At 62.7% G+C, this 225,020-nt stretch carries 209 protein-coding genes, 1 tRNA gene, 4 pseudogenes and 1 riboswitch; of the genes and pseudogenes, 86 read left to right on the top strand and 128 right to left on the bottom strand.

Annotated features, from left to right (window positions below; all coding sequences use genetic code 11):
* The first annotated feature begins 163 nt into the window (after window positions 1-163).
* Window positions 164-865 (top strand): aquaporin Z, encoded by a 702-nt coding sequence (aqpZ, locus tag IYY11_RS17770; RefSeq protein WP_029651391.1) that lies wholly within the window; start codon window positions 164-166, stop codon window positions 863-865.
* A gap of 33 nt (window positions 866-898) precedes the next feature.
* On the opposite strand, the gene IYY11_RS17765 is transcribed toward aqpZ, so the two are convergent.
* Together IYY11_RS17765 and IYY11_RS17760 are read right to left on the bottom strand one after the other, a co-directional pair.
* The gene (locus IYY11_RS17765; RefSeq protein WP_196405081.1) at window positions 899-1,183 is read right to left on the bottom strand and encodes a PsiF family protein; all 285 of its coding nucleotides are present in this window, start codon (window positions 1,181-1,183) and stop codon (window positions 899-901) included.
* 117 nt (window positions 1,184-1,300) lie between these two features.
* Window positions 1,301-1,492, bottom strand: coding sequence for a NepR family anti-sigma factor (locus tag IYY11_RS17760; RefSeq protein WP_246720100.1), 192 nt, complete (start codon window positions 1,490-1,492; stop codon window positions 1,301-1,303).
* A gap of 333 nt (window positions 1,493-1,825) precedes the next feature.
* Between IYY11_RS17760 and IYY11_RS17755 the strand changes: the two genes are divergently transcribed.
* The gene (locus IYY11_RS17755; RefSeq protein ID WP_196405079.1) at window positions 1,826-2,593 is read left to right on the top strand and encodes a carbonic anhydrase; all 768 of its coding nucleotides are present in this window, start codon (window positions 1,826-1,828) and stop codon (window positions 2,591-2,593) included.
* A 6-nt stretch (window positions 2,594-2,599) separates the two neighbouring features.
* Here IYY11_RS17755 and lldD read toward each other — a convergent pair whose 3' ends face one another.
* Both lldD and IYY11_RS17745 read right to left on the bottom strand, forming a co-directional pair.
* A complete protein-coding gene (gene lldD / locus IYY11_RS17750; RefSeq protein WP_196405078.1) occupies window positions 2,600-3,733 on the bottom strand; it encodes an FMN-dependent L-lactate dehydrogenase LldD in 1,134 nt (377 codons plus the stop codon).
* Window positions 3,734-3,937: 204 nt separating this feature from the next.
* Window positions 3,938-5,020: a putative zinc-binding metallopeptidase gene (locus tag IYY11_RS17745; RefSeq protein WP_196405077.1), complete on the bottom strand. Its 1,083-nt coding sequence runs from the start codon at window positions 5,018-5,020 to the stop codon at window positions 3,938-3,940.
* Window positions 5,021-5,313: 293 nt separating this feature from the next.
* Here IYY11_RS17745 and IYY11_RS17740 point away from each other — a divergent pair, with 293 nt between their 5' ends.
* The 3 genes from IYY11_RS17740 to IYY11_RS17730 are packed head-to-tail and all read left to right on the top strand — an operon-like array spanning window position 5,314 to window position 12,003.
* A complete protein-coding gene (locus IYY11_RS17740; protein WP_196405076.1) occupies window positions 5,314-8,622 on the top strand; it encodes a DUF2126 domain-containing protein in 3,309 nt (1,102 codons plus the stop codon).
* Window positions 8,612-11,125, top strand: a complete 2,514-nt coding sequence (locus tag IYY11_RS17735) for a circularly permuted type 2 ATP-grasp protein (protein ID WP_196405075.1) — start codon at window positions 8,612-8,614, stop codon at window positions 11,123-11,125. The genes IYY11_RS17740 and IYY11_RS17735 overlap by 11 nt, the downstream gene beginning before the upstream one ends.
* Window positions 11,122-12,003 carry a transglutaminase N-terminal domain-containing protein gene (locus tag IYY11_RS17730; RefSeq protein WP_196405074.1) on the top strand — a complete coding sequence of 294 codons (882 nt, stop codon included), beginning with the start codon at window positions 11,122-11,124 and terminating at the stop codon, window positions 12,001-12,003. Before IYY11_RS17735 ends, IYY11_RS17730 begins: the two co-directional genes overlap by 4 nt.
* 23 nt (window positions 12,004-12,026) lie before the next feature.
* Here IYY11_RS17730 and hypB read toward each other — a convergent pair whose 3' ends face one another.
* The 21 genes from hypB to IYY11_RS17625 all read right to left on the bottom strand — a co-directional run bounded on the left by hypB (window position 12,027) and on the right by IYY11_RS17625 (window position 34,726).
* Window positions 12,027-12,965 (bottom strand): hydrogenase nickel incorporation protein HypB, encoded by a 939-nt coding sequence (hypB, locus tag IYY11_RS17725; protein ID WP_196405073.1) that lies wholly within the window; start codon window positions 12,963-12,965, stop codon window positions 12,027-12,029.
* On the bottom strand, window positions 12,965-13,303 hold the full coding sequence (locus IYY11_RS17720) for a hydrogenase maturation nickel metallochaperone HypA (protein ID WP_196405072.1): 339 nt from the start codon (window positions 13,301-13,303) through the stop codon (window positions 12,965-12,967). Before IYY11_RS17720 ends, hypB begins: the two co-directional genes overlap by 1 nt.
* A gap of 10 nt (window positions 13,304-13,313) precedes the next feature.
* Window positions 13,314-14,381 (bottom strand): hydrogenase expression/formation protein HypE, encoded by a 1,068-nt coding sequence (gene hypE / locus IYY11_RS17715; RefSeq protein ID WP_196405071.1) that lies wholly within the window; start codon window positions 14,379-14,381, stop codon window positions 13,314-13,316.
* A complete protein-coding gene (gene hypD, locus IYY11_RS17710) occupies window positions 14,378-15,523 on the bottom strand; it encodes a hydrogenase formation protein HypD (protein ID WP_196405070.1) in 1,146 nt (381 codons plus the stop codon). The genes hypE and hypD overlap by 4 nt, the downstream gene beginning before the upstream one ends.
* Window positions 15,520-16,212: an SIS domain-containing protein gene (locus IYY11_RS17705; protein ID WP_196405069.1), complete on the bottom strand. Its 693-nt coding sequence runs from the start codon at window positions 16,210-16,212 to the stop codon at window positions 15,520-15,522. Before IYY11_RS17705 ends, hypD begins: the two co-directional genes overlap by 4 nt.
* 5 nt (window positions 16,213-16,217) lie before the next feature.
* Window positions 16,218-16,514, bottom strand: a complete 297-nt coding sequence (locus tag IYY11_RS17700; protein ID WP_196405068.1) for a HypC/HybG/HupF family hydrogenase formation chaperone — start codon at window positions 16,512-16,514, stop codon at window positions 16,218-16,220.
* Window positions 16,478-18,877: a carbamoyltransferase HypF gene (gene hypF / locus IYY11_RS17695; RefSeq protein ID WP_196405067.1), complete on the bottom strand. Its 2,400-nt coding sequence runs from the start codon at window positions 18,875-18,877 to the stop codon at window positions 16,478-16,480. Before hypF ends, IYY11_RS17700 begins: the two co-directional genes overlap by 37 nt.
* A gap of 171 nt (window positions 18,878-19,048) precedes the next feature.
* Window positions 19,049-19,537 carry a hydrogenase maturation protease gene (locus IYY11_RS17690; protein ID WP_196405066.1) on the bottom strand — a complete coding sequence of 163 codons (489 nt, stop codon included), beginning with the start codon at window positions 19,535-19,537 and terminating at the stop codon, window positions 19,049-19,051.
* Window positions 19,534-20,892: a hypothetical protein gene (locus IYY11_RS17685; RefSeq protein ID WP_196405065.1), complete on the bottom strand. Its 1,359-nt coding sequence runs from the start codon at window positions 20,890-20,892 to the stop codon at window positions 19,534-19,536. Before IYY11_RS17685 ends, IYY11_RS17690 begins: the two co-directional genes overlap by 4 nt.
* On the bottom strand, window positions 20,889-21,536 hold the full coding sequence (locus tag IYY11_RS17680) for a DUF6084 family protein (protein WP_196405064.1): 648 nt from the start codon (window positions 21,534-21,536) through the stop codon (window positions 20,889-20,891). Before IYY11_RS17680 ends, IYY11_RS17685 begins: the two co-directional genes overlap by 4 nt.
* Window positions 21,529-22,152: a DUF5947 family protein gene (locus IYY11_RS17675; RefSeq protein ID WP_196405063.1), complete on the bottom strand. Its 624-nt coding sequence runs from the start codon at window positions 22,150-22,152 to the stop codon at window positions 21,529-21,531. Before IYY11_RS17675 ends, IYY11_RS17680 begins: the two co-directional genes overlap by 8 nt.
* Before the next feature lie 21 nt (window positions 22,153-22,173).
* Complete coding sequence (locus IYY11_RS17670; RefSeq protein WP_196405062.1) at window positions 22,174-22,695, bottom strand: nitrogen fixation protein NifU; 522 nt, start codon at window positions 22,693-22,695, stop codon at window positions 22,174-22,176.
* Window positions 22,692-24,512 carry a nickel-dependent hydrogenase large subunit gene (locus IYY11_RS17665; protein ID WP_196405061.1) on the bottom strand — a complete coding sequence of 607 codons (1,821 nt, stop codon included), beginning with the start codon at window positions 24,510-24,512 and terminating at the stop codon, window positions 22,692-22,694. The genes IYY11_RS17670 and IYY11_RS17665 overlap by 4 nt, the downstream gene beginning before the upstream one ends.
* 17 nt (window positions 24,513-24,529) lie before the next feature.
* On the bottom strand, window positions 24,530-25,615 hold the full coding sequence (locus tag IYY11_RS17660; RefSeq protein WP_196405060.1) for a hydrogenase expression protein HypE: 1,086 nt from the start codon (window positions 25,613-25,615) through the stop codon (window positions 24,530-24,532).
* Window positions 25,616-25,966: 351 nt separating this feature from the next.
* Entirely contained in the window at window positions 25,967-28,336 is a 2,370-nt protein-coding gene (locus IYY11_RS17655) for an alginate export family protein (RefSeq protein WP_312029749.1), read from the bottom strand.
* A gap of 590 nt (window positions 28,337-28,926) precedes the next feature.
* The gene (gene tam / locus IYY11_RS17650; protein ID WP_196405058.1) at window positions 28,927-29,739 is read right to left on the bottom strand and encodes a trans-aconitate 2-methyltransferase; all 813 of its coding nucleotides are present in this window, start codon (window positions 29,737-29,739) and stop codon (window positions 28,927-28,929) included.
* Complete coding sequence (locus tag IYY11_RS17645) at window positions 29,736-30,866, bottom strand: sulfate/molybdate ABC transporter ATP-binding protein (protein ID WP_196405057.1); 1,131 nt, start codon at window positions 30,864-30,866, stop codon at window positions 29,736-29,738. The genes tam and IYY11_RS17645 overlap by 4 nt, the downstream gene beginning before the upstream one ends.
* Window positions 30,829-31,719 (bottom strand): sulfate ABC transporter permease subunit CysW, encoded by an 891-nt coding sequence (gene cysW / locus IYY11_RS17640; RefSeq protein ID WP_196405056.1) that lies wholly within the window; start codon window positions 31,717-31,719, stop codon window positions 30,829-30,831. The genes IYY11_RS17645 and cysW overlap by 38 nt, the downstream gene beginning before the upstream one ends.
* Window positions 31,712-32,575: a sulfate ABC transporter permease subunit CysT gene (cysT, locus tag IYY11_RS17635; protein WP_196405055.1), complete on the bottom strand. Its 864-nt coding sequence runs from the start codon at window positions 32,573-32,575 to the stop codon at window positions 31,712-31,714. The genes cysW and cysT overlap by 8 nt, the downstream gene beginning before the upstream one ends.
* Complete coding sequence (locus IYY11_RS17630; protein WP_196405054.1) at window positions 32,572-33,609, bottom strand: sulfate ABC transporter substrate-binding protein; 1,038 nt, start codon at window positions 33,607-33,609, stop codon at window positions 32,572-32,574. The genes cysT and IYY11_RS17630 overlap by 4 nt, the downstream gene beginning before the upstream one ends.
* A 133-nt stretch (window positions 33,610-33,742) precedes the next feature.
* On the bottom strand, window positions 33,743-34,726 hold the full coding sequence (locus tag IYY11_RS17625) for a 3-oxoacyl-ACP synthase III family protein (RefSeq protein ID WP_196405053.1): 984 nt from the start codon (window positions 34,724-34,726) through the stop codon (window positions 33,743-33,745).
* Window positions 34,727-35,078: 352 nt separating this feature from the next.
* Between IYY11_RS17625 and rimO the strand changes: the two genes are divergently transcribed.
* Both rimO and IYY11_RS17615 read left to right on the top strand, forming a co-directional pair.
* Window positions 35,079-36,428 (top strand): 30S ribosomal protein S12 methylthiotransferase RimO, encoded by a 1,350-nt coding sequence (gene rimO, locus IYY11_RS17620; RefSeq protein WP_196405052.1) that lies wholly within the window; start codon window positions 35,079-35,081, stop codon window positions 36,426-36,428.
* A 45-nt stretch (window positions 36,429-36,473) separates the two neighbouring features.
* The gene (locus tag IYY11_RS17615) at window positions 36,474-36,794 is read left to right on the top strand and encodes a hypothetical protein (protein WP_196405051.1); all 321 of its coding nucleotides are present in this window, start codon (window positions 36,474-36,476) and stop codon (window positions 36,792-36,794) included.
* A 71-nt stretch (window positions 36,795-36,865) separates the two neighbouring features.
* Here IYY11_RS17615 and IYY11_RS17610 read toward each other — a convergent pair whose 3' ends face one another.
* From IYY11_RS17610 to IYY11_RS17600, 3 genes are all read right to left on the bottom strand, one after another.
* Window positions 36,866-37,498, bottom strand: coding sequence for a nicotinate-nucleotide adenylyltransferase (locus tag IYY11_RS17610; RefSeq protein ID WP_246720065.1), 633 nt, complete (start codon window positions 37,496-37,498; stop codon window positions 36,866-36,868).
* Window positions 37,499-37,515: 17 nt separating this feature from the next.
* Entirely contained in the window at window positions 37,516-37,809 is a 294-nt protein-coding gene (locus tag IYY11_RS17605) for a HigA family addiction module antitoxin (RefSeq protein ID WP_409455266.1), read from the bottom strand.
* A 129-nt stretch (window positions 37,810-37,938) separates the two neighbouring features.
* Window positions 37,939-39,243, bottom strand: a complete 1,305-nt coding sequence (locus IYY11_RS17600; RefSeq protein ID WP_196405379.1) for a glutamate-5-semialdehyde dehydrogenase — start codon at window positions 39,241-39,243, stop codon at window positions 37,939-37,941.
* A 109-nt stretch (window positions 39,244-39,352) separates the two neighbouring features.
* On the opposite strand from IYY11_RS17600, the gene IYY11_RS17595 reads away from it, so the two are divergent.
* Both IYY11_RS17595 and IYY11_RS17590 read left to right on the top strand, forming a co-directional pair.
* Window positions 39,353-40,084 (top strand): class I SAM-dependent methyltransferase, encoded by a 732-nt coding sequence (locus tag IYY11_RS17595; protein WP_196405049.1) that lies wholly within the window; start codon window positions 39,353-39,355, stop codon window positions 40,082-40,084.
* Between the two features lie 246 nt (window positions 40,085-40,330).
* Window positions 40,331-41,233 (top strand): DMT family transporter, encoded by a 903-nt coding sequence (locus IYY11_RS17590; RefSeq protein WP_196405048.1) that lies wholly within the window; start codon window positions 40,331-40,333, stop codon window positions 41,231-41,233.
* Between the two features lie 2 nt (window positions 41,234-41,235).
* Here IYY11_RS17590 and IYY11_RS17585 read toward each other — a convergent pair whose 3' ends face one another.
* The 4 genes from IYY11_RS17585 to IYY11_RS17570 all read right to left on the bottom strand — a co-directional run bounded on the left by IYY11_RS17585 (window position 41,236) and on the right by IYY11_RS17570 (window position 44,891).
* Window positions 41,236-41,856 (bottom strand): DUF6998 domain-containing protein, encoded by a 621-nt coding sequence (locus IYY11_RS17585; RefSeq protein ID WP_196405047.1) that lies wholly within the window; start codon window positions 41,854-41,856, stop codon window positions 41,236-41,238.
* Between the two features lie 42 nt (window positions 41,857-41,898).
* The gene (gene lepA / locus IYY11_RS17580) at window positions 41,899-43,704 is read right to left on the bottom strand and encodes a translation elongation factor 4 (RefSeq protein WP_196405046.1); all 1,806 of its coding nucleotides are present in this window, start codon (window positions 43,702-43,704) and stop codon (window positions 41,899-41,901) included.
* Window positions 43,705-43,817: 113 nt separating this feature from the next.
* A complete protein-coding gene (locus IYY11_RS17575; protein WP_196405045.1) occupies window positions 43,818-44,411 on the bottom strand; it encodes a hypothetical protein in 594 nt (197 codons plus the stop codon).
* A 195-nt stretch (window positions 44,412-44,606) separates the two neighbouring features.
* Entirely contained in the window at window positions 44,607-44,891 is a 285-nt protein-coding gene (locus IYY11_RS17570) for a hypothetical protein (RefSeq protein WP_246720064.1), read from the bottom strand.
* A gap of 213 nt (window positions 44,892-45,104) precedes the next feature.
* Here IYY11_RS17570 and IYY11_RS17565 point away from each other — a divergent pair, with 213 nt between their 5' ends.
* The 3 genes from IYY11_RS17565 to IYY11_RS17555 are packed head-to-tail and all read left to right on the top strand — an operon-like array spanning window position 45,105 to window position 48,097.
* Complete coding sequence (locus IYY11_RS17565; protein ID WP_246720063.1) at window positions 45,105-46,949, top strand: HAMP domain-containing sensor histidine kinase; 1,845 nt, start codon at window positions 45,105-45,107, stop codon at window positions 46,947-46,949.
* Complete coding sequence (locus IYY11_RS17560; RefSeq protein WP_196405043.1) at window positions 46,942-47,709, top strand: peptidoglycan-binding domain-containing protein; 768 nt, start codon at window positions 46,942-46,944, stop codon at window positions 47,707-47,709. The genes IYY11_RS17565 and IYY11_RS17560 overlap by 8 nt, the downstream gene beginning before the upstream one ends.
* Before the next feature lie 46 nt (window positions 47,710-47,755).
* Window positions 47,756-48,097 carry a DUF1491 family protein gene (locus IYY11_RS17555; protein ID WP_124738852.1) on the top strand — a complete coding sequence of 114 codons (342 nt, stop codon included), beginning with the start codon at window positions 47,756-47,758 and terminating at the stop codon, window positions 48,095-48,097.
* Window positions 48,098-48,131: 34 nt separating this feature from the next.
* On the opposite strand, the gene IYY11_RS17550 is transcribed toward IYY11_RS17555, so the two are convergent.
* Entirely contained in the window at window positions 48,132-49,181 is a 1,050-nt protein-coding gene (locus IYY11_RS17550) for a DUF2336 domain-containing protein (protein WP_246720062.1), read from the bottom strand.
* 164 nt (window positions 49,182-49,345) lie between these two features.
* On the opposite strand from IYY11_RS17550, the gene IYY11_RS17545 reads away from it, so the two are divergent.
* Entirely contained in the window at window positions 49,346-49,555 is a 210-nt protein-coding gene (locus IYY11_RS17545; RefSeq protein WP_196405041.1) for a hypothetical protein, read from the top strand.
* 2 nt (window positions 49,556-49,557) lie between these two features.
* Here the strand turns inward: IYY11_RS17545 and IYY11_RS17540 are convergent, their stop codons facing one another.
* The 4 genes from IYY11_RS17540 to IYY11_RS17525 all read right to left on the bottom strand — a co-directional run bounded on the left by IYY11_RS17540 (window position 49,558) and on the right by IYY11_RS17525 (window position 55,359).
* A complete protein-coding gene (locus IYY11_RS17540) occupies window positions 49,558-50,073 on the bottom strand; it encodes a CAP domain-containing protein (protein ID WP_196405040.1) in 516 nt (171 codons plus the stop codon).
* 48 nt (window positions 50,074-50,121) lie between these two features.
* The gene (locus IYY11_RS17535; RefSeq protein ID WP_196405039.1) at window positions 50,122-52,797 is read right to left on the bottom strand and encodes a DUF3772 domain-containing protein; all 2,676 of its coding nucleotides are present in this window, start codon (window positions 52,795-52,797) and stop codon (window positions 50,122-50,124) included.
* Between the two features lie 58 nt (window positions 52,798-52,855).
* On the bottom strand, window positions 52,856-53,920 hold the full coding sequence (locus IYY11_RS17530) for a lysine-2,3-aminomutase-like protein (RefSeq protein WP_409455267.1): 1,065 nt from the start codon (window positions 53,918-53,920) through the stop codon (window positions 52,856-52,858).
* Window positions 53,921-54,120: 200 nt separating this feature from the next.
* Complete coding sequence (locus IYY11_RS17525) at window positions 54,121-55,359, bottom strand: argininosuccinate synthase (RefSeq protein ID WP_196405037.1); 1,239 nt, start codon at window positions 55,357-55,359, stop codon at window positions 54,121-54,123.
* 103 nt (window positions 55,360-55,462) lie between these two features.
* On the opposite strand from IYY11_RS17525, the gene IYY11_RS17520 reads away from it, so the two are divergent.
* The 4 genes from IYY11_RS17520 to IYY11_RS17505 are packed head-to-tail and all read left to right on the top strand — an operon-like array spanning window position 55,463 to window position 57,812.
* Complete coding sequence (locus IYY11_RS17520) at window positions 55,463-55,948, top strand: hypothetical protein (RefSeq protein WP_312029748.1); 486 nt, start codon at window positions 55,463-55,465, stop codon at window positions 55,946-55,948.
* Between the two features lie 39 nt (window positions 55,949-55,987).
* Window positions 55,988-56,419: a transcriptional repressor gene (locus IYY11_RS17515; RefSeq protein WP_109026474.1), complete on the top strand. Its 432-nt coding sequence runs from the start codon at window positions 55,988-55,990 to the stop codon at window positions 56,417-56,419.
* Between the two features lie 2 nt (window positions 56,420-56,421).
* Window positions 56,422-57,204, top strand: a complete 783-nt coding sequence (locus IYY11_RS17510; protein WP_196405035.1) for a YgcG family protein — start codon at window positions 56,422-56,424, stop codon at window positions 57,202-57,204.
* Window positions 57,204-57,812 carry a TPM domain-containing protein gene (locus tag IYY11_RS17505; RefSeq protein WP_196405034.1) on the top strand — a complete coding sequence of 203 codons (609 nt, stop codon included), beginning with the start codon at window positions 57,204-57,206 and terminating at the stop codon, window positions 57,810-57,812. Before IYY11_RS17510 ends, IYY11_RS17505 begins: the two co-directional genes overlap by 1 nt.
* Before the next feature lie 28 nt (window positions 57,813-57,840).
* Here the strand turns inward: IYY11_RS17505 and purD are convergent, their stop codons facing one another.
* Entirely contained in the window at window positions 57,841-59,124 is a 1,284-nt protein-coding gene (gene purD, locus IYY11_RS17500; protein ID WP_196405033.1) for a phosphoribosylamine--glycine ligase, read from the bottom strand.
* A 140-nt stretch (window positions 59,125-59,264) separates the two neighbouring features.
* On the opposite strand from purD, the gene IYY11_RS17495 reads away from it, so the two are divergent.
* Both IYY11_RS17495 and ettA read left to right on the top strand, forming a co-directional pair.
* Window positions 59,265-59,948 carry a hypothetical protein gene (locus tag IYY11_RS17495; RefSeq protein ID WP_196405032.1) on the top strand — a complete coding sequence of 228 codons (684 nt, stop codon included), beginning with the start codon at window positions 59,265-59,267 and terminating at the stop codon, window positions 59,946-59,948.
* Between the two features lie 144 nt (window positions 59,949-60,092).
* A complete protein-coding gene (gene ettA, locus IYY11_RS17490; RefSeq protein ID WP_196405031.1) occupies window positions 60,093-61,745 on the top strand; it encodes an energy-dependent translational throttle protein EttA in 1,653 nt (550 codons plus the stop codon).
* Between the two features lie 83 nt (window positions 61,746-61,828).
* On the opposite strand, the gene IYY11_RS17485 is transcribed toward ettA, so the two are convergent.
* The 3 genes from IYY11_RS17485 to IYY11_RS17475 form a co-directional block, all read right to left on the bottom strand.
* Window positions 61,829-62,230 carry a type II toxin-antitoxin system VapC family toxin gene (locus IYY11_RS17485; RefSeq protein ID WP_196405030.1) on the bottom strand — a complete coding sequence of 134 codons (402 nt, stop codon included), beginning with the start codon at window positions 62,228-62,230 and terminating at the stop codon, window positions 61,829-61,831.
* Complete coding sequence (locus tag IYY11_RS17480; RefSeq protein ID WP_196405029.1) at window positions 62,227-62,499, bottom strand: AbrB/MazE/SpoVT family DNA-binding domain-containing protein; 273 nt, start codon at window positions 62,497-62,499, stop codon at window positions 62,227-62,229. The genes IYY11_RS17485 and IYY11_RS17480 overlap by 4 nt, the downstream gene beginning before the upstream one ends.
* A 65-nt stretch (window positions 62,500-62,564) precedes the next feature.
* Window positions 62,565-62,894: a DUF3175 domain-containing protein gene (locus tag IYY11_RS17475; protein ID WP_196405028.1), complete on the bottom strand. Its 330-nt coding sequence runs from the start codon at window positions 62,892-62,894 to the stop codon at window positions 62,565-62,567.
* A gap of 183 nt (window positions 62,895-63,077) precedes the next feature.
* On the opposite strand from IYY11_RS17475, the gene IYY11_RS17470 reads away from it, so the two are divergent.
* Complete coding sequence (locus tag IYY11_RS17470; protein WP_196405027.1) at window positions 63,078-63,575, top strand: lytic transglycosylase domain-containing protein; 498 nt, start codon at window positions 63,078-63,080, stop codon at window positions 63,573-63,575.
* Between the two features lie 12 nt (window positions 63,576-63,587).
* Here IYY11_RS17470 and lptA read toward each other — a convergent pair whose 3' ends face one another.
* The 3 genes from lptA to IYY11_RS17455 form a co-directional block, all read right to left on the bottom strand.
* The gene (gene lptA, locus IYY11_RS17465) at window positions 63,588-64,118 is read right to left on the bottom strand and encodes a lipopolysaccharide transport periplasmic protein LptA (RefSeq protein WP_196405026.1); all 531 of its coding nucleotides are present in this window, start codon (window positions 64,116-64,118) and stop codon (window positions 63,588-63,590) included.
* Window positions 64,119-64,823, bottom strand: a complete 705-nt coding sequence (gene lptC / locus IYY11_RS17460) for an LPS export ABC transporter periplasmic protein LptC (protein ID WP_196405025.1) — start codon at window positions 64,821-64,823, stop codon at window positions 64,119-64,121. It lies immediately after the preceding gene.
* A gap of 65 nt (window positions 64,824-64,888) precedes the next feature.
* Window positions 64,889-65,503, bottom strand: a complete 615-nt coding sequence (locus IYY11_RS17455) for a ribonuclease D (RefSeq protein ID WP_196405024.1) — start codon at window positions 65,501-65,503, stop codon at window positions 64,889-64,891.
* A 163-nt stretch (window positions 65,504-65,666) separates the two neighbouring features.
* Between IYY11_RS17455 and IYY11_RS17450 the strand changes: the two genes are divergently transcribed.
* A complete protein-coding gene (locus tag IYY11_RS17450; RefSeq protein ID WP_196405023.1) occupies window positions 65,667-65,867 on the top strand; it encodes a hypothetical protein in 201 nt (66 codons plus the stop codon).
* Window positions 65,868-66,019: 152 nt separating this feature from the next.
* Window positions 66,020-67,183 (top strand): AI-2E family transporter, encoded by a 1,164-nt coding sequence (locus IYY11_RS17445; RefSeq protein ID WP_196405022.1) that lies wholly within the window; start codon window positions 66,020-66,022, stop codon window positions 67,181-67,183.
* Here the strand turns inward: IYY11_RS17445 and IYY11_RS17440 are convergent.
* The 3 genes from IYY11_RS17440 to IYY11_RS17430 all read right to left on the bottom strand — a co-directional run bounded on the left by IYY11_RS17440 (window position 67,151) and on the right by IYY11_RS17430 (window position 72,401).
* Entirely contained in the window at window positions 67,151-68,326 is a 1,176-nt protein-coding gene (locus tag IYY11_RS17440; protein WP_196405021.1) for a lytic murein transglycosylase, read from the bottom strand. The genes IYY11_RS17445 and IYY11_RS17440 overlap by 33 nt on opposite strands.
* A 64-nt stretch (window positions 68,327-68,390) precedes the next feature.
* Window positions 68,391-68,681 (bottom strand): hypothetical protein, encoded by a 291-nt coding sequence (locus IYY11_RS17435; protein WP_196405020.1) that lies wholly within the window; start codon window positions 68,679-68,681, stop codon window positions 68,391-68,393.
* Between the two features lie 117 nt (window positions 68,682-68,798).
* Window positions 68,799-72,401: an SEL1-like repeat protein gene (locus IYY11_RS17430; protein WP_196405019.1), complete on the bottom strand. Its 3,603-nt coding sequence runs from the start codon at window positions 72,399-72,401 to the stop codon at window positions 68,799-68,801.
* A 279-nt stretch (window positions 72,402-72,680) separates the two neighbouring features.
* Here IYY11_RS17430 and IYY11_RS17425 point away from each other — a divergent pair, with 279 nt between their 5' ends.
* The 6 genes from IYY11_RS17425 (at window position 72,681) to IYY11_RS17400 (ending at window position 81,166) form a co-directional block, all read left to right on the top strand.
* On the top strand, window positions 72,681-74,474 hold the full coding sequence (locus tag IYY11_RS17425) for an acyl-CoA dehydrogenase C-terminal domain-containing protein (protein ID WP_196405018.1): 1,794 nt from the start codon (window positions 72,681-72,683) through the stop codon (window positions 74,472-74,474).
* An 81-nt stretch (window positions 74,475-74,555) separates the two neighbouring features.
* Window positions 74,556-75,764 (top strand): acetyl-CoA C-acetyltransferase, encoded by a 1,209-nt coding sequence (locus IYY11_RS17420; protein ID WP_196405017.1) that lies wholly within the window; start codon window positions 74,556-74,558, stop codon window positions 75,762-75,764.
* A gap of 150 nt (window positions 75,765-75,914) precedes the next feature.
* Window positions 75,915-78,122 carry a 3-hydroxyacyl-CoA dehydrogenase NAD-binding domain-containing protein gene (locus IYY11_RS17415; RefSeq protein ID WP_196405016.1) on the top strand — a complete coding sequence of 736 codons (2,208 nt, stop codon included), beginning with the start codon at window positions 75,915-75,917 and terminating at the stop codon, window positions 78,120-78,122.
* Window positions 78,123-78,471: 349 nt separating this feature from the next.
* The gene (gene lgt, locus IYY11_RS17410; RefSeq protein ID WP_196405015.1) at window positions 78,472-79,296 is read left to right on the top strand and encodes a prolipoprotein diacylglyceryl transferase; all 825 of its coding nucleotides are present in this window, start codon (window positions 78,472-78,474) and stop codon (window positions 79,294-79,296) included.
* On the top strand, window positions 79,293-80,375 hold the full coding sequence (locus tag IYY11_RS17405) for a class I SAM-dependent methyltransferase (protein WP_196405014.1): 1,083 nt from the start codon (window positions 79,293-79,295) through the stop codon (window positions 80,373-80,375). Before lgt ends, IYY11_RS17405 begins: the two co-directional genes overlap by 4 nt.
* 11 nt (window positions 80,376-80,386) lie before the next feature.
* Window positions 80,387-81,166: a polyphenol oxidase family protein gene (locus tag IYY11_RS17400; protein WP_196405013.1), complete on the top strand. Its 780-nt coding sequence runs from the start codon at window positions 80,387-80,389 to the stop codon at window positions 81,164-81,166.
* A gap of 300 nt (window positions 81,167-81,466) precedes the next feature.
* Here IYY11_RS17400 and IYY11_RS17395 read toward each other — a convergent pair whose 3' ends face one another.
* Window positions 81,467-82,465, bottom strand: coding sequence for a TonB family protein (locus IYY11_RS17395; protein ID WP_196405012.1), 999 nt, complete (start codon window positions 82,463-82,465; stop codon window positions 81,467-81,469).
* A 215-nt stretch (window positions 82,466-82,680) separates the two neighbouring features.
* On the opposite strand from IYY11_RS17395, the gene IYY11_RS17390 reads away from it, so the two are divergent.
* Window positions 82,681-84,315, top strand: coding sequence for a multicopper oxidase family protein (locus IYY11_RS17390; RefSeq protein ID WP_196405011.1), 1,635 nt, complete (start codon window positions 82,681-82,683; stop codon window positions 84,313-84,315).
* Between the two features lie 109 nt (window positions 84,316-84,424).
* Here the strand turns inward: IYY11_RS17390 and IYY11_RS17385 are convergent, their stop codons facing one another.
* The 3 genes from IYY11_RS17385 to IYY11_RS17375 all read right to left on the bottom strand — a co-directional run bounded on the left by IYY11_RS17385 (window position 84,425) and on the right by IYY11_RS17375 (window position 89,545).
* Window positions 84,425-85,354 carry a Spy/CpxP family protein refolding chaperone gene (locus tag IYY11_RS17385; RefSeq protein ID WP_196405010.1) on the bottom strand — a complete coding sequence of 310 codons (930 nt, stop codon included), beginning with the start codon at window positions 85,352-85,354 and terminating at the stop codon, window positions 84,425-84,427.
* Between the two features lie 382 nt (window positions 85,355-85,736).
* The gene (gene mfd, locus IYY11_RS17380) at window positions 85,737-89,276 is read right to left on the bottom strand and encodes a transcription-repair coupling factor (protein WP_196405009.1); all 3,540 of its coding nucleotides are present in this window, start codon (window positions 89,274-89,276) and stop codon (window positions 85,737-85,739) included.
* The gene (locus IYY11_RS17375) at window positions 89,273-89,545 is read right to left on the bottom strand and encodes a succinate dehydrogenase assembly factor 2 (protein ID WP_196405008.1); all 273 of its coding nucleotides are present in this window, start codon (window positions 89,543-89,545) and stop codon (window positions 89,273-89,275) included. The genes mfd and IYY11_RS17375 overlap by 4 nt, the downstream gene beginning before the upstream one ends.
* Before the next feature lie 199 nt (window positions 89,546-89,744).
* Between IYY11_RS17375 and IYY11_RS17370 the strand changes: the two genes are divergently transcribed.
* The 3 genes from IYY11_RS17370 (at window position 89,745) to IYY11_RS17360 (ending at window position 92,064) form a co-directional block, all read left to right on the top strand.
* A tRNA-Asp gene (locus tag IYY11_RS17370) sits at window positions 89,745-89,821 on the top strand.
* Between the two features lie 363 nt (window positions 89,822-90,184).
* Complete coding sequence (locus tag IYY11_RS23105; protein ID WP_246720061.1) at window positions 90,185-90,574, top strand: hypothetical protein; 390 nt, start codon at window positions 90,185-90,187, stop codon at window positions 90,572-90,574.
* Between the two features lie 203 nt (window positions 90,575-90,777).
* Window positions 90,778-92,064: a DUF2254 domain-containing protein gene (locus tag IYY11_RS17360; RefSeq protein ID WP_196405007.1), complete on the top strand. Its 1,287-nt coding sequence runs from the start codon at window positions 90,778-90,780 to the stop codon at window positions 92,062-92,064.
* A 5-nt stretch (window positions 92,065-92,069) separates the two neighbouring features.
* On the opposite strand, the gene IYY11_RS17355 is transcribed toward IYY11_RS17360, so the two are convergent.
* Both IYY11_RS17355 and scpA read right to left on the bottom strand, forming a co-directional pair.
* The gene (locus IYY11_RS17355; protein WP_196405006.1) at window positions 92,070-92,261 is read right to left on the bottom strand and encodes a DUF6494 family protein; all 192 of its coding nucleotides are present in this window, start codon (window positions 92,259-92,261) and stop codon (window positions 92,070-92,072) included.
* A gap of 205 nt (window positions 92,262-92,466) precedes the next feature.
* The gene (scpA, locus tag IYY11_RS17350) at window positions 92,467-94,629 is read right to left on the bottom strand and encodes a methylmalonyl-CoA mutase (RefSeq protein ID WP_196405005.1); all 2,163 of its coding nucleotides are present in this window, start codon (window positions 94,627-94,629) and stop codon (window positions 92,467-92,469) included.
* Window positions 94,630-94,853: 224 nt separating this feature from the next.
* Here scpA and IYY11_RS17345 point away from each other — a divergent pair, with 224 nt between their 5' ends.
* The gene (locus IYY11_RS17345; protein WP_196405004.1) at window positions 94,854-95,087 is read left to right on the top strand and encodes a cysteine rich repeat-containing protein; all 234 of its coding nucleotides are present in this window, start codon (window positions 94,854-94,856) and stop codon (window positions 95,085-95,087) included.
* A 52-nt stretch (window positions 95,088-95,139) separates the two neighbouring features.
* Here IYY11_RS17345 and IYY11_RS17340 read toward each other — a convergent pair whose 3' ends face one another.
* The 5 genes from IYY11_RS17340 to IYY11_RS17320 form a co-directional block, all read right to left on the bottom strand.
* Window positions 95,140-95,595, bottom strand: a complete 456-nt coding sequence (locus tag IYY11_RS17340; protein WP_196405376.1) for a phosphate-starvation-inducible protein PsiE — start codon at window positions 95,593-95,595, stop codon at window positions 95,140-95,142.
* A 121-nt stretch (window positions 95,596-95,716) separates the two neighbouring features.
* Window positions 95,717-96,397 (bottom strand): MOSC domain-containing protein, encoded by a 681-nt coding sequence (locus tag IYY11_RS17335; RefSeq protein ID WP_196405003.1) that lies wholly within the window; start codon window positions 96,395-96,397, stop codon window positions 95,717-95,719.
* Window positions 96,398-96,431: 34 nt separating this feature from the next.
* On the bottom strand, window positions 96,432-96,776 hold the full coding sequence (locus tag IYY11_RS17330; RefSeq protein ID WP_409455265.1) for a c-type cytochrome: 345 nt from the start codon (window positions 96,774-96,776) through the stop codon (window positions 96,432-96,434).
* Window positions 96,777-96,814: 38 nt separating this feature from the next.
* Window positions 96,815-97,243 carry a universal stress protein gene (locus IYY11_RS17325; protein ID WP_196405002.1) on the bottom strand — a complete coding sequence of 143 codons (429 nt, stop codon included), beginning with the start codon at window positions 97,241-97,243 and terminating at the stop codon, window positions 96,815-96,817.
* 92 nt (window positions 97,244-97,335) lie between these two features.
* Complete coding sequence (locus tag IYY11_RS17320; RefSeq protein ID WP_196405001.1) at window positions 97,336-97,851, bottom strand: phage tail protein; 516 nt, start codon at window positions 97,849-97,851, stop codon at window positions 97,336-97,338.
* Between the two features lie 205 nt (window positions 97,852-98,056).
* Here IYY11_RS17320 and IYY11_RS17315 point away from each other — a divergent pair, with 205 nt between their 5' ends.
* Window positions 98,057-99,013 carry a glycoside hydrolase gene (locus IYY11_RS17315; RefSeq protein ID WP_196405000.1) on the top strand — a complete coding sequence of 319 codons (957 nt, stop codon included), beginning with the start codon at window positions 98,057-98,059 and terminating at the stop codon, window positions 99,011-99,013.
* Between the two features lie 84 nt (window positions 99,014-99,097).
* Here IYY11_RS17315 and IYY11_RS17310 read toward each other — a convergent pair whose 3' ends face one another.
* The 4 genes from IYY11_RS17310 to IYY11_RS17295 all read right to left on the bottom strand — a co-directional run bounded on the left by IYY11_RS17310 (window position 99,098) and on the right by IYY11_RS17295 (window position 102,110).
* The gene (locus IYY11_RS17310) at window positions 99,098-99,289 is read right to left on the bottom strand and encodes a hypothetical protein (RefSeq protein ID WP_196404999.1); all 192 of its coding nucleotides are present in this window, start codon (window positions 99,287-99,289) and stop codon (window positions 99,098-99,100) included.
* A gap of 140 nt (window positions 99,290-99,429) precedes the next feature.
* Window positions 99,430-100,188, bottom strand: coding sequence for a class I SAM-dependent methyltransferase (locus IYY11_RS17305; RefSeq protein ID WP_196404998.1), 759 nt, complete (start codon window positions 100,186-100,188; stop codon window positions 99,430-99,432).
* Window positions 100,185-101,213, bottom strand: a complete 1,029-nt coding sequence (locus IYY11_RS17300) for a YheT family hydrolase (protein ID WP_196404997.1) — start codon at window positions 101,211-101,213, stop codon at window positions 100,185-100,187. Before IYY11_RS17300 ends, IYY11_RS17305 begins: the two co-directional genes overlap by 4 nt.
* A 144-nt stretch (window positions 101,214-101,357) precedes the next feature.
* The gene (locus IYY11_RS17295) at window positions 101,358-102,110 is read right to left on the bottom strand and encodes a hypothetical protein (RefSeq protein ID WP_196404996.1); all 753 of its coding nucleotides are present in this window, start codon (window positions 102,108-102,110) and stop codon (window positions 101,358-101,360) included.
* A gap of 307 nt (window positions 102,111-102,417) precedes the next feature.
* Between IYY11_RS17295 and recA the strand changes: the two genes are divergently transcribed.
* From recA to IYY11_RS17280, 3 genes are all read left to right on the top strand, one after another.
* Window positions 102,418-103,491, top strand: coding sequence for a recombinase RecA (gene recA / locus IYY11_RS17290; RefSeq protein WP_196404995.1), 1,074 nt, complete (start codon window positions 102,418-102,420; stop codon window positions 103,489-103,491).
* Between the two features lie 364 nt (window positions 103,492-103,855).
* Window positions 103,856-106,528, top strand: coding sequence for an alanine--tRNA ligase (alaS, locus tag IYY11_RS17285; RefSeq protein WP_196404994.1), 2,673 nt, complete (start codon window positions 103,856-103,858; stop codon window positions 106,526-106,528).
* On the top strand, window positions 106,525-107,766 hold the full coding sequence (locus tag IYY11_RS17280; RefSeq protein WP_196404993.1) for a cyclic nucleotide-gated ion channel: 1,242 nt from the start codon (window positions 106,525-106,527) through the stop codon (window positions 107,764-107,766). Before alaS ends, IYY11_RS17280 begins: the two co-directional genes overlap by 4 nt.
* Window positions 107,767-107,847: 81 nt before the next feature.
* Here the strand turns inward: IYY11_RS17280 and IYY11_RS17275 are convergent, their stop codons facing one another.
* The 5 genes from IYY11_RS17275 to IYY11_RS17255 form a co-directional block, all read right to left on the bottom strand.
* A complete protein-coding gene (locus IYY11_RS17275) occupies window positions 107,848-108,249 on the bottom strand; it encodes a F0F1 ATP synthase subunit epsilon (protein ID WP_196404992.1) in 402 nt (133 codons plus the stop codon).
* 116 nt (window positions 108,250-108,365) lie between these two features.
* On the bottom strand, window positions 108,366-109,793 hold the full coding sequence (gene atpD, locus IYY11_RS17270) for a F0F1 ATP synthase subunit beta (RefSeq protein WP_196401810.1): 1,428 nt from the start codon (window positions 109,791-109,793) through the stop codon (window positions 108,366-108,368).
* 24 nt (window positions 109,794-109,817) lie between these two features.
* A complete protein-coding gene (locus IYY11_RS17265; protein ID WP_196404991.1) occupies window positions 109,818-110,699 on the bottom strand; it encodes a F0F1 ATP synthase subunit gamma in 882 nt (293 codons plus the stop codon).
* 50 nt (window positions 110,700-110,749) lie between these two features.
* Window positions 110,750-112,279: a F0F1 ATP synthase subunit alpha gene (gene atpA / locus IYY11_RS17260; protein WP_196404990.1), complete on the bottom strand. Its 1,530-nt coding sequence runs from the start codon at window positions 112,277-112,279 to the stop codon at window positions 110,750-110,752.
* Complete coding sequence (locus IYY11_RS17255) at window positions 112,279-112,842, bottom strand: F0F1 ATP synthase subunit delta (protein WP_196404989.1); 564 nt, start codon at window positions 112,840-112,842, stop codon at window positions 112,279-112,281. Before IYY11_RS17255 ends, atpA begins: the two co-directional genes overlap by 1 nt.
* A gap of 250 nt (window positions 112,843-113,092) precedes the next feature.
* On the opposite strand from IYY11_RS17255, the gene IYY11_RS17250 reads away from it, so the two are divergent.
* From IYY11_RS17250 to IYY11_RS17220, 7 genes are all read left to right on the top strand, one after another.
* Window positions 113,093-113,968 carry an S-methyl-5'-thioadenosine phosphorylase gene (locus IYY11_RS17250; RefSeq protein WP_196404988.1) on the top strand — a complete coding sequence of 292 codons (876 nt, stop codon included), beginning with the start codon at window positions 113,093-113,095 and terminating at the stop codon, window positions 113,966-113,968.
* 21 nt (window positions 113,969-113,989) lie between these two features.
* A complete protein-coding gene (locus IYY11_RS17245) occupies window positions 113,990-114,247 on the top strand; it encodes a hypothetical protein (RefSeq protein ID WP_196404987.1) in 258 nt (85 codons plus the stop codon).
* The gene (locus IYY11_RS17240) at window positions 114,247-114,555 is read left to right on the top strand and encodes a type II toxin-antitoxin system RelE/ParE family toxin (protein ID WP_210331417.1); all 309 of its coding nucleotides are present in this window, start codon (window positions 114,247-114,249) and stop codon (window positions 114,553-114,555) included. Before IYY11_RS17245 ends, IYY11_RS17240 begins: the two co-directional genes overlap by 1 nt.
* 168 nt (window positions 114,556-114,723) lie before the next feature.
* Window positions 114,724-115,188: a hypothetical protein gene (locus tag IYY11_RS17235; protein ID WP_196404985.1), complete on the top strand. Its 465-nt coding sequence runs from the start codon at window positions 114,724-114,726 to the stop codon at window positions 115,186-115,188.
* 390 nt (window positions 115,189-115,578) lie between these two features.
* Window positions 115,579-116,106: an adenine phosphoribosyltransferase gene (locus tag IYY11_RS17230; RefSeq protein WP_029651084.1), complete on the top strand. Its 528-nt coding sequence runs from the start codon at window positions 115,579-115,581 to the stop codon at window positions 116,104-116,106.
* 75 nt (window positions 116,107-116,181) lie between these two features.
* Window positions 116,182-117,504: a murein L,D-transpeptidase family protein gene (locus IYY11_RS17225; protein WP_196404984.1), complete on the top strand. Its 1,323-nt coding sequence runs from the start codon at window positions 116,182-116,184 to the stop codon at window positions 117,502-117,504.
* A 98-nt stretch (window positions 117,505-117,602) separates the two neighbouring features.
* On the top strand, window positions 117,603-117,980 hold the full coding sequence (locus tag IYY11_RS17220) for a hypothetical protein (RefSeq protein WP_196404983.1): 378 nt from the start codon (window positions 117,603-117,605) through the stop codon (window positions 117,978-117,980).
* 45 nt (window positions 117,981-118,025) lie between these two features.
* Here the strand turns inward: IYY11_RS17220 and IYY11_RS17215 are convergent, their stop codons facing one another.
* Both IYY11_RS17215 and IYY11_RS17210 read right to left on the bottom strand, forming a co-directional pair.
* The gene (locus IYY11_RS17215) at window positions 118,026-118,349 is read right to left on the bottom strand and encodes a Kazal-type serine protease inhibitor family protein (protein ID WP_196404982.1); all 324 of its coding nucleotides are present in this window, start codon (window positions 118,347-118,349) and stop codon (window positions 118,026-118,028) included.
* 83 nt (window positions 118,350-118,432) lie between these two features.
* Window positions 118,433-118,774 carry a Kazal-type serine protease inhibitor family protein gene (locus tag IYY11_RS17210; RefSeq protein WP_196404981.1) on the bottom strand — a complete coding sequence of 114 codons (342 nt, stop codon included), beginning with the start codon at window positions 118,772-118,774 and terminating at the stop codon, window positions 118,433-118,435.
* Between the two features lie 136 nt (window positions 118,775-118,910).
* Window positions 118,911-118,972: riboswitch (Fluoride riboswitch) on the top strand.
* Between the two features lie 84 nt (window positions 118,973-119,056).
* On the opposite strand from IYY11_RS17210, the gene crcB reads away from it, so the two are divergent.
* The 8 genes from crcB to IYY11_RS17170 all read left to right on the top strand — a co-directional run bounded on the left by crcB (window position 119,057) and on the right by IYY11_RS17170 (window position 124,684).
* Window positions 119,057-119,431 carry a fluoride efflux transporter CrcB gene (crcB, locus tag IYY11_RS17205; protein ID WP_029650094.1) on the top strand — a complete coding sequence of 125 codons (375 nt, stop codon included), beginning with the start codon at window positions 119,057-119,059 and terminating at the stop codon, window positions 119,429-119,431.
* Between the two features lie 697 nt (window positions 119,432-120,128).
* A complete protein-coding gene (locus tag IYY11_RS17200) occupies window positions 120,129-120,767 on the top strand; it encodes a Fic family protein (protein ID WP_196404980.1) in 639 nt (212 codons plus the stop codon).
* Window positions 120,768-120,965: 198 nt separating this feature from the next.
* Window positions 120,966-121,274 (top strand): 50S ribosomal protein L21, encoded by a 309-nt coding sequence (rplU, locus tag IYY11_RS17195; protein WP_196404979.1) that lies wholly within the window; start codon window positions 120,966-120,968, stop codon window positions 121,272-121,274.
* 65 nt (window positions 121,275-121,339) lie between these two features.
* A complete protein-coding gene (gene rpmA / locus IYY11_RS17190; protein WP_196404978.1) occupies window positions 121,340-121,609 on the top strand; it encodes a 50S ribosomal protein L27 in 270 nt (89 codons plus the stop codon).
* A 179-nt stretch (window positions 121,610-121,788) separates the two neighbouring features.
* Window positions 121,789-122,391 carry a GNAT family N-acetyltransferase gene (locus IYY11_RS17185; RefSeq protein ID WP_196404977.1) on the top strand — a complete coding sequence of 201 codons (603 nt, stop codon included), beginning with the start codon at window positions 121,789-121,791 and terminating at the stop codon, window positions 122,389-122,391.
* 7 nt (window positions 122,392-122,398) lie between these two features.
* Window positions 122,399-123,463, top strand: coding sequence for a GTPase ObgE (gene obgE / locus IYY11_RS17180; protein ID WP_196404976.1), 1,065 nt, complete (start codon window positions 122,399-122,401; stop codon window positions 123,461-123,463).
* A 195-nt stretch (window positions 123,464-123,658) separates the two neighbouring features.
* A complete protein-coding gene (locus IYY11_RS17175; protein ID WP_196404975.1) occupies window positions 123,659-124,054 on the top strand; it encodes a DUF2946 family protein in 396 nt (131 codons plus the stop codon).
* A 171-nt stretch (window positions 124,055-124,225) separates the two neighbouring features.
* The gene (locus tag IYY11_RS17170; RefSeq protein ID WP_196404974.1) at window positions 124,226-124,684 is read left to right on the top strand and encodes a hypothetical protein; all 459 of its coding nucleotides are present in this window, start codon (window positions 124,226-124,228) and stop codon (window positions 124,682-124,684) included.
* 9 nt (window positions 124,685-124,693) lie between these two features.
* Here IYY11_RS17170 and IYY11_RS17165 read toward each other — a convergent pair whose 3' ends face one another.
* Window positions 124,694-125,362, bottom strand: a complete 669-nt coding sequence (locus tag IYY11_RS17165; RefSeq protein ID WP_196404973.1) for an O-methyltransferase — start codon at window positions 125,360-125,362, stop codon at window positions 124,694-124,696.
* 201 nt (window positions 125,363-125,563) lie between these two features.
* Here IYY11_RS17165 and IYY11_RS17160 point away from each other — a divergent pair, with 201 nt between their 5' ends.
* Complete coding sequence (locus tag IYY11_RS17160; protein ID WP_196404972.1) at window positions 125,564-125,935, top strand: hypothetical protein; 372 nt, start codon at window positions 125,564-125,566, stop codon at window positions 125,933-125,935.
* A 195-nt stretch (window positions 125,936-126,130) separates the two neighbouring features.
* Here IYY11_RS17160 and IYY11_RS17155 read toward each other — a convergent pair whose 3' ends face one another.
* Window positions 126,131-127,969, bottom strand: coding sequence for a M3 family oligoendopeptidase (locus IYY11_RS17155; RefSeq protein WP_196405374.1), 1,839 nt, complete (start codon window positions 127,967-127,969; stop codon window positions 126,131-126,133).
* A 158-nt stretch (window positions 127,970-128,127) separates the two neighbouring features.
* Between IYY11_RS17155 and IYY11_RS17150 the strand changes: the two genes are divergently transcribed.
* On the top strand, window positions 128,128-128,910 hold the full coding sequence (locus IYY11_RS17150; protein ID WP_196404971.1) for a hypothetical protein: 783 nt from the start codon (window positions 128,128-128,130) through the stop codon (window positions 128,908-128,910).
* A gap of 13 nt (window positions 128,911-128,923) precedes the next feature.
* On the opposite strand, the gene IYY11_RS17145 is transcribed toward IYY11_RS17150, so the two are convergent.
* On the bottom strand, window positions 128,924-130,141 hold the full coding sequence (locus IYY11_RS17145) for a lytic murein transglycosylase (RefSeq protein WP_196405373.1): 1,218 nt from the start codon (window positions 130,139-130,141) through the stop codon (window positions 128,924-128,926).
* A 138-nt stretch (window positions 130,142-130,279) separates the two neighbouring features.
* Between IYY11_RS17145 and irrA the strand changes: the two genes are divergently transcribed.
* Entirely contained in the window at window positions 130,280-130,762 is a 483-nt protein-coding gene (gene irrA / locus IYY11_RS17140) for an iron response transcriptional regulator IrrA (RefSeq protein WP_246720059.1), read from the top strand.
* An 81-nt stretch (window positions 130,763-130,843) separates the two neighbouring features.
* On the opposite strand, the gene IYY11_RS17135 is transcribed toward irrA, so the two are convergent.
* Entirely contained in the window at window positions 130,844-131,386 is a 543-nt protein-coding gene (locus tag IYY11_RS17135) for a peroxiredoxin (protein ID WP_196404970.1), read from the bottom strand.
* Window positions 131,387-131,528: 142 nt separating this feature from the next.
* Here IYY11_RS17135 and IYY11_RS17130 point away from each other — a divergent pair, with 142 nt between their 5' ends.
* On the top strand, window positions 131,529-133,412 hold the full coding sequence (locus tag IYY11_RS17130) for an alpha/beta hydrolase (protein ID WP_196404969.1): 1,884 nt from the start codon (window positions 131,529-131,531) through the stop codon (window positions 133,410-133,412).
* A gap of 162 nt (window positions 133,413-133,574) precedes the next feature.
* On the opposite strand, the gene lpdA is transcribed toward IYY11_RS17130, so the two are convergent.
* Complete coding sequence (gene lpdA / locus IYY11_RS17125; protein WP_196404968.1) at window positions 133,575-135,014, bottom strand: dihydrolipoyl dehydrogenase; 1,440 nt, start codon at window positions 135,012-135,014, stop codon at window positions 133,575-133,577.
* Between the two features lie 135 nt (window positions 135,015-135,149).
* On the opposite strand from lpdA, the gene IYY11_RS17120 reads away from it, so the two are divergent.
* The gene (locus IYY11_RS17120) at window positions 135,150-137,624 is read left to right on the top strand and encodes a hypothetical protein (RefSeq protein ID WP_196404967.1); all 2,475 of its coding nucleotides are present in this window, start codon (window positions 135,150-135,152) and stop codon (window positions 137,622-137,624) included.
* 99 nt (window positions 137,625-137,723) lie between these two features.
* On the opposite strand, the gene rplT is transcribed toward IYY11_RS17120, so the two are convergent.
* Complete coding sequence (gene rplT, locus IYY11_RS17115; RefSeq protein ID WP_018409162.1) at window positions 137,724-138,089, bottom strand: 50S ribosomal protein L20; 366 nt, start codon at window positions 138,087-138,089, stop codon at window positions 137,724-137,726.
* 38 nt (window positions 138,090-138,127) lie between these two features.
* Window positions 138,128-138,328, bottom strand: coding sequence for a 50S ribosomal protein L35 (gene rpmI / locus IYY11_RS17110; protein WP_109025906.1), 201 nt, complete (start codon window positions 138,326-138,328; stop codon window positions 138,128-138,130).
* A 363-nt stretch (window positions 138,329-138,691) separates the two neighbouring features.
* Here rpmI and IYY11_RS17105 point away from each other — a divergent pair, with 363 nt between their 5' ends.
* Window positions 138,692-139,804, top strand: a complete 1,113-nt coding sequence (locus IYY11_RS17105) for an amidinotransferase (RefSeq protein ID WP_196405371.1) — start codon at window positions 138,692-138,694, stop codon at window positions 139,802-139,804.
* Window positions 139,805-139,856: 52 nt separating this feature from the next.
* Here the strand turns inward: IYY11_RS17105 and IYY11_RS17100 are convergent, their stop codons facing one another.
* Window positions 139,857-140,183: a DMT family transporter gene (locus tag IYY11_RS17100; protein WP_029648562.1), complete on the bottom strand. Its 327-nt coding sequence runs from the start codon at window positions 140,181-140,183 to the stop codon at window positions 139,857-139,859.
* 127 nt (window positions 140,184-140,310) lie between these two features.
* Between IYY11_RS17100 and IYY11_RS17095 the strand changes: the two genes are divergently transcribed.
* Window positions 140,311-141,189 carry a pirin family protein gene (locus IYY11_RS17095; protein ID WP_196404966.1) on the top strand — a complete coding sequence of 293 codons (879 nt, stop codon included), beginning with the start codon at window positions 140,311-140,313 and terminating at the stop codon, window positions 141,187-141,189.
* A 107-nt stretch (window positions 141,190-141,296) separates the two neighbouring features.
* Here the strand turns inward: IYY11_RS17095 and IYY11_RS17090 are convergent, their stop codons facing one another.
* From IYY11_RS17090 to IYY11_RS17025, 14 genes and pseudogenes are all read right to left on the bottom strand, one after another.
* Window positions 141,297-143,012 carry an ATP-binding protein gene (locus IYY11_RS17090; RefSeq protein WP_196404965.1) on the bottom strand — a complete coding sequence of 572 codons (1,716 nt, stop codon included), beginning with the start codon at window positions 143,010-143,012 and terminating at the stop codon, window positions 141,297-141,299.
* 9 nt (window positions 143,013-143,021) lie between these two features.
* A pseudogene (locus tag IYY11_RS17085) lies at window positions 143,022-143,753 on the bottom strand (ATP-binding protein); the annotation flags it as partial.
* Between the two features lie 127 nt (window positions 143,754-143,880).
* A complete protein-coding gene (locus IYY11_RS17080; protein WP_196404964.1) occupies window positions 143,881-145,602 on the bottom strand; it encodes a hypothetical protein in 1,722 nt (573 codons plus the stop codon).
* 108 nt (window positions 145,603-145,710) lie between these two features.
* Window positions 145,711-145,938: a hypothetical protein gene (locus IYY11_RS17075; RefSeq protein WP_196404963.1), complete on the bottom strand. Its 228-nt coding sequence runs from the start codon at window positions 145,936-145,938 to the stop codon at window positions 145,711-145,713.
* Between the two features lie 94 nt (window positions 145,939-146,032).
* Complete coding sequence (locus tag IYY11_RS17070; protein ID WP_196404962.1) at window positions 146,033-147,358, bottom strand: phage major capsid protein; 1,326 nt, start codon at window positions 147,356-147,358, stop codon at window positions 146,033-146,035.
* A 917-nt stretch (window positions 147,359-148,275) separates the two neighbouring features.
* Window positions 148,276-149,502 (bottom strand): AAA family ATPase, encoded by a 1,227-nt coding sequence (locus IYY11_RS17065; protein WP_196404961.1) that lies wholly within the window; start codon window positions 149,500-149,502, stop codon window positions 148,276-148,278.
* On the bottom strand, window positions 149,499-149,792 hold the full coding sequence (locus IYY11_RS17060) for a hypothetical protein (protein WP_196404960.1): 294 nt from the start codon (window positions 149,790-149,792) through the stop codon (window positions 149,499-149,501). Before IYY11_RS17060 ends, IYY11_RS17065 begins: the two co-directional genes overlap by 4 nt.
* Window positions 149,789-149,980 carry a hypothetical protein gene (locus IYY11_RS17055; protein WP_196404959.1) on the bottom strand — a complete coding sequence of 64 codons (192 nt, stop codon included), beginning with the start codon at window positions 149,978-149,980 and terminating at the stop codon, window positions 149,789-149,791. The genes IYY11_RS17060 and IYY11_RS17055 overlap by 4 nt, the downstream gene beginning before the upstream one ends.
* 46 nt (window positions 149,981-150,026) lie before the next feature.
* Entirely contained in the window at window positions 150,027-150,278 is a 252-nt protein-coding gene (locus tag IYY11_RS17050; RefSeq protein ID WP_196404958.1) for a helix-turn-helix domain-containing protein, read from the bottom strand.
* 82 nt (window positions 150,279-150,360) lie between these two features.
* Window positions 150,361-151,002, bottom strand: coding sequence for a hypothetical protein (locus IYY11_RS17045; protein WP_196404957.1), 642 nt, complete (start codon window positions 151,000-151,002; stop codon window positions 150,361-150,363).
* A gap of 74 nt (window positions 151,003-151,076) precedes the next feature.
* A complete protein-coding gene (locus tag IYY11_RS17040; RefSeq protein ID WP_196404956.1) occupies window positions 151,077-151,244 on the bottom strand; it encodes a hypothetical protein in 168 nt (55 codons plus the stop codon).
* On the bottom strand, window positions 151,241-151,660 hold the full coding sequence (locus tag IYY11_RS17035) for a hypothetical protein (RefSeq protein WP_196404955.1): 420 nt from the start codon (window positions 151,658-151,660) through the stop codon (window positions 151,241-151,243). Before IYY11_RS17035 ends, IYY11_RS17040 begins: the two co-directional genes overlap by 4 nt.
* A 71-nt stretch (window positions 151,661-151,731) precedes the next feature.
* Window positions 151,732-152,949, bottom strand: coding sequence for a tyrosine-type recombinase/integrase (locus IYY11_RS17030; RefSeq protein WP_196404954.1), 1,218 nt, complete (start codon window positions 152,947-152,949; stop codon window positions 151,732-151,734).
* A gap of 146 nt (window positions 152,950-153,095) precedes the next feature.
* A pseudogene (locus IYY11_RS17025) lies at window positions 153,096-153,920 on the bottom strand (YifB family Mg chelatase-like AAA ATPase); the annotation flags it as partial.
* A gap of 208 nt (window positions 153,921-154,128) precedes the next feature.
* On the opposite strand from IYY11_RS17025, the gene IYY11_RS17020 reads away from it, so the two are divergent.
* Window positions 154,129-154,386, top strand: coding sequence for a GCG_CRPN prefix-to-repeats domain-containing protein (locus IYY11_RS17020; protein ID WP_196404953.1), 258 nt, complete (start codon window positions 154,129-154,131; stop codon window positions 154,384-154,386).
* Between the two features lie 65 nt (window positions 154,387-154,451).
* On the opposite strand, the gene IYY11_RS17015 is transcribed toward IYY11_RS17020, so the two are convergent.
* Entirely contained in the window at window positions 154,452-155,027 is a 576-nt protein-coding gene (locus IYY11_RS17015) for a hypothetical protein (protein WP_196404952.1), read from the bottom strand.
* A 2-nt stretch (window positions 155,028-155,029) separates the two neighbouring features.
* A complete protein-coding gene (locus tag IYY11_RS17010) occupies window positions 155,030-157,714 on the bottom strand; it encodes a beta strand repeat-containing protein (RefSeq protein WP_196404951.1) in 2,685 nt (894 codons plus the stop codon).
* Window positions 157,715-158,173: 459 nt separating this feature from the next.
* Between IYY11_RS17010 and IYY11_RS17005 the strand changes: the two genes are divergently transcribed.
* Window positions 158,174-159,766, top strand: a complete 1,593-nt coding sequence (locus IYY11_RS17005; RefSeq protein WP_196404950.1) for a methyltransferase regulatory domain-containing protein — start codon at window positions 158,174-158,176, stop codon at window positions 159,764-159,766.
* Window positions 159,767-159,815: 49 nt separating this feature from the next.
* On the opposite strand, the gene IYY11_RS17000 is transcribed toward IYY11_RS17005, so the two are convergent.
* The 3 genes from IYY11_RS17000 to IYY11_RS16990 form a co-directional block, all read right to left on the bottom strand.
* Window positions 159,816-160,892 carry an AI-2E family transporter gene (locus IYY11_RS17000; RefSeq protein WP_196404949.1) on the bottom strand — a complete coding sequence of 359 codons (1,077 nt, stop codon included), beginning with the start codon at window positions 160,890-160,892 and terminating at the stop codon, window positions 159,816-159,818.
* A 48-nt stretch (window positions 160,893-160,940) separates the two neighbouring features.
* Window positions 160,941-161,918 (bottom strand): mechanosensitive ion channel family protein, encoded by a 978-nt coding sequence (locus tag IYY11_RS16995; RefSeq protein ID WP_196404948.1) that lies wholly within the window; start codon window positions 161,916-161,918, stop codon window positions 160,941-160,943.
* A 133-nt stretch (window positions 161,919-162,051) separates the two neighbouring features.
* Entirely contained in the window at window positions 162,052-162,528 is a 477-nt protein-coding gene (locus IYY11_RS16990; RefSeq protein WP_196404947.1) for an MgtC/SapB family protein, read from the bottom strand.
* A gap of 134 nt (window positions 162,529-162,662) precedes the next feature.
* Here IYY11_RS16990 and IYY11_RS16985 point away from each other — a divergent pair, with 134 nt between their 5' ends.
* The 3 genes from IYY11_RS16985 to IYY11_RS16975 are packed head-to-tail and all read left to right on the top strand — an operon-like array spanning window position 162,663 to window position 166,328.
* On the top strand, window positions 162,663-163,370 hold the full coding sequence (locus tag IYY11_RS16985) for a cytochrome c oxidase assembly protein (RefSeq protein ID WP_196404946.1): 708 nt from the start codon (window positions 162,663-162,665) through the stop codon (window positions 163,368-163,370).
* A 12-nt stretch (window positions 163,371-163,382) separates the two neighbouring features.
* Window positions 163,383-165,935, top strand: a complete 2,553-nt coding sequence (gene ctaD, locus IYY11_RS16980; RefSeq protein WP_196404945.1) for a cytochrome c oxidase subunit I — start codon at window positions 163,383-163,385, stop codon at window positions 165,933-165,935.
* 3 nt (window positions 165,936-165,938) lie between these two features.
* Window positions 165,939-166,328 (top strand): hypothetical protein, encoded by a 390-nt coding sequence (locus tag IYY11_RS16975; protein WP_196404944.1) that lies wholly within the window; start codon window positions 165,939-165,941, stop codon window positions 166,326-166,328.
* 192 nt (window positions 166,329-166,520) lie between these two features.
* Here IYY11_RS16975 and IYY11_RS16970 read toward each other — a convergent pair whose 3' ends face one another.
* Complete coding sequence (locus IYY11_RS16970) at window positions 166,521-167,033, bottom strand: ABC transporter permease (protein WP_196404943.1); 513 nt, start codon at window positions 167,031-167,033, stop codon at window positions 166,521-166,523.
* A gap of 308 nt (window positions 167,034-167,341) precedes the next feature.
* Between IYY11_RS16970 and ppsA the strand changes: the two genes are divergently transcribed.
* The 4 genes from ppsA (at window position 167,342) to IYY11_RS16950 (ending at window position 172,491) form a co-directional block, all read left to right on the top strand.
* Window positions 167,342-169,813: a phosphoenolpyruvate synthase gene (ppsA, locus tag IYY11_RS16965; RefSeq protein WP_246720056.1), complete on the top strand. Its 2,472-nt coding sequence runs from the start codon at window positions 167,342-167,344 to the stop codon at window positions 169,811-169,813.
* Between the two features lie 105 nt (window positions 169,814-169,918).
* Entirely contained in the window at window positions 169,919-170,989 is a 1,071-nt protein-coding gene (locus tag IYY11_RS16960; RefSeq protein ID WP_196404942.1) for a sodium:proton exchanger, read from the top strand.
* Window positions 170,990-171,156: 167 nt separating this feature from the next.
* Window positions 171,157-171,651: a cupin domain-containing protein gene (locus IYY11_RS16955; RefSeq protein ID WP_196404941.1), complete on the top strand. Its 495-nt coding sequence runs from the start codon at window positions 171,157-171,159 to the stop codon at window positions 171,649-171,651.
* Window positions 171,652-171,957: 306 nt separating this feature from the next.
* Window positions 171,958-172,491, top strand: coding sequence for a DUF992 domain-containing protein (locus IYY11_RS16950; RefSeq protein WP_196404940.1), 534 nt, complete (start codon window positions 171,958-171,960; stop codon window positions 172,489-172,491).
* A 66-nt stretch (window positions 172,492-172,557) separates the two neighbouring features.
* Here the strand turns inward: IYY11_RS16950 and IYY11_RS16945 are convergent, their stop codons facing one another.
* The 3 genes from IYY11_RS16945 to IYY11_RS16935 form a co-directional block, all read right to left on the bottom strand.
* On the bottom strand, window positions 172,558-173,565 hold the full coding sequence (locus IYY11_RS16945) for a DUF4331 family protein (RefSeq protein ID WP_196404939.1): 1,008 nt from the start codon (window positions 173,563-173,565) through the stop codon (window positions 172,558-172,560).
* A 110-nt stretch (window positions 173,566-173,675) separates the two neighbouring features.
* Window positions 173,676-174,551, bottom strand: a complete 876-nt coding sequence (mmsB, locus tag IYY11_RS16940; RefSeq protein ID WP_196404938.1) for a 3-hydroxyisobutyrate dehydrogenase — start codon at window positions 174,549-174,551, stop codon at window positions 173,676-173,678.
* Window positions 174,552-174,553: 2 nt separating this feature from the next.
* Window positions 174,554-176,050: a CoA-acylating methylmalonate-semialdehyde dehydrogenase gene (locus IYY11_RS16935; RefSeq protein ID WP_196404937.1), complete on the bottom strand. Its 1,497-nt coding sequence runs from the start codon at window positions 176,048-176,050 to the stop codon at window positions 174,554-174,556.
* A gap of 99 nt (window positions 176,051-176,149) precedes the next feature.
* On the opposite strand from IYY11_RS16935, the gene phhA reads away from it, so the two are divergent.
* Window positions 176,150-177,028, top strand: coding sequence for a phenylalanine 4-monooxygenase (phhA, locus tag IYY11_RS16930; protein ID WP_196404936.1), 879 nt, complete (start codon window positions 176,150-176,152; stop codon window positions 177,026-177,028).
* 193 nt (window positions 177,029-177,221) lie between these two features.
* Here phhA and IYY11_RS16925 read toward each other — a convergent pair whose 3' ends face one another.
* From IYY11_RS16925 to hppD, 3 genes are read right to left on the bottom strand one after another with little or no spacing between them, the layout of a single operon-like run.
* The gene (locus tag IYY11_RS16925; RefSeq protein ID WP_196404935.1) at window positions 177,222-178,235 is read right to left on the bottom strand and encodes a fumarylacetoacetate hydrolase family protein; all 1,014 of its coding nucleotides are present in this window, start codon (window positions 178,233-178,235) and stop codon (window positions 177,222-177,224) included.
* A complete protein-coding gene (gene hmgA / locus IYY11_RS16920; protein ID WP_196404934.1) occupies window positions 178,232-179,533 on the bottom strand; it encodes a homogentisate 1,2-dioxygenase in 1,302 nt (433 codons plus the stop codon). The genes IYY11_RS16925 and hmgA overlap by 4 nt, the downstream gene beginning before the upstream one ends.
* Window positions 179,534-179,535: 2 nt before the next feature.
* A complete protein-coding gene (gene hppD, locus IYY11_RS16915) occupies window positions 179,536-180,630 on the bottom strand; it encodes a 4-hydroxyphenylpyruvate dioxygenase (protein WP_196404933.1) in 1,095 nt (364 codons plus the stop codon).
* A gap of 71 nt (window positions 180,631-180,701) precedes the next feature.
* Here hppD and maiA point away from each other — a divergent pair, with 71 nt between their 5' ends.
* Window positions 180,702-181,331 (top strand): maleylacetoacetate isomerase, encoded by a 630-nt coding sequence (gene maiA / locus IYY11_RS16910; RefSeq protein ID WP_196404932.1) that lies wholly within the window; start codon window positions 180,702-180,704, stop codon window positions 181,329-181,331.
* Window positions 181,332-181,334: 3 nt separating this feature from the next.
* On the opposite strand, the gene IYY11_RS16905 is transcribed toward maiA, so the two are convergent.
* Genes IYY11_RS16905 through pdhA form a run of 3 tightly spaced genes read right to left on the bottom strand, consistent with a single transcriptional unit; the run spans window position 181,335 to window position 184,514 of the window.
* A complete protein-coding gene (locus tag IYY11_RS16905) occupies window positions 181,335-182,435 on the bottom strand; it encodes a dihydrolipoamide acetyltransferase family protein (protein WP_196404931.1) in 1,101 nt (366 codons plus the stop codon).
* Window positions 182,432-183,412 (bottom strand): alpha-ketoacid dehydrogenase subunit beta, encoded by a 981-nt coding sequence (locus IYY11_RS16900; protein ID WP_196404930.1) that lies wholly within the window; start codon window positions 183,410-183,412, stop codon window positions 182,432-182,434. Before IYY11_RS16900 ends, IYY11_RS16905 begins: the two co-directional genes overlap by 4 nt.
* The gene (gene pdhA / locus IYY11_RS16895) at window positions 183,405-184,514 is read right to left on the bottom strand and encodes a pyruvate dehydrogenase (acetyl-transferring) E1 component subunit alpha (RefSeq protein ID WP_196404929.1); all 1,110 of its coding nucleotides are present in this window, start codon (window positions 184,512-184,514) and stop codon (window positions 183,405-183,407) included. The genes IYY11_RS16900 and pdhA overlap by 8 nt, the downstream gene beginning before the upstream one ends.
* A 148-nt stretch (window positions 184,515-184,662) precedes the next feature.
* Between pdhA and IYY11_RS16890 the strand changes: the two genes are divergently transcribed.
* Entirely contained in the window at window positions 184,663-185,784 is a 1,122-nt protein-coding gene (locus IYY11_RS16890; protein WP_196405369.1) for a Glu/Leu/Phe/Val dehydrogenase, read from the top strand.
* Here IYY11_RS16890 and IYY11_RS16885 read toward each other — a convergent pair.
* The 9 genes from IYY11_RS16885 to IYY11_RS16845 form a co-directional block, all read right to left on the bottom strand.
* On the bottom strand, window positions 185,781-186,971 hold the full coding sequence (locus IYY11_RS16885) for an acetyl-CoA C-acyltransferase (RefSeq protein ID WP_196404928.1): 1,191 nt from the start codon (window positions 186,969-186,971) through the stop codon (window positions 185,781-185,783). The genes IYY11_RS16890 and IYY11_RS16885 overlap by 4 nt on opposite strands.
* Before the next feature lie 26 nt (window positions 186,972-186,997).
* Window positions 186,998-188,071, bottom strand: a complete 1,074-nt coding sequence (locus tag IYY11_RS16880; RefSeq protein ID WP_196404927.1) for a 3-hydroxyisobutyryl-CoA hydrolase — start codon at window positions 188,069-188,071, stop codon at window positions 186,998-187,000.
* 4 nt (window positions 188,072-188,075) lie between these two features.
* Window positions 188,076-189,227: an acyl-CoA dehydrogenase family protein gene (locus IYY11_RS16875; RefSeq protein ID WP_196404926.1), complete on the bottom strand. Its 1,152-nt coding sequence runs from the start codon at window positions 189,225-189,227 to the stop codon at window positions 188,076-188,078.
* 25 nt (window positions 189,228-189,252) lie between these two features.
* Window positions 189,253-190,227 (bottom strand): hydroxymethylglutaryl-CoA lyase, encoded by a 975-nt coding sequence (locus tag IYY11_RS16870; protein ID WP_312029747.1) that lies wholly within the window; start codon window positions 190,225-190,227, stop codon window positions 189,253-189,255.
* Complete coding sequence (locus tag IYY11_RS16865) at window positions 190,224-192,230, bottom strand: biotin carboxylase N-terminal domain-containing protein (RefSeq protein WP_196404925.1); 2,007 nt, start codon at window positions 192,228-192,230, stop codon at window positions 190,224-190,226. The genes IYY11_RS16870 and IYY11_RS16865 overlap by 4 nt, the downstream gene beginning before the upstream one ends.
* 1 nt (window position 192,231) lies before the next feature.
* Window positions 192,232-193,020: an enoyl-CoA hydratase-related protein gene (locus IYY11_RS16860; protein WP_196404924.1), complete on the bottom strand. Its 789-nt coding sequence runs from the start codon at window positions 193,018-193,020 to the stop codon at window positions 192,232-192,234.
* Between the two features lie 10 nt (window positions 193,021-193,030).
* Window positions 193,031-194,575 carry a carboxyl transferase domain-containing protein gene (locus IYY11_RS16855; protein WP_281431708.1) on the bottom strand — a complete coding sequence of 515 codons (1,545 nt, stop codon included), beginning with the start codon at window positions 194,573-194,575 and terminating at the stop codon, window positions 193,031-193,033.
* Window positions 194,576-194,653: 78 nt separating this feature from the next.
* A complete protein-coding gene (locus IYY11_RS16850; RefSeq protein WP_196404922.1) occupies window positions 194,654-195,823 on the bottom strand; it encodes an isovaleryl-CoA dehydrogenase in 1,170 nt (389 codons plus the stop codon).
* 109 nt (window positions 195,824-195,932) lie between these two features.
* Window positions 195,933-197,534, bottom strand: a complete 1,602-nt coding sequence (locus IYY11_RS16845; RefSeq protein WP_196404921.1) for a phosphoenolpyruvate carboxykinase — start codon at window positions 197,532-197,534, stop codon at window positions 195,933-195,935.
* Between the two features lie 326 nt (window positions 197,535-197,860).
* Here IYY11_RS16845 and IYY11_RS16840 point away from each other — a divergent pair, with 326 nt between their 5' ends.
* Entirely contained in the window at window positions 197,861-198,190 is a 330-nt protein-coding gene (locus IYY11_RS16840; protein WP_196404920.1) for a hypothetical protein, read from the top strand.
* A 69-nt stretch (window positions 198,191-198,259) separates the two neighbouring features.
* Here the strand turns inward: IYY11_RS16840 and IYY11_RS16835 are convergent, their stop codons facing one another.
* Window positions 198,260-198,799, bottom strand: a complete 540-nt coding sequence (locus IYY11_RS16835; RefSeq protein ID WP_246720055.1) for a PRC-barrel domain-containing protein — start codon at window positions 198,797-198,799, stop codon at window positions 198,260-198,262.
* 471 nt (window positions 198,800-199,270) lie between these two features.
* Here IYY11_RS16835 and IYY11_RS16830 point away from each other — a divergent pair, with 471 nt between their 5' ends.
* The 4 genes from IYY11_RS16830 to IYY11_RS16815 all read left to right on the top strand — a co-directional run bounded on the left by IYY11_RS16830 (window position 199,271) and on the right by IYY11_RS16815 (window position 206,124).
* The gene (locus IYY11_RS16830) at window positions 199,271-200,221 is read left to right on the top strand and encodes a glycosyltransferase (RefSeq protein WP_312029746.1); all 951 of its coding nucleotides are present in this window, start codon (window positions 199,271-199,273) and stop codon (window positions 200,219-200,221) included.
* Window positions 200,214-201,356: a UDP-galactopyranose mutase gene (gene glf / locus IYY11_RS16825; RefSeq protein WP_196404918.1), complete on the top strand. Its 1,143-nt coding sequence runs from the start codon at window positions 200,214-200,216 to the stop codon at window positions 201,354-201,356. Before IYY11_RS16830 ends, glf begins: the two co-directional genes overlap by 8 nt.
* Window positions 201,357-201,538: 182 nt before the next feature.
* Window positions 201,539-204,277 carry a glycoside hydrolase family 2 protein gene (locus IYY11_RS16820; protein WP_196404917.1) on the top strand — a complete coding sequence of 913 codons (2,739 nt, stop codon included), beginning with the start codon at window positions 201,539-201,541 and terminating at the stop codon, window positions 204,275-204,277.
* 41 nt (window positions 204,278-204,318) lie between these two features.
* A complete protein-coding gene (locus IYY11_RS16815; RefSeq protein WP_246720054.1) occupies window positions 204,319-206,124 on the top strand; it encodes an ABC transporter ATP-binding protein in 1,806 nt (601 codons plus the stop codon).
* A gap of 22 nt (window positions 206,125-206,146) precedes the next feature.
* Here the strand turns inward: IYY11_RS16815 and IYY11_RS16810 are convergent, their stop codons facing one another.
* The 5 genes from IYY11_RS16810 to IYY11_RS16790 all read right to left on the bottom strand — a co-directional run bounded on the left by IYY11_RS16810 (window position 206,147) and on the right by IYY11_RS16790 (window position 211,158).
* The gene (locus tag IYY11_RS16810) at window positions 206,147-207,364 is read right to left on the bottom strand and encodes a glycoside hydrolase (RefSeq protein WP_196404915.1); all 1,218 of its coding nucleotides are present in this window, start codon (window positions 207,362-207,364) and stop codon (window positions 206,147-206,149) included.
* A 33-nt stretch (window positions 207,365-207,397) separates the two neighbouring features.
* Window positions 207,398-208,690, bottom strand: coding sequence for a family 1 glycosylhydrolase (locus IYY11_RS16805; RefSeq protein WP_196404914.1), 1,293 nt, complete (start codon window positions 208,688-208,690; stop codon window positions 207,398-207,400).
* Between the two features lie 379 nt (window positions 208,691-209,069).
* Window positions 209,070-209,363, bottom strand: coding sequence for an HdeA/HdeB family chaperone (locus IYY11_RS16800; RefSeq protein ID WP_196404913.1), 294 nt, complete (start codon window positions 209,361-209,363; stop codon window positions 209,070-209,072).
* Window positions 209,364-209,380: 17 nt separating this feature from the next.
* A complete protein-coding gene (locus IYY11_RS16795; protein WP_175093139.1) occupies window positions 209,381-209,677 on the bottom strand; it encodes an HdeA/HdeB family chaperone in 297 nt (98 codons plus the stop codon).
* A 341-nt stretch (window positions 209,678-210,018) separates the two neighbouring features.
* Window positions 210,019-211,158, bottom strand: a complete 1,140-nt coding sequence (locus IYY11_RS16790) for a HupE/UreJ family protein (RefSeq protein ID WP_196404912.1) — start codon at window positions 211,156-211,158, stop codon at window positions 210,019-210,021.
* A gap of 462 nt (window positions 211,159-211,620) precedes the next feature.
* Between IYY11_RS16790 and IYY11_RS16785 the strand changes: the two genes are divergently transcribed.
* A complete protein-coding gene (locus IYY11_RS16785; RefSeq protein ID WP_196404911.1) occupies window positions 211,621-211,980 on the top strand; it encodes a copper resistance CopC family protein in 360 nt (119 codons plus the stop codon).
* A 51-nt stretch (window positions 211,981-212,031) separates the two neighbouring features.
* Window positions 212,032-212,601, top strand: coding sequence for a hypothetical protein (locus tag IYY11_RS16780; protein WP_196404910.1), 570 nt, complete (start codon window positions 212,032-212,034; stop codon window positions 212,599-212,601).
* A gap of 33 nt (window positions 212,602-212,634) precedes the next feature.
* Here the strand turns inward: IYY11_RS16780 and IYY11_RS16775 are convergent, their stop codons facing one another.
* A complete protein-coding gene (locus IYY11_RS16775; protein ID WP_246720053.1) occupies window positions 212,635-213,927 on the bottom strand; it encodes a PepSY domain-containing protein in 1,293 nt (430 codons plus the stop codon).
* A 397-nt stretch (window positions 213,928-214,324) separates the two neighbouring features.
* On the opposite strand from IYY11_RS16775, the gene IYY11_RS16770 reads away from it, so the two are divergent.
* The 4 genes from IYY11_RS16770 (at window position 214,325) to IYY11_RS16755 (ending at window position 217,178) form a co-directional block, all read left to right on the top strand.
* Window positions 214,325-214,582, top strand: coding sequence for a hypothetical protein (locus IYY11_RS16770; RefSeq protein WP_018409217.1), 258 nt, complete (start codon window positions 214,325-214,327; stop codon window positions 214,580-214,582).
* 487 nt (window positions 214,583-215,069) lie between these two features.
* The gene (locus IYY11_RS16765) at window positions 215,070-215,618 is read left to right on the top strand and encodes a hypothetical protein (protein ID WP_246720052.1); all 549 of its coding nucleotides are present in this window, start codon (window positions 215,070-215,072) and stop codon (window positions 215,616-215,618) included.
* A gap of 145 nt (window positions 215,619-215,763) precedes the next feature.
* Window positions 215,764-216,441, top strand: coding sequence for a hypothetical protein (locus IYY11_RS16760; RefSeq protein WP_196404908.1), 678 nt, complete (start codon window positions 215,764-215,766; stop codon window positions 216,439-216,441).
* A 407-nt stretch (window positions 216,442-216,848) separates the two neighbouring features.
* Entirely contained in the window at window positions 216,849-217,178 is a 330-nt protein-coding gene (locus tag IYY11_RS16755; protein ID WP_196404907.1) for a TIGR02300 family protein, read from the top strand.
* A gap of 21 nt (window positions 217,179-217,199) precedes the next feature.
* Here the strand turns inward: IYY11_RS16755 and IYY11_RS23340 are convergent, their stop codons facing one another.
* The 3 genes from IYY11_RS23340 to IYY11_RS16745 form a co-directional block, all read right to left on the bottom strand.
* Window positions 217,200-217,322, bottom strand: coding sequence for a hypothetical protein (locus IYY11_RS23340; RefSeq protein WP_281431707.1), 123 nt, complete (start codon window positions 217,320-217,322; stop codon window positions 217,200-217,202).
* Window positions 217,323-217,956: 634 nt separating this feature from the next.
* On the bottom strand, window positions 217,957-218,340 hold the full coding sequence (locus tag IYY11_RS16750) for a hypothetical protein (RefSeq protein ID WP_246720050.1): 384 nt from the start codon (window positions 218,338-218,340) through the stop codon (window positions 217,957-217,959).
* Between the two features lie 70 nt (window positions 218,341-218,410).
* Complete coding sequence (locus IYY11_RS16745) at window positions 218,411-219,310, bottom strand: manganese catalase family protein (protein WP_196404906.1); 900 nt, start codon at window positions 219,308-219,310, stop codon at window positions 218,411-218,413.
* Window positions 219,311-219,790: 480 nt separating this feature from the next.
* Between IYY11_RS16745 and IYY11_RS16740 the strand changes: the two genes are divergently transcribed.
* The 3 genes from IYY11_RS16740 (at window position 219,791) to IYY11_RS16730 (ending at window position 222,443) form a co-directional block, all read left to right on the top strand.
* Complete coding sequence (locus IYY11_RS16740) at window positions 219,791-221,314, top strand: FAD-dependent oxidoreductase (RefSeq protein WP_196404905.1); 1,524 nt, start codon at window positions 219,791-219,793, stop codon at window positions 221,312-221,314.
* Between the two features lie 17 nt (window positions 221,315-221,331).
* Complete coding sequence (locus IYY11_RS16735; RefSeq protein ID WP_196404904.1) at window positions 221,332-221,916, top strand: diguanylate cyclase; 585 nt, start codon at window positions 221,332-221,334, stop codon at window positions 221,914-221,916.
* Window positions 221,917-222,230: 314 nt separating this feature from the next.
* On the top strand, window positions 222,231-222,443 hold the full coding sequence (locus IYY11_RS16730) for a hypothetical protein (protein WP_196404903.1): 213 nt from the start codon (window positions 222,231-222,233) through the stop codon (window positions 222,441-222,443).
* A 235-nt stretch (window positions 222,444-222,678) separates the two neighbouring features.
* Here IYY11_RS16730 and IYY11_RS16725 read toward each other — a convergent pair whose 3' ends face one another.
* The 3 genes and pseudogenes from IYY11_RS16725 to IYY11_RS16715 form a co-directional block, all read right to left on the bottom strand.
* Entirely contained in the window at window positions 222,679-223,065 is a 387-nt protein-coding gene (locus IYY11_RS16725) for an HU family DNA-binding protein (RefSeq protein ID WP_029652136.1), read from the bottom strand.
* Window positions 223,066-223,537: 472 nt separating this feature from the next.
* Window positions 223,538-223,933 (bottom strand): hypothetical protein, encoded by a 396-nt coding sequence (locus IYY11_RS16720; RefSeq protein ID WP_196404902.1) that lies wholly within the window; start codon window positions 223,931-223,933, stop codon window positions 223,538-223,540.
* A 574-nt stretch (window positions 223,934-224,507) separates the two neighbouring features.
* Window positions 224,508-224,762, bottom strand: a pseudogene (locus IYY11_RS16715) (transposase); the annotation flags it as partial.
* 76 nt (window positions 224,763-224,838) lie between these two features.
* Between IYY11_RS16715 and IYY11_RS16710 the strand changes: the two are divergent.
* Window positions 224,839-225,020, top strand: a pseudogene (locus IYY11_RS16710) (IS110 family transposase); the annotation flags it as partial.

Here is a 225,020-nt window from a genome sequence, read left to right as displayed (position 1 = left end):
TCCGCGTGCGACATTCTGTTTTTTTCACACTCGGATCTAGGACCCCGAGCCGGTCCTCGCTGACCTTGCCGCGGCATGTCGGCACTCGATCAAACCATGGCTTTGCGCTAAGCTTTCCTTCGATTCACGAATTCATTCGTCCCCCGACCGATGGAGATCTTAAATGCGGCATTCTCTTCCACGCAGGCTTCTCGCTGAATTTCTTGGGACTTTTTGGCTCGTGTTCGGCGGCTGCGGCAGCGCGGTGATTTCCGCCGGCTTTCCCCAGCTCGGCATCGGCTTTCTCGGCGTGGCGCTCGCCTTCGGACTCACGGTGCTGACGGGCGCTTACGCCTTCGGCCCCGTATCTGGCGGCCATTTCAACCCGGCGGTGACGCTCGGCGTCGCGACGGCCGGCCGCTTCTCCTGGAAGGACGTCGGACCCTTCTGGATAGTGCAGCTTCTCGGCGCGACATTTGCGGCGTTCGTGCTGCTCAAGATCGCTCAGGGCAACATTGATTTTTCGCTCGCCAACGGCTTTGCCGCCAACGGTTATGACGAACATTCCCCCGCTGGATACACATGGCAGTCTGGCCTTCTTGCGGAAATCGTGCTGACGGCGTTTTTCCTGCTTGTCATTCTGGGAACGACGGAAGGTCGCGCGCCGGTCGCCTTCGCGCCAATCGCCATCGGATTGGCGCTGACGCTGATCCATCTGGTCGACATCCCCATCACCAACGCTTCGGTGAATCCTGCGCGCTCGACAAGCCAGGCGCTCTTCGTCGGCGGCTGGGCCCTCGAACAACTCTGGCTATTCTGGGTCGCGCCGCTTGTCGGCGCCGTCATCGGGGGACTCATTCATCGCTTTGCCCTTGCTGATGACTGAGCGACACGAAGCGACCTCCTGATTTATACGCAATCAGTGGACGCTGGGCTTCGCCGCAGCGTCCCTGACACACTTCTTCGTGAAGCTCGTCCGAGCTGCGCCTGATAGTTTCTTTTCAGTTGCAGCCACATCGCAGGCGCTCGCAGCGGCGTCTCTGTCGCACTTTCTCATAAAACTTTTCTGCGCTGCGCCGTGCAGCTTCTTTTCCGTCGCCTGGGCGGCGCAGTCCGGGCCAGCCGGCGTTGTTTGTGCGAACGCGGCGGCCGAAATCAAAGCGCCAGCGACGCATATACTGACGGTCAAAATTCTTCTCGACATGTTGTCCTCCTATATTTTTCGCGTGCAATTGCAATGATACCGAGGCAAGTTCGCGCAATGGCGACGGTCTCCTGACATGACTTGAGCCCGTGATCGACGACCCACGCGCCGACGACGTCAACGCTCTATGAGAGTGTTAGCGGCGTCGCTGTCTTCGCGCGCTCGCGCTTCCGCTAAAAAGAACGGCCTGTCCGTTTCCAGCCCCTCCAACAGATCACGTAATCGATCGGGAAGCGGCTCGCGAAGAACGTCGTCGTACGTTTGCCGTAGCAATTCGCCGATTTCATCGCCGACCTTTCGGTCACGCATAGGGGACCGACGCATGTTACGCCTCCACTCGTCCATAGCGGACGTGGTTAGCGTCGACTTAGGTTGCGGCCATAATGTGAGCGACGCTCCCGGGCGGGCCCGCAAGAGGCGATTTGTAAAATTTATGGTAAATAAGACACATCGGATCCTGCTCAATCGGCCCGCCATCCGTCTTCGGCGGCGGCAGCTATTCGCATGGCGCTCTTGTCAGCGTTGAAGGCAAAGCAATCTTTGACCGCGGTAAAAGGCCGAGCTCGAGTGGGCGCTTTCAATATCGATCGATGTGGCGCTATGCCTGTGCAGAGCGTTGTTTTCTCTCTCGGAGGATCGCGTATGTGTCAGGCGTGTGGCTTTACCGATATTGTTCATGGAAGCAAAATGCTCCGCAGAGCCTTTGTGTTCGGCGCCGCCACGGCGGGCGCGCTGACGGTCGTTGGAAGCGCGAGCGCCCAGGGCCGAAAATCCAAGTCGAAACAAGCCAAGCCGAGTAGCGCGCCGCCCAAGCCTGAGAATGTGATGAGTCCGGACGACGCGTTGGCGCGGCTGCTGGAGGGCAACAGGCGATATCAGAAGGGTATCGCAAGACGGCACGACTTCTTCGCCGAGCGCGAGGCCCTCGTCGGCGGACAAAATCCCTACGCCGCGGTTCTCAGCTGTGCCGATTCCCGGATTGCGCCGGAATACGCCTTTGACAGTTCGCGCGGAGATCTCTTCGTCGTTCGCGTCGCCGGCAACTTCGCGAACCCGGACAATATCGCGAGCTTGGAATATGCGGTGGAGGTGCTGAAGACGCCTGTGATTCTGGTGCTCTGTCACGAAGCCTGCGGCGCGGTTAAATCGGCGATTTCCTCGATACAGGATCATACGACTTTGCCTGGCCACCTTCCCTCGCTCGTCGCTGCTCTGGCGCCGGCGGTCAAAGCCGTCGCCGGCCGACCAGGCGATCCGTTGGAAAACGCGACGATGGAAAACGCGCGGCTATGTGTTGAGACGTTGAAGACCGCAACGCCTTTGCTCAGCGCCGCTTTCAATGAAAAGCGCTTCAAAATCGCGAGCGGAATTTACCGGCTCGGCGACGGTCGTGTGGATCTTTTTGCGTGAAGCTAATTACGCAAGAATGCGCCGATCAATCTGCGCAATCGAAGTGACGCCCGTCAAAGTCATCGCCACGCGCATTTCTTTGGCGAAGATCTCGAGCATATTCTCGACGCCCTCCTGTCCAGCCGCCGCCAACGCATATGCGGCGGCGCGGCCAAGCAGGACGCCCTTTGCGCCGAGCGCCAGCATGCGCACCACGTCCAGTCCGGACCGCACGCCCGAATCGGCAAATACTTCGAGATCGCTTCCGACGGCGTCGACGATCGGCGGCAAGGCTTTGACCGTTGAGAGCGCGCCGTCGAGCTGTCGTCCGCCGTGATTGGAAACGATGATTCCATTCGCTCCAAACCGCACGGCGTCCCGTGCATCCTCGGGATCCAATATGCCCTTGAGGATCAAAGGCCCCTTCCAGAACTCGCGGATCCATTCGAGGTCCGACCAGCTGATCGATGGATCAATGTTTTTTCCAAGCCAGCCGATGTAATCCTGCAGTCCGGTCGCCTTGCCGAGATATTTTGAGATGTTGCCGAGATCGTGCGGTCGGCCCCTGATCCCCACGTCAAAGGACCAGCCCGGTTTCGCGATCGCCTGAAGAAAGCGCCGCGGTCTGGCGATGGGCCCTGACAGACCGGAATGGGCGTCGCGGTAGCGCGATCCATGCACGGGAAGGTCTACCGTGAAGACAAGTTTGTTTATGCCTGCGCGCTGGGCCCGCTCCAGCATCGACTGCATGAATCCGCGGTCTTTGAGCACGTAGAGCTGGAACCAGAGGGTTCCTGCGGCGCATTGCGACGCGACTTCTTCGAGCGAACAGACCGAGAGCGTCGACAGCACGTACGGAATGCCCTTCTTCGCCGCAGCATTGGCCGCCTGGACCTCACCCCGACGAGCAAACATCCCGCTCAGCCCGACAGGCGCCAGGATCACGGGAAGCTCGGAAGGCTGACCGAACCATTCCGTCGCGAGACTGAGGCCGGTAACGTTCTTCAACACGCGCTGTCTGAGGTTCACCGCTCTCAAATCAGCGACATTGGCCTGCAGGGTGTCTTCGGCGTTCGCCCCGCCATCGATATAATCAAAGAGGAAGCGCGGCAGCTTGCGCTGTGCGACCTTTCGATAATCCGAAGCCGACGAAACAATCATCCGATTCCCCAAAGACTGGTCGGGCGCTGGAGCGCGAGCCTACGCCTGAACGCACAGGCGCGCATCGAGGGCTCACGCCTTCCGCCTTGATCGCAGGAGCGCGGCGCATCGTCAAACCGATCTATCGTCTTTGGACCCTTGCAGCTTCGTCAAAGCTCAAGAGCGCTTCGCCTGCGAGCCGGCCTGGCGCCGCGAATGGATGGATTAGCAACACGCGGCGCGCGGCGCGGCGACGGCGACGTGGCGCTGGGCGTGATCCATGAGAAGGTTTTGGACAAAGCTCAGCTTTTCTTTCACGACCGAGGAAATCACGAAGGGATAGATATCGGGCTGACCCATAGATCGGTTGATGTTGTTCAACGCGAACGAAATATCCAGCCAACTATCGACCATCTCATTGATGTCGGGATAGCCGTAGGGATCAAATTCGACCCGCGCCGAAGAACCGTCGTCCCGCCGCACCACGAGCCCCGCGCTACGACCGGTTTCGAGCGTGTCGACGATATGGAGATAATGCGCGAAGGTTTCCGCAAAATCTTCCCATGCATGACAAGAGGCGTATGCGCTTATGTGCTTTTGTCGCCAGTCGCCTGGAGGCCCTTCCTCATAATGTCTCTTTAGGGCGGCGGCATAGTCTTCCCGCTCGTCCCCAAAGAGTTCACGAAACGGCCGAAGATATTGCGAGTGCGGCACGATGCGATCCCAATAATAATGGCCGATCTCATGCCTGAAATGTCCGAGCAACGTACGATAGGGCTCACCCATCTCATCGCGCATTTTTTCCCGGACGGGGTCGTCCGCTTCCTTCAAAGCGATCGTAATCAGTCCGGAGTCATGGCCGGTCAGCACCGGCCGTTGCGACGCCTCCTCAGCCAAGAAATCAAAGACGAGCGGCTCGCCGTCGTTCTCGGACGCCGTTGGCGCAGGAAGATTCAGTCTGATCAGGCTGTAAAAGAGCCTCCGTTTAGCGGCTTCGATTTTCCGCCACGCGGCGTGGCGCTTGTCGTCCGACAAATCAGGCACGGTTCGATTATGCTGGCAGGCGAAGCAATACTCCGAGGGACCGCCCTTTTCGACCATCCAATTACATCCGTGCAGCTCCCAGTTCTTGCAGAAGCGATATTCGCGAGCGCCGTCAGCGTGCGCGCGCCATCCGTTACCGACGGGTTCGACTGCGGTCATCTCGCCATGCTTCGGCAAATAGCCGAGCGTGTGCCCGCAACTTTCGCATTTGGTGTTCTCAAAAAGTATGCTCTGGCGGCAAACCTGGCATCGAAAGGCTTTCATGGAGGATCTTTCCGAACCGCGCGTGCGGCCTTAACTGCGCTGCTGGGCGGAATGTTCCTGGTCACGACAGAGCGGCGGTCGCTCGGGAACTCGGTCTTCCGGAGCATCCTATACCGGCGCCAATTGAATGCGCAGCCCGTATTCACCTGCTAGGCTAATTGCCGCAATTTCGGACAAAGCCGCCATTTTGGCGGCTCTTCAGATTGACACTGCGCGGCGCGGCCCCGCTAACTCCCCCAGTCGCCCTGCGCCAGTTCTTGAGAGAATGGCGCTGAAACGAGACGCTGATTAACGTGTCGATCCAGATCGCTCTTCACCACATCACCCACTACAAATATGACCGCCCGGTCGCGCTAGGTCCGCAGATCGTCCGTCTGCGGCCGGCTCCGCATTGCCGCACGAAAATCTTGAGCTATTCGCTCAAGATCGCGCCTTCGGAATATTTCATAAACTGGCAGCAGGACCCGCACGGGAATTGGCTGGCGCGTCTGGTGTTCCCCGATAGCGCGAGCGAATTCAAGATTGAGGTCGATCTGCTGGCGGATCTCGCCGTCTATAATCCGTTCGATTTCTTCATCGAGCCTTATGCGGAAGAATTCCCGTTCGCTTATCCGGACGAACAGAAAATTGAGCTTGCCGCCTATCTTGAACCCGACGACGTCGGGCCTCTGACGGAAGACTTCGTCCGAAGCCTTCCGCGGCAAAAAATGCGGACAATTGATTTTCTCGTCGAACTCAACGCGCGGCTGCACCGCGACATTCGCTACGTCATCCGGATGGAGCCTGGCGTGCAGGCGCCGGAAGAGACTCTCGCGCTGGGATCGGGTTCGTGCCGCGATTCCGCTTGGCTTCTCGTTCAGATCTTGCGCAAGCTCGGTCTCGCCGCACGTTTCGTCTCCGGCTACCTCATCCAGTTAAAGGCCGATGTCGATCCGATTGAAGGCCCGAAGGGAACCGATCACGACTTCACCGATCTGCACGCTTGGGCGGAAGTTTTTCTGCCCGGCGCTGGTTGGATCGGTCTCGACGCGACGTCGGGACTGTTTTGTGGCGAAGGTCATCTGCCGCTATGCAGCGCGCCGCACTATCGTTCCGCCGCGCCTCTGTCGGGGCTCGTAGAGCCTGCCCAAGTCGAGTTCGGTTTCGAGATGCGCGTCGATCGCATCAATGAGGCGCCGCGCATCACCGCGCCCTTTTCAGATGACGCATGGAGCCGGCTTGACGCCCTGGGCGAAAGCGTCGACGCGGACCTAAAAGCGCTCGACGTTCGCCTCACCATGGGCGGCGAGCCGACGTTCGTCTCGATCGACGACTTCGAGTCCCCAGAATGGAACACGGCGGCGACCGGCCCCACCAAGCGAGAGCGGGCCGACGACCTTATTCGCATGCTGCGCGAACGCTTTGCGCCAAACGGGTTTCTGCATTACGGCCAGGGCAAATGGTATCCCGGCGAAAGCCTGCCGCGCTGGGCCTTCGGGCTTTACTGGCGCCGGGACGGCAAACCGATTTGGTCGCAGCCGCAACTGATCGCCGATATCGCCGAGCCGAAAGGCGCGACCACGGCAGCAGCGGAAGTCTTTGTGCACGATCTTGCCGAGCGTCTCGGGGTGGGCGCCGAACATGCCTTGCCGGCTTACGAAGATCCTGCGCATTGGATGGTCAAGGAGAGCGTCCTCCCGATCAATGTCGATCCCTCCGATCCCAAGATCGACGACGCGGAGGAGCGCTCGCGCATGATGCGGGTGTTCGAACGCGGCCTGAGCAAGCCGACCGGCTTCGTTCTACCAATTCAGCGCTGGAATGCGCGCGCCGAGTCACAGTCGCGCTGGACCTCGGAGAAGTGGACGCTGCGCCGCGGAAAACTGTTCTTGGCGCCGGGCGATTCGCCTATCGGACTGCGGCTCCCGGTCGCATCCTTGCCCAAGCTCCCCGAAAGCGAATATCCGTTCATCTATCCGCAGGATCCCTTCGCGCCCCGCGAGCCGCTGCCCGAACCCGGCCATTTTCGCCGCATTCAGGCCGGCGGGGCGACGCCCGGGGGTCCCGCGCGCCAGGACGTACATGAACAGTCCATTGTCGAAGGGGCCGTGCGCACCGCTTTCACCATAGAACCACGAGACGGCAATCTCTGCGTGTTCATGCCGCCGGTCGAAACGCTCGAGGATTATCTCGAACTGCTCGAGGCGGTGGAAGAGAGCGCCAAGGCGACCGGGCTGCCGCTCTACATCGAAGGCTATCCGCCGCCCGACGACCCCCGCCTCGAAGTGATCAAGGTGACGCCTGATCCCGGCGTCATCGAGGTCAATGTTCACCCGGCCGCCACATGGCGGGAGGCCGTCGAAACGACGACCGCGCTCTATGAGGACGCGCGGCAGGCGCGGTTGACGACCGCCAAATTCATGATCGACGGCCGACAGATCGGCTCGGGCGGCGGCAATCATGTCGTGCTTGGGGGCAAAACGGCGGCCGACTCGCCCTTCCTGCGCCGCCCCGATCTGTTGAAGAGTCTGGTGCTCTATTGGCAGCGGCATCCCTCCTTATCCTATCTGTTCTCCGGCCTGTTCATCGGCCCCACCAGCCAGTCGCCGCGCGTCGACGAGGCGCGCCACGACTCGCTGTATGAGCTGGAGATCGCCCTGGCGCAGGTGCCGTCTCCCGGCGAAGGCTATGTGCCGCCGTGGCTCGTCGATCGGTTGTTCCGCAATCTGCTGGTCGATGTCGGCGGCAACACCCATCGCGCCGAAATCTGCATCGACAAGCTCTATTCGCCCGACGGACCGACGGGGCGTCTCGGGCTCGTCGAATTCCGCGCCTTCGAAATGCCGCCGGACGCCCGCATGAGTCTCGCGCAGCAGCTGTTGCTGCGCGCGCTCGTCGCATGGTTCTGGCGGGAGCCGCAGCACGGCGATCTGGTGCGCTGGGGAACGGCGCTGCACGACAAATTCATGCTGCCGCATTTCGTCTGGCAGGACTTTCTCGGCGTGATCGATGATCTGCGCCGCGCCGGCTACGACTTCGAAGAGGAATGGTTCGAGGCGCAGCGCGAGTTCCGCTTCCCGCTCGCCGGAAGCGTCGAGCACGGCGGCGTTCATCTGGAGATCCGCGGCGCGCTCGAACCCTGGCATGTGATGGGCGAGGAAGGCGCGAATGGCGCCACGGTGCGCTACGTCGACTCGTCGCTCGAGCGGTTGCAGGTCAAGGCCAAGGGCCTCGTTCCCGGCCGGCACGTCATCGCCTGCAACGGACGCCGCGTGCCGATGACCAACACCGGCGTCCCCGGCGAGGCGGTGGCGGGCGTGCGCTTCAAGGCCTGGCAGCCGCCGTCAGGCCTGCATCCGACGCTGCCGGTCCATGCGCCCTTGACCTTCGACGTCATCGACGGCTGGAGCAGGCGTTCACTGGGCGGCTGCGTATATCACGCGACGCACCCTGGGGGCCGCAATTACGACGCCTTCCCCGTCAACAGTAACGAAGCCGAAGCGCGGCGCTTGGCGCGATTTCAGGATCATGGGCACACGCCCGGGCCTGCCGATCCGCCGCGCGAGGAGCCAGGCCAAGAGTTTCCGCTGACGCTGGATCTTCGGAGGAGCATTGTCCGCTGAGCGGCCCATTGAAACGGACAAGGCGTCGCAGCGCGTTGCCGCCTGGATCGCGCAATATGCGCCGATGCGCGACGCGCCGGATGAGCTTCTCGACCCAGATGGATGTCCGCGTGCGCACTGGCTCCAATTCCTCGAATCGCTCGCCGCATTCGGCGATATCGGCCTTGAGCAACGCTTCGCCGCGGCCGGCCGCCGCATCGACGACATGGGAATTTCCTACCGGGTCCACGGAGAAACCAAGGAGCGCAGTTGGCCGTTAGGGCGTTTGCCGCTTCTGATCCCGGAATCAGAATGGCGCGATATTGCGACTGGCGTTGCACAGCGCGCCGAACTTCTCGATCAGATCCTGCATGACGTTTACGGCAAGGCGCGGCTTGTCGCTGAGGGCGCCCTGCCGGCCGCAGCCATCACGGGATCGCCTGACTTCATTCGACCGATGTGCGGAGTCGCGCCGCCCGGCGGACGCTGGCTTCGCTTTTACGCCGCCGATATCGGGCGCGGGCCCGATGGCGCCTGGCGGGTGCTCGGCGATCGCGCGCAGGCGCCTTCGGGAGCTGGTTACGCCTTAGAAAATCGGATGATCCTGTCGCGCGCGCTGCCAAGTCTCTATCGAGACATGAACGTCGAGCGCCTCGCGCCGTTTTTCCGAGAATTCCGTGCGAGCATCTCCGGCGCGGCGCAGCGCGTTGATCCGCGCATCTGCCTGCTGACGCCTGGCCCTTGGAGCGAGACCTATTCCGAGCAGGTCAATCTCGCCCGCTATCTCGGCCTTACGCTGGTCGAAGGCGAAGATCTCGTGATGAGCGATGGCAAGCTGCATGTGCGCACCATCGCCGGCTTGAAGCGCGCCGATGCGATTTGGCGTCGCGTCGACGCTGACTGGTGCGACCCGCTGGAGCAGAACGCCGCATCGCGTCTGGGCGTCGCCGGGATGTTCGAGGCCATCCGTCGCGGCGCCGTTGTCGTCGCGAATATGCCCGGCGCCGGTCTTATCGAATCGCGCGCGCTGTTGAGCTTTCTGCCGGAGCTGTCTGAACGCGTGCTCGGCGAGAGTCTCAAACTTCCCAATGTCGCGACGTGGTGGTGCGGACGCGAAAGCGAACGCGACCAGGTTGTCAGTGCCTTGAGCGACTATGCGATCAGCGGGGCGTTCAGCGACAGGCTCCCGGGATTTGGCGAATGTCGTGAGGCGCTCGGTCACGCGCTCTCCAGCGAGGCGCGCGCGCGTCTGATCGACGCCATAAATCAGCGCGGCGTCGACTATGTCGCTCAGGAACAGGTCAAGCTCTCCACGACGCCCGCTTGGTCCGACGGCAGGCTGACGCCGAGACCTTTCGCCTTGCGCGTGTTCGCCGCCGCGACAGCTGACGGTTGGAAGGTGATGCCCGGCGGATTCTGCCGAGTCTCCAACCGGCTTAATGCGCGCGCCGTGTCGATGGACGCCGGCGCGCGATCGAGCGACGTCTGGGTGTTGACGAGCCATCCGATCGAATGGTCGACTCTGCTGCCGTCCGACGAGGATCCGCCGATCGTGCGCGCGCTCGGCAACCTGCCGAGCCGCGCCGCCGATAATCTTTTCTGGATGGGACGCTATCTCGAGCGCGCCGAAGCGACGTTGCGCGTCGTGCGGTCGCTCGGGGCGCGGCTGGGCGAACTTCAGCACATCGATCTGCAAGGGCGCCAGTCGATCGAACGGCTTGCGCGACTGCTGATCGCCTGGGGCGCTGCGCCCGAAGACGCGCCGGACATGGACCCGACTGAGATTGCATGGTCCGCGGCAGCCGGCGCCGACGATTACGGTTCCGCGTTGTCGGTCGTACGCAATGCGAGACGCGCGGCGTCGATCGTGCGCGAGCGCTTGTCCCAAGATGTCTGGCAGCTCATCGGACGCATCGAAACGCGTCTGACGCGCGCCGGCGCCGCCGCGATAACCGAGCCCGAGGCGCTGGAAATTGTGGAGCGATCGCTTCATACGCTGGCGGCGTTGTCCGGACTGATCGACGAAAATTTCAACCGCGTCGCCGGCTGGAGTTTTATCGATCTTGGGCGGAGAATCGAACGCGCCGTCGGGACGTGCCGCTTCGCCCGACAGTTCGCCGGCGACGACGCGACGGTCGAGACGCTGGACGCTCTGCTCGATCTGCTCGATTCGCAGATCACCTATCGCTCCCGCTACATCGCCGGCGCCGCACTGGCGCCGGTCCTCGACATGGCCATGCTCGATCCGTTCAATCCGCGATCCGTCCTCTTCCAGGCGATGCGCATCGACGAACATCTCGCGGCGCTGCCAAATTTGCGCGACGATGGAGTCATGGAGCCGCCGCGGCGACTCTCCGTCAAGCTGCGCGCCGAGCTCGAGTCGGAGGATGCGCGCCGCCTGGACGCCGCGATCATTCTTGGGTTTGAGCAACGTCTGATGACTCTCGCCGATAAAATCGCCGAGCGCTACTTCACGCATGGCGCCGATGGCGCCGCAAATTCTCAGCCGTCGCGGATCGCGTGATCTACGATATCGCCCATCGCACGATCTACAAATATGACGCGCCGGTCGCCTCGGCGCGCTGCGCCATGCGCCTGATCCCGCGCAATGATCGCGGCCAGACACTGCTGTCCAGCCACATCGAACTCTCGCCGTCGGCCGAATTCATCAATGAAAGGATTGACTTTCAAGGGAACCGAATTTGCGAAGCGCGCATCCTCAAGCCCCACACGAGGCTGCAGATCGCTCTTACGGCGCGCGTCGCAGTCGAACGAGCGCCGCCGCCTGCGCCGGCGCTGACGCCGGCTTGGGAAATCGTGAGGAACGCCGCCTACGCGTCCGACTCGCTCGCGGCCTCCTCTCCCGCCCATTACATTTACGCAAGCCGCTTTGCGCCGCTGTTCGACGCAGCGACGCATTATGCACGCGAAAGCTTTTCGCCCGGGCGGCCGATCCTCGAAGGCGCCATTGAACTGACGCAGCGCATCCATGCCGACTTCGCCTATGACCCGGATGCGACGCATATTGCGACGCCGATCGCGCAGGCGTTCGAACGCCGTCGCGGCGTCTGCCAGGATTTTGCGCATATCATGATCGCGGCTTTACGCGGGCTTGGCCTGGCGGCGTCCTATGTCAGCGGCTATCTTCGAACCTACGCAGCGCCAGGCCAGCCGCGGCTGGAAGGCGCCGATTCAACCCATGCGTGGGTGTCTGTTTGGTGCGGGCCGGAATTTGGCTTCTTCGACCTTGATCCGACGAACGCTATCGTCGTTGGCAACGACCATATCGCCATCGCCATCGGCCGCGACTATGCGGATGTTTCGCCGATTGACGGCGTGATCATCGGCGCCGGCGATCAAGATTTGGATGTCAGCGTCGACGTGAAAGAAGCAGCGATTTAGGAAGAACTCCTTTACCGCTGTCTTTACACAAGCGCCTGTTCCTTCACCGCCGTACGCTGCGCGCGAATCCAGTCGTAGAGCTGCTGCATGCCCGCGCCGGTCTTGGCGGAGACTTCGACGATCTCAACATCCGGATTGACGCGGAGAATATTCTCTCGCGCCCGCTCCATCGAGAAATCGAGATGCGGCAGAAGATCGATCTTGTTGAAGATGACGAGCTTCGCGGCGCTGAACATATGCGGATATTTGAGCGGCTTGTCTTCGCCTTCGGTCGTCGAAAAGATGACCGCCTTGGCGTGTTCGCCGAGATCGAACAGCGCCGGACAGACGAGATTGCCGACGTTCTCGATCAACAGGAGCGAGCCGACGCTCGGCTTGAGTTCGGAAAGCGCGCGCGCGATCATCTCCGCATCGAGATGGCACCCGGTTCCGGTATTGACCTGAACCACCGGCGCGCCCGCCGCGCGAATGCGCTCGCCATCATTCGACGTCGCCTGATCGCCTTCGATGACGAACAGCGGCAGCGCGCCCGAAAGATCCGCGATGGCGCGCTCGAGCAGCGTCGTCTTTCCCGCGCCGGGCGAACTGACGAGATTGAGCGCAACGATCTCGCGACCCGCAAGCCATGCCCGACATTTAGCGGCGATCGCGTCGTTCTTCGCGAGAATGCGCGTTTCAAGTTCGAGGCGGCGGTGGGTCTCCTCGTGTGCCTGATCGTGATCGCTGTGATCATGCGCATGCACGTGGCTGTGATCATGCCCGTGCGCATGACCCTGCTCGTGCCCGTGATGATGATCATGAGCATGTTGATGTTCGCCATGAAGATGACCGTGGCCATGCTCCCCATGCGAATGGGCCTCGCCGAGCAAATCATGCTCGGGCGCCGCGATGTCCGCGCGCGCGCCGGTCTGCAGATTGGTCATCGTGGTCCCCTGCCCCTGGCAGCCGCAGCTCGTGCACATTATGCAGCCTCCTCGACTTCGATGCTTTTGATGTTCAGCTCTTCGCCGCGCAGGCGCTGAAACTGGCGAGAGCCGCAAGGACACGCCGACAGCATGTCGGGCGTGGGAAACTCAGCGCCGCAAACATCACAGCGCGCCTCGGCGTCGACTTCGCGGATGTCCAGCGTCGCGTCTTCAACCGGCGTCCCTAGGGCGACTTCCGGAAAGCAGAAAGCCACAGCGTCCGGCTCGACGCCCGACAATTTGCCGATCTCGATTATCACGCGGCGCACGCTACGCCCTTGCGCGGCCTGCGACGCCAGTTCGACAATGCTGCAAACGATCGAGAGTTCGTGCACGTCGGCTCCTTTAGCAGATGCGCGGTAGTTGCTCGCCGACCAGCATGTCGACGATGCGCCGGCCGCCGAAAATCGTGCGCATGGTGACGCGACCCGACTCGCCCGCGACGACGCTACCGATGACGGCCGCCTGTCGGCCCAGCGGATGCGCCCGCATGGCCTCGAGCGCCTGCTCGGCCTCGTCGGGCGGGACAATTGCGACGATCTTCCCCTCATTGGCGAGATAGAGCGGATCGAGGCCGAGAATTTCACAAAAGCCGCGCACCTCATCGCGCAGCGGCGTGACGGCCTCGTCGATTTCGATGGCGACCTGTGCGGCTTCGGCGATTTCATTGAGAACGGTCGCGACGCCGCCGCGCGTCGGATCGCGCATGAACCGCGTATTCGGCGCCGCATTGAGCAGGCTTGCGACAAGGCCCTGCAGCGGGGCGCAGTCGCTCTCGATCGGCGACTGCAACGCCATATCACCGCGCGCCCCAAGAATTGCCGCGCCGTGATCGCCGAGCAGCCCGTTGACGAGCACCGCATCGCCCAGCCTTGCGCGATGCGCGCCAAGCTCGACGCCTGCGGCGACGACGCCAACGCCGGTCGTGGTGATGAACATCTGGTCGCAGGCGCCTTTGTTCACGACCTTGGTGTCGCCGGTGACGATCTTCACACCGGCCTCCTGCGCCGTCGCCGCCATGGACCTTGCGATCTGCCGCAGAAAATCGATCGAGACGCCCTCTTCGATGATGACAGCGCAGGAAAGATAGAGCGGGAGCGCGCCGCCAACGGCGAGATCGTTCACCGTGCCGCAGACCGCAAGCTTGCCGATGTCGCCGCCGGGAAACACCAATGGGTCGACGACGAATGAGTCGGTCGTGAAGGCCAGCCGGTCGCCATATTGGGCGAGGTCCAGAAGATCAATCCGCGCCTGATCATCGAGCGGCGCCAGCAGTGGGTTGTCGAAGGCTTCGACGAACACGTCGTCGATCAAATCCTTCATCGCCTTGCCGCCGCCGCCATGCGCAAGCGTGACGGTCGGCACATGCACCGTGCCGCGCGAACGCCGGGGTGGGAAGGAGACCATGTTCATGCGACGCTCGCCTCCGTTTCGTCGCGTCCCCGCTTTATGCCGCCGTACTGGTAGTATGCCGCGCAAGCGCCCTCGGACGACACCATCAGCGCGCCGAGCGGCGTCTCCGGCGAGCAGGCGCGACCGAACACTTTGCACTGCCAAGGCTTGATGACTCCTTTGAGCACCTCACCACACTGGCAGGATTTGGGATCGGCGATCCTTGCATTGGGCACGGCAAACTTTCGCTCGGCGTCAAAGCCCGCATAGGCGTCGCGCACTTTGACGCCAGAGTGATCGATCGAGCCGAGCCCGCGCCACTCAAAGAATTCGCGCAGTTCATAGACCTGCGCAACCGCCTGCAGCGCAACGGCGTTGCCCCCTGCTGGCGCGACGCGCGCATATTGATTTTCGATCTCGCAGCGTCCCTCGTCGATTTGCCTCAGCAACATCCAGATCGACTGTAAAATGTCGAGAGGCTCGAACCCTGCGATCACCATCGGCTTCTTGTAGTAACGCGCGATAAATTCATAGGGCGCGTCGCCGATCACCATGGAAACATGGCCAGGTCCGAGAAATCCGTCGAGGCGCAGGTCCGGACTATCGAGAATCGCTTTGATCGTTGGAACGATGGTGATGTGATTGCAGAAGATCGAAAAATTCTTGATCCCTTCACGTTCCGCCTGCAGCACCGTCAACGCCGTCGACGGCATGGTCGTCTCGAAGCCGATGCCGAAGAAGACGACCTCGCGATCACGATTCTGGCGCGCGAGCGCCAGCGCGTCCATCGGCGAATAGACCATGCGCACGTCACAGCCGTCAGCCTTCGCCTGCAACAGGCTCCTGCGTGAGCCCGGCACGCGCATAGCGTCGCCGAACGTGGTGAAAATCACCTCTGGATGCTCGGCGATGGCGACGCAATCGTCGACGCGTCCCATCGGCAGCACGCAAACGGGACAGCCGGGCCCATGCACCAGTTCGATGGATTTCGGCAGCATGCCTTCAACGCCGTAGCGGAAAATCGTATGCGTGTGCCCGCCGCAGACTTCCATGATCTGCAGCGGCCGATCCTGGTCGCGCCCCGTGTGAGCAAGCAGCCGCTCGATCTCTTTGACCAGAACATCGGCCTTCGCCCGATCACGAAATTCGTCGACATATCTCATGCCGCGACGTCCTTGCTTATGGCCGAGCCGCGATCGTCGGCGAGCAGCGTGTGAACGAGGTCCCACAGTATGTGATAGGCGGCGACGTGACACTCCTGGATGCGGTGGACAGACGTCGTCGGCACGACAAGGCAGTGATCGCAGACGTGCGCGGAGGCCATCTTGCCCCCGTCGCCGCCGCTAAGACCGATCGTCGTCAGTCCCATCTCCTTCGCCTTGGCGAAGGCGGCGATCAGATTCGCCGAATTGCCGCTGGTCGAGAGGCCGACAAGCCCGTCTCCCGCCCGACCATGAGCGATCAGCTGGCGCACGAAAATATGCTCGAAGCCCACGTCATTGCCCACGGCGGACGTCATCGCAACGTCTGCGGTAAGATTTATGGCTGCAAGCGCCGGCCGCCCGGCGGTGATCGGATGGAGGAACTCGACCGCCACATGCGAGGCGTCGCAACTCGAGCCGCCATTGCCCATGGTGAACATCCGGCCGCCGCGTCGATATACGGCGGCAAGCGCCTTCGCCGCGTCGAGCAGCACCGGCGCCTGCTCGGCGAAGAACCTCACGCTGGTCTCGCGCGACTCGCGCGCTTTCTCTTCAATAGAGTGTAGCAACCCAGCATCGACGGCGGCGGGATCCTGCTCCTTGCCATGCAGGAACGGATAAAGCACCTCCAATGCGCTCTTGCTGGTCACGATCCCTATTCCTCCGCCGCGACTGCGTCGGTGAGCGTTTGCATAGTCTCAAGTTCGGCTTGGAGTTCGCCAAGCTCTTGCAGCAATCTGAGTGTCTCCGCCGCCTCCGCCGCGTTGATCCTGCTCATCGCGAAACCGACATGGACGAGCACCCAGTCGCCGACGCAGGACTCCACAGGATGGGCTTCATCCACGATGCAGCTGATGTTGATCTGCCGGCGCACCCCGCTCACGTCGACGGTCGCGACGAGATCGTCGGCATTGTCTATGCTAACGATGCAGCCGGGGATGCCGAGGCACATGCGCCGTCCTTTCCATCTCTTGTCATGTCGGTTCTCATCAGATGTGCGGCGCCGATGGCGGCCTGACCCAGCGAGAGCCCGCCATCATTGGCGGGCGCGTCAGCATGTGTGAGCACCGTGAAGCCAGCCTCGCACAAACCGTCGTAAACGCGTTCGAAAAGCAGGCGGTTCTGGAAGCAGCCGCCCGACAGCGCCACCGTTTCGAAGCGTCGCGCAGCCGCCAGCCGCACGGCGACTTCAGTGATCGCCTGCGCCAGACCGAGGTGAAAACGGCGCGCAATGGTTTGCGCCGAATTGCCCTGCCGGAGGTCTTCGAGAATTGCGCGCCACATCGGCGCCGCATCGATGTCGATGAGCGCGGACGCGGAAATCCTCAGCGCATAGCCGCGCGCCTCGTTTGGCGCCGCGGCCGCGAGCGCCTCCAGTCGCGCCCCGGCTTCGCCTTCATAGGCCTGACGGTCGGCGCAGACGCCGATCGCGGCGGCGACCGCATCGAACAGCCGTCCGCAAGAGGAGGCTAATGGCGAATTGAGGCCTTGGGCGATCATCCGGTCGATCGTCGCAAGCGGTTTGCCGTCCAAAGCGCCCCAGTCGCTGGACGCACAGCGCGTCGAATCGAATTCCCCCGCCGCCTTAAGATGCGCATAAAGGTTTCGCCACGGTTCGCGCACCGCCTGTGCGCCGCCGGGCATGGCGACCGGCTTCAACCGCGCCAGCCGCTCATAGCCAAGATAGTCGGCGAGCAGGAATTCTCCGCCCCATATCGCGCCATCGTCGCCAAAGCCCAATCCGTCGAGCACGATCCCGAGCGCCGGCGGCGCTTGGAGCGGTCGGCCGTTCTCAGCAAGGCAGGCGGCGACATGGGCGTGATGGTGTTGAACGTCAATCAGCGGCAAGGCCCGTGTGTCGGCCTCCGCGCGTCCGAGTTTCGACGACAGATATTCGGGGTGCCGATCGATGACGATCGCTGACGGCGCGTGATCGAACAGGCTCTGATAGAGCGCCCGATTCTTTTTATAATCGTCCAACGTCGCCGCATTCTCGAGATCGCCCTGATGCTGCGACAGGATCGCCTGACCGTCCTTGACCAGGCAGAAGGTCGCCTTCAACTCTCCGCCCATCGCGAGCAGGTCTGGCGCATTCTCGAAGCCGTTCGGCAACCGCAGCGGCGCGGGCGCGTAGCCGCGGGCGCGGCGGAGAACCCTCGGCCGCCCGCTCATAACCCGCACGACCGAGTCGTCAACACGATTGGCGATGGCGCGATTATGCATCAATGCGAAGGAGGCGATTTCGGCAAGCTGTCGGCACGCCTCCGCGTCATCGATGACGGCGGGCTCGTCCGAGATATTGCCGCTCGTCATCACGAGCGGATGTTCGAACCGCTCCATCAACAGCAAATGCAGCGGCGTCGTCGGCAGCATAAAGCCGAGCGTGGCAAGTCCAGGCGCGACAGCCTCGGGCAGGCGCTCCGTACCTGTTGCGCGTAGCAGCACAATCGGCGCCTCAACGCTTTTGAGCGCGCGCTCCTCGACGGCGTCGATTGCGCAGTAGCGACGGATAACGGCAAGATCGCGCGCCATCAGCGCGAAGGGCTTTGCGTCACGACGCTTCAATTCCCGCAGGCGCGAGACGGCCTCGGGATTGGCCGCGTCACATGCGAGATGATAGCCGCCAAGTCCCTTGACCGCGATGATCTCGCCTTGCGCGATAAGACGCGCTGCAATTTCGACCGCATCGGCGCCGCCGTCGCGCGGCGCTTCCGCTTGGCCCAATGCAACGAGCGACGCAGTCGGCCCGCAGGACGGGCAGGCCACCGCTTCAGCGTGAAAACGGCGATCGATCGGATTGCGATATTCCGCCGCACAGGGCGCACACAGCTCGAATGGCGCCATCGTGGTCGTCGCGCGGTCGTAGGGAATGGCCGTCACGATGCTGAGGCGCGGTCCGCAATGGGTGCAATTCGTGAACGGATAGCGATAGCGGCGTTCGTTTGGATCCCGCAGCTCCGCCGCGCATGCGCCGCAGAGCGCCGCATCCGGCGCGACCTGGGTGCGTGCGGGTCCGCCGATGCTTTCGGCGATACGGAATTCCTGTGGCAGTTGGCCGCTGTAGCGCAGCCTTTCGATGCTGTCGATATGCGCGAGCGGCGGCGGGTCTCGTTCGATTCGTCGAAGCAGGGCAGCGACGCGCGACGGGTCGCCGCTGACGCGCACCAATACGCCCTCGCCGTCGTTGAGAACCTCGCCGGCAAGCCCTAGTTCGCGCGCCATGCGCCAGACGGTCGGGCGAAAGCCGACCCCCTGCACACGCCCGCGCACCCGAAATTCAAGCGCCTGCGATGGCTCTACCGCCGCAAAACTCATGATCGCTGTCGGCCTCACATGTTGCTGATCTTGATATAGCGCCAGAGGTCCTTCGCATTCATGATCAGCAGTCCGAGGATGATAAGCCCCAGGACGATACCTGTAATCTCCCATCCGCTCATGACATTTCTCCATTTACCGGATGCGCGGCGCTAGCGCGATCGCGTTATGTTACGCCGCCATCATCTCCTCAATCAGCTCTTCGACGGTCTCCGCAGCGACGCCGACCGCCGCCGCGACAGGCGCGCTCAGCTCCATGACGCCTTCGTCGCCGCCGAAGGTCAACGGCTCGCAGGCGACCAGCAGGACGCGGCGGCAATTTCCGCCAAGCGCCGACGCCAGACGAAGAACTTTCGCGGGATCAAGCTCATGCGGCGACAGAGACAGATCCTCCCGTGCCGGATTCTCTATCTCAACCGGATCCGGCTCCACGACCGAGACGACGCCCGGCGCTTCCCCCCGCTGCGCCGCATCGACGAGAATCACGGCGTCGTAGCCATCCATCAGCGCATAAGTGAGATCGATTCCGCGAATGCCGAAATCGATGACTCTTACCCCGTCCGGGAGCGCGACCCGTGCGAGCCGGCGCGCCACCTCGACTCCGAAAGCGTCATCGCCGCTAAAGATGTTGCCGACGCAGGCGACAAGGATCGAGGTCATGGCCCCTCTCCCGCAACGATCGGCTCGATTTCCTCCTGACTGAAAAAGAACCGATGTCCGGGAAAGCCCGCCGCGCCGAGATCCCGGCCCGGATCGTCAATCAACGTCACCGCGACATGGATCCGGTCCTCGAAATCGCGCTCAATCGCCTCGACGACGGCGATCTTGTCTTTGAGCGCGATATCCATGATGTCGCCGCCCGATTTGGGGCGCAGTCGCACGCGGGCGCCGACGCATAGACTGCGTCCGCTCTCGAGCAGCGAGACGAGGCGAGGCTTCTCATGGTCCCCGCCCATCGGCGGCGGTTCAATTTGGCTGGCCTGAGAGGGGTGATTGCGCATGACGCCATGCAGCCGCGCCATGTCCTCGGCGGTCAGAGCATGCGTGCGTTCCAGAAGCGCGCGCGCACGGGCGTCGACGGACGCCATCTCGCGTTTCTCGGCGTCGGTCATCGCGAGGATACGAAGCGTCAGGATTTCGTCGATCTCAGTGCCGTCGAAGAGGTCGCCGGGACTTTCGGGCGCGATCGCCGGATGATCATAGAGGATGATCGGCGACGCGAGCATAGCGCTGTTGTCTTCTCCCCCCACCAGCACCGGAAAGGCGCCGACATTCCGGCACTCCCCGGCAGCCTCACGCAGATCGTCGGGAGGATCTAGCAACGAAATGAATGCGCCATCTTCAACGGTGAGGATCGCATGCGTCGAGGCGAAAGCGCGAAGTTGGGCGGCTGCGCGTTCCTCACGAACCGCGCCCGAAAGCGGCGTGACGTTCTCGATTCCGATCGTCAGCTTCCACAAATCAGGCGCGAGCTTCTCCGCCTTCGCTTCGACGACGCCCTGGATTTTGTACGACGTGCGAATGAGAGCGGCGACGATGCGACCGCTCCGATCTCGGACTGGCTCGAATTCGCGCGCGCCTTTAATGCAGAATGGCGTCACGCTGGCGGCGCCTCGAATATCGGCGGGCCGTAGCGGCCCTATGGCGATCTCCCGTTCGATCGCCTCCTCCCAGGCCAGCAACTCTTGACCGTCGACATTGAAGCTCGAAACGCGCGTCAGCGCCGGCTCGCCCTCTACCGGAAGCTCTCGCGTCGGCGTCGTCAGCTGTCCGACTTCGCGCGTCATGACCTGCAGGAAACGAAAATGGACGTTGAACGCCGCCTGCTCTCCGCCCCGCAAGAGCACCTGCGTCCCCATGCGCGAGGCGTCGCCTTGCTGATCGAACGCCTTCGGAAAGACCCCGCCGAACGTCCAGCGCTGACGATTTTTTATTGACGATGGCCGATAGGGATAAAGGATGTAGCCCTCGTAAAGAACGGCGTTGGCGATCGCTCTGATGGAGTCGAGTTTCATGTCGCCTCCGCCGCGCTCGCTTCGAGTAGCGCCTGCAAGGCGCGCTCAAATGTTGGAAGTCCTTGCCGGCGCCGGTAACGGTCCAGCTCCTCAAAAGCGTCGCGATGCAGGCAGAGCCACATGCTCTGCGGATAGTAATGCTCCATCATCGCGCGCCAGACGCTTAAGGGCAGGCGATACGCGCATTCCTTGCTCCAGGCGACTTGCTCGATCTGCAACCTGCCTTCGCTGTCGCGGTAGAAAATAGAGCCGCTGAACAGAAAGTTGAGCGGAACGTCGCCCTGCTCCAAACCATGAAAATATTTGGTCGCTGCAATGTTGAAGTCATAGCTGCAAGGCGCCGGCAGATCGACTGTGCGCTCAGCGTCGACGGCGGGAACGGAAACGCTCGCGTGCGTCCAAAGGAAACTCCGCATCGTCTCGCCCCAGCGCGACGGGTGACCAAAAAGATCGGAAAGCCGATCGTGCTCATCGCCCTCATAGCGCCGCCGCGCAGGCTCGATGCGAATCTGGCAATTCAACATCACGTTGAGAATGGGCAGGTCAGGCGTCTTGTTTACGACATGCAACGCAAACAGCAGCAGCGGCGCCGCCGAATATTTCTCGACTTTGACGTCGTCGATACGAAAGTCGAGATCAACCATGAACCCTGTCCTTCGATTCGACGTCGTCTTGCAGGTTCGTAAAATAGTCGCGAACAGTCTCCCAGACCTCTGCGCCGCCCGACAATCCCCGCCAATGCCTTCGGATCAGCCCGACGAGCGCATAGCAGCGATCAATCGACACGAGATAATATTCCCGCGCGCCATTCATTCGATTGACAAGCAACGCCTCAACATCCGGATCCAGGTTGGCCAGCGTCGGATTGGCCGCGATCAGGCGCGACCAGGCATCGGCGGCAAAAGGCGACTCGATCGCTCCAGCCGGACCTGGATAGATCGCGATGGCGCCTTGCGTCGGCGTGCTGCGGAACACGAAGGCAAGATCAATCGGAATACGAAAGCCCTGCCATTCGTCGTCGCTCAGATCGAAATCGTGGAGCGCATCAGCGCGTGCCCGCAAGGCGGCAAAACGCTCACCCCCGTCCAAGAGGAATGCACATTGGGGACAAGCGCAAAAGAATTTTCGCGTCGCGCGCTCCACCAAATGCGCATGCCGGGAAGCGATGGCCTTCGAGCAGAATTCGCAATGCTCTTCTTCCGTCGCGCTCACGAAGCGCCGCAGTCGCGACGCCCAATTCCCCGATTCTATTCTTTCCATGCTCTCGCGCCTCTTTATGTTCTAGGCGGCGGTCTCCGCGTAAAGGGCTGTCATGTCCATTTCGATCAAAATATCGTCGAGGTCGGGCGCCGCGTCGGTGAGAGCATTCTCGATCTCCAGCCGCAACTGGTCGGTAGGCTCAGCAACGCCATTCCTTTGCAGCTGAACCATTGCAAAGGCTTCACTCGCGCTCATGAGGCTCACGTGGAGGCCGCGCGCCCTCCACTGCGGCTGCATGCGCGCGATGACATCCTGTAGACGACGCTCAACGCTGTGCGGATGTAGCCCGTGGAGGAGCAATATCGCCCGGAGGTCCCGATCCTCGACGATCTTCTCGAGCATGGCGGCCCCATCATCCGATGCTGCAATGATTGTGGTGACTCGCGCGAGCGAACGGGCGTGCAAATCGAGCACGAGCGCGAGCAACTCACGCGCCGCCTCCCGCCCCGTCGCGTCGGCGATGCTCTCGAGCGTCGCCATCAGCTTTTCCAATCGTGCGAGCGACTGCTCCAGCGTCTCCGTCTCGCGCGCCTCTCCACTCATGGCTGCTGCTTTCGCGACGCGCCGAACATGGGCGAATGCGTGGTCTTAACGGTCTTGCCGCCGCCAACATACATGTGCACGCCGCATGGCAGACAGGGATCGAAACTGCGCACCGCGCGCATGATGTCGATGCCCTTGAACTTGTCCGGACCATTCTCTTCGAAGATCGGCGTGTTCTGAACCGCGTCCTCGTAGGGTCCCGGCGTTCCGAAATCGTCTCGCGGCGTCGCGTTCCACGGCGTCGGCGGATAGGGATGATAATTGGCGATCTTCTTGTCTTTTATTACGAGATGGTGCGAGAGCACGCCGCGCACCGCCTCATGGAAGCCGCAGCCGATCGCCTCATCGGGCACTTCGAATGGCGTAAACGTCTTGGTGCGGCCCGCCTGAATCTCTGTGAAGGCCTGCTCCAGGAAATAGTACGCCGCAGCGGCGCAGTAGGCTTGAAAATAGGTTCGCGCCCGATCGCGTTCGATCGCGTTGCTCCACTTTGGCACCTTCCATTCAAACTCGACTGCAGGCTTGAGCGCCGTCTTGGGGAGATTGATCTTCACGCTGTCGCCCGTGGCTTTGACATAGCCGTTCATGTCGACCAGTCCTGCCAGAGCCGTCGAGAACAGTCGCGCGAAGGCGCCTCCACCGGTGTCGAGCGGCAGATGATCTCCGCTGCTCTTGTCGAGCCAGCGCGGACACATCACCCAGGAATAGTTCTTGTCGAAATCGCGCTTCTGCGGCCGCGGAATGGTCGTCTGATTCCACGGATGTTTCTGATCGACCGGATTGCCCAGCGGGTCCGTCTTGACGAAGGTTTCGCAATTGTCCCAGTCCTCGTAATAGGACTGACCGCGCAGGATGCGGATCTGCAGATTGATGTCGACGAGATCGGTCGTGACAAGCTTGCCGTCGACGACAACGCCCGGGGTGACGAACATCTTCCGGCCCCAGTCGGTCATATGCTTATAAGTGTAGTCGCAGTTGTTGGGGTCCTGAAACGCGCCCCAGCACCCGAGCAGTATTCGTCGACGTCCAACCTCCTCGTAACCCGGCAGCGCTTCATAAAAGAAGTCGAACAGATCATCGTGCAGCGGCACGCATTTTTTCATGAACTCGGCGTAGCGCACGAGTCGCGTCAGATATTCGGTGAAAAGCTGGTTCGACGGGACAGTGCCGACTCCGCCGGGATAAAGAGTGGAGGGATGCACATGGCGCCCCTCCATCAGGCTGAACATCTCGCGCGTGTAGCGGCTTACAATCAATGTCTCGCGGTAGAATTCGCCGGAAAATGGATTGAGCGCGGTCATGATGTCGGCGATCGTTCGATAGCCATGAGCGTCCGAGTTTCGAGCGGGCGTGCGTTGCGCCTTGACCCAAACGCTTGGATTGGTTTCCTTGACCATCTGCTCGCAGAAATCGACGCCGACCAGATTGTCCTGAAAGATGTTGTGGTCGAACATATATTCCGCTGCTTCGCCGAGATTGATGATCCAATCGGCGAGCGGCGGCGGCTTGATGCCATAGGCCATATTCTGCGCATAGACCGAGCACGTCGCGTGATTGTCGCCGCAGATTCCGCAAATACGGCTGGTGATGAAGTGGGAATCGCGGGGATCTTTGCCCTTCATGAAAATGCTGTAGCCGCGAAAGATCGACGATGTGCTGTGGCATTCGGCGACCTGCCGGTTCTCGAAATCGATCTTGGTGAAAATTCCGAGACTGCCGACGATTCGGGTAATTGGATCCCAATCCATTTCGACGAGATTGGGCGACGCTTTATTGGCGCTCGGAGGCGCGGCAGGACGGGTTGCCAAGTCGACCATGATCGCAGTCCTCTACTTTAGAGTGGATGAGTTTTGTTTGGACGATCAGGATCGTAGCCGGTGGTGTAGGTCGGCTCCCTGTTGCGCCACTTCGGCTCCTTGTTGAGCGTGTGATTGGTGATTTTGCGCAGATTGCGGATCAGCACGCCGTAAGGCTTAATCAGAACCGATGAAATGCGGGCGCCGGGCGGTTCGTCCATGAACGGCATGAACTTGTCGGGAAAGCCCGGCATGGTGCAGCCGATGCAGATGCCGCCGACATTGGGGCACCCTCCAAGACCCGCGATCCAACCGCGCTTGGGCACGTTGCATTGAACGACCGGGCCCCAGCAGCCGATCTTCACCAGACATTTGCGCGAGCCGTATTCTTCCGCGAAATCGGCCTCTTCGTAATAAGCGGCGCGATCACAGCCCTCATGAACGGTGGGACCAAACAGCCAGCGCGGGCGGCCGAGTCTGTCGACGGGAATCATCGGCGCCAGACCGGCGAGCTGGCGAAGCAGGTAGAGAAATGTCTCCATGAAATTGTCGGGCTGCACAGGACAGCCCGGAACATTGACGATTGGCAGACCGGCCTTGGATTTCCACTCGGCGCCAAGATAGTCCTGAAGGCCCATGCAGCCCGTAGGATTGCCCTTCATTGCATGAATGCCGCCATATGCGGCGCAGGTTCCGGCGCCGATGACAGCGAGCGCCTTGGGAGCCAACCGGTCGATCCATTCGGTGGTCTTGATTGGCTCTCCGGTCGCCGCATCGGTGCCGATCGCGGCCCAATACCCTTCGCCGCTCAGCTTCTCGTTTGGGATGGAGCCTTCAACCACAAGGACGAAGTTTTCGAGTTCGCCCCGCGCGCCTTTATGGAAAGCCTGCATGAAATCATCGCCGACCTCATAGGAGAGCACTGCATTGTGCAAGCGCACTTTAGGCAGGCCGGGGATGGCTCCGAGGATGACGTCTTCTATGCTCGGTTCGCTCGCGGCGGTGATTGAGACCGAGTCGCCGTCGCAACTCAGTCCCGCCGTAAGCCAGAGCACGTCAAGCTCTTCGATTGTGGATGGAGGCTGCTCTTTTCCTTTGGGAGCTGGATTGGGGTCTGGAGCCATCGGTCAATCCTTTCACCAAAAGACGTGGCGACGGAAAGTTTCAAACCGAGGCGAACCTGCTCAGCTTTCGCTTCTTTTGGCTGCGAACAACGCAACCATGGCCGACGCGTAGCGGCGGCGTACAGGCCTGTCACGGCCGAAGGAAAACTCTGGAACTTGAGAAATGTTCCTAGAAAGGAACAAAATGCACAGCTCGTGCGCTCGAGAGCGCGGGAGCGATTTTCATTTTTGGACGCGGGGCGAGCCTGCCCGTCGAGAAGGCGAGAGCGCGACTGAAGCGCCCTCGGGAGCGCGCGACAGAGCTGAGCTGACGCTGCCTTAACTGACGCAGCGTCGTACTCCAGCTTGAGCCTATTTTGCTTCTACGAGGCTGATGAGATCGAAGTGGCGGTTGACGCCGGCATGGATCAGGTTGCCATTGAAGCGCGTCGAGCTCGATGCGCCGTAAGCGTAAAAGCCGTTCGTCTGCGCCGCATAGTTGAACCCTTGGGCGGCGCCGAGATCGTAGCGAAGATAATCGACCTTGACGCTCCACTCGGGCGTGAACATCCATTCAGCGCCGCCGCCCGCCGTCCAGCCGATCAAGCTATCCTGATAGACCGGATTGACGAGCGTCTGGTTCGTCCCGCCGATGCGGCGGGTGAAGATCGCGGCGTTCGAAGTTACGCCGCCATAGGCCATGCCGCCCGTGCCGTAAACGGCCAGCGTCGGCGTGACGAGGTAGCCAAGTCGGCCGCGGATCGTTCCAAGATAGTTGAGCGTCGCGGTGCGCTGCGCATAGGTGGCGAAACTATTGCCGCCCCCCTGCGCGAGAGTCGCTTGCCACCGCGTGTCGGTGTTGCCCGAAACGCCGTGCAGATCCGCTTCTGCGCCGGCGAAGAAGCTGTCGGCGAACCTCCAATTGGCGCCAATCTGGAAACCGCCGATGAAGCCGGCGAGATGGTTCGTCTGATCAATCGGCGTCGCGCTGACAGCCACGGCTGGACTTGCGGCGGCGGCGCCGAAGGGCCAGGGCTGCACCAACGACCGCGGGCTCGACCACGCCCCGCCGCCATTGAGGCCGACGTAAACGTCGGACCAGCTTGGCGGCGGCGCAGGCGGCGGCGGAGGCCCCCCAGGCGAGAAGAGAGCGATAAAATCCGCGGCCGGCGGCTTGGTGATCGGATTGCCGTCGCCAAAGGCGTTGGCGGAGACTTCCAGATAGAAGAAGTCGGTCGGCCGCCCGGTCAGGCCATTCGTGGTCGTGGTCTGTCCGGAGAAAGATTGCGGGAAGTACGGCTGCAGCGCGACCGCCGGCGCGAAGCTCGAGGTGAAGGAGCCCGGCCAGAAGCGCGCGTAGCTCGCGGTCAGATTGATGAACTGATTCAGTTTGTAGCGGATACGCAGATCATATTCCGTGCCGATGAACGTGCCTCTGTTGCCAAGCGGCGCAAAAAGATTGGCGCGATCCCAGGCCGCCGCCGCGCTCGCCAGCCAGTAGGCGCTGAACGCCGTATCGATCCGGAGATCCTTGAAAGGCGAAAATTCTAAGCGGGCCTTGGGCGCTTTGATATTATTCCAGGCGATATAGTCGTTGCGTGAGAATGGCTGGTTGAAGCCATAGAAGATATCGAAGGTCTGATTGGCGCTGTCGAAGGGACTCTTATTGCCTGAGCCATAGGCGTAGTTGGCGCTGATCCGCGGTTTCCACGGATGATCTGAAAATGTGTAGCCAGCCTCAAATGCATAGGCGATCGCGTCATGCTGCACCGTCGTCTGCACGGCGTTTTGGACATTCCTGAACTGACGGAACTCGCCGGTTTCGCCAAACTGCTTGTTGATGTCGAAGTCGTAATCAAAGTCTTTGATCACGCCGTAGACGCGCAGGCCAGGCGCATAAGTGTCGCGATGAAGCTTCAGCGCGTTCGAGATGTTGAGCGGATCTCCATATTGCTTGCGGCCCAAAAAATAGGGCTGGATCGTCGCATATTCCGACCAGCGCCGGATGCTGAACACGCTGCCATAGATCCAGTTCTGCCAATCAGGTCGGTCGAATTGATATGGATAGCGAATGACCGGCCGCATCAGGAAACTGTCAATGTCCCAGTCATTATCCTTCTTGCCGATTTTGATCCGGAAGCCGTCAAAATTGTTGGTCGTGTTGCGGAACTCATTCTCGGCGATCAGACGGCGGTCGAGCAGTTCGAGGTGAAAGCGCCCAGCGCGAAGCGTTAGAGGCCGATCGTTGCCGAGATCGTCCTTGCCGAAGGCGTCCTTGAAAAAAAGTTCGCCATAGCCGGAAATGAGCTCCGTCTGATTGATCTCCTGGCCTTGATATTCATAGATGCTGTTGTAGGCGCGCGAGTCCTGAAATTCGACGACGAATCGAAAGGGATCGAGAATGTTCTGCACGCCGAGATACGCCCGCGTGCGCGACAGCCAAAGCGAATTGGGAAAATACTTGCGCTGCGACGTCGGCGGATTGGTCGTCGTGTTCGTCCACGGCCGATAGTCGTCCTTGCGATATTCAAAACGCACGCGCGAATCGAGGCCGACGTTCAGCCAGTCGACGCCTTCGAATTCCTTGTAGGTCTTAGCCAGATTGCGCACATAAGGCGGAATGTCGGGCTGCGGCTCCAAACGATAGCCGCGCGTCGGCACATAGTAGCTTTTCTTCACCAGCGGCGCCGGTGGCGCCCCGGGACCAGCAGCGACACCCTTGCCATCGGTCTTCGTCTTCACTGACTTTTTTTCCGGCGCGGCCGCTTTTGCGCCGTCATCCGACTGCCCCCCATTTCCCGCAATTTCCTTCGAGGGTGCTTTGTCTTCGGCGCCCGCAATTTCGGGGACGCTAAGGGCGGCGCCGACAACGGCGCCAAACGCGGCTAATCTTAACTTCTTGCTGTTTTTGCGTATCGACATCGACTTGTGTCCCGTATCGCTTAACCTGGACTCCGGTTGGCGCTTTGATCGACGGACCGATATGTAAACCGTATACATATCGGATATGCCGTTACGGTCGATCTGTTAAGCTCATGTTTTAATCAACTCGATTTTCGACTTGCGCTGTTGTGAAATAGCCACAGAAAACGCAACGATGCAGCCCGCCCGTTTAATTTTCGCTTTGACATTCCAGCTCTCTCTCTGGGTCGCAGAGGTTGCCCTTCTGCGACCATTTTCCGTCCACGCCGCAAGAGGCAGTAAAGCGAAACCTTGGCTTTTTGTCTATCGATTTAGTAGACCACTCTGCACATCGAGCGAAAGCGTTGCGGTAATGTCACAGTTTGAAAGTTTGGGCGCCGCTATAGCGACCAGAGACCTAATCCGCCGCCCTATTTCTGCAGGGCGAAGAAGAGGCGCGGATACCGCAGAAGGACTTTGCCGTCCGGTTGCCGCGGATAGGCCTGCGCGAGCCTCTCTCTGTAGCGCGTGAGAAACTCTGCGCGCTCATGTTCATCGAGCAAGTCGAGGAAGGGACGCAGGCCAGATCCTTCGAACCACTCGACCACGCCGTCAGGGCCGTCGAGCGGATGGACATAGACCGTCTGCCAAATGTCGATCGTGCTGCAGAGCGGCGCGAGCAGATTGTAATATTCCTCGAGCGGGCCGAGCACCATGATCGACTTGGCGATCGGCAGCAGACGCGGCGCCCAGGGGCCATCCGCCGCGACCATGCGCATCGCCGCGTGCGAAAGCTCATGCGTATTGTTCGGCATCTGGACCGCAAGACGTCCGCCGGGCCGTAAATAACTCAAAAGCCTTGTCATCAACCCGCGATGATCGGGAAGGAAATGCAGCGCCGCATTGGCGAAGATGAGATCGGCCGGCTCCGACGGGCGCCAGTGCGCGATGTCCTCTTTGATAAACGTCGCCGTCGGCGTGCACGCGCGAGCGACCGATAGCATATTGTCGGATTTGTCGATTCCGATGATGTCAGCGTCGGGAAAGCTCATCGCGAGGAGCCGAGTGCTGTTTCCGGGTCCGCATCCAAGGTCATAAACCGCTCGCGTGTCGCAGTAAGGCACGTGCGCAAGCAGGTCGCGGGCGGCGCGCGTGCGCTCCGCTTCGAATTTCAGATAGAGCGCCGAATTCCAGTCGTTTGTCGCGCGTCTTTCATCGATCCCGTCAGCAAGCGCGGGGCTCAAATCCCGTCTCCGGCGTTGAAATAGTCGCCGTTCTCGTCCGCCGGAAAGATGCGGGCTTTCGCCAGCGAGAGCGGAACGCGGCCGCCGAGCGAAGCCGAACGGTCGAGCGGCGAGTCGATTTCGAGCGTTTGATCGTAGCCGTCGATGGCGATCGTGGCGCGAACGCCGGCAGGCGTGCGTCGCAGGCTCTCGACGCGACCTTCAAGATCGCCGCTCCCTTCAGCTGCGACGGCGATATCGGCCGGGCGGAAGAAGACTCTCGCCGGTCCGCTGCGCAAGCCGTGGGTGTCGATGTGCAATTCGCGGCCGCCGAACGTCACATGGCCGTCGGAGATGGTGACAGGCAACGCGACGGCTTCGCCAACGAACGAAATGACGAACGGCGAAGCCGGACGATCGTAAAGTTCTTCAGGCGTGCCTATCTGTTCGATGCGGCCTTCATTGAGCACGACGACGCGATCGGCAAGCTCCATCGCTTCATCCTGATCATGCGTGACGAAGACCGTCGTCAATCCCGTTTGCTTATGGATGTCGCGCAGCCAGCGGCGCAAATCCTTGCGCACGCGCGCGTCAAGCGCGCCAAACGGTTCGTCTAGAAGCAACACGCGCGGCTCGATGGCGAGCGCGCGCGCGAGCGCGACGCGCTGACGCTGGCCGCCGGAGAGCTGCGCCGGAAAGCGGCCGCCAAGTCCGTCAAGCTGCACGAACTGCAGAAGCTCCGTGACGCGCGCCTTGATCGCCGCCCGCGAGGGACGCGTGCGTCTGGGACGAACTCTCAGACCGTAGGCGATATTGTCGGCGACGGTCATATGTTTGAAGAGCGCATAGTTCTGAAACACCATGCCGACATGGCGGTCCTGCACGGGCAGATTGGTCGCGTTCTCGCCGTCGAAGAGGATGCGGCCGCGATCGGGAGAATTGAGGCCCGCGATCACCCGCAGCAGCGTCGTCTTGCCGGAGCCCGAGGGTCCAAGCAGTGCGACGAGTTCGCCAGGCTGAATGTCGAGGCTGACGTCACGCAAGGCCGGAAAGGCGCCGAAATCCTGCTCGACTCCCTCGATGCGAATGGAAGTTCCGCGCTTACTTCCCTCAGTGGCGGCGAGCGCGTCCGGAGAGCGCGTCAGCATGGCGCCATTCGAGGAACGTCTTGAGCCCGAGTGTGACAAGCGCCAAGCCTGCAAGAAGGACCGCGAGCGCGAAAGCGGCGACATTATTGTACTCATTGTAGAGTATCTCCACCTGAAGCGGAATTGTATTGGTCAGGCCTCGTATGTGGCCCGATACGACCGAAACGGCGCCGAACTCTCCCATGGCGCGGGCGTTACACAGCAGCACGCCGTACAGCAGGCCCCATTTAATGTTGGGCAGCGTCACGGTCAGAAAAGTCTTGAAGCCGGAGGCGCCGAGCGTGAGCGCCGCTTCCTCTTCGATCTTGCCCTGCTCCTCCATCAGCGGAATGAGTTCGCGCGCAACGAAAGGAAAGGTGACGAAGATGGTCGCCAGCACGATGCCGGGCACGGCAAAGATGATCTGCACGCCGTGAGCGGCGAGCCAAGGACCGAAGAGGCCCTGGCCCCCGAACACCAGCACATAGACGAGGCCGGCGACGACCGGCGAGACGGAGAACGGAAGATCGATCAGCGTGATGAGAACGCTCTTGCCGGGAAAGGAAAATTTCGCGATCGACCAGGACGCCGCGAGTCCGAACACAAGATTCGCCGGCACGCTGATCGCCGCGACGAGCAGCGTCAGGCGGATCGCGGCGCGCGCGTCGGGATCGCCGAACGCGGTCAGAAAAGGTCCGATCCCTTTGCTGAAGGCTTCGACGAAGACGATCGCCAGCGGCGCAAAAAGGAAGATGGCGAGAAACAGCACCGCGGTCGCAATAAGCGTATAGCGCGCGAACGACGAGTCGTGCGTGACCGGCCGGAATTTGACGCCGCGACCGCGGCCGCTGGACGTGATCGCGATCTCAGACATGGCCGAATCTCCTGCGGCTCCATGCCTGGACCAGATTGATGAGAAGCAGCGCGGCGAAAGAGATCGCCAGCATGATCGTCGCGATTCCGGTCGCGCCCGGGACGTCATATTGCTCAAGCTTTACGACGATGAGCAGCGGCGCGATCTCGGAAACGTAAGCGATATTGCCGGCGATGAAGATCACCGAGCCATATTCGCCAATGGCTCTGGCGAAGGCGAGCGCGAAGCCGGTAAGCAGCGCCGGCGCCAGGGGCGGCAGCATCACGCGGATGACGGTTTGCAGCCTGCCCGCGCCGAGAGTGGCGGAGGCCTCCTCTAGTTCCGCTTCGAGTTCGGAAATAATCGGCTGCACCGTGCGCACGACGAACGGCAGTCCGATGAAGATGAGCGCGACCAGAATGCCCCAGCGCGTGTAAGCGACCTTGATGTCGTAGTCAGCGAGCGGCGCGCCAAACCAGCCATTGGGTGAATAGAGCGCCGCAAGCGAAATGCCGGCGACGGCGGTCGGCAGCGCGAACGGCAGATCGACGAATGCGTCGAGCAGTCGACGGCCGGGAAAATCGTATCTTGTGAGCACCCAGGCGACGATGAGGCCAAAGAAAAGATCGACGACCGCGGCCGCGAAGGAGATGAAGAACGTCGTGCGCAGGGACGCGGCGACGCGCGGCTCCGAGGCGATCGCATAGAGGCCGGAAAATCCCAGTCCCGATGACTGCCAGATGAGCGTGGCGAGCGGAAAGAGGACGATCAGGCCGAGATAGATCAGCGTATAGCCGAACGTCAGGCCGAAGCCTGGAATGACGCTCGGCGCCGTGAAGCGCCGAGCGTTTTTGCCGACAAGGCTCGGGGAGGTCACCTTGTCAGCTCTTGTTTCTGAATGTCGTCGAAAATGCCGCCGTCGGCGAAATGCTTCTTTTGCGCCGCCGCCCAACCGCCGAAACTTTTATCGACGGTGATGAATTCGATCTTGGCGAATTTCTTTACGTCGTCCTTCGCCGCATATTCGGGATGAACGGGACGATAGAAATTGCGTGCGATGATCGCCTGCGCCGCCGGCGAATAGAGAAAGTCGAGATAGGCTTCCGCGAGCTGCCTGTTGCCTTTGGCGTCGGCGTTGGCGTCGACGACGGCGACCGGCGGCTCCGCCAGAATGGACTGCGGCGGCGTCACGATCTCGAACTTGTCCGCGCCGAATTCCTTCAGCGCAAGGAAGGCTTCGTTCTCCCATGCGAGGAGCACGTCGCCGATGCCGCGCTGGGCGAAAGTGATCGTCGAGCCTCGCGCGCCAGTGTCCATGACCGGGGCGTTCTTGTAGATCGCCTTGACGAAATCTTGGGTCTTGGCTTCGTCGCCGCCGAATTTCTTCAGCCCATAGCCCCAGGCCGCAAGATAATTCCAGCGCGCGCCCCCGGACGTCTTCGGGTTGGGCGTGATGACGGCGACGCCGGGCTTCGCCAGATCGTCCCAATCCTTGACGGCTTTCGGATTGCCCTTGCGGACGAGAAACACGATCGTCGACGTATAAGGCGACGAGTTATTCGGTCGGCGCTTTTGCCAATCGACCGGAATCTTGCCGCTCTTGCTGGCGATGGCGTCAATGTCGGCGGCGAGCGCCAGCGTCACGACATCGGCGTTCAGCCCCTCGATCACCGCGCGCGCCTGCGCGCCGGAGCCGCCATGCGACGCCTGAATTTCGATCGTTTCGCCCGTCCGGGCTTTCCAGTCCGCCGCGAAAGCGGGGTTGATCGCCTTATAGAGTTCGCGCGTCGGGTCATAGGAGACGTTCAGGAACGTCTGGCCCGCTTGAGAATGCGCGCTCGCCAGCACCGTGAGGGCAACCAAGCCCCCCAAAATTCCAAGTCCCAGACTTTTCTGCAATTTCTCGCTCATGGGTGACGCCTCTCCAACAGTCTATAAAATCACTAGCATCAGTAGACTTATTGGGCAAGGAGGAAAAAAGCGCGGGTCAAGCCTGCGTGACGTCAGCGGAGCTTGGAGTGTGGACGGCTGCGAAAGGTAACGCCTACCAGCGCAGAACTGCGCCGCCCCAGGTCATTCCCGCGCCGATCGCCATCATCGCGATGACGTCGCCCTTTTTCAGCTTTCCGGCGCGATTCGCCTCATCGAGCGTGATCGGCATCGAGGCGCTCGACGTATTGCCGTAGCGGTCAATGTTGATCCAGCATTTCTCGAACGGAACGCCGAGATTCTGCATTGCCGACTCGATGATGCGCTTATTGGCCTGGTGGGCGATCACGTGATCGACGTCGGCTGCGGTCAGACCGGCGGCTTCGAGCGTGTCGCCGACCACTTCAGGCAACAGCCGCGTCGCCACCTTATAGACCTCGCGCCCACGCATCTTGATTTTGCCGGCCTTGTCTTCGAGCATTTCAGCTGATGGCGGGCGGCGACTGCCGCCGCCATAGATGCCGAGAATGCCCGTCATCGAGCCATCGGTGCGCAGGCTGGCGGCGAGCAGGCCGCGCCCTTCCTCTTCGCTGGCGCCCAGCAAAATCGCGCCGGCGGCGTCGCCAAACAGCACGCAGGTCTCGCGATTTGTCCAATCGACGAAGCGACTGAGGGTCTCGGCGCCGATCACCAGCGCGCGCTTGACCTTGCCGCTTCTGATAAATTGGTCGGCGATGGAAAGACCGTAAAGCGAACCAGCGCAGGCGGCGCCGACGTCAAAGGCGAAGGCGTTTCTCGCGCCGAGCTGCGCCTGAACAAATGACGCGCAGGACGGCGTCGGCGTGTCGCCTGTCACCGTGCACACGATGATCATGTCAACGTCGTCTGGCTTTACGCCAGCGAACTGCAGCGCCTCGCGCCCGGCGGCCGCCGCCAGATCGGATGTGGCCTCATGATCCGCGGCCACTCGGCGCTCTTCGATGCCGGTGCGGCTGACGATCCACTCATTGTTCGTCCTGACGATTTTCTCGAGGTCGGCATTGGAGATGACGCGCTGGGGCGCATAAGACCCGGTTCCGAGAACAATGGAATTCGTCAAGACGTGGCGCTTCCTTCTGAGACGGCGTGGCTGAAGCTCGTGAGCGTGGCGCTATTCATTAAGAGCGGCTCAGGCCGAGCGCAAATTTTTCTTTTTTGACTCCGGCGAGGGCCATCATCGTCACCGACTTATTGGCTTTTTTGCGCCTGCGCCGAAAGACTGTCCCAAAACGAGGCCGTCAACGCTTTCTTAAAGCGGGCGCAACTAGACCAATTCAGTGCTCGTCGGAGTTGCGTTTATGGTCCACGCTATCATCTTTGCCGCCGCCGCGCTCTTCGCTCTCATTGGCGCGCTGACGGCGTAACGCCGAGCCCGCGATTGCAAAGTCCGCCGCCGCGTGGCAAGGGGCGCCATGCAGGAACAACAGAGGCCGCCGAGCGCCGCCCCGCGCGTCTCCTTCGTCTCGCTCGGCTGTCCGAAGGCCCTCGTCGATAGCGAACGGATCATCACGCGGCTGCGCGCCGAAGGCTACGAGCTGACTCGCACCCACGCCGGGGCCGACGTCGTCATCGTCAACACATGCGGCTTCCTCGACAGCGCCAAGGCGGAGTCGCTCGAAGCGATCGGCGCCGCGCTGAACGAAAACGGCAAGGTGATCGTCACCGGCTGCATGGGCGCCGAGCCCGAAGCGATCGCCGAACGCTTCCCGCAAGTGCTGGCGATCACCGGCCCACAGCAATATGAGAGCGTCGTCGATGCGGTGCATCGCGCCGCCGCGCCGGCCCACGACCCCTTTGTCGACCTTCTTCCCGAACAGGGCGTGAAGCTCACGCCGCGACATTACGCCTATCTTAAAATCTCCGAAGGCTGCGACAACAGCTGCTCCTTCTGCATCATCCCGCATCTGCGCGGGCCCCTCGTCTCGCGGCCGGCCGCCGATGTGCTGCGCGAAGCGGAAAAGCTCGCGCGCGCCGGCGTCAAGGAGCTGCTCGTCATTTCACAGGACACGAGCGCCTACGGCCGCGACATTCGCTACGCCGAGAGCATGTTGGGCGACCGTAGCGTGCGCGCGCGCTTTCTCGATCTGGCGCGCGAACTTGGCGATCTCGGCCTTTGGGTGCGCCTGCATTACGTCTATCCCTATCCTCATGTCGACGAGGTCATCGCCTTAATGGCGGAAGGGAAGATCCTTCCCTATCTCGACATCCCTTTTCAGCATGCCGCGCCGAATGTGCTGAAGGCCATGAAACGCCCGGCAAATGATGAAAAGACCCTGGCGCGCATTCTCGCATGGCGCGACGTGTGTCCGGAGCTCGCGTTGCGATCGACGTTCATTGTCGGCTTTCCCGGCGAGACTGACGCGGATTTCGAATATCTTCTCGATTGGCTGGAGGAGGCCGAGATCGACCGCGCCGGCGCCTTCAAATATGAACCTGTCGCCGGTGCGCCGGCCGAGGCGCTTGGCCTGCCTGCCGTCCCCGACGACGTGAAGGAGACGCGCTGGAAGCGCTTCATGGAGAAACAGCACGCGATCAGCGCGCGGCTGATGAAGCGCAAGATCGGCAAGCGCCTTTCCGTCATCATCGACGAGCCGGGCGGCGGACCCTCGGGCGCGCTCGCGAAGGGCCGCACCAAGGCCGACGCGCCGCAGATCGACGGCGCAGCCTTTGTCGCATCGCGGCGCCCGCTGCGCGCAGGCGACATCATCACGGCGAAAATTGAACGCTCGGAGGCCTATGACGTCTATGGCGCGGCGACCTAGAGCAGCCCTATATTGGGCCAAGGACGATTATCGGAGAGAAACCCCATGACCGAAGAACCCCACGACGAGGGCACGCCGCCGCAGGAAACCCCGCCGACAATGCCCGAAAGGCCGGCGCAGCCGCTGGGGCCGCAGTTCAAAATTCCGCGCAGCCTTTACATCGCGACCGCGCTGATCGTCATCGGCTCATTCGCCATCACGCTCTTCGTGCGCAATCCCTATACGCAGTCGGTCACAGAGGGCGGCAGTTTTTACGAGCACGGCACGGACAATTCGGCGCTGATGTGGGTCGCGATCTTCGTCGGCATTCCTCTGAGCTTCTGGGCCTATAAGCGGTGGATATTGCCGCTCTTCGAGCGCAAATAGCGGGAGCGTTTTCCGCCGAAGGCGAAGCCGGCGCGTCCGAAAATGCATCGAATCAAGAAACCGGAGCGCGTTTATGAACGCGCTCCGGCGCGCAACTCGGTCGAAGAGCGCTCGATTCTTGGCCCGTGCAAATAGACGATCGCTGGCGGCGGCGTCACAGCGAGCACAGCGGCCTCGCTCTCGGGAACTCTCGCGCTCTTGAAATAGACCGCCGCCTTGGCGTTGGCGGCTTTGAGCGTCGCGCCCGGCCGGTCGATGACGGCGATGGGCATGCTTTGCGCAATATCCTTCCATCGCCGCCAGCGATGAAACTGCAAAAGATTATCCGCGCCCATGATCCAGACGAAACGCACGCCCGGACAATGCGCGTGCAGAAATTCGAGCGTGTCGCATGTGTAGCGCGCGCCGATCTCAGCCTCGAATCCGGTGAAGGCGACCCGCGGATCGGGCAGAATTTTTTTTGCGGCCGCTATTCGCACGTCGATTGACGGCAGTTGGCGCGCGTCCTTAAGCGGATTGCCGGGCGAGACGATCCACCACAGCCGATCGAGCCGAAGACGCGTCAACGCGAGGCGCGAGACCAGCGCATGGCCTTCATGCGGCGGATCGAACGACCCACCGAAGAGGCCGATGCGCATGCCGGGGGCGTGAGGCGGGAGACGGACGGGGGCGGAAGCCATCGAGCCGATATGCGGTGCAAGCATGGGTTAGATCAAGCTTCTCAGGCGGCGCGCGGCTCAATCGCGCTGAGCTCGGAGCCGATCTGCCGGCGCCTGGCCATAAGGTCATAGTCCGCCTGCAGCCCAAGAAAGAAGCCTTCCGAAACCCCGAAATATCGCGCCAGGCGCAAATCCGTGTCGGCGGTGATCGCGCGCCTGCCGAGAACGATCTCATTGATGCGACGGGGCGGCACGCGAATCGCGCGCGCGAGCGCATTCTGACTCAGTCCCATGGGCTTCAAAAATTCCTCGGCAAGAATTTCGCCCGGGGTCGGGTTGGGCAACAGCTCAGTCATGGTAGTCGCTCCAGACAAAACAAATGCGCCATTGGTCATTAATTCTGATCAAATGCTGACCGAGCCGCCTTTCAGCGCCTCAAGACCCACACTCGCGGGAGAGTCACTCTTCAGATTTGGCTTCGCCACTCACCCCCGCACCTGGCCGTCGCCATAGACGCGGTATTTGAACGAGGTCAGCTGCTCGACGCCGACGGGTCCGCGCGCATGCATGCGGCCCGTGGCGATGCCGATCTCGGCGCCAAAACCGAATTCGCCGCCGTCGGCGAATTGCGTCGAGGCGTTGTGCAGCACGATCGCCGAGTCGACTTCATTCATGAAGCGCGCCGCGGCGCCAGCGTCGCGCGTGATGATGCAATCGGTGTGATGCGAGCCATAGGTCTCGATGTGGTCGATCGCGCCCTCTAATCCATCGACCACGCGCGCCGCGATGATGGCGTCGAGATATTCGGCGCGCCAGTCGTCTTCGCGCGCCGGCTTCACCCGCGCGTCGGCGGCTTGGGTCGCTGCGTCGCCGCGCACTTCACAGCCTGAATCGATCAGCGTCGCGACGAGCGGCTGAAGGTGGGTCGCGGCGCAGGCCCTGTCGACGAGCAGCGTCTCCGCCGCGCCGCAGATGCCGGTGCGCCGCATCTTGGCGTTCAGCAGCACGCGCCTCGCCATGTCGAGATCGGCGTCCCTATGCACGAAGACATGCACGATGCCTTCAAGATGCGCGAAAACCGGCACGCGCGCCTCATGCTGCACGCGGGCGACAAGACTCTTGCCGCCGCGCGGCACGATCACGTCAATATTGCCGTCGAGGCCCGCGAGCATCGCGCCAACGGCGGCGCGATCCGCCGTCGCGACAAGCGAGATCGCCGCTTCGGGAAGCTCTGCGGCTGTCAGCCCCGCGACGAGGCAGGCGTGAATGGCGGCCGACGAGCGCAAGCTCTCGGAGCCGCCGCGCAGGATCGCGGCGTTGCCGGCCTTCAGACACAGGCCGCCGGCGTCGGCGGTGACATTGGGCCGGCTTTCATAGATCACGCCGATGACGCCAAGCGGCGTCGAGACGCGCTCGATCTTCAGGCCATTCGGGCGATCGAAACTCGCCAGAACGCGGCCGACGGGGTCCGGCAGATCGGCGATCTCCTCCAGTCCACGGGCGATCGCCTCGACCTGGGTGGGATCAAGCGTCAGCCGATCGAGGAAAGAGGCCGTCGTTCCGCGCGCCGTGGCGTCAGCGACGTCGAGCGCATTGGCGGCGAGTATGGCGTTGCTCTGGCGGCGAATTTCACCGGCCGCGGCGCGCAGCGCCTTGTTCTTGGCGTCGGTGGAGGCGAGCGCCGCCGCCCGCGCCGCTGCGCGCGCGGCGCGCCCGAGCGCGATAAATGAGTCGCTCAGCGTCGCGTCTACGCCGCCTGCCTGCGGCGCGCTGCGTAATGCCTGCGTCATAGCTTTCTCGGACATGCTGGAGTTTCGCTAACATGGCGGCCCCGGCAAGAAAAGCGCCCTCAAGAAAAGCCGGCCTTGCGAGGCCTGTCGCGATATGAAAAAAAGCCGCATGTCCGCGCTTCAAGAGAATCCATTCACCGGGCCCATTGCGGCCGAATATGACGTGCTGCGGCTGATGTGTCCAAACGCCGCCACGCTCGCCAAAAAGATCGGCGATCGAATCGCGCAATGGCGTTCCGACGCCGGGCCGATCGAAGGCTTCGAGATCGGCTGCGGAACGGGGATCAGCACGCTGGCGGCGCTCTCGGCGCGGGACGACCTGAAGCTCACCGCGATCGACAGCGCCGGCGAAATGCTCGATCAGGCGCGAACCAATCTCGCCGATTACGCCCTGGTGGGCCGCGTCGAATTTATCGAAGCCGATGCGCTGACGGCGCTCCGCGCGCTGCCCGATGCGCGCAAGGATGTCGTCATTTCGAATTACGCGATCCATAACTTCCCTGACGACTATCGTAAGGAGGCAATCTCGGAGATTTTCCGCGTCCTGAAGCCGGGCGGAATTTTCATCAACGGCGACCGCTACGCGATGGACGACCCAGCGGCGCATCTTGCCGATACCCAAGCCGTGGTGCGGGGTTGGTTCAAGATTTTCACGAAGATGAACCGACTCGATCTGCTCGAAGACTGGATCGTGCACCTCCTGAGCGACGAATCCTCACTGCACATCATGTATTTCGAGCCGGCGCTCGAGCAGTTGCGCGCCGCGGGCTTCGCGCCGGTCACCGTCGAATTTCGCGATGGCGTGGACACGCTGGTGACGGCGGCGAAGCCGGGCGGGTGAGGCGACGCGCGCTTCTCTTTCAAGACGGGGCGCGCAACCCTCTCCCATCGGGAGAGGGTGGACGCGAAGCGGCCGGGTGAGGGGTTACGACGCCGTTCGTCTATGCGGAAAAAAACCTGAGACTCTTTCCCCTCACCCCGGCCCTCCGGGCCGACCCTCTCCCCTTGGGAGAGGGTGGCCACGCGCAACTCGATTTCTCAGGCAAAGCCAACTCCCACTCTCGCGGATCATGCGCTATAGCGCGCCATGGACCTCGCGCTTCTCGCTCTCTTCGCCTCGGTCGTCACCGCCATTTGCCAATCCGTCACCGATCTCGGCACCAAGGCCGCGACGCGGACGGCCGACGATCGCGCCATTCTCGCCGCGCAATGGTGCGCGGGCGCTGTCCTGCTGAGCCTTGCTTGTGTCGTCTTCTATCCGGGCCTTCTCAGCGCGCCGCGCGAAACGCTCGCATCGCTGACGCAGCCCGGTTTCTGGACTCTGCTGGCCTGGTCGGGCGCGCTCAACGTCGTCGCCTATGTGCTGTACATCCGCGCCTTTCGACTGTCAGACGCGTCGCTGGTCGCGCCGCTCGTCCTGCTCACGCCCGTGCTGATGCTGTTCACCTCGCCGATCATGACGGGCGAGCACGCGCCGCCGATGGGTGTCTTCGGCGTGCTGTTCACCGTGCTCGGCGTCGGACTGCTCGACGCCGACAAGGAAAGCGGACGCCGCTTCAACTTCCATGTCTTCGCGCGCGACAAGGGCGCGCGGATGATGATCGGCACCGCCGTGATCTGGAGCGTCACCGCCAATATTGACAAGCTCGGCGTCCGGGCGTCGACGCCGCTGATCTGGATCGCGGCGGTGACGATCGTCATCGCGTTTTGCGCCCTGCTCTACTGGCTTGCCGGGCGGCGCGCCGCGCCAAGCGCGTTCGATTTGCGTTACGCCATCGGCGCGGGTTCGGCGATGGCCTTTGGCAACACGTTGCAGATGTGGGCGCTCACCGTGCTGTTCACGCCTTACGTGATCGCCATCAAGCGATTGTCGGCGCTCTTTACCGTGCTCGCGAGCGGACGTGTGCTGAAGGAGGAGTCGAGCGGCAGACTACTCGGCGCGGCGGTGATGCTCGTGGGCGCCGTGATGATCGCGCTGGCAAGGGAGTGAAGTTACTTATCGTTTTCGAGTTCGCGAACCGCTGCCAATAGGCGCTCAGCATTGCGGGGGCTCTTAAGAAGCCTAGCCGTTTGGTCGACAGCGTCGGCCATGGCAGTGCGCGGCGGACGTTCGTATACTAGATATTTATGATCGCTTTCTTCCCTAAGGGAGAAAATATATGAGCGTGGCTCTCCGCGAACGATATGCTGCTGGAACCTCCCTGTAGCCTTCAATTCTCCCCAATCGAATAGCCACATTCTAGCTACGCAATAGTTGGTATCCAGATGGACAAAGAGCAGGTGTGTGGGACAGTTCTCGCCCTCAACCTTTGGAATCGCGCTACTTCGGTTCCACCCGCGGTTCCCGCCCCTCCGAGTTTTGACCGAAACCTTCCAGCCATCGTCGGTCGTGAAATCATGCTCTTCACGGTCACTCACCAAGGTGCCGCTGTAAAGCTTCTTTCCGTATATTTCGCCTAACCAACCAACCAACTCATTTCCCTTTAGATTCTTGCCGTCTGCATGGGATATCAGACGGTAACGAATCCGCGACTGCAGCAGGGCGAGTTCTTCGAACATCCCTGCCAAATCCTCTTCCAACGCGGTAAGAGCTCCTGTATCGGGAACGGTCATTTCAGAAAAACCCTAAGTTGCAGTCAATGCATAGAATATCCCCTACTCCTCCATTTTCAGCGCGGCGATGAAGGCCTCCTGCGGAATCTCGACGCGGCCGAACTGGCGCATCTTCTTCTTGCCTTCCTTCTGCTTCTCCAGGAGCTTGCGCTTGCGGCTAACGTCGCCGCCGTAACATTTCGCGGTCACGTCTTTGCGGAAGGCGCGCACCGTTTCGCGCGCGATGATCTTGCCGCCGATCGCCGCCTGAATCGGCACCTGGAACATATGCGGCGGAATGAGTTCCTTTAATTTCTCGCACATCTGCCGGCCGCGTCCGTCGGCGCGCGTGCGATGCACGAGCATCGAAAGCGCGTCGACCGGCTCGGCGTTAACGAGGATGCTCATCTTCACGAGATCGCCGGCGCGATAGTCGGTGATCTGATAATCGAAGGACGCATAGCCCTTCGAGATCGACTTCAGCCGGTCATAGAAATCGAACACCACCTCGTTGAGCGGCAGATCATAGACCGCCATGGCGCGCTTGCCGACATAGTTGAGATCGACCTGCACGCCGCGCCGGTCCTGACAGAGTTTCAGCACCGAGCCGAGATAGTCGTCGGGCGTCAGGATCGTCGCCCTGATCCAGGGTTCGTTGATCTCCTCGATCTTCACGACGTCGGGCATGTCGGCGGGGTTGTGCAGCTCGATCTCGTCGCCGTTGGTCATGCTGATCTTGTAGATGACCGATGGCGCGGTCGCGATGAGATCGAGATCGAATTCGCGCTGCAGCCGTTCCTGAATGATTTCGAGATGCAGCAGGCCCAGAAAACCGCAGCGGAAGCCGAAGCCGAGTGCTGCGGAAGTCTCCATCTCATAAGAGAAGCTGGCGTCGTTCAGGCGCAGCTTGCCGATCGCCGCGCGCAAATCCTCGAAATCGGCGGCGTCCACGGGGAACAATCCGCAGAACACCACGGGCTGCGCCGGCTTGAAGCCCGGCAGCGCCTCGGCGGTCGGCTTCTTGTCGTCGGTGATCGTGTCGCCGACGCGGGTATCCGCCACCTGCTTGATCTGCGCCGTGATGAAGCCGACTTCGCCGGGACCAAGCGCCGCGACATCCTGCATTTTGGGACGAAAGACGCCGATCTTGTCCACTTCGTAATGGGCGTCGGCCGCCATCATCTTGATCTTCTGGCCCGTCTTCAGGGTTCCATCGAAGATTCGCACCAGCACGACGACGCCGAGATAGGCGTCATACCAGCTGTCGACGAGCAGCGCCTTCAAAGGCGCCTTCTCGTCGCCTTTTGGCGGCGGCAGGCGCGTGACGATCGCCTCGAGCACGTCGGGAATGCCGATGCCGGTCTTGGCCGAAATGAGCACCGCACCCGAGGCGTCGAGCCCGATCACCTCCTCGATCTGCTCCTTGATGCGGTCGGGCTCGGCCGCCGGCAGATCGATCTTATTGAGGACGGGAACGATCTCATGGCCGGCGTCGATGGCCTGATAGACATTGGCGAGCGTCTGCGCTTCGACTCCCTGGGAGGCGTCAACGACAAGCAGCGAGCCTTCGCAGGCCTTCAGCGAGCGGGACACCTCATAGGCGAAATCGACGTGGCCGGGCGTGTCCATCAGATTGAGGACGTAATCCTTGCCGTCCTTGGCCTTGTAGTTCAGGCGCACCGTCTGCGCCTTGATCGTGATGCCGCGCTCGCGCTCGATATCCATCGAATCGAGCACTTGCTCGACCATGTCGCGCGCGGCGACCGTCCCGGTCTCCTGAATGAGCCTGTCGGCCAGGGTCGACTTGCCGTGGTCGATATGCGCGACAATCGAGAAATTGCGGATGTTTTCGATCTTGTGGGCGGTCATGTGCGCGGGGATAGCAGCGCCCGCCAAGGAATGAAAGGGCGCGTCAGCCCGCGCCCAGCGCCATTTCATTCCCAGGCGGGCGCCCAGGGCGCGCGCCGGAGCCTTCTGGAAGGCTACTTCTTCTCCATCCGCGCCTCGAGCTCCGCCTTGCCCTTGTTAAAAAGCTCAATGGCTTTGGGCACGGCCCAGCGAATGAAGGCGTCCGTCGCCCGCACGGCCATGCAGCCGACCTGGGTCACGAGCGAGACTGTCTTGTCGAACCAGGGCAAAGCCGCGCTGTCGGCGGGAATCTTGCCTCTTACCCAGGCGACGCCATCCCTGGTCTTTTCCGAGATGAGGCTCCACAGCACGACGGCGGGATCGGATGACGGCGCGGTGGCGATCGCGTGGCGCAGCCGCACGACCTCCGCCGCAGCCTCGTCGGCCCGGCGATTGGCGGCTTCGAGCTGCCGAGACGTCTCAAGCGCTTTCGCCGACGCCCCGGCGTTCTCCGCGGCGAGGCGGTCGCGCTCCGCGGTCATCGCCGCCAGGCTGTCGCGAACATCGTCGCGCTCCTTGGCGTAGGCGTTCGCCTTCGCGACGATCTCGGACTTCTCGAAAATCTGCCGGTCGCGCTCCATGCGCGTCGCTTTGATCTGCTCCTGCAGATTGGTCAGTTCGGAGCGGGAAACCGTATCTTCGGGTTGCGATGAAGTTTCTTCGGACATGGCCGCCTCCTTTAGGGAGAGGATGGCTCGCGATGTGCGAACGGGTCGCGCGCGAGCAAAAACGGAATGGCCTCGGTGGCGGTTCGGCCTCAAAATCGCGCGCCAAGCGCGACCATGTTTAGTGTCAAAAAACTGATTCTGCAAAACCGGCGCAGCGGCGCAGCTATTGCACACTGCGCCCTCGTGGATTTGCTGTTACTGCGCGCGACCGGCGGCGGACTGCACGCGCTGCGCCGCCGAGAGGCAGTCGCGCGGCGCCGCCAGACATTTATCGCGCGCGGCGCCGGCGAGCGCGTCGCCGCCGGCGTGAATCAGCGCGGACGCTTTCTCGATAGCGACCTGTACGAAGCCAGCCGCGTGCAGCGGCGATGAAGCGCGGAGGGCTGCGCTTTTCGGCGCAACAGGCGCGTGATCCGCGCGCCATTGCAGGGCGACGCAGACGAGAAGAATGCAAATCGCGCATTTGGCGAGAAAAACCAAACTCGTCTCCATCCGCGAAAGCGGTTTTCTTGTAAGTGATGGCGCGGCGGGGTTGAGCCTTCGTAAACGCGCCTTCGATTTTTCCCTGAAGTCACGGCAATAAACTGCAAACCATGTCGACGCGTCGCCGAGTAGCTGTTGAAGCTTTCGCATCGGCTTAGCGGCTGCTTAAGGACGCCCTGCTATCGCTGTTGCCGATAAGGAGCGTACGCCTTGAGTAGCATCGCCGAGGACAGCCACTACCCGTCTTGCGTGGACGCCGCCTTGCATGAGCGGGTCGCCGGACGACCGGTGGAAGAGGCGCGTCATCGGGCGTTCATCATCGCTCGGCTCGTCGTCGCCGCCTGCGTCCTGCTCTCGGCGCCGCTGTTTCTATTCTTCCATGGCGCGCCGACGACAAGCGACTGCGTCCTTTTCCTGCTTGCGCAGATCCCTCTCGCCTCGGTCATCGTGTTGTCCCGCGCGGGCGATTTGCGCCTTGCGCGGAGCCTCTCGATCGGCGGCTGGCTGGCGATGGCGACGGCCATCCACGCGCTGACGCCGGGCTACGACGCCTTTTCAATCGCGCTGCTGCTCGTTGCGCTCATAGAGGCGGCCCTGACGCCCGACGTCGGCGCGGTCATCGTCATAGAAGTGGTCGCCATCGCCGCCCTTGCGCTGACAGCCGGTCTCAATCTGCGGGCGCCGCACGAACTGCTGACGGAACATGCAACGACGGCCATGCTTCTCGGAGCGCCGCTGTTTCTCTATATCGCCGCTCTCGTCTTCGGCGCTGTCCGGGTCGAGCAGGCTCGCGCCCGCGCCGAAGCGCGCAACGACCGCGACCTCATGCTCCTGACAGGCGCCGTTGGCGACATCCTGCTGCACCTCGATCGCGCCGGCGTCGTCAACGCGGTCCTGGGCGACGGGCACCACGTCTTTGATCTCAAGCGCGATCTGATCGGCCGCGAATTCTTCCAGCGTATTCACGTCGCCGACCGACCGAGCTTCCTCAAGGCGGTCTCCGACGCCGTCGACGGCAAGGCGGTGGCGACCGCAGCCGTTCGCGTTCAGGTTGGCGTTGCAAGCAATGCTTCCAGCGAATTCGTCGCGCCCGTTTTCAACTCTTTCGAGGCGCGCATGCGCCGCGCTCAATCAAACCACGAGGAATGCGCAGCGGAGGCGGTCGTCTGCGCCCTGCGAGACGTAAACGCCACGCTCGAAGCCGATATCGCGCTTGCGGCGGCTCACGCGGCGGCCGAGCGCGCGGCAACCAGCAATGTGCGCCTTCTCGCCAATGTCAGCCATGAGCTGCGCACGCCGCTCAACGCCATCATCGGCTTCTCACAAATGTTGGCGACCGACGAGATTGCGCCTTCCGAACCCGCCAAACAGCGGGAATATGCGTCAATCATCAGCGACTCCGGCCACCATCTGCTCGAGATCGTCAACTCCATCCTGGACATGTCCAAGATCGAATCGGGCGCCATGGAAATGGCGGCTGAGTCCTTCGCCCTGCCGACGCTCGCCGATCAGTGCTGCGATATGATGCAGCTGAAGGCCGATCAGTCCGGCGTGACGCTCGCGCGCGAATATGCCGAAAGCCTTGCCGAGATCGTCGCCGACAAGCGCGGCTGCAGGCAGATCCTGATCAACCTGCTCTCTAACGCAGTGAAATTCACGCCGCGCGGCGGCACGGTCAAGCTGTCGCTTCAGGCCGAAGGAAATCAAATCGTCGTCACGGTCACGGATGATGGCGTGGGCATCGCCGCAGGCGATCTCGCGCGGCTCGGCGATCCTTTTTTTCAGGTGCGCCCGTCGCTTGAACACGGGCAAGAGGGGACGGGGCTCGGACTTTCCGTGGTGCGGGGACTCGTGGGGCTGCACGGCGGTTCGATCACCATCGAAAGCGGACCACGGGCCGGCACGGCGGTTTGCGTGCGCCTGCCGCTCGACTGCCGTAACCGCGGCGCAACCGGCGGTCCGGCAAGAATCGAAACGATCGCGCGACTTGGCGCGCCGTTAAGCATGGCCGCGGTCGGCGGCGCAGAACCAGCAACGGTGAAGAAAATTGCGTGACGCCTCGCTCTATGCCTCTCGCTTTCAGGCTTCCCCCACCGATCGCGCCCCGCCGCGCGACACACGGCGCAATGGTCGTCGCTCAATCTTTGCGCGTATGTTCGGCGCGAAGCCAATCGGCGTCACGCTCATCCTCGGCATCGCCGCCTTGGCGGCGATCGGCGTGCCCATGAACGCGCTGCTGCTACAGGACGGAAGACATCCGGCGCCGCTCTTCTCGGCTCAGCCTTCGAACGCGGTCCTAGGCGCGCCAACGCGGCCGGCGCGCCCGCCCGCAGTCGAAGCCCGCACAGATCGAGAGGCGAATGTCCCCGCGCGCGCCGCACCGAAAGACCTCATCGCCAGCAAGATCGAAAGGCTTGACGTCGCCAAAAGCCCCGACTGGGGGAAAAGCGCGCCGGCGAAAGCGGATGCGCCGCACGCCGCGGACAAGAAGCGGGACGCGATCGGCCTGCTGATCGTCGGCGATCCGCCGCCGCTTAAGGCAAGCGCCGACAAGGCCAACAAAGCCGACAAGACGCCCAGCGCCGACAAGACGGCCAGCGCCGACAAGTCTGCGCCTGTCGATAAAAACGTTCTTTATGCGCAGCGCGCCCTCCTGAAGCTCGGCTACGTTGTGCGCTCCGACGGCGTTCTCAGCGGCGCGACGCGCCACGCCTTGGAGAAGTTCGAGGGCGACGCCGGCCTGCCGGTCAAGGGCCGGATCACGCCGAAAGTGCTGCAGCAGCTCGCGGCGCGCTCCCGTCTGCCGCTCCCTTGAGTCGCGGCGTTCGACAATCCCGCCGCTCAAGCGCTAGTTTGCGCCCATGCGACTGAGGTCCGACATATTCGTTTCCGCGCTGATCCGCCGGGCTGAGGTGCAAGGCGCGGTCGCCATGCTGCGCCGGCGCGGCGCCGCTGAAGCCGGCGCGATCTTCGTCAAGCTTGATCGGCTTGACGGGCGCGCCGCAGTCTATGGCCCTGCCCCGCAGACAGAAGAGCCGCCGGAGGGAGTCGATCGGCTGTTCGCGCGCGTCCATGCAGGCGACTGGCTCGATCCGGCGGAGGCCGAGCAGAGGCTCAAGCGCGAGATCATGTTCGACCCTGACCTTTGGATCGTCGAGATCGAGGATCCCGACGGCCGCGTGTTCGTCGACCTCGCGGCTTAGCACAAGCAGGTTTGCGAAAAAGCCGACAGGCGCTCTAAGCGGATTGATCGAGTTTGCGGGATGGCCGCGCCAATGATTGCTGCGGCGCCGCGCGACGCCGCGTCAGCGCACCCGGATCTTCTCGCGCCGCACGGCGTGAAATTTCGCGCTCCGATCGCGCCGCGCCAGTCATCGCGCCCACGATGCGCGCCGCGGCGCGCTGCGGCGTCGAGCGCATCACGCCGAGCAACGCCTGCACGACCTCGACGTCACGGGCAGCGCCAGGCTCGGCGCAAAGAAGAATGCGCGTCGCCGATTCGAGCGGTACGCCGATCGCATTGAGCGCCAGAGCGAGCGCCTCCCCGAGATGATCGACGACAAGCGCGCGCGCGCGTTCCTTTCGGCACTCGAGCGCCTCGGAGAGGAGAGCGGCCATCGCGTTGCGATCATGGCGTTGCGCCGCGGCTTCCAGTTTCTCGACGAAAGCGCCGTCGGCGCGAAACGGTGCTTCGGTCCCGCCGCTCGCCAATATTTGGCGACAGGCGTTGAGCACGATCGCCGTGCGCTCGAGCCGGTTCGCAGCAAGGAAAAGCGGTTCTGGATCGAGATCCAGGTCGTCGCGATCGAGCAACATGCGCGCGAGCGTCAGATCATCGCGCGCCGACATGACCAGCGCGCGCCTCGACGCCGAATCAAAATGCGCGGCGAGATTGCCGGCGAGCGCCCGCAGCACCTCGCCCTCGCGACGCGAGGCGAGCGCCAGCATCGTCTCCCGATCGAGCCCGCGTCGGCGGGCGACGGCCGCCGCGAATTGCGCCGGCCCCTGCTCGGCGGTGGCGATCGTGTCCCGCTGCGCGAGCTTGGGCGCGAATTGAAAGGCAAGCGCGGCCGCTGCGCCGCCCTTATCGAAAAGACGCGCGAAAATCGAGGCAGGCGTTTCGGGATGGAAGCAGAGCGGCAGCGCCGCGCGGGCCACTGTTTCTGCATCGACAATGTCGATGAGCCCGAGCGCGAGCTGTTCGAACTGCCGGATGTCGGCCGTCGGATGCATCGATCGCTCGACAAACTGATCGACGACCGCTCGAAGCAGCGACGCGTCGACCATCCGACGCTGTTCCCTTTCGGCGCCCATCACTTCACCACTCGAACCCATACGCAACTTGCAGAAAATTTAGCAGCCGGTCGTTGACGGAGCATTAACCCTCGCCAATTCCTAATCGTTAGGGACGGCTGATTCATCGTCGGCGGAACGAGCTTGGAGAAATCGCCATGGGGAAGGTCATCGCCTTCCAGCCGCGCCTGAGAGGGGCGTCGAAGCGCGGCGAGGCGCAGCAGCGCGACGCGCAGATCCTATTCTTTCTCGGCGTGCGCTATGTGCGGATGGAGGACGCTCTCGTCAATCCGCAGGAGACGCCCGCTCCGGAATCCTTCGGCGCGCCGCCGGGCGGCGGCAAGCGCAGGCGCCGGGTCCGCGCCTGACCTCAGTCGGCAAGAACGAGCGCCCAATAGACCTTATATTTCGCGCCAGCCGCGTAGGCCGTCGCGATGCCCATCCGTTTCACCCGCTTATCCAGCATGCGCGCGTTATGCGGCGCGGAATCGCGCCAGCCGGAAAAGGCTTCCGCCAGCGTGCGATAGCCCGCCGATACGTTCTCCACGGCGGCCGGCGTTTGAACGCCCGCGCCGGCGAGGCGGTCGCCGAGTTCGCCGCGCGCCGCAAGATCCCCGCTTTGCGCCATGTCCCGCGCCTGCGTCTCCGCGACGCGCTGCAGCCCGTCATCGAGCGTCAGAGCGCCGAGCCCGCTGTTGCGTCGATAAAGCGAGATCATGTCGCGCGCGGTCGCGGGATCGACGTGCGCGCCGGTCGCCGCCAAAGAACGATACATCGGCGGCTCCGGCCCGGTCGCCCGAGTCTCGGGCTCTTGCCCGGCGTTGCAGCCGGCAAGCACGCCGAGCGCCAGGAGAATGGCGGCACGAGGAAGAGACGACGGAAACATGAGCGCATCTCGCTCCCCATTCTTTGAGAAACAATGAATGGCGAGGATTTACTTCGCTTGCGCCTCGTCCGACGGGGCGGCGTCCTCCTTAGAGTCGTCGGACCGTTCGGTCTGCTCATCTGCGCTCTTGCCGCCCGCCAGATTGGCTTCGATCGCCAGCGCGCTTGCGACGGCCGCTGCGGCCAGCTTGTCGAGGTCGGGAATGTTGACGATCGTCGGCGGCGGCGGCGCGGCCGCCGGACCGATCGAGATTCCGGCGTCGTGGAGGCGCTCATAGAGATCGAAGTGCAGGTCGCTGCGCACGCGCGCGGACTGCTCGACATCCTCGACGTAGCACCAAAGCTCGAATTTGAAGGTGTTCGCCTCCATGCCGAGGAACATCACCTGCGGCGCGGGTATCCGCAAAACGCTTTCCTGCGCGCGCGCCGCCGCAAGAAGAATGTCGCGCATTCTTTCCGGATCGACGCCGACATGCGGCGAAATGGCGATCTTGATGCGGCCGACCTTGTCGCCGCGCAGCCAGTTCTTCACCACGCCCGCGACGAGATTCGAATTCGGCACGATCATCGTCGCGCGATCGAATGTCTCGATCTCGGTGGAGCGGACATTGATGCGTTTGACATAGCCCTGCTCGTCGCCGACCACGACCCAGTCGCCGACGCGAATGGCGCGCTCCCAGAGCAGGATGAGGCCGGAGACGAAATTGTTGACGATCGATTGCAAGCCAAAGCCGATGCCGACCGAGAGGGCGCCGGCGACGATCGCGAGTTTTTCGAACCCGAGCCCGACATAGGACAGTGCGAGCGCCGCCGCGAAAATAAAGCCGGCGTAGCCAAGGGTCGCGCTGATGGAGTTGCGCAGACCGAGATCGAGCCGGGTGAGCGGCAGAAAACGCGTGTCGAGCCAGCGCCGCAGCCCCTGCGTCGCGGCAAGCGCCGCGGCGAAGAGCAGCATCGCCACGAGCGCGCCCGAAGGAGAGATCGTGACGTCGCCGATCTTGAAGGAAACGAACGCCGAGCGAATATTGCCGAGGAAATCGCCCGACTCATAGCCGAGCGGCGCAAGCGCCACCAACGCCGCCGCGAGGAAACAGAGCAGCGTGACAATGCCGGAAAGCAGCACGGCGAGCGGCGCGAGCTGCTCGCGGCGCACGCCAAGACCGGTGATCATTTTGCGGCCGAGGAAACTCGTCGGCGCAAGCGCCGCCTCGATGCCGCCGCGCGAAAGCGTCACGACGACATACAGGATGGCGAGGACCGCCGCCGTCCAGCCGATCTGCAGGATGACGAAATTAGCGAAAGTGACATAGCCGGCCGCGCACGCCCCCACCAGCACGAGCACGATAAGCCCGCCGAGGAAACGCGCGGCGCTCATCCAGTCGCGACCCTCGGGGGTGGCGACAGCGGCGCCCTCCTCGACTTCAACTCGGCTTGGCAGATTGAACAGGGCGATCGCGATGAGCGCCGCGACGATCATAACGCCGAGGCCGCGCGTCACGATCACGATAGGAAGCCCCCCCTGCACGGACTCTTCCAACTGCTCCAGGAAACGCGCCGCGGAGAGAGTCACCGCAGCCAGCGTCACGAGTTGCGTAAGACGTCTCGCAAGCCGATCGCCGGGATCAATCAGCCGCCAGTTCGGATGCGCGGGAGCAAGGACCGCGCGCGCGATGGCGTAGGCGAAGGCGATGCGCGCTACGCCCTCGACGACGCGTCGCCAGATCGGTTCGAGCGCGGCGTCGATAAGGTCGTAAGCGTCGAAGGCGAGGCTTAACGCGCCGACCGCCGCGACCGGCGCTGCCACGATGACCAGCGCCGTCCATCCGGCCGCGGCCGCCTTGCGCAAAGGCGTCGGAGCGGACTCGTCCGCCGAACGACGGACGACGCGCCGCGCCATGAAGAGCGCCAGTGCGAGGCTCGCTGCGATCGCAAAAAGCACGGCGAAAAACTGCGCGCGTCGGCCGCCGTTGACGCGACCGACGACATTCGCCGTTCGGTCGGAAAGAAAGGTCGCAGAATCGCTGATCACGGCGGGCGCGCCGTCGAGCGCGGCGCGCCACAGCGAAGGCGAGAATAGACCGTCCGTGCGCAGAAAGAGATTCTTCGCAAAGAGCCCGCGCTGGCGCGCGACAATCGTGACGGCGACCTGCCGCGTCTCGAGCAACATGGCGCGCGCGCGTTTGAGAGTCGCGTCAACCGCGTCGTAAAGGCGACGCTGCTCTTGGAGCTCGGCGTCAGCGCTGACGCGCGCGGCCGCGTCGGCGGATTCGGGCCCGTTCGGCGTCGCTTCGGGCGCGGGGACCGGCGGCCCTCTCGCCGGCGGCGGCTTCGCGACGCTGTTCTTTACAGCAGGTTTGGCCTGGGGCTTGGACTCCGCCGGCGTATCCGGCGCTTTGGGAGCCTCTTTTGGCGGCTCCTGCGGTTTTGCGGCGGCGGGCGCAAGCTCCTTCAACCGCGCATCGATTGCGGCAAGACGCGGCGTCAGCTTTTCGATCGTTTCTTCCAGTTCGTGCGGCAAGGGTTCGATACGCGCGCGCAGATTGCGTAGCGCGGCGTCGGAGAGGTCTGGCTGCTCCAGCGTCTTCTGCACTTCGTCCAGCGTGGCGCGCGCGCGATCGAGACGCGCGTTGAACTGTTCGATCGAAGCCGGCGCTTCGTCGGCGCGCAGTCCGGGGGCGGCGAGCGTCGCAATCAGGATGGCGATCAGGAGCGTCAGTATGCGCACATGCGTTCCTTAAATGGAGCGAGCCGATCAAATCGGTTTCGAGCACGCGGACGAAAGGTCAATCTTGCGGCGGTTCGAGTTCGTCACGGTAGGTCCGCTTGTCGCCGTTCCGGTCGACCACGGTCCATCCCCCCTGCCCGTCCGGCGCGGCGGCGCCCTCGGCGACCCGCGCCTTGCCGAACCCGCCGGGAATGTCGAGCACATAGGCCGGCAGCGCAACGCTGGTCACGCGGCGCGAGAGCTCTGCGTAGAGTCGCCTGCCCGCCGCGAGGCTGAGCCGAAAATGCGCGGTCCCCGGCGCGAGATCTGGATGGTGCAGATAATAGGGCCGAACGCCCAAACCTGCCAAATCGCGCATCAGCCGCTCCAGGACGTCGACGTTGTCATTGACGCCCTTGAGCAGCACGGTCTGGGAGAGAAGGACTGCGCCTGCCTCGCGCAACTGAGCGATCGCCGCGCGCGCCGGCTCGGTCAATTCGCGCGCATGATTGACATGCAAGGCGACGAACAGGGTCTTGCCGCTTTCGCGAAGCGCGGCAAGCCGCTCGCGCGTCACGAGATCGGGCGCGACGGTCGGCGCGCGCGTATGGACGCGCAACAGCCGCACATGCGGGATCTCGGCAAGCCGGCGCGAGACGGCCAGAAGCCGACGCGCCGACAGCATCAAGGGATCGCCGCCGGTGAGGATCACCTCGAAAATCTGTGGCCGCCGCGCGACATAGTCGAGCGCTGCCGCGACGTGAGCCTCAGGCAGCAGATCGCCCTTGCCGCGACCGACCGTCTCGCGGCGGAAACAAAAACGGCAGTAGACCGGACAGACGGACAAAAGCTTCAAGAGCACGCGGTCGGGATAGCGATGCACAAGCCCCGGCAGCGGCGAATGCGCGTCGTCGCCTATCGGATCGGCCCGCTCCTGCGGCGTCGTCGCGGCCTCGCGAAGATCGGGGATAAATTGCCGCGCAATCGGATCATCCGGATCGGCGCGGTCGATCAGCGCTGCGACTTGGGGTGTGACCGCGATGCTGTAGCGCTGCGCCACCTGATCGAGACCGCTAACCTCGCTCATGAGGCGCGCGTCAACCAGATCGGCGATCGACGTAAGCGTGCGCGACGGCGCGCGCATTCGCGCAGCTGCGTCTTGATCCAGCGGCAAGCGTTTCTCCGCCGCGCAATCTCCCTCTCTCCCGCGCAGCGGGGGAGAGTTGGAGAGGGGGCGATGCGGTTCGCGCTCGGCTCGAATATATTCCCCCTCCCTGACCCTCCCCCGCTGCGCGGGAGAGGGAGGCGTCAAGCATTCCGCGAAAAAATCATCCGCGCGGTCCGTTATTGCTTCGCCCCCCGCGCGGCGCGCTTGGCCAAGGTGCGCAGCCGCAGCGCGTTGAGCTTGATAAAGCCTTCCGCGTCGCGCTGATCGTAGGTCCCGCCTTCCTCGAAGGTGACGAGGTCCTGATCGTAAAGAGACCAGGGGCTTTCGCGGCCGACGAGCGTCGCCGAGCCCTTGTAGAGCTTGATGCGCACGCGGCCGGTGACATGCTCCTGGCTCCTGTCGATCGCGGCCTGCAGCATCTCGCGCTCCGGCGCGAACCAGAATCCGTTATAGATCAGCTCGGCGTAGCGTGGCATCAGCTCGTCTTTGAGATGCGCGGCGCCGCGGTCGAGCGTCAGGCTTTCGATTCCGCGATGCGCGACGAGCAGAATCGTCCCGCCCGGCGTTTCGTACATGCCGCGCGACTTCATGCCGACGAAACGGTTTTCGACAAGATCTAAGCGCCCGATTGCGTGAAGACGTCCGAGATCATTGAGCTTGGCGAGAAGCGCCGCCGGCGAAAGCGTGACGCCATCCACGGCCGAGGCGTCGCCTTTCTCGAAGTCGATCGTCACATATTGCGGCGCGTCTGGCGCATCCTCGGGATTGCCAGTGCGCGAATAGACGTAATCGGGCGTCTCCTGGGTCGGATCTTCGAGCACCTTCCCTTCCGAAGACGTGTGCAGAAGATTGCCGTCGGTCGAGAACGGCGCTTCGCCGCGCTTGTCCTTGGCGATCGGGATCTGGTTCTTTTCGGCGAAAGCGATGAGATCGGCCCGCGAGACGAAGTCCCATTCGCGCCACGGCGCGATCACATGGATGTCGGGCTCGAGCGCGTAATAGCCGAGTTCGAACCGCACTTGGTCGTTGCCCTTGCCGGTCGCGCCATGGCAGACCGCATCGGCGCCCATTTTGCGCGCGATCTCGATCTGCTTCTTGGCGATGAGCGGGCGCGCGATCGAGGTGCCAAGCAGATAAAGCCCCTCATATTGGGCGTTGGCGCGGAACATCGGGAAGACGTAATCGCGCACGAATTCTTCGCGCAGATCTTCGATGAAGATGTTTTCAGGCTTGACGCCCAGAAGCAGCGCCTTCTCGCGCGCGGGCTCGAGCTCCTCGCCCTGGCCGAGATCGGCGGTGAAGGTGATGACTTCCGCGCCATAGGTCGTCTGCAGCCATTTCAAAATGATCGAGGTGTCGAGCCCTCCGGAATAGGCGAGGACGACGCGTTTGATTTCTTTTTTCTGGCGGGTCATTTTGGCTCTGGCTCGACGGGGGCGATTGCGCGCGGACTATAGGCGCCGCGCGCCCGAGCGCAAGGCGGCGCGACGCGGCCCACGCGCGCGCAGGAGAAACGACGTGAAGCGAACATTGGCCCTGACGGGCGTGCTTTCTTTTCTGGGGCTATCGGGTCTCTGCGCGCAAACCGACCAGCGCGTCTGGACGCTTGGCGGACTGGAGGAGAAAAACGCCGACAGCATCTATCTTGGCTATGGGGTGCCGGAGAGCGACGACAGCCTTGGGAGCTTCACCTGCACGCCAGGGGGCGGCGTGGTCAAAATCTGGATCGCCGAAACCAGCGCCAAGCTTAAAGCGGGAGGCAAGACGACGGCGATCCTTTCCGTCGGCGAAAAGACGGCGAAGGTCGCCGGCAAGCTCGTGCCCAATGAAGAAGCCGGCGTGCCGAGCTTCGAAGGGAGCCTGCCGGCGAAAGACCCGATCTTCGCGGCGATGACCGGCGGGGAAACGCTCGACATCGCCGTTGGCGGAACAAAGCGATCGGCGCCCCTCGCCAACGCTGCGGAGAAATTCAAGAAATTCGCCGCAGCCTGCGCCAAGCGCTAAAGCCTCGTTTTTTACGCCGGAGCCCCCTAAATTGGCGCAATGAGCAGCCGTTCGACGAAAAACCCAACACGGTCCAAGGTCGCCGGTCTGACCCCCGCGCGCCGCCGGGCGCTCGACATTCTCACGCAAGCGAACCGGCCGGTCGGCGCATATGAGATGATCGACCTCATGGCCGACGAAGAGGGCAAGCGCCCCGCGCCCGTCTCCGTCTATCGCGCGCTAGGCTATCTCATGGACAACGGCCTCGCGCATCGGCTCGCGTCAAAAAACGCCTATATCGTCTGCGGCCATGCCCATGAAGCCGAGGAACCCGTCGTCTTCATCATTTGCGAGCAGTGCGGCGAGGTGAAAGAGGCGACGTCGCCAGGATTTGCCCGCGAGCTCGCGGCTCTCGTCGGAGCGGCGCATTTCAGCGCCCGCACGCGCGTTGTTGAAATCGCCGGCCGCTGCGCCCGATGCGAAGGCAAATAGCGATGCGCGGGGCCGCGCGCTGGCTTGCGCCGCTCTTCTTTCTTGTCGCGTCGCTGGCCTTTGCGGCGGTGAACTATCCGCCGCTGACCGGTCGAGTGGTTGACCAAGCCGACGTCATTCCGCCGTCCACGAAAAGCGCCATCGAGAGCAAGCTCAGGGATCTCGAGGATAAATCCGGCATCCAGCTCGTCGTCGCGTCGGTCGCTTCGCTTGAGGGCTTGGACGTCGAAACCTACGCCAACGGCCTGTTTCGCGCTTGGAAGCTCGGCGAAACAAAAAAGAACAATGGCGTTCTGTTTCTGGTCGCGCCGAACGAGCGCAAAATGCGCATCGAAGTCGGCTACGGCCTGGAAGGAACGCTCACCGACGCGCTGTCGAAGATCATTTTGACGAGCGCGGTGGCGCCGCGATTCAAAGCGCGGGACTATGGCGCGGGGATCGAACGCGGCGTCGAGGGGATCATCGAGGTGCTCTCCGGCGATTCCGCCGAATGGACGAAACGCGCGCGGGGGCCGCAGTCCACGACCTTCGATGAGCTTTCCCCGCTCATTTTTTTCGCCCTGTTTCTGTTCATCGTCGTCTGGATGGCGCGTAGCGCGCGCGGCCGGCAACGCTACCAGCGGAGTTACAGGCGCGGCGGACCGCCGATCATCGTGCTGCCCCCGAGCGGCGGCTTCTGGGGCGGCGATTCCTGGGGCGGCGGAGGCGGCGGCTCGAGCGACGGCGGCGGCTTTTCCGGCGGCGGCGGCTCGTCCGGCGGCGGCGGCGCTTCGGGGGACTGGTGATGCAGCTCACGGCGGACGACTTCGAGCGCATCGCGGAGGCTATTCGTCGGGCCGAAAAAAAAACCTCCGGCGAGATCGTCTGCGTGCTGGCGCGTCGCTCATCCGATTACGCTTTCGTGCCGCCGCTCTGGGGCGCGTTCGTGGCGCTTGCGTCGCCTTGGCCCATGCTCCTGTTCACCGAAATTTCGCCTCGTGAGATTTTTGCAGCGCAGATCGCCATCTTTATCGTTGCGACGCTCGTCGTTTCATGGGGACCGGCGCGCTTTTTGTTGACGCCGCGCGTCGTCAAGCGCGCCCGCGCCGCGCGCGAAGCCATCGAACAATTCTTCTCGCGCGGCGTCGCGTCCACCAAGGGACGCACTGGCGTGCTCATATTCGTCTCTTGCGCCGAGCGCTATGCGCGCATCGTCGCCGACGAGGCCATCGCCGCAAAGATCAGTGATGACGAATGGCAGGCCGCGCTGGATCTGCTGCTGGCAGACATGCGACGTGAAAAAGTCGCCGACGGTTTTGTCGCAGCGATCGAGGAATGCGCGCGCCTCCTGGCGCGGCATGCGCCGCCCGGCGCGAGCGGCGACGAACTGCCCGACAAAATCTATGTGGTCTAGCGGGCCGCGCCCAATGCGCCGCCCGCGCTCAGGAGGCCTCTCGTTCGCGCGCGACTTCGCGCCAGCCGATGTCGCGGCGGCAAAAGCCGCCCGGCCAATCGATGAGGTCGACCGCCGCATAAGCGCGCGCCTGGGCCTCGGCGACGCTTTCGCCTAACGCCGTGACATTCAGCACGCGACCCCCGGCGGCGAGCAGGCGTCCGCCTTCCTCGCGCGTGCCGGCGTGGGTGATGGCGACGCCCTCGACGGCTTCGGCGCTTTCCAAATTGCGAATTTCCGATCCGGTCATCGGCGTTCCCGGGTAGTTCCTGGCCGCCAGCACCACCGTCAGCGCCGCGAGCGGCGAAAACCCCGGTCGCTGCAGAGGCGATTCGCCTCGCGCGGCGGCAAGCATCAGCTCGAGAAGATCGCCCTCGAGACGGGGCAGAATGACTTGCGCCTCCGGATCGCCGAAACGGCAATTGTATTCGATGAGCTTTGGCCCCTCTTGTGTCAGCATGAGTCCGGCGTAGAGCACGCCCTTGAAGGGCGCGCCCTTGTCGCGCATCGCGCGCATCGTCGGCTCGACGATCTCGGCCATCACACGCGCTTCTATTTCTGGCGTCACGACGGAAGCCGGCGAATAGGCGCCCATGCCGCCCGTGTTTGGTCCCGTGTCGCCGTCGCCGACTCGCTTATGATCCTGCGCCGTCGCGAACGGCAGCGCGCGAACGCCGTCGCAAATTGCAAAGAACGACGCCTCTTCGCCTACGAGACATTCCTCGATAACCACCTCCGTGCCCGAGAGGCCAAAAGCGCCCGCGAACATCGCCTGCACGGCGCGTTCCGCTTCCTCGCGCGTTTGGGCGACGACGACGCCTTTCCCGGCAGCGAGCCCGTCCGCCTTGACGACGATCGGCGCGCTTTGCTCACGCAGATAACGTAGCGCCGGCTCAAGCGCGGCAAACCGCGCATAGCTCGCGGTCGGAATCCCGTAGTCGCGACACAAATCCTTGGTGAAACCCTTGGACCCCTCGAGCTGAGCCGCCGCCTGCGTGGGCCCGAAGGCGAGGATCCCGCGCTTCTCCAGTTCGTCGACGAGACCGCCGATCAGCGGCTGCTCGGGTCCGACAATAACGAGCGCAATTCCCGCATCGCGACAAAAGTCAATCACGGCGGGGTGGTTGGCGACGTCGAGATCGACGTTATCTCCCACGCGAGCCGTCCCCGGATTGCCTGGCGCGATATAGAGCCGCGTCAGCAGCGGGCTTTTCGCTAGCGCATTGGAGATCGCATGCTCGCGACCGCCCGATCCGATCAAAAGAACATTCATTAACGCTCGCCCGGTTGCTTCGTTTCCGCTTCTAGAGCGCGCGGACGCCAAAAGGCAATCCGCTCCCGAAATGCTGTGCTTGCCCATTGCGTAAGCGCCGCTAGCTATCGGTCCGGGGGCTAGCGGCTGGAGTGTCCCACATGTCCATTACCCGAGATATCGCATCGCATGACAATGCGGTCGCTTACGGCGGCCTCATTGACGCCATTGGCGGCGTCGCCACCATCGTCCTCGTGATTTGCGGTTTAGTTGGAATAGCGCCCCCCATGATGGTCGCAATCGCGACGATCGTGTTTGGCGTCGCTTTGTTAATTCAAGGCGGAGCTATGCTGTCGGAATATATGCAGGTCGTGTTTCCCGGCGGCGTTCGAACCGCTTCCGTCGAGCAGATGGGCGGCAATAGTCTCGCGCTCGTCTTCCTCGTCGGCGCCGCCGGTATTGTGCTGGGCGTTCTGTCGCTCCTTGGAATCAGTCCGGCAATCCTGACCCCGGTCGCCGCGATCGGCTATGGCACCGCTCTGTTGCTGAGCAGCAACGCCGTCTGGCGCCTCTATGTGCTGCGACGCGCCTCCGTTCAGATGGAGACCGCGATCGGACAGTCGCAACATGTCGGCGCCGAGATGCTCGCGAGCGAAATGGCGTCGGGTTCAGCGGGCATTCAGGCGCTCGCAGGTCTGGCGGCGATCGTCCTCGGCATTCTGGCGCTTGCCGGCACTCCCGCCGATTTGACCCTGAACCTGGTCGCGCTGCTCGCGCTCGGCTCGACGATCGTGCTCACAGGCAGCACCCTTAGCGCCACGGTTCTGAGCTTTATGCGAACCTGAGCGCAGCGCCTGCGGGACACCTGCGGGACAAATGCCCCCGACCAGCCGTCGGGGGCATTTTTCTGCCTCGCCAAGGTCCCAGACGGCTTCCCTCTCGGAGTGAAAATGCTCTAAAGACAGCGCAATCTCTCTTTGCGAGGCGATATGGCGCGGCAGTTCATCTATCACATGCAGGGCCTGACCAAGACCTATCCGGGCGGCAAGAAGGTCTTGGAGAACATCAATCTCTCCTTTTATCCCGACGCGAAGATCGGCGTTCTGGGCGTCAACGGCTCCGGCAAATCGACGCTGCTGCGCATCATGGCGGGCGCCGACAAGGAATATTCTGGCGAGGGCTTCGTCGCCGAAGGCGCGCGGGTCGGCTATCTGCCGCAGGAGCCGCAGCTCGACCCGGCGCTCGACGTGCGCGGCAATGTCATGCTCGGCGTCGCGGAGAAGAAGGCCGTCCTCGATCGCTACAACGATCTCGCCATGAATTATTCGGACGAGACCGCCGATGAGATGACGAAGCTCCAGGACGAAATCGAGGCCAAAGGCCTCTGGGACTTGGACAGCCAGGTCGACCAGGCGATGGAAGCGCTCGGCTGTCCGCCGGACGACGCTGACGTCACCAAGCTTTCAGGCGGCGAGCGGCGTCGCGTCGCGCTGTGCAAACTGCTGCTCGAACAGCCGGAAATGCTGCTCCTCGACGAACCGACGAACCATCTCGACGCTGAAACCGTCAACTGGCTCGAAGGACATTTGCGCCAGTATCCCGGCGCTATCCTGATCGTCACCCACGATCGCTATTTCTTGGACAATGTCACCGGCTGGATATTGGAGCTCGATCGCGGCCGCGGCATTCCCTACGAGGGCAATTACACCAACTGGCTGAAGCAAAAGCAGAAGCGCCTCTCTCAGGAATCTTCCGAGGACAAGGCGCGTCAGCGCGCGCTCGAAGCCGAGAGCGAGTGGATCGCCGCTTCGCCGAAGGCGCGGCAGGCCAAAAGCAAGGCGCGCATTCAGCGCTATGAGGACCTCGTCGCCAAGCAGAACGACAAGGCGCCGACGACCGCGCAGATCGTCATTCCGGTGGCCGAACGTCTGGGCGACAATGTCATCGATTTCGACCATCTGTCGAAAGGCTATGGCGACACGCTTCTGATCGACGATCTCTCCTTCAAATTGCCGCCCGGCGGCATCGTCGGGGTCATCGGGCCGAACGGCGCCGGCAAGACGACGCTGTTTCGCATGATCACCGGACAAGAGAAGCCCGACAACGGGACGATCGAGATCGGCGACAGCGTGCAGCTCGGCTATGTCGACCAGTCGCGCGATGCGCTGCACGCCAACAAGTCCGTCTGGGAGGAAATCTCGGACGGCAATGAAGTGATCTATCTCGGCAAGCGCGAGATCAACAGCCGCGCCTATTGCTCGGCCTTCAATTTCAAGGGCGCCGATCAGCAAAAGAAGGTCGGGCAGCTTTCAGGCGGCGAACGCAACCGCGTGCACCTCGCCAAGATGCTGAAGAGCGGCGCCAATGTGCTGCTGCTCGACGAGCCGACCAACGATCTCGACGTCGACACGCTGCGCGCGCTCGAAGAGGCGCTCGTCGATTTCGCCGGCTGCGCCGTCATCATCTCGCATGACCGCTTTTTCTTGGACCGCATCGCGACGCATATTCTCGCCTATGAAGGCGACAGCCATGTCGAATGGTTTGAAGGCAACTTCGCCGATTACGAAGAGGATAAGAAGCGGCGCCTCGGGATCGACAGCGTCATTCCGCACCGGCTGAAATATAAGAAGTTCGCGCGGTGAGGAGCTGATGCACTATAGCGGTCTGCTTTCATACCCGCAGCTTCTCAGTTCAAGTTCGCTTGCCTGAATAGCCTGCTCCGTTCTCAGCCGGGCGCTATAACCGAGACCTCCGGAAAATACGTCCGATAACGCGCAACGTCTCGGGTCAGCAGGGGAGCGCCGAGAGTTTCCGCCTGCGCGCCGATAAAGAAATCAGCCAGTACATTCGTCTTGGCGCCGCCGCGTATTCGATAGTCGCGAAACGCCTGCCCGGCGCGCCAAAGAGCTTGACGCGACATCGCGGAATGTTCCGCCCCGAGCGCGCCTAAAAAGTCGGAACAATCGGCTTCGGCCGTAAAGCCGGTCGCGAGTTCCGCAAAGACGGCATCGACGATCAAGATCGGTCCAAGAGACATTCTTCGTTCGAGCGCCTGCTGCGACGCTTCAAACCAATCGGCATTGCGCGTCAGCAGGTCGATGAAGATATTGGTGTCGACAAGCGTCAATCGTCGCCCCGCAGGAGACGCATCCACTCGTCAGTCGTCGTTCGAAATTTCACGCCCTTGCGATCCAGCGCGGCGAGCGCCCGCTCAATCTTGCTCCTCGCCGCCTTCAGCGGCGCGGGGTCCGCCTGAGCTGCATCACTTCGCTCCACCAGCACACCGCCCTCCGGCCTTGCGCGCACGCTGACGCGGTCGCCGGGCCGGATGCCAGCCGCTTCGCGTACGGCCTTTGGCAAGGTGACCTGGCCCTTTATGGTGACTTTTGTGCTCATGGCGCCAAAGGGTAATACTCGCGCAAGAAGAGTAATACCCCCTCGATCGAAGCGTCAATCTGCGCTCAATGCGGCGTGCGCCCAAACGCCTTCCGCAGCTCGTCCTTCGCCTGCTCCAGAACCTTTCGGCGCTCTTGGGACAAATCCTTGCCGGCCCTGTTGACGTAAAAGGTCAGCATCGACATGGCGGAACGGAACGGGTCCGCTTTGCGCCGCTCGCTCGCCTCCGCCGACCGCTTCAAAGAGCGGGCGATCTTCACGGGGTCGTCCCATGTGAATACCCCCGCATCGAGATCGAGCGCGTTGCTGTGGCCCGTGACCTCGCCCGACCAGTAGTTGGTCGCCGTCTTTGAATTTTTTGCCGGTTCGCGGCTTTTTGGCTGCTTTTGCGCCATTACGCGCCTCGTTTCAGGAGCGCTTGTCAGGAGCGCTCGTCAGACCGCCTGTCAGGAGCCTTGGCCAGGTAGTCGGCCGCCCACAGAAATCAACGTCTCCGAAGCGTGGCCGCCACGAATTCGCCATCTGCGCGTGGCGCATTTCCCAGCTGGGCCGTGGGCGGCCACGAGGGATTTTTCTAGATGAGACTATTCCGCCGGGTCGCTGCCTTGTTCGCCATCGGCGCTCTGCCGCTCGCGGGCTGCGCCCCGCAGGAGTCGCCCGTCGCGTCAGCCCCCGCCGCCTATGAAGAGGCCGCCAAGGCGACCGAGCTTACCGGCCAGGACGCGCTGCACGCGCGCATCTCCCATTACGCCCGCGTCTATGACATTCCGGAATCGCTCATTCATCGCTCGATCCGCCGCGAGAGCAATTACAATCCCGCGGCCCGCCACGGGCCCTATTGGGGGCTGATGCAGATCCGCCACGACACGGCGCGGCACATGGGCTATCAGGGCCCGGCGAGCGGTCTTCTCGACGCCGACACCAATCTTGCGTTCGCGGTGCCGTATCTCGCCAACGCCTATAAGGTCAGCGGCGGCGATGAAGGCCGGGCGATCAGGCTCTACGCCGGCGGCTACTACTACGAAGCGAAGCGCAAGCGGATGCTCGACGAGCTGGTGACGTCCGCCTCCCACTAAGTCGTAAAAGCCTTATTGGTTTTTTGGGGTGAAGGTGCTGCGCACACGGCCCCCCTGCGCCGCGCCGCCCTGCACGGTCGCCATGCCGGTCGTCACGTCATAGACGAGCTTGTCGCCCTTCACGATGTTCTCGGCCTGGGTGAGCGTGACGTTGCCGATGAGATAAACCTTGTTTTCGGCCTTGTCGTAGCTGCCCCGATCGCCCGTGCCGATCTGGTCCTTTGAAACCAGCGTCACCGGACCTTCGGCGTCGATATGTTTGACGCGGTCGTTGCTCGTCGCGGCGGGTTGTCCGCCGCCCTTTCCCTCAAGAAAAATGATGAGGCGCGACGCCTTGAGCGTCGAGGGCCCATTCGTGACGATGACGCTGCCGGAGTAGATGAGCTTCTGCTCCTTCTCGAAATAATCGAGCTTGCCCGCGTCGATGTTGAGCGGATCCTTGGCGGAAGCTCCGGGCAAAATGCCGCCCGAGCGGCCTGCGGCGCCTGCCGGCGTCGCGGCGACGAGCGCAGCAAGGAGAAGAACGAAGAGGTGGGGGCGCATTTAGTCCTTGGTCGCGGCACCCGAACTTTGCGAAGGCGCATCGCCCTCACCGTATAGCACCGAATGGACGCCGCCCGCGAAGGACGCGTGACGGTCCTTTTGCGAAAATTCGACAGACTGCGCGGCGACTTCGCCGCCGTCGATTTTCAAGAGCACGGGCTTGTCGGACGTCATCACGCTATCCTTGAAATTCATGACCGCCGACTCGAGCTTCATGTCGAAGTTGTTGTCTTCGTGGATGTTGACGCCGCCGGTCATATCGGCCCGATCGGCTTTCCTGTTGTAGACGCCCTTCGCCGCCGACAGGACGATGGAATTGTCCTTGGCGTTCTCGACCCGGACCTCGAGCTGATCGAGTTCGAAGACGTCAGGCTTCGCCAGATCCTGCGTGCCCACGAGCGCGCGCACCTCGTAGGGACGCCCGTCCTTGCGATAGCCGACAAGCTTGGGGCTCTCGATGACGATGCGCGATCCCTTGAGCGCGACGCGCGCCAGGCTCAGATCGGCGGGCAGAAAGCGCAGCGAACTGATCAGCAGGCCGAGGCCGACGATGCCAACGACGCCGCCCGCCCCCCAAAGGATCCAGCGGCGCAAGTGCGCAACGCGCGTCGTGTGGCGCAGCGCCTCCGGAAAGGCGCTCTGGCGCGGCGCAACAAGGCCGCCCAGGCGATCGCGGGCGCTGGGCGCCGGCAAGACGTCGGTCATGACGTGATCATGAGGCGTGCAGGTGGCGAATTCGAGGCAAAGCCAAAGCCTCGATCGCCATAACCTTACTCATGGGCGAAAATATCCGTTTCCGGCCAGCCGGCGAGGTCGAGCCGGGCGCGGGCGGGCAGAAAGTCAAAACAGGCCTGCGCCAGTTCGGCGCGGCCCTCACGGATCAGCATGGCGTCGAGCCTGTCCTTGAGCTGATGCAGATAGAGGACGTCCGACGCCGCATAGGACTGCTGCGCGTCGGAAAGGGTCGGGGCGCCCCAGTCCGACGATTGCTGCTGCTTCGAAATCTCGACGCCAAGAAGCTCGCGCACGAGATCCTTCAGGCCATGCCGGTCCGTATAGGTGCGGGCGAGCTTGGAGGCGATCTTGGTGCAATAGACCGGCGCCGGAACGAAGCCGAAGGTCTTGGCCAATATGCCGATGTCGAAACGGGCGAAGTGGAAGAGCTTCAGAACGGCCGGATCGGCGAGCAGGCGCTCGAGATTGGGCGCGCGCGTCTGGCCGCGCCCGAACTGGACAAGCTCGGCGTTTCCGTCGCCGAAGGAGAGCTGCGCCAGGCACAGACGGTCACGATACGGATTGAGGCCCAGAGTCTCGGTGTCGATCGCGACAATGACGCCAGCGCCGATCCCCTCGGGGAGATCGCCCTGGTGGAGGCGGATGGTCATGCGGCTCGAATCTTTCGATGTGGAGCGGACAGTCTATCGCAGAATGCGCAAGGCTTGTCGAAGCGTTGCGGGTTCGCGCCGGACTGGCTCGCCAGCGCGGCGAATTGTGCTACCTAATGGCTGGGCCCTGGTCTTGGGACCTCCTGGCCCAGGGAGTAACCCCATGCGTTACATTCTTGCTTTGATTCTCGCTTGCGCAATTGCTGCGCCGCCCGCCTCCGCGGCGTCCTCGAAATCCACCGGCAAATCCGTTTCGGCCTCAAAATCGGATCAAGCGACAAAAGCCGGCAAGCGCAATCGGCAGAACGCCGATCACGGCGGCGCCGGCGGCATCCATCCGCTGGTTGGAAGCGGCGACTATTAGAGCGCGGTGACGCCGCAGGACTCCGGCTGGCGCTCGGCGAGCTGCGGTTCGCCCGGAACCGACCCGCCGGGAACGCGCAAACTGCTGCTCTTGTCAGACGCCCGCCAAGTCTTCACTCTATTGCGACGCAAAATCGCGAAGAGAGAACGCCGGTGACCGATCCGACCCATGGCCTCAACGGCTCCGACCGCCGCTTCAACACGCTGGTCATCGAACTGGCGATCCGGCTGTTCGCGATCGGCGCGCTGATCTACTGGACCTTCATCATCGTCCTGCCTTTCGCGGCGATTATTCTGTGGAGCGTCGTGCTCGCCGTGGCGCTCTATCCGATCTTTCGCATTGTGGCCGAAATATTGGGCGGCCGGCCGATCGCCGCCGCCATTTTGATGACGATCGCGGGACTCGTGCTGATCATCGGGCCCGTCACCTGGATGGCCGTCGGCGCCATCGACCCCATCAAGGCGGTGATGGCGGGTATTGAAACCGGCGATATCGCCGTCCCGCCGCCGCCGCCCTCGATCAAGGACTGGCCGTTCGTCGGCGAGCAGCTCTATTCCTTCTGGCTGCTGGCCTCGACCAATCTGCGCAGCGCCTTCACCCAAGTTTTGCCGCAGCTGAAACCCGCCGGGGAGTTTTTGCTCGAAATGGCGAAGAGCGCCGGCGCGGGCACGCTCAAATTTCTGGTCTCCGTCCTGCTCATGGGCTTCATTCTCGCCGCCGCGCCGCAAATGCTGGCAGGGGCGCGCGCGCTGTCGCGGCGGATCGATCCTTCGAGCGGCGAGAAATTCGTCGATCTCGCCGGCGCGACGATCAACGCGGTTTCGCGCGGCGTCATGGGCCTGTCGCTCTTGCAGGCCGTCGTTGGCGGCGCCGGCATGTATCTCGCCGACGTGCCGGGCGCGAGCCTTTTGACTCTCGCCATCCTCGTCCTCGGCATTATTCAGATCGGGCCGTTGCTCGTCGTCGCGCCCGTCATCTTCTGGGGGTGGACGACGTTAGCGACCGGGCCGGCGCTGGCGCTGACGGTTTGCATGCTCAGCGTCAATTACGTGGACAACGTGCTGAAGCCGTTCATTTTCGCGCATGGTCTGTCGACGCCGATACCGGTGATTTTCGTGGGCGTGATCGGCGGCGTTCTCGCGCATGGCATCGCCGGCCTGTTTGCCGGACCGGTCGTGCTCGCCGTCGTTTGGGAGCTGACGAAGGCGTGGATCGCCGACGACCTGAAATTGGTCAACGAAACGGCCGCCGAGCCCGACTTCAACGTGGAGGCGTCGCCGGCGCTATCGTCCGCGCAAGGCGTTAAGAACCTTTAGGCCGGCGCGGCCATTGCGCTGCAGGCCGGCGCGCGACTGGTAATCGGCGATCGCCTCTTTGGTCTTCGTGCCGATCACGCCATCGGAGTCGCCGACGTCGTAGCCGCTGCGGGTCAGTAGCGCTTGCAATTCGCGGCGCTCGGCGCGCGAGAGGCCCGGATCGTCTGTCGGCCATGGCGTCTGAATGCCCGGCCGGCCGCGCAGCCTGTCGGACAGGACGCAGATCGCCAGCGCGTAAGATTCGGAGGCGTTATAGGCGTAGACCGCGTCGAAATTTTTCGTCACCAGGAACGCGGGTCCGTTGCGTCCCGCCGGCAGGAGCAGCCCCGCACTTCCCTCGCCAAGGCCGCCGCCGTCGAGGCGCGTCACGCCGCGCGACTGCCAGAAGCCCATCGATTGGCGGCCCTTGCGTCCGGAAGGTCCGGAATAGGATTCCGGCAAACGCACTTCGAAGCCCCAGGGCATGCCGGCGCGCCAACCGCTCTTGTGCAGATAATTCGCCGTCGAGCCGAGCGAGTCGGCCGCCGAGCTGGCGATATTGCGCCGCCCGTCGCCGTCGAGATCGACCGCCATGCCGAGAAAGGTCGACGGCATGAACTGCGTGTGGCCGAAGGCGCCCGCCCAGGAGCCGTAGAACTCCTCCGGCGCGATATCGCCGTGGTCGAGGACTTTGAGCGCGGCGATGAATTCCTTGCGCCAATAGTCGTTGCGGCGCGGCGCTTCGCAGGCGAGCGTCGCGAGGCTCTGCACCACCGGGCGCTTGCCGAAACTCTTGCCGAAGTCGGATTCGACGCCCCACACGGCGACGACGGTCGGGGCGTCGACGCCGTAACGGCTTTCCGCGGCGTGCAGCGCGCGGGCATGCTGATGCAGCATCACGCGCCCTTCGTCCACGCGCTCCTCATCGACGAGCCCGGCGACATAGTCCCAGACGGGCGTCGTAAACTCCGGCTGCTTGTCCATAAAGCTGACGGCGTCGTTGGGGGCGAGCCCATTCGTCGCCGACGCGATCGTCTGCTGGCTGACGCCGGCGCCGGCCGCAGCGGCGCGCAGACCGGAGAGGCAGCTCGACCATTCGGCGCGCGCAGGCGCGACCGTGAGCATGAGCGCGGCAAGCGCCGCCAGAAGATGATGTGCCTTCATGCCGCGAATTCTAGCGTAAGGACGCGGCTTTTTCATGAGCCGCATCGGTCGTGAAAAGAGCACGTCACTCGCAGACGCGGCGCGGGCGGGAGCCGATCACCTCGCCATATTCGTCGAAGACGGGACGGCGCTCGACCCAGCACACCGGCGGCGCGACATAAACGGGTCCAGGCGCATAGACGACGGGCGGCGCGGAACTGGCGAGCGCCCCGCCGGTGATGGCGCCAAGCGCAAAACCGCCAATGCCCGCCGCAATGGCCGGGCCGGCTGAATCGGCGCGCGCCGGCGCGATCGGCGCCAGGGCCGCGGCGCCGAGAGCCAAAGCCGCCGAAAGCGTCGCAATAGTTCTACGCATCGTACTCTCCCAAGACGGGCGAGCCACTGTCCGCACGCGCTGCGCCGGCAAGCTCGCTCGAGGGGACAATAGGAGCGATCCCGTAGACGAATCGTTAATGGCCCGCCTGGCGCATCTTCAGAGCTGCGAGACCCGCGGCTTGCCGGAAGGCGACTTCGTTGTCGGCTTGACCGGAGTCTGCTCCCGCGCGCCCTCGCCGCCGCCTGTCCGGAGCGCCGGCGCGTCATTCGCCTCCGACGTCGGGGTTTTGGCCCGGAACGCGGCGGCCAGCGCCTTGGCCGCGGCAAGCTCCTTGGAATCCAGCCGGGCGCCGATTTCGTCGCGCTTCTTGGCTGCGTCCTCATCGCCCTGGTCCGCGGCGGCGGAGAACCACACGTAGGATTTCTGCAGATCGCGGCTGATGCCGAGGCCGCGGGCGTAGAGGATGCCGAGATTGAACTGGCTGTCACGGATGCCGTATTCCGCCGCCTGACGGAACCACTCCGCCGCAGCGGCGTAATCCGGCTTGCCGTCGCCGCCCTCAGCGAGCAGCACGGCGACATTATGCATGGCGCGGGCGTTGCCGGACTCGGCCGCGCGCTCGTACCACTGCCTGGCGCGGGTGTAGTCGCGCGCGACGCCGACGCCCCTCTCATACATCGAACCCAGCCGGTATTGGGCGAGCGCCAGACCCATTTCACCAGCTTTTTCGAACCAATGCGCGGCCGCCTTGGCGTCGCGCGCGGCGCCGCGTCCCTCGACAAGACGCGCGCCCATCTCGTATTGGGCGGCCGGATTGCCCTCGACGGCGAGGCGCTCGATCGTCGCCAAGGCGTCGCCCGGCGACAGCGGCGGCGCCTCGATCGTTCCCGTGGGGGTCGGATCGATGTTCTGCTGCGCGACGACGGGTCGCGCGACCGACGCCGGTTCTTTGGTCGGGCGTTGGGCGACCGCCGGCGACGCGGCGCGGTTCGAGGCTACCCGCTTGTCTGGCGACAAAGCCGGCCGAACCGCCTTGGCTGGCGCTTTCGCCTCCTGCTGTCTGTGCGACGGCCCGACCGCCAAGCCGCCCTGCCCCTCCATGCGCGCGATCTGATAGGCACCGATCAGCAGCATGACCGCGGCAAGGCCTAAGAGCAGCGGACGCTTGCGGTCCTGGATGAGGGCGCTGAAATTGACGACAGCGGCGCCCTGCGGCTTTTCCTGAGCCTGTCCCGCGTGGCGCGCCGCTTCGGCCGACTGGGCGTCGCCCTCAGCCGCAGGCGTTTGCGCGGCGCGGCGCGCGGCGGCGATGAAGTCCGACTGAACCGAGCTACGATGTGCGGCCTGATCGGCCTCCGGTCCTCCCGGCGCCATGAAAGGCTCGCGCCGTTCGGCGACCCCATCGTCGACCGGCAGCAGGAACTCCATCGGATCGACCGGCGCCAAGGCTTCGCTTTCGTCTTGGGCGTCAGCGGCGGTCGGCGCGCCGACGCGCTCGCGCGTATCATCGCCGCAAAGTTCGACGCCGAGTTCCGCATCGGGCGAGCGCCGCGCGACGCCACGGTTCTCGGTCAATTCGCCATCAAACACGCCGAGACGTTTGACGACGCGCTCGAGCGTTTGATGGACCGCCGTCAGCGTCTCATTCGTGCGCTGGCCGCTCGCATCTTGCGTCTTGAGGATGTCGTTCAATTCGCGCTGCACAGCGAGGCGCACGGCCGCCGGCTGAGCGCCAGCCGCATCGCGGAGAACCTCCGTGGCGGCCCGGCGAACCGCCGCCTCAGCCGCCTGCGTCGTTGCGGACCGCGTGTCCTCCAGACGCACGAAAAAATCGTTGATCTTCGACTCAAAGCCGATGGGCGCGCCGCTTCCCGCGTCGATCCGTTCGAGCCGCTGCGCCAGGGCGCCGATCTGAGTTTCAAGCGATTTGAGCGCGCCGCCATCGGCCGTGGGATCAGCCGTCTGCTTCACGCGGTCGGCGAGCGCCCCGACGAAAGCCGCCAACTCGCCCTCGCGCTTCTCGACGCACGCGCCGTCTTCGACCCGCTGCGCGAATGCGGCGTGCATGCGGTCGAGGCGCTCGACGATGTCGTCGAGCCGAGCGTTCTGTTCGCCAAATCTCGGCGCTGAGAAGGGATCGTCGAGCCGGTCGATCTTGAACGAGAGCTGCGCGAGCTGACGCTCGACAGCCTGCAGATCGAGGTCCCGCGCATCGGCGGCGAACGCGGCATCCACTTTTCTGTCGAGGCCGCGCACCAAATTCTCGAGAGCTGCGAGATTTTTGGAATCGCCGGCGCCCGAGGGGCTTTCCAGCCGCGCGGCGATCGTCTGTCGAAGCTCGTCGATGCGCTGGGCGAGATCGGCGAACTGACGTTCGGCGTTCTGTTCGGCAAGCATGGACTCGATGCGCGCGAGCGATTCCGTCGGCGCGCTGTCCACGACGCGGGACTCGAACCGATCGAACCTGCGGCCGATCTCCTCGAACGCCGAGGCGTGGCTGTCGCCGTCCAGCGCCGTATCGATTTTTTTGGCGAGCGTTGTGATGAGCGCTTCGAGGGGGGCCATATTCGCGACGGCGCCGCGATCGATGCGCTGCGTCAGCGTCTTGCCGAGTTCGTCGATACGCTCGCCGATTTCGTCGAACCGCGCCGCCGCCGATTGTTCGGCGACGACGTCAAGCTTGCGCGCGAGCCGCTCCAGCCGCTTGTTGAAGGTCTCCAGCCCCTTCCCGGTTTCGGCGGCGACGATCGAGCGGATCGCCTTGACCACTTCGCCGAGATCCGCGCCGGACGCGCCACGTGAAAGCGCCAGCGCGTCGACTCGCTGCGTAACGTCGATGATGCGCGTTTCGATCCTCTCAAGCGGCAGCGGACGCGCCATGAGCGCCGTCAGCTGTTCCTTGATCTCATGCGTTTCGCGCGCGAGATCGCGCACAGCCGAAGCGTTCGCAACGTCTCCATTCTGCAGCTTCTCCAACCTGAAGCCGATCGTTTCGACGTCGGCGCGCAGGTTACGCACGATGGGAGTCGGATCGAGATCTTCGATCACGGCGCGCAATTCGCCGATCATTCTTTCGGCAGGCGCAAGCGTCTCGTCTGGAACGCCGCGGCCGCGTTGCGACTCGATGCCCTGGCGCAGATCGCCCATCGCCGTTTCGATGGCGGCGACCGATGCGCGCGGCGCGAGTTCGCCGATCGCTTGCGCCACATCCTGGAGTTCGCGACGGACGTTTTCGATTTGTCGCATCATCACGAGCTGCTGGTCGCCGCGCTCGGCGGCGTCCTCGCGAAAGCTGTCTAGGCCCTGCGTGACGGAATCGATCGAGCGCTGCAGCGCCTCAAAGCGCGATCCGCCGGAGGGGCCCGACGTCATGGCCGGCTTCGCTACGCCCCCGCGCGCCGCATTTTCGTCCAGGCGTCCTGCAATTTCGGCAAGATGCTGATCAAGGCCGCGCAACGTCTTCTCGACGTCGGCGCCGCGATGTTCGCCCGACAGCCGCGCGAGCCGCGATTCGAGCTCCGCCAGCGCGTTGCGAATCGGCCGCGCATTCGCGGAAGGCTGCTCGCCGAGCTGGCTCTCGATACGGCTTTTGGAGAGCGCGGCGATCGACCGCCAGATGGAGTCTTCGTCGACGCCGCGGTTCTCGTCGCGTGGCTCTCCCGCGTTGGGAAGATTTTCCTCCCGATGTCCGGCCTCGCGCTTATCTTCGGGCGACTCGGAATTCGGACGACCCTGATCAGGAAATTGCGCCTTGGTCATGTGGCTGTCCGGCGGGACCGACCCGTGGAAATTGGGACAAAAACGCGGTGGAACGCGCGAATCGCGCGCTACTGTCGGCGCGGGCCGCCGACCGCCGTGACTTTCCGTCGATCGCAGTAAAGAAGCCGTTAAGAAACGGCTCCAAAGCGCCGTCGCGTTCACGATTGTCACACCGCGGCTCGCTTGCGCCCGCGCCGGCGCCTCTCTACCTATGACGCAGCCCGAGAGAATCGCGGCGTGACGGCTCGGCCCCAAGCGCCGGCTTGCAAGGAGGCGTTGATGCCGAGCTACAAGGCGCCTGTAGACGACACCCTCTTCCTGCTAAATGATGTCTTGAATTTTCAACGTTTCGGCAATCTGCCAGGCTTCGCGGACGTGACGCCGGACGTCCTGTCGCAAATCCTCCTGGAGGGGGGAAAGATCTGCGAGGAAGCGCTCGCGCCGCTCAACCAGATTGGCGACGAAAAGGGCTGCAAGCGCCACGACGACGCCTCCGTCTCCACCCCGCCAGGCTTCAAGGCGGCGCATGACGCTTTCGCTCAAGGCGGCTGGATCAGCCTCGCGGTGCCCGAGGAATATGGCGGACAGGGCCTGCCCTATACGCTGTCGATGGCGATGAACGAGTTCGCCTCCTCGGCGAATATGTCCTTCGCCATGTATCCGGGCCTCACGCAGGGCGCGCTCGCCGCTCTGCTGCGCCATGGCGACGACGCGCAGAAGAAGCTTTATGTGCCGAAGATGGCCGAAGGCCGCTGGTCGGGCACGATGAATCTGACCGAGCCGCAATGCGGCACCGATCTCGGACTGCTGACGACCAAGGCGTCGCCGCGCGGCGACGGCTCCTATTCGATCACCGGGCAAAAGATCTTCATCTCCGCCGGCGAGCACGATCTGACCGAAAACATCGTGCATCTCGTGCTCGCGCGCATCGAGGGCGCGCCTGCCGGCGTGAAAGGCATCTCGCTCTTCGTCGTGCCGAAGTTTCTGGTCGACGGCGACGGCGCGATTGGAGCGCGCAACGGCGTCAGCTGCGGCTCCATCGAAGAAAAGATGGGCATCCACGGCAACGCCACCTGCGTCATGAATTACGACGGCGCGCAGGGCTTTCTCGTCGGCGAAGCCAATCGCGGACTGAACGCCATGTTCGTGATGATGAACGAGGCGCGGCTCGGCGTGGCCATGCAAGGCCTCGCCCAGTCCGAGGTCGCCTACCAGAACGCGGCGCAATACGCCAAGGAGCGTCTGCAGGGCCGCGCGCTCTCCGGTCCGAAAGACCCCGGAAAGCCGGCCGACCCGATCATCGTGCATCCGGACGTGCGGAGGATGCTGCTCGAGATGAAGGCCTTCAACGAGGCGGCGCGCGGCTTTGCGCTGTCGGCCGCGCTCGACAGCGACATCGCGCATCGTTCCGACGACGCCGCCTCGCGCCAGGCGGCGGAAGACCGCCTCGGCCTGCTGACCCCCGTGCTCAAGGGCGTGCTCACCGACGTCGGCTTCGAAAACACCGTCAAGGCCCAGCAGGTGCTCGGCGGACACGGCTATATTCGCGAATGGGGCATGGAGCAGTTCGTGCGCGATGCGCGCATCTGCATGATCTACGAGGGCGCCAATGGCATCCAGGCGCTCGACCTCGTCGGCCGCAAGCTGCCGCGCGACGGCGGCCGGGCGATCATGGCCTATTTCAAGGATACGACGGAGCTGTTGGCGCCGCTTGCATCGGACGAAGCGATGAAGTCCTTCGCCGCGCCGGTGAAGGCGGCGCTCGACGATCTGCAAAAGGCGACGATGTGGCTGATGCAGAACGCCATGGCCAAGCCCGACAACGCCGGCGCCGCTTCATACGACTATATGCATCTCTTCGGCCGCGTCGCGCTCGGCGTGATGTGGGTGAAGATCGCGCAGGCGGCGATGGCGATAAAGGCGCAAGAGCCCGAGCGGGCCGGACTGATGGATGCGAAGCTGTTGACCGCACGCTTCTATATGGAGCGCATGCTGCCGGAAACGCGCCTGCGCCTGACACGCATTTCAACCGGCGCCGACACGATGATGTCGCTCCCCGAGGAGATGTTTTAGGGGCAGTCGGATTTCGGCAGTCGGCAATGGTCATGTCTTACTGCCGAAGCCCGACCGCCGACTGCCGTTATAGGAGACGATATGCCCGACGCTTTTATCTACGACGCCGTTCGCACGCCGCGCGGTCGCGGCAAGCCGGACGGCTCGCTGCATGAGGTCTCTTCGCTCGGCCTCGCCGTCACGGCGCTGCAGGCGGTCAGGGAACGCAACAAGCTCGCCGGCCCCGAGATCGACGACGTCATCCTCGGCTGCGTCGATCCGGTTGGGGAAGCCGGCGGCGACATCGCCCGCGCCGCGGCGATTTCATCGGGCTACTCCTACAAAGTGCCCGGCGTGCAGATCAACCGCTTCTGCGCGTCCGGATTGGATTCGGTGAATTTCGCCGCCGGCGAAATCATGTCCGGCCAGCATGATCTTGCGATCGGCGGCGGCGTCGAGAGCATGAGCCGTGTCGGCATCGGCGCGTCGGGCGGCGCCTGGCCGGTCGATCCGACGATCGCCATTCCCTCCTATTTCATGCCGCAGGGCGTGTCGGCGGATCTCATCGCGACAAAATACGGCTTCTCGCGCGACGACGTCGACGCCTACGCGGTCGAATCGCAAAAGCGCGCGGCGAAGGCCTGGGAGGAAGGGCGCTTCAAACATTCGATCGTTCCGGTGAAGGACGTCAACGGCATCACCCTGCTCGACCGCGACGAACATATGCGGCCGGGAACCGACATGCAGTCGCTCGCCGCCTTGAAGCCCTCCTTCGCCTTTTACGCGGAACAGGGCGGCTTCGACGCCGTGGCGATTCAGGCGCATCCCGAAGTCGAGAAATTGAATTACGTCCATCATGCCGGCAATTCGTCGGGCATCGTCGACGGCGCCGCGGCGGTGCTCGTCGGCTCGAAAGAGGCGGGCGAGCAGCACGGGTTGAAGCCTCGCGTGAAGATTCGCGCCTACGCCAATATCGGCTCGGACCCGGCGCTGATGCTGACCGGCCCTGTCGATGTGACCAAAAAAGTGCTGCATCGCGCCGGCATGACCATTGCCGACATCGACCTCTTCGAGGTGAACGAAGCCTTCGCGGCCGTCGTGCTGCGCTATCTCGAAGCCTTCGACCTCGACCCGGCGAAGGTCAACGTCAATGGCGGCGCCATCGCCATGGGCCATCCGCTCGGCGCGACGGGCGCCATGCTGATGGGCATCGCGATCGACGAATTGGAGCGCACGGGAAAATCCACCGCGCTCGTGACGCTCTGCATCGGCGCCGGCATGGGCACGGCGACGATCGTCGAGCGGGTGTGAGGATGCAACGTTTCCTCGCCCTTCGAGACGCGAGCTTCGCTCGCTCCTCAGGGTGAGGAAACTTTTTGAACCTCATCCTGAGGAGCCCGCGCAGCGGGCGTCTCGAAGGACGAGGTTCAAAACAGCTGAAAGCTTATCGGAGGCGAAATAATGAACCTCGTCAATTTCCGCTTCGAGACCGGCGCCGACGGCGTCGCGCTGGCGACCTGGGACATGCCCGAGCGCACGATGAACGTCATCACGCCGGAGGTGATGGACGAGCTGGAGCAGCTCATCGACACGGTGGTCGCCGCGCCCGACGTCAAAGGCTGCGTCATCGCGTCGGGCAAGACCGCCTTTTCCGGCGGCGCCGATCTTTCCATGCTGCAGCATGGCGCCGCGCAATACGCCAGGGCGCTCAAGGAGCAGGGCGAAGACGCGGCGAACAAGCATTTCTTCGAGTTTTCGCGCCGACTGTCGCTGCTCTACCGCAAGTTGGAAACCTGCGGCAAACCTTTCGCCGTCGCCATTCACGGCGTCTGCCTTGGCGGCGCTTTCGAACTTGCGCTCGCCTGCCATTATCGCGTGATGGCCGATGACGAGAAAACCAAAGTCGGCCTGCCGGAAATCAAGGTCGGGCTCTTTCCGGGCGCCGGCGGCACGCAGCGCGTGTCACGGATCATGCAGACGGGCGACGCGCTGCAATTCCTGTTCAGGGGCGATCAGATCAAGCCCAGAGCCGCGCTCGGCGCCAAGCTCGTGCATGAGATCGCGCCAAAGTCCGAGATCGTCGAGCGCGCCCGCGCGTTTATCGTCAACGGCGGCAAGGCGCAGGCGCCGTGGGACGCCAAGGAGTTCAAGACTCCGTCCGGCAGGGTGTTCTCGCCCACCGGCATGATGATCTGGCCCGCCGCCAACGCCATCTATCGCCGCGAGACCTACGACAATTATCCCGCCGCCAAGGCCATTCTGCATGCCGTCTATGAAGGGCTGCAATTGCCGATGGACCAGGCGCTAACCGTCGAGTCGCGCTGGTTCGCGCATATTCTGCGCTCGAAGGAGGCGGCGGCGATGATCCGCTCGCTGTTTCTCTCGAAGAACGAATTGGACAAGGGCGCGCATCGCCCCAAGGACGTCGGCCCCACCAATCTCAAGAAGATCGGCATTATCGGCGCGGGCTTCATGGGCGCGGGCGTCGGCTATATCAGCGCGCTGAACGGCCTCGACGTCGTGCTGATCGACCGCGATCAGGAGAGCGCCGACAAGGGCGTCGTCACGATCGACAAGCTCATCTCGAGCTCCGTCAGCAAAGGCCGCGCGACCGCCGCCGACAAGGATTCGCTGATGGCGCGCGTCGTCGCCACCGCCGATTATGCGGCGCTCAAAGGGTGCGATCTCGTGCTCGAAGCCGTATTCGAGGACCGCGCGGTCAAGGCGGACGTCACCAAGCGCGCGCAGGAGGTTGTGGGCGCCGACGTGATCTTCGCCTCGAACACGTCGACGCTGCCGATCACCTCGCTCGCGGAAACCACGCAAAAGCCCGAGAACTTCATCGGCATCCATTTCTTCTCGCCCGTCGAGAAGATGCTGCTCGTCGAAGTGATCCTGGGCGAGAAAACGAGCGATCGCGCGCTCGCGACGGCGCTCGACTTCGTCCGCATCATCAAGAAAACGCCGATCGTCGTCAACGACTCCCGCGGCTTCTTCGCCAATCGCTGCGTGCTCAATTATGTTCGCGAAGGGCAGATCATGCTTGTCGACGGCGTGCCGCCGGCGATGATCGAGAATGTCGCCCGCATGGCCGGCATGCCGGTCGGGCCATTGTCGCTCAACGACGAAGTCGCGCTTGATCTGGGGTGGAAAATCCTGCAGGCGACGAAGAAGGACCTCGGCGAAGGCTCCGTCGATCCTGCGCAAGAACGCGTGCTGCGCTTCATGGTCGAGGAAAACAGCCGCTTCGGCCGCAAGAACGGCAAAGGCTTCTACGATTATCAGGCCAACGGAACGAAAAGCCTCTGGCCCGGTCTCTCGGCCCTGGCGCAGAGCGAGCTCGACCCCGATACGCTCGACGTCGCCGAAATGAAGCAGCGCTTTCTCGTGACGCAGGCGGTCGAGGCGGCGCGCGCCATGGCGGAGAGGGTCGTCACCGATCCGCGCGAGGCCGACGTCGGCTCCATTCTCGGCTTCGGCTTCGCGCCCTTCACTGGCGGCGTCATCTCCTACATCGACGGCATGGGCACGAAAAATTTCGTCGCGCTCTGCGACAAGCTCGCCGCGACATACGGGCCGCGTTTCGAGCCGCCGCAACTGCTGCGCGACATGGCGGCGAAAGGCGAAACTTTTTACGGACGGTTCATGCCGCAAAAAATGGCGGCGTAATTACATTCGGCATCACTGCCCTCGTGCTTCGAGACGGTCGCTTCGCGACCTCTCAGCATGAGGGCTGCTTCATCGCGCATGCAAAATGTCGCGCATGCAAAAATGCGGAGCTGAGGCCCCTCATCCTGAGAGCCGCCCGCAAGTCGGGTTTTCCCGACTTGCGCATGAGATGTCGATCTCGGGCGCGCGCCCGAGATCGTAGCTGCGTCTCGAAGGACGAGGGGCGGCCTCTGAACGCACGCTGCGAAGGCGCTTCACCTTTAGGGGACATGACATCCGCAGGGCCGACGGGTAAAAGACAGTCTGGGCGTGTAGGTTTGAAACGCGCGCCCGCGCCCGGACCTGGTTGATGCCGATTTTTGTGCTTCCCTTTCCAGTGATCGATCCTGTCGCCGTCAACATCGGGCCCGTGCCGCTGCGGTGGTATGCGCTCGCCTATATCGGCGGCTTCATCTTCGGCTGGCTTGGCTTGCGCGCGCTCGCCGCCAACGACGCGCTCTGGAGGCGCGGCCAACCGCGACCAAGCCGAGAGTCTCTCGATGATCTTCTCGTCTTCGTCGCCTTCGGCGTCGTCATCGGCGGTCGCCTCGGACATGTGCTGATCTACGATCCGGCCTTTTACCTAGCGCATCCGCTGGAAATCTTTCAGACATGGAAGGGCGGCATGGCCTTCCACGGCGGCCTCGTCGGCGCGATGTTCGGCATGATCCTTTACGCGCGTCGCAGCGGCGTGCCGCTGCTCACCGTGAGCGACATTTGCGCCACGGTGGCGCCGATCGGACTTTTCTTCGGCCGCCTCGCCAATTTCATCAAGCCCGAGATGTGGGGGCGCGAAACCGACGTTCCCTGGGCGATGGTCTTTCCCGGCGCGGGCGACCTCCCGCGTCATCCCAGCCAGCTCTATGAGGCCGGCCTCGAGGGCGTGGCGCTGGGCCTGCTGTTGTGGCTCGCCGCGCGCCACGGCGCGCTCAAACACCCGGGTCTCGCCACCGGCCTTTTCGGTGTCGGCTACGGGCTGGCGCGCATTTTCTGCGAGTTTTTTCGTGAACCCGATCCGGTGCAGGAAGCGCTGCCCAATGGGCTGACCATGGGCATGGTCCTTTCGGCGCCGCTTGTTTTAATTGGCGCGGCGGCGATCCTGTTCGCGCTGCGCCCAAGGAGCGCGACGGCATGAGCGCCTTGAAGAGAGAGATCGTCGAGACGATCGCTCATGACGGTCCGATGACGCTCGAGCGCTACATGTCGCTCTGCCTGACGCATCCGCGCTACGGCTATTACATGACGCGCGATCCGTTCGGCGCGGGCGGAGACTTCGTCACCGCGCCGGAGATCAGCCAGATGTTCGGCGAATTGCTCGGCGTCTGGGTCACCGAGGCCTGGCGCGCCGCGGGCGCGCCGACTGAGGCAAGGCTTGTCGAACTCGGACCCGGCCGCGGCACGCTGATGTCGGACGTGCTGCGGGTGACGCCGATCGCGCCCAACTTCTTTTCCGCCGTCAGCGTGCATCTCGTCGAAACCAGTCCGGTTCTGCGCGAGACGCAACGCCAGACGCTGGCCAGAGCCGCGAAGCCGGCGCAATGGCATTTGGATTTTGCCGAGACGCCGCCCGGTCCAGCCTTCATCCTCGCCAATGAGTTTTTCGACGCCCTGCCCGTCAGGCACTTCGTCAAGACCGCCGGCGGCTGGCGCGAACAACTTGTCGGGCTCGACGCGCAAGGCGAACTCGCCTTCGGACTGTCCGATCAGATCGAGCCGACGCTCAATGTTCCGGCGCGCGAAGGATCGATCATCGAAGTGAGCGCCGCAAGCCAAAAGCTCATCGGCGACATCGCCGCGCGGCTCGTCGCCGACGGCGGCGCGCTGCTGCTCATTGACTACGGCTATGAGCAGACGTCGCTTGGCGAAAGTCTGCAGGCGGTGTCGCGCCACGCCTATGTCGACCCGCTCGCTGCCCCGGGAGATGCGGATCTGACCGCGCACGTCGATTTCGCGGCGCTGGCGCGCGCCGCCCGCGCGCGCGGCGCCAAGGTGATGGGCCCGGTCACGCAAGCGCAATTTCTGCTGCAGCTTGGCATCGAACGCCGCGCCGAGACCTTGTCGAAAAAGGCGACGCCCGAACAGGCGCAGTCGATCATCGACGCCTTCGAACGTCTCGCCGGCGTGGACGATGCGCGCCATCAGATGGGCGGACTGTTCAAAGTTATGGCGGTGACCCATCCCGACATGCCCGACCTGCCGGGATTTTTCGTGTAACATCTGACGCGATGACCTTCGAAACGCCTGCGCTCACCGCGCAAAATCTCAGCCTGCCCGGCCTGCGCCACGCTTTTTTCACCCGCGACGGCGGCGTTTCCCAAGGCGTCTACGCCTCGCTCAACGGCGGCGTCGGCTCGCGTGACGCGCCGCCGCATGTCGAAGAGAATCGCGCCCGGATGGCGGCGCGTCTCGGCGTCGAGGCCGAGCGCCTGCTGGTGCCGTTCCAGATCCATTCCGCGGAGGCGCGCGCCGTGCGCGGACCGTGGAGCGCCGACGCGCGGCCGCGGTGCGACGGCGTGGTGACGGCGGAAGTCTCGCTCGCGCTCGGCGTCACCGGCGCCGACTGCGGCATGTTGCTTTTCGCCGACGCGAAGGGGGCCGTCATCGGCGCCTGCCACGCCGGCTGGAAGGGCGCGCTCGGCGGCGTCATCGAAGCGACCGTCAGAGAGATGGAGGCGCATGGCGCGCGCCGCGCCGACATCCATGTCGCGCTCGGCCCGGCGATCGGCGCGATGAGCTATGAAGTCGGGCCGGAATTCATCGACCAGTTTCGCGAAGCCGACGTGTCCTTTTCGCGCTTCTTTACGCCGACGGCGCGTGAAGGCCATGCGACCTTCGATCTGCCGGGCTTCATCGCCTCACGCGTCGAGGCGCTCGACGTCGCCTCTTTCGAGGACCTCGGCGTCGACACTTATGCCGATGAAGCGCGCTGTTTCAGCTACCGCCGCAGCGTCCATCGCCGCGAGCCCGACTATGGTCGGCTCGTCTCGGCGATCGCGCTCGTCTGATGCGAATTCCGCCTGATCCGTTCGCTTGGGTCTTGTCATTCCCGGCAGGCCGAAGGCCTGACCGGGAATCCAGAGCCAATCCAGGAATGCTGGTCTTGCTCTGGATTCCCGATCGCTCGCTTCGCGAGCGTCGGGAATGACATCCGAGCCATTCGAACGGATGTCGTATGATGCGTGAATCGAGCGGTTCGCGCCTGACCGGGAACCCAGAGAGACGGAACACATCCTGGAACTGCTCGGGTTTCCCGATCGCGCACAAAGCGCGGATGGAATGACATCCAAGTTCACCCTGCGACAGGTCTACTTTGTCGCGTAACTGAAGATCATCGAGTGCGGCAGGCCGCGCGGCGGCGCCGGGAAAGGCGCGGCGCGGCGTACGGCCGCGAGAGCGGCGGCGTCGAGATCGGGCGCGCCGCTCGGCTGGTGCACAGCCTGATGGGTGAGATTGCCCAGCTCGTCGATGTAGAAGACAACCGCGCCCCTGCCGATCGCCCCGCTCCCGCGCACGCGCGGCGGAATACGCATATGCGGCATGATCAGGCCGTAGAGGATCGTCAAATAGGTCGTCTTCGCGTGGCCGCCGCCGACCGGCGAAAACTTGCGCGGCGCGGCGAGCTTGTAGTCGGGTATCGGCGCCAGCGCAGCGAGCTGATCGGCGATGGAGTTTGCCTCGCCCTTCTTCACTGACCCCTTTTCGTTCGGGTCCGGCTTTTCCTGCGGCTTCTTTTCGGGCGCGGCCTGCTCGATGATCTCGGCGTCGCTCTTGTCCTCGAGCGGCGTATCTTTGGTCTCTTCGGGCGCCTTCGCCTTTCCGTCTTCGTCCTCGGCGTCCTCCATGCCCTGAGGCTTGTCGTCCTTGGGCGCGTCCTTCTCCTCCGCGTTCTTCGGCGTCTTGACGTCCTTCTCCTCCGGCGCGTTAACGTCGGACTTGGTCTTGCTCTCGGCCTCCGGGGCGTCGAAAGCCGGCTTTTCCTCTTCCATCGGCGGCGGCGGCGGCGGCTTCTGCTGCTGTTTTTGCTGCTCCGGCGGCTTCTCTGGCTCAGGCGCAGGAGGCTCTTCCTGCTTCGGCGCGGGCGGTTCGGTGATCACCTCGACGGGAGTTTCCTCGACGATCCGCGGCGCTTCGCGGGCGGAGCGCCAGTCTTCCAAGAGCAGGAACGCCAGGACGCAGAGATGCGCCAAAAGGCACAGCAGGAGAAACATGAGGAAGCGCGGGCGCACCAAGAGCGCGCGGCGCCGCCGAAGGGCGTCCACGGCCAAGGTCGCGCTAAAGGCGCGTTGTCCGCTTCTGTCGTTCATAGGGATGGAAAGCCGCTCTCCAGCGCCGCCGCTGCTTGCATAATCGAACTGTGTCGGTGATCGGGGGGCGTCACTTTAAAATTATAGCCGCCTTTGGGCAAAAACGCGCCCCCGCAAAAACATGACGCCTTTTGCCGCAGTTATCAATGCGCCGAGACCACATATATAAGAGTTATCTAATTTAAGTGGCGCTCGAACGCCGCTCAGGGGGATGCATGAAACGCTTCAGGCCCTTGTCGCGCCGGGGATTTCTCATCGGCGCGGGCGCAGCGGCGACGATCGGCGCTCCGGCCTTGGGCCAGGGTCATGCGATGCGCCGGATTGCGCCGAACCGAGCGTCCGACGCCTTCACGCCGGATGTTGAACTCGAATTAATCTGCAAGCGTGACGAAACGTCGATCTTGACGGGCAGGGCCACGCGGGTGTGGCGCTACGCCGGCAATCTGATCAAAGGTCCGCCGGATGCGCTGACGGCGCTGCCTGACGCTTACCTCGGTCCCCTCCTGCGTTTCAAAAAGGGACAAAAGGTTCGCATCCGGCTTCGCAACGAATTGCCGGAGGAAACCATCACACATTGGCACGGCCTGCATGTGCCGATGCTGATGGACGGCCATCCGGCGGCGGCGATCGATCCGGGCGAAACTTACGTCTATGAATTCGAGATCCGCAATCGCGCCGGGATGTATTTCTATCATCCGCACACGCACGAGAAGACGGCGACGCAAGTCTATCGCGGCCTGGCGGGCGCCATCATCGTTGAGGACGAGGAAGAGCGCGCGCTCGGACTGCCGTCCGGCGAATTCGAAATTCCGCTCGTCATTCAGGATCGCTCCTTCGACGACGACAATCAGCTCGCCTACGGCGGCGACATGCATACGAGCATGTTCGGATTTTATGGCGACCGCGCGCTCGTCAATGGACGATGCAATTTGACGCTCGACGTCGCGAGCCGCGCCTATCGTCTACGGCTGCTCAACGGCTCCAACGCACGCATCTATAAGCTGTGCTGGAACGACCGGACTCCGCTGACCGTGATCGGCGTTGACGGCGGCCTGTTGGAGAAGGCGGAGACGCGGCCCTATGTGATGCTCGCGCCCGCCGAGCGCGTCGATCTCATCGTCGATTTCAGCGGACGTCCGCAAGGCGCGAAGCTGACGATGCTGAGCGGAGAATTCTACGGTCTGATTCCGCCGATGGCGCAGCGCATGATGGGAAGCGATCTCGCGATGGGCGAGGAATTCCCCTTGTTTACGGCCAGGGTGACGAAAGCTTCAAACGACTCGTGGAAACTACCGGAAAAGCTCTCGACGATACGGCGCTTCCGCAAGGAAGAGATCGCCAATTTGGACGATCCCATTCCGATCGCCATCACCATGGCGCGCATGGCGATGTTCCTCAACGGTCGCCCCTATGGCCACGACGACATCCAGCCGCGCGAACGCATTCCCGTCGACACGACGCAGCTCATCGAAATTTTCCATGAGCACGGCGGCATGGGCGGCATGGGCATGATGGGCGGCGGCATGATGCGCGGCCGCATGGGCGGCATGGGCATGGGGGGCATGGGGGGCATGGGCATGATGGGAATGATGTCGATGGCGCATCCTATCCATCTGCACGGGCAGCAATTCGAGGTTATCGAGCGCCGCTTCGAGGGCGACGAAGACGCCTACGCCTCGGTCCGCGACGGCCTCATCGACAGCGGCCTAAAGGACACTGTGCTCGTCACGCCGGGCGAGCGCCTGCGGATCATTAAGCCGTTCGGCGATTTCAAGGGGCGATTCATGTATCACTGCCACAACCTCGAACATGAGGACGCAGGCATGATGCGCGAGTTCTCGGTGGAGTAGAGCGGCTCAAGACGCGCGGCGTCCGTGAAGCGCAATAGATCTGAAAAGCAATTCGTCTAAATGCGCTCCCGGTCGGGCCTTCGGCCTGCCGGGAGCGATGTTGCGTGGACTAATGCTGCATGCCGCTCATGCCGCCGCCGGAATGCGACATGCCGCCCATGCCGCCACCCATCATGCCGCCCATCATGTCGCCCATGGACATGCCGACCTTCATGATGCCGCTCAGCGTCTCATTTGCGGCCTTCTTCTGCTCATCGCTCAAACCGGTGAAGAGCGGTTCGATCGCAGCCTTCTGTGCGCGCACGACCTCGAGATGGTCGACCATATGGTTCTCCATCATCGTGAGCTTATTCAACACTTCCGGCTTGGAATGATCCATGCGCATGTCGGCGGCGTCGCATTTCTGCTTCGCCTTTTGCGCGGCGGCGCGCCACGCCTCGTCGAAGGCGCTCCAGGCGCCGGTTTGCGTCGCCGTGAGTTTCAACTCGGCCTTGAGATAGGCAAGCCGCCCTTCGACATGTTCGGCGAAGCCGCAGACCATTTTGTTCATCATCCCGCCGCCGGAATGCGACATCCCGCTCATGCCGCTCATGCCGTCGCCGCGCGCGCCGGCGCCGTCCTTGCCGCCGTCCTTGCCGCCGCCGTGGCTCATGCCAGACATGCCGCCCATCATCCCGCCCATGCCGCCCATGCCGCCCATGCCGCCGTCCTTGCCGCCGCCATGGTCCATGCCCGACATGCCGCCGTGATGGCCCGCATGACCTTCGTCGGACTTGCCCGCTTCGCTCTTCTCTTCGGCCTTGCCGGATTCAGCGCCGCCGGATTGCGCCTTGCCGGGGTCCGCCCATTGCGCTGGGGCGCCGCCGTGGTCCATTTTGCCATGGTCCATCTTGCCATGGTCCATCTTGCCATGGTCCATGCCGCCATGTTCGGCGCCGGCCTGCTGCGCCTGCGCCACCGAGACTCCAGCTGCGAGAAGCAAAGCGGCGGCGCTCGCCGCAAGCAATTTTCCGCGCGATGTTTGTTTTCGCGTCGTCATGGCGCCCTCCCTTGAAATGTTTGTCGCGATCGCTCCTGTCGTCGCTGGCGCGACGAATCATGGGTGGAGTTTCACGCATGTTGAGCGCCTAACCGAGCATCAGGCGCCGTTGAACGTCTGCAACTTTGTCACAGATCAAGCCGTGAGGCGATGGGCGAATCGTCACGCAGGCGCATGAATTTTCGCAAGCGAACTTTGCTTTTTTCGAACAAATCCCGCGACGCAAAAACTGGTAGCGTAAGCCCGTCGCCCGTCTTGCAGACGGCCATGGCGGTTGCGCGACGTGCGCGAGGTTTGACGTCGCAAATTCTACAACAATCGTCGCGCCAACTTGCTTTTCTTCGCACAAGCGAAAAGCCGCGCTGGGTTGCGGCGCAAAAGCTTACGCGGCCTTTTTCTTCTCCGCGATCTCGACGAGCGCGCGCAGAATTCGGCGCGTGCCGGCGAGGCGCTGTTTCGTGTTCTCGAATTCGCGGATGAACACCACGCGCATGTCGGGGCGCACTTTGGCGCTTTTCCCGTGCTCCGCGACATAACGCACGAGCCCGGCCGGATTGGCGAATTTGTCTTCGCGGAACGCCACGATGACGCCCTTCGGGCCGGCGTCGATCTTCTCGACATGCGCGCGCCGGCAGAGCGCCTTGATCGCGACGATCTCGAGCAACTGTTCCACTTCCGGCGGGATCGGGCCGAAACGGTCGATCATCTCGGCGGCGAACGCTTCGATGTCTTGATCCGTTTCGAGCGTCGACAGACGACGATAGAGCTGCAGGCGCAATGTGAGGTCGGCGACGTAATCTTCCGGTATCGTCACCGGCGCGCCGATCGCGATCGTCGGCGACCAGGCCTCCTCCTGCGGCTCCTCGATTCCAGCTTTCAACAGCGTGATCGCGTCGGCGAGCATCTGCTGATAAAGCTCGTAGCCGACCTCCCTGATATGTCCCGACTGCTCGTCGCCAAGCAGATTGCCGGCCCCGCGAATGTCGAGATCGTGACTCGCGAGCTGGAAGCCCGCGCCAAGCGTATCGAGCGACTGCAGCACGTCCAGACGCTTTTGCGCCTGCGGCGTGATCGTGCGGGTTGCGGGCGTCGTGAACAGCGCATAAGCGCGCAATTTGGCGCGCCCGACGCGGCCCCGCAGCTGATAGAGCTGCGCCAGGCCGAACATATCGGCGCGCCAGACGATCAGCGTATTGGCGCGTGGGATGTCCAGGCCCGACTCGACGATCGTCGTCGACAGCAGGATGTCGAATTTGCCGTCGCAGAACGCCGACATCTTGTCTTCGAGTTCGCTGGCGCTCATCTGCCCATGCGCCACGACGAATTTCGACTCAGGCACGTTTTCGCGCAAAAACGCCGCGGCCTCCTCGAGGTCCTCGATGCGCGGACAGACGAAGAAAGCCTGGCCGCCGCGATAGCGCTCGCGCAGCAGCGCTTCGCGCACGATGAGCGAATCGAAGGGCGAGACGAAGCTGCGCACCGCCAGCCGGTCGACCGGCGGCGTGGCGATGATCGAAAGCTCGCGCACGCCTGTCATCGCGAGCTGCAGCGTGCGCGGGATCGGCGTCGCCGAGAGCGTCAGAACATGCACCTCGGCGCGCAATTCTTTCAGCCGCTCCTTATGGCCGACGCCGAAATGCTGCTCCTCGTCGATGATGACGAGTCCAAGATCCTTGAAGCTCACCGTCTTGCCGAGCACGGCATGCGTGCCGATTAAAATCTCGATGCGGCCCTCGGCGAGGTCCTTCTTCGTTTCGCGCGCTTCCGCGGCGCCCACCATCCGCGACAATCGTCCGATGCGCACCGGCAGGCCCGCAAAGCGCTCGCTGAAGGTCTTGTAGTGCTGGCGCGCAAGCAAGGTGGTCGGCGCGACGACGGCCACCTGACTGCCATTGATGGCGGCGCAGAAGGCTGCGCGCAGCGCGACCTCGGTCTTGCCAAAACCAACGTCGCCGCAAACGAGCCGATCCATTGGCCGGCCGGCGGCGAGATCATCGAGCGTGACATCGATGGCGGCGAGTTGATCCTCGGTTTCGTCGTAAGGAAAGCGTGCGCAGAATTCGTCGTAGAGTCCTTCCGGCGGAACGAGTTTCGGCGCCTCGCGCAGCTGTCGCTGCGCCGCAATCTCGATGAGCCCTTTCGCCATTTCGCGGATGCGATTCTTCATCCGCGACTTGCGCGACTGCCAGCCGGCGCCGCCCAGGCGATCGAGCTGCGCTTCGGCGTCCTCGCCGCCATAGCGCGTCAAGAGTTCGATGTTTTCGACCGGCAGATAGAGCTTATCGCCGCCAGCGTAGTGGAGTTCGAGACAATCATGCGGCGCGCCGGCAGCGGAGATCGTTTCAAGGCCGATGAAACGGCCGATGCCGTGATCGACATGCACGACGAGATCGCCGGCGGCGAGCGCGGCGACTTCGCCGAGAAGATTTTCGTTGGGCTTGCGTTTGCGACGGCGGCGAACGAAGCGATCGCCGAGAATGTCCTGCTCGCCCAGAACCGCGTAGGCGTCCGTCTCGAAGCCGTGCTCGATCCCGAGAACAGCTACGGAGACGGCCTTCGACAACGCCTGCGGAAGCGACGCGACACGCGGCAAGTCGGGCAAGCCGTGTTCCGCGAGCACATGGCCGAGCCGCTCGCAGGAGCCCTCGGACCAGCCAGTGACGATGACCGTTCTGCCCGCGTCGCGCAGCGCCTCGACATGGTCCGCGGCCGCCTGGAAGACATTGACGTCGGGCGTATTGCGCTCGGGCGCGAAGTCGCGGCCGGGCCGCGCGCCGCAATCAATGACTTTCTCGCCCTCATGCGCCGCGAAGGGAGAGAATTGCGCCGCCGCGCGGCCCTCGATCGCGCCGCGCCATTCGTCGAGCGACAGATAGAGCGCACGCGGTTCGAGCGGCTTGTAGTTTGAGGTGGCGGGATCGAGATCATGCGCATGTTTGCGCGCGTCGTAATAATCCTCGATCTGCTTGACGCGCTCCGCCGCGGCGTCCTCGACAAGCGGATCGAGTACGATAGGGGCCTCGCCCAGATAATCGAAGAGCGTATCCATCCGCTCGTAGAAAAGCGGCAGCCAATGCTCCATGCCGTGGAAACGCCGGCCTTCGCTGACCGCCTCATAAAGCGCGTCGCCGCGCGTCTGCCCGCCAAAGCGCGCGGCGTAGGACTGCCGGAAGCGGCGCATCGTCTCGCTCGTCAGCCGCAATTCGCTCATCGGCGTCAGGTCGAGCGAACGGAGCTGCCCCGTGGCGCGCTGCGTATCGGGGTCGAACGAGCGGATCGATTCGAGCGTTTCGCCAAAGAAATCGAGACGGATCGGAGCCGGCAGCCCCGGCGGATAAAGATCGACAATGCCGCCGCGCTGCGCATATTCTCCGGTCTCGCGCACCGTGCTGGCGCGCAGATAGCCGTTCGATTCGAGCCAAAGCGCCAATTCGTCGAGCTTCACGACATTGCCGGGCGCGGCGGCGAAGCTTTCGGCGGCGACCATCTTTTGCGGCGGAACGCGCTGCAACAGGCAGTCGACGGTGGTCGTGACGACGCGCGGACGTTCGGATGAGGATTTTGCGCGCGTGAGACGCGAAAGCGCCGTCATGCGCCGCGCCACGACGCCGGCGTGCGGCGACACGCGATCGTAGGGCTGGCAGTCCCATCCCGGGATGTCGAGGATTTCGATGTCGGGATTGGCGAAACGCAGGGCGGTGCGAAAGGCCGCCGACCGGGCGCCGTCGCGCGCGACATGCACAAAGACCGCGGCGTGTCCCTCCGCCTCGCGCGCGAGCGCGCGCGCCAGATCGGCGCTGACGAAAGCGTCGAAGCCGTCCGGCGCGTGGGCGAAAATCAGCCTTTCGCCTTTGACGAGGCCGGAACGCGCGGCTTGAAGTCCCGCCGCCGCTTTCTTGAGCTTTGTCGCGGCGGCGCTCAATGGATCGGCCCGTCGTGTTGGTGGAAGGCGATGATCTGCCGCAGAAGCGGCGTGTCACGCTCGGCCGGCGGCTGTTCAGCCCCCGACAGCCACCGGAAAACCGCGGCGTCCGGCAAGTCGAGCAGAGTCTCGAGTTCGTCCAGCGCCTGCGCGGGAAGCGTCTCGACGCGGGCGTCGACGAAGCCTCCCATGAGGATGTCCATCTCGCGCAAGCCTCGCCGCCAGGCGCGCACCCGGATGCGCCGCCTGCGCATATCGTCGTCCAACATCTGTCTCCTTATATGGCGCGAGGCTTAATGCAGGCGGGAAGGAAAGGCAAAGGAAGGTCAGGGAAAGACGCCGAGCAGCGGGGCGCGCGCACGGCTTGCCCGGCCCCGCGGCGCTTCGTCCGAGGCTCCGCGTTCGCGAAGTTCCTTGACCTCAAGATGCGGCTGCGCTATCTGGCGCCTCTCGCGTGCGCGCGCTCGCGGGGGAGTAGCTCAGTTGGTTAGAGCGCCGGCCTGTCACGCCGGAGGTCGCGGGTTCAAGTCCCGTCTCTCTCGCCATCCTATCCATAGCATAGAGAAACCTCGCACATCGCCGGTGCGGCGCTTTTTGCGATCGTTTCAAATCCTTTGTTCTGACTGATCACTCACGCAATCGGACCCTTTCACGGGCCGCTCGAGTCTGCGCAATTCCACATTCCCTTGTGCAGGCCATCGAGCTTTACGCGCAGGCAGCACGCTTCTGACTCAGCGCGAGGGAATTCATCTGATTCCTCCTTGCTCCAGCGCTGAAAGCGCAATCCGAAAGCCTCGGACTCTGCAGGACAAAGCTCTCCGTCTCAACCTCGCGCCCGGAACAACAATACTGGTGTCGCGTTAGGCGTGCTCGGGGGGCTCCTCACACGAGGACCTGGAGATTTTGGAATGAAAAACTCACGCAAGCTACTTACGACTGCGCTCGCCGCAACCATGCTCGTTGGCGCGTTGTCGGTCGCCACTCCGGCCTCGGCGTGGAGCCGCTGGGGTGGAGGCGGCGGATGGGGCCGCCAGGCTTGGGGCGGCGGCGGATGGGGCCGTGGCGGCTTCGGGTGGAACCGGGGCTATTATGGTCGCGGCGGATACGGTCTCGGATTGGGCTTGGGCGCCGCGGGCTTGGCCACCGGCTTGGCGCTCGGGGCGGCGACGAGTTACCCCTATGGCGGCTCCGGCTATTGGGGCTCTTCCTATCCTGGCTATTATGGCGCGGCTACCCCCGGCTACTATGGCGCGGCCGCCCCTGCCTATGGCTACAGCAGCGGCTGCACGTGCTGGTAACGGCTCCGGCCCTACTTGGTTAAGTTGACGTCTGGATCTTAAAGAAAGTGCAGCCGCGCGATGCGCGGTTGCATCCAGCTCCAGCCGGAGCTGGCAAATTCTCTGCTCCCTTTCCAAGCTTAAAGGGCTCGCTGTGGCTCGGCGGCTGGCGAGCGCTATTTCCCGTCTTGAGCTGCGATGCGCCGCTTAAGAGGCAAACGGACATGCAACGCAAGTGGGCCTGGCGGCTGTCCCATTTCTTCCAGCAATTATGGGTGCGGGTCACGCTTTATGCGATCGTCGCCTGCGCCACGGCCTTCGCCGCCTTTCTGTTGCGCGCCTATGTGCCGGAGTGGATCGACCGGGAGCTCGGGGCCGACGCGCTCGAAAGCGTGCTGACCATACTGGCCTCCTCCATGCTGGCGGTGTCGACCTTCTCACTGGGCATCATGGCGACCGCAATCGCCAGCGCCGCATCGAGCGCGACGCCACGCGCAACGCAGCTTCTGCTTGAAGAGAAGACTTCTCAAAAGGTCATCGCGACCTTTCTCGGCGCCTTCGTCTTCAGCCTTGTCGGAATCGTCACGCTCAATATGGGCATCTACGGCGGCGCCGGACGGCTCCTGCTGTTCTTCGTCACGCTTGTCGTGATCGCGCTGATGTTCTGGAATTTCATTCGCTGGGTTGATCTACTGCGTGAATTCGGCCGCATTTCGGACCTTCTGCCGCGGGTGGAGAAGGCCACCGCCGAAGCGCTGAAGGAACGGCTCGAATCGCCATATCTCGGATGCAAGCCGCTGGCCGCGCCGCCGCCCGAGAACGCGACGCCGATTCATGCCGTGCGGCCGGGCTATGTCGTGCACATGGACCTTGAGGCCGCGCAGGAAGCGGCGGAAGAGGCAGGCGCGACCTTGTGGATAGAGGTCAACCCTGGCTCCTTTGCGCATCGCACCAAGCCCCTGTGTTACGTCGCCTGTCCTGATATCGAACAAGAGCGGCTCAAGGAGCTGACGGAAACTCTGCGAGGCGTCTTCTCCATCGGCGAAAATCGAACCTTCGAGCAGGATCCGCGCTTCGGGCTCATCGTGCTTGGCGAAATTGCCTCGCGCGCCCTCTCGCCGGCGATCAACGACCCCGGCACGGCGATCGACGTGCTGACGCGTGGCGCGCGCCTTCTCGCTCTGTGGGAGACCCGCCGCGAGGCGGAAGTGAATTTCGCGAATATTTATTTGCCGCCGCTCGACGTCGGCGACATGTTCGAGGATTTCTTTCGCCCTATCGCGCGCGACGGCGCCGCCATCGTCGAAGTGCAGATCTGGCTGCAGAAAATCCTGCTTGGTCTGACGCGCGATGACGCGACGACCTTCGGCAAGGCCGCGCTCCGCCAGTCCGCGGACGCCCTGGCGCGCGCCGAGGCGCAACTGACCCTCGAGTCGGAAAAGCAGCAGATTCGCGCGCGCGCTGCAAAGATCGACGAGGCCGCCCGCTTCGTCGAGGCGCCGACGATCTGACCGGCTCAGCGAACGTCGATCTCGCTTTCAACGACGTGGTTGAGCGGCGTGCCGTCGGCCGTCAGCGTCATGCGCAGCTTCAAGCGCTCGCCCGCCACCTTGTGATCGCGCACGATGCGCTCGATCTCGCGCTGCGAGGTGACGCCCACCTCCTTGAGGAATTTTCGAACGGCCATGTTGAAAGCGTCTTCGTCCATCGTGCTTCTCCCGACTTCGCGCAATTTAGATAACGCTTTTTTGTAGCGCTGCTATCGCCCCCTCCCCAACCCTCCCCCGCTTCGCTACGCTCGCGGGAGAGGGAGCGGATTGCGCTCGTCAAGCAGGATGATGCGAAATCGTCGTGAGCGTCCTCTCTCCCGCGATAGCGGGGGAGGGACAGGGAGGGGGTGGTGAACCTGTCAGTTACCCCGCCTTCGCCACTTCGCGCTGCGCAAAGCCCAGACGGATATTCAGCTCGTAAAGCAACTTCTCCGCCGCCAGCGGAATATTGGTGCCGGGCGGGAAGATCGCCGCCGCGCCGGAATCATACAGCGCCTGGAAATCGTCGGGCGGGATGACGCCGCCAACGACCATCATGATGTCGCCGCGCCCGGCGCGCTTGAGCGCGTCGCGCAGTTCCGGCGTCAGAGTCAGATGGCCGGCGGTCATCGTCGAGACGCCGACGATATGCACGTCGGCTTCGGCCGCTTTTCTGGCGACTTCGTCTGGCGTCGCGAAGAGATCGCCGATGACGACGTCGAAGCCCATGTCGGCGAAGGCCGAGGCGATCACCTTCTGGCCGCGATCATGGCCGTCCTGACCCATCTTGGCGACGAGAATGCGCGGTTTGCGGCCGACGTTTTCTTCAAAGTCGCGCGTCATGCCGATGACGCGGCCGAGAGGGACGCTCTCCTTGCCCGCCTCGCGCGCATAGACTCCCGAAATCACATTGGCCTTCGGCTGATGGCGGGAGAACACTTTTTCGAGCGCGAAAGAGATCTCGCCGACGCTGGCCTTCGCCCGCGCCGCCTTGACCGCGAGATCGAGAAGATTGGCGCCCGATGTGGCGCCGTCGGTCAGCGCGTCGCGCGCTGCTTGCGTCTTCGCTTCATCGCGCTCTTCACGCAGCCGCTTCAGCTTGTCGAGCTGCGCGACGCGCACGGCGGCGTTGTCGACCTTGAGCACATTGGGCTTGGCGTCGTTCACCGGCTGATATTTGTTCACGCCGACGACGACCTGCGTTCCGCTGTCGATGCGCGCTTGCGTCTTCGCGGCCGCCTCTTCGATGCGCTGCTTGGGCACGCCAGCGGCGATCGCTTTCGCCATGCCGCCCAGCGTCTCGATTTCCTCGATATGCTTCCAGGCCCCCTTGGCGAGCTCCGCGGTCAGGCGTTCGACATAGTAGGAGCCGCCCCAGGGATCGATGATCCGCGTCGTGCCGCTCTCCTCCTGCAACACGATCTGCGTGTTGCGGGCGATGCGGGCGGAGAAGTCGGTCGGCAAAGCGAGCGCTTCGTCGAGCGCATTGGTGTGCAGCGATTGCGTATGCCCTTGCGTCGCCGCCATCGCCTCGACGCAGGTGCGGATGGCGTTGACGTAAACATCCTGCGCCGTCAGCGACCAGCCGGAGGTCTGGCAATGCGTGCGCAGCGTCATGCTCTTCTCGGACTTGGCGCCGAGATCCTTCATCAGCCGCGCCCAGAGCAGGCGCGCGGCGCGCAGCTTGGCGACCTCCATGAAGAAATTCATGCCGATGGCGAAAAAGAATGAGAGGCGGGGCGCGAAGGCGTCGATGTCGAGGCCGGCCGCGACGCCGGCGCGCACATATTCGACGCCGTCGGCGAGCGTGTAGCCCAACTCGAGATCGGCCGAGGCGCCGGCCTCCTGCATGTGATAGCCGGAGATCGAGATCGAGTTGAACTTCGGCATATGCTTGGAGGTATAGGCGAAGATATCCGACACGATGCGCATCGAAGGGTCGGGCGGGTAGATGTAGGTGTTGCGCACCATGAATTCTTTGAGGATATCGTTCTGGATCGTGCCCGTCAGCTTTTCGGCCGGCACGCCCTGCTCTTCCGCCGCGACGATGAAGAGCGCGAGAACGGGCAGCACCGCGCCGTTCATGGTCATCGACACGGACATTTGATCGAGCGGAATGCCGTCGAACAGCGTGCGCATGTCATAGATCGAGTCGATCGCGACGCCCGCCATGCCGACGTCGCCCGAGACGCGCGGATGATCGGAATCATAGCCCCGATGGGTGGCGAGATCGAAGGCGACGGAGAGGCCCTTCTGTCCGGCGGCGAGATTGCGCCGGTAGAAGGCGTTCGAGTCCTCGGCCGTGGAGAAGCCGGCATATTGGCGGATCGTCCAGGGCTGGGCGACGTACATCGTCGGATAGGGTCCGCGCACGTAAGGGGCGACGCCGGGATAGCCGTCGACGAAGGCGAGGCCCTCGATATCCTGCGGGCCATAGGCGTTCTTCACCTCGATCCCTTCGGGCGTCAGCCAGCGGCGGGGCTTTGGCTCCTGCTCGGGCGCGACGGGCGCAAAGGGGATCGTGGTGAAATCGGGGATCGCGGACATTCTATCCTCGGCTATTTTGCCATTTTCTCTTAGACTAGAGCGGCCTGTCTCGCAAAGCCGTGGCCGCAGAGGGTGGAGCGCGGCGATTTGAAGCGCGGCGGGTCAGCCCTCCCTCCTCGCCGCCCTCCCTCCTCGCCGCCCTCTTGCCCTGATCGCGGCAGGCGGGCCACAATCCCACTCCCGGCCGATCGCCTTCGTTCCAACCCCAACCCAGGAAAAACTACATGCGCCATTCCGTATGCCTGTTGCTGATCGCCCTCTTCGCCAGCGTCGCGCCCGTGCAGGCCATGGCGGGAAACGACATTCCCGACGACGTGAAGTTAAGATGCAAGGCCGATTACTCGAGACTGTGCAGCGGCGTGATGCCCGGCGGCGGTCGGGTCCTCGCCTGTTTTCAGGCGCATAAGGATCAAGTCTCGCCCGATTGCGCCGATGCGCTCTCGCAAATGAAGAAATAACCACCGTCTCCCGCGCTTCCGCCGCTACGGCGGGAGCGCGCCTCACCGGCGTTTAGCCGTCCATGCCGTCCGACGCGTTGGAGGAAAATCGCGCCGAGGCGTAGCGGATCGTGAGGACGGCGAGCGAGAGAATGAGCGTCGCGCCCGCGAGGATCAGTATGCCGACGTCCGGGAGCGATTCCGTCTGCACATAGCCGATCATGTGGCGGGTGAGCGCCGTGATGCCGACATAGAGAAGAAAGCGCACCGGCATGTGGTTGGTGCGGAAATAGATGCCGACCATCGAGCCGATTTCCAGATAAATGAACAGCAGCAACAAATCTTCGATCGAAGCATGACCCTTCGTCGCCATTTCGAGAAACGCTTTCGCCGCCGCCCAGACCGTCGCGCCGCCAATCGCGAACAGTCCCAGAAGGTGAAAGAGTTCGGTGAGCAGATAGCCGATCGGATCCATCAGATCCAGCAATCGACGCACCGCCGGGTGTTGCTTCCTGTCCAAGTCTTTCATCGCTTGCCTACAAGGTTGCGCCGCGCCCCGCATGGTCGTGGTGATGGCGTCAACGTCGCGTATGGCGCCGCCCGGCGCAAACGACTTTGTCGCCAAAGCGCCTTTACGCTCGTCCGCCAGGCTATTCTCCGAGCCGCCGCCTCCAGTCTTCCACCTTGCGGCTTTCGATCCGCCGGCGCGCGAGCGCCCGCCAGCTTTCCGCGAGTTCCGGCAGCGCGGCCATCTCGGTGAGTTCATCGAAAGCGCGTGGGCGCGCGTAGAGCAAGGCGAAAAGTCGGGCGAGCGGCCAGTCGGCGCGCGGCCGCTCCATGAGCCGCAGCGAGTCGCCCGGCTGCGCCGCGCCCGGTTCGAGAACGCGGTAATACCAGCCGCAGCGCATCGTCTCCTGCGTGCGCCGCGCCATGTCGCGCCGGCCAAAACGAAAATTGAGGGTCAGGCAGGGCTGTCGCCCTTGGCTCACCTGCAGGCGCGCGCCGCCGAGCGCGAAGACGTCGCCGACGCAGACCCCGGCTTCGGTGAGCCCGAGCGTCGAGATGTTCTCGCCAAAGGCGGCGGGACGCCATTCTTGCGCAAGTTCCGGCACATCCGCGCGCCAGGCGTCGTAATGCTCGCGCGGATAGTGATGCAGCACTTTCTCGACGCCGCCATGAAAACGCCGGTCCGCCTGCCGATCGCCGACGAGACCTTCCGCCTCGATGCGCCAGGGCGGCTCAAGCGGCTCCTTGCGGATCGCGCTTTTGCGGCCTGGGGCGATCTCGCGCGGGTGCCCCGCGTAGAGCGCGTCGATAGGGAGTTCAACCATCGCGATTCATTCACGCGCCAGCGGTCGCGCAGGTCTACCTCTGGACGGAGTTGAGATAGACGAGCAGCGCTTCGATCTGCGTGGCGCTGAGTCGGAACTGCGGCATCTCGACGCCCTCATGGCCGACGACAATGCCCTCGGCGAGCGCCTCTTCGAGATCGTGCAGCGGATATTTTCGCGCGAGATCGCGAAACGGCGGCGACTTCGGATTCGTGCTGACGCCGCGCGGACCGACCGCATGGCAGCGGCCGCAATTCTCTTGCGCGATCGCCCGTCCGCGCTTCAGCAATTGGGCGTCGACCGGCGCTTTCGCTGCGGCGGCGCCGGCGCCGAGCAAGAGGCAAGTCGTAATCGCCAGAGGCGCGAATCGGAACATCATCGAAGTCTAGCCGCGCGCCCGGCGCCTGTCACCGCGCCCTATTTGCGCACGATAAGCACCGAACATTTGGCGTGGCGCACAATGGTCTTGGCGTTGGAGCCCAAGAGATAGGTCGCCATCGTCGGACGATGCGAACCGACCACGACAAGGTCCGCGCCCCATTCCTCGGCTTCGGCGAGCACTTCCGGGTAGACGGCGCCGAAGCGCACGATCGAGGAGACGCGATCCGCCGGATAGGCGATCTTGCCACGCAGCACTGCGAGGTCCTTTTCGGTCGCCTCGCGCATCTCCTCGTCAAAATTGGGCGGAATGTAGTCGATGAAGGCCACCGGAACGAGCGGCTGGACATTGATGAGCCGAAGCTGAGCCTCACGCTCCACTTTTGCGAGCGCCACCGCCGCGTCGAGCGCGATCTGCGTGATCTCGTCCTCGCCGATCTCCACCGCCACCAGAATTTTCTTATACATCCCCGCCTCCCGATGCGCGCGGCGTCGACGCCGACTCGCTCCTTCATAGCGCGGCTGGCGCCGCCGAGCTACAGGGCGGCATCCCGCCAAGGTTAATCGTAGGATGGCTCCGCCGGCTCGGTCACAGAAAGATCTCGTTCCCAGCCTTCGTTTTCGAGAACGAGCCGCTGAATGGCGACGGCCGAGCCATTGGCGTCGAGCGTCGGCAGCGCCTCGAAGCAAGACGGCCAACAGCGGCGGATAACATAGGCGATCGCCACCTGGCCAGCTTCGTTGAGAAGTTCGAGGACGACGTCCTTGCGGAAATCCTTGAGCGAAGATTCAACGCCCGCCGCGCCGTCAAGACTCCAGACCTTGTTCACCCAGCGCTCGAATTCAAGATCATGCGAGACGCCGCGCTCGACGACGATCGGCGCGAAGGTCGTCACGCCCGGCAGCTTGCGCGCCAACGACGGGCTACCGCCTTCCCGATATTCAATCACTTCAGTCGTGCGCCGCAACGGCCCGACGAGCGAGACGCCCGCGACATAGCGTCCGTCCCACTTCAATCGAAACTTGAAGTTTTTGTAGGGATCGATGCGGCCGGCGTTGACGGTGAATTGCGACATTGAAATCCTCTCGGGCAATTCGCGCGCATGAGCCCTTTGACGGCCGCTTCCCTCAAGCAGGCAAAGACGAAGCGCTGCGCTCTATCTTAGATCGAACCCACTCTCCAAAAAGTGGTGGAAAAGTGGATTTGTCACGGCCACCACGTTTTTAAAAGCTCGGACTAAGTTAAGCTCAATCAGTTTCAGATATCCTTTGGAGGAGTTTATGAAGATTTGGATTCACGGCGCCCTGGCGGCGTCACTCTTCGCGTCGTCCCACGCCTCTGCGGCCGACAACGGCGTCAATTACGATCCTGCGCACAGCGGCGCTTACGTGGCGGCGCAGAAGGCAAATGACGTCGCGACGATGAAGAAGGTCGTCAGCGACGATCTCACCCAGATCAGGACGCTGGGCTTTTCGCGCGTCAAGACATTCTACTCGACCTATTGCACGATCAACGGGCAGCAATGCGTGAGCATCGCTGAGCTGGCGTCGGCAAGAAACATGCGCCTGATGCTCGGCGTCTTCGAATTTCCCGATCATCCCGACTGGACGCAGGCGCAGATTAGCGCCGCCGTCGACGCTAATTTCCGCTACCCCGGAACGGTCATCGCATTCGTCGTCGGCAATGAAGACATGTTCGATTGGCAAGGCAATCCGCAGCTGGCGATGCAACAGCGAATCGTGGCCGACATGGCCACGCTGAGGAGTAAGACCAACAACAAGGTTGTGGTGACGACGGCGCAACGCGCGCCGGATTGGATTCGCCTCGCCGCCAGCGATCCTCAAAAAGTGCTGCAGAGCGTCCCCGTCATCGGCGCCAATATCTATCCGTTCTGGGGCGGCTCGCCCGAGAAGGTCAACGGCAGGAGCGTCGCAAACGACATTCAGGCCACTGTCACCAACTTGGCGAGCAAAACCACGAAGCCGGTCGTCGTCACCGAGGAAGGCTGGCCGAGTTGTGGAAACAACGCCGGCATGAAGGACATGAACATCGAGTCCGAAATTGATTATTTCAGCACGTGGAAAACGCGCCAGCAGAACTTCGACAGTTATTATTTCGCCGCTTTCGACAAACAGTCCGGCGGCGCCTGTCCGAACAACGACGACGCCGACAGGCATTTCGGCTTATGCAGCGAATCCGGCTTAACGAAGGACGCCCGGCTGATGAAGTGCAAATAGCGGCGCTCCGGCGCCCGCCAAAGCGCGATGGCGATGCTTCGATCGCGGGGACGACACCGTCCCCCGACAGCGACGAAGCGAAACCTATTCGACCGCTTCGGCTTTGACGAAGTTCCAAGACGCCGTGTCGACGATCCTGTTTTGGCGGCTCTCATTACTGAGCTTGGCGCAGGTGCCTTCCACCGCTGTGACGGTCCACAGATCGATCTCTTCGTCCCAGGCGCCTTCGCAATTCACAAGCGTCGTGACTTTATAAATTTTGCCAGCCTCAAGCATATTGCTGTCCTTTGCTGAATGATCCCCTTGGGAGATACGGCATTGGCTCAACGCGACGACTCTTCATCGTCGCCAAGAAACGGGCAAAATTAGGGAAAGCTGCGGGCGACACATAGGATAGCGCTCGCCAATTCTTAAGTTTACGGTGTGTTAACGCCGCAGCGCATGTAGAGCGGGACGCACAGCGGCAGATCCGGCGGATGCGCGCGCCAGGCCTCCTCCAACTCGCGGTCAACGAGCGCCAGCGGATCGCGGCCATAATGCAGTCTGTATTTCTCGACGGCGGACCAGGTCTTGAGAAAGCTCACGAGATCGCTTTTCGAGCGCGCGATGGGCGTCTGAAACCGCGGGCAATCGATCTCCTTGAACGGGAACGGCAAGGTCTCGTAGCGATCGAAATAAAGCGCCGAATTCTCGGCCCAAAAGGGGCCGAGAATATCCTCCTTCAGGCTGCGCAGGATCGAATCGAGCGGCTCGACATGCGTTCGCGGCCAGTCATAGGTCCATGCCGCGATGATCCCTTCGGGGCGCAAGGCGCGCCGCGCATTTGCGTAGAACTTCGGCAGGTCGAACCAGTGGATCGAACAGGCGCAGGCGATGAGATCGACTTCCGCGCGCAGGCCGAGGTCGTCTTCCGCGCGCGCCAGACGATAGTCGACATTGGGTTCTTTTGGCGCGAACGCCAGCTGCCGGGGATCGGGGTCCGTCGCGAGCACCTTCGTGAAATGGCGCGACAGTCCGAGCGCCGCCTGCCCGCTCCCCGCGCCGCAATCCCAGGCGAGACGATCCTGCTTCGCGGCGCTTGCGAGCCACGCGAAAAGCGCTTCAGGATAATGCGGGCGAAAGGCGCGATAGTCGTCCGCGTTGTCGCCGAACACCATCGTCTGGCCGGCATTCATTGCTGCGGCCTCACTTCGTCTTGAACATGCGACGCGGGCCCGAGACCTTTTTGCGTCAGCCACAACGCCGCGGCGCGATCATGCCAGGGCGTCAGGCTGCCGACGCCATGAAAACCCATGTGTCCCCCGCCCTGCGTCAACGCCGCCTCGATCATCGGCAGATTCGACCAGTCGATCGCCGCATAACTCTCCGCCGGCACCCAGGGATCGTCCAGCGCGTGCAGGATCAGCGTCGGCAGCCGCGCGCCGGCGAGGAAATTCTTCGCGGCGTTGGATTCATAATAGTCCGGCGCGCCCCGATAGCCGAAATGCGGCGCGACGAAACGATCGTCGAATTCGTACAGCGTGCGGGCGCCGGCGATAGCGGCGCGCTCGGCAGTGGTGAGCGCGGCGCTCGGCGCCAGCGCTTCGCGTTTCATCTCATCGAGCATGTAGCGATGATAGACGAAATTGCGCGGCGCCATCAGCCGGGCGCAGGACGCGGCGAGGTCGATCGGCGTCGACACGGCGACGGCGGCGAGAACCGGCAACTCGTGGCCGCCCTCGCCGATGAATTTCAGCACGAGATTGCCGCCGAGCGAATTGCCGATGAGCACGGTGCCGCGACTGACGAGGTTCGCCGGCAGGCCGCGCAGCGCCGCGACGAGATCCTCGGTCTTGCCGGCGTGGTAGCGCCCGCCGGAGGTCGCGCGCGAGGGCGCCGCGCCACGCAGATTGAGGCGCAGCACCGGCCAGCCTTGGCTCACGAGAAAGCGCGCCGTGGCGATTCCATGCCGGCTGGATTCGGAGCCGGCGAGCCCATGCGTCAGAACGATGAGCGGCGCGCCACTGTCGGCGGCCGGCCGATCGAGCCGCGCCGCAAGACGATCGCCGTCCGGCATGGCGAGCAGCAGCCGTTCGCCGCCGACAAGCTCCGGCGGCCCGCCGACGATGATGTTGCGCAACGTCTGCAGATCGCCGCCGAGCCACGGCGCCCGCTCGCGAAAGGGGGGAAGCGGCTCCGAAACGGGAAGTTCAACAGGCATGATGTTTGATGTCTCTAAGGAACAGTTTCATCGTCTCTTCTATTAATCCGTGCGCCCGCGCCATCTATCGAGAACACCGACTTTCAAAAGACCCGCACGCGAAGTCCTTGATAAGTGTGCAAAGGACGGAGCGCGCCGCCACCATCATTCAAATGCCGTTCTCAGATCGGGTCTGAAAGCATATTTTGACGGAACATAGGGTAGCGCCCGCGCGAGCGGCAGCTTGGGATCGCGTGACAGTGGAAGATTGAGGACCATGTTCCGTAGCACGATGAACGCAGATGCGCCGTCCACAGTGATTTTAAAAGGTTCGCTCCAATATTCTCGATTGCCTTCCTCGTAGCTCCGGAGGCGTTCGCCTGCTAGCACCACCTGACAAGAAAGTGGCACGTCCCTGAGAAACGAGTTTGGATGAAAGAATTGGTTTCTCATAAGCAAGCCACTAGGCAGAAGCGCGATCTGATATCCGAACTGTCGAAATAGCGCGAGATACCCTGCTGAGAACAAAGCTATCTGGTGACGTGAGTTAAGCTGCTTTCTTTGAAAGTCGGCTCGAATGAGGTCGCGAAGGGAGGCGTCGTAGAATTTGCCCTTCCAGCTATTGCAACCGTGCCCAGGTATTTTTCTTCCTTTGATGACAAGAGGTTTTCGACACATCAGGGTCATTCCGCTGCGCTCGTTTCGCGGGACAGCATCACGCACATCCAAAGGATCACATGCTAAAGCCTGCTGCGGAATGATATGCTCCAATGAGAATTCGTCGAACCTAAGTGGCCGACAACAAGCAGGACACAGCAGCAAGTCATTATCTGCGAACCACGGAACCAACGACTTCAAATCGTGCCGCATCTGATGCCAGAGTTTTGCCTTCAGGTCGGGTAGGTCAATCATGTTCATTGAACGGCAGCCGTGCAGAGGGCTTTGCCCAAAGATTAGGGAAGGCGGCGACAGAATTCGACTACCTCTAAACGTTTCCAACCGATCCCTTAACCGAGCGTCGCGGACCTTGCCCGAGGGTGATCGAAACACTTTCCTTTTCCCTACCGCATTCGAACAAAAAAAGAACTTGGCAAAAAGAACAAATCGTGCACACTGGAGGTCAGGGTCAAGCGCGCCGTCCCCCTTCTCGCCTTGGCGCGTTTGGCCCCGCCCCTCGCAACCGCATTGCCGCGCCTAGCCAACCGTGTCAGAAGGAATTTCAGCCGTGAGCCAAGCCAATCTCCGCCTCGTGGAAGGGACGTCCGTGGACAAGACCAAGGCGCTCGACGCCGCTCTGTCGCAGATCGAGCGCGCCTTCGGCAAAGGCTCGATCATGCGGCTCGGCAAGAACCAGAAGGCCGTCGAGATCGAGACGATTTCGACAGGCTCGCTGGGGCTCGACATCGCGCTCGGCGTCGGCGGCCTGCCCCGCGGCCGCGTCGTTGAGATTTACGGGCCGGAATCCTCGGGCAAGACCACCCTCACCCTGCATGTCATCGCCGAGGCGCAGAAATTGGGCGGCGTCTGCGCCTTCGTCGACGCGGAACATGCGCTCGACCCCATCTACGCCCGCAAGCTCGGGGTCAATCTCGAAGATCTCCTGATTTCGCAGCCCGACACCGGCGAGCAGGCGCTTGAGATCACCGACACGCTGGTGCGCTCGGGCGCCGTCGACGTGCTCGTCATCGATTCGGTCGCGGCGCTGACGCCCCGCGCGGAAATCGAGGGCGAGATGGGCGACGTGCAGCCCGGCCTGCAGGCGCGGCTGATGAGCCAGGCGCTGCGCAAGCTCACCGCCTCGATCGCCCGCTCCAACACGCTCGTCATCTTCATCAATCAGATCCGCATGAAGATCGGCGTGATGTACGGTTCGCCCGAGACGACGACCGGCGGCAATGCGCTGAAATTCTACGCCTCGGTGCGGCTCGACATCCGCCGCATCGGCGCGATCAAGGACCGCGACGAGACGACCGGCAACCAGACCCGCGTCAAAGTGGTCAAGAACAAGGTGGCGCCGCCGTTCAAGCAGGTCGAATTCGACATCATGTATGGCGAGGGCGTCTCCAAATTCGGCGAATTGGTTGATCTTGGCGTCAAGGCCGGCGTCGTCGAGAAGTCGGGCGCCTGGTTCTCCTATGACAGCCAGAGGCTCGGCCAGGGCCGCGAGAACGCCAAGACGTTTTTGAAGCAAAACCCCGAGGCCGCGCAGCGTATCGAACAGGCGATCCGCGAGAACGCCGGGCTGATCGCCGAGCGTATTCTCGACGCGTCCGATGAAAGCGAAGCCGGCGAGGCCTAGAGCAGGTTCCGAAAAAGTAGACAGACTTTTTCGATGAGAACCTGCTCCGGTGATCGGGAAGCGCTTTAAGCCGCCCGAGCGTCGCATTTAGTCGCCAAGGCTTGCGGCGTTTCGCCCGTCGGCGATTCGGAAACGCGCGAGGGGGCTGGCGGCCCCCTCGCCATTGCCGTTTCCCCCCGAAACTGTCATATCGCGCAGGACGAAGCGCGCGACGGCGCCGCCTGCCGCAGCCTTCGCCGCAACCTCGAGCCGTCGCCTGTTTCGTTGAAACGAAAAGCCGCTCCAGGTTATTGTTTAAACGCGTCTCCCGCATCGGCGCAAAAGCCGCTTTAGCGACGGGAGCGCATTCGCGAGCCGTGACCGCATGAGTGGCGTCAACCAGATCCGAACCGCCTTCCTCGACTATTTCGCGCACAATGGGCACGAGAAAGTCGCCTCATCGTCGCTCGTGCCGCACAATGATCCGACGTTGATGTTCACCAACGCCGGCATGGTGCAATTCAAGAACGTCTTCACCGGCGTCGAAAAGCGCGCCTATGCGCGCGCCGCCTCGGCGCAAAAATGCGTGCGCGCCGGCGGCAAGCATAACGACCTCGACAATGTCGGCTATACCGCCCGCCATCACACCTTCTTTGAAATGCTGGGCAATTTCTCCTTCGGAGACTATTTCAAGGAAGGCGCGATCGAACTCGCCTGGAACCTGATCACGCGCGAATTCGGGCTCAACGTCGATCGGCTGCTCGTCACCGTCTATCACGACGACGACGAGGCCTATGATCTGTGGAAAAAGATCGCCGGCTTTAACGGCAGCCGCATCATCCGCATCGCCAGTTCCGACAATTTCTGGAGCATGGGCGACACCGGCCCCTGCGGCCCCTGCTCGGAGATCTTCTACGACCAGGGCGAGGCGCTCAAAGGCGGTCCGCCCGGCAGCCCGGACGAGGACGGCGACAGATTCCTGGAGTTCTGGAACCTCGTCTTCATGCAATATGAGCAGGTGGCGCCGGGACAACGCGCGCCGCTGCCGCGCCCCTCGATCGACACCGGCATGGGATTGGAGCGCATCGCCGCGCTGATGCAGGGCGTGACCTCCAATTACGACATCGATCTCTTTCGCGCGCTCACCGGCGCGGTCGCCGATTTCACCGGCGCGCCGGTCGACGGCCCGCAAGGCGCGAGCCATCGCGTCATCGCCGACCATCTGCGCGCCTCGTCCTTCCTCGTCGCCGACGGCGTCACGCCGTCGAACGAAGGCCGCGGCTATGTGCTGCGCCGGATCATGCGCCGCGCCATGCGCCACGCCCAGCTTCTCGGCGCGAAAGAGCCGCTGATGTGGAAGCTGGCGCCGACGCTCGTCGCCGAGATGGGCCAGGCCTATCCGGAACTGGTGCGCGCCCAGTCGCTCATCGCCGATACCTTGCTCAGCGAAGAGACGCGCTTTCGCGCCACGCTCACGCGCGGCCTCGCGATCCTCGATGAAGAGACCGCGGCGCTCGGCCAGGGCGACAAGCTTTCCGGCGAAACGGCGTTCAAGCTCTATGACACCTTCGGCTTTCCGCTCGATCTCACCGAGGACGCCTTGCGCCCGCGCGGCATCGGCGTCGACAAGGAAATCTTCAACGCCGCGATGGAGCGCCAACGGGCGGAAGCGCGCAAGGCCTGGTCCGGCTCCGGCGAAACGGCGACCGAAGCGCTCTGGTTCGCGCTGAAGGAACGTCTCGGCGCGACCGAATTCCTCGGCTACGAAACTGAAAGAAGCGAGGGCGTCGTCACCGCCATTATTCATGACGGCGGCGAGGCCTTTTCGCTCAAAGAGGGCGCGCGCGGCGCGCTGATCCTCAATCAGACCCCCTTCTATGGCGAATCGGGCGGACAGGTCGGCGACGTCGGCGTGATGCGCGCCCGCGGTCTGCGCTTTCGCGTCGAAAACACCGTCAAGAAGCTCGGCGACCTCATCGTTCACGAGGGCGTCGTCGAAGAGGGCGAGATCACGCCCGGCCTCGCGCTCGAGCTCGATGTCGCTCACGAGCGCCGCACCCAGTCGCGCGCCAATCATTCGGCCACGCACATCCTGCATGAGGCGCTGCGGCAGGTGCTCGGCGAGCATGTGGCGCAGAGGGGGTCGCTCGTTGCGCCCGATCGGCTGCGCTTCGACTTCACCCATCCCAAGCCGCTCACCGATGAGGAGCTGGCGCGCGTCGAAACGCTCGCCAATGAAATCATTCAGGACAATGCGCCCGTCGAGACGCGGGTGATGGCCCAGGACGACGCCATCCGCTCCGGCGCGCGCGCGCTCTTTGGCGAGAAATACGGCGACGAAGTGCGCGTCGTCTCGATGGGCCCGGTGAGTCCCGGCGCCGCGCATCCCTTCTCCGTCGAGCTGTGCGGCGGCACGCATGTCGCCCGCACCGGCGACATCGGCCTCGTCGCCATCGTCGGCGAGGGCGCGGTCGCATCCGGCGTGCGGCGCATCGAGGCGCGCACCGCCGAGGGCGCACGCAGTCAGCTTGTCGCGCAGTCGCGCGCGCTGCGCGACATGGCGGCGCTGATGCGCACCCCGGTCGAAGAGGCCCCAGCCCGGCTTGCGGCTCTTCTCGATGAACGCAAGCGGCTTGAACGCGACCTCGCCGACGCCAAGCGCAAGCTCGCGATGGGCGGAAGCGCTGGCGACGGCGCCGCTGAGAAGCCACGCGACATCGGCGGCGTCAAGCTCCTGGCGCGCGCGGTCGAAGGCATCGAGACCAAGGATTTGAAGTCGATGGTCGACGACGCCAAAAAGGCGATCGGCTCGGGCGTCGTCGCGATCGCCAGCGCCTCGCCCGACGGCAAGGCCGGCATTGTCGTCGGCGTCACCGACGATCTCACCGAAAAATACAGCGCCGTGGATTTCGTGCGCGTCGCGAGCGTCATGCTCGGCGGCAAGGGCGGCGGCGGGCGGCCGGATCTTGCGCAGGCGGGCGGCCCCAACGCCGCCGCCATCGATCAGGCGCTCGCCTCGGTCGAGGACGCGCTGCGCGGAAAAGCGGACGCGCCATGAACGAGCCGGACCGGCGGCGCGGTCTGGCTTTGTTGCGGCGGCGCGTCCACGTCGTCCTGGACGGCGGCAGCCACGACCGGCTCGCGCGCGTCGTCCATCGCGGGCTGATTGGGCTGGTCCTGCTGTCGGTCGTTTCGGTGATTTTCGAATCGGTGCCGGAATACAGCGACAGCTATGCGGATGTCTTCAACCTCATTGAATATGTCGCCGTCGCCGCCTTCACGCTCGAATATGTCCTGCGCGTCTGGTGCGCGCCCGAACATGCGCTCTACGCGGGCCGCTCGCCGACGGCGGCGCGGCTCGCCTTCATCACATCAGGCTGGGCGCTGATCGACCTCGCCGCCTTCCTGCCCTTCTATCTCTCTTTCTACTTCTCGGCGGATCTGCGCGTCTTTTTGATGCTGCGTCTGCTGCGGTTCTTCAAATTCGCGCGCTATTCTCCCGGCATCCGCACCTTGCTCGCGGTGATCGAGGCCGAGCGCAAGGCGCTGCTCGCCTGGCTGATCATTCTGTTTGGCGCGGTGCTGTTCTTTTCGACGGCGATGCATATCGCCGAACATGAGGCGCAGCCCGAAAAATTCGGCACGATTCCCGACGCTATGTGGTGGGCGATCGAAACGGTGACGACCGTCGGCTATGGCGAAGTCATTCCGCTCACGCTGGCGGGCAAGCTCATCGCCTCCTTCGCCATGGTGACGGGCTTTCTACTGCTGGGCCTGCCGGTCGGCATTCTCGCCACCGCCTTCGCCGAAGAAATTCACCGCCGCGAATTCGTCGTGACCTGGACGATGGTCGCCAGCGTGCCGCTGTTTCGCGGCCTCGATGCGGCGGGAATCGCCGAGATCATGCGCTATCTTCGGGCGCAGTCCATTCCCCGGGGCGCAATGATCGTGCGCAAGGGCGATCCCGCCCATTCGATGTATTTCATCGCCGAGGGGGAGGTTGAAGTCGAGTTGGCGCATGAAAACGTCAAGCTCGGCGAAGGGCAGTTCTTCGGCGAGATCGCCGTCCTGCACAAAACGTTACGCACCGCCGACGTGCGGGCGACCGCGCCAACGAAACTCCTCATCCTCGACGCCTATGATCTGCAGACCCTGACCAAGCGCAATCCGGAGATTGGCGAGGCGATCCGCGAGATTGCCCAGTCACGATCCGAACTCGCGCCGGCGGAGCGGCACGGCGACATGATTGAAGCGGAGCTCGAGGAGCCGACGTCTGAAGGCGTGAACGAGATATAGTTCACGCTGCGTTTGAGCAGTTCCGCGTGAGAGCGCCGCGTGGATGCCCGCGACAAGCGCGGCTTTCTCTGCGCGCTCTGATCAGCCGCCGATCGCCGCGCGCAGCTCCTGCAATTGCGCGAGCTTGTCGGAAGCGGCGAGACGCGCGTCGTCGGACTTGGCGTCGGAGATGTCTTCGCGCGCGTTGCGAATGTCGGCGTCGACCTTGGCGACGTCGATTTCCGAAAGCGGAATCGCCTGTTCGGCGAGAATGGTGAAGCCGGACGCGTTGACGTCGGCGAATCCTCCACGCACGAAAAGCTTCTCGACCTTCCCTTCGCCGCCGGAAACGGTCACGACGCCGGCCTTCAGCGTGGTCATCACCGGGGCATGGTCCTTGAGCACGGTGAACTGGCCGTCGGCGCCGGGCGCGACGACCGACTCGACTTCACCAGAGAAGAGATGCTTCTCGGGAGAGACGAGTTCGAAGTGGAATGCGGCCATGATGTTCTCCGACGGCGCGTTGCGTCCAGCCCGTCATGGCCGGGCTTGATCCGGCCATCCACGAAAACTGATCAGCGTCATGGCCGGACCACGTCCGGCCGAAACGCTTTGTAAAGTTACGCCGCTTCCTTGGCGAGCTTGGCGGCCTTTTCGACCGCCTCTTCGATCGAACCCACCATGTAGAAGGCGGCCTCGGGCAGATGGTCGTATTCGCCGTCGACGAGGCCCTTGAAGCCCTTGATCGTGTCGGCGAGCGCGACGAGCTTGCCGGGCGAACCGGTGAACACTTCGGCGACGTGGAAGGGCTGCGACAGGAAGCGCTCGATCTTGCGAGCGCGGGCGACGACGAGCTTGTCCTCTTCGGACAGCTCGTCCATGCCGAGAATGGCGATGATGTCCTGCAGCGACTTATAGCGCTGCAGAGTCGACTGCACCCTGCGCGCGATGTCGTAGTGCTCCTCGCCGACGATCGCCGGCGACAGCATGCGCGAAGTCGAATCGAGCGGATCGACCGCCGGATAGATGCCCTTCTCGGCGATCGAACGCGACAGCACGGTCGTGGCGTCCAAATGCGCGAAGGAGGTCGCGGGCGCCGGATCGGTCAGATCGTCGGCCGGCACGTAAATCGCCTGCACCGAAGTGATCGAGCCCTTGGTCGTCGTGGTGATGCGCTCCTGCAGCGCGCCCATGTCGGTGGCGAGCGTCGGCTGATAGCCCACCGCCGAGGGGATGCGGCCGAGAAGCGCCGACACTTCCGAACCCGCCTGGGTGAAGCGGAAGATGTTGTCGACGAAGAACAGCACGTCCATGCCGCGGTCGCGGAAATCTTCGGCGACGGTGAGTCCCGACAGCGCGACGCGCATGCGCGCGCCCGGCGGCTCGTTCATCTGGCCGTAGACCAGCGCGCATTTGGAGCCTTCGCCGCCGCCCTTCTTGTTGACGCCGCCCTCGATCATCTCGTGATAGAGGTCGTTGCCTTCGCGGGTGCGTTCGCCGACGCCGGCGAAGACGGAATAGCCGCCATGCGCCTTGGCGATGTTGTTGATGAGCTCCATGATCAGCACGGTCTTGCCGACGCCCGCGCCGCCGAACAGGCCGATCTTGCCGCCCTTGGCGTAAGGCGCGAGCAGATCGACGACCTTGATGCCGGTCTCGAGAATCTGGGCTTCCGTCGCCTGCTCGGCGTAGGAAGGCGCCGGCTGATGAATCGCGCGGCGCGATTTCGTCAGCATCGGACCCGCCTCGTCGACCGGCTCGCCGATGACGTTGATGATGCGCCCGAGCGTCTCGTCGCCGACCGGAACCGAAATCGGCGCGCCGGTGTCGGTGACTTCCTGACCGCGCACCAAGCCTTCGGACGAATCCATGGCGATGGTGCGAACGGAATTTTCGCCCAGATGCTGCGCGACTTCGAGAACGAGGCGATTGCCTTGGTTCGTCGTCTCGAGGGCGTTCAGAATCTCAGGCAATTGCCCGTCGAACTGCACGTCGACGACGGCGCCGATGACTTGAGTGATGCGCCCGCTGGGCTTATTGGCGGCCATGTTTGGTCCTCGTCCTAAAATGCCTCAGAGCGCCTCGGCGCCCGAGATGATTTCGATGAGCTCCTTGGTGATCATCGCCTGACGTGACCTGTTGTAGATCGTCGTCTGCTTCTTGATCATGTCGCCGGCGTTGCGCGTCGCATTGTCCATCGCGCTCATGCGGGCGCCTTGTTCGGAGGCGGCGTTCTCGAGCAGCGCGCGAAACACCTGCACGGAGATGTTGCGCGGCAGCAGCGTCGAGAGAATTTCGTCCTGTCCCGGCTCATATTCATAAGACGCCTGCGGACCTTCGACGGCCGGCGCGTTTTCGTTCGAGGGAATTTGCGCCGGGATGAGCTGCTGCGCCGTCGGGATCTGTGCGATCACCGATTTGAAGCGCGAGAAGAACAGCGTCGCGACATCGAAGTCGGCCTCTTCGAACATGCGGATGATCTTCTTGCCGATCTCATCAGCGGTGTCGAAGCCGATCTGCTTGACGCCGCGCAGCTCGATGACCTCGATGATGTTGCGCTCATACTGGCGGCGGAGCTGCTCGAAACCCTTCTTGCCGACGCAGAGGATCTTGACGGTCTTGCCCTGATCCTGAAGCCGCGCGATGTGCTCGCGGGCGAGACGCACGATGGAGGAATTGAAGGCGCCGCAAAGGCCGCGCTCGGCGGTGGCGACGACGAGGAGATGCGTCTCGTCCTTGCCATTGCCGGCCAAGAGCGGCGGTCCGCCCGCCGTCACGCTGGACGCGAGATTGGCGAGCACCGACTCCATGCGCTCGGCATAGGGACGCGCCGCCTCCGCCGCCGACTGGGCGCGGCGCAATTTCGCGGCGGCGACCATCTGCATGGCCTTGGTGATCTTCTGCGTCGCCTTGACGGAGGAGATGCGGTTTCGAAGATCCTTTAGCGAGGGCATATCGTTTTTGCCTGTCTCGTTTCACCAACGTCCATATGGCCGGGCGCGCGTTACGCGAAGCTCTTCGCGAAGCTCTCGACGACGCTCTTGAGTTTCGCCGCGGTCTCGTCAGTGAGATCCCTCGTCGTGCGGATGCTCTCGAGAATATCGCCGTGCTGCGAACGCAGCAGCGCGAGCAAGCCGTCTTCGAAGGCGCGCACGCGATTGACCGGTAGCGGATCGAGATAGCCGTTGACGCCGGCGTAGATCACGCAGGTCTGCTCTTCCATCTTCAAGGGCGAGAACTGCGGCTGCTTCAAGAGTTCGGTGAGGCGGGCGCCGCGATTCAAGAGGCGCTGCGTCACGGCGTCGAGATCCGAGCCGAACTGGGCGAAGGCGGCCATTTCGCGATATTGCGCGAGTTCGCCCTTGATCTTGCCGGCGACCTTCTTGGTCGCCTTGGTCTGCGCCGACGAGCCGACGCGCGACACCGAAAGGCCGACGTTCACCGCGGGACGAATGCCCTGGTAGAAGAGATCGGTCTCCAGGAAGATCTGGCCGTCGGTGATCGAGATGACGTTGGTCGGAATATAGGCCGACACGTCGTTCGCCTGCGTTTCGATGACCGGCAGCGCGGTGAGCGATCCGGCGCCGCGATCGTCGGAAAGCTTCGCGGCGCGCTCGAGTAGGCGCGAATGCAGATAGAACACGTCGCCCGGATAGGCCTCGCGGCCCGGCGGACGGCGCAGCAGCAGCGACATCTGGCGGTAGGCGACGGCCTGCTTGGACAGATCGTCATAGATGATCACGGCGTGCATGCCGTTGTCGCGGAAATATTCGCCCATCGCGCAACCGGAGAAGGGCGCGAGGAACTGCATCGGCGCGGGATCCGAGGCCGTCGCGGCGACGATGATCGAATAGTCGAGCGCGCCGCGCTCTTCGAGCACCTTGACGAATTGCGCCACGGTCGAGCGCTTCTGGCCGATGGCGACGTAGACGCAGTAGAGCTTCGACTTCTCGTCGTCGCCGTCGTTCAAGGACTTCTGATTGAGGATCGTGTCGAGCGCGATGGCGGTCTTGCCGGTCTGGCGGTCGCCGATGATGAGTTCGCGCTGGCCGCGGCCGATCGGGATCAGCGCGTCGACGGCCTTCAGGCCCGTCGCCATCGGCTCATGCACCGACTTGCGCGGAATGATGCCCGGCGCCTTGACGTCGACGCGCGAGCGCTGCGCCGCCTTGATCGGGCCCTTGCCGTCGATCGGATTGCCGAGCGCGTCGACGACGCGGCCCAGCAGCTCCTTGCCGACGGGAACCTCGACGATGGCGCCGGTGCGCTTGACCGTCTGGCCTTCCTTGATGTGGCGGTCGTCGCCGAAAATCACGATGCCGACATTGTCGGTTTCGAGATTCAGCGCCATGCCCTTGGTGCCGTCCTGGAATTCGACGGTCTCGCCGGCCTGCACATTGTCGAGTCCATAGACGCGCGCGATGCCGTCGCCGACGGACAGAACCTGGCCGACCTCGGTGACTTCGGCCTCGGCGCCAAAGTTGGCGATCTCCTTCTTGAGGATCGCGGAAATTTCTGCGGCGCGGATATCCATCAGCCGACCTCTTTCATGCGTGTGCGGATTGAGTTGAGCTTGGTGCGCACGGAGGCGTCGACCATGCGTGAACCGATTTTGACGATCAGACCGCCGATGATCGACGGATCCGTCGTCACCTTGAGATCGATGGTCTTGCCGCCGGTGACGCCGGCGAGCGTCTCGCGCAGCGCGGCTTCATGATCCGGCTTCAGCGGCGCCGCGATCGTCACATCGGCGCGCACCAGGCCCTTCGCCTTGTCGTGCAGGCGGCGATAGGCGGCGATCATGTCGGAGATGACGAAGAGACGTCGCTTGGCGGCGACGAGACGGATGAAATTGGCGGCGATGCCGGTGATCTGGCCCTTGTTGAGAACCGGCTCGAGGGCGTCGAGCTGCTCCTTGGCGGAGAACACCGGGCTTTTGACCATGCGCTTGAGATCGGCGCTGCCGTCCAGCAGAGTCTTGAATCGATCGAGAGCCGCGGCGACGTCATCGGCGGCGTGATTCTCCGTCGCCAAATCATAGAGTGCGGAGGCGTAGCGACCTGCAACGCCTGATAAGGAATCCCCGTCTTGAGCCACTTGGTTCGCTCGTCAATCTACGTCGTTTGGAGACGCCGCTCGCAGTGCAAGTTGCACGGTCGCGACGATAAAGCGGTTAGCCTCAAACGACGGATGCTGTAGGAAAAGGAACGAGGGCCGCTGCGCCCCAGCTCCAAGGCGAGCGTCCCCTAACACAGGCGTTTTGGGGGCGCAACCCTGTCACATCGCCGCGATTTTTGGCGCCGGCCTAAAACCCGGCCACGCAACAGCCTTCGAGGGAGACATATTCATGACCAGAGCGGTCGTCGGAATAATCGGCGGGTCAGGCGTTTATGATCTGCCGGGGCTCGCCAACATTCGCCGCGAACGGGTCGCGACGCCCTGGGGCGAGCCTTCCGACGAACTCGTCTTTGGCGAACTCGGCGCGACCCAGGCGGTCTTTTTGCCGCGGCACGGGCGCGGCCATCGGCTCTCGCCCTCGACCATCAATTACCGCGCGAACATCGACGCGATGAAGCGCGCCGGCGTCACCGATCTGATTTCGGTCTCGGCCTGCGGCTCGTTCAAATCCGAACTTTTTCCCGGTCTCTTCGTGCTGCTCGATCAATTCGTCGATCGCACCTTCGCGCGGCGATCCTCGTTCTTCGGCGACGGCTGCGTCGCCCATGTGTCGATGGCGCATCCGATCGCGCCGCTGCTCTCCGCCCGTATCGGCGCGGCGGCGAAGGCCGAGGGCATCGATCACGTCGCCGGCGGAACCTATGTCTGCATGGAAGGCCCGCAGTTTTCGTCCTACGCCGAATCGCTCACCTACAAAGCCGCCGGCTATGACGTGATCGGCATGACGGCGATGCCGGAAGCCAAGCTCGCGCGCGAGGCCGAAATCTCCTACGCCACCGTCGCCATGGTCACGGATTTCGACTGCTGGCATCCCGAGCACGACAATGTCGACATCGCCTCGGTGATCGCGGTCGTTCAGAAGAATTCGGCGACCGTCGCGCGCTTGCTGGCGCGGGTTCTGACGGATTTTCCGCGCGACCACGAGCCCTGCCCGATCGGCTCGGACCGCGCGCTCGACAACGCCATCGTCACCGCCCCCGAGGCGCGCGACCCGGAACTGTTGAAGAAGCTCGACGCGGTGATGGGGAGGGTGAATGGGGGGTAGGCTTTTATGATATAGAAGCTTATGGCGATCACCCTCACCCCCGACCAAGAAGCTTGGCTTCAAGCGCATGTCGCGACCGGCGATTTTCCCTCGATCGAGGAGGCCGCCCGTCAGCTCATCGACGAGCGCATTGTCGAGCGCGAACTTGAAAAAGACGATTTGGCTTGGGCAAAGCCCCTCGTTGAGGAAGGTCTGGCCGCGCTTGACCGCGGCGAGATTATTTCGCTTGAGGAGCACAAGGCGCGTAACGCCGCCCGTCTCGCCGCGCTCAAAGGGTGATGACTCGCGTTATCGTTACCGAACTTGCCGACGCGGATACGGCGGAGATTCTCGCAGACATCACCCGTGAGGCAGGCTATCGCGCCGCCGAAAAATACAACTTTCGCATCGAAAGTCTTTACGACAGGCTTGCCGAGCATCCTGACAGTTACGAAGCGCGGCCGAAGCTCGGGGCGCACATCCGAGTCGGGGTGGTCGTCCCCTATCTCGTGATCTACCGCCACGCTGCCGGCGACGACACAGTGAGCATTGTTCGCGTCGTGCATGGTCGGCGCAAAATCACCCGCAAGCTTTTGCATGGTTCTTAGCGACCCGGCCCTGATCTGGGTTTTCCCGGAGACCGCGCACGGCGCATTGAGCGAGGGCGACGACGCGCGCGATCCGGAACTGCTGAAAAACCTCCAGGCGGTGATGGAGTATTATGTCGTTTTCTGCAAAAGGCGAGCGATTGCCAAGGAAACGCCCGGAGCGCGTAGATGCTGAACTTCGATAAATTTATGCTGAAACAAATCACAATTCTTTTGATCTTTTATTCTGCTCCGGGCGCTGTGCTCGGAGCAGAGAATGCTCAATGCGTGGCGGGAACCTCCATCAACATAGATTATTCTCACGTTGAGCCTGTTAACCGAGCAAAGGTGTTTGATTCAGCTGGCAGAGAGGTTGAGGCTAATCATAGCATTGTTGTCTTTAGGGTCTTTTTTGGGCCTGATACCATATCGAAAATCGAGCGTTTTTCGGAAGCGCACAGGCTTTGTAGAACATACGTAAAAGTCGGAGATACAATTGTCGCCAAGGATTTATTCAGTCCATTCAATAAGTTGGGGAACCTTGTGGAATACGCCTTGGCAATTTTTTCCATCACATCGGAATTAGAACGGGAGAGTCACATACTTAGTTCACTAATGTCGCATAATGCTGAGATGTCGATAATTGTTCGCTGATCCGAAAAAAAAAGTTGGCTGCGGATCGAGGCGCGCTCGTTGCGCACAGGGCGCTCAGCGAAAACCGGGGCGTTTGCGCATCCCTCCCCTTTACGGGGAGGGTGGCCCCGCGAAGCGGGGTCGGGTGGGGTAAGCTCCGCTCGGTCTGGCGTGTCAAGAACCCCCACCCGTCGGCCGCAGGCAAGTTTACGCAGGCTGCGTAAACTTGCCTGCGCCCGCCGACCTCCCCGCGAGGGGGAGGTATTTCGCGCCAATTGCGCAAGAGCGTTATTCGCCCCAGCCCTCCTCCAATTTGCGCCCCGCCCCGCCCTCCGTGTATTCCTCTCAACGTGGCCGTTTCGCCATGTCCATCCACGCGGCCACACACGCCGCTGATCGCAAGGCCGTTTCATGCCGCTTGCCGCCGCCATTCGCACCATTCCCGACTATCCCAAGAAGGGAATCCTGTTTCGCGACATCACCACCCTGCTCGGCGACGCCAAGGCGTTCCGCAAGGCGGTCGACGAACTCGTGCAGCCCTGGTGCGGCGGCAAGATCGACAAGGTCGCCGGCATGGAGGCGCGCGGATTCATCCTGGGGGGCGCGGTGGCGCATCAGCTTTCCGCCGGCTTCATCCCGATCCGCAAGAAGGGCAAGCTGCCGCATCGCGTCGTCTCGGTCGCCTATGAGCTCGAATATGGCGTCGATGAAATGGAGATGCATGAAGACGCGGTCTCCCCCGGCGAGCGCGTGATTCTCGTCGACGATCTGATCGCCACCGGCGGCACCGCCGAGGGCGCGGTGAAGCTTCTGCGCCAGGGCGGCGCGGACGTCGTCGCCGCCTGTTTCGTCATCGACCTGCCCGATCTCGCCGGCGTGAAAAGGCTCCAGGCGCTCGGCGTCCCGGTGCGCACGCTCGTCGCCTTCGCAGGCCACTAAAGCGCCTTTTTCCGGGTGTTCTTGCTCAGCCCAGGCTCGAAGTTCAGAATCTCCGTGAGAGGCTTGCATAGGCGCATGACGCCGCGACGGACCCATTTGGCGCTGGCGGCGCTCGCCCTCGTCGCGCTCGTCGGCGGAGTCGCGGCCCTCCGCTATATGCCCGACGTTGCGAGCAGCTCTCCCGTCCGCAGCGACGCCGTGCGCAGCGCCTGGAGCGGCGCGCTGCCGACCGGCCTGCGCAGCATGGCCCTGCGGATAAAGCCCGGCGCGTTTCCCCCTGCGCCGCCGCCCGAGCCCACAATAGCGACGCCGCAAGAGCCGACCGTCGAAGTCGCGGCGCTGCCGGCGGGCGGCGACGGGCTCGAAGGGTCGGTGTCTTTCCCGCCCGCGCCGCCGCCCGCGCGGCCGGAGATTGTGGAAAAGCCGACGCCGCTGCCCCCGTCGCGACCGGCCAATCTCGCCGAGCTTGCCGACAAATTCGCCGAGACGGCGGCAGCTCCTGCCGAGCCGCCGCAAACCGCCGAGGCGAGCCCGCCCGCGCCCGCCGAGGTCCCGGCGACGGCGCCGGCGCTCGCCAATGCGCCGCTGCCGCCGGCTCGGCCGCAGGAGTCGTCGGCGAGAGCCGCGGTTGAGGCGACGCCCACGGCGCAAGAATCGGCCCCGGCGTCGGCGCCGCCGACCCAGGTGGCGCGCGCCGTCGAGCCGACGTTGCGGGCCGCGCCCGAGGACGCGTTTCAGCAGGAGGCCCCGATCCGCTTCGGCATGGGGGACCAGGTCTTCGTGCGCATCTTCAAACAGGATGGGCAGCTCGAGCTCTGGCTTCGAAAGAGCAACAGCCGCTTCTCGCTCTACAAGACCTATCCAATCTGCAAATGGTCCGGCAAGCTCGGCCCCAAGCTCAAGGAAGCCGACTACCAATCGCCGGAAGGCTTCTACAGCGTGTCGGCGAAGCAGCTGCATCCGCATTCGAATTATCACCGCGCGTTCAACGTCGGCTATCCGAACGCCTTCGATCGCCAGAACGGCCGGACCGGCGGCCTCGTCATGGTGCATGGCGCGTGCAAGTCGGTCGGCTGCTTCGCCATGACCGATCGCGGCATCGAGGAAATCTACGGCTTCGTCGAGGCGGCGATGCGCGCCGGCCAGCGCGAAGTGCAGGTGCATATTTTTCCGTTCCGCTTGACGGAGCAGGCGATCGCTCGGGAAACCGGCGGCAGCTGGCTCGCCTTCGTCGGCGCGGGCGGCAATTATCAGCACTGGACCGCATTTTGGCATAATCTGAAGGAAGGCTACGACATCTTCGAGCAGACCGGCGAACCTCCGACGGCCTTCGCCTGCGGCGATCACTACGCCTTTGGCGCGGGCGATTCATCATGCCGACGCATCGCCGGCTGGTGATCGCGGCGCGCTGAGACGCTGTTCAGCTTGGTTTCAGCCGGCGCGCGCGAAGATGCCTCGGCAAAAGCGCTGGGGCGCGCAAACGAGGAAAACGCCGCATGCGGCTCGTGAGGTTCATCGGCGCGGCTTGCGCCTTCACCATTCTTTCTGCGCCGATCGCCGAGGCGGCCAATGCGCCGCTGTGCCTCGCGATCGCCCAAAACTACAACACCTGCATGCGCCAGCATCAGTACGGGCGCGGCGGGCATGGCGGATATGGTCCGGGCTACGGACAAGGATACGGACAAGGCTATGGCGGCGGTCGTGGCTACGGCCAAGGCTATGGCGACGACGATGACGATGAGGGCGGCTACGGCGGATATGGCGGCTACGGTGGCGGTTATGGCGGCGGCTCCCCGCGCCGCCGTTACGAGAGCGCCAAGGCGGCCTGCGCGATCTGGCTCGCGCAGATGCAGGCCAGCGGCTGCTTCAACTAGCCAAAGCAATGGCGCGGCCCGATTGCGCCGCGCCATCACCAGGGCTCACCTGTAAGGTTTCGGGCACTCGCCGTCGGACTTTTTCGCGATCTTGGCGGCGCGACGCGTGCAGTCGTTGCCGTAGGTTTTATCGTCGCAGCCGCACACCGGGCGATAGTCCTTGGTGCAAATCTGTGAAACCTCCACGCACTTGCCGGCGATGTCGGCGCCGTGGCATTGGCCCGGCTCGGGGTCGCACCACAAGCCTGTGTCGCATTGAATGCCGGCGATGCCTGCGCACATCTCGCCGACCTTGGCGGCCGAGGCGGGCGCGGAAACAAAGAGCGAGAGCGCCAGGGCGATCGCGAATCTCCAAAGTAATTTCGTCATATCGTCGTCCTCCCCTTAAAAATCACGTTGCAGCCTTTTGCTGTGCTTCGTTCAGACGTGGGCGAATGTGCTTCAACAAACGGTCAGGGATGGCGCCTGCAGCGGCCATTGTGATTTTTGCTGACGCCCGCGGCGCGGCGCGCGCAGTCGTTCGGGTAGGTGCGGCCGTCGCAGCCGCAAACCGGCCTGAAATTGCGGCGACAGAAGGCGGGCTTGCGCGCGCAATGGCCAAAAGCGTCGGCGACGCGGCAGGAGCCGGGGCGCATCTCGCACCACAAGCCCTTCGCGCAGGGAAGGCCTACAAAGCCGCCGCACTTGGCGCCGACGCCGCCGGCGGCGACCGCTGGCGATGAATTCGCCATGAAGATAACGAAGAGCGTGGAAGAGAGGAGTGCGCAGAGGCGCAGGCCAAGGCGTAAATGCATCGCAATTCTCCAAAAAATGCTTTCGCAACGGCAGGATAACGCCTATGGCCGGCGAGCGTTCCCTTCGGGCGACGGCGGCTGGCGATTGCGGGCGGCGACCGGCCGGTTGATCGTTTGCGCCGGCGCGACTATGCTGGCTTCCACACGGGATGGGGCTCCCGGTAACCGCCTGATGAGGCTGATGGCTCCTGCCGCAAGGACGCGCGTCCTGCGGGAGGAGCGCGTCTGAAACGCCGCCTGCCGCAGCATGTTTGTCGTCCGCTCGCTCGAAAGGACGACGTCATGGGCTTCTTCATCGTATTTGCTGGCGGGGGACTGGCCGCGGCCGCGCGCCACGGGGTCAATCTTCTTCTTGCCCGACTGATCGGCGTCGGTTTTCCGTTCGGGACACTGACCGTGAACGTGCTGGGTTCGTTTCTGATGGGCGTGATCGTCGGCTATTTCGCCTTCCAGGGCGAAGCGTCCCAGAACTGGCGCCTGTTCCTCACGACCGGGATCCTCGGCGGCTTCACCACTTTTTCGGCGTTCTCGCTCGAGACGGTTTTGCTGTACGAGCGCGGCGAACTGGCGATGGCGACTTTTTATGTCGTGGCGTCGGTCGGCCTCGCGGTCGCCGGCCTCCTCGCCGGCCTGTCGCTGCTGCGCCATTTTTCGTGATGGCTTCGATCGAGCGATTGGCGCTTCAAAACCGGGGTGACATCGGCTCGCTCATCCACAATCTCCCATGCTATGCTTGCTACAAAGCAGGAGTCTGATGTGACGACGCACTGGAAAGAGCCGGCCGTTTGTGAATGCGGCCACACAGGGGTGGTCCACTGGGCAGAGAACGACCAGCCTTTCAGCCGTCAGTGGGAACGTTACAGCATCGAAGGGTTTGACGGACAAGGCTTCGAGATTGCCGGCACCCTTACCCTTGACGAGGCTCTCGCGCAGATGAATCCGGTTTGTCCAGCGTGCGGAGCGCGAGCAAAGGTTCGCGCAGGACCACACAAGAAAGTGGGCCGATAGCTTGGCGCTAAGAATTGTTTTTCAGTAGGAATGCGTGAACGAATTGTCTACAAAATGGTATAAGGAATACAAAGAGGAGGAAGGCAATGGTCGAAAGGAAATCCCTCGGGTTCTCGCCTCCGGATCGATCCGAACAACGCGCCAGAGTTGCAGCGTCAATCGCCAAAGGAATGTCGGAAGAGGAGCTGGCTGAGCAGAAGGCGAGTTTCATTTTTGGCAATGCACCACAGCGATCCGGGATCACGAAAGATTCGGCGAGATACGCAGTGAAGCATCTTAAGCTTGTAGCGTCGCGATAGAGCTAGCCCCTTGGGCTTCCAAGGGGCGCTTTGTATCAGGTGTTTATATGTTTGTTCTTGAGGAAGATGGCCCAATTTACGACCGGGTCCAAGAGCGCAATCTTGCTCGCCAATATGATCTTCTTACTGATTGTGTGGACATAGGGATTAGCCAAGGGGTCCGCGCGTTCGATAAATATTTGTTGTGGTCTCTCAACGCAGCGGCAGTATCTAATATTTGCCAATTTGGTGGAAGGTTCCGCGAGGAACCAATCTATCTGAAAGACCACGTTCCGCCGCACTATTCGCAAGTTCCTCACCTGATGGATCAATTTATCTGCACTATTCAAGAAAACTGGTACATTTGGAGTGAATATGTATTGGCTTCATACGTTTTATGGAGGATGAACTGGGTTCACCCCTTCATTGAAGGCAATGGAAGGACGGCGCGCGCCGCATGCTACTATATCCTTTGCGTAAAAAACAAAGGAATGCCGGGCGGGAAGATTGCTGTCCCGGAACGTATACGGCATGAACGAAAGCCGTATTACGAAGCGCTCGGTGAAGCGGATCGGAATTGGGATGCTGGCGAGCTAAAATTTCCAAAGATGGAAGAGTATTTGGTTCGTCTTCTTGACGAGCAAGTTATGGATATGCCGCTACCCGAAAGCAGCGAAACAATCACCCCGCCATTCAACAGCCGGTAAAATTTCAAACTGACCCAGTACCCCTCCGCCCCAGATATTGACAGTCGCCGGCTTTGAAGGGTAGATGAACGTCGCTTCGGCGCGGCGGTTTCGCCGCGCTTTTCGTTTGCGCCTGGCGCAAGTTCGAGGCGAAGCCACTAACTGCAAAGAAGCCGGCCGGCGGAGACGCCAGCGTCGGGACGAACACAGGAAAAAAAGATGTTCGCAGTCATTAAAACCGGCGGCAAGCAATATAGCGTCGCCGCGGGGGACGTGATCACCGTCATGGCGCTCGACGGCGCGCCGGGCGACGCCGTCACTTTCGACGAAGTGCTCATGCTGGGCGGCGACAGCCCCAAGGTCGGCGCCCCGACGCTCGCGGGCGTAAAAGTCTCCGGCGAGATCGCCGAGCAGACCCGCAGCCCCAAGTCGATCGCCTTCAAGAAGCGTCGTCGGCAGAATTCAAAGCGCAAGCGCGGTCATCGTCAGGACCTGACGCTTGTGAGAATCACCGCGATCGAGGGCTGACCGCCCTCTCGCGACCTGTAGAATAAAGCGGCCCCAGTCGCCGCATAGAACATCGGAGCAAGACAATGGCGCACAAAAAGGCAGGCGGCTCGTCGCGCAACGGCCGCGATTCCGAGGGCCGGCGCCTCGGCGTCAAGAAATTCGGCGGGGAATCCGTCATCGGCGGCAATATTATCGTGCGCCAACGCGGCACGAAGTGGCGCCCGGGCCGCAATGTCGGCATGGGCAAGGACCACACGCTTTTTGCGCTCGTCGAAGGGGTCGTCGAATTCAAGTCCAGCGGCGGACGCGCCAGCGTATCGGTGGCGCCGGCGCCCGCCGCAGCAGCCGAGTAAGGCGGTAGGGGACGACCCGCCGCCGGCCTTCCGGCGGAACGTCGTCTCGACTACCTCTCTCGCGAATTCAGGCGGGAACGTTTCAGGCGAGATGTCCGGAAGCGCCGTGAAGGGCCAGTGGGGAGCGCTCTCCTTTCAGGCTCTTGGGCCAATATTTCCGATGTCGCTTGGAGCAATCAATGTTTCCCGAAATTACCCGCGACGACGTTTTTCGGCTGGAGACTGAAAGACTGTGGCTGCGTTGGCCGCGCGCGGCTGACGCGGAGGAGATTCGCCAGCACGTCGGCGATCCCGACGTCGCGCTGATGACCGCCAGCATCCCGCATCCTTACGCGCCGCACGACGCCGACGCGTTCATCGCATCGGCGCGTGAGGAGAACGGCGCCGGCGGCGGCCTCCATCTCGTCATCACCCCTAAGAACCGGCCCAACGAGCCGATCGGACTTGTGAGCCTTCATGGCGCGGACCGTCGCGGCTCGGCGACGTTCGGATTCTGGCTCGGCAAGCCCTATTGGGGACAAGGCTATACGACCGAGGCGGCCCGGGCGCTCATCGACCTCGCCTTCGGAATCACCTCGCTGGATCGGATCGTCTCCGCCGCGCGGCCGGACAATCGCTCGTCGTTGCATGTGCATGAAAAGCTCGGCTTCCACCGCACGGGCAGCGGCATGCGGCCGGCGCCCGCGCGCGGCGGCGACATGGAAGTCGAGCTTTTCGAATTAAAGCGCGGCGAAGCGCACACGCTGTTCGGCGCCCGCCGGCCGCGATTCTTTTCACCGTGAGCGGCAGATGAAATTCCTCGACCAGGCCCGCGTTTTTGTCCGCTCCGGCGACGGCGGCGCCGGATCCGTCTCCTTTCGACGCGAGAAGTTCATCGAATTCGGCGGGCCGGACGGCGGCGATGGCGGACGCGGGGGCGACGTCGTCGCGGAATGCGTCTCCGGGCTCAACACGCTGATCGATTACCGCTACCAGCAGCACTTCAAGGCCAAGACCGGCGGCCACGGCATGGGCAAGAACCGCGCTGGCGGACGCGGCGCCGACGCCGTGCTGAAAGTGCCGGTAGGAACGCAAATCTTCGAGGAGGATGGGGAAACCCTCATCGCCGACATGACCGAGGTCGGGCAGCGCGTCGTCATCTGCAAAGGCGGCAATGGCGGCTTCGGCAACGCGCATTTCACCACCTCGACCAATCGGGCGCCGCGGCGCGCCAATCCGGGCCTCGAGGGCCAGGAGCGCACCCTCATCCTGCGGCTGAAACTGATCGCCGACGCCGGGCTGATCGGCCTGCCCAACGCCGGCAAGTCGACATTTCTGGCGACGGTGACGGCGGCGAAGCCCAAGATCGCCGACTATCCCTTCACGACGCTGCATCCCGGCCTCGGCGTCGTGCGCAGCGACGACAGAGAACTCGTCCTGGCGGACATTCCGGGCCTGATCGAGGGCGCGCATGAAGGCCATGGCCTCGGCGACCGCTTTCTCGGCCATGTCGAGCGGTGCCGGGCGCTGCTGCATCTTATCGACGCGACCGGCGAACATGCCGGCAAGGATTACAAGATCGTCCGCGGCGAACTCGCCGCCTATGGCGCCGGTCTCGCCGAGAAGCCCGAAATCGTCGCGCTGTCAAAGATCGACGCGGTCGACGCGGATCATCTCAAGAAACAGCGGGAGCGGCTGAAGCGCGCGATCGCCGCCGCCGGGCCCGAGACGCATGATCGCCATCCGGCGCCGCTGCTCCTTTCGTCGGCAACCCGCGCCGGCGTCAAGGAAGCGCTCCGCGCGGTGTTCGACGCCATCGAGGCGCAAAAGGCGTTCGAGCGCGCGTCGGACGCCGAGGGGCCCTGGAACCCCTGAGTAGAGCAGGTTCCGAAGAAGTTGACCGACTTTTCGAGGAGAACCTGCTCCAACATTTTGATTTTGAACGATTCCTTATCGATCACATGAGTCCATGCGTTCGGGAAGCGCTCTGGGCGGCCCAACCCCTTAATCGCCGCCGGGCGCGGCGTCGCCATTGACCTTGACAAGATCAGTGAATAGCTTCGACGGGCTATGAGCACGCGCAGCGAAGTCAAAACATCGCAGTATGGTTCGACGGCAGTCGCGCTGCTCGTCGCCTATCTGTTTGTTTTGCAAGGCCTTGCTGTTGGCGTTTCGTTCAGCGGACGCGGTTCCGGCCTCTTCGCCAACACGATCTGCTTTAGCAAGGCTTCGGGACCGCTTTCCGGAGATCCCGCGACTCCCGCGCGTCCGGCGCGGCACGGCGACGTCTGTTGCGTCGCGCATTGCGCATCGCTCGGCGGCGCGACCGCCGCCTCGCCGTTCATCGGCGAGACGCCCCCGGCCGCGTCCTATTCGACGATCGGACTGGCCTTTGACGAGACGTCTCGTCCTCCAGAGGCGTCGACACCGCCGCTCGGCTCCCGCGCCCCTCCCGTCCTGATCTGACGCTTGCCGCAGGAATGCGGCGTCACGCCCCGATGTCGGCATGCAGCCGACGGGGGAGAGTCAGACCAGCGTATCCGTCGTTTGTCAGCGTGCATCGCAGAAAGCACGCGCCGCTCAGTTCTCAGACTGGCGGTTGCGACGAGCCATCGGACCGCGCAGCGATTTGGGATCATGGAACAGAAAACTCAATTGGCGCCGCGCCTCGCGAAGAGGGCGCGCATCGCGGCCTCGGGAGAACGGCGCTGCTCTCAGAACGGGAAGCTGACCGCGGCGAGCGACGGCGACATCCGCATCGCGCCTGAAGCCATTGCGGCGCCGGCGCCGACGCGCGGACGGGTCGAGGTCGTCGAGACCTATTTCGATCCCGACGGCCGGCCCATGAAGCGCAAAAGCCTTGGCGCAGCCAGGGTGGCGCGCTTCTATGACGCCAAGGGCAATCAGGTCGAGGAGGCCTACTTCAACGCCGAGGGCAAGCCGACGATCCGCAAGGATCTTGGCGCGGCGCGCATCTCCTGGCGCTATGACGACAGCGGCAACCAGGTCGAAGCCGCCCTGTTCGGCGCCGACGGCGCGCCTTTGCCCAGCAAGCGGCGCGGCAAGCGGGCGTTCGCAGCGTCTGAAGGGGGCTGACGAGGCGTCCTATTTGACGCGCGCGATCAGAAACCCGTCCCAACCCTTGGCGCCGACGGTTTGCACCGCCGTCGCTTCGACCCGCCCTTCCGCGGCGACCGCGTCAAACAGCGCGCGCGCTCCCAGCGCGCCGCTGTCCGTGGCCGATGCGTCGGCGACGGCGCCCTCCCGAATAACATTGTCGACGATGATCAGCGCGCCGGGACGCGACAGCTTCAGCGCATAATCGAAATAGGCGGCGTTGCTGGGCTTATCGGCGTCGATGAAGGCAAGATCGAAGGGTTGCGCGCGCTCTGATTCAAGCAGCGGCAACATTTCGAGCGCGGGGCCGACGCGCAGATCGACGCGCGCGCTCATGCCTTCGCGGGCAATATTGGCGTGCGCGACCTCGGCGTGATGCGCATCGACTTCGAAGGTGACGACCTTGCCGCCCTCGCCCACGGCCCGCGCCAGCCAGGTCGTCGAGTAGCCTCCAAGCGTCCCAATTTCGAGAACGCGTCTTGCGCCGATTGCGCAGGCGAGCAGATACAGCAATTTGCCTTGCGGCGGCGAAACGTCGATCTCGGGAAGGCCAGCGCGCGCATTTGCCGCAAGCGTTTCCTCCTGCGCTTCTTCTTTGGAAATCAGCGCCGCGCCGATATAGTCGTCCACGCGACGCCCGTTTTTTACTTCGAACATTTGACGTCCCTTAGATCGAGCGCCTAACGTTAGTTAGGGCGAAAATAAATTGACATCTCGCGTGATATCACGCGATGTTCCGCCGTCGTTCGCGCGCCAAAGCGCACGGGCGCAAAAAGGCTTGATAGCCGCATTTCACGAGCCCCAGTTGGACTGCGGCCGATATGCTGCTCATCACAACACTTTATGGGAGCACAACAAATGATCAAGCTTGCTTTGACGACGGCCCTTGCCGCCGTCGCCTTTAGCGCCTCGGCCTTTGCCGCGCAGTGGAATGTGACCGAAGCCAATAAGGCGGGCATCAAGCGCGCCCAGGGCACCTGGACTGTCGCGACGGAAGGCGACAAGGTTTCGGGCAAGAGCGAAATGCAGCTCGATAACGGCTCCATGCTGACCTACAAGCTTGAAGGCGAACTCACCGGCGGCGTTTACACGCTCAAACTCGTGGACCGCTCCGATTCCAAGAAGAATTGCGTATGGACCGGCAAGCCCGTCGAGGGCGCCCACAACGTGTTTATTGGCGAAGCTGCCTGCGACGGCGAAAAGATCGTGATCAGGGGCGGCCAGAATTAAGCGCTGACAACAGCTTCTTCCAACACAAACGCCGGCTCAACGCCGGCGTTTTTTGTTTGGCGTTGGGTTGTCATCGCGCCAATTAGAGCAGGTTCCGAAAAAGTTGACAGACTTTCTCGATGAGAACCTGCTCCAACATTTTGATTTTGAACGATTCCTGACTGATCACATGATTCCATGTGACCGGGAAGCGCTCTAAGCCTCCTCCATCGCCTCCAGTTCCGCGATCAGACCCTCGATCATTTCAAGTCCGATGTTCCAGAACGCGGGATCCCGCGCGTCCAATCCGAAAGGCTCGAGAAGCTCGCCGTAAGGCTTGGCGCCGCCGGCTTCGAGCAGAGCGAAATAGCGCTCGGCGAATCCGTCATGCGCTTTTTGATAAACGCCGTAGAGCGAATTCACCAGGCAATCGCCGAACGCATAGGCGTAGACGTAGAACGGCGAATGGATGAAATGCGGGATATAGGCCCAGAAGGTCTCATAGCCGGGGCCAAGGCGGATTGAAGGGCCAAAGCTTTCGGCCTGCACACTCATCCATAATTCGCAGATCTGATCTGCGGTCAGTTCGCCTTCGCGTCGCGCGTTATGCACCTTTCGCTCGAAAGCGTAGAACGCCATCTGCCGCACCACGGTGTTGAGCATGTCCTCCACCTTGGAGGCGAGCAGCGCCCGCTTTTGCGCCTTATCCGACGCTTGCGCGATGAGCGCGCGGAAGGTGAGCATTTCACCGAAGACGGACGCCGTCTCCGCGAGAGTCAGCGGGGTCGGCGCCATCAAGGCGCCCTGTCGCGCCGCAAGCACCTGATGCACGCCATGGCCGAGTTCATGCGCAAGCGTCATCACGTCGCGCGTCTTCCCTTGAAAATTCAGCAGCACATAGGGATGCGCGGAGGGCACGGTCGGATGTGAAAAGGCGCCCGGCGCCTTGCCCGGCCGCACCGGCGCGTCGATCCAGTTCTTCTCAAAGAAGCGCCCCGCGATCTCCGCCATGCGCGGCGCAAACCCGTCGTAAGCCCCGAGCACGATTTCGCGCGCCTCCGGCCAGGAATAGCGCTTGGCCGGCGTCGACGGGAGCGGCGCGCTGCGATCCCAATAGTCGAGCGCCTCCTTGCCGAACCATTTCGCCTTGAGCTTGTAATAGCGATGCGACAGGCGCGGATGCGCAGCCTCCACCGCTTGCGCGAGCGCCTCGACGACCTCGCGTTCGACGCGATTGGAGAGATGGCGCGCATCGGCGACGTCCTGAAATCCGCGCCAGCGATCCGAAATTTCCTTGTCCTTCGCCAAGGTATTGGTGATCAGCGAAAAGGTGCGCAGACTGTTTTTGAGCGTCACGCCAATCGCCTGCGCCGCTTCCCGACGCGTTTCTTCGCGCGAATCCTGCATCAGATTGAGCACGGGCTCGATCGCAAGCTCCTCGCCTGCGACCTTGAAGCGCAGCCCGGCGATGGTGTCGTCAAACAGACGATTCCAAGCGGCCGCGCCGGAGATGTATTTTTCGTGGAACAGCTCTTCCAGCTTGTCGTCGAGTTCGTAAGGCTTCTCCTTGCGGATGTCTTCGAGCCACGGCTTCCAGCGCGAGAGCGGCTCCTTGCTGGCCGCGGCAATTAGCGCGGCGTCGTCCATCCGATTGAGCTCAAGCTGAAAAAACAGGAGCTGCGCCGAAGCGTTGGTGACCTTCTCCTGCACGTCGCCATAGAATTTGGCGCGCGCGGGATCGGTGGTGTCGCCGCTATAGAGCAGGCCGGCGAAGGACATCAGTCGCCCGAGCAAGTCCTGCAGCGCTTCATATCGCGCGACCGCCTCGCCGAGCTTGACGCTGGCGTCGGGCCCTTTAGCTAGCGACTCTAGCCGGCCGCGATAATCCTTGCCGAACTGCGCAACCTCCTGCGCGGCCTTGCCAAGATCGGACGCGACCTGAGGAGAATCGATGCCCGGATAAAGATCGGCCAGATTCCATTCCGGCAGTCGTTCCGCAGTTTTCGCGGCGGGGGCTTCGGCGATCGAATGGGCGAAAGAACGGGCGCTGAACATGGCGGGGACCAAAATGGGCGGCTCCGACAAGCGAAGACGCGAGGATCGGGATAGGCCTAAATATGGCAAGAGGCCGGACAGGATCAACCTGGGTCGGCGCCAGCGCCAGTTGCGTCTATAACATTATGAGAGCGAAAGAATCAGCTTAGGTGCGCGCAATGGCGGGAGAGCCCGATTTTCTCAGTTCGGTAACGTCGCGTTACGCCATGGCGCGAGATATTTTCGCGCGTATCGCAACCTTCCTCAACAAAGCGACCTTCAAGATCAAGCGCGGGCCGCCGCTCGAAATGATTGGCGAGATCGCGAAGCGGTTCAAAACCGACGACTATGATCGGCTGACTCTCAAGGAGCTCGCCGAGACCAAGGCCGGCGCGACTTTCATCGACGAGAAGGTTCAAGACATCAACCGCGCGAGCTTTCATCGCTCCGCCTTCATGCTGAACGCATTCACCCATTTGTTTTTCGTCGACCTCGCCGCGCAACTGTCGTTCTCGTTCCTCACGCTCAAATTCGCCTTCGTGATCGCCAACATCATTCTCGCGCTGCTTGCGCATTCCTCGGTGCGTCAAAGCTATCGCGCGCTGCTCGCGGGGCCGAATGCGCTGCCGCCCAAACGGCGCTTCTGGGGCATGTTTCCCAATCCGGCCTATAACCGCACGGTGAAGAAGAATTCACGCAGCTATGCGCACAGCGCGTGGGAAGAAAAATCGCTGTTCCGGCCAGCCTATTTCGTCAACGCGGCGCTCATCTTTCTTGGCGCGCAATTCATTCTTCCGCCGGACCGTCTCATTTTTCCCTTCAGCTTCATCGTCGGGAAAATTTCCGGACTGTTCACGACCCTGGTCATGGCGTTCGATGTCTGGCGCGGCTTTCGCGCCGGCGATGCGGCGCGGACCGCGCGCGAAAGGGAAGTCTCCGTCTACCGCGATCTCGACGTCTGAATCGCGGCAGCTTTCACCGTCCGCGCAGCCGCGCCAGAACGTCTTTCGTCGCAAAGCCGTCGGCGGGCTGGATGCCCTCGCTCAATTGAAAGGCGTGGATGGCGTTGCGGCTTGCGCGCCCGAGCTTGCCGTCGAACGTGCCGCGATAAAAGCCGCGTTCGGTCAACAGTTGCTGCATCGCCTTGACGTCGGCGGTCGGCAGCGGCGCGACCTTCGGCCAGGGCGTGATCGGGATATCGCGCCCGGCGATGCGATCGGCGAGCAGCGCGACCGACATCGCATAGGCGTCGGACGTATTGTATTGCCGAATGACTTCGAAATTGTCGGTGATCAGAAAGGCAGGGCCGTTCGCGCCCGCCGGCAGATAAAGGCTTGCGGCGCCGCCGCCGGGAAGCGCGCCGCCATCGGCGCGCGTCACGCCGAGCTGCCGCCAGCGGGCGAAGTCGAGATCAAAGGCGGCGTAGTCGAACCCCGCGGGCAGTCGAACTTCGACGACGGCGGGCGCTCCCGCGACCCATCCGGATTTCGCCAGGAAATTGGCGATGGAGGCCACGGCGTCGCCGTGCGAGCGCCAGATGTCCGGCGCGCCGCCGCCCGCGTCGCTTTCGGCATATTTGAGATAGGCGGAAGGCATGAACTGCGGTTGGCCCATGGCGCCGGCCCAGGAGCCGCGCAATTGCGCGCGCGTCGCATAGCCCTTCTCCAGCATCACGAGCGCGGCGACAAATTCCTCGATGAAGGTTTCGGCGCGATGACCCTTCCACGCAAGCGACGCCAGGACGCGCAGCGCGTCAGAGCCGCCCGCCGCCGTTCCGAAATTGCTCTCGACGCCCAGTATGGCGACGACGATCTCGCTTGGAACGCCGTGGCGCGACTGCGCCCGACCGAGCGGCCCCGCAAGTTCGGCGGCGACCGCCCGGCCGCGCGCGACGCGACCATTCGTCACGGCGCCGGCGAGATATGCGGGAATCGAAATGGTGAACTCGGACTGTGCGCGCGGCTTCGCCGAGACCGAGGGGTCCGGCGCAAGTCCGGCGATCGCCGCGTCGAAGGTTTCGCGCGAGACGCCCGCGGCCTGCGCCGACGGCCACAGGCCCTGCAAAAACGCCTCGAACGTGTCGGCCTTGGCGGGGCCTCCGACAAGCCAGAGAGCGGCGACTGCACGAACCGACGCGCCGAGCATCTGACGTCGATCAATCCCTGCACAGAGTATTGGCTCAAGGCGCCGCATCATTAGCCAGTCCTTTGCTGCTTCTTTGGAAATATTACACCTTCCGCCATTTCGTTTGACAGGGGGCGGGCGCTGCCCTCTACTGAAAAAAGCTTAATGTATGAATAGGGAGCGAGTGATGCTCGCCTGTCGCGAAGAATGACTCATCAACCTTCGACTACCAGTTTCGACCGTTCGATCAAACTGCGCGATCAATCCCCGGAGAGCGCAACGAAGGTCTCGGAAATCAAAGCGCGGCTGCGCGGCGCAGGTCTTCGCCCAACCGTGCAGCGGCTCGCTCTGAGCCGATTGCTGTTCGGCAATGGCGATCGACATGTGAGCGCCGAGGCTTTGCACGCTGAAGCGCGCGAAGCCGGTCTGACAATGTCTCTCTCCACGGTCTACAACACGCTCAACCAGTTCGCCGGAGCCGGGCTGTTGCGCGAAATCGCCGTGCAGGGACCCCGCACCTACTTCCACACCCGCACTTCGCCGCACCATCACTTCATGGATGAGGCGACGGGCCGTATGTTCGACGCCGCCGATGGCTCTGTCGAATTTACGCGGTTGCCGGCGCCACCGGAAGGGACGGAAATCGTCGGCTGCGACGTGATCATCCGCATCCGCCCGAAGAGGGGGTGACAGCCCGCCTCGGGACGCGCGCTGCTTTTGCGCGTCGGGCGGCTGGCCTATTCATACTGACGATCGCCCCTTGCTCGCAGCTTATTTCCGCTGCGCGTCGCGCCACTGCCGCACGACGGCAAGCGCATTCTCAATATGCTTCGTTGCGCCGGAATCCTCGAGCGCCGAGAGAATCTTTCCATCGGGCGCGATGACATAAGAGATGCGGTTCGCGAACATCGCTCCCGCGACCGGAACCTTGAAACTGGCGTCATAGGCGTTGATCACCTTGAAGCCCGGATCGGCGCCGACGGGAAATTTGTCCCGGCACTCTTTCGTCGAGAATTCGCGCTGCGTGGCGATCTTGTCGCTCGATACGCCAATGACGCTCGCGCCCATGGCGGCGAACTGCTCCGTCGCCTCGGCGAATTCATGCGCCTCGAGCGTGCAGACGCTCGTGAACGACTTCGGATAGAAATACAGCACGACCGGACCCTTCTCGAGCGCCTGACGCAGCGAAAAGGAGAATTCCTTGCCGCCCTGCGCGGCCTCCAGACTGAAATCGGGCGCGGCGTCTCCGGGCTTGAGAGCGGCAAGCGCGGCGCTCGAGACGAGAGTCAATAAGGCGGCGGCGATGGCTCTCATGGGGGTCTCCTAAGCGGTCGGCATTCCTTCACAAGGACATGGTAGCGCTCGCCTCCCAGCCAAGCCCGGGAAACACAATGTTGCGGCGCAGCATTCCCTGAAATACCGAATCCAGTCGAGCGCCTCCGGTTAAAGGACGTTGATGACAAAGCACCCCCATGCCGCGCAGCCGAACCCTGCGCGCGCAGAGCAGGCATCTTCCAGCCATCGCCACCCCTCCCCTGCCCATGACTTTCCGGGCCTCGCGTCGAGAGCCTTCGTCGAGGCCTGGCCCAGCGCCTTTCTGGCGGCGGAGCGCGCCGCCGACAGAGACCCATACGGCTACGCGGCCCTGAGCAATGTCATCGACCGTTCGCTTCATGCGAGCGTCGCCCATCTGACCGGCGGCCTTTCGCCCGCCTCGATGGCGAGCGCCTATTGGGACTGGGCGGCGCATCTTGCGTCAGCGCCGGGAAAGCAGATGCAGCTTGCCGAAAAGGCGATGCGCAAGACTTGGCGATTCGCCAATTACGCCGGACGCTGCGCGCTGCAGCCCAACGCCACGCCCTGCATCGAGCCGCTGCCGCAGGATAAGAGATTTTCGGGCGAAGCATGGCGAAGCTGGCCCTATGCGCTGCTCTACCAGGGTTTTCTGCTCAATCAGCAGTGGTGGCACAACGCCACGACGGGCATCCGCGGCGTCACCAAGCAGCATGAGAACGTCGTCGAATTCGCCTCACGGCAATTGCTCGACATGTTCTCGCCGTCGAATTTCTTAGCGACGAATCCCGAAGCCCTGCAACGCACGCTGGAGACCGGCGGCGTCAATCTCGTCTATGGCCTGCAGAATTTTCTCGAAGACATGGAGCGGCGCGCCGGCGGCAAGCGGCCTGTCGGCGCCGAAGCCTTCGTTCCCGGTCAGAACGTCGCGATCACGCCGGGCAAGGTGATCTATCGCAACCGGCTGATCGAGCTCATCCAATATGCGCCGGCGACGGAGACGGTAAGGCCCGAGCCCGTGCTCATCACGCCCGCCTGGATCATGAAATATTACATCCTCGATCTATCGCCGCATAATTCGCTCGTGCGGTTTTTGACCGAGCAAGGCTTCACCGTGTTCATGATTTCGTGGCGCAACCCGAGCGCCGAAGATCGTGATCTCGACATGGAAGCCTATCGCAGACTCGGCGTGATGGCCGCGCTCGACGTGATCTCGCGGCTCATGCCGGACCGGAAGATCCATGCCGCCGGCTATTGCCTGGGCGGAACGCTGCTCACGATCGCCGCGGCGGCCATGGCGCGCGACAATGACGAACGCCTCAAGAGCGTGACCTTGCTCGCCGCGCAAACCGATTTCACCGAAGCCGGAGAGCTGACGCTCTTCGTCAACGAAAGCCAGCTCGACTTTCTCGAAGACCTGATGTGGGAGCACGGCTTTCTCGATTCCAAGGAGATGGCCGGCGCGTTCCAGCTCCTGCGCTCCAATGATCTTGTCTGGTCCTACGCGCTCAAATCCTATCTCATGGGCGAGCGCGAGCCGATGACCGACATGATGGCCTGGAACGCCGACGCCACGCGCATGCCCTACAAGATGCATTCGGAATATCTTCGGCGGCTCTTCCTCAACAACGATCTCGCCGAGGGCCGGCTGCGCGTCAACGGCGGCGCCGTCGCGCTCAGCGAAATTAACGCGCCGATTTTCGCCGTCGGCACGGAGCGCGATCACGTCGCGCCCTGGCGTTCGGTTTATAAGATCCACCTGCTCGTCGACGCCCAGATCACCTTCCTGCTGACCAGCGGCGGGCATAACGCCGGCATCGTCTCGGCGCCCGAGAAGAAGCGCGGCGAGTACCGCTTCACGAACCGCGTGGACGGCGAGCATTACGCCGACCCCGCAGAGTGGGTGAAGATCGCGGCTGTCAGGGAAGGATCATGGTGGCCGGAATGGAGCGCCTGGCTCGCCGCGCGTTCCGGCCCAAAGGTCGCGCCGCCTGCGATGGCCGAAGCGCTCTGCGACGCGCCGGGAACCTATGTGCTGCAGAGCTGACGGGCTAAGATCCGACGCTCGCACGTCGTAGCAATTTGCCTCCGCTTGTCATCCCCGACGCGCGAAGCGCGATCGGGGATCCAGAGCAACATCACAGACATTTTTTATGAGTCTGGATTCCCGATCGCGCGCAAAGCGCGCGTCGGGAATGACAGAGTCGGTTCAAACATGAATCGCGCGGCCGTAGGCCGCGAGCACGCTCTCATGCATCGTCTCAGACAGCGTCGGATGCGGAAAGATCGTGCGGATCAAATCTTCTTCGGTCGTCTCGAGATTCATCGCGACGACGAAGCCCTGAATCAATTCCGTCGCTTCGACCCCAAAGATATGCGCGCCGAGCAGCCGCCCGCTTTTGGCGTCGAAGATCGTCTTCACGACGCCTTCGAGTTCGCCGAGCGCGATCGCCTTGCCATTGGCGAGATAGGGAAAGCGGCCGATCTTGACGTCGAGCCCCTGCTCTTTCGCCTTCGCCTCGGTCAGGCCGACCGACGCGACCTGCGGATGGCAATAGGTGCAGCCTGGAATGCGCGATCTGTCGAGCGCGTGCGCGTCTAAGCCGGCGATCGCCTCGACGCAAGTGACCCCCTCATGCTCCGCCTTATGCGCCAGCATCGGGCCGCCGGCGACGTCGCCGATCGCGTAAACGCCTTCGATATTGGTGCGCCCGAAGCCGTCGGTCTTGATGACGCCCCGCTCAAGCGCGACGCCGAGCGCCTCTAGCCCGAGATTTTCGACATTGGCGACGACGCCGATCGCCGACAGCGCGCGCTCGACGTCGAGCGTCTCCATCTCGCCGTCCGCGGGTTTCAGCGTCACGACGAGGCTGTCGGCCTTCTTCTCGACGCCCGTCACCGTCGTCGCGACGCGGATGTCGATCCCCTGCTTCTTGAACGATCGATGCGCCAGAGCGGCGATCTCCTCGTCTTCGCTCGGAAGAATATGCGGCAGCGCTTCGACGAGAATGACCTCGACGCCGAACGTCCGATAGAAAGACGCAAATTCGACGCCGATGGCGCCGGCGCCGACGATGAGCAGCGACTTCGGAAAGCGCTCCGGTTTCATCGCCTCGAAATAGGTCCAGACGAGTCGCCCGTCGGGCTCGAGGCCCGGCAGAACGCGCGGGCGCGCGCCGGTCGCGATGATGATGTGTTTCGCCTGATAGACGCCGTGGTCGAGCCTCGTTTTCGGCGAGGGCGGTTGCGGCGGCATGGGCGGTTTGGTCGGCGCGGCGACGCGCACCTCGCCCTTTCCGGCGATCGTCGCCTCGCCCCATATGACGTCGATCTTGTTTTTCTTGAGCAGAAACGCCACGCCGCCATTGAGCCGCGTCGCCGCCTCGCGCGAATGCGCGACGATGCGCGCGACGTCGGCGCTCAAGGCGCCTGGCGAAACGCCGAACCGCTCGCCCTCCTTGGCGAGGCGATAGACCTCGGCGGAGCGCAGCAGCGCTTTGGTGGGGATGCAGCCCCAGTTCAGGCAAATGCCGCCAAGATGTTCGCGCTCGACGACCGCGGTCTTCAGTCCCAATTGCGCGGCGCGAATGGCGGCGACATAGCCGCCGGGCCCGCCGCCGATGACGATGAGATCATATGTGTCGGCCATGCTTCGTCCTAGCTTCCCAGTGACCCAGTCTTCAGCGTTGTCGGCAAACTCTAAAAATTCACGAAAATTTACGCCCTGAAGGAAAAGCATATATTGTTTAGACGTTTGCAGTCACCTGACCATAAGGGGGCTTTGATGAGCGCCCGTCTTGCATCTACGACCGCCTCGCTGCGTTCGCTTTCTTTCAAAATCCTCGCTGGTCTGCGTCGCGCCGCTCATCTCATCTGGCGCGCCGCAATAACCGTCGTGCGTCTTTTGCTTTTGGCCTTTCTGACGGTTCTCGTGACCGCTTGGGCGATTTCCACGCCGAAGGACCACCCCTATCGCGTTCTTGATCCCGACTCACGCGATTGCAACATGCGGATCGGCGAAAACGGAAACTACGCGTCGCCGGCATGGAATATTCTGGCTGCCTATGGCAACGCCGAAAAAGAAGCGGCGCTCAAGGATGCGGCAGGTCGTTGGGACACGAGATTTCAATGCGCGATACAGCGTCACGAAGTTCCTGGTCCTCGCGCTGAGGACAACAATCGATCGAACGCGCTCGGCTACACATTGGCCTTTCTGGAATTTAAGGAGGATGGCGAGCCGTTCGAGCTGATCAAGGACGCTCATCAGCTGTTCACCATGAACGAATTGACCGATCGCGTGAGCTATATCGAACGCAGCTCATGGAAGCCGATCACACAGCTTGAGGCGCTCAACGCGCATCTTAGATCCGTTGAAAAGCGCACCCACGCCGATGAATTGGGGAATGCCGTCAAGCACAGCAATTACGTCATCGTCTTCGTTCATGGCTGGCGACATGACGCATCGATCGGAGACGGCAATGTCACCGATCTTCGCGCTTACGCGGCGCATGTCGCGCGCTACCTTCGCGACCGGTGCAACGCTGGCGAAAGCGAGCATTGCGGGCGCGAGGTGACGGCGGTGTACGTCGGCTGGCGAGGCGCGCGCCTGAACGAGACGCGACTGCATCTTCCCTTTATCGCGATGGGCAATAGCGTAGGCGCGCTCTTAGATGGCGACGCCGCACAGTGCTCGAACGGCGTTCTGCCCAGCGAAAAGCCTTTGTGCTGGAAGAACTGGATCAATTCCTGGGGCGATTCGCTCGCTTCCGGCGTCGTGACGCTGACCTTGTTCGACCGCAAACCCGTCAGCGAATATATTGCGCCGCACGCCCTGATGGCGCTGAGAAAAATCGAGCAGGTTCTCAGCAAACAGCCCGGAACGAAGGCAAAGCAACGAGACAATCCAAACAAGATGATCGTGATCGGCCATAGCCTCGGCGGCAACATGCTGGCCACGGCTCTGAAAGACCATTTGATCAAGGCGGTGCATAATCATCCGGGCGCCAACGCCTATTTTTATCCCCCGCTCGGCGATCTCGTGGTTCTCATTAACCCTGCCGCCGAAGCCTCCAAATGGACTGACGTTCAGCGCGCCGTCTGGGAGAAAGTCGCTTTCTTCGAGGGCGAAGGCGACCTCATGGCGGGCCACCGCTTTTTTCCCGCTCATCAAAGTCCTGTCGTGATTTCAGTCACCTCGGCCTATTCCTGGCCCCCGGGAGGAATCCGGCCCGGAGACTGCGCCATCGCTATGCGTCAAAAACTGAGCTTGCTCGGTCAGGATGTGAACTCGCCAGACGAAATATGCGCGAGATACAAGCAGTTCCTAGAGGCAAAAAAACCTGGGGAGTTCATCTTCCACGACGAGACGCCAAACCCCGACGAGCGCGCCTGCGGGGCGCTGAGAACCCCGTTTGCGCTCGATCAGGCGGTGGCGAATATCGATCGAAAAAAGAAAATCGGCATAAAATCCGACCTCGCGACCTATCTTGCTTTTCCGCTTTTTCGCGGCGACCTCCGACCTCTGGGCGCGATGATCGCCGGCGTCGCGCGCGATTTGCGCGCCGCCTGCGAAAACTTCAGCCTCCCCGAAAACCGACAAGATCAGCGAGCGCTGAGATTTTGGCAAAGGGTTGGAGAATTCGTGAGCGATCTTCCCTTCCAGAATACGGATATCGAATCTTCGCGCACGATCGGCCATCTCGATCCGCCGCGATCGTCGGTGAATCTCGTCGACACTCTTCGCATGCCGGCCCGCCAGCTCGGCACGACGCATGAAATTCGCAGCATCCGTTGGGCGCCGCCCAGTCAGGCGGATTACAAGGATATCCCCGCCGATCCCTCACTAAACTGCGCCGTCAGCCACGACTGGCTGACGCGGGCGCGAAGGGCGCAAACGAATGGCACTCAGTGGGAGAGCGCGATGCTGGCCCCGCCGCTCGACCCGGATCCTGCGAATCCTCGCGGCAGCGGCGGTCATCCAGCGGTCGAGATGACTCACGGTTTCAGGCTTGCGGGAATGCTCCCGATCACGCGCGCGAACGACCCGTTCTGGAACATGCGCGCCTATGACGACGTGCTCATGAGCCATGGCGGCTTCATGTTCAGTTCGTTCATCTGCGCGATCAATCAGTTCGTCTTGGATCGGCCGACACGATGGCCCCTGCCGGCGCCGCCAGCCGAATTGCAGAGCGCGCCTATGCCTCCAGAGACAAATCGGCCGGCGGCGGACGCCCCCAAAATTCGTGGCCGGGCGAGATGAATCGCCCGGCGATAGGCAGTCCGCGCATGCGGAACATTCCAAAACAAAAGCCTCCCGCAGCCGGCTGCGGGAGGCTCGAATATGTTCGCGATATAAGTCTTAGGCGGCCTGCGGCAACGCCGATTTGGCCTGCGCCACGATCGCCGCGAAGGCTTCGGGCTGATGAATGGCGAGATCCGACAAAACCTTGCGGTCGACTTCGATCCCGCCCTTGGCGAGCCCGTCGATGAACCGCGAATAGGTCAGCCCGTGCTCGCGCACGGCGGCGTTGAGCCGCTGGATCCACAGCGCGCGGAACACGCGCTTTTTCGCCTTACGGTCGCGCGTCGCATATTGCATCGAGCGGTCGACGGCGGCCTTGGCGGCGCGGATCGTATTCTTGCGGCGGCCATAGAAACCTTTGGCGGCCTTGAGGGTCTTCTTGTGCTTGGCGTGCGATGTGACGCCGCGTTTGACGCGAGCCATGACGAAACTCCTTTGCGGAAAAAGTGCGCTCTTTGCGATCAGCCGTTCGGCAGGAAGTATTTCTTCACGTTGTCGCCGTCAGTCTTGAACAAGACGGCCGTGCCGCGCAGATTTCTGATCTGCTTGTTCGTCCGCTTGATCATCCCGTGGCGCTTGCCCTGCTGGGCGTAGACCACTTTCCCGGTGCCGGTGATCTTGAAGCGCTTTTTCGCGCCGGATTTCGTCTTCAGTTTGGGCATTTTGCTCTCCTGGGCTCAGGGCCCTGTTGTTTTTGCGCCGCACTTGGACTGGTCCAAACGACGCTCTTTCGCGCGAGCGAAAAAACCGCCACGGCAGCCCATCACTGGCCGGGCGGTTCTGTAGAGCGCGGTTTATTGCCCAATGCCGGCGGAAACGCAAGTCCGGCAAAGCCTTGAGAGCGCCTGTGTAGACGGCTCCGCCTCTTGGCGAGTCCGCCCGCGACTTTGGTTTAAACCGAACAGAGAGAGTAAGACGTTAGCGGCGTAGCGTTAAACTCAACAAATAAAGGCATTTATCTCAGGGTTTGAAGAACAGGCGCAAGGCGCTAAATGTCTCTGATTGGAAACGATTCGGGGCGCATTATGAATGTGCATGCATCTGTAGGACGCACGATTGCCGCGGACTGTCCGGTCAATTCCCACAATGAGTGGGATCCGCTGGAGGAGATTATCGTCGGTCGCCTCGAAGGCTCGACGATTCCTTCCGACCATCCGGTGGTCACCTGCAACATCCCCGGCATGGCCGCGCGCGCCCAGTCGCTCGCCGCCGGATTCCGCTTTCCGAAATTCATGATCGAGCCGGCGCAGCAGGAGCTCGACGGTTTCATCGCTTTGCTCGAGTCGCTCGGCGTCAAGGTGACGCGGCCCGACGCGGTCAATCACAAGGCGAAGTTCTCGACGCCGCACTGGTCGTCGCGCGGCTTCTGCAACTCTTGCCCGCGCGACTCGATGCTGGTGATCGGCGACGAGATCCTCGAAACCCCGATGGCCTGGCCCTGCCGCTATTTCGAAACGCACTCCTATCGGGAGATCCTCAAGGATTATTTCCGACGCGGCGCGCGCTGGACCTCGGCACCCAAGCCGCAGCTCACCGACGAACTGTTCGATCCCAACTTCAAATTGCCTGAGAAGGGTGAGGAGATCCGCTACATTCTCACCGAGTTCGAGCCGGTGTTCGACGCCGCCGATTTCTTCCGCTGCGGCCGCGATCTTTTCGTCACCCGCTCCAATGTCACCAATGCGATGGGCGTCGACTGGCTGCGCCGCCATCTTGGCGACGGTTACCGGATTCACGAGATCAAGAGCCGCTGCCCCAATCCCATGCATATCGACACGACGATTCTGCCGCTGGGGCCCGGGCGCCTGCTGATCAATCCGGAATATATCAATCCGGATGAGCTGCCGGACATTTTGAAGAAATGGGACATTCTCGTCGCGCCGGAGCCGGATCCGATCAACGACCGCATTCTCGCGATCACCTCGATGTGCGGCAAATGGCTCAGCATGAACATTCTAGCGATCGACGAGAAGCGCGTCATCGTCGATCCGCATCACACCAACATGATGCGGCAGATGGAGAAATGGGGCTACGAACCCATCCCCTGTTCGTTCCTGCACTACGCGGCGTTCGGCGGCGCGTTCCACTGCGCGACGCTCGACGTGCGGCGGCGCGGAACGCTCGAAAGCTATTTTTGATTCAGTCGCGCTTCTTTCGCCCGACGCTTTTCGCAAGGAGCGCCGGGCGATTCTACTTCAGGTTCACGCCGCCAAGCCGCAGGCCGATGATGCCCAGGAGGATGAGTCCGATTGATCCCAGCCGCAGCACGGTGGTCGGTTCGTTGAACAGGAAAACGCCCACCAAGGTCGCCGCTGCGATGCTTGCGCCGGTCCACACCGCATAGGCCGTGCCGGCGGGAATCGTTTTTACCGCAATGCCCAGGCAGCCGACGCTCGCCGCCATGAAAAACACCATAATGAGCGAAGGCCAGAGCCGCGTGAATCCCTGGGCATATTTCATCCCGATGAGCCAGCCGACCTCGCAAATGCTGCCGATAAAAAGGATGATCCAGTCCATCTAACCGTCCTTGCCTGCCGACGTCGCCGCGTCCGGCGACTTGTGGATTTTGCGGTCCAATCCGTCAAGAACCGCCGATTTGCATTTCGCGAGACGCCGCCCACATAGGCCGCAAGGAGCCTTCATCATGAGAAGAATTATCGACGTTTACCCCGCCCCGGATTCGATGCACTGGGTCGGCGACGGCTTTCCCGTTCGCTCGCTGTTTTCGCATCACGAACATGGCGCGCAGGTGAGCCCCTTTCTTCTGTTCGACTACGCGGGTCCGTTCGACTTTCCACCGACGCCCGAGCGCCGCGGCGTCGGCGCGCATCCGCATCGCGGCTTCGAGACGGTGACGATCGTCCTCGACGGCGAACTCGCGCATCGCGACTCGACCGGCGCCGGCGGGCTTATTGGCCCTGGCGACGTGCAGTGGATGCGCGCCGCCTCCGGGGTCGTTCACGAGGAATATCATTCCGAAAGCTTCGCCAAATCGGGCGGACCGTTCGAGGTCGTGCAGCTTTGGGTCAATCTGCCGGCGCGCGAGAAGATGAGCCCGCCGCGCTACCAGACCCTCCTCGACAAGGACATTCCGCGCGTCGATCTGCCCGGCGACGCCGGGCTTGTTCGCGTCATCGCCGGCAAATTCGACAGCCATCGCGGACCAGCGCAAACCGCGACGCCGATCGATCTTTGGGATGTGCGGATCGACGCGGGAAAAAGCGCTCGGTTCACGCTTCCCGAGGGCCATACGGCGCTGGCGGCGATTCTCGAAGGGACGGTCGAAGTCAATGGCGAGAAGATCGCGCGCGCGACGGATGTTGTCGTATTCGAGGAGGAAGGCGGCGACATCGCCTTCGAAGCCAACAATGACGTGAAGCTGATCGTCATGAGCGGCGAACCGATTGACGAGCCCGTGGCGCAACAGGGCCCGTTCGTGATGAATACGCAGGATGAATTGCGGCAGGCCTTCGCCGACTATCAGTCCGGACGGTTCGGCGTCATCGCGCCGCAGGGCGGCTAAAGCGCTTTTCGATCACATGGGCTCATGTGATCGATAGAAATCGCTCAAAAGCGAACGTTGGAGCAGGTTCTCATCGAAAAGGTCTGTCAGCCTTTTGGGAACCTGCTCTATGACGACGCGCTGCTGCGACGCGGCGCCAATCTTAGCTCTTCGATCGTCGCCGCCAGCGAAGTGAACTCCACCGGCTTGGTGAGAAATGCGTCGACTCCGGCGGCGCGGGCGGCGCGCTCGTCTTCTTCGCGCGCGCTGGCCGTCAGCACCAAGATGGGCGTGCGCGGCGCGCCTGCCCGCGCCTCGGCCTCACGAATGCGGAGGCTCGCCTCGCGTCCGTCGAAATCGGGCATGAAAAGATCCATGACGATCACGTCATAAGGCTCGCCCACGCCCTCGATCGCTTCGCGCGCCCGTGCGAGCGCGAGCGCGCCGCTTTCCGCGCGAGTCACCTTCGCGCCAAGCTTCGCGAGGTGACGCGTGAGGATGAGCGCATTGATCTCATTGTCTTCGGCGATAAGCGCGTTCACCCCGGCGAGCGCCTGCGGCGGCGCGTCGTCGTCAGGCGCGGGCGCATTGGCGCTCTCTGGCGACAGACGGGCGGTCAGCGAGGCGATCCGCACCGGCTTCACCAGCCAGCCGTCGAAGTCGCATAGGGCGTCCTCGCCGAAGGCGCGCCGTTCGATCGGCGAGAAGAGCAGAAACAGTCGTCCCGCCTGCGCGCCGCGAGCGACTTTCGCCAATTGCGCGGTCATTTGCGGGCCCAGCGCGCAGTCGACGATGACGGCGTCGAAGGGTTTTTCGCGCGCGCCATGCAGCGCTGACGGCGCATTCTCGGCCGCGACGATCTCCGCTTCGGCTCCGGCGAATCGTAAGCTCTCGGCGAGATAGGGCGCTTCAAAGATGCTGTGCGCGACGATCAGCGCCTTCAGCCCGGAAAGCGGCGCCGGCGCGGGCTCTTCGCTGAGTGGCGGCGCCGGCAGCGTGAAGGCGAAAACGGCGCCCATGTCCGTTGAATTGACGAGCGCCAGCGCGCCGCCCATCCTGGCGACGAGACGGCGAGAGATGGCGAGGCCGAGCCCCGTGCCCGCCTGCGGGTGGTTCTCGGAAGGATCGGCCTGCTCGAATTCCTCGAAGATCGCCTCGCGCGCCGCCTCGGGCACGCCCGGCCCGGAGTCGTGCACCTCGAAGCGCAGCCGCGCGCCGTCACGCGCGACGCGCACGCCCACGCCGCCCCGCTCGGTGAATTTCACCGCGTTGCCGATGAGATTGACGAGCACCTGCCGAAGTCGCGCCGGATCGCCCACGATTTCGCGCGGCGTATCAGGCGAGATGACGCTGGCAAGCTCCAGCCCTTTCGCCATCGCGCGCGGCGCCAGCAATTCGACCACGCTTTCGACGAAGGGCGCGAGCGCGAAGGCTTCGTGGCGCAGCTCGAACTTGCCGGCTTCGATCTTGGAGAAATCCAGAATGTCGTCGATCAGCTGCGAGAGCGAACGGCTTGAATCGCCGATCGCTTCGACATAGCTCGCCTGTTCGGCGGTGAGCTTGGTCATCGCGAGAAGCTGCGCCAGCCCCATGACGCCGTTGAGCGGCGTGCGGAATTCGTGGCTGACCGCTGCGAGAAAGCGCGACTTGGCGAGACTGGCGGCTTCCGCCCTGTCGCGAGCGGCGGCGGCGGCGCGCAGCTCCCAAATTTCGTCGCGCAGCGATTCGAGTTCGGCCTCGACCTTTTCGCGGCCACGCCCGCGCAGGGCAATGTAAATGGACGCCGCCAGCAACAGAATGACGAGCTGCGCCGCGACCAAAATCACAATATGGTTTAAGGACATGCGCCCATATCAGGCCGCAAGGCGCCCGAACGCAAGTCCCGCGCGATAGGAAAGCGCTTCCGCAAGATGCGGTCGGCCGACGGACTCAGCGCCGTCGAGATCGGCGATGGTGCGCGCAAGCTTCAAGACCCTGTGAAACCCGCGCGCCGTGAGGCCGTAGCGCTCCGACGCGTCCCGAATCAGCGCCGTGCCCGCAGCGTCGAGACGCGCCGCGCGCTCGATCACCGCCGCCGGCGCGGCGGCGTTGGCGGCGACCCTTGGCAACGAGAGAGCGTCGTAGCGGGCGCGCTGAATCTCGCGGGCCCGCGCGACGCGCGCCGCGACCTGCCGCGAACCCTCGCACGGCGGCGGCAACACGAGATCGGCGGCGGTCACCGCCGGCACCTCGATCTGCACATCAAAACGGTCGAGCAGCGGTCCCGAAAGCCGCGCCTGATATTGCGCGACGCAGCGTTCATTGGGCTGACGCTTGCAGGCGTAGCCCGGATCCATCGCATGACCGCAACGGCAGGGATTCATCGCCGCGACAAGCTGAAAGCGCGCCGGGTAAACGGCGCGATGATTGGCGCGCGACACCGCCACCTCGCCGGTCTCGAGCGGCTGACGCAGGCTGTCCAGCACCTGCGGTTGGAACTCGGGCAATTCGTCAAGAAAAAGGACCCCGTTATGGGCGAGCGAAATCTCGCCAGGCTTTGCATGGGAGCCGCCGCCGACCAGCGCCGGCATCGAGGCGGAATGGTGGTCCTTAAGCTACGATATGTAAGTCTTTGCATTGCAATGAAAATGTATTGCAAAATTCGGCTAAGTGTTTCATCCGGTGTTACAACGCGCGACCGCACAAAAGCGCGCCACGGCGAACGCTGGCGAACTAATTTCGCCTGCGCTGCAAGTCGGAAAGAATTCCCGGAATGGCCTTGTTGTTTTGGCCTATGCGCTGATCGATCATCAGCATGATGCCCTGCGGCGTGATCTGCGGCGTCACGTCGACGGCGGCATTGTTGTGAATGACGATGTTGGGCGAGCCGCCCATCTTGTCGAACGGCGTCACAGTCGCCGGTCCCTGGATGAGCTCCGGCCCCGCCTCGCCAGTGATGGCCCATTTGCCGGCGCCAAGCGATCCGCCATCGGCCATGAATTTGAACGGCGCGCCGCTGAACAACGGCGAGCTAAAATATTTCCCGCTGCCGCCCGCGAGGCCAAGAGCATTCGCGCCCGCGCCAAGGAGACCGCCGAGCAACCCGCCATCCTTGCCGCCGGAAAGCGCGCTCTTAATTCCCGACGACGCCAATTGCCGCGCCAGGTCGGCGAGCACGTCCTTGGCCTTCTTGCCGTTGATGGCGATATCGGCAAGCGCGCTCGCCATGTCGTCGGAGAATTCCTTCACAGCATTATTGAGCGACTTTTGCGCCTCAGTCAGCTCTTGCACTTTTTCCTTGTGCTTATGCACGGCTTCGCGCGCCGCCTTATGAGCGTGCTCGGCGTTGGCCGGAAACGCGATCGTGCCGCGCGCGCCGCCATTGCTGGCGGCTACACCGCCAATCGGAGGAAGGTTGCCGGCGTGCCTATCGATGTTTTCGTCGCGCTCAGCGCCCAGTAGAAGATCATTCAACCGACGCTTAGCGATGCCCTCTTGCTCGTTGCGATATTGCGCGGCGGTCGTCCCGGCTTTCCCGCCCAACCCAACGGCCTCAGCCGCCACGCCAAGTGCGCGCCTGCCGCCGGCGATAATCTCTTCGATCTTTCGAAGAACCTCAGCAAAAGCCGACTGGATAGCGTTGGCGACCTCCAATGCCCCTGACTTCACGCCATGCAAATAGTTGATGACGTTGTCGCTGATGCTTTGCCAAATCTTTTGGGAGTCGTCCTTCAATTCCTGATAGCGCGCGAGCGTCGTCTTTTGAAAATCGTTCATCTCGCCGCCGGCGTCTTCGGCGAACTTGCGCACGTCGCCGCCAGCCTGCTCAAAGACGCGCTGCATTTCCTCGGACAGGCCAAGCAACTTGGTCGCGTTGAGCTTGTCGACTTCGCTGCGAGAATTGGAAATCAGCCGCGCAACATCTGCGAATACGTCCTTGAACGGCCGAGCGGCCCCGCTGGCGTCCTTGAGTGCGATCCCGTTGGCCTTCATGAATTCGGCGAGTTTGCCGCCATCGCGCGCCGCTTCGTTCAACTTCAGCGCAAACTCGCGAAGATCGGCGTTCATCGCCTTGGGATCGAAGCCGAGCGCCGAGCCGGCCTTGTTTAGGTTCTGCAAAGAACCGAACGATACGCCGAGCGTGCGCGCGGTTTCCTGCAGCTCGCGCAGATTTTCTGCCGCCTGGGCGAGGGCCTGCGGCAACTCGCGAACGAGCGTCACCGTCATTCGAGAGGCGAAGCTGGCGATTGAAAGCTGCAATGTCGAGAACTGATTGGTGAGTTTGCGCGCGCTTCCCGTGGCGTTGTCCATGCCACGCTGCATCTCGCGCGATGCAGACTGAGCCTGCCGAGAGACTTCGCCCAACTGCTCGCGCGCCTTCGTTAGACCGCGCTTCAAATTATCGAGGTTGGCCTTGAACTCATAGGTGAGTGAGCCGGCGACCGCGTTTGCCATCCCTCATTCTCCATTGCAGCGGATGCGCCATCCGACAAAACGCGGCGTCATGCCGTTGATTTAACGCGATGCGATATCGAGGAACGCCATGCAGGGTTACATGCAGGGTTACATTGCGCTGATCGCGGCGACCAGCTCTGCGAATGAGCCGCCAGCACTCGGCCGGCAGCGCATCTCTCTCGCCTCGCGCTCGGCGCGCACAACGCGCGGCATGTATTTGCGCCGCAGATCCGCTGCGAACGCCTTATCTTCCGGCTTGCGAGTGACGCGGGCAATCGCGTCGAACGTCTCGACGATCGCCCGCACCTTTGCCGGATTGAATTGTCGCCTGCGCATGACGCCCCTCGCCTCTAGAGAAAAGCGAAGCGGCGCGACGTTCCGCCGATGCACGACAACGGAACGCCGCACCGCCGTTCGCAACGACGTGCGCTTACGACGTCGCGAATTTGAGAAGCTTCGCGGCCTCGAAATTATGCACGGCGCCGCCGACGCGCTTCGTCGTGTAGAACAGGACGTAAGGCTTGCTCGTATAGGGATCGCGCAGTGTGCGAATGCCGATGCGATCGACGATCCGATAGAACTGCTTCATGTCGCCGAACAACATGCTGTAGCTGTCGGCCGCCATGTCGGGCATGTCCTCTGTGTCATAGACCGCGTGGCCGCCGAGCGTCGCAGGCTGTCCAGCGGCGACGGCGGGTTGCCACAGATAGTGCCCCTGGCTGTCTTTGAGCTTCCGAGCCGCGGCGATCGTGCGGCGATTGGCGAGCCAAACCGCATTGGCGCGATAAATCCCGCGCAGCCCATAAATGATGTCGATGATCGGATTGAACGTCAGCGTAGCGTCGAACGCGCCGGATGCGCCGCTCGGGTAATAGCCTATCTTCTGCCACGCCCAGGACGCATCCGCGACGACGGTTTCAGTCAAGAAACCTCGCGGCTTCGTCATGCCGGTTCCGGTGACGAACGCCTGGCCTTCCATCTGCGCGAAGATCATCGCCGCCTCGTTGGCGATCCACTGCTCAACGTTCAGGAAGCTATCGTCCAACATGCTCTGCGTCGCCGCCGGCATGCAGTAAATCTCGTTCACGGGGATTTCGATTTCCTTGAACGAAGAGGCGGTCGTCTCGGGGCGCGTAGTCGTCTCGCCGACCCATCCGGCCGTTGCGCCGCGCATGTTGACGGGAATTTTAAGCGCCGAGTTGCCGATCTGCGTCACGCTCGCGACCTGGCGAATTGGCGAAATGAGCAGGCTCAATTCAACCATCGTCTGTTCGATCTGCGGGAGCACAGTGAAACCGCCCGCAGGATCGGAGCCGACCGAAAGCGCCTTCAGCTCGGGAACGGTTTCGCCGATCCGCTCCAAATCAAGCTCTGCGGCGTTGCCGCCCTTGCGAAGGTATTTCGCGAAGGCGGCCTCATAGTCCATCGCCTCGCGGGATTTGTATTCGCCACCATCGGCCATGCGCGAAAGGACCGTCGAGCGCTTCAGCGTAAGGATTTCCTGTTCCATCGTCCGTTCGATGTCGGAAATGCTCTTGTTGATCCGGTCGACCTGTTCGGCGGTGAGCGGATCGGGGCGGCCCCTTTTCAGCTCGGCCAGCTCGCGGCTGTGCTTTTCCTTGAACTGCTCGAACGCGCTGCCGATGTTTTCCATCTGGCGCGAGACTTCGACCATAGAGCCGGATTTCGTTTCCAGCGCTTTTTGCTCAAGCTGGATCGGACGGATACCGCCCTTAATTCTTTCGAAGATGGACATTGGGAAACCTTGGGGTTTGCGCCAGCATGCCGGTTGCGCTGCGTCTCGCAGCTCCTCGGCGGGCGAGGCTCTTCGTCACGAAGAGCGGCTGGAGGGGCATCGCGTCCGCGGCCCGGAACGGCCTGTGCGCTTATCCAAGCGCGCTCCAAATGGCCGTGCGACAATATCGCCGAAAAGCGCAGGCAAAGCAACATCGCAGATAACACTTGCGGCTATGCTAAACAGCGAATGCTAGCGAATACAGACGACTATTGGCGGACAATGGCGGATGATAAGTCCGCCATTGCGAACGCGCCGCCCGCTTCGCCTCGTCTGACAGCCCGGCGACCTTCGTCGCGCGGCGGGCGTCAGGCTCGGATAGGCCAAGATCGCGTGCGGCTTTGCGGACTCCGGCCTCGGGACGCCCACCTTGTGGTTTTGCGTCAACTTGACGCGAAACAGTATCCGCCAGCCTGATCCACTCGGCGACATGCTCATCGCGCTCAAGCGCGGTCAGTTCGGCGCGCGTCGCTATTTTTTGCTATTTTAGCAAACTTGCTTTGATTGTTTGAACGCCAGCGCGCCGCTGTGAATGCCAGCACGCAGCCTTTGATTTATTTTGATTGTTTTATCACGCCATGAGCGTTTCAGAGCTGCACATCGCCGGCGAAAACTTGCCAAAAGTTGCCATTTTTGCGGGCCGGCGACCTTGTCATTTCCTATCAATCTTGAAGCCTTAACCCTGCCATTCCCTGCCATTCCCTGCCATGGGCGAGGGCCTGAACCTTAACATTTCTATACAATCTCGACGGCCGAAACCTTGCCATTTCTTGCCAGGCGGACGCCTGAATGTCGCCAATTGTAGCCCATACCCTCTACCCCGATAACTTCGATAACCGGATAACCAGTGCCGTGAGAGAACTGGTTATTGCGTCCTTTCATTCGTCATCTTCGGTTATCTGGTTATCGCGGTTATGGGGGTCGTCTGAGTTATCGAGGTCGGAGCGGTCTGGATGGATGTAGCGGCCCCGCTGTCGCGACTTCGTCACCTCTCCGACCTTCGCCATCTTGAAGAGAAGCTGCTTGATGTTATTGCGAGGAACGCCCAGAGCGTCGGCTATATCGGTCGGGCTCATTGGCTCGTCGGCGTCTTTGAGCACGTCGAGGATCTGCGTGCGCTCGTCTGTGCGCCGCACTTCGGAGGCCAGCCCAAGGACCGACCACTTGCATGTGTCCTTGCTGAACTGAACGGCGGTTTCGATTTCAGGAATGTCGCGCCCGCGGCCATAGAGTGTGCAGCCGTTGCCGTCGCGATCGAGCACGAGCGTTGTGTCCGCGGCTCCCGATAACCCGAGTGTGCCGCTAACCTTGTCGAACGCCTCAGTGTCGCCGCCGCCCTTGCGCGTGTGGTGCACGATGACGATGGCGACGCTGTATTCCATCGCCAAGCTTTGCAGGCACTTCACGGCCGCGTAGTCAGCCTCATATGGCGTGTCGCGACCATTTCGAACGTCACGGAATATCGTCAATATGTCGACGATTATGAGACGCGCTGCAGGATGAGCGTCGATCCATTGCCTGATGAACTTCAGCCCGCCCTCACTCGCGCGGGGGCATTCCGTGGCGAACTGGAGATTGTCGGGACCAGGAGCGCCGGCCGGATGAATTCGATCAACGCGGCTCTGCAAGCGACGCAGATTGTCCTCAAGCGCCATATAGAGCACGTCGCCTTGCTCGCACTGGACGCCGCCGAGGCACGCTCCGCCGGTCGCTACGGCCAACGCCCATTCGAGCGCGAGCCATGACTTGCCGAGCTTAGGTCGCCCCGCAAGGATGGTGGCGCCGGGGACGACATAGCCGGGGACGATATAGCGGATTTCCTCGAATTCCATGCCGAGAAGATCCGCGGCCGAAACGAGCGACAATTTGTCGTTCGTATGCGCCTGCGGCGCGCATCCGTTCGCAACATGGATCAGCTCGCCGGGCGGCTCATAGAGCCCGGGCGGTTCCTCTGGCAACGGCGCGTCGTCTAACACGGCGGCGCCGACGCCATTCGGGCGCGGCGGCGTCATCGGCTGATTGTCGCGCCATTCGCGTGCGGCCTCCGCGAACCAATCGGCGCGTCGCGCCTGCGCCCAATTTTCGAACCCGGGAGGCGTGCTCATTGCGAGCCTCCGCCATTCAGCGGCGGGATAACTTCGCGCCACGTCTTGATCGCCGCGGTCAGCACGCGCTTTGACGTCCAAAGCTTCGCCTCGACGGCGGGCACGTCCGCCTCGACGGCGTAGTCGCGCAACTGGGTAGCCTCGCGGGCGAGAACGTCCGCGAATTCGACGAGCGCGTCACAGGCGATGAGTTGCGCGTCAGTCGGCGCCGTGGGCGTGCGGCCGAGCGACTTTATTTCAAGCGGCCAATTTGCCGCTTTTGGGCGAGATTGCAGAGCAAGCGCGTTCATCGTGCCGCCTCCGCAAAGGCCAGCTCGGCGATCAACTGCGCCACGTTGGGCGGGAGCAGATGGCGACGGGCTAAAATAGCGGCTTGAAGCTCGCGGATCGTCGGCGTATGTTGGCGGGGCTCAGGATGTTTCGAATTTTGGTTGGCGCCGACCTTGCGAGAGGTCGGCGTTTCCACGTCGGACGACATGCTCTTTCCTTTCTGTGTCGGATTTCCTTTCCGCGATGAACGAGCGCTAAGCCGCTCGGTTTTCAGACGCTTCGCTCTGCGCCTCGGGCGAAGTCTTGCGAAGAGACTTGCTTCCCTCGGCTTTGGCGCGCTCAACGGCCGCTTTGATGCTGTCCATAAGAACGAGCCGGCGCCCGCAAAGGACAACCGTCTCAAGCTCGCCCTGCTTAAGCAGCGTGTAAATCGACGTTCGGCCGAGGCCGAGCAGGCGCGCCGCCTCATTGATGGCGACGGCGTAGCATTCTTGGGTGGCTGTCATTTGCGCATCCTCGCGGGTTATTACGAACCCAGGATGCGAGAATGGGCGCGAGCAGTCCGTTCTAATCGTCGGCTAGAACACTCTAAAAAGCCTCGATGGCCTCCGGCACCACGTCCAGCTCAGCGGGAAGTTTGAACGTTTTCGTGGCGTCCAGGACTTTCGACGTAGACTGCCGCCATCTTTCTTGTTCGCCACGCCTGCGAAAGCTCTCGGCTTCCTTCAGAAGCATCGGAAGATAATCGACAGCGCATGGAAACTGCAGGCGATTTACGTCTACTTTCCTTGCGTTAATATAGGCGGCCCAAAAATGCGCAACACATGAGTAGTTTTTCCATGTTGTGGCGTGAAAATTCTTTTTCTTGTTAGCCATATTCGTTGACGGTATTATATCGTCAAGTATTTGATCTTGGCTAATATCTTCACGCCCTAAAATTTTGCACATTAGAGCATTGTAAAGAACGTTGCCTGCCTCAACGCCCTTCAACATTTGCTGTGAAGCCTTGCCAACTTCCGAAAAAGGAAGCGTGCGCTTCGCGAGAGGGAACACCTCCGCATACATGCCGGGAGGCGCGAACTCTACAAACGCCGAGTCGATGTATTCTCGGCGGCGTTCCCGATCGTGCGGCCAAAGCATATAGCCCGCGAGAATTGCCAAATCGATTCGTTGCGGCCGGCGCATGCATTCAGGCGGCAGTGGAATGATCAAGTCATCGTGTTTCGGCATGTCGAATCCTCATAGATCGTTGCTGCGCACGTAGGCGATGACTGCCCGCGACGCAAATCCGCGGGCAGCGCTTCTCAGGCGTCTTCAAAAACGGGTTCCGCCTCGGCGCCGCCGCCGCAGTGAGGCCGCGCCGGAATCCGATCTACGTCCAGCTCGTCGTCGCCGTCTGTCAGCCAATGGTCGCCGACAGCCCATGCATAATCGGGATCCATGTCGGCGCTGGGGTTGCGGGGCGCGCTCATTGCTGCGACTCCCCGTTGAAGTGAACGTCGAGCGCGGCAAACACGGACCCGAACTTGTCAGAAGCGTCCCAATTGCCGCCCCACGCCTCCCGCTCGTGGTCGTACAGATGGCGCAGCTTCTGCAAAAGCTCCCCCTCAGTCGCGACCGGCAGTTCGGCTATGACCAAACGCGCATCAAACTCGACGTCGCTAAGACGGTCGATCGCGTCGTCGTCATCGGGAGCGGCAGCGAGGCCCGCCATAGCGACCTTGTGCAGCTCAATCGCTTGCGCCAGGGCGTCGGACAACAGAGTCGGCGCGTCCGCCATCGCCAGAGGCCCGCCGACGCCAGCGAGTGCAGGAAGCCCGACGGCGGGCGCAGCGGCGAGGCCGGCGAGCATGGCCCGCCGCGATGGTGTATGAGACTGTTTAGCCATGATGCGAAATCCTTCTTCGCGTTGTGGTAGGCCGGGAGTGGGGTTCGCGAGATCTCTTCCCGGCCGCTTTATCAGACGGTCCCTCCGCCCGATCTTTGCAGCGGGACGACGTTCCCGCCCTTGTCCTGTTCGATGTAGCTGGCCCATGCGGCCATAAGCGCCCGGCGCTTCTCCAGCGCGTCGGAGCGCCTGTAAGCCTGTTCGGCCTTGTCGCCCACGGCATGCGCAAGCGCCGCCTCCGCGACCTCGCGCGAGAAATGGGTCACGTCGCCCGTCCAGTCGCGAAACGAAGATCGGAAGCCGTGAACAGTCGCCTCGCCGGCTTCCATGCGGCGCAAAAGCGCGCCCACGGCGGACGGCGATGCATGCTTGCCGCGGTCGCGGCCGGGGAAGACAAATTCGTTTGTGCGGGCTGTGTGGAGCTTTTGCAGGATCGCAAGCGCCCGATCGGATAAGGGAGTGCGATGCTCGCGCTCGGCTTTCATGCGGCCGGCCGGAACGATCCAGACCTTCGCGTCAAAATCCACCTCAGACCAGGTGGCGCCCAGCGCCTCGCCGGCGCGCGCCGCCGTCAGAACGATGAATTCCAGCGCCAGAGCGGTCACGCTGTCCGTCTTGCGCAGCCGCTCCATGAACGCCGGCACGTCAGAGTAAGGCATAGCGTCGAAATGGCCGCGCGACCGCCTCTGCTCGCCGAGCATGATCGATAGAGGGCCGTGCCAGCGCGCCGGATTGTCTCCGGATCGCATGCCATGCGCGCCGGCGAAGTCTAGGACCGCTTCAATTCGACCGCGAACGCGCGACGCGGTTTCAGGCTTTTCGTTCCAGATCGGCGTGAGCACGGCGAGAACGGCCGCCGTGTCGATCTGATCGACGGGCTTTGATCGCAGCGGAGCCGCGTAAGTCGCCAAGGTGGTGCGCCACTGCGCCTGATGCTTGGCGTTGCGCCACCGCGCCGCCTTGGTCTTGATCACATCGTCGGCGACTTCGCCAAAGGTCTTCGTCTTCGCCGCAAGACGGCGCCCTTCGCGCTTCGACTCGATCGGGTTGACGCCATCGGCGACCATGGCGCGCGCATCCGCCGCTTTCTCGCGAGCCCGGGCAAGCGAAACGGCGATCACAGGTCCGAGCCCCGCATGAGTAGGACGCCCGCGCCAAGAGAACCTAAAAACCCATTTCTTCGCCCCGCTCGGCGAGACGACAAGATAGAGCCCGCCGCCGTCGCCATAGCGGCCCGGTTTCGCCGTCTCGACCTTTCGAGTTGTGAGCTTGTGCAGCCGTCGCGTCATGCGTCCGCCTCAGATCGGTGTTCAAGCAAGTGTTACTTGAAAACGCGGCTTATGGCAATCGCCTATGAACAGCGGCGGACGGATATAGATATTAAGCTACTGTTTTTGATAGATATGTTTGAATGCCGGCGATCTTACGCGAACATGAGTGAGGCGGAATGGTGGGGCGCGCGAAAGGGCCGCCGGTCGGTCAGTTCGCCTCCCGCAATCTGCCCCGCCACCGAATGAACCATGGAGACTTCGAGCAATTCCCGCGGCGTCAGCGGCGGCAGGATCGACGGCAGCCGCGCCGCGAGCATCGATTTTCCCGCGCCCGGAGGGCCGCTCATCAGAAGGTTGTGGCCCCCGGCGGCGGCGATTTCGAGCGCGCGCTTGGCGCTCTCCTGTCCCTTGATGTCGGAAAGGTCGGGTTGATCGGCGGCGAGCCTGCGCACCGCCGGCTCAGGCCGGGCGAGCACCTGCGCGCCCTTGATGTGATTGACGAGCTGGATGAGCGAGCGCGGCGCGATCACCTCCATATCGCTCGATGCCCAGGCCGCTTCCGGCCCGCATTCGCTCGGACAGATCAGTCCCAAGCCCCGCGCGTTGGCGGCCACCGCCGCCGGCAGGACGCCCGCCGTCGGCGTCAGCGTTCCGTCGAGCGCAAGTTCGCCAAGCACGACGAATCCTTCGAGCGCATCGGAGGGAATGGCTCCAATAGCGGCCATCACGCCAAGCGCGATCGGCACGTCATAATGGCTTCCCTCTTTGGGCATGTCGGCGGGGGCGAGATTGACGGTGATTCTTTTCGCCGTCAGCGCCAGTCCGGACGCGATCAGCGCCGCCCGCACCCGCTCGCGCGACTCGGCGACGGCCTTATCGGCGAGGCCGACGACGTTGAAGACGACCGCGCCGCTCGAAATCTGCACTTGGACGTCGACGGGACGGGCCTCGACGCCTTCGAACGCGACCGTCGCCACCCTCACCGCCATCGCGCGCTCCCGAGAAATTCTTGTGCGGAAATGATCGTCGACAGCTTAACTGCCGCGCGAATTCAGCGCAAGAACATTATATGAACATCGCCGCGCCAGCACTACCTAAATCGCAGATTGCAATTGCCAAGTTTCGGTTCACGCGAAGATATTCTGAAGGCGCGGCGCGCCAGCCGCGCGTTAATCCGGTTTAAGGAGGAGATTGGAGATGAAATTGAGGACGGGTCTCGCGCTGGTTTTCGCGGCCGCTATGGCCGCGCCGGCCTACGCCGCCATGCCGCTCGCGCCAAGTCAGACGGCGGGCGCGCCGATCGTGCAAGTTTATGGCGGTTGCGGGCCCTACGGCCATCGCGGTCCCCATGGCGGCTGCCGCTGGGGCGGACAGTGGGGTGGATACGGCGTCGGTCGCGCCTGCCCGCCCGGCTTCCATCTCGGTCCCTACGGCCGCCGCTGCTGGCCGAACTAAGTTCAGCGAAGAGCCGGGGCGGCGAACCGTCCCGGCGCTTCGCCAGCGTCCTTTTCAAAACGCCGTCAGGGCTTTTGCCCGGCGGGGCGAAGTCCCGTCCCGCCTTTTGGCTGCGCCGCGGCGCTCGGGGCTGGCGCGTCGCTCGGCGCCACCGGCGCCGAAGATCCCAGCGAAACCGAGAGGCCGAACAGCTTCCACTGGCCCTGGACCGGCGCATAGAGCAGTTCGAACCGGATCTGCGTCGGCACCGACGGGAAGAACCCCGCCATGTGCATCATTCCGCTCTCGATTTGCGGCAGGAGGCTGAGCTGCGGCTCGAGCACGGCCACGCCAGAGAGATCGAGATTGTCCTTTCTCTGAGAGGCAAAGATCTCGGCGAGGCGCGCCGCCGTATTGCCTTGGAACGCCGGCGCGCCAAGATCGCGCAGAACCGTATAGTTGCCGGTCTTGTTGGCCTGATCGAGCGCGAGCAGTGTCGAACGGATTAAGATCAAGACCCCGTTCTTGTCGATATCGGCGGGCTTGGGCGCCTGCGCAGGCCTGGCTGGGCTCGGCTTAGGCGATTGCGCCGAAGCCATCGTCGGAAAAAAACTCGCGGCCACAAGGGCCGCGAGCATTATGTGCTTGATCTTCACGATCATGATCACCAGGCCAGGGTCACGCCCGCACGACCGGCGACGCCGCCGTATTTCAGGCCCGCGCCGACGCCGGCATTGACCACCATCCAGTCGTTCACGCGCAGCTGCGCCTGAGCGGCGAGGCCGTACTGGCCACGGAAGGTGCCGAAGTTGCCGGTGACCGAGAACCATTTGTGGTCCGGCAGGTAGCTGGCGCCGCCGAGCGCGACGGCGACCGCCGAGCCCTCGTAACCGCGTTGCACCGATCTTCCGAGGTCATACACGCTCTGCGACAGGCCCAGAACGCCGGCCTGGAGACCGGCGATGTCCTGCGGACCGAAGGCGGAAGTCGCGAGATGACCCTGGGCATCCGTGGTGGTGAACTTGGTCACGCCAACCTGCGAGGCCAAGCTCGCGGCAGACGTGATGCCCGGCGCTTGGTAGGTATTGGCCGCCGTCCCGAGCACGATCTGGCCCGGAGCGCTGGCGACTGCGCCGGCGCCGATCGCCGTCGAGCCGAAGAATGCAGCCGAGGAGCCAGCGCCGACCGCCGTGGAGGCGGCCCCGGTCGCGGAAGCCAGAGTGCCGGTTGCAGTCGAGAGCGCGCCGGAGGCCGTAGAGCCGGAGCCCGTCGCCGTCGATCCAGCTCCGCTGGCGGTCGAAAGCGTGCCTGTCGCCGTTCCTGCGTCGCCGCTCGCCGTCGCCAAGGCGCCCGAAGCCGTCGAGCCGATGCCAGAAGCTGTAGCGCCCGGACCGAAGGCCGCGGATCCCAGGGCCGTCGCAGTCGCCGCAGCGCCGACAGCCGCGGAGCCGACGCCGCTGGACACGGTGCCCGTGCCGAGCGCCACCGAGCCGAGGCCGGACGCCGCCGCTCCGGCGGTGCCAAGCAGCGAGTCGCCGCCGATGGCCACCGAGCTCACGCCCGTCGCGCTGGCGCCCGGTCCACCGAAGCTGGTGCCCCCGAGAGCCGTCGCCGACTTGGCGGTCGCAACTGCGCCCGCGGTCTTGCCGGTCGCGCTGCCGCCGATCGCCGTCGAGCCGGCGGCGGAAGCCGTCGTCTGCGAGCCGATCGAAGTCGCCGCCTTGCCGGAAGCAACCGCGCCTGGCGAACCAGCCGGGTTCAGCACGCCGCCGATGGCGATAGAGGCCTCGCCGGTCGCCTGAGCGCCCTTGTCAATCAAGCCGCCGGCGCCGATCGCCGTAGAGAACAGCCCGGTCGCCGCAGCCGCCTGGCCAGCCGACGGACCGCCGCCGATAGCGGTGCCACCGAAGGCCGTAGCCGTCGAGAAGCCGCCCACTGCGGTTGATGCCGTATCGGTCGCCGTCGCGCCCTTACCATAAGCGGCAGAGGAGGCGCCGGTCGCAGTGGACTTGTCGCCCACAGCCGTGCCGCCCTGCGAAGCCGTGGCGCCGGCGCCGATCGCAACCGAGTCGGTCGCCAGAGCGCCCGTGCCGATCGCGATGGTGTCGGTGCCGGTCGAAGCGGAGCCGACGCCGATGGCGATGCTGCGCGGGCCAGAAGCCAAAGCGCCGGCAAGAACGCCGTCAGAACCGCCGAGCGCCGTAGAAGCCAGCCCCGTGGCCGTCGCGCCGGCGAGACCGGGCGTGAAGGAGGAGCCGAGCGCCGTCGAGGAGTCGCCTGCCGCTTCGGTCAACGTGCCGACCGCGATGGAGCCCTTACCAGAAGAAATCGCCGCTTTAGTGCCGGCAGGGTTTTGCACGCTGCCGATGGCCACCGAACCTTCGCCGGTCGCCTGCGGGCCCTTGTCGATGAAGCCGCCCGTGCCGATCGCCGTCGAGAACAGGCCAGTCGCCGCGGGGCCTTGGCCGGCAAACGGACCAGAGCCCACCGCGAGCGAGCCGGTGCCGGACGCCGTGGAGAATGCGCCGGTGGCGGTTCCCCATGAGCCGGTCGCCGTAGCGCCCTTGCCGAAAGCTGAAGACGGTTGCGCGCCGGTCGCCGTGGTGGCGTCGCCCACCGCCGTGCCGCCGCCCGAAGCGGTCGCGCCGGCGCCAATCGCCACCGAGTCGGTCGCCGTCGCTTTCGTGCCGATCGCGATCGTGTCGGTGCCCGTCGCCGCGGCGCCCGTGCCGACAGCGATCGAACGAAGGCCCGACGCCAGTGCGCCGCGCGTCGTGCCGTCAGAGCCGCCAAGCGCCGTCGAGGCGACACCAGTGGCCTCCGCGCCGGCAAGGCCAGGCGTGCTGGAGGCGCCGATGGCGGTCGCGTCCTTGGCCGTGGCTTTCGTGAGAGTGCCAATGGCGATCGAACCCTGGCCAGACGCCACGGGAGCGAAGGTGCCGGCCGGGTCCTGCACGCTGCCGATTGCAATCGAGCCTTGGCCGGTCGCCTGTGGACCCTTGTCGATCAAGCCGCCGGAGCCGATTGCAGTCGCGAACAGACCGGTCGCCGTCGGACCTTTGCCAGCAGCAGGCCCAGCACCTACCGCAGTGGTTCCGAAGGCCGTGGCCTTGGCGAAGGGGCCGCAGGCCAGTTGGTTGGGAGAGGTGCCGAAGACGGTGCCGTCGTCCGCGCCGAACGTGCTAACGAACGGAAAAGCCAAGCTCGGGCTTAAGCAAGTCGCGGCGCTTGCAGAGGTCGGAGCGAAGGCGACGCCCATCGCCACGGCGGCGGAGCCGCCCATGAGGGCGCGACGAAGTGTGATGGAACCATTTTGGGGCTTGATGAGTTTCTGAGACAGATTGGTCATAGGTCAGTTCCCATTTCCTTGGACTGCGAAGAGCACCGAACCGCGATTTTTGCCGAGCCGCGGAGAAGTGGTCCCGATGAATAAAATTTATCCAGCCATGCACAGTCAACGAAGAACGCCCTGTTTGGCGCTCGCTTTGACCACATTTCGGCCAGCTGTGATAAATTGGAGACAGTGCGGGAGGCGCGCAGAAAAGCGCAACGAACTTGCCAGCTAATCGCAAATCATTGAAGTGAACGGCTCAACCCGCCGCACCATGAATGTGGCGTCGTAGAACTACGTAGGTCGACTCCTGACGGGCGGCTTGCCTTCTTTGAATATCGTTAACGAGCGACTCTTGCGTTTGAAGGCGGTTAACAACCGATTCTCGACCGACGAGCGCGACGCGAATCTCGCGACATTGCAAATTCGCCGGGCCAAGTGGAGAATGAAACTCCTTTAGGCTCTGGAATCTTGCTTATGACGACTCACTTCGGCACGGCCGTGCAGGCCGCCATTGCGCGCAACGCCGCTTCTTACGACGATCTTCCTTACGTCTCGCATCCTTTTCCGCAGACGCATCCGGCGCGGCTCGGCGCAATCGCCCGCATCTTCAAACTGCAGGCGGCCGACCTTTCGCGCGCTCGGGTTTTGGAACTCGGCTGCGCGGCCGGCGGCAATCTCATTCCACTCGCGGCCCGTCACCCCGACGCTTATTTTCTCGGCGTCGACCTATCGCAGCGGCAGATCGACGAGGGCCAGCAGCGAGTCGCCGCCCTTGGACTCTCCAACATCAATCTGCGCCGCCAGAGCCTGACCGACCTTCGCTCCAAGGACGGCGGCTTCGACTATATTATCTGTCACGGCGTCTACAGCTGGGTGCCGGAGCAGGTACGCGACGCGATTCTCCGAATCGCGCGCGAGAATCTCACGCCGAACGGAGTCGCCTTCATCAGCTACAATGTACAGCCCGGATGGCGGCTGCGGCAGACGCTGCGCGACGCCCTCGCGCTGCACGTCGGCCCGCATGGCTCGCTAAGCGAGCGCGTGGCCCGCGCCAGAGAAATGCTGTCCTTTCTAGAACAGAATACGCTGGAGGATACGACGTGGGGCCGGATTTTCCGAGCCGAAGCCGCCCATCTGAGGACGACCGACGACTCTTACATTGGTCATGAATTCCTCGAAGACTGCAATGAGCCCTGCAGTTTCTCGGAATTCATGACGAGCGCGGGAGGACGCGGACTCGCCTATCTAGGCGAGGCGGGCCTCTCCACCATGATGCCCGAGAACATGAATCCGGCCGCAGCGCCCTTACTGCGCGCGCTCGCCGGCGAGAATCAGGTCTCCCTCGAGCAGCACATGGACATTTTTACGGGCCGTACCTTCCGCCAGACCCTGCTTATTCACAAGGAGCGGGAAGGCAAATGTGTGCGCAAGCTGATGCCGGAAGCGCTTGAGGGTCTGCATTTCCTCGCCCGGCCGGATTTCGGCTTTTCTCGAGAACAAGACGGAAAGGCCATCTTTGCCGATACGGCTGGCTCCTGGTTCTCCACTCCCGAGGCCGACGTGCGCAAGGCCATCGAAGCGCTTGTCGCGAGGCTGCCTGACTCGAGTTCAATCGATGAGATCGTCGCGGCCATGGAAGTGCGCGGCGCATCGGTCGACGGGGCGATGCGAACCAAGCTCGCCGACGCGCTTCTGCGCATGGCGCTTGTCGGACTCTTAACCCCTTCCACGGAGCCCGTGCGGATCGCGCGATCCCTCTCGGCGAAGCCGATGGCCTGCCCCATGCTGCGCGCCGACGCGGCCGCCGGCGTGTTGCACTCGGCCAATCTGCGTCACGAGCCGATTCGGCTCGATATCGTCGCCCAGGTGGTGACGCCGCTGCTCGACGGCAGCAACGACCGCGACGGCCTGATCGCCGCGACAATCGCCGCGGCGGACGCGGGGCGCGTGACATTCCAGCGGGCCGGCCAGACAGTGGAGGAGCCGGCGGATATCGCCGTCTGCGCCGCCGAGCATGTCGATCGCGTGCTCGGCCACCTTCAGAGCAACGCCTGCCTCGTCGCCTGAGGACCGCCTCCAAGGTCGAGGGCGGATCAGCCGCGCCTCGACTGCGCCATCAGGCGGGGCGGCGGGCGACCACTCCGGTTTCCTCGGGCGAAGCGGCGCCTTCCGCCTGTTCATTCGAGAGCAGCGTCGCAATCCACCGGACGCTTGGAAAATGCTGACAGAGGATGATCAGCGCCGAGGTCAGCGGAACGGCGATAAAGGCGCCGGCGATTCCCCATACCCAGGTCCAGACAAGGAGTGAAACAATAATCGCCAGCGGCGTCAGCGACAATCGCTGGCCCTCAAGCATAGGGGTGATGACATTGCTGATCACGATCTGAATCGCCGTAAAGCCCAGGAAGGCGATCGTCGGCATCGTCCAGCCATCGTATTGCATGAACGCATAAAGCGTCGGCGGCAGAATGCCGATGATATTGCCGATCACCGGAACGTAATTGAGCAGGAAATTCAGCAGCGCCCAGACCATCGCCAGATCCAGGCCGAGAATCAGCGACCAGACCAGAGTCGCCACGCCGGTGATCGTGCTGGTCAGGGTGGCCACCCAGAGATACTGGCGGATCTTCACGGCGGTCGAGTCGACGGCGTCGACGAGTTCGCGTCTTTCACGCCCGCCGAGTTGCTGTCCGATTTTCTTGCGCAGCAACGTAACTTCAGGAAGACCGAAGGCGACGAGCACGCCAATGACGCCGATATAGGCAATGACATTGTAAACGCTCGTGAGCGCCTGTTGTGCGAAGTCGATCATCCGACCGTAGCCGCCGACTCCGCCGATCGAGCCGCCCCAGCCCTGCACCCAAGCGGAGATCCTTTCGTAGAGTTGCTGCAGCTTTTCAGAATTTTCGCCAAAAGCCTGCCCGATCTGAGCGACGGAAAAGGAAATGGCGCCGGCGAAAGAAGCCAGCACGGCGAGCAGCGCCAAAATCGTGCCGATGTTGCTGAACGTCTCCGGCACATAGCGCTGCAGCCATGGTTTGACCGGCCAGACAGCGGCGATCACCACAAAGGCCGCCGCGAGCGGCATCGTCACGGCGTAGGTTTGTCTCAACGCAAAGGCGACGAGCAAGAAGGCGATGATCGCGAGCAGTCTCGTCTGCGTGACCTGTTGCGTTTGCTGCGAGTGATCCATTCCGCTCTCCACAGGTTCATGCAAAGCAAAGCGGCAGCAGAGGATCGCCTAGCTGCCGTGAAACAATTGGCCGGCTCCAGTCGGCGTCGCCGCCTGCTCGCGTCTCTGCTTGCGGGACGCCGGAGCCTCGTTGGGAGGCGGCCAGCCTTCGCGCTGACGCCCGCGTTCCCCGTCTGTTTCCTCAGTCTGATCGTGGAAGAGGATTTGATAGGTCGGGAACGGCATGTCGACGCCGGCCGCCGTCAACGCCGGCGCAATGGCGCGATAGACTTCGTCGGTCGATTCGACGACCTCGCGCATGATCGTCGGCTGGATCCAGTAGCGGACCTCCAGATTGACGCCGAAATCGCCAAGGCCTTGGAACAGCACGACAGGTTTCGGCTCGTGCAGCACGCGGTCGACTTTCGCGATACTGGAAAGGATGACTGCGCCCGCCTTGTCGACTTCGTCGCTCACGCCGATCGTGATCATGAGATGAATGCGCCGCGCCTCATAGGCGGTATTGACCACGACTCGATTGGTATAAAGCTCGCTGTTCGGAATCACGACGCGGCGACTGTCATAGGTGCGCAGCAGAGTCGCGCGGATTTGAATGTCCTCGACGGTTCCCTCATGCGGGCCGCTGACGATCTGATCGCCGATATGGAATGGCCGCGTCACCAGCAAGAGTATGCCGGCGAGCATATTCTGGAATATGTCCTTCGCCGCGAAGCCGACGGCCACGCTGCCAATGCCGAGGGCGCCAAACACGGAAGCGGCGTCGAGCGAAGGAAGCACGACGGACAGGGCGATGATGGCGCCGATCAGGTTAACGGCGCCGCGCCCCAGCCTGGAGAAAATCTTGACGATGTGGCGAGGCTGTCCCGAACGGGTCGCGACCCTTGCGACGCCGCGTCCGACGCCCAGGGCGAACAGGTAAACGATGAAATAGACCAAGAGTCCGAACGCAAGGTTCGGCAGAATTGCGACGAACCCCTGCCAAATGTTCTGAAGCCGCTCCCAGGCTGCGTCCAACTGAAACTCCATTGTTCAGTCCCGTTTCGTCAGGCGATAGAACCCCGAGACGTCCTCGATGTTCCTCGGCGCCGCCGACGCGGTTCCCCAGCCGCCATCGCGCCTGCGCTTCTGCGTGAGCGAAACCGCGACGCGGCTGTAAATTCTATGAGCTCGGATCTTTGTTCACGCGGGAATCTTTGTTCGCGCGCGAATCATCGTCGAGCAGCACGCTGTTCTCGAGCGGCGTGACCACTCTGAGCGTCACAAAAGTGAAAGCCGCGATCACAACCGCAACGTCGTAGCTGCCGAGACCGACCGCGGAGCCCACAGCGCCTGTGGCCCACAGGCTCGCCGCTGTCGCCGTTCCCTTGACCATGGAGCCCTGCTTGAGAATGGCGCCGCCGCCGATGAAACCAATTCCGGTGATGATGCCTTGGATGATTCTCGCCATGGCGTCAGGCGAATTCGCCATGTACTGCTCAGCCGCCTGGACAAATCCGCAGGAGGCGAGAGCGACGAGCGGAAATGTGCGGAGCCCTGCGCTGCGCTCCTGTCGCTCCCGATCCCAGCCGATCGGCAATGCGAGCGCATAGGCGGCGGCAAGCGCCGCGAGATGGGGAAGTATCTGAAATTTGTCCACGTCTACGCCGCTGGCTGCCCCAAGTTACACACAGTAGGCGACGAGGCAGACGTTTCAATAGCCGCAGCAAGCTCTGGATTGACCGGCGCGCTGGCCAATATGGTCCCCTATTCGCAACTCGCACCAATGAAGCGATGAGCAGAGCGAAATTGGCGATTGCATCGACGGCGGACGGCGCGCTCCCCGCCCAATCCGCATGGGAGCCGCGGTCGAAGATCGTCGTCGCGGGGGTTGTCGTCTGCGCGGTTGCGCTTGTCGCTTACGCGGGTCCGGGCCTCGGGCCTCGGGCGTCGCACATGGCGACGCATATTTTGCTGATGAGCGCGCTCGCGCCTTTTCTGGCTGTGCTGGGGATGGGTTTCACATCGGCGCCGGTCCTCGCGACCGGTCGCGCCTTGGCGGTCGTCACCGCAGCGCAGCTTGCCCTGCTCTATGCGTGGCATGCGCCGGGGGCGTCGGCCTATGTCGAGCGACATCCAACCGCGCATCTCCTGATGCACGCGTCTCTGCTGGCGGCCGCTCTGCTGTTCTGGCTGGCGATTCTCGGCGATACGGGCGTCGCGCGCTGGCGCGGCGTCGCCGCTCTGGCGATCACCGGCAAGCTTGCCTGCCTTCTCGGCGTGCTTCTCGTGTTCGCGCCGCGGGTTCTCGACACAAGCGCTGCGAGTTGGGGAGCGACCACAGAGACAATGTTGGCGGATCAGCGCCTTGCCGGTTTGCTGATGCTGGCGGCCTGCCCTGCAAGCTATGTCCTCTCCGGCGTTTGGATCGCTTCCCAGTGGCTGCTTGCTTTGGAGGACGATCGCTTGCGCGCGCGGTCCGATCGTCCGCACGGCGCCTAGAGCGCCGCCTCGATGCCTGAACGCCAAAGCGACCCGAAGCGCCTACCAAACGAAACGCCGCGGCCGCCAGGCGAACTTGAAGAGCTTGAGCGCGTCTGGGCCTATCCGCCAGGGTGGCGAAAAATCAGCGAGATCAACAACAGTCTCGTTGGCGTCATCTATATCGGCGCGGCCTTTCTGTTCTTTCTGCTCGCCGGCGTGCTGGCGCTGATCATGCGCGTCCAACTTTCGCACGGCGACAATCGTTTCATCGGACAGGATCTCTACAACCAGATCTTTACCGTGCATGGCACGACGATGATGTTCCTTTTCGCCGTGCCAGCGATGGAGGCGCTGAGCGTCATCCTGCTGCCGCAGATGCTGGCCGCGCGCGACCTGCCCTTTCCAAGGCTCAGCGCCTTCGCCGTCTGGGCCTATGTCATCGGCGGCCTCGTGTTCTTCTCGACGATCTTCTACGGCCTTTCGCCGAGCGGCGGCTGGTTCATGTATCCGCCGCTGACGCTGACGAAATTTTCGCCTGGAGATAACGCCGATTTCTGGCTGCTCGGCATCGGCTTCATCGAAATATCCGCGATCGCGGGCGCCATCGAAATCATCGTCGGGATGCTGCGCACGCGGCCGCCGGGGATGACGCTCGACAAGATGCCGCTCTTTGGCTGGTCGATGCTGGTCTTTGCGGCGATGATCGTCTTCGCCTTCCCCGCCGTGATCCTCGCGACCATGATGCTCGAGATCGAGCGGTCCTTCGGCTGGCCGTTCTTCACGGCGGCGCAGGGCGGCGATCCGCTGCTGTGGCAGCACCTCTTCTGGTTCTTCGGGCACCCGGAGGTCTACATCATCTTTCTCCCGGCGGCCGGTCTCGTCTCGATGATCGTGCCGACAATGGCGCAACGGCCGCTCGTCGGTTACCGGCTCATTGTCGTCGCGCTGATCGCCACGGGCTTCTTCAGCTTCGGCCTGTGGGTGCATCACATGTTCAGCACCGGCATTCCGGCGCTGAGCCTCGGCTTCTTCTCGGCCGCGAGCATGGCGGTCGCCGTGCCTTCCGGCATTCAGGTCTTCTCATGGATCGCGACCATCGCCTCGGCGCGCGATCGATTCAGACTCACCACGCCGTCGCTGTTCATCCTCGGATTTCTTTTCATCTTCGCGGTCGGAGGTCTGACGGGCGTCATGGTGGCGGTCGTTCCGTTCGATCTCCAGGCGCATGACAGCTATTTCGTCGTCGCGCATTTCCATTACGTCCTCGTCGGCGGCATGGTGTTTCCGCTCTTTGCGACCTTCTACTACTGGGATCCGATGATCAGCCGGAACCGGCTTTCGGAACGCCTTGGGCGCTACGTGTTCTGGCTGATGTTCGTGGGCTTCAACGTCGCCTTTTTCCCCATGCACATCTCTGGTCTCCTCGGCATGCCGCGACGGGTTTGGACCTATCCAAGCGCCATGGGCTGGGACACGCTCAATATGATATCGACGATCGGCGCCTTCATTCTCGCGCTCGGCGTGCTGGTGTTCGTCGTCGATCTTTTTGTGCGTTTCCGACGCGATTGGGAGACGCAGAGAACGCAGACCAATCCATGGAACGCCGGAACGCTGGAGTGGCTGCCGAGCGATCTCTATTCGATGCGCAGCGTTCCGATCGTGACGAGTCGCTACCCTCTATGGGATCAGCCCAATCTCGCGAAGGACGTCGCGGCGGGGGCCTATTACCTGCCGAACGCCGCAACCGGACGTCGCGAGACGATCGTCACCTCGCCCATTGAGGGCCGACCGGAATATCTCCTTGAAATGCCGGGGCCCGGCTGGGCGCATATGTTCTCCGCGGTCTTTACAGCCGCTTTCTTTCTGTTGCTGACGGTGAAGGCCATTGTGATCGCGCTTGTCTGCGGCGCAGTGGCCATCTTCGCCACGCTCGTCTGGTGCTGGCAGCTCGACCCGCCGCCGCGCGGACGCGTCGAAATCGGCGGCGGGATCAGTCTGCCCACCTATATGTCCGGACCTTCGTCGCATGCCTGGTGGGCGATGATCGTGCTGATCCTCGTCGCCGGCTCGCTCTACATCGCCTTCGTCTTCTCCTACCTCTATCTTTGGACCGTTAGCCCGGGGGTTTGGCCCATCGCGGGCTCTTCGCCGCTTCCGGACCTGCGCTGGGCGGCGAGCGGCGCATCGCTGATGCTTCTCAGCATTCTTGCGTTCTGGATGGCGGACCATGCGCTTCCAAAGCCCGGTTCGATCGGCCTTGCAGCAGCGCTTCTGATGATCGCCGGCGCCTTGTGCCTCATCGCCGGCGTCGGGATAGAGGGCTATGCGCAATGGCGATCCGGCCTGCGGCCCGGGGAAAACTCCTACGGCGCCATGGTCTATTTGGAGATCGTCTTGACAGGTCAGCTCGTGGCGACTGTCGCGGTGATGACCGGATTCGCCTTGGCGCGTCTCTTCACGGGGAAACTCGATGCGCTGAGACGCGTATCATTCGAAAGCGCGGCGCTGCTGGCTTACTACACAGCCGCGCAAGGGCTCCTCGGATTTCTGCTGATTTATGGCTTTCCACGAATGCTGGAGTAGACGATGTCGCGCGCAAGCAAGGCTGAGCATCCTCGCTGGTCTCTGACGACGATTATCGCCTTTCTACTCGCCGGTCCCATCGTCTGGGGCCTGCATTTCCTTTTTGTCTATGGCGGGCACACGCTGATGTGCGTGCTCGGCTGGTCCAGCGAGCCGCAGATCATACGGGTAAGTGTGATTTTGGCGGGCGGCGCAGCCCTGGCGCTTCTGGTTTTCCTCGGGCGCGCGGCGCGCCGTTGGCGTCGCTATGTGGTCGAGAGCGGCGGCGACTCGGCCGCGTCAGCGGAATTTCAAATGTATGCGACGTTGCTGCTGATCTTGCTGTCGAGCGCCGGCGTGTTGTGGTCGAGCCTTTCCGCTGTCTTTATCGCCCCCTGCCTGACGCTGCGATGACGTCGCGCGAGATCATAAAAATTACGGGAGGACGGCGCCGCGGGCGCTGCGCCTGAGCATGCCCGCGCTGACGCGCTGGCGGTTGCGCCAAAGGCGCGGAGCATCACGCGCGGTTTGCGCGCGCACCAAATTCTCAGGCCGAGCCGGACAGCCTATGCCGCTCGCGACCCTGCGGCGTCCAAGTTCTGGACTCTAGGCCGCAGGTTTCGCTTGTTCGGCGACTTTGACCGGCAGCTGCGTCCGAATCGCGTCGACGATCCTTTGAACCGAGGCGTCGGCCTCACTGGCGCGCTTTTCGGCCGCGACCGCCCGCTGCTCCATCGCCGCAAGTTCGGCCTGCCGCGCCGCGAGCTGCGACTGCACCCCCTCGAGATCTTTTCGCGTCTGGATGAGGGCCGCGGAGAGTTCGGCGGCTTCCGACTCCGATTTGCGCAGCGCGGCCTCGGCGCGATCGCCGCGATCTTCAGCGCGCTCCAGCTTTTCTCTCACGGCATTGGCGGCGCTATGCGCGCGCGCCACCGCCTGAGCGGACTGCTTTTCAAGCTCCTTGATCGCCGCGGCGGCCTGCGACACGAGGTCTAGCGCCGCAGTAGCGTCGTCAGTAGCGCGCGGCCGCTGACGGACAGGAAAGTTCGGGGCCGGCGGCCTGTTGTCCCCTCTCGGGATGATTTCGTCCATCACCTGATCCAGATCCAGCGAATCCATTTGCGCCTCCCGCCATCGCACGAGCTGGGTTGGGCCAGCCGTCTATCAGATTCCTATTATAGGCAAGAATCCGGCCAAATCTCGACCATTAAGTCAAGTTTTAACCATAACCAGCGGGGTAAGCGTTTTCTAGGACAGATCGGCCTCCAGGGGCCAATGCTTAAGCCACTAAGAGCGCCGATGCGACTGAAAACGTGCCTTGTTCACACAAATTCTGTGTAAGCGCTCAATATCACCGCGCAGCTGTAATAATTATGGCGCAATAGCCCAGGCACCTCACGCACGCTCCCCTACCAAAAGAGCTCGTCATGAATAGTTTGGTCGACTCCCCTATTTCCAAAGAGACAAAGCCGGCGCATTCGGCATCCGGGCGATTTATTCGTTTTTTCAATGAGGTGAACATCGCCGACGTGCCGCTGGTAGGCGGCAAGAACGCCTCGCTTGGCGAAATGTACCAGGAGCTGACGGCGAAGGGCATCCTGGTGCCCAATGGCTTCGCCGTCACCGCCGAAGCCTATCGCTATACGCTCGATGCAGCGGGCGTCTGGACCGCGCTAAAAGAGGCGCTCGAGGGATTGGACCCGTCTGACGTCGATGATCTCGCCAAGCGCGCCGCGCGCGCCCGCGACATCGTTTATGGCGCGCCGACGCCCCCGGATGTCGAGGCCGAAATCCGCACCGCCCTAGCCCGCCTCGCCGACGAATATGGAGCCGATTTGACGGTCGCGGTGCGTTCATCGGCGACGGCGGAAGATTTGCCGAGCGCGAGTTTCGCCGGACAACATGACACCTATCTCAATGTGCGCGGCCCCGCCGCCGTTCTCGACGCGATCCGTCATTGCTTTGCGAGCCTCTTCACCGACCGCGCCATCCGCTATCGCATCGACAACGGATTCGATCACTTCAAAGTGTTCAATTCCGTCGGCGTGATGAAAATGGTGCGCTCGGATTTGGCGGCGTCCGGCGTCATCTTCACGATCGACACCGAAAGCGGGTTCGAGGACGTTGTCTTCCTCACCGGCGCCTACGGCCTTGGCGAAAACGTCGTCCAGGGCGCGGTCGATCCCGACGAATTTTACGTCTTCAAGCCCACCTATCGGCAGGGCAAGCGCGCGATTTTGAAGCGCGCGCTCGGCGCCAAAAAAATCAGGATGGTGTTTTCGGATCGGGGCCGGGCGACGACGCGCAACATCCCCACCGACGCCAAGGAACGCGAGAAATTCTGCATCTCCGACGAAGAGGCGCTGACGCTGGCCGGCCAGGCGATCGAGATCGAAGAGCACTATAGCGCCAAAGCCGGCGCGCGCCGCCCGATGGACATCGAATGGGCCAAGGATGGCCTCGACGGGCAGCTTTACATCGTTCAGGCCCGTCCCGAAACCGTCGCGTCCCGCCGCGACCGAAACATCGCTGAAATCTACAAGGTGACGAAGCACGGCCCGGTGAAAGTCGAAGGACGCGCGGTCGGCGCAAAGATCGCCAGCGGCAAGGCGCGCGTGATCGAGAGCGCCAGTGAGCTTTCAACATTCGTTCCCGGCGAGATCCTAGTCGCCGATACGACGTCGCCCGACTGGGGCACGGTGATGAAATCGGCCGCGGCGATCGTGACGAACCGCGGCGGTCGCACGTGCCATGCGGCGATCGTCGCGCGCGAACTTGGCATTCCGGCAATCGTCGGCACGGACGCGGCGACGCGACTCATTCGCACCGGCGACATGATCTCGGTGAGCTGCGCCGAGGGCGACGTCGGAAAGGTCTACGAAGGGCCCATCGCCTTCGAGGTGGAGCGCGTCGATCTGTCGACTCTGACGAAACCCGCCACGCATGTGATGATGAATGTCGGCAATCCCGATATCGCCTTCGGCCTTGCGGCGTTGCCGAATGACGGCGTCGGCCTCGCGCGCATGGAGTTCATCATTGCGGACTCGATCAAGGCGCATCCGATGGCGCTCGTTCACCCGGAGCGGCTCGGCGCGCGCGAACGCGCCGAGATTGCAAGACTGACCGCAAATTATGCCAGCCCCAGCGAATACTTCGTGAAGCGCCTGTCGGAAGGCGTCGGCACGATCGCCGCGGCGTTTTATCCAAAGCCGGTCGTCGTGCGCATGTCCGACTTCAAGAGCAATGAATATGCCTCATTGCTCGGCGGAGAGGTTTTCGAAATGCAGGAAGCCAATCCGATGATCGGGTTTCGCGGCGCATCGCGCTATGCCCACCCTGCTTACCGGGAAGGTTTCGCGCTCGAATGCGCCGCAATGACCCGCGTGCGCGACGAGATGGGCTTGCCGAACGTCAAGCTGATGATTCCCTTCTGCCGCCGGATCGAAGAAGCGGAAAAGGTCATTTCGCTGATGCGCGAACTCGGTCTCGAACGCGGCAAGGACGGTCTCGAGATCTACGTGATGTGCGAAATTCCAAACAACGTCATGTTGGTCGATCAATTCGCCAAGCACTTCGACGGCTTTTCGATCGGCTCGAACGATCTGACGCAACTGACGCTTGGCGTCGACCGCGACTCCGAAATCGTCGCCTTCGACTTCGACGAGCGGGACGAGGGCGTCAAGGAGATCATTCGTTTGGCGGTCGAAGGGGCGAAGCGCAACGGTCGGCACTGCGGCATTTGCGGCCAGGCGCCCTCGGATTATCCTGAAATCGCCGAGTTCCTCGTGCGCTTGGGAATCGATTCGATCAGCCTCAATCCCGACACGGTTCTGCAGACCACAAGACGCATCGTCGACATGGAAAAGCGTCTCGGTCGAGAGCCGAGACAGACGGATTGACCTGCCCAGCGCGTCTTCAGAATCATTGAGATTGCATTCACCCTCGGCCGCCCGCGTGAGGCGTGGACCGACTGTGGCGCGCGTCGCCGAATAAAGGAAAACGAGATGAGCGCAGCCGCCAACCGGAAAATCCTCGCGACGATGGCTCCAGCGGCCGGACTTGTGGGAGTCGCCGCGGCGCTGCATTTTGCGCAAGCCGGACCCATCGTCAATTTCATCGCCGCGGCTTTGGCCCTGGCGAGCGTCGCGCATGTGATTGGCGAAGCCACCGATCAGCTTGGCAATCACCTCTCGCCGGCCGCGACCGGCATTGTTCAGTCGGCGGTCGGCAATCTTCCCGAATTGTTCGTCTGCATCTTCGCGCTGCGGGCCGGGTTGCTGACTGTCGTGCAGGCTTCGCTGATCGGCTCCATTCTGTCGAACGCGCTTCTCGTCCTGGGCCTCGCTTTTATCGCCGGCGGCTGGAGGCGCGGCGTTCTTCACTTCGAAAGTCAGACGCCGCGAATGATCGCGACGCTGCTTCTGCTGGCGGTGTCGGCGTTGGTGCTGCCGACGCTCGCGCAGGAGTTGCACCTGCCGAGCGGCGCCCATGAGCAGGAGCTCGCCGTCGTCTGCGCGATTGTGCTTCTTTTCGTTTTCGTTGTGCTCACCCAGGCGATGCTCAGTCAGGGGCAGCGCGCGCTGCCGGCTGAAGCGCATGCGCGCCAGCATGCATGGTCGCTCGGCGCCGCGATCGCCGTTCTCGCCGCCTGTGGCGCCGCCGCCGCCTTCGTCTCGGACTGGTTCGTCGACGCGCTCGGTCCAGCGATTGAAATCTTGGGCATCAGCGAGGCTTTTTCCGGGCTCGTCATCGTCGCCATCGCCGGCAACGCCGTCGAAAATGTCGTGGGCGTTCGGCTCGCGGCTCAGGGCAAGGCCGACCTCGCGGTCAGCGTCATTCTGAACTCGGCGCTTCAGGTCGCCGTGGCGCTGATTCCGATTCTGGTCCTCGTCAGCTTTGCGATGGGCGGCGCGGCGCCGTTCACGCTCGCCATTCCGCCAATTCTTGCGGCGGCGCTGTTTCTTTCGGTGTTGGTGGTCACAGTGGTCACCGTCGACGGCCGGGCGGACATGGTCGACGGGGCCGCGCTTGTCGGTCTTTACGTCATCATCGCCGCGATCTTCTGGTGGGGTTAGCCCGTCCCTGGCGACAACGTGACATCTTTCTCAATTCTACGCCTTTTCCGACCTCGAAGGGATGAGCGCAGTCGCTCTCGCCCTATATCTCTCGCCCTGAAGGCGCCGCGGAGCCCATATGGCCTAGCGCCGTGCGGGAAGACAGATCGCGGCGGTGGGAGGGACTCATGAAAACAACAATAGCGATCGTCGTCGCTGGCGCGCTCGCCTGCGGCGGAGCGGCCCAGGGCGGCGCAGTCGAAGCGCATCGCGCATTTCTTCCGCAGAACATGCAATGGGAGGCAGCGCCGAGCTCGCTGCCGGGCGGCGCCGAAATGGCGGTGCTGTACGGAGATCCAAGCCGAGAAGGCGACTTCGTCGTCAGGATCAAAGCGCCCAAAGGCTACCGCGTCCCGCCACACACGCATTCCAAGCCCGAACTCGTCACGATCATCTCCGGCGCATTCAGTTTCGGTCGAGGGCAGGCGGCCGACCGCGCCACGGTCGAAAAGCTGCCGGCGGGAAGCTTCATTTCAATGCCTGCCGGCGTGCTGCATTATGTTTTCGTCGACGAGGACTCAGTGCTCCAGATCAACGCAACCGGTCCTTGGCAGATCGACTATTACGATCCGAAAGACGACCCGCGACTGAATATCGCGCCTGCGGGAACGCCTGGGCGCTAAGCGGAAACACGCGTCAAAGAAACGGCTCGCGCCTTTACATCCGAGGTCGCGAGCCGTTCCATTTAGGGCTACCGCCGATGGCGGCCGCCTCTCGGTAAAAACGTAGGCCCAGGGCGCCTGAAAGCAAGCAGGGCCATTGCGCGCCCTCTGATCGCTCCGGCGCGACGCCGCGTCCGGTCGGCTCAGCTGGGCGCAATATAACTTGCGACTGCCCAAGGGTTTCCCTGCGGGGTTACTTTTTGTATTTTTCGCCATTAAAGTCCCGGCGCGCGGCTAAGTTCCGCACCCATCAATTGGAGTTCAATAATGTCTCATTCCTCGCTCGGCCGCGCGATGTGCGCGATGTCTTTCATCGCGCTGTCGTCCAGCGCCGCCATGGCCCAGTCGGTGCAAGTCGGCACCCTTCTCTGCCATGTTTCCGGCGGCGTCGGCATGATCATCATGGAGAATCAGGCGCTCGACTGCGTCTACACGGACGCCAAAGGCAGCCCGCCCCAGCATTACATCGGCAGGCTGACCAATGTCGGCGCTAATATCGGCATCAGCGGTCCGGGTCAGATGATTTGGACGGTTCTCGCGGCCACGAACAGCGTGGCGCCTGGCGCGCTGGCAGGAGACTATGTCGGCGCGGAAGGGTCGGTCGCCGTCGGCGCCGGCGCCGGCGGCGCGGTCCTTGTGGGCGGCTCGAACAAGACCATCTCGCTGCAGCCCGTGTCCGTCTCCCTTGGCACCGGCCTCAATGTTTCCGCCGGCATCGGCAACGTCAGCCTGCAATATATGCCGGTGACGCCGCCGCCCCCGCCGCCGCCCGCCCCGAAGAAGACCCGCGCGCACCGGTAATCTTTGACGACGCAACGGACGACAACGGGCGCGCCGCCGGCGCGCCCGTTTTTTTGCGCCTGCGATTTACTTCGCGTGCGGCGTTCCGAGATAGGGGAATTCTTTCAGAGTGTCGGTATGCGGCTCCAGCCCGTCCGGCGGGATGTCGCCCTTCGAGAGAAAGGACAACCGGAAATTGATGACATCGTCGGCGAAGGTGCGGCCATTGGGATAGCCCGCGGGCTTGGTGGGATCGAAGCTCAGCATATCGGGTAGAATGCCGTGCTCGTCGATCGCCGTAATCGCGTCGTCCCTCGTGTAGTCGCCGGTATGGCCCATCAGATGAATGAACAGCTCGAGCCAGCGCGCGCGGTCGTTCACAGGTTCGCTGGCGTTATATTCTTCCTTCGTTTCATCGGTATTGAAGAAGCTGCTGACCGACGGATGTCCGGCGCGATCGGCATGAATCAGCTTGCCGTCCTCGCGCACGCTGCACCGCCCCCAGATTCTGACCGCCGGATTGCCGCCAAGAGCGCTTGTCGGCATTTCGACGACCGTCGAAAGCACATTGGCTTCGGTGTTTGAATCCTTTCCCGTCCAGGGAGACTTGCCGCCCAGATGCGGCGCAGTGAAATTTCTGCCGCCGGACGTGTCGTACAAGGCCAGAATGCCGTCGTAGTCGAAAAAGAACGCGTCGCTGCGAACGCCTGTGAAGAAGGTGAAATCGCCTGCCCGCACGATGTTCGGCTTGGGCCCGAAGGAGACTTCCGCGCCGGAGACGATCTTCTCGCCCACAGGTTCGGGAGAATGCGACTCTGCGCCGCGCGCCAGGAAAACGTCAAAGGTCTGTCTGCCGTTTTCTTTGGGCGAGAACACATAGCTGATCGCAATGTCCGTCAGGCAATCTCCGTCATTATCGATGTTGAGCCGGTAGATGGCGTCGGGATGAAATTCATCGCAAGCGGGATTGGCGTTGAGGATGATCGCCGACCGAGTCGGATCGCTTGGAGACTGAAAGGCGTAGAGATCGCAGAGATCCAACCTTTGATCGCCAAGCGGCGGACCGAGACTAAGGCCAGTAAAATGATTCGACACGTGTCGCCTCCTATAAAGACGTGGAGAGAATGTGCGGCTGATCGATGCAAGCGCCTGCCGGCGCACGCTATGTCGTGTTTGTTTCAACATCAAGATTGTTCGAAATCGCTTTATTCGCCGCGAATGAGTCTGATGATGCTCGAAAAATCGGCGCCGCCTTGGCCAGCAGACTGATGCCGCGCATAGAGCTGCGTCGCGGCGGCCCCGAGCGGCGAGGCCGCGCCGGCCTGCGCGGCGGCTTGCTGCGCGAGTCGCAAATCTTTCAGCATCAGGGCGGTCATGAAGCCCGGCCTATAGTCATTGTTCGCAGGCGAAGCAGGCGTCATCTCCGGCACGGGGCAATAGGTGGTGAGCGACCATGATTGGCCCGATGAGATCGACGCCGCGTCGAACAGCGCCCTGTGTGAGAGGCCCAGCTTTTCCGCGAGCACGAAAGCCTCGGCCGTCGCGATCATCGTGACGCCGAGCATGAGATTGTTGCAGATTTTCGCCGCCTGCCCCATGCCGGCGCCGCCGCAATGAAGCACATGCGCGCCCATATGTTCGAGGATCGGCCTCGCCGCCGCGAACGCCTCCGCCTCACCGCCGCACATGAAGGTCAGCGTCGCCGCTTTCGCGCCGGCGACGCCGCCCGACACCGGCGCGTCGACCGAGCGCGCACCGGCCTCCTGCGCCAGCCGATGCGCGGCGCGCGAGCTTTCGACGTCGATCGTGGAGCAATCGATGAGGAGTTTGCCGCGCGCTTGCGGCGCGATATCGCGCCAGACGGCAAGCGTCTGATCGCCGCTCTGCAGCATGGTGATCGCAACGTCAGCGCCGTCGATCGCATCGCGCAGGGAATTCGTCGCGGCGACGCCCTCCTGGGCGGCGGCTTCGACGAGCGATGCGTTAAGGTCGAAGCCTCGCGTCTCGACGCCGGCGCGCGCCAGCGCCGCCGCCATCGGACGACCCATGTTGCCCAGACCGATGAAAGCCGCGCGCATCATGGCTACGATAAGGTCGGCATGACGAAACTCGCGCCGGCTCTTATTCCGCCCGGCCAGCGCGATGCGACCGTCTTGGTCTTCGTGTAGAAGCGGATGGCGTCCGGCCCATGCTGATTGAGATCGCCGAACATCGAGCGCTTCCAGCCGCCGAAGGTGTAATAGGCCAGCGGCGTCGGGATCGGCACATTGACGCCGACCATGCCCACTTCGACGCGCGAGGCGAATTCGCGCGCGGCGTCGCCGTCGCTTGTATAGATCGCGACGCCATTGCCATATTCGTGATCATTGGCCAGCGACAGCGCCTCATCGAAGCTGCGCGCGCGCACCACGCAGAGCACCGGGCCGAAGATTTCCTCCTTGTAGATCCGCATCTCCGGGCGCACCTCGTCGAACAGACATCCGCCCATATAGAAGCCGTTCTCATAGCCTTGCATTTTGAAGCCGCGTCCGTCGACGCGGAGTTTGGCGCCCTCCCCGACGCCAAGCGCGACGTAATCCTTGACCCGCTCCAGATGCGCGCGCGTGATCAGCGGACCAAAGTCGGCGGAAGGATCGGTCGAAGGGCCGACGCGTAGATTTTCGACGCGAGGTTCGAGCCGAGCGATCAGCGCGTCGGCGGTTGCTTCCCCGACCGGCACGGCGACCGAGATCGCCATGCACCGCTCGCCGCCCGAGCCATAGGCGGCGCCGATCAGCGCGTCGACCGCCTGATCCATGTCGGCGTCGGGCATGATCACCATGTGGTTTTTCGCGCCGCCGAAGCACTGCACGCGTTTGCCGTGGGCGGCGCCATGCGCATAGACATATTCGGCGACCGGCGTCGAACCGACGAAGCCGATGGCCTTAACGTCAGGGTCTTCGAGCAGCGCGTCGACCGCTTCCTTGTCGCCGTTGACGACATTGAGCACGCCCGGCGGCAGGCCGGCTTCGAGCATCAGTTCGGCGAGAAACAAGGGCGCGCCAGGATCGCGTTCGGAGGGCTTCAGAATGAAGGAATTGCCGCAGGCGATCGCCGGGGCGAATTTCCACATCGGAATCATCACCGGAAAATTGAAGGGCGTAATGCCGGCGACGACGCCGAGCGGCTGGCGCATCGAATAGACGTCGAGGCCGGCCGCCGCGGAATCTGTAAATTCGCCCTTCAGCAGATGCGGAACGCCGATGCAAAATTCGGCGACCTCGACGCCGCGCTGGATCTCGCCCTGCGCGTCGGCAAGGGTCTTGCCGTGCTCGCGCGCGAGAATCGCCGCAAGCCTCTCCTTCTCGCGCCCGACGAGATCGACGAATTTCATCAGCACGCGGGCTCTACGCTGCGGATTGACCGCCGCCCATTCTCGCTGCGCCGCGGCGGCGTCGGCGATCGCCTCACGCACCTCATCGCGGCTGGCGAGCGGCACGCGCGAGATCGCCGCGCCCGTCATCGGCTCATAGGCCTTACTGAAACGGCCGGACCTTCCCTTGACCCGGCGCCCGCCGATAAAATGAGAAAGCTCTTCCATGTTCGCTCATCTAAGGCGCGTCCGGCCGTTGTCATCTCGCAAGACGAAACTGCGCGCCTATATGTTGGAGAGAGACGGCTTCCACGACGGACACCCGCGATGGGACTGCAGCTCACGAGCGAAAGCAAGAATCGATACGCGCAGGCGCCGCGACAGGCTGACTGGACGATCGATCAGAATTGGGCCTCCTACAGCGAGGAAGAGCACGATCGCTGGAACAGGCTGTTCGCCCGGCAGGCGAAGCTCTTGCCCGGCCGGGCCTGCGACGAGTTCCTGGAGGCGAAGCAACAGCTCGAACTGTCGCGCTCCGGCATCCCGGAGTTCGCCGATCTGAGCCGACGATTGGGGGCCATGACCGGCTGGAGCGTCGTTCCGGTGGCCGGGCTGATTCCCGATGACGCCTTCTTCGATCATCTCGCCAATCGGCGCTTTCCCGCCGGCGCGTTCATCCGGCCCGAGTCGGAACTTGAATATCTGCAGGAGCCCGACGTCTTCCATGACGTCTTCGGGCATGTGCCGCTCCTCGCCAATCCGACCTATGCGCGATTTCTGGAAGCCTACGGCAAGGGCGGGCGACGGGCGCTCGCGCGCGGGCAGCTGCATAATCTCGCGCGGCTTTACTGGTACACGATCGAGTTCGGCCTGGTCGAGACGCCGAAAGGGCTGCGCATTTTCGGGGCCGGAATCATGTCCTCGCCTTCGGAGACGATTTTTTCGCTGGAAGATTCCTCGCCGAACCGCGTCGCCTTCGACCTCGAACGCGTCATGCGAACGAATTACATCATCAGCGACTTCCAGCAGACATATTTCGTCATCGAAAGCTTCGAGAAGCTTCTCGCCGACGGTTATCAGGATTTTGAACCGATTTATGATCGCCTGCGCAACGCTTCTGACTTTGCGGCGCATGAGCTCGCGCCAGCAGACCGCATCATTTCGCGCGGCGATTTCCATTATTTTCGCGCCAAGCGCAGCGCTTAGGAGCCGCCCGCAAGTCCGTTTACCCGACTTGCGGATTTAATGTCGATCTCGGGAAGGCCCGGGATCGAAGGAGCCGTCTCGAAGCACGAGGGTAAGGAAAAATACGCGAAAGGGGGCTTCCTCGTCCTTCGAGACGCGTGCTTCGCACGCTCCTCAGGATGAGGAAGCCCTTCACCCGATCGCCCTGTTGACCCTACGGCTCCGAGTTGGCCACCTGTTGCTCGATGGCGCCGAAAATCGAGCGGCCATCGGCGGCGCGCATCTCGATGCGCACCACATCGCCAACCGTCAGAAATCGCGTGCGCGGCGCGCCTTCGAGAAGCTTCTCCACGACGCGCTGCTCGGCGATGCAGGAGTAGCCGTCTCCGCCCTGCGCAATCGGTCTGCCAGGACCGCCGTCGGCGTCCCGGTTGGAGATGGTGCCGGAGCCGATGATCGTTCCGGCGCTAAGCGCGCGCGTGCGCGCCGCATGCGCGATGAGACGTGGAAAGTCGAAGGTCATATCCTTTCCGGCGTCCGGCCGGCCGAGCGGCGCGCCATTGACGAAGGACAGCAGCCGCAGCGACAGCCGCTCGCCGTCCCAAGCGTCGCCAAGCTCGTCAGGCGTCACGGCGACCGGAGAAAAGGCGGACGCCGGCTTTGACTGGAAGAAACCGAAGCCTTTCGCAAGCTCTGGAGGGACCAGCCCGCGCAGAGTTATGTCGTTGACCAGCATGACGAGCCTGATGTGATCGCGCGCCTCCTGTGGCGTCACGCCCATCGGCACATCATCGGTGACGATGGCGACTTCGGCTTCAAGATCGAGATCGTGCTTTTCGTCGAGCAGGGGAATGGCCTCACGCGGGCCAAGGAAGACGTCGGAGCCTCCCTGATACATCAGAGGATCGCTCCAAAAACTCTCCGGCATCTCGGCGCCGCGCGACTTGCGAACGAGCGCGACATGATTGACGTATGCCGAGCCGTCCGCCCACTGATAGGCGCGCGGCAGCGGCGAGGCGCAATCCTGCTCACGAAAGGGAAAGCTTTCTCGAAGTCCGCATTCGAGCCGCGCCGCCAGCGCCCGCAGCTCCGGCGCCACGGCGTCCCAATCTTCGATCGCCGATTGCAGAGTGGGCGCGACGAAGCCCGCCGCGACAGCCCGCGTGAGATCGCGCGAGACGAGGATGAGGGCGCCGTCCCGTCGGCTCTTCAGGGAGGCGAGCTTCACGGTCCATTGCCGGTGAAATAGCGGCGCAAGTCCGACCAGCACTCAGCGTAATCTTGCTGCAGGGTTTCAAGCGACATGGCGAAAGAGGTCGGATAGAGCGGCAGTCGAGACTCGAACATAAAGGCGAGAGCGTCGTCGATCTTCACCGGGCCAAGATCGGCCTGAGAGGCCTGCTCAAAAGCCTCGGCGTCCGGTCCATGCGGCAGCATCGCATTGTGCAGCGACATGCCGCCGGGCTCAAAGCCGGACGGCTTTGCGTCGTAGCGTCCGTAAATCAAGCCCATGAACTCGCTCATAATGTTCAGATGATACCAGGGAGGCCGGAACGTATGTTCCGCAACTTGCCAACGCGGCGGAAAAATCGCGAAATCGACGTTGCCCACGCCGCTTTCATCTGAAGGAGAGGTCAAGACCGTAAATATCGATGGATCGGGATGATCGAACAGCACGGCGCCGACCGGACAGAACTTTCGCAGATCATATTTATAGGGCGCGTAATTCCCATGCCAGGCGACCACGTCGAGCGGCGAGTGGTCTATGTCGCAGCTATAGAAACTTCCGCCCCATTTGACGCTCAGACGGCAGGGCTTTTCCTTGTCTTCGAACGCGGCGGTCGGCCAAAAGAAGTCGCGCGCATTGGCGAGTCCATTCGCGCCGATCACGCCGCGATAAGGCAATGTAAACGGCGCGCCGTAGTTTTCACAGACATAGCCGCGAGACGGGCCCGCCGACAGCTCAACCCGAAATTTCACGCCGCGCGGAATGACGCATATCTCACTGGGAGAGCATTCGATGAGGCCGAACTCCGTGAAGATGCGCAGGTCGCCGAACTGCGGGACAATCAGCAACTCGCCGTCGGCGTTGTAGAAATAGTCGTCGGACATCGACCGTCCCGCGAGATAGAGATGCGCCGCCATGCCGACTCTCAGGCTGCAATCTCCCCCCGTCACGATCGTGCGCATGCCTTCGATGAAGGAGCCTGCGTCTTCTGGAACGTCGCTCGCGCCCCAGCGCAGCTGCCCGAGCGGCGCGTCAACATCGCGGCAGGGCGCGGTTTTCCAGTGGCGCCGCTCGATGTCCTTGGGGTTGCGGACGTGAAGGACGGAAGGTCGTATCCGGTAGAGCCAGGAGCGTTTGTTAAGATGGTTCGGCGCGGTGAAGGCGGAGCCGGACAATTGTTCGGCGTAAAGCCCGTAAGCGCACCGCTGCGGCGAGTTCTGCCCCATCGGCAACGCGCCGGGCAGAGCTTCGCTCTCGAACGCGTTGCCGAAGCCATGCAAATAGCGCGTGGGCGACATGCCTAACCTGCGGCCCGATTCAAAACGCCGCGGCGGATCTGATCCTCTTCGATCGATTCAAATAGCGCCCGGAAATTTCCTTCGCCGAAGCCTTCATCGCCCTTGCGCTGGATGAATTCGAAGAAGATGGGTCCAATGACCGTCTTGGAAAAAATCTGCAGCAGCAGACGGTGGGCCCCCGTCGTGAGGCCGTCGACGAGAATGCCGAGATCCTTTAGACGCTGCGTCGGCTCTCCGTGGCCAGGAAGCCGATGCTCCAGCGCGTCATAATAGGCGTCCGGCGGCGCCGGCATGAAATCGAGCCCGTTGCTCCGCATCGCGACGACGGTCTCATAAATATCCCCGCACGCGCAGGCGATGTGCTGAATGCCTTCACCCCTATATGCGTCCAGAAATTCCTCGATCTGGCTTTTTTCGTCGGCGCTTTCATTGATCGGGATGCGAATCTTGCCGCAGGGACTCGTCATGGCGCGAGAGCGCAAGCCCGTCATCTTGCCTTCAATGTCGAAGTAACGAATTTCGCGGAAATTGAAGATGCGCTCATACCATACCGCGAGCGCGTCCATGCGGCCGCGCCGAACATTGTGAGTCAGATGGTCGATATTGGTCAGCCCCACGCCTGTGGGATTGGGATCGCGCTCTCCGATCCACCGGAAGTCGATGTCCCAGATCGAGCCCTGATCGCCATATCGGTCGACAAGATAGATGAGCGAACCTCCGACGCCTTCGATGGCGGGAATGTTCAGCTCCATCGGGCCAACCCCGAAGGCGACAGGCTTGGCGCCCAGCGAGACGGCGCGGCGCATCGCTTTTGCGGCGTCGACGACGCGGAAGCCGATGCAGCACACCGAAGGGCCGTGGGCTTTCTGGAATTCGGCGGCGAAGCTGTGAGGCTCGGCGTTCAGCACATAATTCACTTCCCCCTGCCGATAGAGCGTCACGTCCTTGGAGCGATGACGCGCGACGGCGACGAAGCCCATCTTCTCGAACAGCGAGGCCAATTGCGCAGGATCGGGATGCGCGAATTCGACGAATTCGAATCCGTCGGTTCCCATCGGGTTTTCGGCGGGCGTTGCCGCGCCAAGCGTCGAGTCCATGAGCAGGGCCTATATACAGCTTTGGCTGACCTGCTATTTAGATATTGCGTTCCCGATCAGGTTAAAGGCCCATGATCCTTTACGACTATTATCGCTCGTCGGCCGCCTATCGCGTGCGGATCGCCATTGCTCTTAAAAATCTGTTTGTCGAACGGCGGCCCGTTCATCTCTTGCGCGGCGAACAGCGTGATCCCGGCTACCGCGCCAAAAGCCCGCTGGCCATCGTGCCGACGCTGGAACTCGACGACGGAACGCTCATTACCCAATCGCTGGCGATCATTGACTATCTTGACGCGCTGAAGCCTGAGCCGCCGCTCTTGCCAAGAGACGCCGTTCTGGCGGCGCAGGCGCGGGCGGCGGCGTTGACGATCGCCTGCGAGATTCATCCGCTCGCCAATTTGCGGGTGATCGAGGCGCTGCAAGGGGAATTCGGCGCGAGGGACGATCAGATCGCCGCTTGGCGCAGGCGCTGGATCGCAGAGGGTCTGACAGCGGTCGAGGCGCTGATCGCGCCCGCCCCTTTCGCCTTTGGCGCAGCGCCTTCGCTCGCTGACATTTGCCTCATTCCGCAGGTCTACAACGCGCGACGTTTCGACGTTTCACTCGACGACTGCCCGCGCATCGTTGCGGTCGACGCGGCTTGCGCCGCGCACCCTGCTTTCATGGAAGCGCGTCCAGAGGCGCAGCCGGACGCCGAATAGATTTTAGGACGCGAGCGTCAGATCGGCGATCACAGCCCCCAGGAAGCGGCCCGCTTCGCCGCCGGTGACGACGCGGTGATCGAAGGTCAGGCTTAGCGGCAGTATACGATGCACGGCGGGCGCGCCATCGACAGCGACCACCTCGTCGCGAATCCGTCCGGCCCCAAGAATCGCGACCGTCGGCGGCAGCACGATCGGCGCGGCGTAGCGCCCGGCGATCATGCCGAAATTCGACAGCGTGATGGTCGCGCCGCGCAGCTCCTCGGGCGGGATTCGCCGCGCCGCCGCGTCCTGCCGCATGCGGTCGAGGCCCTTGCGCAGGTCCTGCGCGTCACGATTGCCGACATCCCGCAAGACAGGCACGAACAGGCCCTCTTCCGAGAGGTCCACGGCGACGCCAAGGTCGATCTTCTTCATCACGCGGCGCGCAAAGGCGTGAGGCTCGAACCAGGCGTTGAGCGCAGGCTCCGCCTTGCAGGCCTGGGCAAGCGCGCGAATCAGGCGGATGGTCGTGTCGGTCCCGGCCCCCCATGCGTGGATGTCCGCGTCGTCGACGATCGTGGCCGCCGCCACCTCCGCCTGCGCCTGCGCCATATTGTGGGCCATGGCGCGGCGCACGCCCCGCAGCGGCTCGGCGGCTTCCGTCTCGCTGAGAATGCGCGCGACGCGCTCGATGTCCTGCGTGGTGATCAGACCATCCGCGCCGGAGGGCGTGACCATGGCGAGATCGACGTTCAGCTTTCGCGCCAGGGCCCTTACGGCAGGCGTCGCCCGCACCGCGCCGCCGACGTGGCCGACTGAGATCGGCTGGTCGCGGACGACCCCGGCGCCCTGCTGAACGGCGCCGACCACTGACCCCGTGTCCTCTCCCGCGCCCTCGAAACCCACCAGCGGCGCGCCGATGCGAATCACGTCGCCCGCGGAGGCGAACAGCCGCTCGATGCGGCCGCCCCGAGGCGATGGGATTTCGACGACCGCCTTGGCGGTTTCAACCGCCACGAGCGGCTGATCGACTGCAACGTCCTCGCCGGCGGCGACGCGCCATTCGACGAGTTCGGCCTCCTGCAACCCCTCTCCGAGATCGGGAAGACGAAAGATGTTCATGACGCCTCCATCACTTGCCGAACGCCGTCGACGATGCGGTCCACGCTTGGAATATATTGCTTCTCCAACTTCGCCAGCGGCACGATCACGTCATAGCCGGTGACCCGCTTGATCGGAGCGAGCAGCGAATAAAGCGCACGCTCAGCGATTTCGGCGGCGACCTCGGCGCCAAAGCCGGCCGTGCGCGGCGCCTCGTGAACGATGACGCAGCGTCCGGTCTTTTCGACAGAGCGGAGGATCGTGTCCACGTCGAGAGGCTTCAAGGTCGCGACGTCGATCACTTCGATCATCACGCCCTCTTCTTCAAGCTTTTCGGCGGCGGCGAGCGTTTCGGGCACCATCGCGCCCCAGGTGACGACCGTCGCGTCGGCGCCTTCCCGCAACACGAAGCAGGCGTCGAGCGGCAGCTCCACGCCGTCTTCCTCGACCTCCTGACGGAAGAGACGATAGAGGCGCGTGGGCTCGAGAAAGATCACCGGATCGGGATCGCGCACCGACGCCAGAAGCAGCCCATAGGCTCGGGCGGGGGATGAGGGCGCGACGACGCGAAGCCCCGGCATGTGGGCGAACATCGCCTCCGGACTTTCCGAATGATGCTCGGGCGCGTGGATGCCGGCGCCGCAAGGCGAGCGCAGCACCATTGGACAGGTCAGCCGCCCGCGCGTGCGATTGCGCATGCGCGACGCGTGATTGATGATCTGGTCGATCGCCGGATAGATGAAACCGGAAAACTGGATTTCGGCGACCGGCTTCAGCCCCATCGCCGCCATGCCGACCGCAACGCCGGCGATGCCGCCTTCGGCCAAGGGCGTGTCGATGACGCGTTCGCGCCCAAAGCGCGCCTGCAGGCCGTTCGTGGCGCGAAACACGCCGCCATTGACGCCGATGTCCTCGCCAAGCATGAGGACGTCCTTGTCTTCGCTCATTGCGCGCGCGAGCGCGAGATTGACCGCTTCGACAAGAGTGATTTCAGCCATGACCGTTTCCATCGCCATTTGCGCTGCGTTGGGCAAATCGCCGCGCTTCTTCGCGTTGCCACTGCAGGGTGTCCGGGAGCTTTGCGTAGAGATGCTCGAACATCGCGTCGGAGTTCAGCGGCGAGGCGTGCAGATAGGCGGCGACCTCGCGATCGACTTCTTCCGCGCATTCCTTGTGAAGCTCCGCCTCCTGCTCTTTCGACCAGGCGCCTTCGCTGACGAGATAGGCGCGCAGCCGAGCGATCGGCTCGCGCGTCCACTGCGCGCGCACGACTTCGGGGTCGCGATAGCGCGATGCGTCGTCGGCGGTGGTGTGATCGCCGAGGCGATAGGTAATCGCTTCGATCAGCGTCGGTCCGCCGCCCGATCGCGCCTTGTCGATCGCCCGGCGCACCACTTCATGCACCGCAATGACGTCATTGCCGTCGACCTGGCGCCCCTCGACGCCGGCGGCGACGCCCTTTTGCGCGAGAGTCTCCGCCGCGCTCTCGAGTTCGCGCGGCGTCGAGATCGCCCAGCCATTATTGTTGATGATGAACACGACAGGCGTTTTCCAAACTCCCGCCATGTTCAGCGCTTCGTAAAAGGCGCCATTGGAGGTGCCGCCGTCGCCAATGAAGGTTACGACGACCCGGTTCTCCTTTCGCGCCATCAGCGCGTAAGCCGCGCCGACCGCCTGAGGGGCCTGCGTGGCGACGGGGACGCAGTTTGGAAAGTCGCCGCGAGCGTTTTTGAAGTCGCTGCCGCGCTCGTCGCCGCCCCAATAGAGCAGACATTCGGACATCGCCATGCCGCGATAGAATTGCGCCGCATGATCTCGATAGGACGGCACGAGCACGTCGCGCTCGTCCATCGCCGCGGCCGCCCCAACGCCGATCGCTTCCTGGCCGAGCGCTGACGCGAATGTGCCCAGCTGACCGGTGCGTTGAAGACTGATCGCCTTGTTGTCGAAGATTCTGGTTCGCGTCATCGCGCGATAGAATCGGACCAGTCGCTCGATGTCCTTTGCCGACTTGCTGGCCGCCTTGCTGATCTCGCCGCCGGGCGACAACAGCTGAACTAGATCCATATGGAGATCGAAGCCCATCTCAATGTTTCCCATCGCCCCGCTCCTGATGAGCGAAGTAGCGCGGCGATACGCGAGGTCACGGCTCCGCGACATTTTTTTTGGTGATTTCCCGGCGCCGCAGCGCGGGATAGAGGTTCGGCTGCGGGCTTGACTGTATGGCCCGTTGTCCAATTTACCGATCATGCCCGGCAAATCGGAAATTGATCCCTTCTCGTTTCGAGACGAATTTGGCCCCGCGAAGATCGTCCATATCTGGTCGCCCTCGGTCGAACTACGCGCCGTCGTCGTCATCGACAATGTCGCCGCAGGTCCCGCCATCGGCGGCACGCGCATGGCGCCGGACGTCAGCGTCACGGAGTGCTTCCGACTCGCCCGGGCGATGACCTTGAAGAACGCGGCGTGCGGATTGCCGCATGGCGGCGCAAAATCGGTGATTTTCGGCGATCCCGATATGGCGCAGGCCGACAAAGAACGACTCATTCGCGTCTTCGCCAAATCCATTGAGCAGCTCGTCGACTATATTCCCGGGCCCGACATGGGCACGGACGAGACGGCGATGGCCTGGGTGCATGATGAAATCGGCCGCTCGGTCGGTCTCCCGGCTGAGATTGGCGGCATTCCTCTCGATGAAATTGGAGCCACGGGTTTTGGCGTCATGATCGCCGCGTGCGCAGCCGCGCCCTTCGCCGATGTTTCGCTAGGCGGAGCGCGCATCGTCGTGCAGGGGTTTGGCGCCGTGGGCATACACGCTGCGCGGTTTCTGACGAGCAAAGGCGCGCGAATGGTCGGCGTATCCGACAGCCGCGGCGCGGTGGCTGATGAGGATGGGCTCGATATCGAGGCGCTCGCCGCGTTGAAGCGCCAGGGCAAGAGCGTCGGCGATCTGGAGCGAGCGCGCGCCGTCGACCCTGAGTCGCTCATCGCCTTGCCTTGCGAGATCTTCATTCCGGCTGCGCGCCCCGACGTGCTGCGCGCGGACAATGTTGACATGCTCGACTGCAAATTGGTGGTGCAGGGCGCGAATATTCCCGCCACCGCCGAGGCGGAACGCATGATGTTCGCGCGAGGAATCGTCAGCGTCCCGGATTTCATCGCCAACGCCGGCGGCGTGATCTGCGCGAGCATTGAATACAGCGGCGGCGGCGAAGCGGCGGCCTTCGCGGCGATAGAGGAAAAAATCGGGCGCAACACGCGGCTCTCGCTGGAGCGGTCGCGCGCCGAGAGCGTTTCTCCTATCGACGCCGCGATGGAACTTTCGACCGACCGGCTGCGCAAGATCATGCAACTGAGGCGCTGGGGCTAGCCCGGCCGCTCGATCGCCATCGCGGTCGCTTCTCCGCCGCCGATGCAGAGCGCCGCCACGCCCCTTTTTAGGCCTTTAGCCTCCAGAGCGGCGAGAAGCGTGACGATGATACGTGCGCCCGACGCGCCGATCGGATGGCCAAGCGCGCAGGCGCCGCCACGGACATTGACCTTCTCATGCGGCAAGTCCAGTTCGCGCATCGCCGCCATGGCGACGACGGCGAACGCCTCATTGATCTCAAAGAGGTCGACGTCGTTCGCCGCCCAGCCCACCCGGTCCAGGAGTTTGCGGATCGCTTCGATCGGCATGACGGAAAAGCGGCTCGGCGCGCCCGCGACCGTGACATAGCCGCGAATGACGGCGAGCGGCGTCGCGCCGGCGCGCTCGGCCTCGTCGACGCGCATCAGGGCGAGCGCCGCCGCGCCGTCGGAGATGGCGCTGGCGTTGGCGGCGGTGATCGTGCCGTCTTCCCTGAAGGCCGGTTTGAGGCGCGCGATATCCTGCGCCTTGGCTTTGCCGGGCAGCTCATCGCTGGCGATGGCGCGCGCGTTGGCTCCTTTTCCCAGCGTTATTGGCGCGATCTCCTGCGCGAAAGAGTCGTCGGTCGTTGCGCGTTGCGCGCGGGCCAGCGACGTTGCCGCATAGTGGTCCTGCTTCTCGCGGGTAAATTGATACTCCGTCGCGCAATCCTCCGCGAAGGAGCCCATCAGCCGACCCTTTTCGTAGGCGTCCTCGAGACCGTCCAGAAACATGTGATCGAGGACCTTGCGGTGTCCCATCCGGTAACCGGTGCGCGCGCGATCGAGCAGATAAGGCGCGTTGCTCATGCTCTCCATGCCGCCGGCGACGGCGATCCGCGCGCCTCCAACAGCGAGCTGGTCGCTCGCGAGCATCACCGCCTTCATTCCAGAGCCGCACATCTTGTTGATGGTGACGGCGCCCGTCGTCTCCGGCAACCCGGCGCCGAGCGCCGCCTGCCGCGCCGGGGCCTGGCCAAGGCCCGCAGAAAGCACGCAGCCCATGACGACTTCATCGATGTCGTTCGGCGCCAGGCCGGCGCGGGTCACGGCCGCCTCGATGGCGTGCGCGCCGAGCTGCGGCGCGGAGACGTCCTTCAACTCTCCCAGAAACGCGCCGATCGGGGTGCGCGCAGCGCCGACGATGGCGATCGGTGCGGCAGCGCTCATGGCAGACTCCTCATCAGCTTCGTCCGTCAGCCTTCCCAACGAGAATATGGCGAGGAATCCCAGCTTTTAAACGTCGGGCGCGGCGTTTCATCGCCCACAAGCACGGCTTCGACGGTTTGGTCGCTCACCGCGTCGAGCCGGTCCGGGGACCATTTCGGGCGCCGGTCCTTGTCGATGATCGCAGCGCGGACGCCTTCATAAAGATCGTGCGTCGCCAGCATGCGGCACGCCGCCTTGAATTCATTCGTCAGACACGTTTCGACGTCAGGCGCTCCCGCGGCGCGCAGCAGCAATGCGCGCGTGACTTTGAGCGCCGTCGGCGACTTCGCGCTGATGTCCTCCGCCGCACGCAAGGAGAATTCAGACCCTTCGCGCTCGAAGGCGGCGACCACGTCTGCGACGTCCTCATGGGCTGTCGCTGCAGCGAGCAGCGGCCTGTGCAGCGAAAGTCGGCCGTTTCCTGGGCAGCGGGCGAGGCGCCGCAAGGCAATATCGACGTCTTCGGCGGCGCCTATCGTCGCCAGACTGTCGATCAGCGGCGAAATGTCCTCTGCATGAATTAGAACATCCGCAAGACCGGCCTCTATCGCGTCCGCCGCCGCCACCGACGTCGCCGAAAGCGCCAGATAGACGCCGATTTCGTGCGCCTTTGAGAGAAGCCAGCTCGCGCCCACATCAGGAAAAAATCCGATGCCAACCTCCGGCATCGCGACGCGGCTTCGCTCCGTGACCACTCGCCGATTGCCATGCGCAGATATGCCGACGCCGCCGCCCATCACGACGCCATCCATGATCGCGACATAAGGCTTGGGGAAGGAGGCGATGCGGGCGTTCAGCTCATATTCCTCGCGCCAAAAGTCGGCGAAAAGCCGCTTTTGCGAGGGCTCCAGTTCGTAAAGAATCCTCACGTCGCCGCCGGCGCACAGACCGCGTTCGCCGGCGCCCGAGACGAGCACGGCGCAAACGCCCGCGTCGCTCCCGAAGTCGTCAAGCGCGCGCCGAAACTCTCGCACCATCGGCAGCGTCAACGTGTTGAGCGCCTGTGGTCTGTTGAGGAGGATGCGTCCGAGACGGCCCTCTCGCGAAGCGACGAGATCCATATGCTTACTTCAGTAGCGAGCGCGCAATGATGACGCGCATGATTTCATTCGTTCCCTCCAGAATCTGATGGACGCGAAGGTCGCGAACAATCTTTTCGACTCCATATTCGCTGAGATATCCATAGCCGCCGTGCAATTGCAGCGCCTCATTGGCGACCGCGAAGCCGGCATCGGTCACGACGCGCTTGGCCATGGCGCATAGCGTCGTGGCGTCTGGCGCCTTGACGTCAAGCGCCGCCGCCGCGCGCCAAAGGAATGTGCGCGAAACTTCAAGCTGCGTGGCCATATCCGCGAGCCGGAACTGCAGCGCCTGGAATGCGTCGAGCGCCCGTCCGAACGCCTTGCGGCTCGCCATGTAGCGTAGACTATGGTCGAAGGCCGATTGCGCGCCGCCAAGCGAACAGGCGGCGATGTTCAGGCGTCCGCCGTCGAGCGCCGCCATGGCGATCTTGAATCCGTCGCCCTCGCGTCCGATGAGATTTTCGGCCGGCACGCGGCAGTCATCGAAGATGACGGCCCGCGTCGGCTGGGCGTTCCATCCCATTTTTCGCTCGAGCGCGCCGAAACTGAGGCCTGGCGCGCCGCCCTCAACGACGAAGGCCGAAATGCCTTGCGACCCCAACTCGCCGGTACGCGCCATGACCACATAGAGATGGTCGGCGCCGCCCGCGCCGGCGCCTGAGATGAACTGTTTCGCGCCATTCAAGACGTAGTGATCGCCGCTGCGCTTTGCATGCGTGCGTAGCGCCGCGGCGTCGGAACCGCTGCCCGATTCCGTCAGGCAGTAGCTCGAGAGAACCTCCATCGTCGCGAGCCTTGGCAGCCATGCGTCGATCTGGCGCTCGGTTCCAAAAGCGTCGATCAGGCCCGCGCACATATTGTGAATCGAGAGATAGGCGGCGATGGTGGGGCAACCCATTGCGAGCGCCTCGAAGATCAGCACGCCGTCAAAGCGCGTCAGCCCGGCGCCGCCGGAAGCCTCTCGCACAAAGATCGCCGCCATGCCGAGCGCCGCCGCCTCACGCAGCGTGTCTGTCGGAAAGACATGCTCGCGATCCCAGTCGAGAGCAAAGGGCGCAAGGCGATCGCGTCCGAAGTCTCGCGCCAATTCACGAATGGCGTCCTGCTCGGCGCTCAATTCAAAATAGGACGACATTCGTCAATCACCACGATCGTTGTCGTTAATCTGTCGCGCCAAAGCTTTTTGGCAAGTCAGCGTCGCGAAGCGGCTCCGGCCGAATTGCCGCACCTGACGGCACGCATCTGACGGCATAGGCCTGCGCCACGCGGCTCGCCGGCGCACGTTTCAACTCTCGGCAGGCGAAGGCCCCCGCCTCCAAAAGGCGATCGAGCGACACGCCGGTTTCGACGTCCATTCGCGCAAGCATATAAACGACGTCCTCGGTCGCGACATTTCCGGCGGCGCCGGGCGCGAAAGGACATCCGCCAAGGCCGGCGACCGAACTGTCGACAACGCTGACGCCGACTTCGAGGCACGCGAAAATATTGGCGAGCGCCTGTCCATAGGTGTCGTGAAAATGCACCGCGATTTTGTCGAGCGCCGCGACGCGCGCAACTCTTTCGACCATTCGGCGGGCGGGCAGCGGCGCGCCGACGCCGATCGTATCGCCTAGCGAGACTTCGAAGCATCCCATCTCCAGAAGAGCGGACGCGACCGACGCCACTCGGCCGCTATCGACCTCTCCTTCGTAAGGACAGCCCAAGACGCAGGAAATATAGCCGCGGGCCATGACGCCGTATCGCCGGGCTTCCGCGACGACTTTGGCGTATCGCGTGAGACTTTCCTCGATCGAGCAATTGATATTGCGCTTTGAAAACGTCTCGGACGCCGCAGCGAACACGGCGATCTCGTCCGCCCCGGCCGCAAGCGCCGCCGCGAGTCCGCGCAGGTTTGGAACCAGCACGCTTAGCCGCACATTTTGCCTTGGCGCAAGCGCAAGTGTTTCATCCGTGTGCGCCATCTGCGGCACGGCCGTAAGGGAGACGAAACTTCCGGCTTCGATACGCGAGAGGCCCGCGGCCGCAAGACGGCTGATGAGTTCGGCCCGAATCTGCGGCGACAGCGTCACCTTCTCATTCTGCAGGCCGTCGCGAGGGCCGACTTCCACGATGCTGACGCGCGCAGGAACGCTCACGCCTCGTCCTTTCGCAGTATCGTGACGAGTTCGGCGCCTTCGATCGCCATGTCGCCCACTGCGCAGGCGACGCTTTTGACGACGCCATCGTGCGGCGCGGCCATGGCGATCTCCATTTTCATCGCCTCCAGGACGACGAGCGTCTCGCCTTTGCTGACGGCGTCGCCCAACTTCACCGCAACTCGCGTGACCGTCGCCGGCATCGGGGCCAGCACGCGTTCGTCGGATGGTCCTTCGCTTTGCGAGGAGCTCGCCGCTTTCGCCCAGTGGATCACATAGTTCTTCCCGCGCAGAATGACGACAAGGACATTATCCAAAGCGACTGTTGAGACTTCGTGCTTAACGCCGTCCACAAGCAACGAAAGGCGACCTTCGACAGTTTGAACGCCAACTTCCGTGACCGCGTCGTCAAAGTTCAGCAGGAAGCCGCCGTCCTGCGGACGCATGATGTGTGCAACAAGCGTCCGGCCCCCCTGCGTAACCCTGAGTTCATGATCCGCGCGCTCGTAGAGCCGCCACGCGTCCGTTCCGGCCCAGGGCGACCACTCGTCGCCGACCGCTTTGCTCGCTTCAAGCGCGGAGCGCCGAGAGTCGGCCAGAAAAACCGCTGCCGCCACTGCAAGAAGGACGCGGTCCGAATCCGTGCTCGGAGCCGCGGGGCACGTCAGCATCGCGATATTGCTCCCGACATATTCCGTGTCGTAATCGCCGGCCACCATCCCGTCGCTCTTGGAGATCGCCCGCAGCAGATCGAGATTCGTGGCGACGCCAACGATCTCGACCTCGTCTAGTCCCCCTTGCAGGCGACGTAACGCCTGCTCGCGGCTTTCGCCGAAGACGATGAGTTTCGCCAACAGCGAATCATAATAAGGCGTGACGCGATCGCCGGCGCGAACGCCTGCGTCGACGCGCAAGAAAGGCGCTTGCCGCGGCGCGCGAAAATGGGCGATCTCGCCCACCGAAGGCATGAACCCGCGCGCGGGATCTTCCGCGCAGATCCGCGCTTCAATTGCGTAGCCGCTCATCCTCAACTCGCTCTGGGTCAAGGGAAGCGGCGCGCCACAGGCGACGCGCAGCTGCCATTCGACGAGATCCTGCTTCGAGACCATCTCGGTGACGGGATGTTCGACCTGCAGCCGCGTGTTCATCTCGAGAAAATAGAAGTGGTCTTCTCCGACAAGAAATTCGACCGTGCCTGCGCCGGTGTAGCCAGCGGCTCGGGCGGCGCGGATCGCCGCGTCGCTCATCTGCGCGCGTAACGAGGGAGTCAGACCGGGCGCGGGCGTTTCTTCAATGATCTTTTGGTGGCGGCGCTGCATTGAACAGTCGCGCTCAAGAAAAGATACGACGTTGCCATGGGAGTCCGCGAAAATCTGGATCTCGACGTGCTTATAGCCGGAGAAATATTTCTCGATGAACAGCGTGTCATCGCCGAAGGCGGCGCCCGCTTCACGCCGCGCGCTTTCGATCGCCGATGACAATTCTTCCGGCGCGCGCACAATGCGCATGCCCCTGCCGCCGCCGCCGGCGGACGCCTTCACGAGCACTGGAAGGCCGATGGCGCGCGCCGCTTCGCACAATTCAACGTCGTCGCCCCCGGATGACCCCGGCGCCACAGGCACCCCTGCCCGCACCATCGCGGCCTTGGCCTCGCTCTTGGAGCCAAGCAGCCGCATCGCGTGGGGCGGAGGCCCGACAAAAATCAGTCCGTTCGCCGCACAGGCTTCGGCAAAGTCCGCATTCTCGGCCAGGAAACCATAGCCCGGATGTACGGCGTCCGACCCGGAACGATGCGCAATTTCGATGATCTTCCCGATCGACAGATAGCTGTCGCGCGCCGGCGCGGGTCCGAGAAGATAGGCTTCATCGGCAAGTTCGACATGCAGCGCGTGCGCGTCGACTTCGGAATAGACGGCGACCGACGCGACGCCCAACCTTTTCGCCGTTCGCATAATTCGGCAGGCGATCTCGCCGCGGTTCGCGATGAGGAGCTTGCGCATCATCTCAATCGGCCGCGATCCAGCGTGGCGCTCGCTTTTCAAGAAAGGCCGAGAGACCTTCCTGCGCCTCCGCGCTCGATCGTCTTGCGGCGAGACGATGTGCGGCTTCGCGCAAGAGTTCTGCATCGACGCCGTGGCCGTCGCATTCCGCGAAGAAGTTCTTGACGTCAGCCTGCGCGCCGGGCGCGCCACGCAGCAGGTCAGCAACAATCGCCGCATGCGCCAAATTGACCTCCAACCTCGGCGCCACGCGATGGACGAGACCCAATTTCTGCGCCTCGGCGGCGGAAAATCGCTCCGCGGTCAAAGCGTAACGGCGTAGCTGGCGCAGACCTATGGCCCGAATGAGAAAAGGCGCGACGATCGCTGGAAGCAATCCCAGCCGCACCTCATTCAGCGAGAAGGACGCGTCGTCGGCGGCGACGACGATATCACAACACGCAAGCAGTCCGACGCCTCCGCCAACAACAACGCCCTTGGCCAAGGCGATCGTCGGCTTTGACGCCGTGTCCAACGCGTGCAGCATTCGGGCCAGCGCCAAAGCGTCCTGTTCATTGGCGCTCGATGAACGCTGCGCGACGCGGATCATCGAGCCGATGTCGCCTCCGGCGCAAAAGTAGTCTCCCGCGCCTTCAAGCGTAATGATGCGGACGTCGGCGCGTGCATCCAAGTCTTCGAGCGCATCCTTCAGAAGACCAATAAGCTCATAGTCAAGCGCATTGCGCCTGTCTGGACGGTTCAGCGTCAAAGTCGCGACGCCGTTCGCGTCAACCGATTGCAGCAACGTCGTCATAGAACGTGACTCACATGCGAAATAAGCCAAAGCGCGTTTCTTCAATCGGCGCCTTCAGAGCGAAGGATAGCGCCAAAGCGACAATTCGTCTCGTGTCGAGCGGGTCGATGACGCCGTCGTCCCAGAGTCGGGCGCTGGAATAGAGCGGCAGGCTCTGGCGCTCATATTGCTCGCGAATCGGGCGCGCGAAGTCCTCTTCCTCTTCTTGCGAGAAAGCCTTGTGCTGTTTCTCCATGGCCTCGCGCTTGACGCGGGTCAGCACGCTCGCCGCCTGTTCCCCGCCCATGACGCCGATGCGCGCGCCCGGCCATATCCATAGAAATCGCGGTGAGTAGGCGCGCCCGCACATGGCGTAATTGCCGGCGCCAAAACTACCGCCAACGATGATCGAGAGCTTCGGCACCGCGGCCGTCGCGACGGCCGTCACCATTTTGGCTCCCTCCTTGGCGACCCCGGCGCCTTCATACTTCGCCCCGACCATGAAGCCCGTCGTATTGTGCAAAAACAGCAGCGGTATTTTTCGTCGCGCGCAAAGCTCGATGAAATGCGCGCCTTTCTGCGCGCTCTCGGGAAACAAGACGCCGTTATTGGCCACGATCCCGACGGGATAGCCATGGATGTGCGCGAATCCTGTCACCAGCGTCGGGCCATACAGCTTGCGGAATTCCTCGAATTCGCTCGCGTCGACGAGGCGCGCGATCACCTCGCGTATGTCGAACTGCTTTCGGGGGTCCTGCGGCAGCAGACCGTAGATCTCGGTAGGATCGTAGAAGGGCTCCGCAGGCTTTCTCACCGGAACTGTTATGACGCCGCATGGTCCGAGATTGCCGACGATCTCCCGCGCGATTTGCAACGCATGCGCGTCATTCTCGGCGCAATGATCGGCAACGCCAGACCGGCGGCAGTGAACGTCGGCGCCGCCGAGTTCCTCGGCGGTCACAACTTCGCCCGTCGCGGCTTTGACGAGAGGCGGACCCGCCAGGAATATCGCGCCTTCGTTGCGCACGATAATCGTTTCATCGCTCATCGCGGGAACATAGGCGCCGCCGGCGGTACACGAACCCATGACGACAGCGATCTGCGCGATGCCGCGCGACGACATCGTGGCCTGATTGTAAAAAATCCGGCCGAAATGATCCCGGTCGGGAAAAACATCCTCCTGGCTCGTCAGATTGGCGCCGCCTGAGTCGACGAGATAGAGACAGGGCAAGTTGTTCTGAGCGGCGATCTCTTGCGCGCGAAGATGCTTCTTCACTGTCAGGGGAAAATAGACGCCGCCTTTGACCGTCGCATCATTGGCCACGATCATGCATTCACGGCCGCGCACCCGCCCTATGCCGGCGACCACTCCGGCCGCTGCGACACGCCCGTCGTACATGCCGTAAGCGGCAAATGGCGCGATTTCGAGAAAGGGCGAGAAAGGATCGACAAGCGCGTCAATGCGCTGACGCGCGAGCATTTTACCGCGGGCGAGATGCCGCCGACACGCCTGCTCGCCGCCACCCGCACGAATATCCGCCGCGATCCGCTTCAACACGGCGACGCGATCGGCCATCCCTTGATGATTATTCCTGTAATCGGCGTCTTTCGGATGAACAAGGCTATCGAGGCGGGGCATATCTTTAATCCAAAGTCAGGCTGTCTCCTGAAAGAGTTCGCGCCCGATCAACATGCGGCGAATTTCGCTTGTTCCCGCACCGATCTCGTAAAGCTTGGCGTCGCGCAATAGTCTTCCCGTAGGATATTCGTTCATATAGCCGTTGCCGCCGAGGCACTGAATGGATTCGAGCGCCATCCATGTCGCGCGCTCTGCGGCGAAGAGAATTGCGCTCGCGGCGTCCTTCCTGGTCACGCGGCCGCGATCGCAGGCTTTCGCGACCGCATAGACATAGGCGCGCGTGGCCATAACCGCCGTGTACATGTCGGCGAGCTTGCCCTGCATGAGCTCGAACTCGCCGATCGGCTGCCCAAATTGCTTGCGCTCGTGCACATAGGGAAGCACGACATCCATGCAGGCCTGCATGATTCCAAGCGGACCGCCGGCGAGCACGGCGCGCTCGTAATCCAGGCCGCTCATCAGCACATTGACTCCGCGCTCGGGGAGGCCGAGCACGTTTTCTTCGGGAACCTCGCAGTCCTGGAATACGAGTTCGCATGTGTTGGAGCCGCGCATGCCGAGCTTGTCGAGCTTCGCGCTTGACGAAAATCCGGCAAAGACGCGCTCGACGATAAAGGCGGTAATGCCATGCGGTCCGGCGCCCGGATCAGTTTTGGCGTAGACGATCACGACATCGGCGTCGGGACCGTTGGTCACCCACATCTTGCTGCCGTTCAAAACATAGCGATCGCCGCGCTTCACCGCGCTAAGCTTCATGTCCGTGACGTCTGATCCGGCGCCAGGCTCCGACATCGCCAGCGCCCCGACGTGGCGTCCCGAGACGAGATTCGGCAGGTATCGTCGCTTCTGTTCGTCCGAACCGTTACGATGGATCTGATTGACGCAGAGATTGGAGTGCGCGCCATAGGACAGTCCGACCGACGCTGAGGCGCGGCTGATTTCCTCCATCGCCAGCACATGTTCCAGATAGCCCATGCCGGCGCCGCCATATTGCTCATGCACGGTCAGACCGAGCGCGCCGAGCGCGCCGAGCTTTGGCCAAAGGTCAGGAGGAAAAGCGTTTTGGGCATCGATCTGCTGCGCCTGCGGGGCGATCTCCGCCGTCGCAAAGGCTTCGGTTGCGCTGCGCACGCGATCGGCGACGTCGCCGAGATCGAAGTCAAAAGTAGGCGTCCAATGGCGCATGCGCATCCTCCGACCGCGCACCAAGATAGAGCCTATATTTCTCGAATCGGCGAAGTTTCAAGTTGGCGGATGCTTGCGCGGCCCTGTTTGGCGCAAGGCGCTGCGCTGGCTATCGGACGACGCCCGGCTGGGCGTCGAGCACCTGCTGGTCGACGACGGGGGCGAACCGGCTGAAGTTCGCCTCGAACATTCCGATCAGCCGTTTCGCCATCTGACTATAATCTTCGCGCGAGGGCCACGTCTGGACGGGATCCAGCATCTTGGAGTCGACGCCGAGTGCGGACGTCGGCACGCGAAGACCAAAGAATGGATCCGTCCGAAAGTCGGCGTGCGCGAGGGGCCCGTCGAGAACGCCCTGGAGCAATGCGCGCGTCGCCGCGATCGGCATTCGACGTCCGATCCCGTAGGGTCCGCCCGACCAACCGGTGTTCACCAGCCAGCAGTTCGCTTCGCTGGAACAGATGAACGCGCGCAGCAGATCGGCGTATTCCGTTGGCCGGCGCGGCATGAAGGGCGCGCCAAAGCAGGCGGAGAACGTCGCCTGGGGCTCTTTGACGCCCCGCTCGGTTCCCGCGACTTTGGCGGTGTAGCCGGACAGAAAATGATACATCGCCTGCGCGGGCGTGAGACGCGCGATCGGCGGCAGCACGCCAAAGGCGTCACACGTCAGCATCACGACGTTCCTGGGATGACTCGCGCGACGCGTCGTCGAAGCATTGGAGATGAAGTCGAGCGGATAAGCGATCCGCGTGTTTTCGGTTTTTGAATCGTCGTCGAAGTCGAACCGCCCCGCGCGGGGATCGTACGACACATTCTCAAGAATTGCGCCCCGACGGTGAGACGCGGCGTAGATGTCGGGCTCAGAATGTTGCGCGAGCCGGATCGCCTTGGCGTAGCAGCCGCCTTCAAAGTTGAAGAGACCGTTCGCGTCCCACCCGTGCTCGTCGTCGCCGATCAGGCTGCGCGCCGGATCGGCGGAAAGCGTCGTCTTACCTGTCCCGGAAAGTCCGAAGAACACCGCCGATCCACCCTCGCCGTCATTGACGGCGCAGTGCATCGGCAGCACGCCCTTCGCGGGCAAAATGAAGTTGAGAAAGGTGAAGATCGATTTCTTGATCTCTCCCGCATATTGTGTGCCGCCGATCAGCACGACGCCTCGTGAGAAATCGATGGCGATCACGGTGGTGGAGCGACACCCGTGCCGCAATGGGTCGGCCCGAAAGGAGGGCAGATCCAGAACCGTCAACTGCGGCTCGAAACCCCTCGCGCTCTCAACCGGGGTGAAAAGATGCCGCGCAAAGAGCGAATGCCAGGCGTATTCGGTCAAAACCCGAATATTCAACCGATGCGCTGGCGCGGCGCAGGCATAGAGATCCTGAGAGAAGAGAGTCATACGACGCGCATGCGTCAGCATGTCTTGATGCAGTCGGCCAAATTGCTCCGGCGTCATCGAAAGATTGTTGTCCCACCAGATCGTCGGCTCGGTCAGCGCGTTGCAGACGATAAATTTGTCGTTCGGCGATCGCCCTGTGTGGGCGCCGGTTTCCACGACGAGGCCGCCCGTCGCGGATACGACTCCCTCGCCGCGTCGGATCGCTTCAGCGTAGAGTTCGCTCGTCTCGCAATTCCGACGCGCCTGTGTGAAGAGGTCTGTGTCTTCGACCGCCCAGCCCCGGACGTCATCCGCCCGCCACATCGCCGTGTTCGCCATCCCGAGATCTTCCTCACCGGCTCGCTAACGCGACGCGAACTGCGTTTGACGCGCCAGCTAAGCGCAAGCACTTTTTTTGAAATAAAGCATAGATTAGTCAAATCAAGGCGCGCGGCTTGCGTCATTGGCTAACAAGAACTTACATCCGCACGAACGACCAATCGCAGTAGCGCCCAAGGCCGCAGCAATGCGCGACGCCCAAAATGGCTGGGTGAAGGCCGACCGACTGAGCCCGACTCCGCGACGTTCCCGCTTCCTTAATTGGAACAACGACCTCGCGAGCGGGTTAAGGCGAGGCTCGAACTATTTCGAGGATGGAGGCAAGAATGGCGACGCCAGAACTGGAGCGCATCCGACAATCGGATCGCCCGATCAGCGAGACTGCTGCGGTCATGGGCGACAAAGCAATGGCGGCGGCCGACAGAGTCGGGCAACGCATCAATCAGACAATGGAGCAGGCCGGATCGGCGATGTCGACGGTGCAGGAGAAGGGCAGCGAAGTCGCCGGACGCGCTGGCGATGTGATCGGCAATTTCCGGCAGGCCATTGAGAAGTCGGCGCGCAGTCAGCCAACGACGACCGTGCTCATGGCCGTGGCCGCGGGATTTATGCTGGGCGCGATGTGGAATTCGGGCGGCAGCTATCCGCGCGACTAAGGTTTGGCGGATGAATGATGGCCGGCGCATACGCGTCGGCCATATTCAGTTTCGGTCCAATGCTCCGGGCTATCGGGCGCGCTCATAGGGTAAGGCGCTGGGCCAATCGTCGGCTTGAAGCGCCGGTAGCGCGTCGAATTCCTTCCTGGATATTTTACTGTGCGCAAAATCGGCTGCGAACTCTATGTTCGCCGGATCGACGGCGCGTAGCGTCTCGCCAACGCCGCCCATTCCATATTGCGCGACGACCACATAGGCGAGGCCGCGCTGATCGCGTTTCAGCATCAGATCAACGATGACGCCGAGCTTTTCGCCGCTCGCGTCTATGACATTGGCGCCAACCGCCGCCGAAGCAGAAAAGAGCGTCGGCGCAGCGCCCGCGTGGCTGCTCTTGCGAACGGCCTTGATGCTTCCGTCCTCATGCCTTGCCTGCCTGCCCAACCACCGCCAGACCCCAATCAGGTTGACCACCGTAAGAAAAAGATTGGTGAGCAGCAGATTGCGCTGATGGGAGTACGTCGCGGTCAAGCTCCAGGCGATCGAGCCGATTGCAAACACGACGAAACCCCAGCCCGTAACGCGCGCGCCCGCGTTGGCGGCGGTCATCATGGCTGCGATCATTGTTGCTGCCGGTGCGATCCAGCCTAACGCCCATTCCCACATAAGTGACCGCCATTAGGCCCACGCCCGCGCCGTTTGGCAGAAACGCGCCGTTAGAGACGCTGTTCCGACAGATCAGTGGCCACGCCGGAGATCGGCCGGCGCGGAGCGCGATCGCGTTCCGCCGCCCGAAGCTGTCCAACTGTTCATAATGCCGGAACAAAGTTGCTGAACCCGAGTTTGTTCAGGGAAACCGAAAAGCAAAGAAAACGGCAAGGCTTGAGGTGGGGCATGATGTCAGTTCCAAGTCATCTCTTTTGTTTCTCACATCTTCGTTGGAACTTCGTTTATCAGCGACCCCAGCATCTTTTGAGTCGAGCAGCTAGAAATCTCGGCGTCTTCTACATCGAAGAGCCCATCTTTTCCCAAGATGACGCAGGCGTTAAAATCCAGCGGGACGAAGCCTGCGGCGTCGTTGTCGTGACGCCTATTCTTCCAGAAGGCCTCTCACCAGACGAAATCTCTAACGCGCAACATCGCGTCGTAAACGAGTTGCTCGCAAAGGTGCGGCCTTCGCGATGGGTTAGCTGGTATTACACGCCCATGGCGCTTCAGTTTACGCGCCATCTCTCTCCCAACCTGCGCGTCTATGACAATATGGATGAGCTTTCCGCGTTTGCTGGAGCGCCCCAAGGCATTCTCGATCTCGAACGAGAGTTGATGGCCAAATGCGAACTCATGTTCGTCGGCGGACAGAGCCTGTACGAATCCAAACGTAAACGACACGACAACATTCACGTTTTTCCGAGCAGCGTCGACACCGCTCACTTCAAGAGCGCGCGAGACCGCAGCGGTGATCCCGATGATCAACGAGAGATTTCGCATCCCCGCATCGGGTTCTTTGGCGTCATCGACGAACGCATGAATATGGATATCGTCGCCGGCATCTCGGCGCTGCGACCGCAATGGCAATTGGTGATGATCGGCCCCACCGCGAAGATCAACCCCGAATCTCTCCCGCGCGCCGAAAACATCCATTGGCTGGGCTGCAAGAGTTACCAGGAGCTTCCGAATTACCTCTCCGGATGGGATGTCGGAATCATGCCATTCGCGTTGAATGAAGCGACGCGCTTTATCAGCCCGACGAAAACGCCCGAGTTTCTTGCTGCAGGCGTGCCGGTGGTTTCAACGCCGATCACCGATGTCGTTAACCCATATGGCGCGGCCGGGCATGTGGAAATCGCGTCGAGCGCGGAAGAATTCGTCGCCAAGATCGATCTGTTGCTTTCGCGGCCGAAGGCGCACTGGCTCAGTTCGGTCGATGCGCATCTTGCGGAAATGTCGTGGGACAAGACCTGGGCGAGAATGATGCTGCATATCGCGAACGTCGGCGCCGAGTCCAAATCAACGCGGGAGGGACAACTTGTTTGACTGGCTTATCGTCGGGGCAGGCTTCGCGGGAAGCGTGCTGGCCGAACGGTTCGCGTCGCAGCGCGACGAGCGCGTCCTTCTTATCGATCGTCGGCCGCACATTGGCGGAAACGCCTATGATCGCTACGACGACGCCGGCGTGCTTATGCATCAATACGGCCCGCATATTTTTCATACAAACTCTGAAGCCGTCTTCGCGCATCTTTCACAGTTTACGCAATGGCGCCCGTACGAGCACCGCGTCCTCGCGAATGTGGACGGCATGCTCGTGCCCATTCCGATCAACTTGGACACCGTGAATCGCCTCTACGGTCTCTCCTTAGATTCGGAGCAACTTGCGCAGTGGTTCGCCAGCCGCGCCGAACATTGTGAAGAGATCAAGACGTCTGAGGACGTCGTCGTCAGCACCGTGGGGCGAGAACTCTACGAGAAATTCTTTCGCGGCTACACCAAAAAGCAGTGGGGCGTAGAGCCGTCGCAGCTGGACAAGTCCGTAACGGCGCGGGTGCCGACTCGCCTCAATCACGACGACCGCTATTTTGGCGATGAATACCAATTCATGCCGCTTCACGGCTATACGCGCATGTTCGAACGGATGGTGGACCACCCCAACATCAACGTCATGCTGCAGACCGACTTCGAGGAGGTGCGCAACGAAGTCTTCTATAAACGACTGATCTTCACCGGGCCGATCGACGAATATTTCGATTTCCGCTTCGGAAAGCTGCCCTATCGATCGCTGCGCTTCGAACATGTCACGCTCGATGAGCGGCAGCATCAGCCAGTGGCGGTCGTCAATTATCCGCAAACTGAAGCCTATACGCGGGTGACCGAATATAAGCATCTCACGGGTCAGGAACATCCCAAAACAAGCCTGACCTATGAATTCCCGAGCGATGAAGGCGATCCCTATTATCCAGTGCCGCGCCCGGAAAATGCGGAAGTCTACAAGCGCTATGAGAAGCTTGCGATCGCGCAGCAAAATGTTTGGTTTGTCGGGCGGCTGGCAACCTATCGCTACTACAATATGGATCAGGTGGTCGGTCAGGCGCTCGCGACGTTCCGACGGATCAATAAGGAGATCCCGGCTCGGAACAGCGCGGCCTTCGCTACCGCCTCAGTGGCCGCTGAGTAGTCGAGTCGCGATTGCGATGAGCCAACTCTGCGCTGCGCCATCCGGCTAAGCTTGAGTCGTGGATAAAAATACTGAGTGTTTTGACGGTCGCTATGTAGAAAATCGAACGTGGATCGCTCATTGTTATATTCGACCAGGCAACGATGCTCCGGCGCCGGCACTCCTGGTCGAAGTGAGGTTAGGTGAGCGCAGCGCGCATATCCCTAGACGGCTCTTGGGACTTCAAATATCTCGGCTATGGCGCGAAGCCGGCCGAGAGCAGGACGATTCTTGTCCCGAACCCTTGGCAAGCCCAGTTCGCCGATCTGCGAATGCGTGGCGGCGTCGCGGTCTATCGACGAGACGTCGAGATACCTGAAGAATGGCTGGAGCAAAGGGTGTACCTGCACTTCGGCGCCGTTTTTCACGTAGCCCATGTGTTTGTGAACGGCGCATTCGTCGGCAGCCATGTCGGCGGCTTCCTGCCGTTTCATTTCGACATCACTGACCGGATCGTCAACGGAAAGGCCGAGATTAAGGTGAAGGTGGAAAGCCCCACCGACGACCCGTTCGAATTCCCCACGACGCCATTCGCCGAAATGCCCTTCGGCAAGCAAAGCTGGTATGGCCCTCTCTCGGGGATATGGCAGTCCGTGTATCTCGAAAGGCGGATCGCGGACCACGTAACCACGGTGCGCGTGCGTTCATCGCAGGCGAGCGGCGAGATTTCGGCGCAAGTGCGCTTCGAGAGCCCGCTCACCGACGCCGCCGACGTGACCATTACGGTCGTCGACGCGGAGGAAAATGCCGTGGCGCATTCCTGCGCCAAACTGGCGACCGGGGTTGAAAACGCGCTGCTGTATTCGTTTGTGCCTGCGCCGCGCTGCTGGTCGCCCGACAGCCCCTATCTCTATCGTCTGCAAGTCTCGATGACGCGCAAAGACGTCGTCGTCGACCAAATCGAAACGACTTTCGGCTTTCGCAGCGTCGAAACCCGAGACGGGAAATTATATCTCAACGGCAAGCCGTTCTATCTGCGCGCCGCTCTCGATCAGGACTATTATCCCGACACAATCTGCACTCTGCCCTCGGTCGAATTTCTCGAGGACAGATTTTACAAGGCGAAGCAACTCGGGCTGAACGCACTGCGCTGTCACATTAAAGTGCCGGATCCGCGTTACTATGAGGTCGCCGATCGCCTTGGCCTGCTGATTTGGGCGGAACTGCCGAACGCCGGGGATTCGACCGAACTCTCGCGAGAGCGCAAGGAGCTCACGCTGAAGGGCCTTATCGATCGCGACGGAAACCATCCTTCGATCTTTTGCTGGACACTGATCAACGAGAACTGGGGCGTCGACCTTGTCCATGACTCCTCTCACCGCGCATGGCTGAAGAAGTTGTACCTGTGGCTCAAGTCCTACGATCCGTCGCGGCTTGTCGTCGACAATTCGCCCTTGGCGCCGAGCTTTCACGTCCAGACCGATCTCGCGGATTTCCATTTCTATGCCGCCATTCCCGATAGTCGGGAGGACTGGGATCAGTTCGTCGAGGAACTCGCCGGACGGGCCGAATGGCTCTTCAGCCCCGAGGGCGACGCGGTCATCACGGGACAGGAGCCGCTGCTATGTTCGGAATTTGGCAATTGGGGGCTGCCTGACCCTGAGAAGTTGAGAGACGCGGCCGGCGCCGAGGCCTGGTGGTTCGAGACCGGCCACGACTGGAGCGAAGGCGTCATGTATGCGCATGGCGTTCGCAACCGATTTCAAGACTGGAGTCTCGACCGCGTGTTCGGGACGTTCGAAAGCTTCATCGAAGCGACGCAGTGGCAACAGTTTCGTGCGCTGAAATACCAGATCGAAGCCATGCGCCGGAAGCCGCAGATCGCCGGCTACGTCATCACCGAGCTGACCGATTGTCACTGGGAGGCCAACGGCCTTCTCGACATGCGGTCGAATCCACGGGCTTTTCACAATCTCTTCCACTCGATCAATGCCGACACGGTTATTCTGCCCACACTCGATCGCCCCGCCTACTGGTCGGGCGACGCCGTTCGCCTCTCGCTCTGCGTGGCGCATGGCGGGCCAAATCCGTTGGAGGCGGCGGCTCTCGACATATCGCTCACCGAGCCGATGACGTTGGAAATCCCCTCCATCGAGCCAGGCGCTGTGGTTGATCTCGGCATGATGTCGGTGAAACTGCCGGTGGTCGAGCACTCTTGCCTGCGCCGTCTCACCCTGCGCTTGCGTTCTCTTGACGGACGGCTTCTCGCGAGCAACGAAATCGACGTCGCCGTGCATGCGAAGCCTCGACCGCCGGTGCTTTCGCTGTGGTCGTCGCACGGCGACATTCGAGACCGGGTGCAGGCGCTTGGCTATGGACTGGCGGAAGGGGCCGAGACGGCGGACGTCGTCATCGAGACGCACGCTTCGACCGCGCTTGCGGCCTATGTGCGCGCCGGCGGCCGAGCGGTTCTCTTGACCGAAACGCCGGGCTCGCTCACGCCATTTTTTCCCCACTGGCAGAACGTCAAGGTGATGGCGCGCGACGGCACGCTGTGGCGAGGCGACTGGGCGTCCTCTTTCGCCTGGCTTCGGCGGCAGGGTCCGTTCGCCGCGATTCCCGGCGGGCCTCTGCTTGACCAAGCGTTTGATCGTGTGATCCCGACGCATATCATCTCCGGCTGCAATCTCCTTGACTTTCAGGCGCGCGTTCACGCCGCGCTGGTTGTCGGGTGGATCCATCGTCCGGCCGCGATTGCGGTCGGACGCAACTACGGCACCGGCCGCGTCGTGATCTCAACGTTCAAACTTTTCCGAGATCCTCCGGGAGAAGATCCAACCGCCGCGGCTTTGCTTGGCGGCCTGATCGAGGCTGCCGCGCGAAGCGCCGGTCCGGCGCCTGCGATCTCGAAGCTCGAACCCGTGGGCTGGGAAGACCTTTAGGCGAGCTGGCGCGTTATAGCGCCATGCATTCTGCGCAAGACATGACAGACGTCGCGGTTTATCGCCGGGCGCTGACATACTTCCTACAAGACCGGGTGCGGATCGCAGCGCTTGTCGCGATGATCGCGATCTCCGTGAGCGTCGGCCTCCTGGAGGCGTGGCCGCTGGCGGTGCTTGTCGACTCCGTGCTTTCCAGCGAGCCGAAAGGCAACTGGATACACAGCTACTTCCTCGCCGTATTGCCCAAGGACAAACCCGGGCAGATCGCGGGTCTGGTCGCGATCGGACTTGGCCTGCAACTCGTCGGATATACGGCCTGGATGGGCCGCATGATGATCAATTATTATCTCAATTATCGCGGCACGACGCGGGTGCGGTTCGATCTCTTCACCAAGCTTCAAAATCTTGGCCTCACGTATCACCGCAGCCGACCGCAGGGCGATTCGATCTATCGTCTGACGACAGACGCCTTCGGCCCGTGGGGCATCGTCGACGTCGTGATTGGAACTTCGGTTGCGGCCGTAACGCTCACCGTGATGACCATTATTCTTTTTTCTCGAAACGTCAGTTTAACGCTGGCGGCCTTTACCGTCGCCCCCTTCATGATTTGGAGCAACTGGCGATTTGGCGTCAGGATCCACAAACGCGCGCTTGACTCGAAGCAGATCGACGCCGATCTGACCGCGCATATTCAGCAGGCGATGGCGCGTATACCTTTGGCGCAGGCGTTCCGTCGCGAGGCTTTCGAATTCAGACGCTTCTCCGGCGCGGTCGGCAGAAGCGTCGAGGCGCTGCTGAGCTTGAACTGGCAGGAACAGCTCTATCCTCTCGCGCGCGACGGCGTTCTATCCGTGGGTGGCGCGATTATCCTCGGCTATGGAGGCTGGCTCGTTTACCGCGACCAGTTTCTCGTGCCCGTCGCCGATGGAATGACGGTCGGGACCCTGCTCATTTTCATCGACTACTTGCGCAAGCTTTGGGACCCGCTGAAATGGCTCAGCGAGTTCTTCGCCAAAGTGCGCATCTTCGAGGCCGCTTCGCGTCGGGTTTTTCATGTGCTCGACGAACCGGAAGCCGTTGTCGATTCGCCGGCGGCGCGTTGGATTTCCAGTAAGCCGCGAACTCTGACGCTTGAGCGCGTGAGTTTTGACTACGGGAGCGGCAAGCAAATTCTCACCGACGTTTCGGCAACGATACGGCCGCGCCAGATGGTGGCCTTCGTCGGAGCGAGCGGGGCCGGCAAGAGCACGCTCTTAAGTCTCATGCTTCGGTTCTACGATCCGACGAGCGGGGCGCTATGCTTGGATGGCGTGGACTTCAGGAACGTACGGCTCGAGGCGCTAAGAGCGCATTTCGCGCTCGTCGCGCAAGACAGCCTCGTGCTGCCGGCGACCATCGCAGAAAATCTCTCCTATGGGCGGCACAACGCCACGCGAGCGGAAATCGAACGAGCGGCCGAAGACGCGGGCGCCGCCGAATTCATTCACTCTCTGCCCAATGGCTATGAGACCATGTTAGCCGAGGGCGGCGCGAATCTCTCCGGCGGTCAGCGGCAGCGAATCGCCATTGCGCGCGCGCTGCTGTCCGACGCGCCGTTCCTCATCCTCGACGAACCAACGAGCGCGCTCGATCCCGAGCAGGAGCGGCGGCTGATCGAAACGCTGCACCGACTAAAAGGATCACGCACGATTATTCTCGTGACTCATCGTCTGGAGTCGGTTGTCGATTGTGATTGCATCTTCGTCATGCGCGAAGGACAAATCGTCGAGCGCGGCGGGCACGACGCGCTCATCTCTTCAGGCGGCGCCTTTTCAAAAGCGCGGAGACGTGCTGAAGCGGCGGAGTGACGACTTGCGGGGATAGGACTCCTCAACGCGCGGCGTAGCGCTTGCGCCTCGCAAGATCGAACTGCGAGCCGCGGCGAGATTCAGCCTCCTGCTGCTGCGCCTGATGAAGCGCCTCGAGCGGCGCCGCGCCTTGCAGCGCCTCGGCCATCGGTTCGCATAAAAGCCGGCCTGCGCCGGGATCGCGGTGACAGAGCGGATCCCACAGGCCCATGGGCGTCCAAAGATCGCGGTCATGCCACTCGGGCATTCCCAGGATCGGATAAAGGCACGCGCCGCGCAACGGCACGTTCTGAAGCAAGAGCGCATGGCAGGCGCTGACCACTTCGCACAGCCATGGTCCACGATTGTCCCCGACGTGACTGGTCTCCGTGATCATGACCTCGCGGCCGTAACGCTGCCAGACAGAGAGAACGAGATCCGACAGCGGCGCTCGGCGCGGATCATCGTGGTGAAGCGGCGGCACGTTGCCGTCGGCGTTGGGCGCGTCGTTCAATTCCCACTGATTGGTCCAGTAATAATTGATTCCCACCACGTCCAAATGTTCAGGACTGCCGCCGAGTTCGGGCAGAAGCCTGCCGCACAACATGTCCCAGCTTTGAAACACAAGCCTGTTATTGAAATCATGCGCCTGAGGAGCAAGATCCGGCCTGTCCTTGGGACAGACCACGCGGCACAAGGGATCGACACTGACGAAACGCGCATCCGGACAGGCGGCGCGTATCGCATTGATTCCCGCGATTGCGCCGCGCGCGAGCGCGACCTTCAGCTCCCAGCCGCGTCCCGACCCGTATGGCGCGAACAGCGCCTTCTCGCCGCCGGCATAGGCCATGAACGAAGGCTCATTGATCGGCGTGAAGACACAGGGACCCTCCATGCGCGCGGCCACGAAGCGCGCCACCGCATAGCAGTAGTCGGCGAATCGCCGGGGGAACGCCTCGGACCAAAGGTCGACGTCCTGAGGGAAACCATAGTGAAAGAGATCCCATATCACCCCTACGCCGTAGCGGTTTGCGGCCTCTATGAAGGGTTCGAGCGAGGAGAAATCGTATCGACCGCGGCAATCGACGAGCGGCCAACGGACGGTCTCACGCGCGGCATGCAAGCCCAGTCGCGCGATGTCGGCATAGTCCGCGTCGACATTGGCGTCGTGACCTGTCGCGACGACCTGATCGAACCACTCGCCGTGCCGGTTGAAGCCTGTCGACCCCTCGAAACCCGCAAGAAAGAAACTCCGAAACATGCCTGTACTCCCCGATCGCTCGTGGAGGCTGCGCTACGGCAGCCGTGGCGTTGGCGCGAGCGGACCCACCGCGGCCGCGCCACCGGACGTCAGTCGACGATAGGCGTCGACAAGGGGCGTCTCAACACGGTCCAGCCGCCCCGATGGAGCAGGATCGAGATCCCATAGCCCCATTTGCAAAAGATGATCGTGGAGGGGCCGCAGCCCTTGGCGATAGGCCCACGTCACGAGCGCGAACATCGGCCACCACGTATAGCCCACCATCGGAACGCCCTTCGCGCGCAGCGTCTTCACCGCCTCGACCGAGTCAGTGAGCCACGCCTGTCGCTGTCTCACCGAACCCTTGGTCGCGGTTTCCGAGATCATGATCGGCGCGCCGTAACGTTCGAAATACATCTCGCCGATCTTCGTCACCAGCGCGCCCGAAGCGTAAGGCATTCGAACGCGCAGTCGCCCGAAACGGTCCCGCGACATCCGCTTGAGCGTGAAAATCGGGTAAAGGTTCACGCCAATGACAGAGAGCTCAAGCGGGCGTTCACGAAAGGCGCTCAGCGCAGGTTCCGCCGCGCCCTGGCTGAGAAGCCAGCTCCACAGCGGATGACGCGGATCGACGCGCCCGCTGATGAGATCGAGCGCAAGAAACACAATTCCTTGACGCCGCTCTGCCTCCTCGGCCAACGCCGGGTCGCTCGACTCGAAAACATCGGTGGCGTCGACGTGAAACGCGACGATTTCGGGGTCGACATCATGTAGCGCACGGGTCGTTTCCACGATTCCGCGACAGATCGACAGCATCACCGCAACGAAACTCGACCAGCTGCGCCCGTACGGCGGCCACCAGCCCAAACGTCCGCAATACCAGGCGGTGATCCGAGGCTCGTTCAGCGGCGTGTACCACCTGATCCTCCCACGGAAGCGTTCAGCAAGGCGGGCGGCGTACTCCGCCACGCGCCTTGGATAATCCGCGTTGAGGAAGGCGCGCTCCATCCAGTGCGGCAAACCGTAATGCACGAGGTCAACGATAGGATCGATGTTAAGTTCGAGCATGCGCTCGAGCGCGGCGTCGACGAAGCTGAAATCCCAAGTCTCCGGCGCCGGTTGCACCCGATGCCAGGGCACGCCATAGCGTGCGCAGGGAACCCCCAATTGCGCCATCAACGCGATATCCTCTTCCCATCGCCGATAATGATCCGTCAGCTCATATTCGTCGAGCATGCGCCCGGTTCTGGGATGCGGAGCCGTGATGAACGTGTCTTCAACGCCGGTGGCCCATAGAAAGGCGCCGGGCGCAGTGAGCCGATCGAGTTCCGTCGCGCTCGGAAGCATCAGGCGCAGATCGTGAGAACGCGGGACGCGGCGGCGGCGTATGGCTTGCCGGCCCGAGGGTCGCCGTGGTGGAACAAATGACAGCGCTGGCGCGGGTCCGATGGCGCAGGAGCGTCGTTCATCGAAGGCGTCCTCCGTCTCTCGCCGCGCGTCGCGCGTGATCCGTGGGGAATGCGCGCTCACGCCTGAGGCTGCAGCGGCGCGCAGGCCCCTACCTTAACCCTAGAGATCGGCGTCGGTTCCGCCGCGCCGGCGCATCACGTTCCCGCAGCTGAGAAAGTCGGACGACGGCAGACTGCCGCGTTGGAGCTGTAAGAAATGAAATTCAAAAAGAAATGGCAAAGCGCACGGCCGACTCCTGGCCGTGCGCTTCATCGGGTCAGCGGGCGTTCTTCTGGATCGCATCCATGAGGGAAGAACTCGGCTTCTTCTTGCAGTAACGCGTGATTTTATCCGTATTGCGCTTCACGTAGCGCGACTCGATGACGGTGATGTTGTTCTTGGAGCTGAAATAGCCCCTCATCCAGTTGGCGACGAAGTCCTGAGTGTCGGCGTCGTATCCGGCGAACTGCTTGCAGGTGATTTCCGACATTTCGATCGTGACCTGCGCGTTGGCCGGAACGGCGAAGGCGGCCGCGGCGAGAGCGCCAGCAAAAATAAGTTTGCGATTCATGTGCTTCCCCGTTCCTGTTACTTCTGCTCAAAAGCGCGCTGCAGACCCGCCATGACCGACTCATTCGGATTGGAAGCGCACCAGCTCTTGACGCTGGCGGAATTTTTCCGGAATAAGTTCACGTCGATGAAGGTTCGGCCGCTTTTCTGCGCGAACCACCCACCCATAAACGCCCCGAAGTCTGCTTGATCGTCGGCCGGCATCGCCAACAATTCACCGCAGGTGATGCGGGTCATGTCGATCTTGACCTGCGCGTTGGACAGCGAAGGCGCGAGCGCTCCCGCCGCGGCAAGCGCAAATATCAGCTTCCTCATAAGATTTCCTCCGATAAAACCAGATGTCCGAAGAGCCGCCTCACCCTGCGGCTTTCGCCGGGAAAGGGCTCGCCAACGCCGGCGGTCCGCTGGACTCGCCTATCGCTCCGCCTAACGCCCCAGCCCGGCGCTTGAACTAAACATTAAAAAAATGAAAGTCCATCGGCGTGAATTGACGATCCTTAGCCGCTCCCGGAGCCTTTCCGTTATACAGGCCCAGGCGTTTAAGCTTCTCCGGGCATCATCAGCCAGCACACCCTTGTCGCCAGTTTCGCTTTAAATACAGCGTTTAGGCGAAGCGGTCCGTCCCTTCAGCCGAACACAGCGCCTGGATAATTTCGCTAGCCCAGCTCGGAAACGCGCACAAAAAACCAATAAGCGCCAAAACAGGCGATGATCGCCGAGCACACCTGAACGAGGAGCGGACTGCGCCGACCCTGAGTGAAGTTCTTATCGATCAGGAGAAGTAAAGGGAGAACGACGAGCACGACGCCGATCTGCCCGACTTCGACGCCAATATTGAAACTCGCCAGCGCCGGCACGATCGCGCGCTGAGGAACCCCGAGCTCAATCAAGCCGCTCGCGAAACCAAAGCCATGGATAAAGCCGAACGCGAAGGTGTCGCGCCAGCGCTTGTCGACCTTGCGCGTAAAGAAGTTCTCGACGGCCACATAGATGATCGACAGCGCGATTGCGATCTCGACCCAACTGCTCGGCAAATTGACGAGTTCAAGCGCCGCAAGCGACAGGGTGATCGAATGTGAGACGGTGAAAGCCGTTACGATCTTGACGACGGGCCAGATGCGCGTCGCCCACAGCATCACGGCGATCAGGAAGCACAGATGATCATAGCCCGACACAATGTGCTCGACCCCGGCGGAGAAAAATTTCGGCGCGAGCTCCCAAGGCGTCAGCAACGGTTTGGAGAGATCAACCATCGCATCGCCCGGATAGATCATGACCTGCCCGGGAGCCGGCTCCCGGCCCATGCGCTGCGCGTCGGTTAGACTGGATTCATCGCCTTTTTCCCCGAGGCTGACGAGATGTTTCGCCCGAGATCCTTGCGCATCGAGGAGTCTGAACGGATTATAGAAAATCTGACCCTCGACGGCGCTGCAATCCATCCGCAGCACGGCTTTTGAGTCATAGGGATTGGTTGGATCTTCGCCAACCGAAACCACCGCGCTCGTGCAGGTCTGACCTTCCGCATTCTGCAGATCGACGCGCTTCTGAATGAACTTGCCGATCATGCCCTCGATCACGCCGGGCTCGGTGAGATCGACCTCGTCGCTTTTCGGTTTGTTCTCGGCGAACATGCGCTCGATGTCAGTTCCCAGAAAGCCGACCTCGACGCGATAAAGACCGTGCCCTTCCGGCACGATTCGGCTGCTGGAAATATTCGCCGTATGGGCGTGCGCCGCCGGCGCACTCGCGAAAAACGCCACAACGACAGCGACCGCGCTGTTCAGCAACCACATCATCGGGCGGACTCCCTTGACGCGCCGCGCGCCTGCGGCGTATGCACTTTTCTAAAAAGATGCATATCGAGGGAGAAGGGCAAGCTCAAGTCCATGAGCGCGGCGGCCTTACGCGAGCGGCGCTGAACGTGATGCGATACGGTTTTTTGGCGACGCGGCGGAATGGCGTCGCGCGGCGAGTCTGTGAGAAGATGAGCATTCGGCGTCTCGCGGCCCGACGCACTTTTTGCGCGCGAGCGGCTCGGAAATGATTATTGAATCGGACTTCGCCCCATGACGAAGAGCAGACAGGCAAGGTTCTCCCGTCGAAAAAGCCCTTCCTGGATGTCGGTCAACCGGCATGCGCGCCTGCTATCGTTGGCTGGGGCGATCCTGTCAGTCGGCGCGACGCCTCAACCCGCCGCGGCGTACCGAACTGTCTCAGATTCCCCTAGTCGCGATCAACAACCGAGCGCTGCTCCCGGGATGGAACTCACCGGCCCCTCGCATCCCGCGAGAGAGCCGCAAAGCCCGGCGATCATTCTGGCGCATGCGATCGTTGTCCGCACCTCCCCCGCGCAAGGCGGCGTCGGCGCAGAAGACATCGGAAAAGTGGAAGTGTGGTACGACGCCGGCATTCGCGACGCTTTTGCCGCATTAGCGGTTGTGAGCGCATCGGGCGAAAGGGTCGACAAGCGCGACGCGGCGATTGACAGCGCCGATCCAAGCCATGTGTCGGTGACCGTGAATCGGTTGAATCCCGGAAAATACACCGTGCGCTACCGGGCGCTTTCGGCTGATGGCCATCTCGTCAGCGGCGCGTGGGAGTTCGAAGTGCGCCCATAGAGATGTTTCTCAAAGCGTGGTCGTTTTGTGCAGGACAAGGAACAACAAACGATGCGTCCGACTGTTCGCCTGAACTTGTTGCTATTCGCGGGCATCATTCTGATCGCCGGCGTCAATATCGCGATGTTTTCCTATTCATTCTGGGGTCCGGCTTTCAACCAGCGTTTGAATGATTTTTGGAAGGCGCATGTCCTTCAGCCTGCGGTGAAGGCGGGCGATCGCACCATAGCGGAATGTCTAGGAGTGAGCGACTTCTACTCCGTGCATCTCACGACCTACTTCCTGCCGGATTCCGAAGAGAGCGCCGGAGGGCCAACGGACGATTTGAGCAAGTATGACGAGTTCTGCGATCGCGTGCCCGGAACGGGCAAGGTCATTTTTTCCGTCACGCTCATGGAAAAGGAAGCGAGAAGCGAATCCGTCGCGCTTTCCTTCTATCAATATGATGCTGAAGGGGGCCTGAAACAGATCAACGCATTGCCATCTCATACGCATACAAGCGGCTTTGTAACTTTGGACGCATCGGTCGCTCACAAGGGAAAATATCTCCTCAAGCTCGCGTTCGGCGAGGCGAAGAACGCCGAGGACACGATCGAAATGCCGATCTTCGTTGGGCGATAACCGGCGATTTGCAGAGCGGTCAGAACGGATTTGTCAGTCTGCCACGCGCCTTCTTGCGCGGCGCTTTTGTCGCCATCGCAGAAAGCCCGTGACGTAAAGGACAAAGGGCGTCAGCCCGACCACCAGAACGATCGATCGGCCGAACACGCCGAAAGCCTCGCCGGTATGCAGCGGGAAGAGCCATTCGAGGAGCCTCTCCCCTGCGGTGAACGCGCTGCGATCTTGCACATACAGAACTTGCCCGCTGTACTGATCGACGCCGACATTCCGAAACGTTGTGGTTCTGTTGGGCTCGTCTCTCGACTGCTTGCCGACGACATAGACGCCGCTTGGCGTGCTCGGCAGGAGAATCCAGTGAAGTCTGCCATCGGAGAAGATTTTATCGGCGATTGCGACGGCTTCGTCGACGCCGATCGGCGGTTGGCCTGGAATCGGCGTCGATTTTCCATAATCCGGATCTGCGCGCACCTGAGAAAAAAGCCCAGCCACGGAACGCGTCGCCGGCTTGAAAATCATGGCGACTCCGGTGAACAGCGTAACCAACAAGAAAACGCTGAAGTAAGCGCCGACGCTTCTATGCGCGTCGTAAACAACTCTCTCTGGGCTTGCGCCCCATTTGATTTTAAAACCCAGCCGCCAATCGCCATTGCGCGGCCACCACAGATAAAGACCGACAAGGATGGAGATAAGAATAAGTGAAGCTATCGAACCGAGTATATAGGCGTTGTTGAATCCAAGCAGCAGGGTCCAATGAAAGGCCATGATGATTGGGACAAGAGGCTGTGACAGCGTCTTGTCTCCGTGCAGATAAAGGCGCTGGCCTTTGACTTTCGCGGTGTAAGGATCGACGAACATCTCGTAGACATCGGTGTCGAGATCGTCGGTCTCGACCATGTATGTGATCGCCACCGCAGATGCGGAATGGCGCGGCATTGTGACTCTCTCCGCCTTGCCATCGGCAGGCATCGCCGTGATCGCGGCTGCGAGAATTTCATTGAGCGGGCGGCGCGCGGGCGGCGCGGGGATTTCAACGCGCATGATGGAAGCGTTCAGCCATTCGTCGATGTCCTCGCGATAGGCGAGAATGCTGCCGCTGAGCCCGACCAGAACGAACACCGCCCCGGCGAAAAGGCCGATGGTTCGATGAATCTGAAGAAAGACCTGGCGAGTGAATTCGCGGCGACGCAGGGCGCGCGACGGCGACGCGACTTCCTTTCCAACGTCGGTTTCGACCGTCCCATCGGACACCGTGAAAGACTCGGACCAAGGCTCATTCGCACTCAGATCGCGTTTGATCGGACCGATTTCGGGCAATCTTGTCAACAAAATCGGCTCCCGGCCTAGCTGCGACAAGGCGTGATCGACTCCCCGGCGGGCGATCCGCCCTCGAACGCCCCTCTAAAGGTGAACGACCAGATTCCGCTACCCATGGGTCAATGCGCGCCGGGCGGACGAATATACTACAGGTGCAAACCACCTGCATCGAAAAGCACAGTCTTCCGTAGCGCCGTCAGCCACGCGCTACTGCGTTTACGCATGATTTCAGGTTGTCGAGCATTCTCGCGAATTCCTGACGCCTATACGGAGAGCGGCTGTGTGGGCGCCCTTCTCATAGCTCCAATACTATCGCCAAGTCGTTGGGGCATTTTTTGCTTTACCACTCGCGACTGGTAAACCATGGTGGCAACGTCTTGGTGCATGCAGACAGGGATGAGACGAAAATATGAAAACGGATAGATGCAAGGGAGCGACGCTCGCGGTTGCTGCGATCTCAATCGTTCTCGCTGGCGCTGCGCCGCCCGCAAAGGCGGCGTCGACGGGCAAAGTGCATTGTCTCGGCGCCAATAGCTGTAAGGGCAAGGCCGACTGTCACTCGCCCAAGAACGCGTGCAAGGGTATGAATTCATGCAAGGGCCAGGGCTGGGTCTTCAAGGACTCTGTCGCCGCTTGCGAAGAGGCAGGCGGTAAGGCTCTCGACTGACGCGGGTCGCGCTTTCCGGTCAGCGCGATCTCCCATTGGCGGACAGTCTAAATTTCTTGACGGATTAAGGCCCACGCGGCGCACGCGCTCTTAAAGGTTTAGCGTGCTGCTGCATGCTTTACAGCGTGCGTCGTTTGTCGCCTGATAACTCGGCTCCGACTTGGAATCTCGAGCTTTGCCCGTTCCAACAGCGCGCTCCCCCTCTCCCATCCTTTATTTAGCGCTTCAAGACTCCAGCACGTGACGCGCGCGGTCACGCTCAAGGCGAAGGTTTTGGCGTCCGCTGATTGATCTTGCCGGCGCCAAATGGCCGCTAATTAAATCTTATCTTTGGGGGCGTTGAAGTTGGGAGACGAACATGTCGATAACGGTCGGTGAATCGGCTTTCCCCGCGCGCGCTAGGCAGGGCGGCTTGATCGATGATGTTGGCGGCGTTGCAACCGTCATCCTCGCTATTCTTGGACTCATCGGCTTCTACGCGCCGATAATGGCCGTGATCGCGACAATTCTGTTCGGCGTCACGCTATTGATCCAGGGCAACGGCATGATGTCTGGTGATGCCAGATTTTCGGTTCCACTCGGCGCGAATTCTCCGATCAACGGTTTCAACGTCAGCGGCCGTTCGGCGCTTGTTCTGTTAGGCGCGGGCGGCGTCGCTCTAGGCGTGCTTTCGCTGCTGGACTTCGATTCGGCGGTGCTGACGCCCATCGCGTCGATTTTGTTCGGGAGCGCCCTGGTCTTGAGCAGCGTCTCTGCGTGGCATCTTCATGTCGTCAGCCGCGCATCCGCCGGGGGCGAGGAGTCTTCGAGAGACATTCTCGCAAACCAAATGGTTTTTGATTCCGCCGGCATTCAGATCTTTGGCGGCTTCGCCACAGTTGTGCTCGGCGTTCTTGCCGTGTCCGGCGCAAGGTACGACCTCACGTTCAACCTAGTGGCGCTGCTCATTCTCGGTTCTGCGCTCGTTCTCAAGGGGGGCAGCCTGAACGCCATTCTTCTCAGCTTTATGCACTCAACTTCGCGACGGGCATACTGAACCAACCTTGCGCGCACTGCGGTTTGGCTTGCGGTCTGCGCCGTTCGTCAAAGCGGTGTCGATCTTGACTGCGTGAATCCAACGCTATCTGGAATCGCGCGCGCTCTTGCTCGTATGGCGATATCGCAAGTCTGGAGGCACTGTCATGTCCATTACTTCTCGGGAGTCGGCATTTCGTGAAACGGCGGCGTATGGAGGCCTGATCGACGCCATTGGCGGTCTGGCCACCGTCATTATCGCCATCGTTGGATTATCGGGCGTGAATGCGCCGATGATGGCGTCCATCGCAACGATCGTCTTTGGCGTCGCCTTGTTGATCCAAGGCGGAGCGATGTTGTCCGAATACGCTCAGATCATCTTTCCTGCTGGCTCGAGAACCACGAACGTCGAGGGATTCGGCGGCAGCAGCCTGTCCGTCGTCTTCCTCGTCGGCGCTGCCGGCATCGTTCTTGGCATTCTTTCGCTGCTCGGCGTCGAGCCTGCAACGCTGACGCCGATCGCTGCGATCGCGTTCGGGTCGGCCTTGGTTCTGAGCAGCAACGCCGTGTGGCAACTGCATGTGCTCGGTCAGGAGTCGCTGAGGAGCAGAGATCAGATTGGCGCTGGCGGCGGCGAAATTCTCGCAAGCGAGTTGGCCTTTGGCTCGGCAGGCATTCAGGCGCTCTCCGGTTTGGCCGTGATCGTGCTCGGCATTCTGGCCATAGCGGGCGCGGCGAACGATCTGACCCTCAACCTTGTCGCGTTGCTTGCGCTTGGCGCGACGGTCGTGTTCACGGGCGGTAGCCTGAGCGCCACATTGCTCAGCTTCATGCGCTCGCACTGACACGACGCGCGAGTGGCGATGACGATGCGAGGATCGCAAACTCGCATCGTTTTCTCTTGGCCGCCTCATTTCAGGGGCGGTCTCGGCCGCCGAGCTGCTGTGTTCGGATTTTTGCAGCCGTTCACGGGCCTGTGGACGGAGCTACCATTTTGCTGCTGATGTCCCTGGTCCTGGGCGCTCACCGACTTTCGCCTTGTATTCTGGTGATCGGATCCCCAAATATTTAAAGCGGTTTCTGCGACCTTCACGGCGCCCTCTCGAATTATTGCGGGCCGATCGTCTCCGCCGTGCTAACACAGCGTAGTCACTGAACCGGCAAAGAGCCGCTTGGCGCAGAATCGTCCAGGGGCGATAAGAACACCCTGCCGCGCCAGCGCACGCATTTCAAATTCCGAAGGGAGATCTCAATGGCCAAAGCTGAACTTGGCGTGAAACGCCGATGCCTGACGTGTGCAACGGCGTTTTACGATCTCAACCGCCTGCCGATCGTCTGTCCAAAGTGCGCTGCGGCGTTTCAAGTCGTGGAGGTCTTGCGTTCGGCGGCAAGGCGACCGTACTCGACCAGTTTCGCGAGGCCCACGCCAGTCTCGCCGGTCATCGAACCGGTCGCCGATCATGTTCTCTTGGCAACGGCTGATGACGAAGAGGACGCAACGGCCGATGAGGAAGAAGATAGCAATGACGAGGTGTTGGAAGAAGTCGACGAAGCAGACGTCGTCGAAACCGCTATCGAATGAACGGCGGCGTTTTAGGCCGTTTTAATCGAGGGTTGGGTCCATCCCTGCCAAGGACAAGGCGAAGACGACGATGCACAGGGCAAGCGCAACCGTGACGCCGACAAGCGGCGCGGCAAAGCTGGGGAGTTTTTTAAGAAAGCGCATGAACCCTGTTCGCCTGAGAAAGATCGCGATCTAAATGGCGAGCCGTTAAGAGTAGGTTTATTGACCGCTGTCAAGTGGGAAAGCGACGCTCGGCGCCCGCCCGCCGATAATTCACTCTGTCAACCCGCTATTTGCGCCGTGTTCGGCGCCAGGAGTTGAAGATCCAAGCGCCGAGGAGCAGCACAAAAAGATAGATGATCGCCGACCAAGCCAGTTCCGGGAGCTGATCCGCCACCGCTGGCCAAAAAAGAAACGCGAGGAGAGTGACGACTCCTGCGACGAGGGCAGCCAAGAGCGCATCGTAATGCATCGTCCACGAAGCCTCCGAGCCTGACCAGTCCGATGAGCTCGAGGCGGTTCGAGCGAAACGGTGCGCCTTCAGTGACGGACGCCTGTTCCATGTCAAAAAAGTCGCAGCCCGAAAACCGCGCCAGCGCCCCAAACTTAACTGCACTGGCGCTGAAGATCGAGCGCAATCGCCTCTGGACGTCGTGACGTTCGATCATCGCCGTTGGGGCCGAAGCCTATCCGCCGCGCGATAGCCCGCCCGGCTGCTGGCCGCGCTCTGCATGCGGTCGCGCCCTTGAGGCGATGCTCTCCCAGCTCAACGCGCGTCGCCGCGTCGACGGTTTGCTTACCGCTGACCCTGCGCCTGAGCTGCGCTATAAATATCGAGCAGCCCGATTACAGCGACGGCGGCGACCGCGAGCCCGGTCGCCAGTTGGCGGCTCCGACGAATGCTGTAGAGGCCTGGCGCGAGGGTCGCCAGGTCGAGCGCATCGCCGGCAACACGCGCCCAAAGCCACGGCGCTTTTTGGCGTGCGGCAAGAATGCCGACGCCGGCAAGAAATTCGCGAAGACCATAGGCCTGCACAAGGCTTCCATCGCCTTCGACGCCAACCATTCGGCCAACGCGGCGCGGCGCGAAGAGTTCGGCCAGTCCTAACGCAATCGAAAACCAGCCGAGAAAGTTGGCCAGCTTCGAAGATCGCGTTTCCTTCGTCACCAGAGCAGTCATTGCAATGCCTCAGCCGTTTGCTATCGAAGCGTTGGACGCCGGCTACCGCCACCGGCGTCCAATCCTGGGATCATTCCGCGGGCGAATGTCGCGCTTCGGCGCCGCCGCTGCTGCCAAGATCCGCGCCCGTCACCGGATCTGAACCGGGGTTGGATTTCGTTCGCGCTGCGAAATTGGCGAGATCCTCACTTTGCGACGATCCGAGATGGACGCTCGCCGCGCCGTCTCCGCCGTCGAGCGGGATGCCGCCGAGCACATCGTCCATGCGCTGCCAATTCTCGCCCGTGTTCCAAGGACCCTTATGATCCGTCGGCCCCTGCGACGCATTCACATAGAGATGCGAGAACTGCGGTATGCTTGGCATCTTGCCGGGCGGGAAGTTGGGTTGAATCGCGTACAGCGCCTTCTCGAATGAGATCTGGTGGGCGATCTCACGCGTCATGAGGAAGCCGAGCGCCTCCTTGATGCCAGCGTCATCGGTGACGTTGATGAGCCGCTCGTAGACGATCTTGGCGCGCGCTTCGGCGGCGATATTGGACCGCAGGTCCGCCGTCGGCTCGCCGATCGTGTCGACGTAAGCCGCGGTCCAGGGAACCCCCGAAGAATTGGTGAGAGCCGCGCCGCCGCCGTACAAGATCGCCTGCGTGTGGCTGTCGGCCCCCTGCGTGACGGAGCGATACAACTCGGCCTCGGACTGCGTCGCTTCCGCGAGCTGCCCCTTGGCGCCCTTGTTCAGCATGGACACGATGCTGCCGATGATCTCAAGATGGCTGAGCTCTTCGGTGGCGATGTCGAAAAGCATGTCGCGCCGGCCCGGATCGTCTTCGGCGATCGCCTGCGTGAAGTATCGCATCGCAGCCGCAAGCTCTCCCTGCGGCCCGCCGAACTGTTCGAGCATCAGGCTCGCGAGGATCGGGTTGGGCTCGGATACCCGAACCGTATATTGGAGTTTCTTATTATGCGTGAACATGATTGCTCCTAGGTTCACGGTTCAAGGTCATGGGAAGCATAGCGGCCGCACCGGCCGCAGTTGGATATCCATGAACTTGCGGAAAGGGACTTCGTTCCTGATCCATTTAGGCGCATGCATTTTTTACTGAGTGCTTTCACGCCTGATGCGGACGCAGCGATGGTCGTCAGGGTGGCGCCATCGTCGCGCTTTGCGCTGGAGCCGCAGACGCCATCGCACCGGCCGAAAACTCGAAATGATGTTCTGGCGCGGTCTCTTTAGGGAAGACTACAAACGATCGTAGGCATCAGTCGCGCCGCACGCTTCAGCTTTCGCAGTCGCTCACCGCTTCGAGGAATGGAGGGCTCGAGCGCAACGGCCGCGGTTCCCCGTGTCGAAGCTTCCATCAAGCTGTGGAACACGGAGCTGGCGCATTCGTTCTACTCTCGCCTGGGCCGTCGTTTGCCGCCCGGCGACCCGATCGCAGACACGGAAATCCCAATGAATGTCTCTTTTGAAAAAAGTCGATCCATTTGGACGGACGCGCCCGTTGTCGAAGGCGTCAGCTCTCTTCTGAACGACGAACGCGCTGATGTCGTCGTTGTAGGTTCCGGCATCGCTGGGATGTCAGCGGCGTATGAACTTGCGAGCAGCGGCAAGAAGGTCATCATTCTCGATCGCGGACCGATCGGCAAAGGAATGACGGCGCGCACGACCGCGCATCTTGCATCGGCAAGCGACGACGGATTCGACGAACTCATCAGAATACGCGGGGAAGACATCGCAAGCGCCTGGCGCGAAAGCCAGCAGGCCGCGATTGATCGCATTGAAACTCTGCAAAAAAAACTCAAAATCAACTGCGACTTTCAAAGGGTCGACGGCTATCTCTTTGCGGCAAGAACAGAAGACGTGGAATGGCTTGAACGCGAGTTCGAAGCGGCGCAGAAGGCGGGACTTCCGGTCTTCAAGCAGACAGGCGTTCCCCTTGCCGGCCATGACGCCACGCCGGCGCTTCGCTATCCCGATCAGGCCCGCGTGCATCCGCTCAAATATCTTCACGGCCTTGCGCGCGCGATCGTCGACGCCGGGGGACGTTTCTATGCCGACGCCACGGTGGTTGAGGTGGCGGAGGACGATGACGGCGTAAGAGTCATGACGGCCGACGGTCGTACGGTCCACGCAAATTTCGCGGTGGTCGCCACGAATGCGCCGATTACCGACCGCATCGCCATTCACACGAAGCAAGCGCCTTACCGCACCTACGCGATGGCGTTCGAATTGCGGTCCGGCGCGCTTCCGGACGCGTTGTATTGGGATACGCTCGATCCGTATCACTACGTGCGGCTGCAGCCTGGCGAGGATGGCGTCGACATATTGATCGTCGGCGGCGAGGATCATCGATCGGGCGAAGCAAATGATGCGCCTGATCGCTTCGCGGCTCTGGAGGATTGGATGCGCGCGCGTTTGCCGTCGCTCGGCAAAGAGCTTCGCCGCTGGTCTGGACAGGTTCTCGAACCCATCGACGGCATGGCTTTCATTGGCCGCGACCCTGGGAGCGCGCGCGTTTTCGTTGCGACCGGCGATTCGGGGCAAGGGATCACGCATGGCGCGCTCGCCGGCCTGATCATCAAGGACCTGATCCTGACCGGCGCCAGCCGCTGGGCGGAGGCCTATGATCCCGCGCGCTCGCCGCTCGACGCCGTGGGCGAATATCTGAGCGAAAATCTCACCACGCCAAAAAACTTCGCCGAATATGTCACGCCCGGCGAAATCGGCTCATGGGATCAGCTTAAGCCGGGCGAAGGTGCGATCGTGCGCAGCGGCTTGAGCAAAGTCGCCGCCTTTCGGGACGACGACGGGACGCTGTTCCTGCGTTCAGCCGTTTGTTCCCACCTTGGCTGTCTCGTTCACTGGAACGCCTTCGAGCGATGTTGGGACTGCCCCTGTCACGGATCTCAATTCGCGCCGGACGGCGAAGCGCTCAACGGCCCTGCTTACGCGCCCCTGCAAGAACACGAGCCTTGAGAGCGGGTGTTGATGGAATGGAACAGGATCCGACATTATTGGTGCTGATGTATTTTGTCGTGCCGGTCTGGCTGATGGCCGGGTTCGCCGATTGGCTGTGTCATCGCGCCGCAAACATCGAAACCACCTCCGGCGCGAAAGAATCCGTGCTTCATCTCCTGCTCTTCGCCGAAGTCGCCGGGCCGTTCCTCGCGGCGCTTCTGCTGGACATCAACGCGCTCGTGCTCGCCTTCATGATCGTGATGTTCTTCGTTCACGAGGCGACGACGCTTTGGGATTTGAGTTATGCGGTGAATTTGCGCGAGATAACCCCCATCGAGCAACACGTTCACAGCTACCTTGAAATGATGCCGCTGATGGGCGTGCTGTTGGTCGCGGCGCGCCACTGGCCGCAGTTTCTGGCGCTCTTTGGATTCGGAGATGAAGCGCCGCGTTTTGACATCGCGCTGAAAGCTCCTCCACTGCCCCTGGCCTATATCATCAGCGCTCTGGTCGCAGCCTTGCTGTTCGCGGTCCTGCCCTACACGGAAGAGCTCTGGCGTGGCTTGCGCGCCAATAACGGCCGATTGGTTCCGCACGCTGCAAGATTATTCTCAAGGTAGACGCCGAGCCTGGAGGAGGACGGACTCTGGGAGCTTTCGACTTACGCCTTGCCCCACCTCATTGATGAAACTCGGCCTTCGAGGCCCGGCCTCGACAACGGCGTCGTGAGCGCCCAGATATAAGGCGACGATCCAGCTTCTCGTGAGGGCGTCGTAATTAAGATGTTTCAAAGGCGAGCGAGGCACACATGCGTAAGACATCGAAATCTATCATCACCGCCGCCCTCTTTGGCGGTTTGGCCGCGACGGCTTTAACAGGTGACGCTTGGGCGGGACCTAATGTGGCGCGGTCTGCGGGCATTGATGCCCCATCGTTGACTGATCAGATCTACTACCGGCGTTACCGAGGCGGCTATTATCGCCGTGGATATAATCCCGGCGCAGCAGCCGCGGCCGCCGCGGCCGTTGGCGTGCTCGGCGCCGCAGCAGCAGCCGGCGCAGCCGGCGCCTACGCACAGCCGTATGATTATGGCTATCCGGCCTATGGCTACCCGGCTTACGGTTATCCCGACGGCTTCGGATGGTAAGAGCGGGGTTCGCCATTTCGGCGGCGGCGGTTCCAATAGACTGCCGTCGACGTCAGGCTCGATCCAAAGGACGGCCTTAAGGGGCGGCGCCGTGACGCGCGCGCTCCTGACTACCGCAGCCGTCGCGAGCGGTTGAGCGCCAATTGGCCTGGCGCGGCCCCCTAGCAACAAATTGGCGGCGACAAGCGCGCCGACGCGGCGCTCAAAAGCAACGCGACGGCCCGATGTATGGCGCTTACTTCGTCGCCGCCGATTTCAATTTGGAGAGCGGCCGGATTTTGACGCGCACGCTTGCGGGCTTGGCGGCGGCTTTAACCATTTCGCCCGTCGCAGGATTGCGAACCAGAGTCCCCGCCTTGCGCGCCGGCACCTTGCGGAGGGTCGCTTTCAGAAGGCCCGGCAAAGTGAACTCGCCGACGCCGCGCGGGTGGACCGACCCGAGAAACACATTCTCCAGCGTCGCGTAGACGCCCACCGCGGTCTTGCGAGGAATGTCGTTCTCCTCGGCGATCCGGTTGATGAGCGCCGATTTTGTAAATGTCTCTTTGATCGGCCGAATGGCGGCAGGCTCAGCCTTGCTCACCTTCCTGGTCGCCGCCTTCACCGGTTTTCCTCTAGCCATAAGATGTCCTTTACGAGTTAAGCGCCTGCATTATTGCTCACCCACACACATTCGATTGCTAACGATTTCATTGGTGATTCGCAAATTTTTGCGCAGCAATTGCAAGCGGCGGAAGTTCCCGCGTCAAAGCAATACTGATAATGTTGCGAGAGAGAGCGAGTGGCGGCGCCCTCGGACGGGCGCCAAGCCTCGTTCCAGGCGCCATCGCGCGAACAACACTCATCGGCGCTCGGGGAGCGCACGCAGAGGGCCGCGACGGCCCCCAATGCCTTTTGGGGTCTCGAGCTAGCTTGAAGTTTGCGCCCTTCAGGTCAACGCAAATGTTGCGCTGAGTTCAGTGACCGCCGAGCCAACCTACTAGAAATCAGCTCTGTCCGAATTGCTCGAAATGATTTGCTGTCTGCGCCGAGCCGCGATGTCCGGCGCGCTCTCTTGGGCGTTCGCGAGCATCGGCTCGCGGCCTCAAGCGACGCTATCTTGGCAAGCGCCCCTTTCGGGTTTTCAGCGCATCGGCGCCAAGCCCCAGACCTTTGCCTCCCTGGGTCTCGCCGGTCGATCCCCCCAAGTCGAAACCGGGCCGATCGACTTGCTTGGAATCATCCGCCGGCTCTGGGCTGTCGGTCCCGAGTGACGACTCCTTCGGCTTCTCAGCGGCTGACTTGAGATCAGGTTGAAGTCTATCGTCGCTCGATGGGCGGCGATTGGCCGGGTTGTCCTTGTATTCGTCGACCTGAACGCCTTTACTGTCCAAGCTCTGTCCAGGTCGTCTTTGGGCCTTATCGCGATTACTGAGAATGTCGTTCTTCCTCACCTTTTCATCGTTCAGTTCCGTTCTCGCCCCGGTTCCACTGCTTTGTCCTGACGACATCTTGCCTGCTCCTGTTCGCTCCACGGGGACTGCGGCGCGCCTGACCGAAACCAACCCCTGGGCTCAGCGAGGGTTCCCTTCCCGACCGCATCCACACCGCAACTCATCGCGGCGACCGCAAGGATGGTCAGAACCTCCTTGGTTGCGCTGGGATGGGCTTGAGGCCGGCTGTTCGGAGAGCGGGAACGCGCGAATAACGGCGCTTCCCGAGCTTCGTGCTATAGAAATGCTGGGAACGGCGAAGCAGTCGCAACCTTCCGCCAGCCTTTGACGGAAATCCGACCGTTGCCGCCGGTTCGGGAGGCGCGCGAGGGCCATTCGCGACAAGTGAGATTTGGCTGAGGACGCAGTCTTCCGCGAACCGGTCTCCCCTCTCCCCTCCCCGCTCAAGAATAAAAACAGAGAAAATTCGGGCTTCCCCCTGCGACAAAACACATGTGATTTCAGTGTCCTGGCGTCGATTCGCTGCTGCAAAAACAGGGGCGCACGTAGCCAGAAACCCGGGACGCGGCCTGTTATCAGGTGAATTTCTTGTCCTTAACCGGGATCGGATTGTCGCTAGAGCGGATTCGCCTTAAACCGGTTCATATCCTGCGGCGGCGAAGAAGTTTGCGCATTCTGTCGGCGAGAACTCCTTCAGCAGCAGGCCGATCCTGTCCCATAGCGCGTCGACGGTTCGCTCTGCGGCCTTGCGCAACAGGGCCTTGAGTTTTGAGAACGCCTTTTCGATCGGATTGACGTCAGGGCTGCAAGGCGGGAGATACAGCAGGGTCGCGCCCGCCGCCTCGATGGCCTTGCGCACGCCGGCGCCCTTGTGGCTGCCAAGATTGATGGGGTGGACGCCCCCTCGACGGCATCGTGTGCCAGAGTGGTGGTGTTTCAAGCCACTCGCAAAGGATGCGTCCATGAAGAATGTTAGCACAATCGGCCTCGATCTCGCGAAGCACGTATTCCAAGCGCATGGAGCCGATAAGAGCGGCGCTGTGGTCTTTCGTAAGAAGCTACGACGCCAACAGGTTCTGCCGTTCTTTGCCACCCTCCCGCCTTGCACCGTCGCCATGGAAGCCTGCGCCGGCAGCCACTACTG

Source organism: Methylocystis sp. H62 (genome assembly GCF_015709515.1).
GTDB lineage: Bacteria > Pseudomonadota > Alphaproteobacteria > Rhizobiales > Beijerinckiaceae > Methylocystis.
This window is presented reverse-complemented; position numbering and strand designations above follow the sequence as displayed.

What these genes read in the sequence shown, in the direction of transcription:
- aqpZ (WP_029651391.1), top strand. Translation starts at nt 164, where the DNA reads ATGCGGCATTCTCTTCCACGCAGGCTTCTCGCTGAATTTCTTGGGACT.
- IYY11_RS17765 (WP_196405081.1), bottom strand. Translation starts at nt 1,183, where the DNA reads ATGTCGAGAAGAATTTTGACCGTCAGTATATGCGTCGCTGGCGCTTTG.
- IYY11_RS17760 (WP_246720100.1), bottom strand. Translation starts at nt 1,492, where the DNA reads ATGCGTGACCGAAAGGTCGGCGATGAAATCGGCGAATTGCTACGGCAA.
- IYY11_RS17755 (WP_196405079.1), top strand. Translation starts at nt 1,826, where the DNA reads ATGTGTCAGGCGTGTGGCTTTACCGATATTGTTCATGGAAGCAAAATG.
- lldD (WP_196405078.1), bottom strand. Translation starts at nt 3,733, where the DNA reads ATGATTGTTTCGTCGGCTTCGGATTATCGAAAGGTCGCACAGCGCAAG.
- IYY11_RS17745 (WP_196405077.1), bottom strand. Translation starts at nt 5,020, where the DNA reads ATGAAAGCCTTTCGATGCCAGGTTTGCCGCCAGAGCATACTTTTTGAG.
- hypB (WP_196405073.1), bottom strand. Translation starts at nt 12,965, where the DNA reads ATGTGCACGAGCTGCGGCTGCCAGGGGCAGGGGACCACGATGACCAAT.
- hypE (WP_196405071.1), bottom strand. Translation starts at nt 14,381, where the DNA reads ATGAACATGGTCTCCTTCCCACCCCGGCGTTCGCGCGGCACGGTGCAT.
- hypD (WP_196405070.1), bottom strand. Translation starts at nt 15,523, where the DNA reads ATGAGATATGTCGACGAATTTCGTGATCGGGCGAAGGCCGATGTTCTG.
- IYY11_RS17700 (WP_196405068.1), bottom strand. Translation starts at nt 16,514, where the DNA reads ATGTGCCTCGGCATCCCCGGCTGCATCGTTAGCATAGACAATGCCGAC.
- hypF (WP_196405067.1), bottom strand. Translation starts at nt 18,877, where the DNA reads ATGAGTTTTGCGGCGGTAGAGCCATCGCAGGCGCTTGAATTTCGGGTG.
- IYY11_RS17690 (WP_196405066.1), bottom strand. Translation starts at nt 19,537, where the DNA reads ATGACCTCGATCCTTGTCGCCTGCGTCGGCAACATCTTTAGCGGCGAT.
- IYY11_RS17685 (WP_196405065.1), bottom strand. Translation starts at nt 20,892, where the DNA reads ATGAAACTCGACTCCATCAGAGCGATCGCCAACGCCGTTCTTTACGAG.
- IYY11_RS17680 (WP_196405064.1), bottom strand. Translation starts at nt 21,536, where the DNA reads ATGGTTGATCTCGACTTTCGTATCGACGACGTCAAAGTCGAGAAATAT.
- IYY11_RS17675 (WP_196405063.1), bottom strand. Translation starts at nt 22,152, where the DNA reads ATGGAAAGAATAGAATCGGGGAATTGGGCGTCGCGACTGCGGCGCTTC.
- IYY11_RS17670 (WP_196405062.1), bottom strand. Translation starts at nt 22,695, where the DNA reads ATGAGTGGAGAGGCGCGCGAGACGGAGACGCTGGAGCAGTCGCTCGCA.
- IYY11_RS17665 (WP_196405061.1), bottom strand. Translation starts at nt 24,512, where the DNA reads ATGGTCGACTTGGCAACCCGTCCTGCCGCGCCTCCGAGCGCCAATAAA.
- IYY11_RS17660 (WP_196405060.1), bottom strand. Translation starts at nt 25,615, where the DNA reads ATGGCTCCAGACCCCAATCCAGCTCCCAAAGGAAAAGAGCAGCCTCCA.
- IYY11_RS17645 (WP_196405057.1), bottom strand. Translation starts at nt 30,866, where the DNA reads ATGCTGACGCGCTCTCCGGACGCGCTCGCCGCCACTGAGGGAAGTAAG.
- cysW (WP_196405056.1), bottom strand. Translation starts at nt 31,719, where the DNA reads ATGTCTGAGATCGCGATCACGTCCAGCGGCCGCGGTCGCGGCGTCAAA.
- IYY11_RS17630 (WP_196405054.1), bottom strand. Translation starts at nt 33,609, where the DNA reads ATGAGCGAGAAATTGCAGAAAAGTCTGGGACTTGGAATTTTGGGGGGC.
- rimO (WP_196405052.1), top strand. Translation starts at nt 35,079, where the DNA reads ATGCAGGAACAACAGAGGCCGCCGAGCGCCGCCCCGCGCGTCTCCTTC.
- IYY11_RS17615 (WP_196405051.1), top strand. Translation starts at nt 36,474, where the DNA reads ATGACCGAAGAACCCCACGACGAGGGCACGCCGCCGCAGGAAACCCCG.
- IYY11_RS17610 (WP_246720065.1), bottom strand. Translation starts at nt 37,498, where the DNA reads ATGCTTGCACCGCATATCGGCTCGATGGCTTCCGCCCCCGTCCGTCTC.
- IYY11_RS17605 (WP_409455266.1), bottom strand. Translation starts at nt 37,809, where the DNA reads ATGACTGAGCTGTTGCCCAACCCGACCCCGGGCGAAATTCTTGCCGAG.
- IYY11_RS17600 (WP_196405379.1), bottom strand. Translation starts at nt 39,243, where the DNA reads ATGACGCAGGCATTACGCAGCGCGCCGCAGGCAGGCGGCGTAGACGCG.
- IYY11_RS17595 (WP_196405049.1), top strand. Translation starts at nt 39,353, where the DNA reads ATGTCCGCGCTTCAAGAGAATCCATTCACCGGGCCCATTGCGGCCGAA.
- IYY11_RS17590 (WP_196405048.1), top strand. Translation starts at nt 40,331, where the DNA reads ATGGACCTCGCGCTTCTCGCTCTCTTCGCCTCGGTCGTCACCGCCATT.
- IYY11_RS17585 (WP_196405047.1), bottom strand. Translation starts at nt 41,856, where the DNA reads ATGACCGTTCCCGATACAGGAGCTCTTACCGCGTTGGAAGAGGATTTG.
- lepA (WP_196405046.1), bottom strand. Translation starts at nt 43,704, where the DNA reads ATGACCGCCCACAAGATCGAAAACATCCGCAATTTCTCGATTGTCGCG.
- IYY11_RS17575 (WP_196405045.1), bottom strand. Translation starts at nt 44,411, where the DNA reads ATGTCCGAAGAAACTTCATCGCAACCCGAAGATACGGTTTCCCGCTCC.
- IYY11_RS17555 (WP_124738852.1), top strand. Translation starts at nt 47,756, where the DNA reads ATGCGACTGAGGTCCGACATATTCGTTTCCGCGCTGATCCGCCGGGCT.
- IYY11_RS17550 (WP_246720062.1), bottom strand. Translation starts at nt 49,181, where the DNA reads ATGGTCGACGCGTCGCTGCTTCGAGCGGTCGTCGATCAGTTTGTCGAG.
- IYY11_RS17545 (WP_196405041.1), top strand. Translation starts at nt 49,346, where the DNA reads ATGGGGAAGGTCATCGCCTTCCAGCCGCGCCTGAGAGGGGCGTCGAAG.
- IYY11_RS17540 (WP_196405040.1), bottom strand. Translation starts at nt 50,073, where the DNA reads ATGTTTCCGTCGTCTCTTCCTCGTGCCGCCATTCTCCTGGCGCTCGGC.
- IYY11_RS17530 (WP_409455267.1), bottom strand. Translation starts at nt 53,920, where the DNA reads ATGCGCGCGCCGTCGCGCACGCTTACGTCGATCGCCGATCTGGTTGAC.
- IYY11_RS17525 (WP_196405037.1), bottom strand. Translation starts at nt 55,359, where the DNA reads ATGACCCGCCAGAAAAAAGAAATCAAACGCGTCGTCCTCGCCTATTCC.
- IYY11_RS17515 (WP_109026474.1), top strand. Translation starts at nt 55,988, where the DNA reads ATGAGCAGCCGTTCGACGAAAAACCCAACACGGTCCAAGGTCGCCGGT.
- IYY11_RS17510 (WP_196405035.1), top strand. Translation starts at nt 56,422, where the DNA reads ATGCGCGGGGCCGCGCGCTGGCTTGCGCCGCTCTTCTTTCTTGTCGCG.
- IYY11_RS17505 (WP_196405034.1), top strand. Translation starts at nt 57,204, where the DNA reads ATGCAGCTCACGGCGGACGACTTCGAGCGCATCGCGGAGGCTATTCGT.
- purD (WP_196405033.1), bottom strand. Translation starts at nt 59,124, where the DNA reads ATGAATGTTCTTTTGATCGGATCGGGCGGTCGCGAGCATGCGATCTCC.
- IYY11_RS17495 (WP_196405032.1), top strand. Translation starts at nt 59,265, where the DNA reads ATGTCCATTACCCGAGATATCGCATCGCATGACAATGCGGTCGCTTAC.
- ettA (WP_196405031.1), top strand. Translation starts at nt 60,093, where the DNA reads ATGGCGCGGCAGTTCATCTATCACATGCAGGGCCTGACCAAGACCTAT.
- IYY11_RS17480 (WP_196405029.1), bottom strand. Translation starts at nt 62,499, where the DNA reads ATGAGCACAAAAGTCACCATAAAGGGCCAGGTCACCTTGCCAAAGGCC.
- IYY11_RS17475 (WP_196405028.1), bottom strand. Translation starts at nt 62,894, where the DNA reads ATGGCGCAAAAGCAGCCAAAAAGCCGCGAACCGGCAAAAAATTCAAAG.
- IYY11_RS17470 (WP_196405027.1), top strand. Translation starts at nt 63,078, where the DNA reads ATGAGACTATTCCGCCGGGTCGCTGCCTTGTTCGCCATCGGCGCTCTG.
- lptA (WP_196405026.1), bottom strand. Translation starts at nt 64,118, where the DNA reads ATGCGCCCCCACCTCTTCGTTCTTCTCCTTGCTGCGCTCGTCGCCGCG.
- lptC (WP_196405025.1), bottom strand. Translation starts at nt 64,823, where the DNA reads ATGACCGACGTCTTGCCGGCGCCCAGCGCCCGCGATCGCCTGGGCGGC.
- IYY11_RS17455 (WP_196405024.1), bottom strand. Translation starts at nt 65,503, where the DNA reads ATGACCATCCGCCTCCACCAGGGCGATCTCCCCGAGGGGATCGGCGCT.
- IYY11_RS17450 (WP_196405023.1), top strand. Translation starts at nt 65,667, where the DNA reads ATGCGTTACATTCTTGCTTTGATTCTCGCTTGCGCAATTGCTGCGCCG.
- IYY11_RS17440 (WP_196405021.1), bottom strand. Translation starts at nt 68,326, where the DNA reads ATGAAGGCACATCATCTTCTGGCGGCGCTTGCCGCGCTCATGCTCACG.
- IYY11_RS17435 (WP_196405020.1), bottom strand. Translation starts at nt 68,681, where the DNA reads ATGCGTAGAACTATTGCGACGCTTTCGGCGGCTTTGGCTCTCGGCGCC.
- IYY11_RS17430 (WP_196405019.1), bottom strand. Translation starts at nt 72,401, where the DNA reads ATGACCAAGGCGCAATTTCCTGATCAGGGTCGTCCGAATTCCGAGTCG.
- IYY11_RS17425 (WP_196405018.1), top strand. Translation starts at nt 72,681, where the DNA reads ATGCCGAGCTACAAGGCGCCTGTAGACGACACCCTCTTCCTGCTAAAT.
- IYY11_RS17420 (WP_196405017.1), top strand. Translation starts at nt 74,556, where the DNA reads ATGCCCGACGCTTTTATCTACGACGCCGTTCGCACGCCGCGCGGTCGC.
- IYY11_RS17415 (WP_196405016.1), top strand. Translation starts at nt 75,915, where the DNA reads ATGAACCTCGTCAATTTCCGCTTCGAGACCGGCGCCGACGGCGTCGCG.
- lgt (WP_196405015.1), top strand. Translation starts at nt 78,472, where the DNA reads ATGCCGATTTTTGTGCTTCCCTTTCCAGTGATCGATCCTGTCGCCGTC.
- IYY11_RS17405 (WP_196405014.1), top strand. Translation starts at nt 79,293, where the DNA reads ATGAGCGCCTTGAAGAGAGAGATCGTCGAGACGATCGCTCATGACGGT.
- IYY11_RS17400 (WP_196405013.1), top strand. Translation starts at nt 80,387, where the DNA reads ATGACCTTCGAAACGCCTGCGCTCACCGCGCAAAATCTCAGCCTGCCC.
- IYY11_RS17395 (WP_196405012.1), bottom strand. Translation starts at nt 82,465, where the DNA reads ATGAACGACAGAAGCGGACAACGCGCCTTTAGCGCGACCTTGGCCGTG.
- IYY11_RS17390 (WP_196405011.1), top strand. Translation starts at nt 82,681, where the DNA reads ATGAAACGCTTCAGGCCCTTGTCGCGCCGGGGATTTCTCATCGGCGCG.
- IYY11_RS17385 (WP_196405010.1), bottom strand. Translation starts at nt 85,354, where the DNA reads ATGACGACGCGAAAACAAACATCGCGCGGAAAATTGCTTGCGGCGAGC.
- IYY11_RS17375 (WP_196405008.1), bottom strand. Translation starts at nt 89,545, where the DNA reads ATGTTGGACGACGATATGCGCAGGCGGCGCATCCGGGTGCGCGCCTGG.
- IYY11_RS23105 (WP_246720061.1), top strand. Translation starts at nt 90,185, where the DNA reads ATGAAAAACTCACGCAAGCTACTTACGACTGCGCTCGCCGCAACCATG.
- IYY11_RS17360 (WP_196405007.1), top strand. Translation starts at nt 90,778, where the DNA reads ATGCAACGCAAGTGGGCCTGGCGGCTGTCCCATTTCTTCCAGCAATTA.
- IYY11_RS17355 (WP_196405006.1), bottom strand. Translation starts at nt 92,261, where the DNA reads ATGGACGAAGACGCTTTCAACATGGCCGTTCGAAAATTCCTCAAGGAG.
- scpA (WP_196405005.1), bottom strand. Translation starts at nt 94,629, where the DNA reads ATGTCCGCGATCCCCGATTTCACCACGATCCCCTTTGCGCCCGTCGCG.
- IYY11_RS17345 (WP_196405004.1), top strand. Translation starts at nt 94,854, where the DNA reads ATGCGCCATTCCGTATGCCTGTTGCTGATCGCCCTCTTCGCCAGCGTC.
- IYY11_RS17340 (WP_196405376.1), bottom strand. Translation starts at nt 95,595, where the DNA reads ATGAAAGACTTGGACAGGAAGCAACACCCGGCGGTGCGTCGATTGCTG.
- IYY11_RS17335 (WP_196405003.1), bottom strand. Translation starts at nt 96,397, where the DNA reads ATGGTTGAACTCCCTATCGACGCGCTCTACGCGGGGCACCCGCGCGAG.
- IYY11_RS17330 (WP_409455265.1), bottom strand. Translation starts at nt 96,776, where the DNA reads ATGATGTTCCGATTCGCGCCTCTGGCGATTACGACTTGCCTCTTGCTC.
- IYY11_RS17325 (WP_196405002.1), bottom strand. Translation starts at nt 97,243, where the DNA reads ATGTATAAGAAAATTCTGGTGGCGGTGGAGATCGGCGAGGACGAGATC.
- IYY11_RS17320 (WP_196405001.1), bottom strand. Translation starts at nt 97,851, where the DNA reads ATGTCGCAATTCACCGTCAACGCCGGCCGCATCGATCCCTACAAAAAC.
- IYY11_RS17315 (WP_196405000.1), top strand. Translation starts at nt 98,057, where the DNA reads ATGAAGATTTGGATTCACGGCGCCCTGGCGGCGTCACTCTTCGCGTCG.
- IYY11_RS17310 (WP_196404999.1), bottom strand. Translation starts at nt 99,289, where the DNA reads ATGCTTGAGGCTGGCAAAATTTATAAAGTCACGACGCTTGTGAATTGC.
- IYY11_RS17305 (WP_196404998.1), bottom strand. Translation starts at nt 100,188, where the DNA reads ATGAATGCCGGCCAGACGATGGTGTTCGGCGACAACGCGGACGACTAT.
- IYY11_RS17300 (WP_196404997.1), bottom strand. Translation starts at nt 101,213, where the DNA reads ATGCCTGTTGAACTTCCCGTTTCGGAGCCGCTTCCCCCCTTTCGCGAG.
- IYY11_RS17295 (WP_196404996.1), bottom strand. Translation starts at nt 102,110, where the DNA reads ATGAACATGATTGACCTACCCGACCTGAAGGCAAAACTCTGGCATCAG.
- alaS (WP_196404994.1), top strand. Translation starts at nt 103,856, where the DNA reads ATGAGTGGCGTCAACCAGATCCGAACCGCCTTCCTCGACTATTTCGCG.
- IYY11_RS17280 (WP_196404993.1), top strand. Translation starts at nt 106,525, where the DNA reads ATGAACGAGCCGGACCGGCGGCGCGGTCTGGCTTTGTTGCGGCGGCGC.
- IYY11_RS17275 (WP_196404992.1), bottom strand. Translation starts at nt 108,249, where the DNA reads ATGGCCGCATTCCACTTCGAACTCGTCTCTCCCGAGAAGCATCTCTTC.
- atpD (WP_196401810.1), bottom strand. Translation starts at nt 109,793, where the DNA reads ATGGCCGCCAATAAGCCCAGCGGGCGCATCACTCAAGTCATCGGCGCC.
- IYY11_RS17265 (WP_196404991.1), bottom strand. Translation starts at nt 110,699, where the DNA reads ATGCCCTCGCTAAAGGATCTTCGAAACCGCATCTCCTCCGTCAAGGCG.
- atpA (WP_196404990.1), bottom strand. Translation starts at nt 112,279, where the DNA reads ATGGATATCCGCGCCGCAGAAATTTCCGCGATCCTCAAGAAGGAGATC.
- IYY11_RS17250 (WP_196404988.1), top strand. Translation starts at nt 113,093, where the DNA reads ATGACCAGAGCGGTCGTCGGAATAATCGGCGGGTCAGGCGTTTATGAT.
- IYY11_RS17245 (WP_196404987.1), top strand. Translation starts at nt 113,990, where the DNA reads ATGGCGATCACCCTCACCCCCGACCAAGAAGCTTGGCTTCAAGCGCAT.
- IYY11_RS17240 (WP_210331417.1), top strand. Translation starts at nt 114,247, where the DNA reads ATGACTCGCGTTATCGTTACCGAACTTGCCGACGCGGATACGGCGGAG.
- IYY11_RS17235 (WP_196404985.1), top strand. Translation starts at nt 114,724, where the DNA reads ATGCTGAACTTCGATAAATTTATGCTGAAACAAATCACAATTCTTTTG.
- IYY11_RS17230 (WP_029651084.1), top strand. Translation starts at nt 115,579, where the DNA reads ATGCCGCTTGCCGCCGCCATTCGCACCATTCCCGACTATCCCAAGAAG.
- IYY11_RS17225 (WP_196404984.1), top strand. Translation starts at nt 116,182, where the DNA reads ATGACGCCGCGACGGACCCATTTGGCGCTGGCGGCGCTCGCCCTCGTC.
- IYY11_RS17220 (WP_196404983.1), top strand. Translation starts at nt 117,603, where the DNA reads ATGCGGCTCGTGAGGTTCATCGGCGCGGCTTGCGCCTTCACCATTCTT.
- IYY11_RS17215 (WP_196404982.1), bottom strand. Translation starts at nt 118,349, where the DNA reads ATGACGAAATTACTTTGGAGATTCGCGATCGCCCTGGCGCTCTCGCTC.
- IYY11_RS17210 (WP_196404981.1), bottom strand. Translation starts at nt 118,774, where the DNA reads ATGCATTTACGCCTTGGCCTGCGCCTCTGCGCACTCCTCTCTTCCACG.
- crcB (WP_029650094.1), top strand. Translation starts at nt 119,057, where the DNA reads ATGGGCTTCTTCATCGTATTTGCTGGCGGGGGACTGGCCGCGGCCGCG.
- IYY11_RS17200 (WP_196404980.1), top strand. Translation starts at nt 120,129, where the DNA reads ATGTTTGTTCTTGAGGAAGATGGCCCAATTTACGACCGGGTCCAAGAG.
- rplU (WP_196404979.1), top strand. Translation starts at nt 120,966, where the DNA reads ATGTTCGCAGTCATTAAAACCGGCGGCAAGCAATATAGCGTCGCCGCG.
- rpmA (WP_196404978.1), top strand. Translation starts at nt 121,340, where the DNA reads ATGGCGCACAAAAAGGCAGGCGGCTCGTCGCGCAACGGCCGCGATTCC.
- IYY11_RS17185 (WP_196404977.1), top strand. Translation starts at nt 121,789, where the DNA reads ATGTTTCCCGAAATTACCCGCGACGACGTTTTTCGGCTGGAGACTGAA.
- obgE (WP_196404976.1), top strand. Translation starts at nt 122,399, where the DNA reads ATGAAATTCCTCGACCAGGCCCGCGTTTTTGTCCGCTCCGGCGACGGC.
- IYY11_RS17175 (WP_196404975.1), top strand. Translation starts at nt 123,659, where the DNA reads ATGAGCACGCGCAGCGAAGTCAAAACATCGCAGTATGGTTCGACGGCA.
- IYY11_RS17170 (WP_196404974.1), top strand. Translation starts at nt 124,226, where the DNA reads ATGGAACAGAAAACTCAATTGGCGCCGCGCCTCGCGAAGAGGGCGCGC.
- IYY11_RS17165 (WP_196404973.1), bottom strand. Translation starts at nt 125,362, where the DNA reads ATGTTCGAAGTAAAAAACGGGCGTCGCGTGGACGACTATATCGGCGCG.
- IYY11_RS17160 (WP_196404972.1), top strand. Translation starts at nt 125,564, where the DNA reads ATGATCAAGCTTGCTTTGACGACGGCCCTTGCCGCCGTCGCCTTTAGC.
- IYY11_RS17155 (WP_196405374.1), bottom strand. Translation starts at nt 127,969, where the DNA reads ATGTTCAGCGCCCGTTCTTTCGCCCATTCGATCGCCGAAGCCCCCGCC.
- IYY11_RS17150 (WP_196404971.1), top strand. Translation starts at nt 128,128, where the DNA reads ATGGCGGGAGAGCCCGATTTTCTCAGTTCGGTAACGTCGCGTTACGCC.
- IYY11_RS17145 (WP_196405373.1), bottom strand. Translation starts at nt 130,141, where the DNA reads ATGCGGCGCCTTGAGCCAATACTCTGTGCAGGGATTGATCGACGTCAG.
- irrA (WP_246720059.1), top strand. Translation starts at nt 130,280, where the DNA reads ATGACTCATCAACCTTCGACTACCAGTTTCGACCGTTCGATCAAACTG.
- IYY11_RS17135 (WP_196404970.1), bottom strand. Translation starts at nt 131,386, where the DNA reads ATGAGAGCCATCGCCGCCGCCTTATTGACTCTCGTCTCGAGCGCCGCG.
- IYY11_RS17130 (WP_196404969.1), top strand. Translation starts at nt 131,529, where the DNA reads ATGACAAAGCACCCCCATGCCGCGCAGCCGAACCCTGCGCGCGCAGAG.
- lpdA (WP_196404968.1), bottom strand. Translation starts at nt 135,014, where the DNA reads ATGGCCGACACATATGATCTCATCGTCATCGGCGGCGGGCCCGGCGGC.
- IYY11_RS17120 (WP_196404967.1), top strand. Translation starts at nt 135,150, where the DNA reads ATGAGCGCCCGTCTTGCATCTACGACCGCCTCGCTGCGTTCGCTTTCT.
- rplT (WP_018409162.1), bottom strand. Translation starts at nt 138,089, where the DNA reads ATGGCTCGCGTCAAACGCGGCGTCACATCGCACGCCAAGCACAAGAAG.
- rpmI (WP_109025906.1), bottom strand. Translation starts at nt 138,328, where the DNA reads ATGCCCAAACTGAAGACGAAATCCGGCGCGAAAAAGCGCTTCAAGATC.
- IYY11_RS17105 (WP_196405371.1), top strand. Translation starts at nt 138,692, where the DNA reads ATGAATGTGCATGCATCTGTAGGACGCACGATTGCCGCGGACTGTCCG.
- IYY11_RS17100 (WP_029648562.1), bottom strand. Translation starts at nt 140,183, where the DNA reads ATGGACTGGATCATCCTTTTTATCGGCAGCATTTGCGAGGTCGGCTGG.
- IYY11_RS17095 (WP_196404966.1), top strand. Translation starts at nt 140,311, where the DNA reads ATGAGAAGAATTATCGACGTTTACCCCGCCCCGGATTCGATGCACTGG.
- IYY11_RS17090 (WP_196404965.1), bottom strand. Translation starts at nt 143,012, where the DNA reads ATGTCCTTAAACCATATTGTGATTTTGGTCGCGGCGCAGCTCGTCATT.
- IYY11_RS17080 (WP_196404964.1), bottom strand. Translation starts at nt 145,602, where the DNA reads ATGGCAAACGCGGTCGCCGGCTCACTCACCTATGAGTTCAAGGCCAAC.
- IYY11_RS17075 (WP_196404963.1), bottom strand. Translation starts at nt 145,938, where the DNA reads ATGCGCAGGCGACAATTCAATCCGGCAAAGGTGCGGGCGATCGTCGAG.
- IYY11_RS17070 (WP_196404962.1), bottom strand. Translation starts at nt 147,358, where the DNA reads ATGTCCATCTTCGAAAGAATTAAGGGCGGTATCCGTCCGATCCAGCTT.
- IYY11_RS17065 (WP_196404961.1), bottom strand. Translation starts at nt 149,502, where the DNA reads ATGAGCACGCCTCCCGGGTTCGAAAATTGGGCGCAGGCGCGACGCGCC.
- IYY11_RS17060 (WP_196404960.1), bottom strand. Translation starts at nt 149,792, where the DNA reads ATGAACGCGCTTGCTCTGCAATCTCGCCCAAAAGCGGCAAATTGGCCG.
- IYY11_RS17055 (WP_196404959.1), bottom strand. Translation starts at nt 149,980, where the DNA reads ATGTCGTCCGACGTGGAAACGCCGACCTCTCGCAAGGTCGGCGCCAAC.
- IYY11_RS17050 (WP_196404958.1), bottom strand. Translation starts at nt 150,278, where the DNA reads ATGACAGCCACCCAAGAATGCTACGCCGTCGCCATCAATGAGGCGGCG.
- IYY11_RS17045 (WP_196404957.1), bottom strand. Translation starts at nt 151,002, where the DNA reads ATGCCGAAACACGATGACTTGATCATTCCACTGCCGCCTGAATGCATG.
- IYY11_RS17040 (WP_196404956.1), bottom strand. Translation starts at nt 151,244, where the DNA reads ATGAGCGCGCCCCGCAACCCCAGCGCCGACATGGATCCCGATTATGCA.
- IYY11_RS17035 (WP_196404955.1), bottom strand. Translation starts at nt 151,660, where the DNA reads ATGGCTAAACAGTCTCATACACCATCGCGGCGGGCCATGCTCGCCGGC.
- IYY11_RS17030 (WP_196404954.1), bottom strand. Translation starts at nt 152,949, where the DNA reads ATGACGCGACGGCTGCACAAGCTCACAACTCGAAAGGTCGAGACGGCG.
- IYY11_RS17020 (WP_196404953.1), top strand. Translation starts at nt 154,129, where the DNA reads ATGAAATTGAGGACGGGTCTCGCGCTGGTTTTCGCGGCCGCTATGGCC.
- IYY11_RS17015 (WP_196404952.1), bottom strand. Translation starts at nt 155,027, where the DNA reads ATGATCGTGAAGATCAAGCACATAATGCTCGCGGCCCTTGTGGCCGCG.
- IYY11_RS17010 (WP_196404951.1), bottom strand. Translation starts at nt 157,714, where the DNA reads ATGACCAATCTGTCTCAGAAACTCATCAAGCCCCAAAATGGTTCCATC.
- IYY11_RS17005 (WP_196404950.1), top strand. Translation starts at nt 158,174, where the DNA reads ATGACGACTCACTTCGGCACGGCCGTGCAGGCCGCCATTGCGCGCAAC.
- IYY11_RS17000 (WP_196404949.1), bottom strand. Translation starts at nt 160,892, where the DNA reads ATGGATCACTCGCAGCAAACGCAACAGGTCACGCAGACGAGACTGCTC.
- IYY11_RS16995 (WP_196404948.1), bottom strand. Translation starts at nt 161,918, where the DNA reads ATGGAGTTTCAGTTGGACGCAGCCTGGGAGCGGCTTCAGAACATTTGG.
- IYY11_RS16985 (WP_196404946.1), top strand. Translation starts at nt 162,663, where the DNA reads ATGAGCAGAGCGAAATTGGCGATTGCATCGACGGCGGACGGCGCGCTC.
- ctaD (WP_196404945.1), top strand. Translation starts at nt 163,383, where the DNA reads ATGCCTGAACGCCAAAGCGACCCGAAGCGCCTACCAAACGAAACGCCG.
- IYY11_RS16975 (WP_196404944.1), top strand. Translation starts at nt 165,939, where the DNA reads ATGTCGCGCGCAAGCAAGGCTGAGCATCCTCGCTGGTCTCTGACGACG.
- IYY11_RS16970 (WP_196404943.1), bottom strand. Translation starts at nt 167,033, where the DNA reads ATGGATTCGCTGGATCTGGATCAGGTGATGGACGAAATCATCCCGAGA.
- ppsA (WP_246720056.1), top strand. Translation starts at nt 167,342, where the DNA reads ATGAATAGTTTGGTCGACTCCCCTATTTCCAAAGAGACAAAGCCGGCG.
- IYY11_RS16960 (WP_196404942.1), top strand. Translation starts at nt 169,919, where the DNA reads ATGAGCGCAGCCGCCAACCGGAAAATCCTCGCGACGATGGCTCCAGCG.
- IYY11_RS16955 (WP_196404941.1), top strand. Translation starts at nt 171,157, where the DNA reads ATGAAAACAACAATAGCGATCGTCGTCGCTGGCGCGCTCGCCTGCGGC.
- IYY11_RS16950 (WP_196404940.1), top strand. Translation starts at nt 171,958, where the DNA reads ATGTCTCATTCCTCGCTCGGCCGCGCGATGTGCGCGATGTCTTTCATC.
- mmsB (WP_196404938.1), bottom strand. Translation starts at nt 174,551, where the DNA reads ATGATGCGCGCGGCTTTCATCGGTCTGGGCAACATGGGTCGTCCGATG.
- IYY11_RS16935 (WP_196404937.1), bottom strand. Translation starts at nt 176,050, where the DNA reads ATGGAAGAGCTTTCTCATTTTATCGGCGGGCGCCGGGTCAAGGGAAGG.
- phhA (WP_196404936.1), top strand. Translation starts at nt 176,150, where the DNA reads ATGGGACTGCAGCTCACGAGCGAAAGCAAGAATCGATACGCGCAGGCG.
- hmgA (WP_196404934.1), bottom strand. Translation starts at nt 179,533, where the DNA reads ATGTCGCCCACGCGCTATTTGCATGGCTTCGGCAACGCGTTCGAGAGC.
- hppD (WP_196404933.1), bottom strand. Translation starts at nt 180,630, where the DNA reads ATGGACTCGACGCTTGGCGCGGCAACGCCCGCCGAAAACCCGATGGGA.
- maiA (WP_196404932.1), top strand. Translation starts at nt 180,702, where the DNA reads ATGATCCTTTACGACTATTATCGCTCGTCGGCCGCCTATCGCGTGCGG.
- IYY11_RS16905 (WP_196404931.1), bottom strand. Translation starts at nt 182,435, where the DNA reads ATGAACATCTTTCGTCTTCCCGATCTCGGAGAGGGGTTGCAGGAGGCC.
- IYY11_RS16900 (WP_196404930.1), bottom strand. Translation starts at nt 183,412, where the DNA reads ATGGCTGAAATCACTCTTGTCGAAGCGGTCAATCTCGCGCTCGCGCGC.
- pdhA (WP_196404929.1), bottom strand. Translation starts at nt 184,514, where the DNA reads ATGGGAAACATTGAGATGGGCTTCGATCTCCATATGGATCTAGTTCAG.
- IYY11_RS16890 (WP_196405369.1), top strand. Translation starts at nt 184,663, where the DNA reads ATGCCCGGCAAATCGGAAATTGATCCCTTCTCGTTTCGAGACGAATTT.
- IYY11_RS16885 (WP_196404928.1), bottom strand. Translation starts at nt 186,971, where the DNA reads ATGAGCGCTGCCGCACCGATCGCCATCGTCGGCGCTGCGCGCACCCCG.
- IYY11_RS16880 (WP_196404927.1), bottom strand. Translation starts at nt 188,071, where the DNA reads ATGGATCTCGTCGCTTCGCGAGAGGGCCGTCTCGGACGCATCCTCCTC.
- IYY11_RS16875 (WP_196404926.1), bottom strand. Translation starts at nt 189,227, where the DNA reads ATGTCGTCCTATTTTGAATTGAGCGCCGAGCAGGACGCCATTCGTGAA.
- IYY11_RS16865 (WP_196404925.1), bottom strand. Translation starts at nt 192,230, where the DNA reads ATGATGCGCAAGCTCCTCATCGCGAACCGCGGCGAGATCGCCTGCCGA.
- IYY11_RS16860 (WP_196404924.1), bottom strand. Translation starts at nt 193,020, where the DNA reads ATGACGACGTTGCTGCAATCGGTTGACGCGAACGGCGTCGCGACTTTG.
- IYY11_RS16855 (WP_281431708.1), bottom strand. Translation starts at nt 194,575, where the DNA reads ATGGCCGATCGCGTCGCCGTGTTGAAGCGGATCGCGGCGGATATTCGT.
- IYY11_RS16850 (WP_196404922.1), bottom strand. Translation starts at nt 195,823, where the DNA reads ATGCGCCATTGGACGCCTACTTTTGACTTCGATCTCGGCGACGTCGCC.
- IYY11_RS16845 (WP_196404921.1), bottom strand. Translation starts at nt 197,534, where the DNA reads ATGGCGAACACGGCGATGTGGCGGGCGGATGACGTCCGGGGCTGGGCG.
- IYY11_RS16840 (WP_196404920.1), top strand. Translation starts at nt 197,861, where the DNA reads ATGGCGACGCCAGAACTGGAGCGCATCCGACAATCGGATCGCCCGATC.
- IYY11_RS16835 (WP_246720055.1), bottom strand. Translation starts at nt 198,799, where the DNA reads ATGATGACCGCCGCCAACGCGGGCGCGCGCGTTACGGGCTGGGGTTTC.
- IYY11_RS16815 (WP_246720054.1), top strand. Translation starts at nt 204,319, where the DNA reads ATGACAGACGTCGCGGTTTATCGCCGGGCGCTGACATACTTCCTACAA.
- IYY11_RS16810 (WP_196404915.1), bottom strand. Translation starts at nt 207,364, where the DNA reads ATGTTTCGGAGTTTCTTTCTTGCGGGTTTCGAGGGGTCGACAGGCTTC.
- IYY11_RS16805 (WP_196404914.1), bottom strand. Translation starts at nt 208,690, where the DNA reads ATGCTTCCGAGCGCGACGGAACTCGATCGGCTCACTGCGCCCGGCGCC.
- IYY11_RS16800 (WP_196404913.1), bottom strand. Translation starts at nt 209,363, where the DNA reads ATGAATCGCAAACTTATTTTTGCTGGCGCTCTCGCCGCGGCCGCCTTC.
- IYY11_RS16795 (WP_175093139.1), bottom strand. Translation starts at nt 209,677, where the DNA reads ATGAGGAAGCTGATATTTGCGCTTGCCGCGGCGGGAGCGCTCGCGCCT.
- IYY11_RS16790 (WP_196404912.1), bottom strand. Translation starts at nt 211,158, where the DNA reads ATGATGTGGTTGCTGAACAGCGCGGTCGCTGTCGTTGTGGCGTTTTTC.
- IYY11_RS16785 (WP_196404911.1), top strand. Translation starts at nt 211,621, where the DNA reads ATGGAACTCACCGGCCCCTCGCATCCCGCGAGAGAGCCGCAAAGCCCG.
- IYY11_RS16780 (WP_196404910.1), top strand. Translation starts at nt 212,032, where the DNA reads ATGCGTCCGACTGTTCGCCTGAACTTGTTGCTATTCGCGGGCATCATT.
- IYY11_RS16770 (WP_018409217.1), top strand. Translation starts at nt 214,325, where the DNA reads ATGAAAACGGATAGATGCAAGGGAGCGACGCTCGCGGTTGCTGCGATC.
- IYY11_RS16765 (WP_246720052.1), top strand. Translation starts at nt 215,070, where the DNA reads ATGGCCGTGATCGCGACAATTCTGTTCGGCGTCACGCTATTGATCCAG.
- IYY11_RS16760 (WP_196404908.1), top strand. Translation starts at nt 215,764, where the DNA reads ATGTCCATTACTTCTCGGGAGTCGGCATTTCGTGAAACGGCGGCGTAT.
- IYY11_RS16755 (WP_196404907.1), top strand. Translation starts at nt 216,849, where the DNA reads ATGGCCAAAGCTGAACTTGGCGTGAAACGCCGATGCCTGACGTGTGCA.
- IYY11_RS23340 (WP_281431707.1), bottom strand. Translation starts at nt 217,322, where the DNA reads ATGCGCTTTCTTAAAAAACTCCCCAGCTTTGCCGCGCCGCTTGTCGGC.
- IYY11_RS16750 (WP_246720050.1), bottom strand. Translation starts at nt 218,340, where the DNA reads ATGACTGCTCTGGTGACGAAGGAAACGCGATCTTCGAAGCTGGCCAAC.
- IYY11_RS16745 (WP_196404906.1), bottom strand. Translation starts at nt 219,310, where the DNA reads ATGTTCACGCATAATAAGAAACTCCAATATACGGTTCGGGTATCCGAG.
- IYY11_RS16740 (WP_196404905.1), top strand. Translation starts at nt 219,791, where the DNA reads ATGAATGTCTCTTTTGAAAAAAGTCGATCCATTTGGACGGACGCGCCC.
- IYY11_RS16735 (WP_196404904.1), top strand. Translation starts at nt 221,332, where the DNA reads ATGGAACAGGATCCGACATTATTGGTGCTGATGTATTTTGTCGTGCCG.
- IYY11_RS16725 (WP_029652136.1), bottom strand. Translation starts at nt 223,065, where the DNA reads ATGGCTAGAGGAAAACCGGTGAAGGCGGCGACCAGGAAGGTGAGCAAG.
- IYY11_RS16720 (WP_196404902.1), bottom strand. Translation starts at nt 223,933, where the DNA reads ATGTCGTCAGGACAAAGCAGTGGAACCGGGGCGAGAACGGAACTGAAC.